This is a genomic window from Thiocapsa roseopersicina (assembly GCF_900106925.1).
In the GTDB taxonomy this organism is placed as follows: Bacteria; Pseudomonadota; Gammaproteobacteria; order Chromatiales; family Chromatiaceae; genus Thiocapsa; species Thiocapsa roseopersicina.
Genome location: NZ_FNNZ01000012.1, coordinates 1 through 172,760 on the forward strand (window position 1 = coordinate 1; position 172,760 = coordinate 172,760).

Consider the following 172,760-nt stretch of genomic DNA (forward strand, 5'->3'; position numbering starts at 1 on the left):
ATTGACGGAAGACGTGAGCATAGATTAATCCGTGTCGGGTTGAGTCGGGTGGCGGTCGGTCAACCGCTGCCATGTTTTGCGTTTTCATCTGCATCCCCGAGCCTCGGTCTTTGCCGAGGCTTTTTTGTGGCCTCTACCTTTACCGTTTCCTGCGTCTTGCGGGTCCTGCTACGCGGCTGCGGCCCTCTGTACCGCCCGCTCGAATGCCTCTCCGCGCTCCTTGCAAAGCCTCTCCCGGAGCCGAACCGCCAACTCGTTCGCGAGACGGATCGCGACGGTCAGCGGGACTTCGATGTCGAATTCCGTCTCGTCTTCCAGGGTGTGCACAAGGGCGACAAGGCGAATCATCTCGACGATCTCGCTGGCGGCTTTGGCGTCAGTTTCGAGATCGGTCATCTGAAATCGGAATTCGTTGGTATCGGTCATTTTGCTGGTCCTTTTTCGGGGGTTGGGGTGGGTTATGCGGCGTACTGGCTATGCCGGGCGAGCCATGCATCCAGATCGGATTTCAGATAGCGAGCGGTGCGCCCGACGCGGAAGTAGGGCAGGTTGTAGCGGCCGGTCGACGCCCAATGCTCAAGTGTCGCGCGGCGCACTCTGAGGTATTCAGCTGCCTCGGCGCGCGTGTAGAGGGGGTCATCGGCGCGGATCTGCGCGGGTGTCTGTCGGGCGGTGCGGTTGGTCATGTTTCCTGTCGTCCATCGGCGTGTTGTCGATGGGGGACAGGATGCGACCAAGCGTCAAGGTGGGGGGTACAAACGAATCGGGATTTGTTTGTCCTATTCGGCGAGCTGCGCTTGAGGGTCTGCCGAAAACTCGGGATCGGCGAAAAACTCGGTGCTCGGGGCCTCCGCGGATTCGGTCCAGGTCAGGATTTCCGCGAGCCATTCCGCCCGCAGGACATCGACCGAGGGTCCGTAGCGTCTCCATGCGTCCTTGATGGATCGCTCGCGGTCGCTCGCCTTGTGCCACGTCCCGCGGGTCAACCATGCGGCGCTGCGGTCCTTCATCGTCTCGGCGACGTTGGTTATCGCTTGGGCGTCCGATCGGCCTTGTCGGGTCTCGACCAGCACCAGCGCGGCGAGGAGCATGTCTCGGTTGCGGATCGGGCGGTCGTTGCGGGTGACTTGATTACCGCGGCCTCGCTTCAGGTTAAGGGCATCGTCGGGCGTCTCGCCTTCCAGGATCTCGGTGAAGGCGGTTGCGACATACTCCCGGATCTCCCGTATCGGAATCATCCCTTGGTCGGTCGCGCGGGTGTACTCCCGCATCAACCACAGCGCCGACGCACGGTCGCCCGTGCGCGCCATTCCGATGCGATCCAGGACGTTCAGGCGCCAGCGGCGGGCCAGTTCTTCAGGCGTCATGCCGAATCGGCCCGCAAGGCAACCACGTCGGCGCTCTGCATGACTCCCGCGGCCTTCAGGATGAAACCCGTGATCCGCTCCATCGGATCGCGCAGGCGCTCGGTGTCGATGACCAGATAGCCCCCGGTCACGTCGGCCCCGGACTTGTGATTGAGCAACCTCTTCAGGGCGTATGCCGGGATGTCGAGCCCTTCCGCAATCGTTATGAATGTTCGGCGTAGATCGTGTGGTGTGAACCGGACTCCGCTCGCTTCGGCGACCGCGTTCATGCTGTGTCGAGCGTCGTTCAGATGCCCGTCTTCGTCCTTGTTGGCGCGGCGCGGCCCGACCGGGAAGACGAACCGCGAGCCGTCCGAAGCCTTGGAGCGACGACGGAACAGCTCGACCAGGTAGCTTGAAAGGGGCAGGGTGTGCGGGTTTCGGTTCTTGGTGTCGGGCGCGGTCAGGGTCCGGCCTTCAAGGTCGATGTCCTTCCATTCCAGCCGGGCGCACTCCCCGCGTCTGAGCCCGGTCAGGATCAGCACCTTCAGATAATCGCGGATCGTCTCCGACTCCAGGGCCTCGACGGCGCTCCACCATGCCGGGAGCTGTGCGGGCCTGATAAGCGTCTGCCGGCGCTCGACCCGGTACCATCGGCGCGTTGCCGAAAGCCGCTTGGTCGGGATGTCCAAGATGATCGGCTGCCCGCTGGCTGTTTCGTACTTCCCCGCGGCGAAGTTCAGGATTGCCCGCAGCACGCGCATAGCCCCGTTGGCGCGGGCCTCGCTGCGCTCCCCGAGCTTGGCATGTCTGCGCTCGACCATGTCGCGCGTGATCTCGGTCAGGCGCCGATCCTGCCAGTCGGGGAACGACTCGGTCATGTGCCGCTTGTAGTCGTGGACGGTGCCGGGCTTCAGGTCCCGTGCATCCAGGTACTCGGCGAAGGCTTCCTTCAAGGTCACTGACTCGGCCTTGATCGCGCGCTTCTCGGCGGCCGGGCTCTTCCCCTCCGCGATCGTCCCGAGGACCTTCCTTGTCTCGCGCTGCGCTTGCTCGACGGTCATTGCCGGGAATGCGCCGAGGCGGATCTTCTCCGGTTTGCCTCCGACCCATCTATAGACATAGAACGTCTTGGTCCCGGATGCCGTGACCTGCACCGATAAGCCCGGCGTGTCGGCGTCGTAGTGGAACCGGCGCTTTCCGGGATCCGCGGGGCCTAGGGCCTCGATGCGGGTCTTCGTGAACCTGAATTTGTCGGACATTGGCGCTCCCCGGTGCTATGTCGGCGTGGTGCCGATCCGGCGTCCAGCCCCGTCCTGATTGGGGTCGCGGTAGATGCCGGTGCTATGCCGGTGCTATGCGGGGGGTACAGTTCGGTCAAGTTCCACATAGCACCGTCAAGCCAAGTATGCACCTAGATCGTTGTTCCGTAAAGCTCCATCAAGCTCGGTAAGTCCCGTGGTGGTCTGGAATTTTGGAACTCATAATCCCTTGGTCCTAGGTTCAAATCCTAGACGGCCCACCACATCCGATCGGCGATGCTTTCGCCCCCCGTTTTTCGACGGATTCCGCTCTCGATACCTCCGTTCCATTCCTTCGCGGCTCGACATAGGAAAATCCGGGCAACGCATCGGGCACCGAACCGATTGGGTGTCGCAGAGCGTCAGGTTCGCGCCTACGTCGGGTGACAGTTCTCGTCACCTGCCTCTCTAGGTCGGACCCGAGTTGAAACCGATCCGTGCGCGTTGCAGCAAGCTCGGTCTTGATTTGGGAGAGTCGCTATTGACTCATCATCGGCTCCTCCGGCAGCCCTCAACCCGACTTCAGCCTTCGTCCTCCAGCGCTCCCTCTAGTGCCATCGTGACCCAGTGTCGAATCGACTCAAGTGGCTCGTTGCGCCACTGCCTCCGGCGTGAAGAATCCGGCTCGCATTTTGCATGCGATCTATTGAGCTTGAGTTGTCGGCGATCGGTTCTTTCGGCCATCGCCGCTCTCTACGTATGCAGCAAATTCGATCGGACTAGACCCGGAGCGACGATGGCATCCTTTAAGGCCGGATTGACGTGTCGTGACCTCGATGGCGAGTTGATCGTTCTAGATGCCGCAACCGGCTATATACATCAAATGAATCCCACCGGAGCGTTGATCTGGAGACTGCTCGACGGAGGGACATCGATCGAGTCCATCGAAACCTGCATCTCGCATGAGTTCGATCTCGATGCGGAGGCGGCCCAACGCGACGTGCGCGGCTTTGTCGAGCAACTGCATCGTGCCGGTCTCCTGGAATCGATCACGTAGGCTTCTTCGCGATTGAAAACCGCGCTGGATGTCCGGGAACAGAACGAGTGTCGGTAGGTCGATATTGCGGAGCGAGCGCGATTTCATCCCCTGTCGGGCATTGCGCTCTCGGTGGGAGCCGTTCGGATCCCTGTTTGTGTAGAGGGTGATTTCCGCGACGTGCCTTGATTTTCGAAGGCGCCGAGCTTGCAGAGGAAATTGCGGTCGGGCGAAGTCCGACACGGCGATTGCCGGATGCCGGAAACTGATTGGGATAATGGAGGCAAAGAGATGCCACACGATAGCTCACGACGGGACTTCCTGAAGAAAGCCACCTATGTTCCCCCGATTCTCCTTAGCTTTCATGCGGCGCCGTCGTTTGCGCGCCCCGGGTCCGTTCCGGCCGGTCCTTCGCAGCCCGGGATTCAGACGCTGAAGCCGGAGGTTCAGGCGATGAATCCGACGATCGCATCGAGTACGGAGCCGGTTGCGAGTCCGCGTTCGGCTGGCCCCGGTGCGGGCGGAGGGGGGGCATCCGGGCTTGATCTCCCGGAATTCGGCAACGCCGCGTCGACCGGCGGCACCGATGCGTGTGACCCCGTCGATGACCGTCGTTACGGTCTGACGGGATCCGCTTCGGCCGGATCCCGAGCGGCCGGTAACCGCACACCCGGGGTTACTGTCGGCGCATGCAGCGACGAGGCTGTCGCCCGGTCCGGTGCCGAAGCGTTGCGTGAATTATCCAGAACATTGTGGAAGTAGGGAGGGTGATCGGGAAACCACAGGATGCCTTTCTGGCCTTGGTTGTGCCCGGCCGGAGGCGCATGCGGTTCGAACGCCGATGAAGCAAAGCCGATTCAGCGTTGTCGAGCGCGTTGTGGCGGTCGTGTGGGGGGCTGATAGTCTCTCCCCCGTGATGACCGCAGCCTTCGGCGGCTTCAAGCCGTGCGCATCGCGCCAGCCGGCCGCTCTGGCATATAGAATCATTTCCGAGTCTGGAAACGCCTGCTTCAGCCTCGTTCGGAACGGGTCAGAGATCGGCCGGGGCCTTGATGCTTCGAAACTTCTGTTCGCGCTCCAGCAGGATATCGTCGTTGGCATTCAACGTCTGCGTCCCGACCTCGTTTTTGTCCACGCGGCCGTCGTCCAGCGTGACGGTCGCGCGTTTCTCTTGGCGGCGCCGTCCGGAAGCGGGAAGTCGACCCTCTGCTGGGCGTTGCTGCATTATGGCTTCCGCCTGATGAGCGACGAGCTTGCGCCGGTTGAGCCCGAAACACTCAGGATCAAGCCGTTTCCCTTGGCCGTCACGTTGAAGATGCGGCCTCCGCAATCCTTTCCTCTACCGCCATCGACGCTCGAGACGCATCGCTCGCACTACATTCCGATCGATGCCATGCCGTGCGCACCGGCGACCGAGCCCGCTCCGATCGGTGCGATCCTGTTCGTTGATTACGCTTCGAATCACTCCGCGCCTGCGCTCTGCAAGCTCTCTGCGGCAGAGGCCGCTTACCGCCTTTATCCGAATGTCCTCAACGCCTTGGCGCATCAGTCAATGTGCCTTGACGATGTGATTCGAATGACGTGCTCCGTACCCTGCTGGTACCTGGCCTCCGCGGCCCTCGAAGGTACCGCGAAGGAAGTGGCTGGGCTCCTTTGTGCGTTGTGAGGGCGACACGAATCGCCGGGGTCCGGGTGTTCCGCTCTCGCGGTGTCACGATATTACATCGTCTTTATTCGCAGTCGGGAGCGCTCCGCGCGAGATCGACCCTAGGATAATCGTTGCGTCGCGGCCGTCCGGCGCGTCCGACACAACGCACCAGAACCCACAGCGGGCGGCGATATTTCCACAGAGCGCCGTTCGGTGGTCCCGGTCCGAACAGGGCCTCGTCCTCGGGTCTCGGCATGGTCAGGGCTTGAAGGAGATAGCGCCGCCGACAAGCGTCCGTGTCCAGGAGACGGAGTAAGGTGGCGTTGACCCCGAGGCATCTGAGCATCCGCGGCTCGGCGATTTCGGGGTGGAGAAGGGTCTCGATAATTGTTGAAAGGCCGGTTTCGGAGACATCATGGGTCAGGAGCCGTGACGCAGTGTCCGGGACCGGAGTTGCGAGCAGCCTTTCGGCGAGCTCGAGCCCCGTACTCAGCATGCGCCGCGATTTCCATGCCTCGGCGTACCAAATGAGTCGTTCCCAATCGAGCTGTGAGCGGCCGGGCTGTTCCCGGCCGAGCGGTGAATCGGCGCGAACGATCCGGTCGAGGTCGACGACCCACTTGAGTTTTCGCCAGCGATCCTTCGTTGCATGGATGCAGGTGTGAAGAATCTGATGTTCCGCGGACAGGGCGGAGAGGGTTCGTCCGTCGTATACCGTTTGCCGTGCATCTTGCCAAATTGCTTCGCAATCCGGGATTATCGGAAAATGTTGCGGCACCAAGGCCCAATGCATATCGAGCTGAAAGAGTGCGTCAGGGCTTTGCAGTGTAAGCTCATGGTAATACGCCGAATAAACACGCTCCTGACTCGGCGTGAGCTGCTGTAGGTTGAGGTCGCGCAGCATGTTCGGCGGATACACTGGCCGATAATGCAGACGCTCCAGAATAAGGCGGGCTTGAGCGACCTGGTTTTCGGGGATCAGCAGATCGACATCGCCGAACTGTCGAGCCGCGAGATGCGGGTAGACGGTTGTTGCGAGAGCCAGGCCTTTCAGGACAAGCGCCGGGATGCCTGCCTCCGCCAGAGTTGTCTCCGCGCTCAGAAAACACTGGAGCGCCAAGCGATTTCGCAGATGGTTGGCCTGGAAGTGATCGCGCAGCTGCGGCATCAGGGACCGCGGCAAGAATTCTGTCGGGGCATGCTCGAGTCCCGAAGACAACAACGGCAGCAGATCGTGATGCTCCCCGAGCGTCAGGAAGAGATTCCAGTCGATGCCCCGATCAAGGAGGGGTCGCCAGCTCCGCGCTTGTCGGCCGTCTGCATCGGCATACTGGCAGGCGAGTAAGAGCGCCGAGGTTGTTGCGGAACGTTCAACTGGATGCTTGGGCATCGACTCGATCCTCGCCCCGATGTGCGCGCCACTTGGTGGGGAAATGGGCTGTTTTATCACGATAGTGCCCAGAAAGGAGATCGCTGCCGTGGTCGTTCGACGGAAACACCCGGCTGGCACTAGGCCCCCGTAAGCATATCCGTGTACGATAGCTCGATAAATGCCTTTGGGCCGGCGACCCTTGCCGAGCATGATGCCGAAACGCCCGAGAGAGGCGCCGAGCTCAAGATGTCGATTCGAGTGGAACCATCCTTGATGAAGCTTCTGAACCATCGCGTTCGTTGTTTGGAATCGGCGCACCTTGCCCGCGATCGTCGTCAGGCGATCAGTGAGCGAAGCCGGTCATGGCCGTTTCTCGGAAAACCGGCATTCCGCAGCCGCACCAGAGAAGACCGAGCGTGGACCGACGACGTCCGCGCGCTCGGAGCGTGCGCCGAATCACGCGGATCGTCGGGCGATAGGGCCGATCCGTCGTCTCTTCTCGTCAGCATCATCATCGCGAATTTTAATTATGCTGAGTTCGTCGGTGCCGCGATTGCAAGCGCTCTGGCGCAAACCTATCCGCGAATAGAGGTTATCGTCGTCGATGATGGTTCGACCGATTCCTCGTTGAACGAGATCTCACGTTTCCTGCCTTCAATCCGGATTGTGCAGGTCGTGCATCAGGGGCAGATCGGCGCGTGCACCGAGGGGTTTCGGCAAAGCCAAGGCGATGTCCTCGTCTTCCTGGATGCCGATGACCTGCTCTTGCCCGATGCGGTCGAGCACTTATGTCGCCCCTTCGTGGCTCGTCGGGACATCGTCAAGGTCCAGGGCTACATGTCGGTGATCGACCGAGAAGGGCAAGCGCTGGGGGAGCGCATCCCCCGGCGCCTGCCCGAGTCGGGGGATTATCGGGCGCTTACGCTGCGGCACGGTCTGCTGCCGCTTCCCTTTGCCTATACCTCCGGCAATGCTTGGTCGAGGGGCTACCTGCAGCAGGTCTTTCCACTCCCGACGGTCGGTTGGCTCGACGACTACCTTCACGACTTGGCGCCGTTGCACGGTCGGATCGAGACCCTTGCGGAAACGGTCGTCCAGTACCGCGTCCACGGCAATAATTCGTGGTACGGGAGTCGCGTCCTCACGCGTCAGGCCATGCGAGACTACGTCGATAAGGTCAATCGCAATCTTGATTACCTGGTTGCTTTTATGGCTGAGCGGGGTTATCCGACGAATCCTCTGCGATGGAGGAGGTATAAACGGTCCTGGCGCGATATGCTGATCGAGCTCACCTTAAACCGTATGTCCGATTCCGGTCGCGGGATCTCCTGGCGCGATTTCGTCGCCGCGCCCTATGGTCGAGGGCAAGCCGGTCCGCTCAAGGCGCTCGTCGTGTCGTCTCTTTTTTCCGTGATTTGGCTTTTGCCGAAGGGGCCAAGTGTTGCGCTCGCACAGTGGTTGTTGCGGTCGAAGGGAGGGTGGCTGTAACGGCCCGGCGCGAATGGTGCCTCGATCATGAGCGAGCTCGTCTCCGTCGTCATCCCGGTCTACAACGGCGAGCGGCACGTCGGCGCTACGCTGCAATCCGTCGCCGAGCAATCGCATGGGCGTCTTGAGATCCTCGTCGTCGACGACGGCTCCACGGACGGGACCGCCGACATCCTAAGCCTCTTTGCTCGGCAGGACACGCGGATCAGGATCCTGCGGCAGGCAAACAAAGGGGTCGCCGCGGCACGCAATCTCGGAATACGCTCCGCGCGCGGCGATTTCATCGCCCCTTTGGATGCCGACGACGTTTGGCACCCGGAGCGGATCTCCAAACAGCTACGCTGCCTACTCGATGCACCGAGCGATGTCGGCTTGGTGTATTCGCCGTGGATCACGATCGACGAATCCGGGGCCGGGATCTCTCCCTGCATGGACCGAGACCGATTCGAGGGCATTGTCTGGCTTCAGTTGATGCTGGGAAATTTTTTGGGAAGCGCGAGCACCTGCCTGATCAAGGTGGCTTGCCTTCGAAAGATCGGTCTCTACGACGAGGAGTACTTTGTGCAACGCGCGCAGGGTTGCGAGGATTGGGATCTCTATCTGCGCATTGCTCGGCGGTTCCGGCTCCTCTGCCAACCCGACTGCCTGATCGCCTATCGCCAGGTTCGCGGGAGCATGTCGGTGGATGTCGAGCAAATGATGCGATCCTATGAACGGATGATGTCGAAGGTCGGCCACCCTGGAGTCGCGTTCCCGAAACAGGTCCATCGATGGTCTCGCGCTGCCTACCTGTTGTATCTCGCGGACCGCGCCGCGTTGGCCCGTCGTGTCGGGCTGACGGCTCGCTTGCTGCTCCGGGTGATCGCTCTCGACCCCGTCCGCGTGCTCGATCCGCGGGTGGGCCGCACCCTGGCCAGATCCCTGCTCGCCGACCTTCGTTCTCGCGTTCCGGCGCCGGACCCTGCACCGGCCACGTCAAGCGAGCTTTGGAACGAGGCGACCCCGCTCTCGACGCGTCCGATCCCCGCCCGTGCGATTGTATGGGACAGCATCCGGCGCGGCCGGGAACAAACGATCGCAGGGCTGCAGCAGTCGTTGGCGTGGCCCGTGCCCTGCGCTCCCGATCCATCCGAATCGGCTGTCGCACAGCCGTGATGTCCAGGGTCTCGAGGCCAATGGGTTCGGCCCTTGTGTCGACCATCGCGTCGCCCCGGCGCAACAGTGCCCGGAGCGCCTGAACGTGGCTTTATCCATCGCCGCTCGGATATCCCGGCTCGCGAGCACCGCGCAGGCGCCGCGTTGGGGCTCGCCTTTGATTATTGCGCTTGGAATCACCGCGGCTCTTCTCGAGGGCGCCGGCATGTATCTCTTCATCCCGCTTCTCGAAAGTCTAGGTGCGACATCGGGCGACACGTCGGCGGTCTCCGGCGCCTTCGCGCGCGTGTTGTCGCCGATTCCGGAGGCTTGGCGGGTCCCCGCTTTGGTGATCGGTCTGTGCATTGCGGTGATCCTCAAGAACCTGGTCGCCCAGGCCAACCACATCGTGACCCGTTATTTCGACGGACTGGTGGCCCATCGCTTACGCGCCCGTGTCCTTCGCCAAACGGTCGATTCCTGCATCGACTATCGGGTGGAGAACCGCCGATCGGATATCGTCAATACGATCGCCACCAACACCTGGAAGGTGGGCGGTGCCCTGACTCAGCTGCATCAGATGGCTGTCTCGGGCTCGGCCATCCTGGTCTTCCTTGTTCTTCTGATGTTGATCTCCCCCACGCTGACGGTGATTGCCGCCGCTTTTCTCGGCACGACCGCCTTGATCGTCACGCTGATCTCGCGTCACGCCCAGCGTCTCGGCCAAGAAGTGGTCGATCAGAATAAGGAATTTGGACTGCGCATGTGGGAGAGCCTGGGGGGACTGCGCCTGATCCGCAGTTTCGCGCGCGAGCGCGACGAGATCGATCGCTTCGATCAGGCGTCCGACGCACTGCGGCGCAGGATTCTCAAGATGGACGTGCTCTGGGGCGTGCCGGGTCCGGTCTCCGAGATCTCGGGGGCGATCCTGATCGGCCTCCTGATCCTCGTCGGGTATCGGCTGGAGGTGGGCGTCCCCGCGCTGGCGGCTTTTCTCGCCTTGCTCTATCGGATGCAGCGACCCGTGCGCGAGGTCCTGTCCTCACGGGTCGCCTTCGATGCCGGTTTTCCCGCAGTCGAGGATGTGGCCGACTACCTGGACCGAACCGCCGAGCCTTTTCTGGTCGACGGCGATCAGCGATTTCTTCACCTGCAACGCGGCGTGGAGTTTCGCGACGTCACCTTTCGCTACTCGGGCAACGACTCGCCCGCGCTCGATCGCGTTTCCCTTCGGATCCCCAAGGGCAAGACGACCGCCATCGTCGGTCGCTCCGGCTCGGGCAAGTCCACCCTGATGGACCTCTTGTTCCGGTTCAGAGATCCGACGGAGGGGGAGATTCTGGTCGACGGCATTCCTCTGCATCGGCTCGAGATCCGGAGTTGGCGCGAGCGCCTCTCGATCATGTCGCAAACCGTTTACCTGCTCAACGACAGCATCGCCGCCAACATCGGCTACGGAAAGGCGAACGCCGCACCGCAGGAGATCCGACGCGCTGCCGAGATCGCGGGGGCGGCGAGTTTCATCGAGACGCTGCCGGACGGCTACGAGACCCTGCTCGGCGACGAGGGTTTTCGTCTCTCGGGCGGGCAGCGTCAGCGCATCGCTCTGGCCCGGACGATCCTTCGCAATCCGGATATCCTGTTGCTCGACGAGGCGACCAACGCGCTCGATGCGGAGTCCGAGCGACTCTTCCAGAGCGCACTGCGTACCTACCGCGAGGGCCGCACCCTCGTGGTAATCGCCCATCGCCTGACGACGGTCGAAGACGCCGATCAGGTCGTGATGCTCGATTCCGGGCGGGTCGTGGAGTGCGGCCCGCCCGAAGAGTTGCTCGCTGCGAACGGGCCATTCGCCCGTCTGCATCGCCTTCATGTGTCGACGGGGATTGCCCTGGAGGGATGACGTCTGTGCCGTATCGAATCATGGATCTGGAGCTGTCCCGGCCGCTCACCGGCTTCACCCTCGCGTCGCACGAGACGGGGTATGCCCTGGTCGTGCGGTGGGATGGCCGAATCATTGGCTTTCTCATGAAAGAAACGCCCGAGGGGTTCCGGATGGAAGAGGATGAGCTTCGCGAGCTCCTCGAACGCGAGCTCGCGCTGCGGATCTTGAACGTCAAGCTCGAGGGATCGCTTGCGGATCGCTGGCCCGCGACGCCTGTACTCGAGCCCCCGTCGCTGACCATCGCGATCTGCACGAAAGACCGGGCCGCGCGACTTGCCCGTTTGCTCGACTCGCTCGAGGCGGTCAGGGGCCAGTCCGCATTTCGAGCGCTTGAGATCCTGGTCGTCGACAACGCATCCGTCGATCCCGATACGCGCGAGGTCGCCGAGTCGCGAACCGACGTATGCTATCGTTTCGAGCCCAAAACCGGGCTCGACTTCGCGCGCAACATGGCCCTCGAGACCGCGACCGGTGATTTGATCGCCTACCTGGACGACGACGTGGTCGTGGACCGGGGCTGGTTGTCGGGGCTCTACCGTGTCTGGGCCGACTGCCCGGATGCCGGCGGCTATTCCGGCCTGGTTCTCCCCTATCGGCTCGATACGCCCGCGCAGATCCGGTTCGAGCGCGAAGGCGGATTCGGGCGTGGTTTCGAGCGCATCCATCATCGAGGCGCTCAGCTCGGAAACCCGCTCCATCCCGTGGGCGCCGGGGTTGTCGGAGCGGGTGCGAACATGTGCTTTCGCAGGGATCTGCTTCTTGCTCTCGGGGGATTCGACGAGGCTCTGGATACGGGCGCACCGCTCCCGGGCGGAGGCGATCTCGACATCTTCTACCGCGTCCTTCGCAGCGGGCATGCCATCGTCTACGAGCCGAGCTACGCGGTGTTCCACGAGCATCGCGAGACCATGGCCCAGCTGCGGCGTCAGTACTGGTCCTGGGGCCTTGGCTTCATGGCCTTCCTGGAGAAGGCACGACGCACGGATCCCGCGATGCGCCGGCGTCAGGACGCGATGGTGAGCTGGTGGTTTCGCGATAAGCTGATCTCGTTGGCGGGCGCCCTGAGCGCTCTCGATCTGAGGCGCGCCGGTGACCTTGCCGCGGAGTTACGCGGCGCAATCCAGGGTCTGCTCGGCGAATACGACCGTTCCGTGGCACGCAGCCGCCGAATCCGCGAGCAGGTCGCATGAGCTGGGATATCGTCCACCTGGATCTCAAGCAGGCGCCCACTATCCTGGATGCCGGCGCTTCTCCCGTCTACGTCGTCTATTGGTGGGGAGATCTGCCGTTGGGCGCGCACGCCTACGCACCCGAGGAGCTCCCGTTGCGCCGGGACCGCCTCCTTGCACTCGCGGCCGGATTTCTTGCCGAGCAGGTCGCCAGCCGCTCCCCCGGATTCGGCGGTCCGCCTCTCGCGCGTTATGACGGCCAAGCCCTTATGCAGCCGCCGTTGGCCCAGGTGCGGGATCTCCGTGTGACCTCGGCTTTGTTGTCGGAGCTGGAGCGGCCTGTCCACCCGGATGCCGACGAATTGTCGGTCATTGTCTGTACGCGTGATCGGCCCCGGCCCTTGCGAACCTGTCTGAATGCCTTGTCGGTTCAGAATGCGCCGCCGGGCGAGATCTTGGTGGTCGACAATTCGTCCGGGCGTACGGCCGCATCGGTCTGTCTCGATTTCCCTCGGGTGCGATATCTGCATGAGCCGAGCCCGGGACTGAGCCGCGCACGCAATTGCGGTGTCGCGGCATCGACGCGTCCACTCGTCGCCTTTACCGACGACGATGTCGAGGTCCACGAACGCTGGTCGGGCGAGATCGTCCGTGCATTCCAGGCATCGGATGTCGAATCGGTGACGGGTCTGGTGATTCCCGCGACGCTCGATTCCGAGGCACAACGGGTCTTTCAGATGGAGATGGGCGGTTTCGGGGCAAGCTGCCTGCCGACACGGTTCGGTCAGGTCTTCTTCGAAGAGACCCGTCATCGCGGCACACAGGTGTGGCATGTCGGTGCCGGTGCCAACATGGCTTTTCGCCGTCGCCTCTTCGAGCGCATCGGTGGCTTCGATGAACGGCTCGGCGCCGGTGCGGCCGGTTGCTCGGAAGATTCCGAGATCTGGTATCGCATCCTCGCGACCGGAGGGGACTGTCTCTACGAGCCTCGCGCCGTGGTCTTTCACCATCATCGCGAGGACTGGCACGGCTTGAAGCGCCAGATGCGCGCCTATATGCGCGGTCATGTCGCCGCGCTGGTGGTCCAGCACGACCGCTATCGGCATCGCGGAAACCTTCACCGTATCCTCGTGCAGCTCCCGCGCTACTTCATGCGAGCCGGTCTCGACGCTGTTCGCAACGCCAAGCCGTATCGCGGACGTGTACTGCTCGAAGAGATTCGCGGTTGGCTCGGAGGTGTCCTGTTTCTCTTTAATCCGATGTGGCGCTCGCGCCCCGCGGTGCCGACGATCGCCCCGCCGAACGAGCAGGGGAGCTAAGGCGTATGCAGAAGAGGCGCTTAAGGCCGTTTCTTGCCCTAAATCCGTTCCCGAACGGCTTGACCGACGGCCTGTTCTATCGCGAGAAGATGCGCGCCATCCATCGCATCGCCCCCGACTGTTTGAGTCACGGCGGCGCGTCGGCGAGGGTGCTCGAGATCGGGGGAGGGCGCAGCGGTCTCGCGAGTCTGCTCTATCCAGACGCCCGGGTGACGACGCTGGACCGAGATCGTTCGTTGCTCGGACAGGGGCCGTCCGCAGACACGGCCGAGCCGGTGTGCGCCGATGCTTGTCGGCTGCCTTTCCCGGACGGCGCGTTCGATGTCGTGACCCTCTTCGACGTGCTCGAGCATATCGAGGACGACGCGACAGCGGCGCGCGAGGCGCTACGTGTGACGCGTGCCGGCGGTTGGCTTCTCTTATCCACCCCCGGAGCCGATTGGCATTATCCGTATTACCGCGCGATGCGGCGCTGGTGTCCGCCCGAGTCCAGCTTGATGCAGGACTGGGGTCACGTGCGCCGTGGCTACCGCACCGAGACCCTCGTCGGCCTATTCGGCGCGAGGCCCGCAGTCTCCGCAACCTTCATCAACCCGCTCACCGCCTTTTATCACGACATCGCCTTCTCGAATCTGGGCCGGCGCAAACGTCGGCTGCTCTACGGCGTTGCCGCTCCGATCGCGCTCGTCGGCTACCTTCTGCATTACCGGACAGCGCCCGGGACGGAGGTCGCGATGGCCTGGCAAAAACCCGACATGGCGGGCGAGGGGGCAACGGCTTGACATCACGCGCTCCTCCCAAGGTTGCGATCTTTCCCTGGGGCGATGTGGTGGAGGAGTTCCTCGATCCGATCGGGCTCGATCTGGATGCCTTCGCGCAGCGGATGACAGGCGGCTGGCTCTTCGGCTATGTCGCGGCGTTCCAGTCGCTCGGCTGGGATGCCGTCATTCTCTGTGCCTCCGAGCGGCTGACAACTCCCCGGTGTCTGACCCATGCCGGGACGGGTGCAGCCATCTGGGCCGTACCCGGGCGTCGGAGCATCGCCCGTCGCGACTCGATCAAGAGCGCGAGACAGATCCTGCGCACGCCTTGGCGCGCCTTCAGGCGGATTCTGCGTTCCGAGGGTTGCTCGATCGTCTTGGTGCAGGAGTACGAGTACGCTCGATTCGACGCGCTCGCCGTGCTTGCAAGGCTGCTCGGTCTGCCGGTGTTCGCGACCTTTCAGGGCGGGGATCTGACACTGTCGCCGCTGGAAGCGCGTATTCGGCCCTGGACGTTGCGTCTGGCGCAGGGCCTCATCGTGCCCTCCACGCGTGAGCGTGAGCGACTGGCCCGGACCTATAAGGCTTCGAATCTGCGGATTGCCGATATTCCGAACCCGATCGACGCCGACGAGTGGCGCGCCTCTTCTCGATCGGAATGCCGGTCCGAGTGGGGGCTGCCGGAGCAGGACCTGGTGGTCGTGAATCACGGTCGTATCGACATGTATCGCAAGGGATTGGATGTCCTTCTTGCGGCTTGGTCGGCGTTCTCGGACTCTCATCCGACGGCGCGTCTTCTGATCCTGGGTTCGGGGCCGGACCAAGCCGCGTTCGGCGAGGCCATCGGTGGGTCCGGCGCCAAAGGCATCATCTGGGAGAATGCCTACTCGACCGATCGCCCGAGGTTGCGTCGTTGGCTCTCGGCCGCGGACATCTACGTGACCACCTCGCGCGTCGAGGGGATGCCGGTGGCTCCGTTGGAGGCGATGGCCTGCGGCTTGCCTGTCGTCGCGAGCCGAGCGCATGGATTGCCGGACATCTTCCGCGACGGCGAGGCGTCCGGAGGAATCCTGGTGGACTGCGAGGATACGGCGGGTGTTGCAAACGCCTTGTCCCGCTTGGCCGACGCGCCGAAGCTTTGTGCCGAGCTCGGCCGGGCTGCTCGAGCCTGCATCGAGACACGTTTTGCCATTCCCGTGGTTGCCGGGGCCCTGTCTCGTCTTATGGCCAAATCAAGATCCGGCACCTGACGCGGCCGAGCCGGCGATCGACCCGAGCGCACCCGAGCCGGGCGGCTTTCCCGCCACGCCAAGTCCTGGCATAGTCGCGGTGCGCTCGCAGGGATCAGGGCACCCCGACATGCTTGGATTCTTGGCAACGCAGGGTGCGGGATGTTTAATGCGATGAAGAAAAGGCCTGCCGTGTACAACGAGCCGGAACATCCCGGTCGCAACGGACTAAAAAGATCAAAGCGGAGACAGGGTAATGGGTTACGGGCTGAGAAAGCGAGTTCTGGTGACCGGCGGGGCAGGTTTTTTGGGGTCGCATCTGTGCGAGCGGTTGCTCTCGGACGGCCACGACGTGATCTGTCTGGACAACTTCTTCACGGGCACCAAGGACAATGTCATCCATCTGTTGGATCGTCCACATTTCGAGATCCTACGCCACGACGTGACCTTCCCGCTCTATGTCGAGGTCGACGAGATCTACAATCTCGCCTGTCCCGCATCCCCCATCCACTATCAACACGATCCGGTGCAGACCACAAAGACCTCGGTCCACGGCGCGATCAACATGCTGGGGCTCGCCAAACGCATCAAGGCGAAGATCTTCCAGGCCTCCACGAGCGAGGTCTACGGCGACCCGAAGGTGCACCCGCAGGTCGAAGGCTACTGGGGACACGTCAATCCCATCGGGCTTCGCTCCTGTTACGACGAAGGCAAACGCTGCGCCGAGACCCTCTTTTTCGATTATCGCCGACAGCACAATCTGCGCATCAAGGTCGCGAGGATCTTCAATACCTATGGCCCGCGGATGCATCCCAACGACGGACGCGTCGTTTCGAACTTCATCGTCCAAGCCCTTCGCAATCAACCCATCACCATCTACGGTGGCGGATCCCAGACCCGATCCTTCTGTTATGTCGACGATTTGATCGAGGCTTTCGTGCGGCTCATGGACACGCCGGACGACTTCACGGGCCCCGTCAACGTCGGCAATCCCAACGAGTTCACGATCCTCGAGCTGGCAACCAAGGTCATCGAGCTGACCGGCTCCCGCTCGGAGCTGAGCTATAAACCGCTCCCCAGCGATGATCCCACACAGCGCCAGCCGGACATCAGCCTTGCCAAATCCGCAATGGATTGGGAGCCTGCGGTGCCTCTCGCCACCGGTCTTCAGCGCACGATCGCGTATTTCGACGAACTATTGGGAAGAACTCCCGTCGGATAAGGGTTGTCGCAATGAGCCCAATCAAAACACTTGAGAACGGAGTGCGCTTGGTCTACGGGGTCGCGACCTCGCCGCTGCGCAAGGGCAACGTCGTGCTCTTTCATCAGGCACGCAGCGGGAGCTCCGTGCTCGCCGATCTGATGGGGCAGCATCCCGAGGTTATGTGGGGAGGCGAGATCTTCCATCACTTCCCGGGGCGCCGTCAGGAGGCCGTAAAGAAGCTCAAGGGACGTATGCTTTATGCCGGACGCCGTTTCTACGGGTTCGACCTTCAGCTCTATCAACTCAAACCGCTCGGATTCGAGCTGCCGGATTTCATCGTGCAGCTCAAGCAGCTCGGGTTTACTCACTTCGCCATGCTGGAGCGGCGCAACCTAGTCCGTCTCGTCATTTCGGCACTCAATGCACGCCAATCGGGTGTGTGGCAGAAGAAGGGGCAATCCAAGCCGGAGTTCAAGGGAATCAATATCGATCTCGCAGCGGCCATGCTCCAATTCCTCGAGACCGATCAGGAGCGCAACGTCGTTCACGATGCACGCGGAGGCTTTCCCGTCTCACTCATCGGGTGGCTCGATTATCTGCAGGCAGGTTACGATAGCTTGCGAACCCAGTTAAATCATGAGTGCATGCTCTCGCTTGAGTTCGAAAGGGATATCGAAACCGATCCGACACGCGCGTACCGCATGTTCTGCGATTTCCTGCACATCACGCCTGCCGAGGTTTCACCTCGCTTGTCTCGAACGACGCCTTTCCCACTCTCCGAGGTCGTCGTCAACTTCTCCGACTTAAGATCCTATCTCACCGCCACGCCATACGAATGGATGCTTGACGGATAGAGTCCGTCGCGCTCGCTCGTAAGAACGGCCACCCAAACCCTAATTCGATGCTCGTGACACCCGCTCTGCGGTGTCACGCATGCTGTGTGGCGCTCCGCGCCGTGGGGGCGCTAGGCCCCGCAGGCATCGCTCGTTAGACCGGCCCATCCAGACCCTAATCAGAGGCTCGTGATGCCCGCTCCGCGGTGTCACGCACAGGCTCGGCTGGAGGCATCAGCGAGGCGCGCCATCTCCGTCCGGCCGATTTCCGCCCCCCGGTTCTTTATTGATTGTTCTCCGCCGCATCTGTTCTGTGACCCGGTTCACGGAACCTAAATCCATTCAATGATTCAACCGCAATCCTCCGCTCCCATTTGCCTCTTCAATCGGTTCCGAAATGGGATCTGCTTCACGCTTTGCTCCTTGGCCGCATCAGGAGAAGGAGCATCCGGGCGTGATGGGAATGGCGTCACGGATTAGGTCACCTCAAGTCACTAGAGTCACAGCGTACCCAAAAGAACGCTCGCTCGGATCTAGCTACACAGGGCGTTTTGGCTTCTCCAGGTAGAACACGGCAGCAGATAGTGATCCCGACAGTGCGGTCGTCGAGGTCTTCGAGGCTCAGCATAGAGCTCAGCTGTGGCACCTGAAACAGCCGATCACGCCGGACTAAAGGTGACACGATGAACAGTCAGCATACACTACGAGTAGACACTCTCGGCCAATCACGCCATTTTCAATTGAGCTTCAGCCTTTGGGCGATGCTCTTTATGCTCATTTCTGTCCTCGCAATGTCGGCAAACGCTGCGGCGTCGGATCTAACGTTGGCCTGGAACTGGGTCGCTGACTCACGTGTCACCGGATACGAGCTTCATTACGGCGAAGCCAGCGGAGCCTACTCCAAATCGCTGCAGTCGGCGACCAACAGCCAGGCTGTAAGCGGACTGGAGGCCGGCAAGACCTACTATTTTGCGGTCAAGGCATTCAACTCCGATCGCTCGCTCGACAGCCCCTTCTCCAACGAGGTGAGCACCACGATTCCCTATCCGGCACCCGAAGCCGGATTCACGATGAGCGCAAGCTCGGGTGTGGCGCCATTGACCGTCGCCTTTAGCGACACATCGACCAGCAAGGTCGACAACTGGCAGTGGAGTTTCGGAGACGGAGCCACCAGCAGCCAGTCCTCGCCGACATACACCTTCACGACGCCCGGCACCTATACCGTCAGCCTCATGGTCAGCGGGCCCGGCGGCGCGGCTCTCAAGCCGGCGCAGGCCGTTGTCACGGTTGCCACTCCTGCGCCGCTCGCCGCTTTCGTAATGAGCGGCAGCGCCGGTCAGACCCCCTTTGTTGTGCAATTTACAGACCGCTCCACCGGCGTGATCGACTCCTGGGAATGGGATCTCGGCGACGGGAACACCAGCACCGAGCGTTCGCCGAGTCATGTCTATTTGAAAGCGGGTGAATACCTCGCGAGTCTTCGCGTGAGGGGCCCGGGGGGCGTCTCCGCGCAAGCAGCGACTGCCAAGATCAGCGTTGTGGTTCCTCCTCCGGTCGCCGGTTTCAGCGAGAGCGCCACGAGCGGCGTTGCCCCGATGTCACTGGTCTTCACAGATGTATCCAGCGGCGACGTCACTGCATGTGAATGGGACTTCGGCGATGGCGGGCGCGCCACGGGCTCACAGGCGGTTTGGACCTATCAAGAGCCGGGAACCTATTCGGTCACTCTGAAAGTGACCGGTGCGGGCGGATCCGACATCATGACCAAGACCAACCTCGTGACGGTTGCAGGTCCTCCCCCGGTCGCAGACTTCGACGCCGCCAACCGCGTCGGCAATGCGCCGCTGAGCGTGGCCTTCCGGGATCTGTCCTCGGGCGAAATCTCGCAGGTGACCTGGAATTTCGGCGACGGGCAGATCAGTGCCGAACGCAATCCGACACATGTCTACGAAGAAGCCGGTAGCTACGACGTCACTCTGTCGGTCACAGGTCCACATGGTGATCACAGCGTGACCAAGAGTGCCTTTGTCGAAGTGAAGCCCAAGGACAGCTCGCTCCCGATCGAAGTCGGCGAGGTCATGGTCGATCACACCTGGCAGTGGGTTGAGTTCGGACGTTCGTTCATTGACCCGGTGGTGGTTGCCAATCCGCCGAGCATCAACGATGCAGCTTCGGCTGTGGTGCGCATCTCCGGTGTCGAGTCCACGGGTTTCTGGATCCGCATCCAGGAGTGGGACTATCTGGACGGCGAGCATGGCTTCGAGACGGTGAGCTACGTTGCAATGGAGAAGGGCAGTCATGTGCTGCCGAGCGGCGAGCGCATCGAGGCGGGCACCTTCACGCAGTCCGGTCGCTGGTACTCGAGCTTCGGATTCGCCGAAGCCTTCCCGACCACGCCGGTCGTCTTCGCCGGGGTGAGCAGCACCAACGACGCCAAGGCAGTCACCACGCGGGTCCGCGATGTCACGGCGCAAGGGTTCCGGGTCCGCATGGACGAGCAAGAGCTGCTGACCGCCGGGCACGGTGCCGAGACCGTCAGCTACATCGCCTGGCAGCCTTCGCAAGGCACGCTCGACGGGTTGCAGTTTGCGGTCGGCATGAAAGCCAAGGGTGCGTCGGACCAAGCCTCGACCCTGAGCTTCGGCGACGGCTTCGCGGAGATCCCGGTGTTCCTGGCCCACATGCAGACGGCCAACGGCGGCGACCCCACGGCGCTGCGTCATCGCAACCTGAGTGCGACCGGTGTCGAGCTCATCGCGCAGGAAGAGCAGTCCAAGGACGCCGAGATGACTCATCTCGCCGAAGACGTCGGCTGGGCGGCTTTCCAGAACGAGGATCAGACCCCGAAGATCATCGAAGTCGGCGAGGTCGTGGTCGATCACACCTGGCAGTGGGTTGAGTTCGGACGTTCGTTCATTGACCCGGTGGTGGTTGCCAATCCGCCGAGCCTCAACGATGCAGCTTCGGCCGTGGTGCGCATCTCCGGTGTCGAGCCCACGGGTTTCTGGATCCGCATCCAGGAGTGGGACTATCTGGACGGCGAGCATGGCTTCGAGACGGTGAGCTACGTTGCAATGGAGAAGGGCAGTCATGTGCTGCCGAGCGGCGAGCGCATCGAGGCGGGCACCTTCACGCAGTCCGGTCGCTGGTACTCGAGCTTCGGATTCGCCGAAGCCTTCCCGACCACGCCGGTCGTCTTCGCCGGGGTGAGCAGCACCAACGACGCCAAGGCAGTCACCACGCGGGTCCGCGATGTCACGGCGCAAGGGTTCCGGGTCCGCATGGACGAGCAAGAGCTGCTGACCGCCGGGCACGGTGCCGAGACCGTCAGCTACATCGCCTGGCAGCCTTCGCAAGGCACGCTCGACGGGTTGCAGTTTGCGGTCGGCATGAAAGCCAAGGGTGCGTCGGACCAAGCCTCGACCCTGAGCTTCGGCGACGGCTTCGCGGAGATCCCGGTGTTCCTGGCCCACATGCAGACGGCCAACGGCGGCGACCCCACGGCGCTGCGTCATCGCAACCTGAGTGCGACCGGTGTCGAGCTCATCGCGCAGGAAGAGCAGTCCAAGGACGCCGAGATGACTCATCTTGCAGAGGATGTGGCCTGGGCGATCTTCCAATAAACCGGCCGCCGAACGAGCGGGAGGGATCCCGCTCTCCGAGTCACCCTGATGCAATCTGATGCACCGATTTCCGACGAGCTTGAACCGCCGTTCAGCGATCCGAAACGGATCACCGCCGGCGGTTTTTTTTCGAGCGTCGGATCGCGAAGTCGGCTGGATCGCCGAGGTCTTGTTGGGTAGAAAAACCCTTAGAGACCTGATCTAATGACGGAGTAATCGCTTGCTTGATCTCGCTTGTGTGCAACTCCGACAATGTCGTCGCGGTCCACGTCTCCCGACGACGAAAGACCGATCTCCCAGGACCCGAGGTAGAAGGCCCATGAAACCGGAACTGCCGTGCATTCGTCGCTTTGCAGACGTGGGAACAGCGCTTCCTGCCATGCTCCTGCTCGTTGTTCTCGCGGCTTCGCCCGTCGTCGATGCGGCCGTGCCCCAGCAGGGATACGAGCTGCGTCCCGGCGACATCGTCGCCGTATCTGTCTGGCAAGAGCCCGGACTCGAGCAGCTCGTGCTCGTGCGTCCCGACGGTGGCGTATCCTTCCCGTTGGCCGGCGACCTGAAGGCCGAGGGACTCACCCTCGAGGAGCTCGGAGCGGTCCTCAAACAGCGTCTGTCCAAGTTCATCCCGGATCCGGTCGTGACGGTGACACTTCAGGAAATCCCCGGCAACCGCATTTACGTCATCGGGAAGGTCAATAAGCCCGGAGATTTCGCCATCATCGCCCGGGATGTGACCGTAATGCAGGCTCTCTCGATGGCCGGCGGCCTGACCCCGTTTGCGGACGAGAAGAACATCAAGGTTCTCCGGATGCAAGACGGGCAGCAACGCTCGATCTCCTTCGACTACCGCAAGATTCGACGCGGCGAGGATCTTCAACAAAACATCGCCTTAGAGGCCGGCGACGTCATAGTCGTTCCTTGATGTCCTCGGAGTACGCCGTTGAAACGGGAAGGTTGCGTTCGGCGCCATGGGTTGATGTGAGATGCTGACTATCGAAACCCCTCAACCGCGGCGCGTCGGCTTCGGCGCAATGGTGCTTGCGTTCCTCCTCCTCGCGTCATTCGACGCGGAGTCGGATATCTGGTATGTCGAGCCCAACGCGGCCGCACGCGCCTTCTACGACGACAATGTGCGCCTCTCGACGACCGATCCGCAAAGCTCCTTCGGTGCGATCGTTCGAGGCGAAATCCTTGCAGGGCGTCGTACCGAGGTCAGCGATATCGGCGTGGGTCTCAAGGTCGACACAAGGCAGTACTCGGACGTCTCCGAGCTCGACCGAACGAACGGTGCTCTCGGGTTCAGGTCGCGCTTTCAGGTCAATCGCCACAGCCTCGGCTTCGACACCAGCTTGGATTACGACTCGACGCTGACTAGCGAGGAAGCCACTACCGGCATCGTGCAGGTCAACAAGCGTCGGAGCAAAGTTTTTGTTCGGCCATCCTGGCGTTACGAGCTGACCGAACGCACCACGCTCGATGCCGGGGTGAGCTACGAAGACGTGTCTTACGAGGATGTCGACGTCATCCCCTTGACCAATTACACCTTTGCGCGCGCGAGCTTTGCCGTCGGCTACCAGCTTACCGAGCGCCTCCAGCTCGTCGGCCAGACCGCTTACGATGAATACGATGCAAGCGAGGTCGACACACGCTCGACGAGCGTCGGTGTGGAGGCCGGGTTGAAGTACTTATTATCGGAGACATCGACGATCAGGGCGGCGGCCGGTATCCGGCAGTCGGACGCACAGACGCCGACCGAGGAAGGAGTGATCGACACCACCAATTCCGGACCCATCTTCGAGCTGGAATGGACGAAGGATTTCATCGTCGGTGGTATTGAGCTCCTCGCCGAACGTTCGCTTGTGCCTAGCGGACGCGGAACGCTCCTCGACACCACCGGCATTAACCTTGCGTTCAACTATCCGATTACGGAGCGTTGGACGTTCGGTCTGGACGCGAGCGGCTATCGCAACCGCAATCCGGGCGGCGAAATCTCGGGAAACGACCGTGATTTCGTCAACCTGGCGCCGCGCCTCGAGCGGCGCTTGACCGAGGCGTTGCGTCTCGATCTAAGTTATCGTTATCGTTGGCAAAAGCGTGAAATCAGCGAGGACGACGCGGTCTCCAACGCCGTTTTCCTAAGCGTCACTTACAGATGGCCGAGGGAGCCCCTCCGCCGCTGGTCACTCCTACGGTAGGGACGCAGCATGGCCGAGCATTACCAAACCCAAAACATCGACGACTACATCGCGACGCTCAAGCGGCGCAGATGGCAGATCATCGTGCCTGCTTTGGTGATCTTCCTCGCCGCCGCCGCGGTCGCCGTCGGGCTGCCCGCGGTTTACCGCTCCACCGGGACGATCCTCATCGAGCAGCAGGAAATCCCTACCGATCTCGTCCAATCGACCGTTACGAGCTACGCCGGCGAGCGTGTGCAGATCGTCAGCCAAAAGGTGATGACCGCCGAGAACCTCGGTCTGATCATGGAGCGCTACGACCTCTATTCCGACATTCGGCGGGACTTCGGTCTGGCTTATGCCGTGCGCGAGATGCAGAAGGACATCGAGCTCGAAACGATCGGCGCCAACGTCGCCGACGCCCGCGGCGGGCGGGCGCAGGAGGTCGCGATCGCATTCTCGCTCTCGTTCGATCACCCTTCGCCGGAAATCGCTCAAGCCGTAGCCGACGATATCATTCAGCTGTTCTTGGAGGAGAACGTTCGCGACCGCAAGGAAACGGCGCAGAAAACGTCCGATTTCCTCGAGCAGGAGGCCGGCAAGCTCTCCGCCCAGATCGATATGCTGGAGAAGCAGCTCGCGGAGTTCAAGGAAGCCGAGGGCCATCGACTGCCCGAGCTGATGAACTTCAACCTCGAGCGAATGAAGAGCACCGAGGAACGGCTGCGCAACCAAGAGGAGTCGATCCGCACGCTTGAGCAACAGCGGATGTATCTTCAGTCCGAGCTGGCCTCGACCGAGCCCTATGCGGCGATGTTCTCCTCGACTGGCGAGCGGGTCATGACCCCGGCCGATCGTTTGCGCGTCTTGGAGGCCGAGTATGTCGGCCTCGCCGCACGCTATTCGCCGACCCACCCGGACCGGGTGCGCGTCGAGCGGGAGCTTGCGGCACTGCGTCAGGCCGTCGGTGCTTCGGACGACGGTAACCTGGGTCGTCGGCTCGTCCAGCAACAGGCCGAGCTCCAATCGGCGCTCGATCGATACTCCGAAGAGCATCCGGACGTCAAACGCCTGCAGAGAGCCGTTGCGGCAACCCGCGCGGAGCTTGCCAAGCAGGGTAAAGGCGGCAGCGATTGGGTGCCCGGTGTTTCGGATGCGAACAATCCCTCGTACGTTCAGCTTCAAACTCGGTTGGCGGCCACCGAGGCGGATCTGCGCTCGGCGCGGATTACGCGGGACGAGCTCCTGGCCAGTTTGAAGGATTACGAGCAGCGGATCACCGAGAGTCCGCAGATCGAGCGTGAATACAAGACATTGACCCGCGATTACACTAACGCGGTGACGAGCTACCAGGATATCCTCGCGAAGCTCGGCGCAGCTCGGTTGGCCGAGGCGTTGGAGACCGAGAGTCGGGGCGAACGTTTCTCGCTGATCGAGCCGCCGCCCCTCCCGCGCAAACCCTACAAGCCCAACCGGTTGGGTCTACTGTTTTTGGGTTTCGTCCTTTCGGTCGGCGGCGGTATGGGGCATGCCGTGGTTCGTGAGGCAATGGATAAGCGCATCTACGGGCCTAAGGTCGTCCAATCGATCATCGGCTCAGCGCCCCTGGCCGTGATTCCCTTCATCGAGACCGAGGAAGATCAGCGCCTGCGCTCACGACGCGTCATGATGGCGAGCGCCGCTCTCGCGGGCTTGATCGCGCTGGGTGTGTTGCTCGTTCATCTGTTCGTGATGCCCTTGGGTGAAATTGCCGCAACGCTAACCGGTGAATCGGCTCCGACCGAGACCAGCACTGCCGTAGAGCAATAGATGACGCGTCGACAAAAAGCCCTTTCATCCGAGCGGTCTTTGAGCGTTTGGCGCCTCGGCCCAAGAACCGTCTTCTAAGAATAGGCGAGGTCCGTACACGCAATCTCGCTCAGGAACCCGCCCACGTCACTGATTCGGGCGGCAGTGCGGACAAGCGCAGCGCAATCCACCAGCGCCGGCGCGAGGCTTGGCGGACAGACGTCGCTCTCACTCGGCCAACCTACCGGCTGCTGTTGTGAACAAGACCGTACGCGTGGAGTGTCATGAGTTGACGCGTATCGACAGCCCGATGTCGCTCCGACTGCACATCGATCGGGCATCGTTGGTTGGCTTGAAAGGTGCGTTGTATTCCTGGACGCCGAGACCGGAAACAATTATCTCACGAGTAGATCCGGCCCGCCGCCGGCAGACGCGGGAATGCTTCCGGGGTTCTTCGCGATTATTTATACCCGGCGCCGGAGGCGCGCGACTCGGCGAAAAATCATTAAGTGCCGGATCTAAGATCATGCGGATGTGAGGAACTGACGGATCATGGAACGCTTGAAGCAGGCATTGGACCGCGCTCGCGCCGAACGTGCGCAGGCCACACCCACAGAGACGGAACAGCCGGCGTCTGCGGGCAAGCGTGCCCGCGAGCCGAGTCGTTCGACACCAACCCAGACCCGGGACGTCGTCTACCAGCAGACCCGCGGCATCGAGATCGATCCACGCCGCCTGCGTGATCGCCGTATCGTCACACCGTCCATGCGAGATCCCGCCGAGGCCGCCTATAAGGTCCTGCGCACGACCGTGCTCCAGAAGATGCGTGCCAACGGTTGGAACACGCTCGGCGTGACCGGCGCTCGCCAGGGCAACGGCAAGACCTTGACGACGATCAATCTTGCAATCAGCTTGGCCCGTGAGATGAACCAGACCGTCCTCGTGGCGGACTTCGACCTCTGTCATCCAGCGGTCGCCCGTTATCTTCTGGACGAACCGATCCCGGGAATCAGCGACTATCTGCGCGGCGAAAAATCCATTTCCGAGATCCTGTTCAATCCGGGTATCGAGCGTCTCGTCGTCCTCCCCGGAAACGAGCCGATGGCCGATTCGTCGGAAAAGCTCTCGAGCCCGCTCGTCCGCGACCTAGTCGGCGAGTTGAAGACACGTTACCCCGACCGCTTCGTGCTGTTCGACCTCCCGCCGGTTCTCGCGGGCGATGACGTCATGGCGTTTGCCCCGAATGTCGATGCCTTTCTTCTGGTGGTGGAAGACGGCGTCACGACCAAAGACGATCTACGTCGGGCCTACGAAACACTGGGTTCGTCACAGCTGCTTGGTACCGTCCTGAACAAAGCGGTTGGCGACCACGATACCTACGCCTACTCCTAATGCCCACGCATCGGCCCTCTTCATGCGAACGTCCAGAAGCGCCGCCGGCGATCGTCGCGGAACGGCAACGCCCATGGATCGACGCCTTGCAGTCGTTTTCTTCCACCGACCTGAAGACCCGTGGGGTCGGGCTCAACTCGACGATCACGGGAACCGCACTGAACGCGTCTTGGCCGGACTGATGAGCGAGGCCCCCGCGTACCTGCTCCCGATAGGCAGCAGGATGGATAAGCGCAGCGCATCCACCATCCACCAACCGAGCGCGTCATGGCACGATCAGCAGAGGCTGCGATGCGACGGCATACCGGAGAGGCATCGGACACGCCAAGCGCGACCCCAATCCCACCGACGTCCCGGACACCCCCAGTGAAGGACATACAAAACAACATTCGCCTTTCACCCAGACTCGTGATGCTCTGGAATCAGAGTCATCTGGAAGCCGGGTTCGGCCTAGACGATATCCCCGATCCATACGCGGAGCCGCGCATCGCACTCTATCCCGCGAGCTTCATCGAGCGCGTCAAACATCTCGGTTTCGCGAAGACCCGCGATTTCAACTTCCGCGGTGCCCTGTACATCGACGAGGTCACGCATCGAAATCGCCAGTGGGTCCTTGATTTTGCGCGGGCGAATTTTACGGAGTCGTCATATTTCCAGGTGACGGATCGGAACGCCCGGCGTCGTAATTGGCTCCTGCAGCGCCGCCACAAGATCCTCGGCCCCTACGACCGAACCTTCAAGCAAGCCGGCTTCGTACCCAAAGAGCGTCCCGTGAAAGAACGCGACTTCTTCGACGACGACTATTTTCGTCTCATGTCCTCCAGCAAGTTCACGTTGTGCCCGGCCGGCGATGCGCCCTGGAGCATGCGCTTTTACGAGGCGATCATGTCCAAGTCGATTCCGATCGTGGAGTGCAGGCAGCATACGGGTCGGAACGCGCTCGAGTACGACATTGGATATCGTTACTATCGCCTCGATGACCCGCGTATCGAGTATCGAGCGGACTGGGTCGAGGAGAATTTCCGTACGTTTCTCCGCTTCCAGACTTTGACGGAAAAGCGTCCAGAGAACCGGCATGCGGAATCAGAACCTTGGCCCGACCACGCTCAACGCCGTGCGGCGAGCGGAGGCGGATCGGTGTAATGCGGATTCTTCTGGTCACCTCGCACTATCTCCCGAAGCTCGGAGGCGTGCAGCTTGCCGTCCATAATCTGGCGGAAGGGCTTTGTGAAGCAGGGCATGAGGTTCACCTCCTGGCCCCTAAGCGACGCGGCGCCGACGCAGGACAGGTACACGCGCTCCATACCATCCATTGGTTCGCGCCACCACCTCTGACCGGACTTCTCGGATTGCGGATTCCCGCATGGCGGCATCGGCTAAACCGACTTGTCAGGCGTCTCGAGCCTGAGGTCGTCCACGCGCACGTGGCGTACCCGGCAGGTCTTATCGCCGCAAACGTCTGTGATCGCATCGGGATACCGTTCGTGCTGACCTGCCACGGAGACGACATTCAGAAGCTTCCAGAGATCGGATACGGCATGCGCCTGGATCCGCATCTCGATCGCCTGATCTCGGATACAGTCAGGCGAGCCTCGGGTCTGATCGCGATCGGATCGGACGTGAGAGCGGAATACCTGGAGCTGGGCGTATCTCCGAGCCGTATCGCGGATCTTCCGAACGGAATCAACGCCTCTTTGCTCGCGCGTCGAGACCCACAGGCCAAGGGGCGTTTGGGCCTCCCGCAAGGCCCGATTACATTTTTGGCCGTCGGGCGAAATCATCCGAAAAAGGGCTTCTCTTTTCTGATCGATGCGATGAAGGTTGTCGCCGAGCAGGATTCCAACATGACTTGCGTCATCGTCGGTGCTCGCGTGCCCGACCTGCAGCCGCAGGTCGACTTACTCAACTTAACGGACAAGGTATTTCTCTTCGGGCCTGCACCGCCCGTCGGCGTCGAGATGCAGGATGGCCCAGGTGCGGATCAACCCCACACCGACGCCTATTTCCACGCCGCGGATTGCTTCGTTATGCCCTCGCTGATCGAGAGCTTCGGTCTAGTTACGGTCGAGGCATTCGCGGCCGGGCTCCCGGTGGTTGCGATGGATGCCGAAGGGTCCCGCGACATTCTCTCGGAGTCTCACAGTCGCATGCTCGTTGAGGACCGCGATCCACGGACATTCGGCGCGGCACTGCTCGAAATGGGCCGCCGGATCCGTGAGAATCCCGATCTCGGTCGCGAGAACAGGCTACTTGCCGAACGCTACGATCGGCGCCAGGTCGCCAAGCGCCACGTCGACTTCTATCGACAGGTGAGCGAACGTGCCTCTTCCGAAAGGAGCATCGACCCATGACGCGGACATTGTGTGGTCCCGGACACCCGCAGGGCTCCGGGATGAACAAATGCGTCATTGTTCTGTCGACGAAGTCATCCGGCTCAAGCGCGATCCAGCGGCTGATCGGCGGACTTGCCGGTGCGCGCCACGTCCGCCATACACGCCACCGCGAGTCCGAGACCCTCTATTGGACGAAGGCTGCATCCGTCCTAGGTCGCCCGCAGATCAAGATGCTCGACAGCGAGGTCCCGATTCCGGCAGGGCGGGCGCGACGCGAGCTCGTGTCCTTCCTCCGGAAAAACACTTGTGATTTCCGAATCCCGACCGATCCACGGGACATGATCTTTCTCGGCTGGGAGAAACTCTGCGAGTCGCATCGCCCGGTGTTCCTCGAGAAATCGCCTCACCATCTGGTGCAGTGGTCGGCCCTCGAGCTGATGCTCGAATGCGAAGAGCGACTCGATTCGACCGAATTTCTCTATATCGGGCTGATTCGAAACCCGATGGATGTCCTATACTCGGCTTGGTCGCGATGGCGAACCTTTCCGGAAGATGCTCAATTCGAGTGGGAACTCGCCTACCGAAATCTCCAGCGGCTGCGCGAACGGCTCGACCATCGTCTCGTCGTCGTTCGGTACGAAGACATGGTCAACGACCTCGATGCACTCGATCCGGTTATCCGGTTCGTCGGGGCGACCCGAGATCAGGTTCCGGTCGACTATCTCCACGCCCGATCGATCAGTAAGTGGAAGGCCGATCGCGAATACGGTTTCCAGCTCGCACCGTCCGTACGGGATATGGCAAATGCCTTCGGATACACGACAGCCGAACTCGATAATCCGGAGACTACCGGCTGGGGAGAATTTAGAATCCGCGCGCGGCGCGCTTACCGCACCCAGCAGGTCTTGCTTACTCCGATTCGCATGTTGCGGCGGGCGAGGGACGTCCTCACCCAAAATAGAGGCGCTTTGACATGAAGAAATTCGTCGTGCTCACGACTCAGCGTTCCGGAAGCGTTGCGCTGATCCAATCCCTGTCCTCGCATCCGGATATCGTGTGCTTCGGTGAAATCTTCCTAAAAGGGGCAACCTACGCACGTCATATGAGCGTCCCGCCCGGGCGGTCCAATTTCCTGTATGAGGAGTATATCCGCGAATCACTTGCGAAACGGGTTCGTGCCCTTCTGGCTCCGAAGGCGTCTGTGCGAGATTTCCTCGAAACCTTCTATGGACGCCAAGAGGATAAGAGAGCAGCCGGTTTTAAGCTGATGTACTCGCAGATTGCCAATCACAGAGGCGCACTGGATTGGATCCTTCGTCATGACGTCGGCATCATCCATCTCGTGAGGGAGGATGCCCTGCGTGTCATTCTGTCCCGACATACCCGCGTGAAAACCGGTGTGGCGCATTCCGCGGCAAAAATCGACGCAGCATCGCTGCGGCTCGACCCGGCCGAGCTTGTCCGGCAACTCGATGCTCGCGAGAAGAATGTTAAACGTTTTCGTGAGCTTTTGACGGATCAACCGGACAGCATCGAGATCCGCTACGAGCACTATCTCGAGAATCGGCCCTCCGAAAATCGACGCATTCTCCAATTCTTGGGTGTATCGCCGGACATTGAGCTGGTATCCGGTGTGGTCAAGCAAGCGACCCGTCCATTGCGGGAAGTCATTGAGAATTACGACGAGGTGTTGGCAGCAGTGCGCGGGACACCTCACATGAAATTTTTCGACGGATGAAGTCATAAAGCCATGAGACCGAATTATCTCGTCATCGGCGCGCAGAATTGCGGCACGACAAGCCTGTGTGCGAATCTGGGCAAGCACCCGGATGTGTATATGACGAACCCGAAAGAGCTCCATTTCTTTTCGGATCCTCAGGCGTTTGCGAAGGGCTGGGGCTGGTACGAAAGCCATTTTGACGGGGTGACTACCGAAACGGCGATCGGAGAGGGTAGTACGACCTACACCCGCAATATTCATCAACCCGACGCCCCGGGCCTGATCAGCAAGCACCTCCCGGATGCTCGTCTTATCTATATGGTCCGGCATCCTCTGCGTCGGATGGAAACGCACTGGCTGCATCGCCGACGTCTCAAGCGCAATCCACTCTGGGACTTCGAGCGGACCTACCGGGAGATTCCTTGGATGGTCGACGCGTCTCTATTCTGGCGGCAGATCAACTTTTATCGTGAGAATTTTCCGGACGATCGAATCCGCGTGGTCTTTTTCGAGGACTACATCGCCGATACGGAGGCCGAGTTAGCGCGGTGTTTCGATTTTCTGGGTGTGGATTCAGCATACGTCGTGCCGGACGTTCGGGAGGTCCATAATCCATCGCTAGGTCGCTATGCAGATACCTTTACAGGACGGCTGTTTCGCAAGATGCCGGGAATGATGTCACTGTGGCAGAGGTTCCCCCGTAGCCTCCGACAACTATTGAAACCCCATGTCAGAACGGAGCTTTCCCGGAAGCCGGTGTGGGCCGACTGGATGATCGCGGATGCGGTTGCGAACGTAAAGCCCGATATGGAGCAGTTTTTGACGTTCTACGGGAAGCCCCTGGATTTCTGGACGCTCGACACGGGAGACCGTTTGTCAGCCCCTCGCGTGCAGGATCCGCCTCGGGTTCAAGGGGCCCATGTCGGTTGATCCAACATGACCCTGAGTAGTCCAGTCAGGCTTCTCTTGACGACCGTGGTGCTTGCCGCCGTCGGAGCGGGCAGCGTCATCCTCGCCCTCGGGCTGGAGGGATTCACCGCAAAGCTCTCGGCGCCGGTGCTCGGCCTCGGCGCAGTCGGGGCGTTCGTCGCTTCGATGTTGTTCTTCCGGCCCGTGGTGTTGCTTTGGCTGGTGACCGGGTTCACGCTGATTGTTGTTGGTTTCTCGAAGTATTTTTTGGCTGGGCCAGCAGGCGTCGAATGGGTATCTTACGGCCTGGCCGCACTGATGTATCTCGCCGCGATCGCGGCCCTTATCGGCGGCCAAACACCGCTTGGCAGCGGCAATGCCTCGTCGCTGGTTGTGTCCTGGCTCGTGGCGTTCGTTCTTGTCACACTCATTTCCTGGGCAATGGCCCCCCCCGGAGTCCGCGGGCTGTTGGTCTCGCTAAAGGGTTGGGCGTTTTTCGGTGGGCTTTGGGCGTTCCTTGCGCTCTACCCACTGTCTTCTTCCGCCATTATGGCGTGGCTGAAGGGCCTGCTCGCGATCGGTCTGATTCAGCCCGTTTTTGCCGTATATCAGTGGTTTGTCATCGGTGGACAGCAGCGCCAAGCAGGCCTCTATTTTTCCCCGGATTCCGTTACAGGGACGTTTGGAGGAAAGCCTGATGGCGGTGGTCTTGCTCCTGCATTGGGGCTCTTTATCGTGTGTGGGTGTCTGATACTGGTATCCTTCTGGCGCCGGTCGCTTATTTCAACTAGACATGTCGTAATGCTATCCGGAGTTTTGCTGTTCCCGTTGGCCCTGATGGAAGAGAAAGTCCTGTTCTTCTATATTCCGGTTGGACTTCTCGTCCTATATCGCGACTATATCCGCGAACGCCCGGTGGCATTCCTTTTTGGCTCAGTTCTGTTGGCGGCGGCGCTGGCCCTACTTCTATCGGTCTATGTTGCTCTCCATTGGGGGGAAGAAGAAGGGCGCGTTCAACACATGATGGGCTATAGTTTTGCAGTCGAGGGTGGAAGAGAAGACGAAGGTATCCTGACCCGAACGGGTGCACCGGTATTTTGGTGGCGCGAGAACAGCAGCGCCGGCCTAGCGAACCTCCTTTTCGGCTACGGCATTGGCGCATCCCGCACCGGCGGTCAATCAATTGGACCGGTTGCCGAGATTTACACTCCAATCTTTCTGGATCGAACGACTCTGTCGGGGCTCCTCTGGGATATCGGTATCCTGGGTTCAGTGTTCTTCTACGGACTTTTGATCTCTGGCTCCATCATGGGTGCAAAGTTGGCGTCGTCCCCAGTTCTCGGGCCGCGAGAGCTCGCTTTAGCCGGTGGATTAACCGCTATTTTTCCACTTTTCGTAATGTCTAGCCTGTATCGAAACGACATCCCATCCGCAAGCCCCGTTATGTTTATGTTGATGTGCGCCTTTGGATTGTTGTTCTGGCTGCATAGAAAAAACCTCGTGAAATCCAACACGACGACGTGAAAGCATCTCATTGGGGGGCGTATTGTGCTTACGAAAATGAAATAATGGCTGATAGCATTATGGCGCAACGCCTTGAATAGATATTGCTCGGTTCCGACTGTGCACATTGAAGCTGACAGTTTGTCTATGAATACAGCCACAATCGCTCACGAAAAAAGCTTTCGGCTTCTTTACTCGACCAAAGAGGAGTTCCCCAATCCTAGGGTCGATCTTACTGAGCTATTTTCCGGAGGTCTCGTTGCGCGGGGGCATGTTATAGATTGGCACATGCGCCCCGTTGCTCGCTGTGCGGGTGGACTATTGACTTTGAGTCGACATGAAAATCTTCTTCTTACTCGAAAGCTCTCCGATGAGACATTTGTAGGACGGGTTGGAAATGCATTTTTTGACCTCTGGCATGACCTTCGGCTTTTGTGGCTCCCATCGATCCGTCGCTATGACTTCATTCAAGTACGGGATAAGTTCTTTGGGGGTCTGCTAGGTCTTGTAGGCGCAAAGATCGCACGAACGCCCTATTATTACTGGATGTCGTTTCCGTTCGCGGAAGCGAGTCTTTTCAGGGCAAGAGATAATTCCCTGCACCTTACTTCCGTTAAGCGATTCGTTCTCCTTATAAATGGCGTGCTCTCAAGTCTCTTCTTATATCGGATAATATTGCCGCACGCCGATCATATTTTCGTGCAAAGCGATCGTATGAAAGCCGACGTTGCATCCCACGGCATCGATGCCGCAAAGATGTTTGTTGTTCCCATGTGCATAAATTGGAAACGTATTTCGTCCCGATTACTCCTTCCGCCTTCTGATGATTGGGCACAGAAATCTCCCCTTATTGTCTACGTTGGGACGCTCGTCAGAGCACGACGCATGGATTTCCTAATTGAAACCTTTGCCTTCGTCCACCGACAACGCCCTGACGCAGTTCTTGTCGTCATCGGTGACGCGCCGCCGTCTGATATGGCCATTCTTCACGCTTCAGCTGATCGACTTGGTGTTGCCCCGTTCGTAAAATTCCTCGGCTTTCTCCCGATGGAGGAATCGTGGCGCTACGTTAAAGTGGCCCAAGTGTGCGTCTCACCAATCCGCCCCAGCCCAATGTTGGACCCCGGATCCCCTACGAAGGTGATTGAGTACCTGGCGTTGGGGAAAGCGGTTGTTGCAAATGAACAGCCCGATCAAGCAAGGGTGCTTAAGGAAAGCGGGGCCGGCCTTGTGGTGCCGTTCGAAGTCGAGCCCTTCGCCCGCGCCATCCTTGATCTCTTGGCGGATCCGTCACGAGCGGCAGACATGGCAAAAAAGGGCCCCGATTATGTCCGTAGAATGCGATCTTACGAAACCCTAGTCCCCGAGTTGGAGGCTGAGTACTTGCGCCTCCTCCCCGGCGTGAAGGGCAAATTATCCGCGAAAAGCTCTTTATTCCATTAAGTCGGTGGCAAGATGCCGCCCTGAGGACATTCATTTGAAGCTCGCATTCTTAATTGGAACGGGTCGTTGTGGATCGACCCTCGTACATGAAATCCTGGCTCGCCATCCGGCGTTTGGTTTCGTCTCGAACCTAGAAGACAATCTGCTCCACGTGAATCGCCTTGGTCGTATGAATAGGCGGCTCTACCGAAGTTCCTTGGGATGGGTCACCAAGAAAGGTGGCATCAGATTTGCTCCGTCGGAAGCATATCGGATCATTGGCCGTGAGGTGTCGATGATCTACATGAACAGCTGCCGTGATCTTGTTGAGGCGGACGTTACTCCATGGCTTGAAGGGCGGTTTCGCCGCTTTTTTGTCGATCGAGCAGATGCCCAGAATGTCGAAATCTTTCTCCACAAATATACAGGATGGTCAAGGATTCTTTTTTTTCATAAGATTTTTCCAGATGCGAAGTTTATTCATGTCGTTCGCGATGGGCGAGCCGTTGCAAATTCCTGGTTGCAGATGCCTTGGTGGAATGGCTATCGAGGTCCGGAAAACTGGCTCTGGGGCACACTGTCTCCGGATCTTTACGCAGAATGGATAAGGGAAGAAAATTCATTCGTCGCTCTAGCCGGTCTCGCATGGAAATTATTAATCGAATCTGCCGACGCAGCTGGCGCAAAACTGCCGGGCGACCGTTTTCTCACGCTTCGCTTCGAGGATATCGTTGACAATCCTATATCGGCATTCGAAGAAATGCTGAAGTTTATAGGCTTAGATATGTCGGACGAATTCGTCGCATCATTGTCACGATACGAATTTTCTGCTGCCCGGCGCCGCGCCTTCGAGCAGGATCTAGGTCCATCTCAAATAGCTTGCGTGAATCGTGTCTCGGCGGGGACCCTTGAACGTTTTGGCTATCTGGATTAGGCGTTTTACATCACAATCTATAGCATACGCCTCCGACCGTTCATGTGTTTGGGCTGGATCGGATGGCGGAATCGACGCTTCCCTCGTATCTTTGAATGGGTCTTGCGTTAAGATCGAGGAAATTTGGAGGTTTCTTTTCATTCCGCCTTCGTGCGGTGAGACACTGAACACGCCAAGATTAGGTTTCATGGCAGGGGTGCAGATGCGAGAAATGTGTGGGCCAATATTGTGGCTTTTAACTAATTCCGGACACGAGTTCGAATGAGCTCCAAGGTGAGGGGGATGGGCCGGAAATTGCGAGTCTGTGTGGTATTGCCGAAGCATTGGTCAACAACAAAAGGAGGAGCAGAGTTTCAGGCCGAACAGATTGCGGAGAACTTAGTAGGCTCGGGGCGTGCCGAAGTCTTTTTTTTGGCGAAGAACTTTGCAATTGGCGGCGCTTCTGCCGGTTATCGGTGTGTAGAAGTTGCGTGCAGGCTCCCGACGCGTGCCGCTAAAGGTACCTTGCTCGATGTTTTCCGTCTATTCTGGACACTTGCGCGAATCCGGCCTGACGTGATCTATCAAAGGGTGGGATGTGCTTATACTGGTGTCTGCGGCTTGTATGCAAAGTTAACCGGATGCCGATTCGTTTGGCATGTGGCGCACGACTACGATGTTACACCGGGGCGGTTTGCGGGCGCAGGACGGAAGATCCTTCTGGCAGTGGAAAAAAAGATTCTGGAGTCCGGAATTAGTAATGCCACCGAAGTCGTAACCCAAACACGGTTCCAGTGTGAACTTTTGGAGCGTAGCTACAGACCGAAGAGCGTCCTCGTAATCCCGAATTTTCATCCGATACCGCCGGAGCCTCTGGATAGTCTAAGGGTGTCCGAAATTCTGTGGGTGTCGAATTTGAAACCTTTAAAAAGGCCGCAGATATTTGTTGACCTTGCTGTCGCTCTCGAAGATCTCCCTGATGTGCGGTTCGTGATGATCGGTCGACCCTCTTGGGACGAAAGGTGGCAGCAGAGTTTCGAGGCTGAGGTGGCCCGGCATGGGAATTTGTGTTATGCGGGAGAGTATTCGCAGGAAGAAGTGAATGACCGACTTGGGCGCTCGATGCTGTTGGTGAGCACGAGTAAAGCTGAAGGCTTTCCCAACACCTTTATCCAGGCATGGATGCGAGGTGTGCCTGTCGTGAGTCTCGGCGCCGATCCAGACGGAATTTTAAGTGTTGGAGAGTTGGGCTTTCACGCGGAGTCGGTAGAGGATCTGATCTCAATGGTTCGTCGCCTCATCAATGAGCCTAAACTGAGACACCGACTCGGTGCCAACGCGAGACGAATTGCGGTCTCCCGTTACGGTCCGGCAAATCTGGAACTCGTCTCAAGAGTTGTCTTGGGGTAATGTGAAATGCGCTATAGTGTAATGGAATAGCCACATTAGCGAATTGCGAAGGTCGCTTATGGATCCAAATTTTTTAATCATCGGCGCGCTTAAGGCCGGTACAACATCGCTAGCGGAATGGCTTAGAAATCACCCTGAGGTTTATCTCCCGGAGCTAAAGGAGTCAAGGTTTTTCGCTTATGATGCTAGCGATCGTGATCATCGGCAATCTTCAAAGTCGATTTATCCAATCCGAGAATGGTCGGAATATAGAGCTTTGTTCAAGAATAGTGCCGATCGTGTCGCCATAGGTGAAGCGAGCCCACAGTACCTTTATTCCCAACATGCCTGTGAAAGCATTCGCGAGCGGCTCCCGAACGTCAAGTTAGTCGTCATTCTCCGGCATCCAGTTAGGCGGGCTTACTCGCAATATTGGATGCGCGTACGTGCGGGAAAGCAGAGCACTCCTTTTGAGAGCGCGGTCATATCCGGCGAGGGATGGGTATCCTGTAGCATGTATCACGATTACCTCAAACGATATATTGATACGTTTGGGCGCGACCGCCTTTGCGTGCTTCTGTTTGAAGACCTTATCTCCGACCCTACCCGAGAACTTAATTGTTTGTGCGGCTTCCTGGGGATTGACCCCGATCGCCAGAATAACGAACTACCGAGAGAAAATGCAGGTCGCGTGGGTGCTTCTGCCCTCCTTGTCCGTTTGACTGAGAATCGAGCTCTGCGGCTGGCTCTCCGTTCGTTCATTCCCGTATCCGTGCGGCGTGGAATTCGCTCTCGGTTGCCTCAGGGTAGTCCTATTCCCACGTTGGATCCGGAGACTCTAGCCAAGCTTGAAGAGTTCTTTCAAGGCGACGTCGCAAGAACATCGGCACTCGTCGATAAGGATCTTGAGAAAGTATGGGGTATTCATGCTGGAGCCGAACTCTAGAGTGACGCGCTAAGACGGCCGGCATGGATGTCTGGGGATGCGGGTGCAGGCTCCGCCGCGAGGTAAGGAGAGCGGAGCGAGGCCGAGCGGCAACCGGTAGGCGTTGGAGTGTGCGTTCCACCGTATTGGGGAAACGAGCTTGGTCGCGGAGCCGCGCAGGCGGTATTCAAAGCGCATCCGACACCCCGTCAAGCCATTCTTCGTGGGGTCGTGTGCAGCATGACTCGGATCGGGGCGGACCGGGGCCAAAACAGGTGTCGACAAGAAGCGAGTCCGTCCGGCCGCAAGAGCCCGAGGACGGATTCACGAGCGACATGCAACTCTCCGGTGTAACGTCGCTACTCAGTGCGTGAACATCAGTGGTTTGAGACTCACCTCTCAGAATCTGCAATACTTGGACAACGGGTGTTCGCATTCGTGGCTGGAAAACCCGTTACTTTCGGGCCCCGTTGAAGTTATTGGTGGTCTCTCTACAAGGTTAGAGTAGTTCCGTAGAAGACGTTGGGGGGGCGAGGGGACAAACTGCCGCCCTCTCCGGAAGAGTGGCGGGTGCCTCGGCTCTTCCCCAGGCGCTCCCGCGATGGCTAAGGTAGACACATCCCATTTGTGGCATTGTCAACGTCCGGCCGGGTTCTTTGATATTGCGAACTTGGTCACTACGCATTGGAATCCGATGGATCACAATGTAGTGGAGAGCTAGTAACGCCTTGCCCTGAGCGCCCGTCCATGTGGTCTAGCGTTCGGAATCCGGGAGATTCTTGTGCTAGCCTGATGAGAGAAGCGTTCTGCCATGGTAATACGCTTTCGTTTGCCTAAACAATGTCGCGGAGAGTTTATATCATGAAAAAAGGCGCCAGCGTGACCTCATGTCAATGGTTATTCGCCATGTTTTTAATCACTATGACGGTGCTCTTTGGTGGAGGGGCTTTATTCGCTGCGGAACTCGCGGTGCCTCAGGATCTGAGGTTTTTGGGTGCAGGCGAGCAGCCTCCGGAGAAAGAAACGCCTCCTCCGGATGTACACGGGATGAAGTGGCATCCGGGGCATTATGGTCACGCGGGTTCCTCGGACGACGTGCCTAACATACTAAATGATATTAAGGGGTTGCCTGTTGTGAGGGGTATTCAAGTAAGATACTACTGGGATGACCTAGAGCCTCAAAAAGACAAATACGACTTTACTAAGGTACGTGCCGATATCGAATTGTTGAGAGGTGAGGGTAAGCTTCTGGCGATACAGCTGCAGTACAAGTCGTTTTCGCGTGCCGATCCGAGGATTCCTTCTTATCTCAAAACGGCTGAATATGAAGGCGGTTCCTACTTTTCGTCGGCGGGTGACTGGAATCTGCGCCTGTGGAATGCGAATGTGAGAGAACGCTTGAAGGCTCTAATCACGGCAATAGGTCAGGAGTTGGAATCAAATCCAACTTTTGTACTCCTTAATACCGTTGAGTCCGGTCCGGCGATTCCTGAGGTAAGTGATCCACTGTATTCAAACTGGGGAGTCTATAAAAATGAATATTATAAGCGTTTGGTGGAGTTGGGTCCATTTCTAAGAACTGTGTTTCCAACAACTCCCACGGTCTTGTATTTTAATTCAGGCCCGAGCGAGGCATTGATGTTCGAGGAGTCTGCTCTAGAATATGGCGTGGGACACGGTGCGCCCGATACTTATGTGGGCTCTTACGTCTATGATAATTGGCCTAAGTACGGTTATGATTTAGCGAAACGACTGAAGGGGCTAGTGCCGATTGGCTATGGAGTGCAATGGAGAAACTATGTGGAGCAGGCGAGGAATGTGGCGCACCTGAACTCTGAGAATCCGATTCCCGCACTGTTTGAGTTTAATCGGGATGTTCTTGGTTCAAACTTTGTTTTCTGGGAAAAACGGGTACCATATTGGACGCATTTACTGACCTTTTGGAAATCTCTTCCCGTTCGCGATGCGGCGGGCGGACTCGAGGCTGGATGCCCCGAGTTAGTTGCGCCGTGTAGCAACTAGGGGCGTTCGATTGTAAGGCCGACGGGTGCTCGGTCCGAAACTATAGATCGTTAGAGAGTTCAGGGTGTGCTTGATTCAAATCTGCGAACAAGATCGACACGAGTGCTCCTACGGAACGGCAGTCAGCCGCCTTCAGAAAGCCGCGCCCCGTCGGCATCTATGGTAGTCTCCATACGAAAGAAATCCGCAAGGATGCGGATTTTGAGCTAGATCCACGGTCAGTGATCGGATTACACATGTGATCGTGATTGCGGACGGGAGCACTGGGTCAACCCGATGTTAATCCCAGATCTGTGGTGACCTGAGATCATTCTATAACAGCACTTGCCAGTTACTATGGGCGGACACTTTTCATTTATATTACGGTCACCGGTTCCGGAACAAGCAAGAAGCTTACGATGACCTCCTTGGGGGGAGCCCGGATCCCCTCTTTGCTATACGCCGGGCGCTAGCTTATTATTCTAGCTTCGATTTTGAGGAAATTCATCGGTCGCTAGTCCCCGAAGGCTTAGCTTCATTACCGCGACGAGCGTTGGTGCAGCGCGCAGAGGCCTAATCAGAGATTGTCAGGTAGCGTGATGCCGTTTCGATCAGGGCCGTCGGTCAAGAGCGAATCAGTAACGGGTAGCTGGTCTCCATATGTCTTCCTCCGGCAACGCGCTATTTTTGACAATATGGAGTGTTCCTAATTGTCGCACCGCGTGACCGCAGCTCACGGAGCTGTCGGAGGAGCCGCTATGCGGCTGCATAGCGCATTAACGCCGCTTCCACGGCTTGGGCATGGTCTCGTGCGAGATTGTCTGTTCCACCATCCGTTCGATCAAGTCAACCGTCTAAGTTTGTTTGGCGCTCATCCACCAGATTGGAGTATCGCCCATCCGATGAACAAGATACTTTTGATTAATAACTACAACTACCGGAGAGGTGGCGCGGACGTTGTCTATCTTGAGCAGGCACGTCTGCTTAAATCACGGGGTTGGAGGGTGAGCCAGCTATCGATGCGGCATCCTCAAAACGATGCGTGCGAACAAGAGGAGTATTTCTCCGAGGAGATTGAATTCGGCTCACAAGATGGTTTTCTATCGAAGGTGAGGCATGCCGGGAAGATTATTTACTCAAGCGAAGCGTATCAGAAGACGCGGAAGCTTATTCATCGTGAAAAGCCGGATATCGTTCATGCCCACAATGTTTATCATCATCTTTCGCCATCGGTTTTGAAAGCTGCGCACGATTGTGGTGTGCCGGTAGTTCTTACTGTGCACGATCTTAAGCTGTTGTGTCCTGCGTACAGTATGATTTCAAACGGTGAAGTTTGCGAAGAATGCAAAGTAAGGGGGCGAAGTTCGGTTGTACGTAAGCGCTGCATGAAAGGCTCGCTAGCATTGAGTACACTAGTTTACGTTGAAACGTTAATTCATAGTGCTATCGGAATCTATAAGAAGAACATCGACCTGATCTTCGCTCCCAGTAAGTTCTTCATTGAGAAGTTTCGAGAATGGCAGTGGGACGGTCCTCCATTGATTCATATTCCGAATTTTGTGGATATCTCTAGCGTCTCTCCGGTGTTCGCACCGGGCGACTATTTTGTTTATTTTGGGCGAATGAGCTTGGAGAAGGGGCTAATTACCCTGGTAGATGCTGCGTCGATAGCGGGTGCGACCGTTTACCTGGTGGGAAGCGGTCCAATGGAAGCCGCTCTACGTGCTCGTGTCTCCGAGACCGGGGCAGACGTGCGGTTCTGCGGATTTCAGTCCGGCAAGGCGCTTTGGGCATTGGTTTCCGGGAGCAGGGCAACCGTGTTAGCGTCGCAGTGGTATGAAAATGCTCCATTGACAATCATTGAAGGGTACGCGTGTGGAAAGCCAGCAATTGGTGCTCGGATCGGTGGGATTCCGGAATTGATAGAGCCGGGAGGGACGGGCGAGTTATTTACTTCTGGTGATGTAGATGATTTGGCGGCAGTTCTCCGAAGGTATATTGAGATGTCTAATGATGCCATCGAAGGACAGGGTAGAGTGGCGTACGAGTGGGCGAACAGAGAGTTCGCGCCGGATTGCTATATTGACAGGATTACTAATGCGTACCAGAGAATCCTCTGAGAATGAAAAAATACACGTCGCCGTGCTTGGTGTTAGGGGATTGCCGGGGGTGCCGGGCGGGGTGGAGTCGCATTGCGAACAACTCTACCCATTGGTTGCAAAGCGTGGCTTATCGGTCACTGTGATTTCTAGGAAGCGATTCTCGCCACCCGAAGTCGGGAGATGGTGGAGCGGAGTCAGGATTGCGCCTATCTGGTGTCCAAGAAGGAAGGGAGCGGAGGCGTTTATTCATACGCTTTTAGGTGTGTTCTATGCCGCTTGGATGCGGCCGGATGTTTTGCATATTCATTCGATAGGCCCAGGTTTATTGACTCCGCTGGCGAAAGTGTTTGGGTTGAGAGTCGTTGTGACTTACCATGCGTCGGATTATCGACAAGAGAAGTGGGGGTTGATCGGAAAGTGGATCTTAAAGCTTGGTGAGAAGACGATGATGGAGTTTGCTGACTCTGTGATTAGTGTCTCCTATCATGGGGCTGGAGAGCTGGAGAAAATGTATAAGCGGCGTCCGGTGGTCATTGCTAATGGGGTGCCGCGCATTGACGAAGTTGAATCGACGGGAGTGTTAGGGGAGCTTGGGCTCTTAAACGGAGAATATGTTTTGCATGTGGGGCGAGCGATACCGGACAAAAGGCAGTTGGAGTTGATAGACGCGTTCTCGCGAATCGAAATGCCCGGTTGGAAACTTGTTCTTGTCGGCGATTTTCCTTCTGCAGACGCGTATAGTGATCGTGTTAGGGAGCGGGCTCTGCAGGTGGGGAACGTCGTGCTGGCTGGGAAGCGGACGGGGTTAGAGTTGTGGGAGCTTTTTAATAGGGCTGGCTGTTTTACGATGCCATCTTCATATGAAGGACTTCCGATAGCTCTCTTGGAAGCAATTAGTGCGGGCTTGCCTACAGTGGCAAGTAATATTGAAGCGAATCTGGAAGTAGGACTGCCGGAGTGGGCTTATTTCGATTTAGATAACATTGATGCGATGGCGCGCGCGATGATTCGAGTGATAGGTTCACGTGGCGAAAGCGTTTGGCGGGACCTAAGCGAGCGAGTCCGTGCTGAACACGATTGGGAGAAAGTTGCTGACGCAGTTGTCGCGGAGTACCGGAGGGTCGGGTGTTCGTCGTGACACCCCGCGGGGTCATCCATCCTGCTGCCACGAGCACTGTTTCCATGGCGACGGTATTTCTCGTGCTCCTACTCACGCCCCTCGGGTGGCGCCCGTGCTCGACGCCGCGGGGTGGTCTGCCGAACACGTGAGCTCAGTCAAATGCATGACGGCGTGTGGGATGCGCTCTACATAATCCCTACGCGGCTTAGGGATTCCCGCCCCTTCGCCTCTGCGTAGCCACACCCGCGCCCAGGCCAATCCTGGGGCTAAACGCCCTTCTTGGCTCTCCTTGGCGCGCAGCGTACGCTCGATCTCACTGAGGTAAGAGAAAATCCGGGGTAGATCGGTGCCGACCCTCGCGAGCACTACTCACGAGGAAGGTGCATTAAAGCCATCTTTGGGCAACTCGCCGGATTTGTGACCTGGAGGTTCGGAAAATATCGCTTCCACTCGGATAGGCACGCAAGTCCATGGGTTCCTGTCGCGTCATCGACGTAGATGCGATTATTAGGGCTCAGGTACGGGGCAATCTCGGGAAGCCCGCCGTTTCGACCGACCAATGTACTTGATGGTCCATCGATTAAGACAAAATCGAAATCGGTATCATACCGGCCAAGATCAACATCATACCACCAGTAGCGTTTTTGGTCCGGGTAGCGCCGTCGGACGAATCCCACGCTCTCGAGACGAACGTCGGAACCTCGCGGGATGGCGGCGAGGAGTGACTTGACGCGTTCGTATGAGCCTTTGAAATTCTCAAGCGAGACGATGGAAAACCCGTGCTTCGCCGCCAACGCGGCGAGAAGAATTGTGCTGCTTCCGCTACCTATCTCAAGAACAGCTTTGGGGGGGGTGGCCTCGATCGCGTCGATGATGCAGGATACGCGTCGGGGAAGCAATGTCATCGGGCCCCAAAAGGTTTCCTCTAGGGGAATACCGAGGTCACGCAGTTTCTGCCTCCATTCTTCGGGTTGAGCTTCAACAACGCTATAACGTCGATCGACCCTTGATTTTCGTATTGCGAGTGGAAAGATATTTCCTTGCGTCCAGTTGACCAGCGTTGAGAACACGCGTTCGACTGCAGTTTGCATTTCTGGCTCCTTTAATAAGAGACAATAGGGCATTTACTACGCCAGCACGGTGATCAAATTCCGGTCGGAAAAGTTTACTATGTGGCTGTAGTTTTGGCTACGTTGCGTGTGGAATAGATTGTGTCAGCCTCTAATTGTATTCTGATTGGCGTTTGCGCATGATCTCTAGGCGCAAGGTCGGAGAGTGTATTTAACATGATGCGCTGGGGGCTTCGGTCCGTGCGCAGTACGTTCATGCGACTCGCTCGACATCAGGCGACCGCCTCGCCCATCTGATCGGCCACCCAACGTGGACTGTCTCGTAACGCCTCCTCTGCAGTGCGCGGTTTCGCTGTGGCGCTCGGATCCGCGCGCACGCTCGGCCAGAGCTACGAGCGTGTCCGCAGTCGACGAGTCGAAATAAGCCAGTTGTTTACGTAAGAACTGTTTCGCGGATGCCCGGAAAAATATGACGCGAGTGTCTGGATGTTTGGCTCGTATGTTTGGGCGAGATACCTTCCAATCTCAATTGGCATCTCGGGATTGTTTCCTACATTCGAGGGCGTTGAAACGTTCTTTGGTGTCGTGGGGGATGGATCGACGCCCAGGAAGCCGCAAACGTCGGAAAGGAATTCGTTCGGTCGTTGTTTGATATCTTCAAGAAACCCGATAAACATCTGTTCGCGCGGATAGAATCGCTCCCAGTTGTTGATCATGCTGATATAGTCTCCCCGCCGGACGACCCATGGCAACTCGAAATACTGAATATAGTCTGCAGCGGTGAGCTCGTTCATTTGACCATTGGCGGCTTCGAAACCGAACCTCTGCTTTCGCACGTTCATTCCGGCGGCGGACCATGCCCGTTCTATCGGGTTTCGCAGCAGCAGAATGATTTTTAGATCGGGCATGAGCTTGGCGATATGTGCAATCGTGCTTACGTCAAGAGCCGAGTATGCTGGTGTCATATCGCCGGTCACGAGATTTGGACTTGCCTTGAACAGGCTGGCATACCACTCGTCGTTGCGTTCTCCAAGGTGGTAGCGCATGTCCCACGCCAGTTGTGAAGCGGACAGCTTACGGAGATCGCGGCCGATACTCGAGTAAAGGCTCTTCCAGAATCGCGGATCTCTTGTTCGAGCGAGAAGCGGCGGATTGAGAAAATAGTCTTTGTCGAAGTAATGTACCTCTTTTCTGCGTATCTCGATCTGAGGGTGTTTCCTAAGCTTGTCCGCCAGCCAGCTTGTTCCGGCCTTTTGCGCTCCGATGCACATAAAGTTTGGAAACATGTATGCTCTCTCGTTCAAACCAAAATTGCAGTTGCGCTCAATAATCACGGCCCATGCTGGCGTCCGTTTATCCGCGCGGTGGCACGACACCGCGGAGCGCGGGTCACGAGTTCGGCGTAACGGTTAGGCGATTCTCATGATGGGCATTCCGACGGTGCATACCCGGAAGACCTGTCGAGGCAGCAAGGGCGAATAAATTCGCCCCTACACGTAGGGAAATCCTTTTCCGGAAATCACCTTAGTAGTTTGACCAGCCGCTAAAGGTCGCGCCTTTGGGAACCGCGACGACCGTGAAGCGCGCATCGAGCGGATACCATTCCTTCGGATCCTCGCCTGCCCACAATACGAATCCGTCATAGTTGGTCACCGGCACTCCGCTCGTGTTCTTGATCGCGATACCGTAGCGTGTCCTTGGATCCGTCCACACAATCGGCTTCCCGTCCTTTTTCCACATGGTCGGAATCGCGGCAGACCAAATGACCTGATTTCCGGTCGTACCCTGAACATTCGCCGTCGGCGTGCAGGTCTCTCGGGAAGTCGTCCATCCGGAGGTCGGAGTCTCCCACTGCCACACGCAGAACTGAATCTTCATGGCTTGTGGAACGGGTTGGCTATTGACCTGTACCCGCATGTGCAGGGTGCCATTCGCGTAGTCGACCGGCGATGTCCAGTCGCCGTTGGAGCCCGGGAGCATCTCGAAGATCCGACTGCTGGGCTTAGCCACTGCCTCGACCTTCGGGAAACCTCTGTCGTCCTCGATGACCGGCCAATTCCAGTCGAAGACCTTGAGCTCCTTGCCTGTGCCCCCCGGAGGAGGAGCGGATCCGACAGTAATTGTCTTGGACGCAGTTGCGTTTGCTCCATCATTGTCGGTGACGGTCAGGGTCGCCGTGTAGGTTCCCGCCGCCGTATAGGTATACCCGGGCGAGACTGCGGTGCTCGTGCCGCCGTCGCCGAAGGACCAAGTCCGACTCGCGATCGTTCCGTCGACGTCGGACGACGCGGAGGAGTTGAAGCTCACCGTCAACGGCGCCGTTCCGTTGGTCGGGCTCGCCGTGAAGGATGCAACAGGCGGAAGGTTCCCGGTGCCGCCGCCCTCGTTTCCGAGCACGAGGTAGGCGACCTGCTCGGCGCCGTGGGACCGCTCCGTGTCTGTGATCTGGTCTTCGTCGAACGCGAGCCCGAGGACACCGGCGGCTAGCGGATTTGCGCCGAACAAGACCGGCCAGCCGCCGTCGCCGCCGCGCATGCCGGCGGCGGAAACGACCGCGGTCGAGGGCGTTGAGCCGCTCGAGAGCGCTATCGAGTAAGGTCCCGCGGCGATCCCGGCGACGATCGGTGCGCTGACGCCGGCTTGATAGGCGACGCCGCCGATATTGCCGCTTCCCGCCTCGATCACCAGATAGCCGATCGCCTCGTTCGCGCGTGTCTTGTCGGTGTCTTCGCCGACGTGTTTGCCGGCAGAGAGTGCGCTTGGGCTCGGAGGGCTGTCCTTGGTGGCGCCGCGTGCCCAGAAGACCGACCAGTCCGCGTCGTTGGCGCTCATGACCTGGCCTAGCACGACGGGTGTGGTGTAGCTGTTGCTGTAGGTGCGTGTTTCCGTCGCCGTCCAAGCACCTTTTGCGTTCGTCTTGGTCGAGGTGGCCTTGACCGCCTCCATCTTGATCCCGTGCTCGGCGAGACTGTAGGTGCCGGCGTCCACGACCGTGTAATCGACGCTGTAGGTTCGGGCGAGGGATTGATCGCTCGGGTTCTGCACGCGCACTTCGAATTGGTTGCCGGAGGCATTGCGCACGCGCGTGACGACGGGTTGTACCGCTGCGTCCGGATATCGCACCGAAGCGATCACGACCGGATCCTTGTAGGCGTAGGGTAAGGCGACGGTCTTCCAGGCTTCGCCGACGTTCTCGACCCTGCCGTGATGGAAGACCGGGGGCGCGCTGCCCACGGCCGGGGTGACGTTGATTGCGGCGCTGTCGGTGCCGATCCTGCCCTGGCTGTCGGTGACTGTGAGGAGAACTGTGTAAGTCCCGGGTTGAGTGAAGGTGTGGCTCGCAAATGGTCCGGAGGCGGTCGCGCCGTCACCGAAATCCCAGCTGTAACTCAGAGTGCCGCCATCGGGATCCGTCGAGTCGGTTCCGTCGAGCTCCACCGTGAGCGGTGCGGAGCCGCTGGCCACGTTGCTTTTCAAGACGGCCTGCGGCCCTTCACCGGGCAGGAGCGCCCCGACGACGACGGCGAAATGATCGGTTGAGGTGGTCCCGGTGGCGGAGGTTACCGTGAGGGTGACGGTGAAGATGCCTTCCTGCGCGAAGGTGTGACTGGCTAAGGCTCCGTTGGCGGTGCCGCCGTCGCCGAAGTCCCATGCGTAAGTTGATATGGGGCCGCAGACGCAGCTTGAGGTTCCGCCGTTGACGTTGATGGTGAAGGGGACCGGACCCGCGATGCGGTTGGCCAGTGCGCGCGCGACCGGTTTTTGGTCGTCCTGCGGGCGTGATTGTGGTGTGCCGAGCGTGCCGGTGACATTGTCCGCCGATGCGGAGCGCACAACGGGCGCGATGGCCCCGATCTGGGTGCTGTCGACCAAGCCGACTGAGAAGCGGCGCTCGCCGGACAGCAAGGCATTCACCTGATCCCGACCCAAGCCGAAGATCGTCATGGCGCCGTCCATCGGCCGATACATGTCGATCAATGAATCGCTCTGATGACTCGAGACATAAAGCGATCGTCCGATACCGGGGTCGGCAAAGTAGGCCCATTCCTCGCCGGGGATATCAAGCTTCCAGCTTGCCGACGCCTTTGTTTGGGTTCCGTTCGAGCGGACGACGAGGTCGGTATTCAGATCGAGGGTTCCGCCGGGTGTGCCCTCGTAGAGGAACCAATACTTGCCGGCAGCTTGGGTGACCGTCATGGTGGCGTGGGTCGGGAGGATCTCCCAGAGGGTAGCCCATTGACTGTCTGCTGACCGTGAGTGGATCCGGGCGCGCAGCGGCCCGCGATCTATGAGGCTCGACTGAGCCGTGCCGGGTCGACCCGGGTGAAAATATCCCCCGCTGGCCGGTGGTACAAGGTTCGGGATGCCGCGGTAATCACCGCTGGCTCCGGCGGCAGAGGAATAGCCGATCCAGTCATTGCCGCTCCTGTCCTCGAGGCTGGAAAAGCCGCCGCTGGTTTTGTGATAGTACCAGTCGCCGGCGACGGTACGGACGGCGAAGCTCGATTCGCCCTCGTCGATGACGCCGTCCGTGACGGAGATGCGAGGGAGTACGGGGGGGGCGGGAAGCGCTGCCCCGGCCGCGAAATAGATCTGGAAATTGCGTCGTCCGCTTGACGGCGTCGATCCTTCCATGAGCAGGACGAGCTCGCCGACCGCGTTGGACGTCGCGTTGAAATCGGGCGCCGGGTCGAACTGAAACGGCACAGCGGCGTTGATTGCCGTGCCGGCGCTCGATGTCTCGAGCACTCTGAGCGATCGCACATCCAGGGTGGTCGATCCGGCCCCGGCCTGCATGAGCAGGCTCGTCAAGTCGATCGGAATCGTGACGATCTTGTCGATGAGCGCGGTGGATCCCGACGTGACCTCGAGCGGCACGCGGTAGTCGTGGAGATTGCTCCACCAGTCGTCGGCGGATGCGTTCCGGGAAGCCCCGCCCAGACCTGAGAGCAGCAAACACAGGAGAGCGAGTGCGGTGAAAGGCCGTGTCACTGTGCGTCGCGCTTGGATTTTATTGTCCATTTTTCGTCTCATCAATCATTGATTGCGCAAGGGTTTCCTGTCGGCCGATACGCTCCGATGTTTCGGTCGAATCGGTCAAGCATGTCATTTCACGGTGCGCGCGCTTGTATCGCCTTCGATGCGTGCAAGCAACGTAGGGGCGAACGTAGGGGCGACTTCAGTCGCCCCTTCACGTGGTCGTTCCCTTTCCGAAAATCAGCTTACTCAAGCAAAAGGTAGGCCACCTGCTCGGTTGTGTGGGCGGTCTCAAGGTCGGCGAGCTGGTCCTCCTGGAAGGCGAGATCCAGCGCTCCGGCGCTGAGGGGCGCGAGCCCGTAGAGAATGGGCCAGCCGCCGTCGCCGCCTTGCATCGCGGACGCGGACAGGACGGCGGTCGTCGGGACGATGCCGGCGGGGTAGGGTACTGCGTAGGGCGGTATCCCCTCGACGCCGGCCACCGTTCGGGCACTCAGGCCGACTGAATAGCGGGTGTCTGCTGCGACGCCGCTGCCGGCCTCGATGACCAGATAACCGATGGTTTCGTTCGCGCGGGTCTTCTCGAAGTCTTCCCCGACATGCTTCGAGACGACCAGGATGCTGGAGGTGGGCGGTTGTTTAATGGTACCGCCGCGCGCCCAGAACACCGACCAACGCGGGTCGTTCTCGCTCATGACCTGACCGAGGACAACCGGGCTCGTGTAGCTCTGGGCATAGGCGCGGGTGTTGCCTGCCGACCAGTTACCGATTCCGCTGGTTTGGGTCGAGGTGAAGCGAGCGGCTTCCATTTTGATGCCGTGCTCGGCGAGGGTATAGACGCCGGCCTCGACCACCGTGTAGTGGAGGGTGTAGGCGGCGTCGAGTGGCTCGTCTCCCGGGTTCTGTACGCGCACCTCGAAGCTGTTGCCGACGGCGTTGCGCACCCGCGCGATCGCGGGTAACGCGGGGGGCGTGTCGTACTGGACGGCAGCGATGACGACCGGATCGGTATAGCTGCGGGGTAGGGTGACGGTGCGCCAGGTGTCGTCGACCGCAGCAAGGGTCCCGTGATGAAAGACCGAGGTCGTTGCGGGGGCTGCGGTGATCGTGAGCGAAACGTCCGCCACATTCGAAACGGCGCCCGGAGCATCGGCGACGGTGTAGCTGAAGCTGTCCGTCGTGGTGGCCGAGCCGTCGTGCACATAGGTCAGACGTCCGGTGCCGTCGTCGTTCAGTGTGCCGAAGGCGGGCAGGTTCTGAATCAAGACGGTGCCGGGGTCGAGATTGCCGTCTGGATCGCTGTCGTTGGCGAGGACGTCGATCACGACGGTGCCGCCGCGCACGACCGATGCGGTGTCGTCGACGGCAACCGGCGGCCCGGGCGCGATCGAATCGGCGGTGTTGAGGAAGTAATCGACCAACGCGGTATGCGCGGGTATCGGGCTGCCGGTATTGCCGGCAAAGATGCCGATAGCGTTGACGCTCATGGCGTGGCTGAAGGCGGTTAAGGTCTGCCAGTTTGTGCCGTCGGTCGAGTACTTCGGCGTCCAGAGATTGCCCTGGCGTGCCAAACGTAGATAGAGCGGGCTGCCCGAGAGCGTGGTGGCGACGTTGTGTCGAATCGAGGCAGTGCCGTCGACCACCGTGGCGGCGAAGACGCGGACCCGGGTGCCGTCGTGGTGGACATCGAACCGCATGAACCGGCCGGGCGATTCCTCGACCACCAGTCCCTGGATCTGGAAGCGTTGCGTGACCGGCGAATCGAGCTTGATCTCGACCTCGAAGTCCGCATCGAGTACCGCCTGCATGAGCCGTGGCGCGAAGTTGCCGGCGGTCCAGATGTCGTGGGCGGTTGTCGCGGGCGCTCCTATCGCGGCCTGCGCGCCATTGAGCGACAGGGTGGAATTGCCGATCGGATCGACGAAGGTCCAAATGCCCGTGTCGAGCGTGCCTTGATTGAAATCGTCGGAAACGATGCCTCCGGTTCCACCGGCGATGATGGTCACGCTCTGCGTCGCGCTGGAGCTATTGCCGTTGGCATCGGTGGCGGTCCAGGTCACCAGGGTCGTGCCGACCGGGAAGCCGTTGCTCGGAGCGTTGTTGCCGATACTGATCGGACCGAATAGATCGGTCGCGGTGGCTTGCCCCAGAACGACCGAGGTCAAGGTCCCGGTTGCTTGTGCGACGACATTGGCGGGTACCGTAATCTGCGGCGCTGTCGTGTCGACGACCGTGACCTGCTGTTGGGCAGTACCGGTGAGGCCTGCGAGATTGGTGGCCGACCAGGTCACGACCGTGGTTCCGAGCGGGAAACCGTTCGACGGGGCGTTGTTTGTGACCGGAGTGCCGTCGCTGGATGTGGCTTGGCCGATCGCCGGGTAGCTGCGCACGCCGGTGGCCTCTGCCGTGACGTTTGCGGGCGGTGTGACGACCGGTGCGCCGGGTGCAGTGTTGCCCCCGAGCACCAAATACGCGACATGCTCGCTGCCGTGCGATCGCTCGGCGTCGGTGATCTGGTCCTCGTCGATTGCAAGACTGAGCGCGCCATTGGCGAGAGGGTTGGTCCCGAAGAGGACCGGCCAGCCGCCGTCCGTGATCTTCATCCCGGCCGAAGACACCACCGCGGTGGAGGCGGACATGGCGATTTGGTAAGGCACGGAGAATGGGGGGTTGTTTCCGATGCCTTGTATCGATGCCGCGCTGACACCCGCGTGATAGCCGACGCCGCCGACCTCGCCGCTGCCGGACTCGATAACCATATAGCCGATCAGCTCGTTGGCGCGGGTTTTGACCGTGTCCTCGCCGACGTGTTTGCTGGCGGAGAGTTTCGTGGGATTCGGGGCAAAGTCCTTGCTGTCGCCGCGGGCCCAGAAGGACGACCAGCGCGTGTCGTTCGCGCTCATCACCTGCCCGAGAACGACTGGGGCGGTGTAGCTGTTGGCATAGGTGCGCGCCTCTTGCTGCCACCAGGCGCCCTTATAATTGGTTTTGTTCGAGGTGAACTTCACCGCTTCCATCTTGATGCCGTGCTGGGCCTGCGTGTAGACACCGGCCTCGGCGACGGTGTAGTGCACGCTGTAGCTGCCGGTGAGCGGCTGGTCGCTCGGGTTCTGCACGCGCAGCTCGAATTGGTTACCCACGGCGTTGCGTATCCGCGTCACGACGGGCGTAACGGATGCGTTCGGGTAACGCACCGATGCGACGACGACCGGATCGGTGTAGCCGTAAGGCAAAGTGACGGTCTGCCAGCTCGCGCCGACCCCGTCGACAACGCCGTGATGCAGCACCGGCGGAGGAGGCGGATCGCTCGGATCGAGGGCGATGGGTTTGATCGTGATGTTGCCGAAGCTCGCGTCGACGTAATGCGCCACGAGGAGTAGCGATCCGCCGTCGACATCGTTTGCGTCCGTCGCGATGAGCTCCCAGCTGGCGGGCTCCGGGTCGCTCGCCCGCCAGACCTTGGCGCTGTAACGCGTACTTCCGCCGATCAGGGACTGGACCCGTACCTTCCAGATATAAGCGACATTAATGCTCAGGTCGCGATTCAACGGATCGACAGCGTCAAGCGTTTCGAAATCGGTCAGGGAGAGCGATCCGGACCCGTCTTGCTCGAACTCGTACCAGGCACCCCCGCCCGCCGGGTAGTAGCCCCACCCCGGCTGCGAGCCCGTCCAGTTGGTGTGGCCGGGCCACTTGAGCATGACGCCCAGGGAGGGTTTGAAGTTGGGCTTGACGAATCCTTTCGCGTCGAAGCCGTGGACGGTGACCGGGACCGTCACCTCGTAGTCGGTCCAGGCGATATCCCCGACCGCGACCAGACGATCGTAGCCGCGCTGAATCGGCCGCAGTGCACCGCCGACGATTCCCCAATCGCCGTCGACAATCTGTGAGACATCTTGGATATCGCCCGTCGTCGCCCAGTTGATCGCATAATCCAGCGGCCAGACGTTTCCGGGCGAGTGCTGAACAGTCACCGTCTCGGTGGCTAGATTGCCGAGGCTGTCCGTAGCGCGAATCTCGACGAGATTGGCGCCGGGAATCAGGCTTGTGAAGGGGATCTCGACATTGAAGTCACCGGGCGCTTCGAGTCGGCGAAAGGGGCCGACCGAGAGGGCCTGAGCCGGGCCGCCGTTGAGTGAGTAGGTCACCTGTCCGAGACCGTCGGGGTCGGAGATGTTGCCCAGGACGTTGATCGCCCACTGCGGCACGCCGAGCGCTCCGAAGGTCTGCTCGGGCCCGTACCAGACGTCGATGACGGGTCCTCCACCGGAGATCAGGCTGAGTTTCGCGGCTCGACTCGCGACACTGCCTGCTGCGTTGGAGGCCGTAACGACGAAATGTGCTCCGTTGTCTGCCCTGGTCGTGACGGGAATTGTATAGGACGCGCTCGTTGCGCCGCTGATCGGAACACCGTCTCGAGACCATTGATAGGCGAGCGGGGCATTCCCGGTGGCCGTGACCGAGAAGGTTGCAGGCTCGCCTTCGACGACGGCCAGATCGCTTGGCTGTGTCGTGATCGAGGGTGCACCCGGTCCGGGCAGGATCGGCGAGGCCGTATTGAAGAAGTGGTCGACGACAAGAGTGTGAGCCGGCACCGGGCTTCCGGTGTTGGCGGCATTTCCCCCGAATACGCCGACGCTCGTGACCGTCATCGCGTGGGTAAAATTGCCGAGCGTCTGCCAGTTTGTCCCGTCGGTCGAGTAACGGGGCGTCCAAACATTTCCCTGGCGGGCCAGCCGCAGGAAAATGGGGCTGGTCATGGGCGCCGTGGCGACGTTGTGGCGTGTCGTGGCGGTGCCGTCGACGAGTGTCGCTGCGAAGATCCGAACTTGTGCGCCGTCGTGGTGGACGTCGTACCGTATGAATCGGTTAGGCGCCTCTTGAACCACCAAGCCCTGGATTTGGAAGCGCTGCGTGACGGGAGAGTCGAGCTTGACCTCGACCTCGAAGTCGGTATTCGGCGCCGCCTGCATAATGCGGGGGGCGAAATTGCCTGCATTCCAGATATCATGGGCCGAGCCACCGGGCACGGCGATCGAGGCTTGCGCCCCGTTGAGCGAAAGTGTGGCGTCGCCGAGCGGATTGACGAAGGCCCAGACATCGGTGTCGAGCGTACCCTGGCTGAAAGCGTCCGAGACGATGACGGGTGCGGGTCCGCTCTCGGACAGGGTCGAGAAGGTCAGCTCGCCGGTCGCGCTGCGGTTGCCCGCCGCGTCGAATGCGTCGATGCGATAGTGGTAGGTCGTCCCGGGGCTCAGACCGCCGAGGCTCACGCTATGCGTGGTCGAGAGTGTGGAGGATTCCGCTTCGCCCACGCCATAGCTTGCGCTTAGCCCGTAAACCAGAGTAGCCGTGGCCGGTTCGCTCGTCGTCCAGGTCAGGACCGCCGAGGTTTGGCCGGCGGAGACGCTGACCGTCCCGATAGCGGGCGGTGCGCTGTCGGTGATGTAGCCCGGCGCCGCATTGAGGACGTCGGCGGTCCAGCCCCCGAATGTTTTCCCGGGCGGGACGGCGACGACCGTGTAGCGGACGTCGAGCGGATACCACTGGTCCGGGTTCTCGCCGTTCCAATTCCAACCGGAGAAATCGCTGACGGGTAGGCCGGCGCTGTTCTTGATGGAAAGTCCGTAGCGCTGCCGCGGATTCGCCCAATCCATCGGGTTGCCGTCTTTCTTGTACATGGTCGGGATGTAGGACGACCAGGTCACTACGGTCCCGGGTGTCCCGGGGACATCCCGAATGGAGCTGCAGGTTTCCAGGGTAAGGTTGTACTGCCACATGCAGAACTGGAATTTCATCGCCTGAACCACGGGCTGTCCGCGGATCTCGGCGCGCATCTGCAGGGTGCCTTGGGCGTAGTTGATCGGAGTCGTCCAATCGCCGTTGGCCGCGGCTGCAGGCGGTTGATCCCAGGGGAAGCCACGATCGGTCTTGGTGACGAGGCGATTGATCTCGAAGACCTTCAACTCAGGTGCGATGAAGGTTACGGGCCGCGTAATCGTGTCGGCCCCGCCGCTGTCGTCGATTACCGTCAGACTGACGTTGTAGGTTCCGGGCTGCGCATAGCCGTGCTGAATGGTCGGGCCGGCCTTGGTGGAGCCGTCGCCGAGACTCCATTGGTAGGAGACGATTGAGCCGTCGGCATCCGACGACGAGGTTGCGTCGAGGGTAACGGTGACCCCGTTCCAGAGGGCGGTGAAGCGCGCGATCGGCGCGACGTTCAGCGGATCGGTTGCTCGTATTGTTTGCTCCGCGCGTCCCGTCTTGCCGAGATTGTCCGTGACGGTGAGGGTCGCGAGGTAGGCGCCCGGGGTCAAATACTCATGGCTCGGCGCAATCTCAACCGAGCTGGTGCCGTCTCCGAAGTCCCAGTCGTAGGAGGCGATTGCTCCGTCCGAGTCGAAGGATGCGCTTGCGTTGAAACCGACCGTAAGGGGTGCAATGCCGCTCTGCGGCGTCGCCGCGATGGCGGCAACGGGCGGGACGTTCGTCGCTTGCAGGTCGGCGTCGTCGATCACGGCCTGGATCTGTGCGGCCGTCAGCGCGGCATCGAATACCTGGACCTCGTCCAAGCGTCCGTTGAAGAAGCGCTGGTAGGTGTTCCAGGTGTACCGACCCAGATCCAGCGGCCGGTCGTTTGCTCGAACGGGGCCGACTGCAGTGGTGGTCTGTCCGACCTGGTTCCCATCGATATAGAGGGTGAGAATCGAGCTGCCATCGGCGACGAAGCGGTAGGTCACTGCGACGTGCTGCCACACGCCGACGGCCAGCGGAACACTCGAGGTCAGCTCCGTCTTACCGGTTGTCGCGTCGTTGCTCTTGTAGATTTCGACAGAGAGTCGGCCGGCGCCGTCAGACGTTCCGGCGCTCCACATCAAGCCGCGCTCCGGCGCGGCTTGTTTGACGAGGATCGGGTTTCGATCGGCTAGGCTGGTCGGGTGAATCCAGGCCGACAGGGTGAAATCCCGAGTTTGGGTGCCGAGCTTGCCCGGAATGCCGGCGCCCAACTGGGCGTCGGTACGAGTTCCGTAAGCGCCGTTCCCGCCCAGCGCGAGTGCGCCGTCGACATATCCCGAAGCGGGCTGCCACTGCGTCGGGCCTATCAGGGCGAGGTCGTTTCCGCCGAACTGATCGGCGGCAATCAGCCCACCGGACTCGTCGAGAAACCAGTAGGCAACAGGTGTCGGAAGCGTCTGTGCCGTGACCGAGCCGGCGAGGACCATGGCGAAAATCCAAAGGAGCGAGAGCCCACTCGGCTTATGTTGGTGCGTCGGTGTCGGTTTTTTGTGCACGATGAACCTCATGTACGGCTTCGATTCCTATAGTGCCGGGGGCGTTCGCATCGCGGACGAGGATCTCGTAAAAACCCGGAGTGCCTCGCTCGTTGGACCGGCCACCCTACACCCGCTTCGCGGGGTCGCGAATGCACGTCGTGCCGGAGCGCCACGGGGCACTTTGGCCGGAATCAAGAACAATGCCATCCGGGAGCTCGTCAACCGCCGGGGCTGACTCACAAGATGCGTTGACCTAGTCTCGGGTTCAATGCAGACTAACAGTTGGAGTCGCCGCAGACCGAGATTCCTGTCACCGGGCACGGTTAGAAGCGAAACATCCATTGTTATCTCAGGCCACCTTCGGTTGGAGAGCGCTTCCCGGTCCGGTCTTAACCCCCATACTATACGACGAGGCAGAGATGACACGTGAGGACCCGACGAAAGGGCTTTCACGTGTCGTGTCGATCCGAGGTCGATCGGCATTGTCGCTGCCCGGCGCAATTGTCGATCGATGGCGGGACGTTTCGGAGGCTCCATCCGGTCGCTTCTTTAGGATTTCATAAGGCCCTGTATGGAACATATCCGGAAGATCTTTGCGGTCTTAAGGCCGGAGCAGCGCAGGCATGCTTATTGGCTGTTCGCGCTGATGCTCGTCGCGATGGTCCTCGAGACGCTGGGTGTGGGCCTAATTATTCCGTTTTTGGCGCTGGTTTCGGAGCCGGACATCGGCAGTCGTTATCCGCTGCTGAAGCCGTATTTGGACCGTTTGGGAAATCCCGATCAGAAAACCCTGATCATGCTCGGCATGCTCGGCATGCTCGGGTTCTTCGCAGTCAAGAATGCCTTCTTGGCCTTCATGGTTTGGCAGCGGTCGGCGTTCGTTGCGGACACGCAGGCGGGCCTAGCGCGTCGCCTGTTTCGCGCTTACCTTCTACAGCCCTACACCTTTCATCTGATGCGCAACTCGGCGCAGTTGATCCGCAACGTGAGCGTGGAATCAAACCAGTTCACGGCCGGCTTAAACAGTCTGATCGAACTCGTGACGCAGGGGCTTGTTTTGATCGGGATCGGCGCCTTGCTGCTTGTCGTCGAGCCGATCGGCGGATTGGTTGCCCTTTTGATCCTGGGGATAGCCGGGACGCTGCTTCAGTACGTCACCAAACAACGGATTCGGCGTTGGGGCAAGGCGCGCCGCTTCCATCAAGGCCGGATTATCCAGCACCTTCAGCAGGGGCTGGGCGGCGTGAAGGACATCAAGCTACTGGGACATGAGGAGAGTTTTCTGGCTCAGTTCGCGACCCATGCGGTCGGAAACGCTCAAGCGGAACGTAAACGTAAATTTCTCAACGGGCTGCCGCGCCTTTGGTTCGAGTTCCTCGCGGTGCTCGGGTTGGTGGCGCTGGTAGTCAGCATGCTGGCGCAAGGGCGTGCGATCGAGTCCATCATCCCGACGCTCGCGGTGTTTGCTGCTGCAGCCTTTCGTTTGATGCCCAAGCTGGGGCAGGTGACGACGAGCAGTCAAGAGCTGAGGTTCGTCGGGCCCGTAATCGACAGCGTGCATGCCGAGCTGCGGGATCTGGAACGGGTGTCGCCCGAGCCGCGGATCGGACTGTTGCCGTTCGGTGGGGAGATTCGGTTGGAGTGCGTCGGGTTCACCTATGACGGGGCGAATGTCGCGGCGATCATCGATGTCGATCTCGCGATCCCGATCGGTGCATCGGTCGGATTCATCGGCGGCAGCGGGGCCGGGAAGAGCACCTTGATAGACGTGATTCTCGGGCTGATTCGCCCCTCTTCCGGGCGTGTTTTGGTCGATGGGGTGGATATCGAAACGAACCTCCGAGGTTGGCAGGATCAGATCGGCTATGTTCCGCAGAGCATCTTCCTGACCGACGACACGCTGCGTCGCAACATCGCATTCGGAATCGCAGACAAGGACATCGACGAAGTGGCGGTATTGGCTGCCGTGAAATCGGCTCAGCTCGAAGATCTCCTTGCGTCATTACCCGACGGTTTGGAGACGCTGGTCGGCGAGCGGGGGGTCAGGCTTTCCGGAGGGCAACGCCAACGCATCGGCATCGCCCGCGCACTCTATCACGACCCGGCTGTTTTGGTTCTCGACGAGGCCACCAGTGCACTCGATACCGCGACCGAGCAGGGCGTGATGGATGCCGTCGATGCCCTGCACGGCAACAAGACGATCATTATTGTTGCTCATCGACTTACGACCGTAGCGCATTGCGATAAGCTTTATCGGCTCGACCGGGGGCGCTTGGTCAGCGAAGGCGCCTACGCAGAGGTCGTGAACGCCTGAGCCGGTTGAACAGGCAAGCGATCGATCCTGATGAACCCTCGGTCGCCCGGCGTGCGGGGCGCGTCACAAAGTGCCCATGCCTGGATGCATTGTCGGTGCCCGGCGAACCGCCGGAAGCGGAATGGATCGGAATGGATCGGAATGGATCGGAAGTGGGCTCTAGGCGAAACATCATCCGAAGCGAGGGTAATTATCATGAAGGTCGGAATACTTGCCGGTGGTCTGGGAACGCGTTTGGCCGAGGAGACGGAGATCCGTCCGAAGCCGATGGTGGAGATCGGCGGCCGCCCGATCCTGTGGCACATCATGATGCACTACTATAGCTACGGGCATCGTGATTTCGCGGTCGCCCTGGGCTACAAGGGCGACTACATCAAGCGCTGGTTCAAGGACTTCGGGATCTTGTCCGGCGACATGCGTATCGAAACCGCAACCGGACAGGTGACCACGTCGAATGACCGGGATCGCCCCGATTGGACGGTCAACCTCTTCGAAACAGGCCTGAAGACGATGACCGGCGGTCGTATCAAGCGATTGCAGTCCTACTTCGGCAACGAAACCTTTATGTTGACCTGGGGCGACGGCGTCTCCGATGTTGATTTGGATGCGCTGCTGCGGTTTCACCGCGCCCACGGGAAGCTCGCCACCGTGACGGCCGTCAGGCCGCCCGCGCGTTACGGCAATCTCGAGTTCGACGGCGATGCCGTGACCAGCTTTACCGAGAAGTCGCAGATCCACGAGGGCTGGATCAACGGGGCCTTTTTTGTGCTGGAGCCCGGTGTGATGGATTACATCGAGGGCGACGAGGTCATGTTCGAGCATGCACCTATGGAGCGGCTCGCGGCCGACGGGCAGCTCATGGCCTATCGTCACGAGTCGTTCTGGCAGTGCATGGATACCTTGCGCGAGAAGCATCTCCTGGAGGAGTTGTGGCAGCACGGCAATCCACCTTGGAAGAGTTGGTCCTGATCATCTGTTCCGCCTAGACGCGAGTGGTTTGCATCCGGACGGAGTAGGCGACACGCTGACGTGCCGCTTACCGAAACGTCGCCGCGCCAGGGCGGGTCGCTGTCCCGTTGCGATCCCGGCGAAACGCGTTGGTGAAATGTCTATCCTGGCGCGTAGTTTGCGTCTTCGTGCCGAAACGAATGTAAGTGGTGCGCGACTTTCGCGCCGTCCTCTTTTGTGCCCCGAGACCTTGGAGCGAGACGATGAGAGTTTTGGTGACCGGACATTTGGGTTACATAGGGACAATTCTGGTCCCGATGTTGCTGAAACGCGGGCATGATGTCGTGGGACTCGACGCGGATTGGTTCGAGGACTGTACCTTTACCGGCGAGCTGGCCGACGTCCAAAACATCCGCAAAGATGTCCGAGATGTCGAAGCGGCGGACCTTCGCGGCTTCGATGCCGTGATCCATCTTGCAGGATTGTCCAACGACCCGATGGGCGATTATCGACCGCAGCTCACCGAGGAGATCAACTACAAGGCATCCGTGAAGGTCGCGAGGCTTGCCAAGGATGCGGGTGTGGCACGCTTCCTGTTTGCGTCCTCATGCAGCAACTACGGGGCCTCCGGCGATAATTTTCTGACCGAGGATGCGGCCTTCAATCCGGTCACGCCTTACGGCGTGTCCAAGGTGCGCGTCGAGGAAGCCTTGCATGAACTCGCGGACGACACCTTCTCGCCGACCTATCTCAGGGCATCGACCGCCTACGGCCTCTCGCCTCGGATCCGCTTCGATCTGGTCACCAACAATCTGACCGCTTGGGCCTTCACGACCGGAAGCGTCTATCTGAAGAGTGACGGCTCACCGTGGCGTCCGATCGTCCATGTCGAAGATATCGCTCTGTCTTATATCGCCGCCCTTCAGGCGCCCCGCGACCTGATCCACGATCACGCCTTCAACGTGGGCACGACCACCGAGAATTATCAGATTCGCGAGATCGCCGAGATCGTCCACGACGTCGTACCGAACTGCGAAATCGGTTTCGCCCCGGATGCCGGGCCGGATTTGCGCTGTTATCGGGTCGACTGCAACCACATTGCCCGAACACTGCATGAGTTCAAGCCGCAGTGGACGGCGCGGCGCGGCGTCGATGAGCTCTATCAAGCCTATAAGCAGGTCGGTTTGGCATTGGATGATTTCGAAGGCGAGCGCTTCAAGCGCATCGCGCATATCCAGAAGCTGGTTGCCGAAGGTCGACTCGACGCGGATTTGCGCTCGAACGCCTAAGAACGATCTATTCATCATCAGGAAGGGGAGCTGATTGATATGCCAAGCCAAGCGTGCTGCAGGGCCTGCGGGAGTCGCGGGCTGCAGTCATTTCTCAACCTCGGGGTTACGCCGCTCGCGGATCGACTGCTTACCGAGGCCCAGTTGTCCCAGCATGAGCCAACCTATCCGCTCGAGGTTGCGTTTTGCCCGAGCTGCACCTTGGTTCAGATCCTGGAGACGGTGCCTCCGGAAGAGCTGTTTTGCGACGATTACCCCTACTTCTCCTCGTTTTCGCCCGCGCTCCTGCGTCATTCTAAAGAGAACGTCGACGACATCATCGCGCGAAGGGGGCTTGATAGCTCCTCCTTCGTGATCGAGCTCGCGAGCAACGACGGCTATCTGCTGAAAAACTATGTCGAGCAAGGCATCCCGGTTCTCGGGATCGACCCGGCTGACGGTCCGGCCAAGGCCGCCGAGAAGATCGGTGTTCCTACTTTGAACACCTTCTTTACGCTCGAGCTGGCGGAGCAACTCAAGAGCGAGGGTCGACAGGCCGACGTTGTTCACGGCAACAACGTACTGGCGCATGTCGCGGATACCAATGGATTCGTCGAGGGTGTCGCGCGTCTTCTCAAGGATGACGGTGTTGCCGTGATCGAGGTGCCCTACGTCAAGGATCTCATCGATCATTGCGAGTTCGACACCATATACCATGAGCATCTTTGCTATTTCTCGGCGACTGCTCTCGATCATCTGTTCCGCAGTCACGGTCTCTACCTGAACGACGTCAAGCGACTGCAGATCCATGGTGGGTCGTTGCGTTTGTTCGTGGAAAAACGAGAAGACGTCGGCCCCGCAGTGCGAGCCCTTTTGGAGACCGAGCGGCTCGAAAAGGTCGATCAACTCGACTATTACCGGGATTTCTCCAAGCGCGTAGAGCACGTCAAGGATGCCTTGTCCCGATTGCTGCGCGACCTCAAGGACCAAGGCCATCGCATTGCGGCCTACGGGGCTGCCGCGAAGGGAAGCACCCTGATCAATTATGTCGGCATCGGCTCGGATCTAGTGGATTTCGTCGTCGATCGAAACATCCATAAGCAAGGTCGATACATGCCCGGACAACATCTGCCGATCTACGCCCCCGAGCGTTTGTTGGAGACCATGCCCGACGATGTGTTGATCCTGCCGTGGAATTTCGCCGACGAGATCCTGGAGCAGCAGGCCGCGTACCGCGAGCGCGGCGGTCGGTTCATCGTTCCGATTCCCGAGCCTAAGGTGCTGTAGCCTATGAAACAGACACACCGATGCCCGAGCTGTAATGTCGGGGAGATGGAGATCTTCTACGAGGTCGACGCCGTTCCATCGAACAGCTGTATCTTGCTCGGCTCCCGAGAAGAGGCGACCGAGTATCCGCGCGGGGATATCCGACTCGGATTTTGTCCCGAATGCGGCTTTATCTCCAATGTCGCGTTCGATCCGAAACTGACGGAGTATTCCGGTCGCTACGAGGAGACGCAAGGGTTCTCCGGAACCTTCAACGCCTTCCATCGCGCTTTGGCGGAACGGCTCATCGAGAAGTACGATCTGCGGGGCAAGGAAGTGCTTGAGATCGGGTGCGGCAAAGGCGAGTTCATCGCGTTGCTGAGCCAACTCGGGGGTAATCGCGGGATTGGATTCGACCCGGGGTATCGGGAGGACCGAGAGATCCTGATCCAGGAGGGGCAGGTGACCTTCATCAAGGATTTCTACTCGGAAAAGTACGCCGAGCATCAGGCTGATTTCGTCTGCTGCAAGATGACCCTCGAGCACATCCCACGGACCCATGACTTTATGGCGACCGTGCGGCGAGCGATCGGAGACAAGTCCGATACGATCGTGTTTTTCCAGATCCCGGAGGTCATCCGGATCCTGCGCGATTGTGCGTTCGAAGACATCTACTACGAACATTGCTCCTACTTTAGCCCCGGGTCTCTGGCCCGCCTCTTCAGGCAGAACGGGTTCGACGTGCTCGATGTCGATACCGAGTATGGGGATCAATACCTGACGATAGAAGCGCGACCCGCGACCGGGGACGTCACCGCGCCTTTGCCGCGCGAGGATGATCTGGACCTTCTCAAGGATTATGTCGCGTCGTTTCCGCAGCGCTGCGATGCGAAGCTGCAGATGTGGCGAGATCGCTTCGCGGAATGGCGCGCTAAGGGGTTGAAAACGGTGCTCTGGGGGTCAGGCTCCAAGGGTGTTTCCTTCTTGAGATCGATCGATACCGCCGGGCAAATCGAGTACGTGGTCGACATCAATCCCTACCGGCAGGGCTACTTCATGTCCGGCACCGGACAGGAGATTGTCGCGCCGGCGTTTCTTCGGAATTACCGACCGGATGTCGTAGTGATCATGAACGAGATCTATCAGGACGAGATTACCCGCGACCTGAACGCGCTCGGGCTCGCACCGCATGTCGTCGCCGTATAGGGTCCAGACGCCCTGTTCAGCCCGAGAGGTCATTGAATGAACGAGCGTGCTCAAGCAGAAGCCGCCTTGACGGAGTGTCCGGTTTGCGGTTCGTCGGCTCTGACGGGCTGTCTTCGCATCGAGGCGATGCCGACCTACTGCAACGTGCTCTGGTCGAGCGCCGGCGAGGCGCGTGAGGCCTCGCGCGGGGACATCGATCTCGCATTTTGCCGGGATTGCGGGCACGTTTTCAATCGTGTCTTCGATCCGGGCTTGATGGACTATTCGGAAGGTTACGAGAACTCGCTCCATTTCTCGCCGAAGTTCAATGCGTATGCGACGGCGTTGGCGAATCGTCTCGTCGAACGATACGACATCCGCGGAAAGGATGTCATCGAGCTCGGCTGCGGCAAGGGGGATTTTCTGGCGATGATCTGCGCTGCCGGCGACAATCGCGGCACGGGCTTCGACAAGAGCTTCGAATCGGGGCGAGAAGGCGCCGCGGCGCATCCGGGTCTCACCTTCGTGCAGGACTATTATTCGAAGGCCTACGCCGATCGGCCGGCGGATCTCGTCGTCTGCAGGCATGTCCTCGAGCACATTCAATATCCGAAGGCGTTTCTCGACGCATTGCGCGAGACCCTGGATACACGCCCCGATACGCTTGTGTATTTCGAGGTTCCGAATGCACTCTTCACGCTTCGGGATCTCGGGATTTGGGATCTCATCTACGAGCACTGCTCTTATTTCACACCGGGTTCTTTGGGTCGGGTGTTTGCGGACAGCGGGTTTCGGGTCGTGGAGCAGAACGATGCCTTCGAAGGACAGTTCCTCTCGATCGAAGCCTTGCCGGCGCGATCGGGGGAGAGCGGGCTTCTTCCGGAGCCCGAGGAGCTGGCCGCCGTAACCCTGGATGTCGATGCGTTCGCCGAGAGTTATCGGGCGAAGGTTGTCGAATGGCAGTCGCGGCTTCGGCTGGCGAAAGATGCAGGCAAGAAAACGGTGGTTTGGGGCGCCGGTTCGAAGGGTGTGACCTTCCTGAATATCGTGCGGGAGTCTGCGGCCATTGACTATATTGTCGACCTCAATCCTCATAAGCACGGAAAGTACGTTCCCGGAACGGGCCAGCAGGTCGTGTCTGCGGATTTTCTCGTGAGCTATCGACCTGATCAGATCATCGTGATGAACGAGGTCTATCTCGACGAGATCAAGAACCTCTTGAGTGAATCGGGCGTTGAGTCGGACGTTCGCGCAGTCTGAAGGGCGAGGATGGCGCACTGACATGATGAATCGGGCGCAAAACCTAATCGAGAGATGGGCGCATGACTCAGGCCAAGGCTGACTTTCTCGTCATCGGTGGAGGTATCATCGGAGTCACCTTGGCCTTGGAGGCCAAGCGGCGTTTTCCCGATGCGGCTGTTGCCCTCATCGAGAAGGAAGACGCGTTCGGCGAGCATGCCAGCGGTCGAAACAGCGGCGTCCTTCACGCCGGCTTCTACTACGGTGCGGATAGCCTTAAGGCGCGCTTCACGCGGGAAGGGAATCGGCGACTGACCGAATATTGTCTCGAGCGGGATCTGCCGATCAATCGCTGCGGGAAGCTGGTGGTGACGAAAGGCCCGGACGAGCTTGCGTCTCTCGACGAGCTGTTGCGGCGCGGCCGGATCAATGGCGTCGATGTTCAGGAGGTTTCGTCTGAGGATGCCCGCGAGATCGAGCCGCGCGCAAAGACCTGCGAACGCGCCCTCTATTCGCCATCGACCGCATCGGTCGATCCGCGACGTGTACTCGATGCATTGCTCGACGATGCGCGAACGTGCGGCATTGGTCTTTTCCCCTCGACGGCCTACCTTGGCCCCCGTGATGGCGGCGTTCGGACCTCGCGCGGCGACTGGTCGGTCGGATACATCATCAATGCCGCAGGACTCTATGCGGATCGCGTCGCCAAGGATTTCGGGTTCGCGCAAACCTATGCCATCATTCCGTTCAAAGGGCTGTATCTCTACAGTGACGAGCCCGTCGGCGCACTAAAGACCAACATTTATCCGGTTCCCGACCTGCGCAACCCTTTCCTGGGTGTTCATTTCACCTTGACGGCGTCCGGGAAGATGAAGATCGGCCCGACGGCGATTCCCGCCTTTTGGCGAGAACACTATCACGGACTCAAGAACTTTAATCTTCGTGAGCTGGGGGAGGTTCTGCTGCAAGAGGCAGGCTTGCTCCTCCGCGACGACTTCGGGTTTCGGGGCCTGGCGGTCGAGGAATTGTCCAAATACTTCAAACGACGCATGGTGCGTCTTGCCGGCGAAATGGCGAGCGGGGTCGAGCCCAAGCACTACCGCACGTGGGGTGCACCGGGGATCCGTGCTCAACTCTTCGATACGCGCGAACGAAAGCTCGAGATGGATTTCCGCTTCGAGGGCGATGATCGTTCGTTTCACGTCCTGAATGCCGTATCGCCTGCCTTTACTTGCTCGATGCCCTTTGCGGAATATCTGTTCGACCAAATCGTCGCGATGACGGGCGCGTCTGCTTCAAGATTGCGATGATCTCCTCAGCCGCTTCGGCCGCCCCGGTGGGCGCTCGCGGGGGTGCCTGCGGCTTGATCAGAAGATCGGTTACCGCATCGACGAGTGTGCCCCGTCTTAGATCGGTTGGATTCAAGCGTGCACAGACACCATAGCGCCGAAGCCACCCGATGATATCGTCCGCTTCCGGCCAGTTCGCGCGCTCGACGTACAGCACGGGGATGCCATGGCACATGGCTTCGACGAAACTGCCGTAGCCTGGTTTGGCGATCAGCAGATCGCTGCTGGCCAAGGCGTCGATGAAGGGAATCCCCAGATCCTCGAAAGCGACCGTCTGCGGGTGGCGCGACTCCCAAGACGCAGGGACGATCAGGCGTAAACCTTCAAGCGCCGGCCAGTCCTCGATTGGAGGCCGAAAATCCATCCCGCCGAGCGAGACCATTACCAGTCGCTCGCCCGACCCTAGCCCGATCTGCCTCTCGACGACGGATCGGCAATTTCGACCGACCTGTGCGATCGGTCCGATCGCCTTCGTGTTGCCGAGATGGGGCATCGCCATGCTCGGCTCGGGTCGGAGGAAACAAACGGCGCTCTCGTAGGCGGTCTGCATTTCTTCCAGGATCCGCGCGGCCGGTTCGCCACGCGAGGCGAAGTAGTGTGCAAATATTCCGGCCCAATCGAGCGAGCACATGGCGACGGCGGGAATCTCGGCTAGGCGCGCGGCGGCCAGCGGGAGATAGGGTACGTTCACGAGCACCAGATCCGGGCGGAGTTGCTCCAAGCGTCGGGCTTCGGCTCGAACCTTTTCCGTCCAGGTTTCATGGAATGCCCGGTACGCGATCCAACTGCCGGGGATATCCACTTCAAGCGCATTCGATTGGCGCATACCGACATCGTTCTCGTTGTGGATCAAGGTGTGGTTCAGGTGGAAACGCTCGGCGATTTTGAATGCCGGCGCAGCGGTCAGAATCGTGAGCTTCACGTCCGGGAGGCGCGGGGCGAGCGCATCGACAACGGGGGCCGTTTGACCGATGTGACCGAACCCGTGGGCCGACAAATAGATTGCGAGATGATATGCCAACTGAAGACTCCTGAATGATCTGTGGGTTAGCGCGGTGTCCGCCTGTCGGATGAGAGGTGCGTTCGAACCCCGGATAGGCGTGATCGCTTGACGGCCGGTATCAGGATCCGGAACATGAACCTCGCGAAAGGGTCGGCATGCCCTGAAAATGGACTTGATGGCGTAGAGGGGACCTTGGATCAAGCCCTAAAAAAGGTGTGCCTTTTCCGTGCTGGCCAGTATTCGAGGGTTTTGAGCATCGAAGCTGGATGGACGGAAATGTAGATGTCCTGAATAGCCAGCGGCCTGTTGCTGGCGGGACCTGCCCTTGAGCTGCGCTCGTTGGACGACGAGAAACCTGTTCCGTGCTTTCGCCTCGGTCGAGGCGAATTCGACGCCCCACTATTTCGAGCAACCATCCAGCCCTCTTGGAGATCCTCAAATCATGTTGAAACGTACTCGACACCGACGGTTTGCCGTCCCGGTCGTTCTGCTCTTGCTGCTCGCACTCGTTGGCCTTCCGGCGGCGTATGCACAAACGACCGACAGCGACGGCGACGGAATTCCGGATGCGGACGACAACTGCGTCTACACTCCCAACCCGGGCCAGGCAGATTCAAACGGAAACGGTTTCGGCGACGCCTGTGATCAGCCCTCGAGCGCCTATTGGCCACTCGGCGACGGCAGCGGCACAACGGCGTCGGATCAGGCCGACACCAATGCACTGACTCTCAGAGGCGGTGCCGCATGGGCAGCTCCGCAGGGCGATTTCGCCGGTGCACTGCAACTTTCCGGATCCGGTGCGTTCGCCGATCGGGCGAACAACGTACTGAGCAGCGGCATTCCGGCACGGAGCTCAAGTGGCCCCCAGCAGTTTACCCTGATGGCTTGGATTCGACCCGATAACCTATCCGTTCGCAACCCGATCCTGTCCAAGCAGGGTACCTCGGTTTCCGGCAATCGCCGAGGGTTCATGTTGAGCGCAGGGACCGATGAAGGGACCAAAAAGCTTTACTTCGAAGTCTTCAGGGGTGACGGCAGCGGTGAGGGTACCGCGGTCGAATCCAACGTACAGCTGGTTGCGGGTCAGTGGCAGCATGTTGCCGTCACGTATGATTACGTGGGGAACGGTACGTCCAAGATCGTGCTTTACATCGACGGCGAGGTGGTCGGCGGTACGACCTCGGCGGTCGGACCCGTTCAGGGCAATCCACAGCCGTTGGATCTCGGCCGTTATTTCTGGAACCGGACTTATCAACGGTATTTCGGCGGTCTGATCAACGAGGCTCGGATTCTTCCGGTTGTGCTCGATGCTGTCGGGATCAGGAACTTCAAGGCGGGCCCGTCCATCGGCGACGGAGGTGGCAACACCGGAAATGTGCCGCCGATCGCTTCCTTCACCGCGAGTCCAACCAGCGGAGCAGCGCCTCTGACGGTGAATCTCGACGCGACGGCTTCGCGCGATCCCGACGGCCAGATTACGGGCCGCAGATGGGATTTCGGCGACGGTAGTCCGTTTGAGTGGGGCCGTACCAAGAGCCATGTCTACAGCGACGTCGGAACCTATGTGGTAACGCTTCGGATTACGGATGATGACGGCGCGTTCACCGATACGACCCAAACGATCGTGGTCGGTTCCGGGGGTTCGGTCAATCAGCCTCCCACCGCATCCTTTACGGCGAATCCGACGAGCGGCTCCGCACCTCTGGCTGTGAGCTTCAACTCTTCGGCGTCGTCGGACGTCGACGGGACGATCGTGAGTCGGTCATGGTCCTTCGGGGATGGCGGTACAAGCACCGCAGTCTCGCCCAGCTATTCCTACACGACGACGGGCAATTACACGGCGACCCTGACGGTGACCGACGACGACGGAGCGAAAGCGACCGCATCCAAGGTCATCACTGTCGGATCGACGCCTCCTCCCGGAGGCGTTGGTAAGGAGATCAAAGTCTTTGACTGGAATTGGCCGGTCATCGAGGCCGACAGAGGTTTTCCGAAGGTCGAGGCGGTCGCGAAGCCCAGCAGTCGGATCTTCGAGATGCTCGCCGGCTCCAACGGCGACTGGACATCGCCGGTCGACTACGCGAATGGCACCCTGCATATGCGGGTACAGGTCAAGAGCCAACCCGTTTCACAACCCATGCAGATTCAGTTCTGCGTATGGCAGTGGGAAACTCCGACCTCCGGATGGTCGACTTCCCGGGAGACCTGTACGCCGACAGCGAATGTTCAGGGTGTGGCCGGAAATCAGGTCACCTGGTCTGCTACGATTCCGAATATGTGGAAGAAAGACGGGAAGCCGATTGTGTGGAAGAATCCACGGACACGTTACGGTATCGCGATCAAGAACAAGAACGGAGTGCCGGTGACCGATTACAACGGATTCGTGTTGTGGGCAGGCGAGGATCCGAAGAAGTGGTATCCGCTCGATGCGCGCTTCACCGTAGTTGCGGTTCCGAAGGGTGCGACCTTTAGTGGGTGGTCGAACTACTGACGGCTACGCCTAAGGCAGCCGGTGCACGCCCACCTTGAGAAATTCTCGGGGTGGGCGTTTTTGTTTATCCAGGCTCGGCTTGAGCGCGCAGCTTCGTGCTAAGCGGGACGTGATCTTGACGGGAGATGACTTGCGATGGCCTTGCGCCACTCCTTCTTGATTCGATGCCGATTTCGGTATGACCAGGCAATGAGGATGCGGTACAGCTTCAGATGCTTCCTCAAAGACAAGGGCGTCGCGCTGATCATCCACCGATACTCGGCCAGCCGTCGGCTAAAGTTGAGCGGCACGCCGGTCTGTGCGTTTCTCGCGTCGAACCAACGTGCATAGGCATCCGGGTCTTCTTTGGCATCCGGATTGGTGATGCCGTAGACGTACATGGATTGGCCCTGGTGGCGACGGGACATGAATAGGTATTCGGGAATCTCGGCGAATCGACCGAGCATCGCAAGATGAGAGAGAAGGACGCCGTCGCCGTGCTTATAGCTGCCGATGAGCCGGGTCTTTCGCAGCTCATCGAGTCGGATCAGGCCGAAGACCTCGTAACAGGGATGTCCCGACAGGGTCTCCTTGAAGCGAACGACCGGGTCCGGGTCCGCGGTGCGAAACGGGCTGATATAGTCCTCGAGCGGCTCTCCGGCGGCATCGATAAAACGGACGCGCGGGCAGGCTAAGACACACGTTGCGTCTCGCTCCAGCGTCTCGACACACCTTGATAAGAAGGTCGGCGCCATCAGGTCGTCATGCGCGAGCCACTTGAAATATTGCCCGCGGGCATCGCCGACGATCGCATTGAAATTCGGAGCAGCTCCGACATTGGTCTCGCTGCGTAGATAGCGGATCCGAGTGTCTTTTTCGCAGGCTTCGCGGCAGATCGCTGCGGTTCCATCCGTCGATGCATTGTCGCGAATGATCAATTCAAAATCGGCATAGTCCTGTCCCAGGACCGATTCGATCGCTTGGGGCAAGAAGTTCTCGCCGTTGAAGACCGGCAGGCCGATGGTGATGTTTGGTTTTTCCATAACCGATACCGAGGTAGCCTTTTGGAGAAGGCAATATGACAAGGTGTGACTTCCCGTGGCGGGGGAATCGATTTAAATCTCTTGAAACGCAATGACGCCGTCCGAGGCAAAGTATCTCGGACAGCGTCGATATCAAGTGTGCCGGCGAGGATCGAATGTGCGCTCGAGTCGCTCGCCAATGGCTAGGAAATGGTTATTTTGGGGAACGCAGCTTGCGCATCCCGAATCCGCCGAGGAGTCCGCCTAGAAGCAGCAGGCCCCAAGTCGAGGCGGTCGGGATTGCTGACGCGGGCGGTGGCGGCGGATCAAGCTCGTAGGTCACGATGACCAAGCCCCCCGCGCCAATCCCCGGAGCTACGCCCGCCCCACGACCCTTGCCGCCACCGCCGCCTCCGGGGGCGGCGCCTGCGGTCCCGGCAACTCCGTCTGTACCGCCGTTCCCGCCATCACCTTCGCCATCGCCGCCGGCTCCACCTGCGCTTCCCGCCAAGCCGTCATTGCCGGGCGCACTGGTGAATGCCGAGCCGCCGCCGCCTCCGCCCGTAAAGGTGCCGTCTGGACCGTTGCCACTTCCACCCGCAAAGATGTCATCGCCCACACAGGCGTCGCCGGAACCTGCTGCGCAGCCGCCGAGGGAGCCTGGAGGCACCGTGACCTGCCCTCCTCCAGCACAGGCGGGGGCCGTTGTGCCGATGCATCCGTCCGGCGCAGTGCCGCCGAACGATGAAGCTCCGCCCCGTGTATTAGCCGCTCCACCCGTGCCGACGACTACATCGAAATTCGTACCGGCCGAGACAGCAAAGTCGTTGATCGCGACGAAGCCGCCACCGCCACCCCCGGCATTTGCACCGGCCGTTCCGATAGCGCGGCCCCCCGCGCCTCCGCCCCACACCTGAACGCTCACTTTGGATACCCCGGCAGGGACAGAGAAGGAGCCCGATGCGGTAAACTCCTCCGTCGCGGCCATCAAAAGCCCTGGCGTGAGAATGAAAGCAGCAACTAGGCCTCGAGACGTCAATAGCGGTGTGGCGCGCGGCATGATGGAATCCTCCGATGATCTTAAACGGATCTTCATTCAGGTTTGGATCGGGCTTTTCTTTGGATGTTGGCGCCGGTCAGGAGTCGAGCAGTTCCAGTTCGGCCTGCTTCGCCGATCTTGTTTGTTTGAATCCTGCCACTGTTGCACCTATCGCAAGATTAGTTTGTTCGGGGCGCGATGTCCAGACGGAGTGCGGTGCGCCGAGGGTGAAATCGAGCGGCTCACCGGCTCGTTCGCCGCAACCTTCCCTGTCCGTTGGCCCTGGATTTCGCCCATATATCGATGAGGTCAAGCCTGCGACATCCCGCGGATATCTTCGGCAGATCCGGCCGCGATGGCTCGAGTCGTCGGCATACTTTATCGCGGCCTCCGTGTGTCTGGAAGTGAGCAGGGTTGCGGTTAGAACCGATGCTGTGCCAGACGCGCAACAAACCGGTTCTTCTGCACAGTCAGCCCGGGCAGTGTTTCCCGGATCAAAGTGCGTCGCCGGCTCAATTCATTCCGGGGTCAGGATTCCGTACCTCGAGCTCGATCCGGCGGTTCACCCCGGGGCCGATAATCCGTTCCTGCTCTGGGTCGATCTTCGGCTCACTCTTGCCGCGGCCCTCGGAGCTCACCCGCTCCGAGGGGATTCCTCTGCGGACGAGAAACCGCGAGACCGTTGCCGCGCGCTGAGCGGAGAGTGCCTGATTGATAGAGTCGGTGCCGGAGCTGTCGGTATGGCCGATCACGTTGATCATAGCCGTCTCGGTCTCTTCAAGAACCTCTGCGATTGCGGTCAGCACCTCGCGTGCTCTTGTGTCTAAGGACGTGCTTCCGTCGAGGAATTGGACTGACTCGCCCAGATCGACCTTGATGAAATCTCGGTCAACGGCGCTGATCTCCACAGGGAGGGCGCGGAATCGATGCTCCAAATCGGCTAGCGCCGCGGATCGAAGCGGCTCGGACGCGCTGCCGTTACGCGCTTGTGTGCCTTCCGTCAGAGTACCGGGAGGCGCCGAAGAGCCCATCTCTATCCGGTCTGGAGCGCCTTGCCGCTCGTCGTCGGTTGCGGGAGACGGGTCTTGCGACAGCGGGGGCGGCGGCACGACTTCGGCAGTTCCTTCCGCCGTTGGAGTCGTCGGCGTCATCATGTCCCGCTCCCCCGCAGGGGAGGGCAGGCTGCGCTCGGAAGGTGCTTCGGGCTGTTGGGCCGGTGGAGCCGCCGTGGGTTCCGAATCCGGATCTGTCGGTGAGGTGGTGGATGGATCATCGGACGGTGGTGTCGCGGCGGGGACGGTCGCCGGTTGCGCCTCTCGGTCGACCTGATCGAGTAGGGCGGAGCGGAAGCGTTCGCTGATGCTCGATGTACCTAGCCAGACCATTGCCGCACCGACGGCGATCAGAATCAAGAACGCGATCAAGAGGCCGCCCGGTTGAAACGGCGTGCGTCTTTTGCGAACGCTGCTTGATGCCTCTTCAGCCAATCTCTCCGCGGCCTGGATCGACGCCGAATGGGTGGTCTTCATGGTACCTAACGCATGTCGTGCGTCAGGGTGTGCGGCGCTTCGCGGAAGAGGTGGAACGATGTCGGTGGACGCTCTCGCCGGCGAGGGGGCATCTTCCGCTTGCAAGGCACGGGCGACCGATGGGGGGACGTCTTCGTGCTCGCGAGCCAGGTCACGGACGAGGCTGCTTGATGTTGCCGGGGGCGAAGGGGCGCGCGAATCATCGATCTCCGGGACCAGAGGTGCGACGATTTCCATGGCATCGAAAGGCGTCAGGCCGTCGTCGCCGATCTCCGCCTCCGATGCCAAGCGCTCCCTTTGGGCTTGACGACCCAGCGTATCGCGTTCGATCGGTATGAGTAGATGGGGTGCATGAATATCGATCAGATCGTCGACGGCCTTCGCCGTCACGGTCTTTTCGGATGCGCCGTAGGCGTAGACGAGTGCGGTATCACAGAGCAGGTTGATAAGGCGCGGAATGCCTTTGCTGTAATGATGGATGGCATGACAGGCCCCGCGATCGAAGATCTTGTATTTGCCGCCTGCGATCAGGATACGGTGATAAATATAGTGCTCGGTTTCGGACGCATCGAGCCGTCCGAGATGGTACGACGCAGCAACGCGTTGAACGAATTGCTCCAGTTCCGCTCGTTGCAGGAGGTCGCGCAATTGGGGTTGGCCCAAGAGCATCAGCTGCAGTACGAGATCCTTGTCCGCGTTGATATTCGAAAGCAGTCTAAGCTCTTCGAGCTTGTCGAGTCCAAGATTCTGAGCTTCATCGACGATGAGCAGCACGCGCTTGCCGGCAGCGTATTGATCGATCAGGAAGTCGACGAATGCCTGATGAAGATCGCGCTTCGCGCTTGTCGCTGCCTGGATGTCGAATGCCTGGCAGATCCAGTCCATCAAGTCGCCGAGCGATTGATGCGTATGCGAGATCAAGCCGATCGTGACATCCCGATCAAGCCGATCCAGGAGGTAGCGCATCAAGGTGGTCTTGCCGGAGCCGATTTCTCCGGTGAGGATGATGAAGCCTGCTTGGTTGAGCAATCCGTACTCAAGCAGGGTCAGCGCTTCCTGGTGTTTTTGGCTCAAGTACAAGAAGCCGGGATCCGGAAGAAGGGAGAAGGGTTTCTCGCGAAGTTCAAAAAAGGCTTCGTACATCTTCAGGGTCCCCTGGAAACACGGCGTCCATTGGTCGGCGAAGGTCGAGCTGCTTCGCGCAGGCTATTTTAGCACTTGAGATGACCGTCCGGGGTTTGAGTGTACGGGCTCGGAAATCGCCGAGGTGTCTCGGTCCGGGGTGCATCGTAGAGGGTTTGCGGGCGCGCAGGGTATTCTCGGGTCTCGGCCGACGTGTCGAGGTCTGAACCGTCGTCCGGCTGCGACCATCGCTCCGGCCAAGGTGGCGGGCGACGCGGAGCGCCGGTAGAGGCGCGACATCGCCGGAGCGATGTCGCGAGCGCGCCGGTGGGCCGGTCTAATGACCATGACCCACCGTACGGTATTGGGCAGGGGCTTTACGGCCCGATAAGGATGTAACCGGCGGTTTCGGGGATATGGCCGGTTTCCGCGTCGAGCGACTGCTCCTCGACGACACGCAAGCTGGCCAGCTTATCGTTTTTCGTCTGCCAGCGAACTGTTGCGGGATCGCCCCCATTCGTTGTCTGCAGATGGGCAAGCAGCAGCGGTGCGTCCCGGAATGCGGTATTGAAGCGGATCTCATAGGGGCGGTGGGTGACCTCGGCGGCTGTTCGTCCAACCGCGTATTGCATGTGTTTGATCGTTCCCGTCGACACTTCCCAGGCGATGAAGTCGATCCGCTCGGCGACATGCTGCTGATCGCTGGCCTCCTGCTCGATCATTCCGACGCTGAAGCCGGATCGGCCGACGCTTTGGATTTCCGTTGTGACTGCCTCCGTGCCTTGATCACTCGTGACGGCCGCCATCACAACAGGCGCGGACGCGAACGTCTGGGAAAACCCGGCTTGGATCTGACGGTTCGTCGCCGTCGTTACCAACCTGCCGGCCTCGACTTGGGCCCCGTTCTCCAATTGATAGCGTCCGCGCTCCATCGCGATATAACCGACTGAATCGAATGTATGTCGGCCATCGAGATAGTCCCATTCCTGCAGACGTATCCAGAATCCGTGCGGCTCGATGCCTGCGATGCGAATCACGTGGGGATCCGAATCGGACTCGCTGGCGGTCGTGGCTACGACGATCGGGTCCGTGAACGCTGTTTGGAAGCTGACCCATTGCCAAGCGTCGTCCACAAGCAGCTCTCCGCTATCGATCGGAGGACCGTCGAGCGAGATGCGGATCTCTTTGGAAAAGGCACTGAACTGGGTTCGGCTGTGGTTGCGGGATCTCGCCGCGAGGTAATAGGTGATGCCGGGCTCGGCACTTTCGAATTCCAGTCTGTCGGTTGCGGCGCCTTCTTGGTCTGCATCCAGGACCCATTCATATCGACCGCTTGCGCGTCCGATATGGATCTCGTAGCCGGCAATCCGCGAGTCTCCCGTGACTGGCTCCCACGTCAGCGTCAGTGGTGAAGCCGGAGAGGTCGGGGCAAACGACAGCAGCGCGACCACGAGGGTCAGCCCGAGAATAAATGGTAGGGACGGAGGTGAGAAAACTTTTCGGACAAACGAAAGGGTTGGCGGACTACAGGCCATCGAAACTCTCCACAAAAAGGTCGCGCTTCCGTTTCGCGTTTTGGGCTTCAAGTTAGGTGTGCGAAAATCAAACAGGAAGGCGCGGCCCGTGCGGCGAGCCACGATCGGCGAATCTGTTTACTCCGAAGTGGAAACGCAAGGATCTCAGGATTTCTTCGATGCGTTTCGGGCGTGATCCCGATGCGTCCAACAGGTGATCGCACTCGGTTGTTCGCGGGAATGCGATCGAACGATTGCCTAAGGCGGCCCTGAGATAAGCGGAGCCTACGCGCTACAATTTAGGATGTCGGGTTATTTATAGGTGAAAACCCTATGATACATGCGGAGCCGCGGCGATGGAACCTTTTTGGCCGTCTCCGGTGAGGTTCGGGCGTCGTTCCGTGGTTGCGGTCGAGACGATTCCGGGTTGGGTGTGCTTGAATGAGGTTGACGCGGATGTCGGTGAATCGAGCTGAATACGTGAGTTGGATGTTGGGTTTCGGTCTGGCGTTGGTGATGGAGTTGCCGGCTGCGGATCCGGCCGAGCCCGTCGCCAGGCCGGTCGAGCCTTTGAGCGTCTCTGAAAATGTTGATGTCGTTACCGGCGTGGACTCCGATCGAACTGCCTCCAAGGCGTCTTCGGATTCACTGCCGATACCCCCTCGAACCGTTCCGCCGTCGTCGCGGCAGGTCAAAGCGACGATTGATCGTTTTGCCGATGAGTATCGGCTCGACCTTGATCTTGTACACGCATTGATTGGTGCCGAGTCGGCCTACGACGCGCATGCGGTTTCGCGCGCCGGCGCGGTGGGGTTGATGCAGGTGATGCCTGCGACGGGCGCAGATTATGGCGTGACGTCGGGCGATGCGCTTTTCGATCCGGAAACCAATCTGCATACCGGAATGCGACACCTCAAGCGGCTCCTCGAGAAGTACGACTCCATAGGGCAGGCCGTCATGGCATACAACGCGGGTGAAGGCGCGCTGGAGCGCAGCGGCGGATTCGTTTCCTATCCCGAGACGCAGCGCTATACCCATGCCGTTCTGGTGTCTTATCTCCGTAAAAAGGGCGTTGAGCCCTATTCGGCGCACGCGCGGCAGGTCCTCGGGATGGATGTGACCCCGGCAATGGCTCGAGCCACGGGGGCGGGCGGAAAGAGCGGTCAGGCTGCGGCGAGCTCGGAAACTGCGTCGACCGCCGAGGCGCCCGGGCGTCTACCGGCGACGCGCTTGCAGTCTCGGCTGGCGCCCGGCTTGTCGCATGCATCCGAGGCGGAGGTCTCTGCTCCCTTGTCTCGCCCGATCTCTCACGGCGTCTTGGACCGGAATCTGTCGCGCTTTTCGGTCGGCGGGAGATGACGACCGGCCGACGAGCTGGCGAGCTGGTGGCCGGGGAAAAAAGCATGCGGGCTGAGTATAATCCTCGGCTGCCCGATCATCTTTAGCGCGACGAGAACCCGGATATGCCCTCTGCTCAGCGTTTGTTGTTTCCCTTGACCTTTCCCCTGCGTCTGATCCCAAGTGTTCTGCACAGCCAAACGCTGGCGACTGCGTTGAATCAGGTCATGAAGGAGTCGCTCGCGGAAGGCGAGCTGGATTTTCTGGACGGTCGTCGGGTCGGTATCGAGATCGACGATATCGGGGTGCGGTATTGTCTGGGTGTGAGCGGCGGGCATATCCGTGGATACGGGAAGGATCTGCCGCCGGACGCGAGCGTTGCCGGCGGTTTACGCGAGTTTATGCTGTTGGCCGCGCGACGCGAGGATGCGGATACGCTGTTTTTTCAGCGCCGCTTGCGGATGTCCGGGGATACCGAGTTGGGGCTCTATCTGAAGAATTTCTTGGACGCGTTCGAGCCGCCGGCGCGCTGGGCGCCGCTCACGCGGGCGCTCGATCGCATGGCGGGGCTACGCTTTCCGGGGCGTTGATTGTCGCTGCCGGGTGTCGGATGGGCTGCGCTCATTCGACACCCGGTGCATCCAAGTGGACCGAAAAGGCTAAAGGCGTCGCTCCATCGGGCTGTTGGCGATACCGGCCTGGCCCGTCCAATACCCGTCGCACAGGCCCGATGGGGTCCAGTCGCGCAGCTTGGACATCCCGGTCGCGAGATCCATGTCGCCGGTCAAACAGGCGGCGAAGACATCGATGATGCCTGCGGTGTTTTGCGACTGCGGGCTAATGCGCAAAAGATCGACGCCCATGCGCGTGACCTCCTGAAGCGAGGGCAGCAGGTTATGGGTGCCGGCCGATTGGGTCTGAATTCCGTTGAGTGCGAGGAAGGGCTCACCGTCCTGGGTCGCGACCAGCAGGCCATCCGGGTAGTCGGCGCAGCAGAACCGGCAGTCGTCTTTGGGCAGATCGCGGTTGTAGGCGGTGAAGCAGCGCGCCGAATAGGCGAGCGGCAGGCGCCCGAACGCAAACAGCTCGCATTCCACGCCGTCCGCCCGTGCGGCCAGTAGGTCGGCGGCGGTCTCGCGCCCGAGCTCCACCGGCAGGACCCAGCGTTTCAGCCCGCGGGCGACGAGGAAGGCCAAGGTGCGTTGGTTGTAGAGGTTGATCGAGTGACCGGCCACGAAGGGGCGCCCTTCGAGAAAATCAAGCGCGCCGAGGTCGTTGGCCTCGACGAGAAAGCGCTCGTCGGCACAGATGCGTTTGAGTGTCTTTAGCTCGCCGTCGGACTCGATCAGGGCCAGTGTCGAGATCACCGCCTGCTTGCCCGCCGCGGCGACCCGCTCGGCCAGCTCCCAGTAATCCTCCGGGCGCAGCAGGCGCCGCTTCGAGCAGACGGTCTCTCCGAGATAGATGACGTCGACAGGGGTCTCGAGCATCTCGGCATAAAAGTCGAGGACCTGCTCGCGCGGCCAGTGATAGAGGATCGGGCCGAGTGAGAGGCGCGGGCGTGGCGATTGGCTCTGCGTGGAATCCATTGTCATCGTCGTTCCGGATCAAGACTCATCGAAGATGATGGCGATTTGCGGGAAAGGGTCGACCGGCGTGTAGGGGCGAATAAATTCGCCCCTAACAGGTTGTGCGCGCAGGACGGCCGATGTGGGCTCGGTCTAATGCCAGGGCCGGTGATAGGGGCCGATGGTCGTCTGCGCGCCTTCCGAGACCTGGGCAAGGGTTTGATGCCAACTCTCCTTCGCGCGAAACGCCTGCGGATTGCGTTTGCAGGCGTCGATTGCCTCACGCCACACCCCGGTGACCTGCGAGACATAGCGGGTGCTGCGTTGACGCCCTTCGAGCTTGATGGCGCTCACGCCGGCTGCGAGGATGCCCGGCAGGATGTCGAGCGTGTTCAGGCTGGTCGGCTCCTCGATGGCGTGACGGATCTCGCCTTCGACGCTAAAGCGTCCCTTGCAGAGCGTTGGATAACCCGCCGGCTCGCCGTGTCCGCGCCGCTCGATCAGGACGCCGCCGAGCCGGGTTTCCTGACCCTGCGGGGTATCGCGCCACTCCACGTGCGCGGCCGGCGAGCAGGCACCGTAGGTGTTGGGCGACTGACCGCTGGCATAGGAGGACAGCAGGCAGCGGCCCTCCACCATGACGCAGAGGCTGCCGAAGCCGAAGATCTCGACCGGGACCTCGACGTTCTCGATGAGGTTCGCGACCTGGGCCAGCGAGAGCACGCGCGGCACCACGACGCGACGGATCCCGAAATGGCGATGCATGAAGCCGATCGCGGCCGGATTGGTCGCCGAGCCTTGCACCGAGAGATGCAGATTGAGGTTCGGATGACGCTCGGCGGCATAGTCGAGCACGCCCATATCCGCCAGGATCAGGGCATCGACAGCCAGATCCGCGGCCCGGTCGACCGCGGCCGTCCAGCGCGACCAGCCGCTCGGCTGGGCATAGGTGTTGACGGCGACGAAGACCTTGACCTTGCGGTCGCGGGCGTACTTCAGACCCTCGCGGATCTGTTTTTCGCCGAAGTTCAGGCCGGCGAAGTGGCGGGCATTGGTGTCGTCGCGAAAACCGATATAAACGGCGTCGGCGCCGTTGTCGACGGCGGCCTTGAGCGACGGCAGATTGCCGGCAGGACAGACGAGCTCCATACAGGGTGGTCTCCGAGGGTCAGGCTGTGCTTGCAAGTTTTGGATGGGAAGCGGGCGCGGCATGATCGCCTTGGTGCGAGCCGCGTCGGTAAAGCTCCGCCTCGATGGCGTTCAGCACCGCCCATTTGCGGTTGCACCACGCGGGCGCGAGCAGGATGTCGCGCGAGGCGGTACCGGTGAGGCGATGGAAGGTCACCTCGGGCGGCGTGCGCTCGACCATGTCGGCGCAGATGTTCACGTAGTCCTCGAGCGCGAGCGGTGTGTAGTCGCCGCGTCGCCAGTCGATCGCCAAGCGGGTTCGGCGCACGACATGCAGCGGATGCACCTTCAATCCCTCGACGCCGAGCTCAAGCACCCGCTCCAGACTCGTCAAGGCCGCGTCGCGCCCCTCGCCCGGGAGACCGACGATCAGGTGTGCGCAGACCGGGATCCCGCGACGGCGTGCGGCCGCCACGGCGGTTCGGAAATCCGCGAAGTCGTGCCCGCGATTGACCCGTTCGAGCGTGCGGTCGTCCGCCGACTGAAGGCCCAGCTCAAGCCAGATCTCCTTGCCGCGGGCGCGATAGCGGGCGAGCAGGTCCAACACGGCCTCCGGGACGCAGTCCGGGCGTGTGCCGACCGAGAGCCCGATGACGTCCGAATGGACGAGTGCGGCGTCGTAGCGCTCGCGCAGCGTCTCGACCGGGTCGTAGGTGTTGGTGTAGGCCTGAAAGTAGGCCATGAACCGCCGCGCCCCGGTGCGTTTGGCGATGACCGCGCGCCCCGCATCAAGCTGCTCCGCGATCGGCGCCGGCGCCTTCGCGTTGGGGCTGAAGGAGACGTTGTTGCAGAAGGTGCAGCCGCCGATCCCCTTTTGGCCGTCGCGATTGGGGCAGGTGAATCCCGCGTTCAGCGCGAGCTTGTGCACACGCTGACCATAGCGGCTCAGCAGGTACTGACCGAAGGTGTTGACGCGAGCGCTGAGCGTGCGGTGCTGGGTCGGGGGGGCAGACATCCGCGCAAACCTAACCGGGATCGACCTAAGGTCGTTTGACCCAAGTCAACGGAAGGCCAATCGGCGTTTCCGAAGGCGATTTCCAGTAAAGGAACAACCGCCTGTAGGTGCGAATTGATTCGCACAGCCCGGGCGGTGTTGTCGCGGAGCGCCAGACCGGCATTTGTGCGAATAAATTCGCACCTACAGCCGCGGGCAGCCTCGTCAACCGCATGGCCATGAACAGTGGCCTTTGCTGTACCATTTTGTGCAGTGCAAGAAACAACCGCTGATGACACGATTCCTATGACCGCCGCCGCCCAGCAACGGATCCGCGAGATCCCTTACAACTACACCTCCTTCTCCGACCGGGAGATCGTGATTCGTTTCCTCGGCGAGCCGCTGTGGCGGTTGATCGAGGAGCTGCGCGGCAGCCGGCGCACCGGACGTTCGGCGCGGATGCTCTTCGAGGTGCTCGGGGACATGTGGGTGGTGACGCGCAACCCCTACCTGCAGGACGATCTGATCGACAACCCGGAGCGTCGTGGTCTGCTGCTTCAGGCGCTGACGCATCGGCTCGATCAGTTCGAGCTGCGGCTCAACGACAATCGGCAGGCCGGGGAGCTTTTGGCTGCGGCGCGGGCGGCGGTGCAGCGCTTTGCGGACTGGTTCGAGCAGGAGAAGGCCCAGCGTGCGTGTCTGCGCAAGGCGCTCGCCGGGATCACGCACAAGGACAACCTGGACTTCGGCGGTCTGGCGCGGGTCTCGCACGCGACGGATGCGACCGACTGGCGCGTCGAGATGCCTTTCGTCGTCATCTCGCCCGACACCGAGACCGAGGTCGCACCGATCGTGCGGGCCTGTATCGACGCCGGTCTGACGCTGATTCCGCGCGGCGGCGGCACGGGTTATACGGGCTCGGCGGTACCGCTTCAGGCGATGACGGCCGTCATCAACACCGAGAAGCTCGAAGACCTCTCGGGCGTGGAGCGTATCGCGCTGCCCGGTGTCGAGGGAGCGGTGCCGACGGTGCGTTGCGGTGCCGGGGTCGTTACGCGCCGGGTGTCGGACCTGGCCGATCGGTCGGGCCTCGCTTTCGCGGTTGATCCGACCTCGCAGGACGCCTCCTGCATCGGCGGCAATGTCGCCATGAACGCGGGCGGCAAGAAGGCGGTGCTCTGGGGCACGGCGCTGGACAATCTGGCCTCTTGGCGGATGGTGACGCCCGATGCCGATTGGCTGGAGGTCGAGCGTCTGGATCACAACCGCGGCAAGATCCACGAGCAGCCGCTGGTGCGATTCCGCATCCGACGCTTCCTGCCCGACGGGATCACGCCGAAGGGCGAGCCCGAGATCCTGGAGATGCCGGGCTCCGCTTTGCGCAAGATCGGTCTCGGCAAGGACGTGACGGACAAGTTCCTCTCCGGTCTGCCCGGCGTTCAAAAGGAAGGTTGCGACGGGATCATCACCTCCGCGCGCTTCGTCCTGCATCGGATGCCGGATCATGTGCGGACCGTCTGCTTGGAGTTCTTCGGAACGGATCTGGATCTGGCCGTGCCGGCGATCGTCGAGATCAAGGACTATCTCGAAGCGCTGCCGGGCGTGCAGATGGCGGGGCTCGAGCATCTCGACGAGCGCTATGTCCGCGCGGTGGATTACACCACTAAGGCCGCACGGCGCGAGCTGCCCAAGATGGTGCTGATCGCCGATCTGGTGAGCGACGACGAGGCGCTGGTCGACACGGCCGCCGCGCAGGTGGTGACACTCGCCAAGGCGCGCGACGGGGAGGGTTTCATCGCCGTCAGCCCGGAGGCACGCAAGCGTTTCTGGCTCGATCGCGCCCGGACCGCCGCCATCTCGCGCCACACCAACGCCTTCAAGATCAACGAGGACGTGGTCATCCCGCTGGATCGCCTCGGCGACTATAGCCGCGGCATCGAGCGGATGAACATCGAGCAGTCGATCCGCAACAAGGACGCCATCATGGCGGCGGTGCTCGACTATCTCGTCGGGGATCTCGCCGAGGCGCGCGGGGAGGGCGAGTATCAGGACTCGGCCGAGGCCGTCGCCATCCTGAGCGCCAAACGCGATGCGGCACGCGAGGCCGTGCAAGCCGCGCGGCAGCGCTGGCAGATCATTCTCGGCGGTCTGGACGCGCCCGCCGTGGAGCATCTGGATCGACTGAGCGACACCGAGAAGGCCCGCATTCGCGAAGGCGATACCCTGCTGTCGATGATGCTCCGTCGCGACCTCTGCCAGTCCTATCGGAAGGAGGTCGCAGAGCGTCTGGAGGAGATCTTCGGGGGCAAGGATCTGGCCCAAGTGCGCGAGCGTCTGACCGAGATCCACGCGCAAGTCAGGGACTCGCGCCTCTTCGTGGCCCTACATATGCACGCGGGCGACGGCAACGTGCACACCAACATCCCGGTGCACTCATCGGACTACGCCATGCTCCAGGAGGCGGACCGCCTGGTCGCGCGCATTATGGCGCTGGCGACCGATCTGGGGGGGGTCATCTCGGGCGAGCACGGCATCGGCATCACCAAGCTGCAATTTCTCGAGCGCGAGAAGCTCGACGCCTTCGTCGCCTACAAGCAGCGCGTCGACCCGCACGGGCGCTTCAATCCGGGCAAGCTGATGCCGAGCTCCGGGTTGGAAGGCGCCTATACGCCGTCGCTGCGGTTGGTCCAGCAAGAGGCCATCATCCTCGAGGAGACCGAGCTCGGCGCACTCAACGACGACGTCAAACACTGTCTGCGTTGCGGCAAGTGCAAGCCCAAGTGCATGACGCACGTGCCGCGGGCCAATCTCAACTATTCGCCGCGCAACAAGATCCTGGGCACGGGGCTCATCATCGAAGCCTTCCTCTACGAGGAGCAGACCCGTCGCGGTCTCTCGCTGCGTCATTTCGAGGCGATGAACGACGTGGCGGATCACTGCACCATCTGCCACAAGTGTCTGAATCCCTGCCCGGTGAACATCGACTTCGGCGATGTCACCATGCGGATGCGGCGTATCCTGGTCGATCGCGGCCAAAAGCGGTTCAATGTCGGCTCTTGGGCGGCGATGCAATTCCTGAACGTCACGGACCCACGCGCCGTGCGATTGCTGCGCAAGGGGCTGGCTCAATGGGGCTTTGCCGGGATGAACCTCGGCCATCGCGTCGCCAAGGCGCTGGGGCTGACCGCGAAGCGAACCGCCAAGCCGGGTGCGACCAGTCATCGACCGGCGCTTACGAGCCAGGTGGTGGATCTGGTCAGTCGCCCGATCCGGGTCGAGCTGCCCAAGCGGACCTTTCGGCAGATCCTGGGTCTGGAGGACAAGACCCAGGTGCCGATCCTGCGCGACCCGCGCGTGGCTGCCGAGGACGCCGAGGCGGTCTTTTACTTCCCCGGCTGCGGTTCCGAGCGGCTTTTCTCCGATGTCGGGCTCGCGACGTTGGCGATGCTCTACGAGCAGGGCGCTCAGACCGTACTGCCGCCCGGTTATCTCTGCTGCGGCTACCCGCAGCGCTCGGCGGGGCTCGAAGAGCGTGGGCGTCAGATCACGATGGAGAACCGGGTGCTCTTCCATCGGGTTGCCAATACGCTGAATTACATGGATATCCGCACGGTCGTCGTCTCCTGCGGCACCTGCATGGATCAGCTGCTCAAGTACGAGTTCGAGCGCATCTTCCCCGGCTGCCGCCTACTCGACATCCATGAGTGGCTGATGGAGAAGGGCATGAGTCTGGACGGCGTCGAGGGGGTCCAATATCTCTATCACGACCCCTGCCACTCGCCCATGAAGACCCATGCGCCGCTCAAGGTCGCGGCGAGTCTGATCGGGCAACCGGTCATGCTCTCGGATCGCTGCTGCGGCGAGGCGGGTACGCTCGGAACCTCGCGGCCGGACATCGCCAACCAGGTGCGGTTTCGCAAGCAGGAGGAGTTGACCGCCGGGATCCGGGAACTCACCGGGCAGGACGTTGTTCGGGCGGGCGAGGTCAAGCTCTTGACCTCCTGCCCGGCCTGCCAGCAAGGTCTCGCCAAGTACACCGACGATACGGGCCTGAAGACCGACTATATCGTGGTCGAGATGGCCGGTCGCATGCTGGGCGAGGGCTGGCAGCAGCGGTTCTTGGATCGGGTGCAGGACGGGGGGATCGAGCGGGTCTTGTTGTAAGGCTGAACCGCGTCCTGTGCCTCCTTCATGGCCGCGGTTTTCGACCGGCGTCGAGGCTAAACTCGGACTCGGCGACACGCCGTTCAGGATGCCTTAAGCGGCAATTCAGAGACAAGGCGAACACCTTGATCAACGTGTAGGATGGGTAGAGCGTCAGCGAAACCCATCCTCCAGACCGCCGCGTTGCCGGGTTTCGCTCCGATGCGCTTGGCACGGGCTGGATGGGTTTCGCTGCGCTCTACCCATCCTACGTGTTTCGGTTGTTTTGAATCTTTCCTTGGCGAGGGCTGACCGGGATGTCGTGCAATCTGTTTCAGGACCTTCCCCAGGTCGATCGTGGCGAGGCGTTCGAGGAGCTGTTGCGCTGCTCCAACGTTCGAATCGAGCGCATCCTGAGCAGCGATCGACCCGACTCTGTTCTCTACGATCAGGTCCAGGACGAATGGGTCTGTCTGCTTCAGGGCGAGGCGCAGCTTTGGATCGACGGAGAGACGCTCTCCTTGCGGCCCGGCGATTATCGGTTCATCCCGGCGGGGACCCCGCATCGCGTCATCAAGACCTCGATCGAGCCCCGTTGCCTTTGGTTGGCGGTCCATATCCACGGTGCCTTGACCGAAGGCCGAGGATGACCTGAAACCAGCCGGACATGCCGGGGCTCGCTTGGCCCACCTCGGTTCATCCAACAATCGGTCTGTTCACCCCGTCATCCTTGCTAACGACAGGGCCCAAAGAAGTCGTTGCTCATCGCCTCGTCGCACTGTTTCCCGCTCTCGGTAACGACGTTCGGATCGGCGCCTTTTAGCCACTCCTCCTGCTCCATTTCCCGGAGTTGGCGCGCGGCCTCGCATGCGGGCTCGCGCCAGCAGGTGCGGGCGGCACCGCACACCCGGATCACCAATTGCTCGCAGGGCGAGGCGCCCGTGACGGGTTCGCCGATCGTCTCGCCGGCCGGCTGGTCGGATTCCCCTTCGGTGTCGGTGGTTGCCGACTCGCTCGGCGTGGGCGGCGGTACCAGCATGTCCGTCGTCGGTACCACGCGGCCGCCTTCGATGCGGATGACCGAGCCGTCCTCCAGACGATGAACACCGTCCCAGAGTTGGGTTTGACGACCGTCCCGGGTGAGCACCGGGCGGTTGGTGCGCGGATCGACCTCGACCTGACCGCCGCGTTGCAGGGGTGCGGTCCAGGGTTCGTCGGCCCCGGCGGGGGCGGCACAGAGCAGTAGGGTCGCCAGGGCGGCACTCAGGCTCGATGTTCCGGGTTGTCTTTCGGTGTGGATCACGGTCACCTCCGCTGACCTGAAAGGGTGTCGTGCCGCCATCGGACAGGGCGCCTAGGCCGTTTGTCGGTGCACTGGCGGAGTCGCGTGGCCTGCCTATACTTTACATTAGAACATTCTAATCTGCTGAGGGTGCCGGTCGACCCTTGCCGTTGCCGTCGGGGCCATGGGCCGGACTTCCGAGCACTGCCGGGGGGTCACCATGAAAGCGAAACGCGGTTATCGTGTCCCTCGGTTCGGCCTGATCTCGCGAATCCTCTACTTTTTCGTCGATTCGCCGCTGACGCCGTTGATTGCGGGCGCGGCGATCCTGCTCGGTGTCTTGGCGATCGTGCTCCTGCCTCGGGAGGAAGAGCCGCAGATCGTCGTGCCGATGATCGATGTGTTTGTGCAGATGCCCGGATCGACCGCGGAGGAGGTGACGCAACGGGTCACGCGGCCGCTCGAAAAGCTCGCGCGCGAGCTGCCGGGCGTGGAATACGTCTACTCGATTTCGAGCCCCGGCCAGTCGGTCACCATCGTGCGCTTTCTCGTCGGCTGGGACGAGGAGAAGGCGATCGTTCAGCTCTACCAGAAACTCTACGCGAACCTCGATCGCATCCCGCATGGCGCCTCCGAGCCGTTGCTCAAACCCAGGCGGATCGACGATGTCCCCATCCTCGCCCTGACCTTTCACGGGGGCGGCTACGATCACCATGCGCTGCGGCGGATCGCATCGGCGGTGGACGATTCGGTCAAGGAGATCGACGAGGTCTCCGAGACCACGCTGATCGGCGGGCTCCGCCGCCAGGTCCGTATCGAGCTCGACGCGGCACGCCTCGGGTCATACAAGATCGATCCGACGCATGTGTTGAATGCCTTGCGGGCGGCCAATCGCCAGCATCGTTCAGGGAGCTTCCCCGCCGGGGATCAAGAGGTCCTGACCGAGCTCGGCGGCTTCCTGCGCGATGCCTCCGAGGTCGGCTCGGTCGTGGTCGGCGTGCACCAGGGGCAGATGGTCTATCTGCGCGACATCGCACGCGTCGTCGACGATGCCGAGGAGGTCGAGGACTATGTCCTGTTCGGTCGCCCCGACCGCTCGCCGCAGGCCGAGTCGCTCCCCGTCGAGGAGCCCGCGGTGACCTTGGCCGTCGCCAAACAAACCGGAACCAACGCGGTACAGGTCGTCGCCGAGGTGATGCGCAAGGTCGAGACGCTCCGCGGCACGAGTATCCCGAACGCCGTCGAGGTCACGGTCACCCGCGACTATGGGCGGACAGCCGAGGAAAAATCCAACGAGCTCCTCTTTCACATGGGCCTGGCGGTTGTCGGCGTCGGTGTGCTCATCGCGATCGTGCTGGGCTGGCGCGAGGCCGGCGTGGTCGCGATCGCGATTCCCGTCACCTTGGCCCTGACCCTCGCGACCTTCTATCTGCTGGATTTTACCCTCAATCGAGTGACCCTGTTCGCGCTGATCTTCTCGATCGGTATCCTCGTGGATGACCCGATCGTGGATGTCGAGAACGTCGTGCGGCACTTTCGACTGCCCGAGAATCGGGGGCGCCCCCTCAAGGATGTGACGGTGGAGGCCGTCAACGAGGTGCGTAGCCCGTTGATCCTCGCAACCTTGACGGTGATTGCGGCCGTGCTGCCCATGGCCTTCGTGCAGGGACTCATGGGGCCCTACATGCGACCGATTCCGGTGGGGGCCACGGCGGCGATGCTGTTCTCGATGGCCGTCGCCTTCGTCGTGACGCCTTGGGCGGCGTATCGGATGCTCCGTTGGCATGCCCGCGGCGGCGGACAGGTCTCGGACCGAGAGGACGTGACGACCCGCGCCTATCGCCGAGTCATGGGGCCGATGATCCGTCGGCCGCTCTTGGGCATCGTCTTCTTGGCGACGATCACGCTGCTGCTGGTCGGCGCGATCGGTCTGGTTGCGACCGGTGCCGTCAAGCTCAAGATGCTCCCGTACGACAACAAGAGCGAGCTCCAGATCATTGTCGACATGGATGAAGGAACGACGCTCGAGCACACGACCAACGTGACCCGCCGAATCGCCGCACGCTTGAGCCGCGAGCCGGAAGTGCTGAATTATCAGATCTATGCCGGGACGTCCGCACCCTATAACTTCAACGGCCTGGTGCGTCACTATTTCCTCCGGCAAGGCCCGAACGTCGCCGATATCCAGGTCAACCTGGTGCCCGGGGACGAGCGGGAGCTCCAAAGCCACGCGATCGCCAAACAGATCCGGGAGCGGATCCGGGAGGTGGCGCGCGAGGAGGGTGCCCGCATCAAGGTCGCCGAGGTGCCGCCCGGTCCGCCGGTCCTGCAGACCTTGGTTGCGGAGGTCTACGGGCCGGATTACCGGGAGCAGATCCGGATCGCCGAGCACATTCGAGAGCTGTTCGAGGCGACGCCGGGGGTTGTCGATGTCGACTGGTACGTCGAGGCGGACCAGCCGCTGTTGATGTTCCGCTTCGACCACGAGAAGGGTGCGTTGAACGGCATTACCGCCGATCAGGTCGCGGAGGTGATCCGCATCGCCCAGGCGGGCGCCGACGTGGGACTGCTGCATGCGGGGGAGGAGACCGAGGACGTGCTGATCCGGTTGCGTCTGCCGATCAGTCAGCGGGCGCAGCCGGCCGAGCTGCTTCCCATCCCGGTCTGTTCGGGTGGTCACTGTGTCCCCTTGGGCGAGGTGATCCGCGTCGAGGAAGGGGTCGGGGAGAAAAGCATTTACCGCAAGAACCATCTCCCCGTCGTCTACGTGACCGGGGACGTGGCCGGGGAAGAGGAAAGCCCGATCTACGCCATCTTCCAACTCAACGAGATGATCCGCGCTTATGTACCTGACGGATATGATACCCCGGTGGAGATTCTGAACATCCGCCAGCCCTTCTCGGTGCTTGAGCCATCCCTGAAGTGGGACGGCGAGTGGCATATCAGCTACGAGGTCTTCCGTGATCTGGGGGCGGCATTCGCGGTCGTCCTGGTCCTGATCTATGCCCTGGTGGTGGGCTGGTTCCGCTCGTTCCGCACCCCGTTCATCATCATGGCGGCTATCCCCTTCTCCCTGGTCGGCATCCTGCCGGCGCATTGGGCGATGGGGGCCTTCTTCAGTGCGACCTCGATGATCGGTTTCATTGCCGGCGCCGGGATCGTGGTGCGGAACTCGATCATCCTGGTCGATTTCATCAAGCTGCGCGTGAAGCAGGGGATGCCGCTGGCGGAGGCGGTCGTGGATGCCGGGGCCATCCGGTTTCGGCCGATGCTGCTGACCGCCATGGCTGTCGTGGTGGGCGGCAGTGTGATCCTGTTCGATCCGATCTTCCAGGGGCTCGCGATCTCGCTGATGGCCGGCGAGATTGCGTCCCTGCTGCTCTCGCGGATGGCGGTTCCGGTGATCTATTACCTGTCCATGCGCCAACAGCCGGAGACCGCGGATGCAGCCGCAACAGGGTCGCAAGCATGACAGGGGCGACACGGCTGAGGACTTCGCGCGCCGGCGATGACCGGAGCGTCACCGAGCGGCGCGTGGGGCAGGATCGCCGCGGGGCGCGCTCCGGACATCAAAGCCGGTTCTGCATGATCAGAAACCAGGGTCGCCGCTGCACGGGTTTGAGCCGTCCTTGGGCGTCGAGCTCGACTATGCTCTTTGAGACCGAGTTGCGGACGTTGCCGCCGATGGATTCCAGCGTCTGGCCGCTCTTGCCGACCACCAGGTCGCAGTGTGTCTCCGCGCCCTGGAGCATTCCGGCACTGATATAGCCGTCGAAGGCGCGCACCGGCGTGCGGCCCCGCGGGGCACAGACCAGGTCGCCGGGGTTAGGGCTGTAATCCTGAACCCGCCGGGGGATGAAATAGCGACCCGGGTAGCTCGCCTCCTCGACCATGCTCGAAAGATAGACCCAGTGGGCGCTCGCCGGGCGGAATTGGCTCGTCGGGACTCCCGCGCTCTGCATGACCCAGCTGATGAAGGCGGCCGACCAGGGCTGGCGACAGTCCAAACCGTCGAGCGCCGGCTTGTTGACCGCGCGCCAGTAGAGGTTGACCCGACTGACATGACTGTAGTCGTCCTCCCAGGCGCCGACGTGGGGGATGCTCTCCTCGGTGCCTTTGAAGACGACGACCTGCCGATCGAAGTGCTCCCACTCGCGGGTCGCGCGTTGGATCATCGCCTGTTTGAGCCTCGGATTGGGCGAGGGCGCCTGGCCGATGGGGCGTCCAGCCCAGGTTCCGGGCGCCTCTCCGGGTCGCGGGGTAGGGGCTCCGCAGGCGACCAGGGTCAGGCAGAGCGCGGCGCAGAGTGCGCGGACCAGCGCCTGCTCGGCTCGGCAGGGCACGGAGGGACAACACGGCATGGGACGGACTCCGTTTGGGTGCAGCCGGGCGTCGGCGTCGGGTGTATATGATCGGGCGACGAGGAATCGGATATTACCGCGGCGGGCGGACCGTCTCGCGGAACCAGGGGCGATACTCCTCCATGCGTGCAAGTTGATCCGCAGGCGCGCGCCGACGGCAGGTCGTCTCGTCCGGGGTCTCCGGGGAGGCACCCCAGCGTCGCTCCACGCAATCGTTGGGGTTGTAGGCGATCTCGAATCCGGCGCGGCGGTCGTAGATGTCTCCGAGACTCAGTCGCCAAGGCGTGCCGTCGCTGCGGGTATAGGTCACGAAGCGTTCGTCCATGCGTTGCGCGTTCAGCCGCTCGATACGTGCGGCAGCATCGCTCGGGGAGCGGCCCTGCAGGACGAAGAGCTCCGGGTAGCGACGGATGCGCTCGGGCAGCTCTGCGAGCACCTTCATGGCGATCAAGAGCCGCATGTCGCGCGAGGGGGTGGCGTAATCCTCCCAGGGGCCCGTGGTCTCGAAGATGGCGGGGCCGCTGGGCATCGGGATGAGCGTGCCGGGTCGGCTGCGCATGTAGGCCTCGCCGTTCTCGACCGAGGTGACGCGTGTTTCGAGCTGCTCCATCAGTGCGTCTAGGGTCGCGGCGTAGGCGGCTTCGGGTTCCAGACCCCGCGGGTTGATGAGCTGCTGCATACGGGCGTAGAAGTCGTCGGGCGAGAGTGCTGCCTGCTGGAGCGAGAACGGCGGCAGACCGGATCGCCCGTCGAGTGCGCTGTTGGGCAGTTGGCGCACGCTGCCGCCTGTTTGAACAACGGGCCTGAACGCCTTGAAGCCCGGCCCCGCGCTCGGGGTTTGCGCGAACAGGAAGGTGCCATCCCAGAAGCGCTTGCGGGTCACCGAGTTGTCGGGTTGGGCGTCGACCGCGAGCAGGAGACCGCTCTCTCTCCCGCGTTGGGGCAGCCATTTCACGATCACCATGATGTGACCATAGGGGTCGGCGAAGATGGTCCCGGGCCAGAGTGTCGAGCGATCGAGCGCGACCGGATAGACATCCGTCGCGTCGTCACGCAGAGCGGTGCGCGCGCTGCCCGAATGCACCGTGTCCATCATCTTTCTGCTGGCCTCTGCGAAGACCTCGGCGGAAGCCATGCTGCCGACGAAGCGTGTCTCGGCGAGGGGCGCTTGACAGGTCGGCGGACTGCTCCGGCTCCCGCGCGTGCAGGGTCGGTAGGCGATCGGCAGGCCGAGCTTCCAGGCGAAATAGGTCCGCAGGAAATAGGGCAGGTCCGCGCAGTCCGGCTCGGCCGGGAGCCGGTTGTCCTCGCCGTTGCCCAGATAGTTGAAGAGCAGGTTGCGCTCGGGGTCGCGCAGCACTGGGCCGAGCGAGTCGAAGCTCAGCGATTGCTCGGGCGGGGCCTCGAAGAGGTGCTCGATCCAGGCCGCGTAGAAGGCCTCCGTCGCCAGATCCCACTCGCCGCTCCCGCGGTCGCCGCTGCCTCCGCCGACCCTGATCTCGGTGCAGCCTGCGACCCGGCCCGCGCGTGTGGTCTCGATGCGATAGGTCCCGGCGACCGGGCGAAATTGAGTCCCGTAGAGACTCCAAGGCGGTCCGCCGGCGCGGGCGGTGCGCAGGCTGGACCGGCGGCCGGCGGGGTCCGTGATCAGAACCTCGTCGAGATCGGCGTCGGTGGCGACCGCAATGATCTCCAGCGGCGCGCCCGGGCTCGGTTGCAGCGGTGCGGTCCAGATTCGCACCTGCTCGCCTTGTCGGCAGGCGTCGGCGGCTCGCGCCGCGTCGGGGAGCATGATCCCGATCGGTGAAAGACCGAAGATGGTCAACAAGGCGATCGACGATTGGATGGAGTGAGGAGTCGTCATAGACACTCAACCGGCCCGGCTCAAGGTGCGTCGAGTCTATCCCGAGCGGGCCGGCGATGGGAGTAGTCTCGGGCATGCCCGGGATGTTGCGCCCCGTCGGTGATACCGAGCGGGAGCGAGGCACAGAACACCTCCGGCGTAGTGTGAATCCTATCGTCAGCACAACGGCGCGCGAAATGCCTCCGGTCACCCCTTGCAGGACGGCTGACCGCGCATGTAGTTTGATGCTGCGCCGAACCGGGCGCCCACAGGCCACTCTCCCGACAGCGGTGACGTTGACTCGGCGCCGAGAGGCATCGATCGACGCTGAAGGGGAGAGAGTGAGATGTGTGGAATCGCCGGCATGATCCTGCGTCACGGCAGCCCGGATATCGCGGGTTTGTCGCTGGCCGCCGCCAGGCTCGGGCGTCGCGGCCCCGACGACAGCGGGGTCTATCGCGTCGACTCGGTCGGTCTGGCGCACACCCGTCTCTCGATCATCGATCTCGGCGGCGGGCACCAGCCGATCTTGGATACCGAGGGTCACTATGCCCTGGTCGCCAACGGTGAGGTCTACAACTTCGTGGAGCTGCGGGCCGAGCTGGAGGCGGACGGCTGCCGTTTCCGCACACACTCGGACTCCGAGACGATCCTCCACGTCTACGACCGCTTCGGTGTCGCGGGTCTCAAGCGCCTCAACGGCATGTTCGCGTTCGCCCTCTATTCGACGCGTGACCGCACGCTGATCCTCGGTCGCGATCGGCTGGGGATCAAGCCGCTCTACTATGCGGTCTTGCCCGATCGCGTGGCCTTCGCCTCCGAGATCAAAGGGCTGCTGCCCCTGCTCCCGCGGGTCCCCGAGATCTCGCCCGAGGCACTTGCGCGCTTCTTCGAGATCGGCTTCAACAGCGGGGCCGATACCATCTTCCAAGGCATCCGCAAGCTGGAGCCGGGCACGGCGCTGGTGATTGATGCGTCCCTGGAACCCCGACAGATCACCTACTGGTCGGCGCTCGACATCCAGCGGCGAGAGATCAGTCTGGAGGAGGCGTGCGAAGAGCTCGATCCGCTGTTCGATCAGGTGCTGCGCGAGCATATGCGCTCCGACGTGCCCTACGGCCTCTTCCTCTCGGGCGGACTCGACTCCGGGATCCTGATGGCGCGCCTGTCGCGGTGGGGCAATGCGCCACTGCGGACCTTTTCGGTCGGCTATGCAGGCGCCGGCGAGGGGGACGAGCTTGCGGATGCGCGCCGCGTGGCGGAGCGTTTCGGCAGCGACCACACCGAGCTGCGGCTCGACATGCTGGATGTCTTTCGCGCGCTTCCGCTGTGCGTCCGGGCGGCGGACGACCTTATGTACGACCCGGCCTGTCTGCCCACGGCCCTGATGGCGCAGGCCGCGGCCCGCGAGCTGAAGGTGGTCTTCACCGGGGAAGGCGGCGACGAGGTCTTCGCGGGGTACGGCCGCTATCGCCGCTCCCCCGTGCAGCAGCTCATGAAGCAGATCCTGCACCCGCGCACCGGCAACTACCGCCGCGGCAGCCGCTGGCCGGAGTCGCTGCGCCGATCCGGCTTCGGCGATGCCTTGGAGGCCGGGCGCAAGCGGCTCTACGGCCCCGTCGAGTCCGCCTGGGCAGAGACCCCGCGCGGCTGGGGCTTCCTGCGTCGCGCCCAGTACACCGACCTGCGCACGGAGCTCGCCGACAACCTGCTGGTCAAGGTGGATCGCACCCTGATGGCTTTCGGGCTGGAAGGGCGGGTCCCCTATCTCGACCATCGCATCGTCGAGCTCGGTCTCTCGCTTCCCGACCGGCTCAAGGTCCATGGCCGAGTCGGCAAACGGATCCTCCGACATTGGGCGGAGCCGCTCTTGCCCCAAGGGCAGTCCGAGGGCAAGAAACGCGGCTTCGGGGTGCCGATCGGCGAGGTGCTGCGCGGGGATCTGCTGGAGCGCCTCGGAGTGAAGCTCGCGGCAAGCCCGCTGATTCGCGAATGGCTCAGACCCGAGCTCGTCCCCGCGCTCGTCGCGTTGCAGCGGCGCACCGGCACGGGGGCAACCGGCCCTCTGCTGCAGCTCATGCAGCTCGCGCTCTGGGGTCGACTCATGCTCGACGACCCCGGGGCATGCCCGAGTGCTGAGGAGGATCCGCTGGATTGGATCGGTTGACGACCCTGCGGATCAGGTCGGTTGGCCTCGTCGCAGATCCCGGTCGACGATGGCCGCGACGACCAGATCGCCCCAGACGTTGATGGCGGTGATGGGATAGTCGAAGAAACGGTCGACGACGAGATAGAGGGCGAGATAGGTCTGCGGCAGCCCGAGCAGGTCGAGCATGAAGGCCATCAAGGCGATGCCGCCTCCGGGGATGCCGGCGGTGCCGGCGGAGGAGGCCATGGTGAGCAGGACGATGAAAAGCGCCTGCGCGGGGCTAAGGTCGACCCCGGCCAGCTGGGACATGAAGATGAGCAGGATCGACTGGTAGAGGGCCGAGCCGTCCATGTTCAGGGTGGCGCCCAAGGGCAGGGTGAAGGCGGTAACACGCTCGCTCACACCGGCGGCTTCAAGCGCCGCTTTGGAGACCGGATAGGTTGCCGAGCTCGAGGCGGTGGAGAGCGCGGTCAGGAGCGGCGCACGGCAGGCGGCGACGAAGCGCCGGGGTGAAGACCCCGTGCGCAGCCGAAACAAGGTCGGCAGAAAGACCCCGGCATGCAACACTGCGGCCAGGACCACCGCCCACACGAAGGCGTGCAGCTGGAAGACCTCGGCCCAGTTCATCCCGGCGAGTCCATCGTAGATCAAGGCCGCGATGCCTACGGGTGCGAGTGCGAGGACCCCGCGTAAGACCTGCATCAGCAGGGCGTCCGTCGCCCGAGCGCCGGAGAGCAGGGTCTCGCGCTGATCGCCTGCGATCCGCCGCGAGGCAATCGCCAACACGATGGCGACGAAGACGATGTGCAGGATGTTCCCGTCCGCGAGCGAGGCGAAGAGATTGCTCGGAACGAGGCTTGCGACCAGATGCTCGATGCTGAAGCTCGCCGCGCCCGGCTCGACCTGCTCGAGCTGGAGCAGTCCCGCGGGGAGATCACGCGAGAACGCGAGTCCGATCAGCGTCCCCAGCCCGGCCGCGACCGCGGAGGTCGTCACGTAATAGAGCAGGGTCCGTCCGCCGATCCGCCGCAGCTCGCGCCCGCCCGAAAGCGTTGCATAGATGGAGACAAGGATCAGCGGCAGAATCAGGAGCTTGAGGATGGAGATGAAGATCTGCCCGATCCAGGCCACGTAGGGCGCACCGTTCGGGACCAGCAGCGCGAGCGCGATGCCGAGCAGCAGACCGACGGGGACAGAGTAGAGTCGGCGCAAAGGCACAGTGATCGGCATGTCGCTTCTCGCCGACCGTCTCAGACCCAGCCGAGACGCAGCAGGTTGCGCTCGATCTCGTCCTGATCGCTGTAAGGCGTCTTGTGGCCCTTGGCGTCGAGATAGCGCTCGTGACCCTTGCCGGCGACGAGTGCGACCCAGGGCTCGTCCTCCGGCCGCTCGGCGAGGAAGTCGAACAGGCGCGCGATCGCACGCGGACGCTCGACCACCACCTCCCGACCCGCCTCGGGCATGCCCGTCAGGATGTCCGCGATGATCCGCTCGGGGTCCTCGAAGCGCGGATTGTCCGAGGTCACGATGGTGTGGTCCGAATGACGCGCTACCGCCGCACCCATCAGCGGGCGCTTGAAGCGATCGCGATCGCCCCCGCAGCCGAAGAGTGTGGCGACCCGCGCTCGGGGGAAGGCGTCGCGGATTGCGGTGAGGATGGTCTCGAGCGCATCCGGGGTGTGGGCGAAGTCGACCACCAGGGTGCGGTTGCCGACGACGCGGCACTCGAAGCGCCCATCCACCGCGCTCAAGTGACGCCAGTCCTCGCGCGCGCCCGGTCCCAAGACCCCGTCCGCCAAGGCGACGGCGAGGGCATAGTTGCGACGGTTGTGCGCGAGCGCGAGGAAGGGCTTGGCGGCGAGTGCCTCGGCGCCGAGCGTCGCGGCAGGCAGGACTTCGACGGGAACCCGCGGCTGGCCATTTTCACGCAGACGCTCGGCGACATCCGAACTGGTCGTGTAAAGACGGCCCCCGTCCGCGATCATGCCCAGGATGCGTGCCTTGGCCGCGAAATAGGCCACCTCGCCGCCGTGATAGTCCAGATGGTCCTGCGTGAAGTTGGTCCAGGCGGCGTTCTGCAGCGGGATGCCGTGCGCGCGCCCCTGATCCAGTGCATGGCTGCTGACCTCCATCGCGACCACCGCGTAACGGTCGCGATGGGCGTGCAGCAGCCGGCGCAGCTCGATCAGCGGCGGGGAGGTGAATCCGGTGTTGACCAAGGGTTCGCCCGCCAAGGAGAGGCCGAGCGTCCCGACCGAGAGGACCGGTCGCCCATGTGCCGAGAGGATCGCCTCCAGATACTTGACCGTCGTGGTCTTGCCGTTGGTGCCCGTGACGCCCAGAAAGACCGTGCCGTCGGTGTCCAGCGGATAGACGATGTCGCAGAAACGGCCGACGACCGCAGCCCAATCGCTCGGGTGGGTGACATAGATGCCCTTGCCCTGCAGCCGCTCGACACCCTCGATCATGCGGTTGGCGACCAGCACGGAACAGGCGCTGTCGACGAGATAGCGCTCGATGATCTCGGCGTCGGTGCGTCCGTCGTCGAAACGTTGGAAGAAGAGGATCGAGCCGGCGTCGCAGGCGTTTGCGCGCCATTGGATGTTGTCCAATGGGCCGGCCTTGGCCGGTTCACGCCGCCAGGCGAAATCAAATGTGGACAGTAGGTCGGAAAGGGCGTGATTCGGCATGGTTTACGGATCTGATGCAGAGAGATCGGAATGATACTTTACCCCCAGCCCCTGTGGCCGCTCGTGTGGATAAGCTGTTTGCGCGTGCCTTAACCCGCGGGTGGCTCACGCCGGATTCGTAGCCGGTCAAGGATTGCCCGGCTGTGGCTATTCGGCTTCGATCCCCCTGTCGCGCCCGCTCCTCCGAGCCCCGGCCTCGGATCTCAAGTATCATGTCGGATCAAGAGCCAGAACACAGAGTCATGTCCATGCTCGTCCTCCGTGGTGCACCCGCCCTTTCCGAATTCCGTCTTCAGAAGCTTGCCGGCAGGCTGCGCGAGCAGATCGGCGTGCCGATCGAGGTCTATGCCGAGTATGTCCACTTCGCCGCTCTGGCGGGTGAGCTGGCCGAGGATCAGCGCGGTATCCTGGAGCGGCTCCTGCGCTACGGCCCCGCCTTGCCGAGCCACGCGCCGGTCGGCCGGCTCGTTCTGGTCGTGCCGCGACCGGGCACCATCTCGCCCTGGTCGTCCAAGGCGACCGACATCGCGCACAACTGCGGACTCGATGGCCTCGAGCGACTGGAGCGCGGTACCGCCTACTATCTGACGGCGGACAGCGGCGCACTCGACGCGGCGACCGTCGAGCAGGCCGCCGTATTCCTGCACGATCGCATGACCCAGATCGTGCTCTTTGACTTGGCCGATGCCGAGCGGTTGTTTGTACACGCCGAGCCGCGTCCGGTGCGCCGCGTCGTGCTCGGCGCGGACCCCGAGGCGGCGCTGGCGCATGCGAACCGCGAGCTGGGCCTCGCGCTTTCGTCCGACGAGATCGCCTATCTCGCCGGCAGCTTCGAGGCGCTCGAGCGCGATCCGACCGATGTCGAGCTGATGATGTTCGCGCAGGCCAACTCGGAGCATTGTCGGCACAAGATCTTCAATGCCTGCTGGGACATCGACGGCGAGCCGCAGACGCACTCGCTCTTCCAGATGATCCGCAACACCACGGACGTCTCGCCCGAGGGCGTGCTCTCCGCCTACAAGGACAATGCCGCCGTCATCGAGGGCTGGGAGGGGCGGCGCTTTCTCGCCGACCCCGTGACCGGGATCTACGGCGAGCATGAAGAGCCCATCCAGATCCTCATGAAGGTCGAAACCCATAACCACCCGACCGCGATCGCACCGGATCCGGGTGCGGCGACCGGCTCGGGCGGCGAGATCCGCGATGAAGGGGCCACGGGGCGGGGTGCCAAGCCCAAGGCCGGTCTCTGCGGCTTCTCGGTCTCGGACCTGCGCATCCCCGGTTTCGGACAGCCCTGGGAGCCGCCCGAGGCCGACTACCACGGCAAGCCGGGGCGCATCGTCTCCGCACTCGACATCATGCTCGAAGGGCCGATCGGTGCCGCTGCGTTCAACAACGAGTTCGGCCGACCGAACCTGACCGGCTATTTCCGCACCTTCGAGCAGGCCATCCCCGGCCCGAACGGCGCGACCGAGCTGCGCGGCTATCACAAGCCCATCATGCTCGCCGGCGGCATCGGCAACATCCGCTCCGAGCATGTCGCCAAGGACAGCTTCCCGGTCGGCACACCGCTGATCGTGCTGGGCGGCCCGGCGATGCTGATCGGGCTCGGCGGCGGGGCGGCCTCGAGCATGGACTCGGGCGCCTCGGCCGAGGATCTCGACTTCGCCTCGGTGCAGCGCGCCAACCCGGAGATGCAGCGTCGCTGCCAAGAGGTCATCGACCGCTGTTGGGCGCTCGGCGAGGACAATCCCATCCTCTTCATCCACGACGTCGGCGCCGGCGGGCTGGCCAATGCGCTGCCCGAGCTGGTGCATGATGCCGGACGCGGCGGACGCTTCGAGCTGCGTGCGGTGCCCAACGCAGATCCGGGCATGTCGCCGATGGAGATCTGGTGCAACGAGGCACAGGAGCGCTATGTCCTGGCCGTCGCGGCCGAGCGGCTGGAGCAATTCGAGGCGATCTGCGCGCGCGAGCGCTGTCCGCATGCGGTCGTCGGGTCTGCGACCGCGGATCAGCACCTCGCGCTCGGCGACGCGCACTTTGCCGACACCCCGATCGACATGCCCATGTCGCTCCTCTTCGGCAAGCCGCCCAAGATGGAGCGGGATGCCGTCTCGGAACAGCCGCCACGCACGCCGCTGCGCACCGCCGAGATCGATCTGCGCGAGGCGCTCGATCGCGTGCTGCGTCTGCCCACGGTCGCCGACAAGTCCTTCCTGATCACCATCGGCGATCGCAGCATCACGGGTCAGGTCGCGCGCGATCAGATGGTTGGACCGTGGCAGATCCCGGTGGCCGACTGCGCCGTGACCATCAGCGACTATCGCGGCGTCACCGGCGAGGCGATGGCGATCGGCGAGCGCACGCCGCTGGCCTTGCTCGACGCCCCGGCCTCCGGACGCGTGGCCGTCGGTGAGGCCATCACCAATCTTGCCGCGGCGCGCATCGCCTCGATCGGCGACATCAAGCTCTCGGCCAACTGGATGGCCGCCGCCGGCGATCCGCGCGAGGATGCTCGGCTCTATGCAACCGTCCGCGCCGTCGGTCTGGAGCTCTGCCCGGCACTCGGGATCGCCATCCCGGTCGGCAAGGACTCGATGAGCATGAAGACGGTCTGGGAGGATGCCGCGGGTGTGCGGCACGCGATGTCCGCGCCGCTCTCGCTGATCGTCTCCGCCTTTGCCCCGGTGCTCGACGTGCGCGCGACCCTGACTCCGCAACTGCGAACCGATCAGGGCGATACCGACCTCATCCTCATCGATCTGGGGCAGGGCCGAAACCGTCTCGGCGGGTCCGCTCTCGCGCAGGTCTACGGTCAGCTCGGCGATGTCGGGCCGGACCTCGACAACCCGGACCTGCTCAAGCGCTTCTTCGCCGCCATCCAGGAGCTTCAAGACGAGGAGCTGATCCTCGCCTACCACGACCGCTCCGACGGCGGACTCATCACCACGCTCTGCGAGATGGCCTTCGCCGGGCGTTGCGGGATCGACGTGGATCTGGCCGCGGTCGGCCCCGATGACCTCTCGGCCCTCTTCAGCGAGGAGCTGGGCGCCGTGATCCAGGTGCGTCACACCGAGACGGACGACGTGCTGCAGATCCTGGAGTATCACGGCTTGGCCGAGTACAGCCCGGTTATCGGCATGCTCGACGACAGCGATCAGATCCGCGTCTGTCGCCGCTGCCGACCGCTCTTCGCGGCGAGTCGCACCGAGCTCCAGCAGGTCTGGTCCGAGACGAGCTTCCGGATGCAGTCCCTGCGCGACAACCCCGAGTGCGCGGCCGAGGCCTATGCGCGCATCGCCGAGCCGGATCCCGGTCTCCATGCCGAGCTGACCTTCGATCCGGACAACGACCTGACCGCGCCCTATGTCGAGCGCGGCGCGCGCCCGCCGATCGCCATCCTGCGCGAGCAGGGCGTGAACGGACAGGTCGAGATGGCCGCGGCATTCCATGCGGCCGGCTTCGAATGCGTGGACGTGCACCTGTCCGACATCATGGCAGGGCGCGTCGACCTGGCGCGTTTCCGCGGCCTCGCCGCCTGCGGCGGCTTCTCCTACGGCGACGTGCTCGGGGCAGGGGAGGGCTGGGCCAAGTCGATCCTCTTCAACCCACGGGCGCGCGATCAATTCCAAGCCTTCTTCGAGCGGCGCGACACCTTCACGCTCGGTATTTGCAACGGCTGCCAGATGCTCTCCAACCTGCGCGAGTTGATCCCGGGCGCGGATCACTGGCCCCATTTCGTGCGCAACCGCTCCGAGCAGTTCGAGGCCCGCACACTCATGCTCGAGGTCCGTGAGACGCCGTCTGTATTGCTCGCCGGGATGGCCGGCTCGCGCATGCCGATCGCAGTGGCACACGGCGAAGGTCGGGCCGAGTTCCGAGATGCCGAGCATCTCGCCGCGGCGCGCGCCAGCGTGGCGACGCGTTACATCGAGAACGACGGCCGGGTCGCCGAGCGCTATCCCGCCAACCCCAACGGCTCGCCCGAGGGCATCGCCGGTCTCACGACACGCGACGGGCGCGTCACCATCATGATGCCCCATCCCGAGCGCGTCTTCCGGTCCGTTCAGAATTCCTGGCACCCGGATCAGTGGGGCACGGACGGGCCCTGGATGCGTCTGTTCCGCAATGCACGCGTTTGGGTGGATTAAGGCGAGTTTCCCAAACCGTTACGCCGAGCTGCGCTTCACGTTTTGCGGATCGTCGGTTGTGCCGAGCCGTGCGAGGCACAACCAACCGTCGGCGCAGGTTGTGCCTCCTACCGTCAGCACAACCTACGGGCCGAGTGCGCTCGGTATAGAATCGCGTCATGTTGCAGATCTCCAACCGAATCCGAATCGATGAGACCGAGCTGAGCGAGCGGTTTATCCGCTCGCCCGGACCCGGCGGTCAAAACGTCAACAAGGTCGAGACGGCCGTCCAGTTGCGGTTCGACGTCGGACGCTCGCCCTCGCTTCCCGATGACGTACGCGAGCGTCTGACGCGCCTGTGCGGACGGCGGATCGATTCGGACGGTGTCCTGATGATCGAGGCGCACCGCTATCGCACCCGCGAGCGCAATCGCGCCGATGCGCGAGCCCGCCTCGCAGCCCTGATCGCTCAAGCCGCCGTGCGCCCGAAACTACGCATCGCGACCCGGCCGACCCGCGCCTCGACCGAGCGGCGTCTGGAGACCAAGCGTAAACAATCCAGCAGCAAGCGCATGCGTCGCGCCCCATCGGATCACGATTGAACGAGGGCGTGCCGAGCGCGGCAAAATCCTCCAACCGGCACGGCAATGCTTTGATCTTGCGAGACCGCTCCGGCGGTGTCACGCCTCCCTTGACGCTCGGCGCCACCCGCCGTTGCGGCCGGGCACAGGCTGAATGACCTTTTCCTCCCGCGGGATCGCGCCTGAAGATCATCCGGCCGGCCCCGTATCCGCCTTATCCGGCCCATCCTCCCGATCGTTCGATGCTATGTCTGTTGGCGCACGGACCAGCCAGGCAATCCAGTCTATAAAGCACACCAACGGGATTGCCGTTCATCGCCAAGTGACTACGAGAGGACATTGAATATGAGTCTGTTATACAAACGGCTTTCGCTCGTGATTCTGCCTGCGGCCCTGCTCGCGGTCGCCACCCCGGCGCCGGCCGGAACCGCGGAGAACGCCGGGAAGGCGATCGATGAAACGGTCGAGAAGACCGGCGCGGTCATGGATTCGACCAAGGAGACACTCGGGGAGAAGGCCGAGCAGACCGGCGACTATCTGGGCGACGCGGCAGTCACCGCCAAGATCAAGGCGGCGATCCTGGCCGATCCGTTGCTCAAGGTCTTGCAGATCCATGTGACCACCACGGACGGCGTGGTCATGCTCAAAGGCGAGGTCGACTCGCAGCAAAGCATCGATCGATGCACGGAGATTGCCCGCAGCATGAAGGGCGTGAAATCCGTCGACACGACGCTCTTGGTCGTCAAGGGCGTCAGCTAGCATGACTTAGCGTGGACCAGGGATACCTTTCCGGATCCCTGGGGATTGGACCTGCCGAAGACCCGCAGCCCACGCAGGCGCGCCCCCGATGTGAAGAATCCTCTCGAACCGACCGCGCGGATTGACCTCATGCCTGAGAGCAGCCGGTCGACGCTGCTTGAGTCTGTACGCTATCGAACAGATGACTCCGGGAAATTGGACTAAACTTTTAGATAGAATACGAGATTAGAGGGTCGCCGAGGTGCCGGACACGCACACGCCGCAGAAAAACCATCTCCTGGCGGCTCTATCGGCGGAGGTGCAGGAGCGCATTTTCCCGTTTCTCGAGTTGGCGCCGATGCCCCTCGGCAAGGTTCTGTATGAATCCGGGGCTGCCGAGCATCATGTCTATTTTCCCACCGACTCCATCATTTCCCTGCTCTACGTCATGGAAAATGGCGCCTCGGCGGAGACCGCCGTGGTGGGAGACGAGGGCATGGTCGGTATTGCACTCTTCATGGGCGGCGAAAGCACCACCAGTCGCGCCCTTGTGCAGAGCGCCGGATTCGCCTACCGGCTTCCGGGGAAACGCTTCAAGGACGAGGTGAGCCGCCACGGCGATCTGCTGTTCCTGATGCTGCGCTACTCTCAGGCGCTGATTACCCAAATGGCCCAAACGGCCGTCTGCAACCGCCACCACTCGATCGATCAGCAGCTGTGTCGCTGGCTCCTGCTATCCCTTGACCGCCTCTCGGTCAACCAGCTCGTCATGACCCAGGAGCTGATCGCCAACATGCTCGGCGTGCGTCGAGAAGGTGTGACGGACGCCGCCGGCCGGTTACAGAAAGAGGGCGTGATCGAATACCACCGTGGTCGTATCACGGTACTGGACCGAGCCAAACTCGAACAGCTCTCCTGTGAGTGTTATGCAGTCGTCAAGGCCGAGACGGATCGCCTCCTCCCCCGGGTTCAGCCGGGTTCGGTGCAATAAGTCGGGTTAGCGAAGCAGTAACCCGACGGTCGCCGTACGGCTCGGCAGGGAGCGTCTTAGATGCTCTTCTTGATGTCCTCTTTGAGGTCGCCGACGCCGGCTTGGATCTTGCCGAGGTTCTTCTGGACATTTCCTTCGACTTCCAGCTCCTTGTCTCCGGACACGTTGCCGGCGACTTCCTTGACCTTGCCTTTCGCTTCTTCGTAGCGGCCTTTGACTTGATCTTTGTTCATGACGGCATCCTGATCTGGAGTTGAGTCGTGACCACCTTAGCCATGACCCGAGCGTGGATTGACAGCGTCCATCGCGGTACCTTCAAGGCTACACGCAAAAGCGAAAGCACTTGGTGCGGTAACGCACCCAGGCGATGAATTTTTTTCCGGATGCGGAGGAGGCTTGCTTCCGGATTGACCGTTGTTGACCCTGGTATGTACGCCAGCGCACATAACACTCCGGAGGTAGCCTGTATAATTTAAATGAGTAGGCATCGGCAGAAGAACTGCAGGTCCTCTCGGACTGGACTCACGAAATGTCCGCAACCGGAGAACGATCATGTCACTCGGTACCATCCTGCTCATTGTCCTGATTCTAATACTTGTGGGTGTCATCCCGACCTGGTCCCATAGCCGATCCTGGGGTTATGCGCCCAGCGGTATCGTCGGGCTCGTCGTCCTCATCCTGCTCATTCTGGTCCTGTTGGGCCGACTCTAAACGGAGAACTGAAGATGCGTATTTCCACCATGCTATTTCCTGTCGCAGTGTCTATTGCCCTGATGCTCGGTGCGGTCGGCTGTGAACAGGAAGGCCCCGCCGAGAGGGCCGGGGAAAAGATCGATCACGCCGCCGAACGCGCGGGGGATAAGATCGAGCAAGCGAGTGAAAAGGCAGCAGACAAGATCGAAGACGCTAAAGAAGCAGCCAGCGATAAGATCGCCGAGTAGGGAGCAGCCCGCGGCGTTTAAGGAGCGTATCGCGTCCGGCCGTCTGAGCCGGACGTGAGGCGTTTGCACAAACTCATCGATTCATTTGACCGGTACGCCGAGGGCATCGCCATCGACGCGGCGGCCTGCGCCACGACGGAAAACGCGTCGCGGCTTTCGGTAGGCATCGAAAGGACCTTGATGCGGCTGTCGATCTACTCGTTCGCCTCGACAACCGCACCCGTGCCGTCCGGCGCGATGACGATCACCAATTTGCCGAGCGTCGGGTGGCGCGCGGTCACCACGGTGAATGCGGGTAGGCGCATTTCGCCGATCAACTCGCTTTCGTCCTTCAGGTCTGCGATCAGCGCTGCCTCGGCTTCCAATAAACGCATCTGTCACCCCCGATCCTGTTGTGGGCCTAAACCGCGTACGGCTCGACTATGCTCTGTTTTCGCAGGGTCGAAACCCGCGATGATCCCCGGAACGCGCTGCACGACGCGGTTTAGAATTCTCCGGATTATTTCGCATCCTGAACCGCGTCGCGCCAAGATCGTGTGTCGAACCGACGCATACGTTCACGCGACCCGACCCGAATCCAACCGGACGCGGTTCAGCCCTACATCGCCATATCCAGATCGTCCTGGATCTCGGCGATCCCGGCGAGCGCACATTCCTCGTCGGTCTCCCCGGAGGGTGCACCGCTGACGCCGACGCCGGCCACCAGCGACGAGCCGCCGACCAGCACGGGAACCCCGCCTGCGGACATCACGAGCCCCTCGACACGCCCGATCGGCGTATCGGCGCGATCGGTCATGGCCGAGGTCGCGGCATTGAAGTTAACCGCGGTGAAGGCCTTCATCTTGCTGATCGGCACGGTGATGGGCGCGGCGATCGTGTCTCGGAGCGTGACCTGCACGGTGCCTTCGCGATCGACGACGGTGACCGCGATCTGAATGCCCTTCTCGCGGCACTCCTCGATCGCCCCTTGCGCGATCTTAACCGCCGCATCCATCGACAGACGCTGCAACGGGACCACCATCGGACCATCGGCGATGGCCGGTCCGCAGAACGCCGCGGCGGCGATGAGTGCGGGAATCGTTTTTTTCATGTTTCCTCCTTTCGTAAATCACCGAAACCGACCGGACCGACGCGCACGTCATGAGGCCCGATAGTGGGTCTCGATATAGTCGTCGACCATCCGCTTGAATTGCTCCGCGATCCCGTCGCCCTTGAGCGTGGCGACCTTTTCGCCGTCGACATAGACGGGTGCTGACGGGCGCTCGTCGTTGCCGGGCAGACTGATGCCGATATTGGCGTGCTTGCTCTCGCCGGGTCCGTTCACCACACAGCCCATGACCGCGACCTGCATGGTCTCGACACCCGGGAAACGGGTGCGCCACTCAGGCATCTGCTCGCGTAGATAGGCCTGAATGTCTTGGGCCAGATGCTGGAAGGTGTCGCTGGTGGTTCGTCCGCAACCCGGGCAGGCGGTAACCATGGGGGCGAAGGAGCGCATCCCCATGGTCTGCAGGATCTCTTGGGCGACCACGACCTCGCGGGTGCGCGATTCGCCCGGTGCCGGGGTGAGCGAGATGCGAATGGTGTCGCCGATGCCTTCCTGCAGCAGCACGGACAAGGCAGCGGTCGAGGCGACGATCCCCTTCGACCCCATGCCGGCCTCGGTCAGACCCAGATGCAGGGCATAATCGCCGCGGTCGGCCAGCATGCGATAGACCGCGATCAGGTCCTGCACGCCGCTCATCTTGCAGGAGAGGATGATGCGATCGCGCGGCAGACCCACCTGCTCGGCGCGCTCGGCGCTGGAGATGGCGGACTCGACCATCGCCTCGCGCATCACCCGCTCGGCATCTCGCGGCTCGGACGAGCGCGCATTCTCGTCCATCAGACGCACGATCAGGTCCGGATCCAGGCTGCCCCAGTTGACCCCGATCCGCACCGGCCGGTCGTAGCGGCAGGCGATCTCGACCATGGTCGCGAACTGGCTGTCCTTCTTCTCGCCGCGCCCGACGTTGCCTGGGTTGATCCGGTATTTCGCGAGCGCCTCGGCACACTCCGGATAATCGGTGAGCAGGCGATGGCCGTTGAAATGAAAGTCGCCGACCAGAGGCACGCTGCACCCCTGCGCATCCAACGCCTCGCGGATCGCCGGGACCGCGCGGGCCGCGGACTCGTGATTGACCGTGATTCGCACCAGCTCCGAGCCGGCGCGTGCCAAATCGGCGACCTGCTGGACCGTGGACTCGATGTCCGCGGTATCCGTGTTGGTCATGGACTGGATGACGATGGGGGCTTGACCGCCGACCGTTACTGGGCCGATGCGTACCGGCACGGTTCGGCGTCTTTGAATCGGGAATCGAATTTGGCTCATAGTGCCTTTGCCGCAGCAGCGGCCCTGTCAGTTGGTCGGAGTCGGGCGTTGATCCGACGAGGGCAATGGGGAACGCAGACCCTGGACGATCGCGACATACTGCGGGTCATCCTGAGGAATCAGTCCGTGGCGGATCAGAAAATCGATGATGACCAGGTTGCAGTTGAGCTTGAAGTCATCGGTCTCGCGGACGATCTCCGCGACCTCCTTTACCGGCAGGCGGTAGAAGGTTTCAACCTCCCCGTCGGTGCAGCGCGGCTCGAAGTCCTCCGGAAGCTCCAGATCGTAGCAGAACATGACATCCGGCTTCAGCCCGCGATCTGAATCGCGACAGTAGGTGACAGCCCCGACGGCCACCGCCCGGTCCGCAAGGGTAGGGGGCATGCCGGCCTCCTCCGCGCACTCCTTGCGCAGATTCTCGACCAGAGCGATGCCGTGGGGCAACCCGCCCGCAACAAGGTTATCCAGGCGACCGGGGTAGAGCTTACGATCCGCGGAGCGCCGACCGACCCACATCTCGATCCCGCGTGCGGTCCGCACGAAGCCGTTCAGATGCTGACCGAAGGCGCGCATCCCGAAGAAGGGCGCACAGGCCCGGTCGACCAGGCAGCGCGCCGACTCGCGTCCGCCGGCGGTTACGGGGTATTGCTCCCCGTGCAGATAGGGGATCACGCCCTCGTCGACGAGTCCTCGGGCGACCTCGGCCAGCGCCAAGGTGCAGCCCTCGAAGTCATCCGGCGTCTCGATCCACTCGACCGCTGTCTCCGTGACACGGAACTGCCTCGGCCAGCGCCGAAGCTCCTCGGCAGCACTGTACCGCAGGCTCCCGAGACGCTCGCCTCTGCGAATGAAGGGAACAAACGCAGCCGGCTCCCAGGCATTGCAGGCATCGATCTTATCGAGGTAGCTCATTGATGAACCGCGTCCAAAGTGAAATCAGACCGTTACGGGTCAAGCCAGCGCCGATGTCTGCCCATGACTCGGCAGGATGCGGTTCAGTCTTCGAGAAAAATCTTAAAACCGCGCCCGCGCCGACGCGTGTTGAGGACCCCGGGAGCGAGCCCAAGTGACGACCGAGCCTAATCGCAAAGAGGCGCGGTTTTAACGCTCCTCGGATTTGATTAGATTCCACAGCCGCTCCATCTCCTCGCGCACCGCGACACTCGGCGCCTGCCCGCCGGCGCGCAGACACACCTCGACCCGCCCGAAGCGCCGCTCGAAACGGTGGTTTGCCGCCCGCAACGCCTGCTCGGCATCCACGCCCATATGCCGGGCCAGGTTGACGCAGGAGAAAAGCAGGTCGCCGACCTCATGCACGCGCTCGGTCGGCTCGGCGTGGGCGCGCAGTGTCTCGCGGCACTCCTGCAGCTCTTCGAGCACCTTGTCGAAGACCTCTTCCATCTCGTCCCAATCAAAGCCGACAACCGCCGCGCGCTTCTGCAGCTTCTCGGCCCGAACCAGCGCCGGCAGGGCTTGGGCGACCCCTTCGAGCACGCTCCCGACCGGTCGCTGACGCTTGCTCGCGCGCTCCGCCGCCTTTTCGCGCTCCCAGTTCGCCCGCACCGCTTCCTCGTCCTCGAGCTCCGCATCGCCGAAGACATGCGGATGACGGCGGATCATCTTCTCGCTGATCGACTGCACCACGTCGGGAAAGGCGAAGCTCCCTTGCTCCTCGGCGATCTGCGCGTGATAGACGACCTGAAGCAGCAGGTCGCCCAGCTCCTCGCGCAGCTCCTTCATGTCCTCGTTCTCGATCGCTTCCGCGACCTCGTAGGCCTCCTCCAGGGTGAAAGGCAGGATGCTGCGAAAGGTCTGCTCCTGATCCCAGGGACAGCCGTCCTGCGGATCGCGCAGTCGCGCGACGATGGCGATGAGATCGGCAATCGAGTCGTGTCGGTTCATGGTTTCGGGTCGTCGAACATTGGATGGATGAGATGGCCGAGGCGACCCGCAGCCAAGCGTGGTACGCCGTCGGACGGATCTTCAGACGAATCCATCAAAGGCCAGACCGAGCAGAATCGAGCCGATTCCGCCCCATTTCCAGTAGGCGCGTGGAATGCCGATGATCTCGTCGGGCCTGGAGCGGCTCGGGTCACGCACGATCGCGTACAGATGCGGTCCGGCCAGGAACCAGGGCAAAAAACCGAACATGGTCGGCACCGCGAGCCAAAGCGGCACGGGCTCGTTCAGAAAAAGCGCGACGGCCAAGACCGGCCAAGCGAGGAGATAGGCCGCGGTCAACTTGGCGTCGAGCGTTTTGTTGGATGTCGTCGCGAAGGTCAGGAGCGCGATGGTTCCCCAAGCTGCGACGATCAGGATGAGGACGATACGCATGGTCTGACGCCGAAGGATGATGGTCGCTGCAAGACGCCGGCACGACAACCCGGATTCGGGGTCGTCTGCCCTTCGATTCGGGGATCCGGCCCGTGTCCCGGACCTAAAAGATGCACGGTCCAGCTCGGACGTATGCCCCGAGCCGATGGTAGCGGATGCCCGGGTCAGCGGTCCAGCAACCGCGTCGACCCGGATCCGGCCGAGGCCGCGCCCCCGTGGCTTCCGCCCGACCGCACACCGCGTTGCCTTTGCGAACAGAAATGGCGCGGGGCGCTTGACAATGACCCTCCGGATCCGGAAGATACGCGGCTCGGTGGTGACGGCAACAACGTCCAGCCAACGATCAATCAGTCCGCAGGCATGCCGGACTGGATAGAGCCTCCACGGATGGAGCGCCAGACTTAAAGCGCCCGTAGCTCAGCTGGATAGAGTACCTGGCTACGAACCAGGTGGTCGGAGGTTCGAATCCTTCCGGGCGCGCCAAATAGATCAAAGGCTTAGCACCGATCAGTGCTAAGCCTTTTTTCGTTGTGGTGTGCTTAGGTGGAATTTACCCCCACTTTTACCCCCACCTCCGGATTTGCTTGATTGATCCATCGGCCACCGGATCCTATGCGTCCGCCGCGTCATCGCCTGTTTCCCCCTCACTGTCTGGGTCAAGCGATCGCAGTGCCGGTAGTCAGATATGCTGATGCCACCGACAGGAGTTCGGCCACTCGTCGTCCGCAGCCATTCGCCGGGAAGAGGAACCGATGGCGTGATCTGCAACTGGTGCAGGTAGTCCGGGCCAACAGAACCCCGTACCCGATCGGCGGTCAATGAACGCCGGCATGCCGGTGCCGACACCTTAACGGTCAGCGAGCCGACTTCCGTCCGCATGACGTCGATTCGGCGCTTGGCGAGTGCAGGTGTCTTCGCAGCCCTACGCCGACACCGACGGCCCGGAGCGCACGGTGCACGGGTTGAAGGGGCCCCTTACCGGTCCTGCCGGCCTGGCATCTTGTGAACTCTTGCGACCGTTCGTGGCGTTAACGAAGGAATTTTGGGGAGGTGGGCCGGTTTAGGTCTGCCAGTTTCGGCAATCGGAACCCAAGGCAATCGGCGGTTCGGGATCCCTCGTTCTCGGCGTGCATGACAATCGGGATGTGTCATTCTCCACTTGCTGGAGGTTTCGCCGCCTTGGGGCCAAGCCGATTAACCGAGAATGGTGCCGAGCTTAATCTTTCCCCGGGCCTCTAGTGTCTGGGAAACACCAATTAGATCTGCCGCATCAGCCCGAAAGCGGTCATAGAGCGGCCAGAATACAGGTCCGCCCCACAAGCCGGGGTCAGCCTGTTCGAAGCCTCGCCGGTGTCTCCTGTGCGGCGGAGACATTTGTGGTGGCGAGCGCGCGTGGATTGGCGCCGAGACCGAAGTTCGATCGTCGCGCATGGATGTCCGAGACCAGGCTGCGCAACTCGTCGTCGGTGGCGCCGCGGATCATCGCGGCGAGTACGGCGTCGATGTCATGCTCGGGCCAAGCGGCCGCGCGCGCACCGAGCGCGATCGGACGCGGAAGTAACCCGGCGGCGATCCGGGCATAAAGGCCGGAGCGACTGTAGCCGGTGCGCTCCAAGACAGTTCGTAAACGCAGGACGCAGGTTGGCATGCGGGATCTCCATTGTGTGATCGGTTCGTTGCGAGTCAGAGAGCACCCGCAGTGTCGTGAGTCGAAGAGGGTTCGGCTGTAGCTGATCGCGCCGGTCGAGCGAAGCGGTTCGTGGTCAAGCGTGTGTTGTCGCGTCCCGATTCGGCTTGCCTTGCTCGGCCGTCGAGGAGCCGAGGGGCTGCGGCGGTGCGTCGTCCTTAACCTCGCGTCCTGTTCGAGACACCTTCAAGGCACAAATCGGACAGTCCACGGACCGGCGCGAGAACGCCCCTGCCACGTAGGGGATCGCGCAGCGCTCGCAGATGCGAAAGAGCACGAGCCCCGTGGTCAGGTCGCGGGCGATCACCCAGCCCTGGTTGATGTCGAGGGTTGGGCCGAGCGTGTCGGATCCCGTTAACCCCGCCATCTGCTCCAGATAGAGGCGATGCCCCGTAAGCAGCGCCTCGACGTTTATGCGCCGCTCGACCGCCGCGCCGCCGAAGGCGCGGTACAAGCCCGCGAAGACCGACGCGTTGGCCTGCCGACGCGCCGAGCCGAGGAGACTGCCGGTGCTCGGCAGCTGACCGGGCAAAGGCTTGCAGCCATGGATCTCGTGGTGCAGTTCGCGCAGCACGGCCGGCCGCAGACCGCTGATCCGCGCCACAAGCGAGGTGCGCATGCCGCGCCGGATCAAGGCGATCGCCAGCTGCGTCTTGGCGTGGTGTTGAAGTCTCACGGTTGGGCGACCTCCTCGGCGGCGAGCAGAATCACCTGCAGCCCCAGCCCGAGTGCGGACGGTCCAGTCGTCCGAAGACGTTCCTGCAGCCAGCACACGCGAAAGCGCGGTCGAAACAACACGACGCCCGAAGCGGCCAGCTCGCGCAGCATCGCGAGCGAGGCATGACGCAGGATATCCAGCAATTCCCGGTCCAGACCATAGACCAAGACGGCCTTTTCGGCGTCCGAACGGGCAAGATCGCGGGCGCCGAGCAGCCACATCAGGTTCAGGGTATCGACCTCGCAATCGTGGTCCGGCGCAGGGTTGGACCGGGGTGGCTCCAGGTCGGGGGCCGAGGGTGTGTCCGTCATCGTCGTTCTCACGGCAGAAAAACATGTTGATGGTGTTATAATCGCGCGGATAAAACGATATTGTCAAATAAAAACGCGTATTAAGCGACAGTAAACGCTCTATAAAGCGATTTATCAGCACTCGACTCGGGCGGTATGGCCATGACGACGGACAATCAAGAATCTGATTTACATAGCGAAGCCTTCTGGGATACTGCCGGATTCGCGACGCGCCTGGCACACGCCAAGGGCACGCTGTCCACGAATGCGTTCGCGCAAAAGTGCGGTATCTCCGAGAGCATCTTCCGCAAGTACCTCGCGGGCGTGAGCGTTCCGGGGGCGGACAAGCTGGTCGATATCGCCCGCGTAGCCGGTGTGTCCCTGCTCTGGCTGGCGACCGGACAGGGGCGTGCCGAGGACGGGACGCCCGGGATGGTCCGGGGCCCGGTCGACGTGGATTTGCTGGAAACCCTGCTCGAGTCGGTCGAAGCCGGACTCGACGAGATCGGCGCCACCTTGACGCCGACGAAGAAGGCCAAGCTGGTCGCGGCGCTCTACAGCCTCTATCGCAGCAGCGAGGATGTCCGCAAGGCGCCGGTGTTGGAGCTCGTCAGGCTGGCGAGCTGAACGTGACCGAGTGCACGGATCAGCGAATCCGCCCCGGAGTAACGGTTGCACGACGCGTTTTTGCGTTGACGCGGTCGATGCGGCGGGCGACGATCCGATGTGTTTGATATCAAGTGCATACTTCGGATCACGGGACAGCGGAGGTTTTCAGATGGTCGACAAGAGTGATGAAATCCGTTCGACAATTCGCGGGATCATGGGCGACAGCGTGCCCAAGCCGAGGCCGTCGGAGGTGATGCCGGCGGTGAGCATCGATTTCGGCGGCATCAATCTCAAGAACGACACTGCGTTCGAACACGCGCATCCGGATCATCGGATCGATTTTCCTGCGATCGCGGCTGCACCGTCGGCGGTTCAGCGCTGCCACCGACAGCAACGGAGCCTGCTGCGGGTGCTCGGCTCGGTGCTGATGTTCGCCGCCATCGCCCCGCTCTACCTGGTGGAATTCCTGTCGGACATGCCCGACAACATCATTTTAACCATCGGATTCGTGATGCTGATCTTGAGTCTGATCAGTTTTACGATCGCGACGATGCTCGAATCGTCCTGATCCGAGGACGGCGGCTCGTCCGCGAGCGGCCGCGTCTCTGTCGGGCGACTATTGCCGATGCGACCCGGTCGCGACGGTACCGCACAACCTCGCGCACCATCGCCAAAGCACACCTTCCCGCGATTGCGCGGGCGATCGGGCCGTCCGTCTATCCACCGCATGAACCGGGGGAAAGCGCCAAGCCCTCGCCAGCCCTCATCCCCCTGTTCGTCTCCTGCTGTTCGGGTACCGGTCCTCCCCGGCCGGGCGCGCTGGGCCACGTCGCTCCCGATGGCCGATAAAAAACCCAAAACACGCGAAAGGCGTCGAAAAGCGTCATCTTGAGCTGCTTCGCCGCGCACTCAATCGGCTTACCATTTGTTCATCGTTCGAGGACGCCTTCCGCACCGGCCCACGCTTCGACCACGGTGCCGGCGGGACGGTCTCGAGCGCATGTTCCATGTCGGCGGCGGCAGCGTCACGGTCTGCCCGGCCCGCCGGCCCGGATATCACAGACAACGATTCGGAGCCCGGAATGAACAGCACCATCGGAGGAAATCTCCGTCACCTGCGCAGGCGATCCGGTCGGACCCAAGCCGAGGTTGCCAATCGCGCCGGGACCTCGCAAGCCTGGATCTGCCGCATCGAGACCGGCGACGCCAACCCGACCCTCGCCAGCTTGCGCCGCATCGCCCGCGCTCTGGATGTCCAGGTCGTGGATCTGCTGCAACGCCGCCCCGAGCAGGCGCGCCCGACATGAGCCGAGCGGCACGCGATTGGGCTTGGGACTGCCGCGGACTGACGCTCGCTCAACGGCTCGTGCTGCTCGCGCTGGCCGAGTATGCCGACGAACGGGGAGAGCAGTGTTTCCCCTCCCTCGCACTCCTGGAATGGATGACGGAGCTCAGCCGCCGCGGCATCACCAAGGCCCTGGGCGGGCTCGATGGCACCCTGATCGAGCGCGCGAGAGGCGGACCCGGACGAGCGACTCACTACCGGCTTCTGCTGTGCGCCTCGCAGCAGGATCAAGGGTGCCAAAGGAATCGGGAACCCAGTGTCCTATCCGGGAGGAGGGAACAGCATGCCTCGGGGAACACTGTGCCCATGGGTAGGGCACCCGGTTCCGTCGGTCGGGAACAGAGTTCCTCTTTGATCGGGAACCCAGTGCCCCCGAACCGGGAAATGAGCCGTCATGGAACCGTCAGTGAGCCGTCATTGCTGCAGAGCGACGATGCTTCCGCACCGGTAGGCCCCGGCATCCGCGGGGGAGGGCGCACACCCATTCCGCCCGACTGGCAGCCCAGCCAACGGGTCTTCGACTGGGCCGCCAAGCAGGGCATCACCCGCACCTGGGCAGCGGCTCAGGTCGACGAGTTCGTCGTCTACTGGACCGACACCGGCACCCAACGCGACAGTTGGGACGCGACCTTCATCAACCGACTGCGGACCCTGCAGGCGAGTGACGCAACGAGGCAAGACCATGAGCCAGAGCCCAGATTGGCCGACAAGGACTACAGCGTCGGGGCCACCCCCCTCGATCAGATCCCTTGGCTCATCCCCGATCCTCTCGGCTGAGGATCTGGCCGCTGTCGGGCGAGCCGAGGTCGACCAACTCGCCGCCGAGCGGCTCCGAGCGGCCCAGGCACACCTCGAGCGGGCCGTCGGGAGCTGTGGGATTCCGCGCCGCTTCCTGGACCGGACCTTCGACGGCTATGTGGCGCAAACGCGGGGACAGCGAGAGGCCCTGGCGGTGTGCCGCGGCTACGCACAGCGCTTCGAGGCGCTCAGACAGCGGGGCAGTTCGCTGCTGCTGGTCGGCGGCCCCGGGACCGGTAAGACCCATCTCGCCTGCGCGATCCTCACCGAGGTGATCCGCACCGGCCGCACGGGGCTCCTGATGTCCATCTCCGGGGCGCTGCGGATGCTGCGCGACGCCTACTCGCCGGTCGCCAAGCGCTCGGAGATCGAGAGCTTCGCCCTGCTCACGACCCCGGACCTGCTCGTGCTCGACGAAGTCGGTGTGGCGATCGGCACCGACGCCAAGCGCCGTGCCATGCTCTTCGACGTGCTCAATGCCCGTTACGGGGAGATGCGCCCCACCATCCTGATCGGCAACCTGACCGCCGCCGAGATGGAGACCTACCTCGGCGAGCGCATCATGGACCGGTTGCTGGAGACCGGTTCCCCCATCGTGTCGTTCACCTGGCCGAGTTATCGGCGCAGCGGGTGTGTCGTTTGATGTGGTCTGGCATCGAGCGCCTGTGGATCTTCCCCGGGGAGATGTTTCATGCGCTCGTATGGAGGTCGCTGCGGGAGACGCCGGCCATGCGGTGCTCTCCGCGGGCTCATGATGGACGTCGCCCCATAGGCTCCGATCGTCTGTCGCGGCGCAATGCGTAGTCTGGATGATTACCGCGGCGATCCCGAAGCCGATACCGCAGCAAATCTTGTCCTGATTCGGACACGCAGCGTGGCAGTTCGCGCTGGCGTTTGTTGCGCCGATCGCCCATTGGTTCAAGGCTGTTGGCGGTCGGGCACCGTCAACGAACCACGGGGCTCGCCGGGTCCCAACGCGTGAAACTCCAGCTGGGCTCCTCTAGACTCTGACGTCAAAGGGGCGTCCTCTCGTTCGCGCATATACGTTTGATGGAGTGATCTTTGGGCCAGAGATGGCGGCCTTTTTTTGGCCTCTGGTGTGATGCGCGGGCTGATATGTCTTGACCTCCAACGAGCTGTGTCGAAGGGGACTTCGGAACAGCTCTTGGCAAAACGTCAGACCTCATATTTTGAGTCGACAATGGATTTGAAGCATGCCAAACCATGTCGTCTAAGCCCGCTGGTTACGGAGAACCTCATGTCCGGCGGCGTGGGAGGGCTGGCCGGTGCCCCGCCCCACGCTGTATGGGTCAGCGTCTCGCCGCGCCGGTCTTGTGGACCTGCCACCAGGACAGTTGCCTGTCGCTGGGGATGCCGACGAGCAGTCGCTCGCCGATCCCGACATGCACCTCCACAGCTCGGGGCTGGCCCGGTGCATATTCCTGCAACTGGTTCCGATAACGGTCGGTAAGAGTGATCACCCGCTGGTTTGCTGAGCCGCGCAGAGGCGCGCCGTCGTTGCGCAAGGCCTGGTAGGGGCCGTCGATGAGCAGGTCCGTGGCCGCGAGCAGGGCGGCGATGCCCATGGTGGTGCGGGCGCGCCGTCGGAGCGCGCCGTGCCGGAAGCCGGTGTAAACGATCAGGCCCAGGTCGCGCCGCGCCCGCAGCCGCATTAGCAAGGCTGCCAGCGCGCTAGCCTGTGCGAAGGGCTCTCCGCCGGAGACAGTGAGCCCTTCGATGTCCGGTACCGCGAGGACCTCAGCGGTCAGCGCGTCGAGATCCACCGCGGTGCCCCCCGTAAAGGGCAGCGCCCCTGGCGTCATGCAGCCGGAGCAGCGAAACGGGCAGCCCTGCACCCACAGGCCATATCGCGACCGTGGTCCCAGCGCGCGGCTGCGCGGCACCGTGGCGTAGAGGTGCAGGGCGGGCGGCATGCTCAGAGGTGAGCCCTGCGGGCCTGGTCCTCCGCGTCCTGGGCACAGACACGCGCGGTGAGCACCTGGTCGATAGCGCCCAGCTCCCGGTCGAGCGCCAGCAGGCGCTCGGGCAGTGCGAGCAAATCGGCATCGGGTGGGGGCAGGTCACCCACTTCAGTACCCAGCGCCGCCGCTAGGTCGGCGCTGGCCTGCTGCCAGGCGGCGTAGAAGTCGGCGAGTATTTTGTGAACCTGGGCCAGCGCCGCCAGCAGGCCGCCGGGGTCGGTGGCGTCCTTGTGCTCTGCGGTCAAGACAGCGATTTCAGCCCGTTGCCGCGCGAGTGCAGCGGCCAGCTCCCGCAGCCGTTGCAGCGTGTGCAGGCGCGCGCGGAGGTCGTCCGCACGGGCGCCGAGGGCCTCAACGGAGGTGTCAGCGACGGCCAGTTCGCTGTCCAGCGCGCCGACCTCGGCGGTTAGCGCGGCGAGGTCGGCGCGGGCCGCGTTGATGGCCGCGGCGCTGTCGGTCAAGCGTGCGTGCAGGGCCGCCTTCTCGGCGCCGAGCCCGGCGGCGATGCGCCCGGCCTCGGCCGCGGCCATGTCGGCCACGGCGCTCCAGTGGGCGGCGCGTTGCAGCGCGGGCAGGCGTGCCAGGGGATCGGTCCGGCGGGCCTCCCAGTCCGCCAGGGCGCGGATGAGTTCGCTGACCAGCACCCGGCGTTGGGACGGGTCCGCCTTTTCGATGTCCTGCCACTGGGCGGCAAACTGGGGACTCAGGGTGACGAAGTCCGGTTGGGTCATGGCTGGGGCCTCAGGCAACGTTCAGACCGGGCAGTTCGGCCATTACGTTGCCCAGCGTGGTGAGCTTCTCCTGCACGCGGTTGGTCGCGTCGCGAACATGGATGGAGAATACCAGGTCCTCATCGATGGAGAAGCCGATCTGTACGCGGCTGCTCGCGTCGACCCCGACGGGCAGGACGGCGCGCAGGGTTTCGCCGCCGATGTCGAGCGCTAGCGGCTTACCGGGCAAGACTGAAACGTAGACCGGCAGCCGGATCTCGGTGTCGATGATTTGGAAGATATGCTCGGACCAGACCGTCTTGCGGTAATCCGCGATCTTCACGGCCTTGTGCAGCACCGGGAAGTTCCGGACTACCAGAATCCCATCACCGTCGGTGAGGCAGCCACGGATGCCGACGTCCGCCGGGCAGGTCTCGATGACCTCAGCCAGATCACTGGCAAGCAGCGCAGCTCCCTTGGAGATCGCCAGCGCCCGGTCGGCCAGAGTCAGCAGATCCTCGAAACGCCGGTCGGCCTGCAAGATCTGACCGAAGGCGGCCTTGATCGCCTCCTGCACCAGCCAGAAGGCAGAGAAGCCGCCCACCATCAGCACGCGAAACCGCGCCGGGTCGGCCAGGGCTACGCCGTGTTCGGCGATGCGCGCGAGCAGTGCGGCGAGCGCATCGCCGATATCGGGGGCGATGAGATCGTCGAACACCGTGGCCAGGTGTTCGGCCTCGACACTGAGTTTGCCGTCCGCCAGTTGGAACAGGCACTCGCCGACGGCGGTCTCGGGGCTTGAACGATGCAGGGCCAGTAGTTCGGAAACGTCATTAGTGTGAGTAATCTTGTGCCGTTCGAACTCGCGCACGCGGCGTTGGAAGCGCGCCGGGTCCTGCTCGCGCAGGCCCGGTTGCAGGCACTCCACGACGGCCTGATCGAATGCGACCCCGGCGCTGCCCATATGGCCATCGACCGACCCGTTGCCGGCGCGATCCAGCACGGTCATGCGCGGCCCGCCGGCCCCGTACTCCACTCCGAGCAGGCAGAAGTCCAGGGTGCCGCCGCCGCAGTCGCAGACCAGTAGGTGCCCCTCAAAAGGCTGGTGATTGTGCTGCTTTACACGGTGCAGGTAGTAGGTCGCAGCGGCCACCGGCTCGCTGTGCACCTCCACCCGGCGGATGCCCTGGTCCTTGAACGCGCGGATCAGGTGTTCGCGCTTGGTCTGCAGGTTCTGGGCGAGCCAGACCTCGGGCACTGTGACCACCGCCCGCGTCGCCGAGAGGCCGTGTTCGGTCCTGATCTGCTCGAGTAACCGGGCGATGAACCGCCGGGTGATAGCCTCAGGGGCCTCGGGCAGTTTGCCCCAATGGGCGGCGACCTGCGCCGGTGGCTCACCGAGCAGCATCTTGAAGTTCTGGTAGACCGCGAAGCCGGCCTCGCCGACCCGCTCCAGCGCGGCGCGGCCGTGCTCCTCGCGGGGGCGTGCGCCGGCGCGCAGCGCGAGTACACTCGGCACGTAGTCGTCGGGCTCCTGGGCGCCGCCGAAGCGCAGCGGCGCGGGCTCGTCGCCTTCCAGGCGGCTGACAGCGGTGTTGGTGGTGCCGAAATCGATGCCGAGTTTCATGGGGATGTCGTTGCGGCTGTGCCGAAAACACTCCAGCTATTCGATCAGTACAGGCTTTTGCGCCAATGCCGGCCGACGCGCGGTCCATCATGCCAAGGCAGCCGTCGACGGCCCACTTAGGCAAACTCGATCAACAAGGCCAACCCGCGGTTGAAGGCGACCAGCTCGGTATCGGCGATCCATCCGATCTTCTCCCGCGGCCCGGTCTAGGCCTTGTCGATCGTGATCGGGGAAGAGCGGAGTAGGCCATTGACTGGGCCGGCTCGACGCCGATGCGAAACAGCGGCGTGTCGCGCCGGGAAGTGGTCCCCGGCAGGATTGTCACCGACGAATGGCAGTGTAACAGATCAGGCTGAATCACCAGGGCCAGGCACGGCTTGCCATACCTACAGGCAATCCAATACCAGCACTAAAATATCCGTTCCGGAAACGCCGTGCCAGCACGCCCCTGTACCTCGATGTGTAGCTTCAGTAAGGGTTCGGCGCCCGCCCGACTGTAGACCCGGACCAGCCGGTCCATGGCGCCGGCCGATCTCAGAGTCGCCGATCAGGTGATAAAGTTCGGTGTCAAGAAATTCATGTGGACGGACCCAGTCGATCAGGTTGTGCACGGCCTGGACGAACAGGGCCATGAGGGGCACAGAATAGGCGTCCTGTGCCTCTTTCCAGGGGAAGTCGAAGTCCGCCTTGGACGCTGGTTCGTCTCTGGCCGCGGTGTCTGCTGCCTGGCCCATGGAGGCACCGTGTGGTCAAGGCTTCACTCCGGGATGTCCGCCGTGTCGATCAGGGCCAGCTCCGCGTCCGACAACTGGTTCAGCAGCGGGCGGACGCGCTGGGCCTGGCGGTTGACTACGCTATCAACTAATTTGCGTACGTCGCGGCCATTGCCGAAGTCCGGCTGCCCGCGCCGGGCGTCCCAGCCGCGCAGATGTGCGGACAGTGCCGCCACCGCCGTATCCGTCAGCCGTAGTTCTTGCGCGGTGAACAGCCTCTCGGCCATCGCCAGCAGCTCCGCCGCGTCGTAGTCCGGAAAATCGATAATGCTGTCGAGGCGGCTCTCGAAGCCGGGGTTGGTCCGGATCAGGCGCTGCATCTCGGCGGGATACCCGGCCAGGATCACGCAAAGCCGGGCGCGGTGGTTCTCCATACTCGCGAGCAGGGTCTCAAACGCCCGCCGGCCGTAGGCGTCGTGGTTGTCCGCCGCGAGCTGATAGGCCTCGTCGATGAACAGCACGCCATCTAGGGCGCGGCTGATCTGTTCTTTCGTGTTGGTTTCCGCGTCGCCCTGATAACGCCCAACCAGATCCTCGCGCTTGACCTCCACTACATGGCCACGGGCCAGCAGGCCAACGGTATTGAAAATCTCCCCCATGATGCGCGCCACCGTGGTCTTGCCGGTACCCGGATTCCCTTGAAACAAGTAATGGCCCGGTACCAGGTCGGTTCGTCCGCGACGCTGCTGCACCGCCAGGGTATCGGCCAGCCCCCGGACCGCGTCTTTCACCGACACAAGCCCGATTAGTGCATCCAGTGGCCGCAGCACCTCGTCCAGCGTCGGCACCGGTCGCAGGCTTAGGTACTGATCCCAGGCCGGCAGCGTGGCGAAGTCCTCGCGGACGATGACGCGGCGGGGGCCGGCCCGCTGCATCAGCGCCTCGACCAGGTTGCGGACCTCACCGGCATTGCCGAAGCGCTCCGCGTCCTGTGCCTGATGCCAGAGTGCAAAGGCACCCGGCAGTGCCTCGTGCAGAGCCGTGTCCGGCTCGCGGCCCTGGCGCGCCAGCATTTGCCCGAAGATGTCGTGGAGTTCCTCCGGGCGGTAGTTCGCGAGCGTCCAGCGGTTGCCGCCCGGAAAGCGCCGGGCCAGGCCGGGGTTGGCGTCGCGGCCCTCGATAAGCTGGATGATCGGGTCCGTATAGCCGGCGATGATAACCGCGAACTCGCCGTTGTGGTTGGTCATTGCCTGGACCAGCTCGGCGATGGCTTCCTTTCCGAAGGCGTTGTCTTTGAGGCTGTAGGCCTCGTCGATGAACAGGACGCCGCCGAGGGCGCGCCCGATGGCCTCGGCGGTGCGCTTGGCGGTGCCGCCGACGTGTTCCTCGATCAGGTTGCGGGCGGTGACTTCCACCAAGTGCCCGGTCGCAAGCAGTCCCTCCTGTCGGTAGATGGCCGCGACCAGCCGCGCGAGGGTGGTCTTGCCGGTGCCGGGGCTGCCGAGCAGGGCCAAGTGCAGGTTGGCCAGGTCATCCGGGCGGGCGGGCGGGGTCGGCGTCAGCCGCCCGATATCGTAGGGGCCGCGGGTCGCTGGCGGTGGGCCGGCGGTGGCCCGTCGTTCGCGGGCGTGCTCAACCAGGGCCCGGAGCCGGTCCTTCACCTGCCGGGCCAAGCTGGGGATCGCGTCCAGGGCCGCCCAGTGGTCGGGCTCCGCGGCCAGGTCCAGAGTCGCGACCTGATGGATCAACCAGGCCATGGACCGTAGCCCGCCGCCGTCCTGGGCCGGGACTAGCGCCCGGGCAACGGCGGCGGTCCGGTCAGCGATCTGCCGCGGGCTCCAGCGCAACTGTCCGAGCAGCCGCAATCGGTGCAGCAGGGCGCCGACCTCATCCGGGCGCGCCGTGCCGATCCGGAAGGCGAGGTCCGGCAGGGGCTGCGCGGCATTGTTGGCGCCGAACAGGTGTGCCCGCAGCCTTGGGAATCGTTCGGTCGCGACGGTGATCTCGCCCCGGAAGATCAGCACCGCGATATTACGGCTCACGGGCGGCAGCCGCGCGCCAGTCCAGTCTCCCAGACGGGCGTCCCACAGGCGGACCGCGTCGTCATCCAGGCGGCTGAACAGATCCTCGCCGTTCTGGATTAGGATGGCCGTGGCGACGGATTCCAGCATCAGACGGTTCAGCCAGGCGCCGGCCTGCTCGTCCGTCATCTGGCCGTAGTCCCAGCGCACCTGCGCGGGCGGGGGCGACGCCGGCCCCGCGGCGGCGTTCGGGCGCCCCCGCAGCCGGGCGCCCCCTAGCGGTCCGGACAGGCGCCGGGGCGGCGCGGCCCGTTGTTCATGTGCCGCGGTGCCGAATTCGGCCAGCCGCGCCGATTGCTCATCCAGGAAATGCAGCTTGCGGTCCGGCGAGAACAGCACAACGCGCTGGTAACCGAGGGACTGGAGGTACCCCCATAGCCAGGTGGTCAGGTCCAGTTCCCGCAGTTGTGGGGTGTAGAAGTGGTCCCCGGTGTTTCCATAGAGCGCAAACACCCGCGGCGCGGGGTTCTCGAACAACCTGCCCATGTGCGCGGTCCCTCTCCGTGTTCGGTGTCATTTGCGGTCAGCTCCGCCGAGGGTGCACCGGGGTATCTTGGGGGGCGGATTGGGCGGTCGGTTGCGGGGCGCTCGCCCGGACCTGCTCGAAGTCGCGTCGTGCCTCGTCGCCGCGGATGGTCCGCTCATGGCCCGGCACGCACTGCAGCCCCTCCTGGGTCAGGCCCAGCCGGGCCAGGGTGAGGCCTAGGCGCTCGGTCTGTCGGGCGGCGAAACGGGCGTCGTTGTTGTCCTTGGGGTAATAGGCGAACTGCACCCGGTTTTCGATGCTGCCGAGCGGCGTCTCCTCGGGTAGGATGATGGTGATCATCTCGTCCCCAGCCTGGTCCCGTAGCTTGAGGTGATAGGCGCTCTTCCAGCCCTTGCCAGCGTCCGCGTCCTGCCCGTGCCAGGCGTCCTCCTCTAGGCGCCAGCCCTCGGCCGCCAGTTCGTTCAGCAGGTCCTCAGCGATGTTGGCCCGCAGTTGGGAGGCTATTAACCGCTCCTTGGCGCGTGTAACCAGCTGTTCCAGTTCGGCCTGCAACGGCTGGCTGGCCTCCACCGATGCCTTCAGGTCGGCCAGCGTGAGGCACACCGCGTGCTGCTCAAGCCGCTGCACTGACTCGCTGATGCGACCTTTGAGCGCGCTGAGCGCCCCGTCGCTCCAGTAGTCGATCTCTGCGTCCAGTTCCAATGCGCCCTGGTCGGTGTCGAACACCCAGCGGGCAGTCTGCTGCACCTCGACCGCGGCCAATTGGGCACGCAGGGCGGTCAGCGCCTCATGATACCAGGCATCCCATTCCTGCTGGCGGTACTCGATCTCGGCCTGAAGCTTGAGCGCGTTGCGATAGAGCGCCTGACCGGTTGCGATTGCGGCCTGTTCATGGCCAACGTCCAGATTGGCCTGACTCTGGGCCAGTTCCGCGCGCAGACCATCGAGTGCGCAGGGGGCAAACTGCTCATGGCGTTGGTGCCGGGCGATGTGGTCAAGGATCACCCCGGCATCGCCAAGACACCGGTCCGCGGCCTGGAGCGCGTTGCGACGCTGCGCGGCGAGGTCGTTGAACTGGCGCTGTACCTGCTCGGCCTGTTCGTTGATCAGGTTTAGGTACTCCTGCCGCTGCGCGGCCATGGTCAGGTCCAGGCCAGCCAGGCGGGTCTGGAACGCCCGGGCCTGGGCCTGTACTTCGGTGCTCAGTTGACTGATGGTCTGATCCAGCGCCCGCTGGCGCTGCTGGGCGGCCTGCTGTTGGGCCGCGATGCGCCGGCGTGCCTCGCCGAGTTGGGCCTCCAGCGCGCTGGCACGGTTCTGCTGGCTCTCCACCTTGCGTGCCGCGTTCATCAGCCGGCGATACTCGCCCTCGCGCAGCCGCACCTCCTTCTCGCCGCTCATGCTGTTCTCCGCTGTTGGTCTCTCTGTTCTCGCTCCGACGCTCCAGTGTCAGGTCATGCCCAAAAGGCGCGACGCGGGAGGCTGGGCGCTTGCAGCGCATGATGTTAGCACCCGGTCGGAGCGCCGGCATCTTGTCGGCCGGGTGGGCAGCCGGCCCCGCCGTTACAGGCCCGTGCGTAGTTGTCTTACAATGCGTGGGTCCGCTGCCCCGGCCGTGATGGCCGGAGACCAACTGCGTCCCCGAGTGCCCGATGCTAAACACTGTGCAAACCCGATGCCCGGTCTGTGGAATCCGGCAATCCGCGCTGCCGAAGGGAGCGCCCCCCCCTGCCTGTGCTCAATGCGGTTGGGACTTTCCGATCTTCCTTGGCACCGATGTGGTGGTGCGCGCCGGGGCGCAGCAGCGCCTGGATGCGGCCCAGGCGGCCTGGCGCGCCCAGCGTTACGTGCCGGACCTGTTGCCGAAGCTGACCCGAGACTCCTTCGAGACTGCCGATGAATTCGCCGCCCGGCTCGCCGCCCGGCCCTGGTGCGTCGGTGAGGCCGAGTTGCAGAAGACCGACTTCGACGTCGAATCCGGGCGCTTTCCCGTCACCTTCAGAAATGTCCACGAATGGGCTCGGTACCGACTCGCTGCGGTAATCGAGCCGCACCTGAACCTGCCCGGCGAGCAGGCGCGGATGCTTTTCCAACAGGCGGCGGTCTGGCCGGTCTACACCACGCTGAGTTCGACGGATGATCGCATCGAACTGCGCGCGCTGATGCTGGTGGCCGGCGATGCGGAACTGCCGGTGCGAGCCGATGAACCCTGGTCGCCCCCCTACCCACCTATTCATAGAAGGGCGCGGGCTGGCGACCGGGACGCCCGGAATATCCTAGGTTGGATGTATGCGACGGGTACGGAGATCGCGCGCGACCCGGTGGAAGCGGTCCGCTGGTTCCGGCTAGCGGCCGAGCAGGGCAGTGCGGCGGCCCAGTGCAATCTCGGTCTCTGCCACTACCACGGGGAGGGGGTCGAATACAACGCGGCCGAGGCCGCGAATTGGTTCCGCCGCTCCGCAGCCCAGCATTGGGGAAAGGCGGAGTTTATGCTCGGTGAGTGTTATCGCCGTGGGTGTGGCGTCGGGTCCAATGTGGCGGAAGCGGCCAACTGGTATCGTCGGGCCGCCGATCAGGGCTATGCGGACGCCCAGGAGGCCTTGACCCGGCTTTAAGCCAAGGCCCGCTAACCCGCACTCAACGCCCGGCCCGCGACCGCCAGGGCAATCGTCTCTTCGTAAACGTCCAGGCCGATGTAGGTCGCACGTTGCTTCTTCACTTCGTCCCACCAAGCCCGCCCGCCGCCGACAACGCCGCCTGTGCCGATGCCGTCTCGAGCCGATCCGCTGCTGCGTTAAACTCTTGCATGATCTGCCCCCCCTTCAATGTCGCTCTGTGTTCATGGATTCGTCCATCCTCAACATAACCCACTTGCGTTGAGGACGGGCAGGTCAAAACAAAACATTATGTCTAGACCGTACGTAATTTGTGTTAGAGCGCCGGTAACGTCGGTTACGAATGATCAAAGGTGGATCAGGTCCACCCCGTCACCGGGTGCCAGAAGACGGCTCAAGGCCCAGGCGATGGGCGACATCCGGCGCAGATCATCTGGCACACGGACCGAGGAGACGACACCCCAGCGCAGTTCGATGTGGGCCGCCGTAAGGCGGGCGTCCAGTTGCCGGATGCTCCTAGCGAGCAGGGCAGCCTGGGGCGAGCCGTGGCGAAGGGATTTCAGGGCTGGGATTTTCGCGTCGGACCGCAACAGGGCCAGCAACAACTCGCAGGCGTTGCAATATGGGCGGCCGTAGAGCTTCCCGATACGCTCGCGGTCGTCCTCGGCGATGCGGTCCGGTACGCGGACGAGCAGGTTCGCCAGCGTGCGACGGCATTGGCCGATCAATATCGCCGACGCGTCCGGCCTCGCAGTGATCGTAGCGATCAGGCAAGGATGGCGCCATACGGCGCGGGTCAGGGCTGCCATCGTGTGGCGAACCAGACCGGGACTAAAGTCATCGGGGCTGGAATGCCGCTCCAGCCGGGTCAGGAGCCGGGTCAGAACCTCGGCACGCCCCGCGATGCCGTCGCCGGCGACAAGGCCGAGCAATCGTGCGACGCCGCTGTAGGCGTTGTCATCATTGCCCTCCGCCTGTTCCAGATGCAGGATGCGCTCGACGACCTTCTCTGGTGCGTCCTGGTGCAAACAGGCCAGGATTTCCAGCGCGCGCGGGATGTCCGGCGCCCCTTCGCCAGATTGCAACGCCGCCTCGATCAAGCGGTCGCGGAACGGCGGGAAAGCGGCCTGCACCTCTGGCGGGGCGTCGGACAGGCACCGGCCCGCGGACCAGCAGCGCTCGGTCGCGTGATATAGGAAGCCGAGATGTCGCGGATCGCCGAACCGGTCCAACGCGGTTGAGCCACTCAGGAACTTGGCCCACTCGGGCGACGATGGCGTGACCGCAAGGAGGGCATCCCTCTCCGGCCCGGACGTCGCGGCGTCGCGCTCACCAGATGACATCCACCGTGCGGTCACGCGCTCGAAAGGGGCTCCGGCAATCTCTACAGGCAGCACCGTTAGCGTGTAGCTGCTATTGAGGCCATAGCGGTAATCGAGTCGCAGCCTGATCAGCAGATCCTGGGCGAGCGGAAAGGCGCCGGATTCCAGGCGCGCCTCCAGTGCCAGCGGCCGCCGCGAATGCCGATCCAGGATCAGGGGCAGGGCGTATTCGTGGCGTCCATGCGGCAGGGTGAGCGGCCTGGGTATCTCATGGGACAGCCTGGAACCGAACAACGGATCGACGGTTCCGGTCTCCAGCAACGGCAATTCGTCGTAGTGGCTCCCGTGGATGACCTCCAGCGCCAGGTCTGGCAGCCATTCCATCCAGGCAGGGCAACCGGCATCCCGGCGCAACAAGCACTCGCGTGCGCCGGCGGCGAGTTGGTGCGGCGCTAACCTAATCGCCTGCCGCAGGGGCCAGCGCCAAAGCGGTGACAGCGTCACCACGTTGCGTGCCTCCAGGCCTTTCGGAACTTCAGCGACGTCGAACGCGACGAATCGGCTAACAGGCAGCAGATCGGGGCCGCCGCCTGTAAACGCCGATACGTGCAAAAAGACATCTCGCCCCCGATCCGGCCTGAAATCGCGATCACTGGCATGGTTGGTCTCTTCGAGTCGTCCCGTCTGGATGAAGCCGAAACCCTTGTCCTGAGGGAAGACCTTGAGCCGCCCGACCCGGCGGTCTTGTGGCACCGGTATCGCGCCCGCGAAGGGGATCCCGACCAGCAGCCAGAACCCGATTCGCCCGGCGCCCTTCAGGGTCTCACCAACTGCGTCGCGCACGTGCCCGAGCCAGCGTTCCACCCGCTGACTGAACCAGTCCGGGTCATGTCGCAGTTCGATATAACCGGCATTGCAGCCGCTGTCGCCCGGGACTTGGATGTCGAGCATGCCCCCCGACGCGACTAATCGCGCCAGTTCCCCGGTGCGGATCAGATCGTGGACAATTCGTTCGACCTGCGCATCGTCCGGAGGGGTGCCCAGAGTTCGACTGACGAGCCGCCGACCATAGACCAGAAGTACCTGCTGCCAGCCCAACAGGTCGAGGTTCTCGCTGGGCGGCAGGGGCGGCTTGCGTTCCCAGTACAAGCCCCCGGATTCCGGCTTCGCGTGCCGCAGGCGGGGATCATGGCACGCTGTCAGCAGTGTCACGGTCGCCCCATCGAACGCCAGGTCCACCACGGCGATGTTGGTGCCGGGTGGCAACCGCTGTTCGGCGTCGGAGAGCGATAGGCCCCAGGCCGTTGCAGCCGCCACGCTGCGCCAAACCGACAGCGCCTCTGGGAAGGCGCCGCCGACCGCGGTGCGCAACGCCCGCTGGGCGAACGCATCCAGACCATCCGGCAGAGTCCAGGCCACCTGGGCGCCGGCTAGTGTCGGGATGGCCAGTCCATCCACCAGCCGGCGCGCCGCCAGCGATAGCAGGCCGGGGTCTGCGTCCGGGTCCGGGTCGAGAACATCCCCGAGGCACCAGGCAGTGCGGTGGTTTGCGCCGAGCGCCACCCGCCGGTCCTGGTGGCCATCGAGCCATTCGACCCCGTCACCCCCACCAGGTAGCGCGCAGGCTAGGGTCCAGGCGGCCAGGTTGTCCTGGTTGGAGGAACCGGTGACGACATGCGCCGCAGTGGCATCGAGTTCGATCCCGGCCGGGCCGTCGAGGTTGAGACCCGGTGCTGTCGCGCCTGGCTGATCCGCCGGTGTCAAGCGCAATTTGCAGGCTTTCAGAATCTGGCCGCTCACTAATGCCGCCAGCTCCCGCAGCCCTTGCAGGTCTGCATGTCCCTGGCGGGTGCCGGTGATCCGCCCATCGGTCTCCCGCACCGCGAGCGCAATGCCGCGGCCGGGCACCGGTGGACCGGTTTCGGCGTTGATCTCAAAGCACATTCCGTCGCCAACGGCCTGCTCGCCCCGACCGATCAGCTCGACCTGCAGCCAGCGCCCGTCGGCGGTGATGCGGAGGTGATGCACGCCGACCGTCCGGCGCTGGCGGACCAGCAGCGGGAGTGGCGGGTTCGGCGTCCAGCGCGGACCCTCGGGGCCGCTGCCGAGCACTGCCAGACCGACCGGCTCCCCGTCGTCGCGCCCGCGCAGCACGAGGGCGAGGTCGTCCGCGACTTCGAACAGCCCGCTGGCGCAAAGCCGGGCCGTGACCATCCAGGCCGACAGCGAGCACACGCGTCGCAACAGGTCCGGCCAGGCGCGTCGCAGGGCCTCGTCTTCCTCGCGCAGCCACTTCCATGCGCGATAGACCTTCGCATAGAGCGGATCACCGAGCAGGACGTTGTTCGGCCGGATGAGGGTCAGCGTCGGGAGCTCCGCCAATGCCGAGCGGCGCAGGCGCTCGTCGAACAAACGGACGATACGATCGAGCTCCATCACGCGCGCTTGATCGTCCTCACCGTCGCTATCATAGGCTCGAGCCCTGGCTAGGCGCTCGGTTGCGCGGCGGACCAGGATGCGGGCAAAGGCGCCGAGCAGCCGATTCTCGCTGGTGTCCGAGCTGAACTCACGCCGCACGCCCAGAGCATGGGTGCGACCGGCCAGCTTCTCGCGCACCGTGCGGCCGGGCTGGCGCGCGAGCCAGGCGACGGAGCGGTTGTCGACCTCCCGCAACTGGTACAACGGTACTTGCGCATGGGTGCGCACGATGCGCTGGCGGTGGCGTGCCAGCAGATGAGCAAAGGGCTCAGCCGCGAAGCAGGCGGCCGCGAACAGCCGGTCATGGGGGAAGGGCCGCCGGCCGGCGACGGCCGCGGCGTCCAGGTCCGCGAGCAAAGCGGTCAGCGGCTGGGGCAGCGCGTCGCCGGTCAGCGCGTCGGTGCATGCAATCACCGAGAAGCAGTGTTCGACGACCTGGTGGGTGATCCACCAGGCGGCCGCCGCGCATGGTTCGGCGGACGCAGCCAGGGACTCCAGCTCATCCAGCGCGGGCAGCGGCGGGGCCCGGGCGGCGTCGGCGTCCTCCGGCAAGAAACCCGGCCTGCGGGTGGTGCCGGTCATTGGGCGTTCTCCAGGTAACGGGCACTGCTCCAGACGAAGGCCCCGGCCCCCACCCGGCAGGCGATGTCGAAGTCCTCCGCCAGGCTCAGCCCCAGATCCGGGTTCTCGATCTGCTGGCGAATCGGATCCAGGCAGTTGCGCTTCGCGTCGCCGCTGGTCTCGATGCCGCGCAGCTTACTCATCACCTTCAGCACCATCTGGTCCTCGAAGGCGCGGCGCATGGCCCGTTCGCGGGCCTCGCTGTCGTTGCGCGCGCGGGCGTCACGCACCTCCGGATGGTTGGCCAGGTAGGCCTCAACCGCCTGCCAGACACGGTGCCCCAGCGCACGGCCGACCTGTTCCAGGGCCGTGTTGATCGTCTCCAGCACCTCCCGGTAGGGCGCCATCTCCTCCTCCGTGAACGGCGAACGCGGTTCCTGCCAGCCCTCCCAGATCGCCCGATCCAGCAGCGGCACGGCCGACGCCAGGGTCACCTCGGCGCGACGATGCAGGGTGCGCGGGCGGGGGAAGAACAACAGGTTGCTGCGGTCGATGACCTTGTCCGACAGCGCCTTCGTAGTCTCGTCCTCGTTCATCGTGCCGACCCACAGCACGTTGCGCCCGAGCTTCAGCGGATAGGGGTCCATTCCCGCCCCTAGGTCGATGTCCAGCGCGACATCCTCGCGTTCGCCGCGGCGCGCCTCCAGTTTGCTCAGTAGGTCGCTGAAGTACTGCTCCACATGGGCCAGGTTCATCTCGTCGAGCAACACCAGCAACAGGCGCCCGCCCAGACCCTTGGAATGGGCCGGATCATCCGACGCGTGCTGTGCCTGCACCATGGCCCGCAATAGCGTGGTGGCGTTGAACCGGTTGTCCACCGAGTTGAAAAAGCCGAACAGGGACTGCGGGCTGTCCCAATTGGGCTGCACCGGTACCCCCAGGAAGGCCAGGCCGCCGAATCGGGCGTAGAGCCGCGGCAGCTCCGACTTGCCGGTTCCGCTGACACCGGCAAGCACCGCGAGAGGCGATAGCTCGGCGGTCTTCAGCGCCGTGTGAAAGGCATGGACTAGGCGGGGCGGGAAGCGCAGGCCGCTCTCCTCGCAGCGCTCGACGATCCCGTTCAGCCAGTCGAGCTCGCTGATCGCCACCGCCGGCGCATTCTTGAAATCGAGCACCCAGGGTTGGGTGATCGGCCGGATCCGGGCGTCGCGCTCCGCAGCGGGCTGATACAGCCCTCGCATACGCTCGACCTCGGCGGCATACTTCTCCATCTCGGTGACCAGCACATCCCGTCGTCGGCGCAGCACTTCCAGTTCATCCCGCTGGCTTTCGAGTTCCTGAACGCCGATGACCCATCGCCCGCGCTCGGCGCGCAATGTGTTGAGTTTGCGCAGCAGGTTCTCGCGGTCCGCGGCCCAGCCTCGTTCCTGCTCCTGCAGCGCGACCAGGCGTTCCTTGTCGGTGGCGCTCGGGCGCGCCAGCAGTTCCTGCTCCAGCGACCGGATCTTCCGGTGCGCCTCATCGAGCCGCCGCAAGGCCTCCTCGGGGCCACCATCGAAGCGTTCCAGCAACTCTTGCTGGCTGTCCAATTGCCGGTGCAGGTCATCACGCTCGTCGCGCACCCGGTGGTAGTCCCGCCGGGCTTGGTCCAGCGCCCTGGTCAATTCGTCAACCTGCTCCCGAGCGCGTTCCGCGATGGTCTGTTCCATGCCGGCCCGCCGGCCCTCGAGATCCTCCTCACGCCAGCTGATTTCACCCTCGCGACGGGCAAGCTTCGCCTGCTCCTCCGTGAGTGCATCCTGCTCGGTCTTGAGCCGATCGAGCCGCTGCGCAAAGGCCTCTTCCCGCTTTTCATGGGTCTGCCTGTAACGCTCGCGCTCCGCCGCCAGCCCCGCCCCGGCCTGTTCCCTCAGGGCCGCGAGTTCCGCCTCCAGGGTCTTCAGGCGCTCTGCGCGTTCAGCGTCCAGGCGAGCGTGGAGGTCAGCGACGGCATCCTGCCGGGCCTGGTCGATCAGGGTCTGCAGCGTCGTGAACTCCTGCTGCAGCACGCAACGACGCTCCTCAAGTGCCGTCAGGGCCGCCTGGTTTAGGGCCGGGAAACCAGCCTCGGCGGCGATCTCGCGCTCGGCCAGCGCGCGCGTCTGTTCCTGGATCTTGGCCTCCCGGGCAGCAAGGGCCTGCTCCCGCGCAAGCTGAGCCTCCCAGGCATGGGCCAGATCGGCTTCACGCTGTTCCAATCCGCCCACCCGCGCGGCCAGCATGCGATCACGCGTGCTCAGGTTGGCCTCGCGTTGCGCCAACGCCGCCTCGCGCTGATCCAGGGCCGCGCCGGGCTCCGTTGCGTTGGCGACGTCCGTCGCGCTGCCCGCGGGCCCGGAAGATGGAACGGGCTTCGTGCAGGCGTTGGCGCTTTGATCATCGCCTTGTCCCGCTCTGAGTAATTCGACCAGTTCCTGATCGTCCTGTGGCGACATAGAGTCATCTACTCCAGTGCCGATGGGCTTGTCCGAATGGTCAGGATGCGCGACCTGATTCTTGTTCATCGATCACTCCTGAAACCGCTGTTCTGCAATCGTCCGCCACCCATGGCCGGCCACTCAGGCGCCCGCCGTCGCCTCATCCAAGGCGTCCAGCACCAGGCGCACGTCTGCAATCAACCGCTCATGCAATGCCAGCGCCTCGGTCGGTTCAATCATCACCAGATCCGCGTGACCGCGCGCCTTGACCAGTCGGGCGACCAGCAGCAGGAAGTCTGGGCAGGCCGTCGCCACCGCCCGCACTGGGTGTCTTGGGTCCGCGCCGGCGGCCAGCAACAGGGCGACCATTCGCGCCGACAGGGTCTCGCCGCCGCCCGCCGCTGCCCGGCGCACCCGCTCGACCTGGGCATGGGTCAATGCGGCTGGCAGGGCCCCGTGGTCGTCGAGGGCGAAGCCGAGGGCGGCCGCCACCGCAGTGATGTGCGCCGCGTTCCGGTCTTTATCTTCGCCCAGCGCGTGGTCGGGCGGTTCGCCGCCCGCGGGCGCGGCAACCTGGTCGATCTCGTCCAGCAGGGCCTCGAAGGCGATGGCTGCGGCAACGACGAAGTCCCGCAGACGGCCGCCCAGGATATCGGCGCTGGCAGCCCCGGCTTCGGTTAGTTTGGCAAGGGTGATCGCCGTAGTCTCCATCTCGATCAGTCGGGTGTGCAGTTGTGGCCGCTCATCGCTTCCCGAATACTGGTTCCTGACCCGTTGCTCCGCTTGGGCGCGGATGCGCAACAGCAGGTCCAGACCGGCGGCACCGACCGCCGCCGGCGCCGGTGCGCCGGCAGGTCCGACGCCGACCAGGGCGCGCAGAAGGTCGAACAGCCGGTCCTGATCCGCGCTGGCCTCCGCAAGGTTCGGGGGCCTCTCGCTGAAATGCTGGCCGCGGTTGCGCAGTTGCTGGAAGCGAGCCATTAGCGCCAGCGCCCAGGGACAGTCCCGCCCCAGGCCGGCCAGCGGGTAGGGATGATGCAATCGGGTCGCTAGCAGTGCCGCGGTGAGCCGGCCCGGCAGCGACCGGTTACCGTCCAGCAGCGCGCCCTTCACCACCGCCCGGGAGACGCGCAGCAGTCGCCGGGTCTCCTCTGTGGTCTCGAAACCGAGGATCACGGCAACGTTCATGCACAGATCGGCGTTGTGTTCCGGGTCGGGCGTCAGCGCCGCGAGCAGTTCAGGGTCCGGATACAGGCCGACCAGCCAGCCGAGCACAGTCTCCAGCGCCGTGTGGGCTTTGCCATAGGCGTCATCCAAAGCACGGGCCATGCCAGGTCCGCCGGCGTGCGCATGGGCCAGCGCCTCCTCGGCCCCCGCCAGGTGCCTTAGGGCCTCAACGGGTAGCAGGTCCACGGCCTCGCCCAGCCGTAGGCGGACGCGCTCGCCGGCGGCCCGTGCTGCGTCGTCCAGAACCTGCGCGAGTTCGGTCTCATCCACCTGCCATGCCTCGCCGGTGAGTCTCTCGATCAGACGTCGCATGCCTTGCTGATCCTGCTGCGCCAGATCGTTGATGGTCGGGCGCAGCAGGTCGCTGACCCCGAGACCGCAGGGGTCGGTTACCATCCAGCTGCGCTGACCGGCATCGTCCGGCGCGAACAGGCATACGGTGATGAAGGTCGGCTCCCCGACCGGGCTGAGCACCCGCACGCCTTGACGGGCGAGCAGGTTCGGATCGAGCACGTCCGGGTTGGCCTTTTCCCACTCTTGCCGGAAGGCCATGGCGCGTCGCCGGTGAGATCGCGCCGCCTTGATGATGTCCCGCGCCGAGGGCCGGAGGACAACGGGCGCGCGGCCATCCGGCCACAGATAGCGCGCGTTGTCGAACCGCGGGTTGCCGATAGTCCCGCGGCGCAGCCGGACGCTGTGCTGCTGGTCGGGCAGATCCGCGCAGTCGGTCACTGGCAGTTCACCACGACGCAACCGTCGCCATAGCCTGCCGCTGAGGCCATCGACGAACACCCAGGCGACCTCTTCGATCTCCGGCGGCTCGTCCTCCTCGGCCAGTAGGCGCAGCGCGCGCTCGGTCGGGCTGGCTGCCTGATCGAGCAGATCGATGTCTCGCAACTGGTCCAGCAGAAAGTCCACCAGGTCCGTCGGCAACTCCAGACGGGCGCTGATCTGCTCGGGCCACCGCATCCCGGCCCGGCACAGATCGAGCACGGCGCGCTGAAAGAGGTTCAACGCCCTGTTGCGGGGGGCGGGGATCAGCAACTTGAAGGCATGAACCGGCCACAGCAGCCAGCGGCGGCTACCCCAGCGCAACGGTTGCGAGTTGGCCCCGAGGTCGATGATCGGGGTGGTCCGGTCAAAGCCGCTCGGCATTGTGCACCTCGCACAGCTCGCGGAAGGCGACCAGTGGGCCGATCGCCGCCCGCGCGTCCGGGCCTTCCAGCATGGCCCCGTCCCCGACCAGGATCAGTAGGCGTTGCTGGCGGCTCATCGCCACGCACAGCCGGTTCGGCGACATCAGGTGCCCGTAGCGTCGGCGGTGCGCCAACTCGCTGCCGCCGGGCAGGGCATTGCTGCGGACCATGGACAGCAGCACCACGTCGAACTCCATGCCCTGAAAGGCATCGACGGTGCCGAAGCGCAGGCGCTCGGCTAGGCGCCCACTTGGGAGGTGCAGTTCGCGGTAAGGATCGACGATCACCAAGCCGCCATCTTCGTCGGGGGCGGCCATGCTTATCGTCATCAGCGCCTTGCCGATTTCGGCCACCTGTGCCGAGTAGAAGGTAATGATGCCGAAGGTCAGGCCGGCGGCGGCGGGGTGGTCCATCAGGTGCTTGAGTTCGTGGACCAGCGCCCGTGCCTCGACCGGGCGGGACTTGCTTTGGCCCGATATCTCGGGGTCCAAGCCTGCGGGCACATCGAGCCAGCCGGCCGGGCCGGGCCAGCCAGGCAGGTCGTGGGCGAAGTCCGATGCAGGCCGCGGCGAGCGGAATGCCTCGCCATAGGGCGCATAGAACTGCGCGCTGATGAACTCACCCAGCAACGGATGCATGCGGTATTGCTCATCGAGGGTAACGGTCCGCCGAATTCCGTCCCTTGACTCCCGCTGGCGGAGGTCGTTGAACAGGCGCTCGAATAGGCTTTCCTTCAGCCATTCCAGGGTGCACTGTTGAGCATTCTTCGCTGCGGACGGGCCTGTTTTGCTCTCGCCGTCGCCCGACTGTGCGTTGCCGTCCGCGGCTAGGTGCCCCTCCAACTCCCGTTCGAGCTGCTGATCGACGATATGCGGCAGTTGCCTATGATCGCCCACCAGCACTATACGGCGCCCAGCGCGGGCCAGGGGGATCAGAAGGTCGAGCGGAGTGGCGCGGGCCGCCTCGTCCACGACCACGGTGTCATAGGCCTGCGTGCCCTTCAGGTCCGCGAGCTCCTTACGTGCGGACTGTTGGCAGGTCGCGGCGAACACCGAGGTGCAGGCGATCACGGCGCGCTTGACGGCCTCATGATCGCCCTCCAGGGTCTCGAGAAAGGCCAGCACAGCCTCGTCTGCGCCGTCCCGGGAGGCCTGCTGCCGGAGCGCCAGTTCATCGCGTACAGCGCCGAGGGCCGCGAGCACCTCGGTATTCACCTGCGGGATGCTGTCTTCGGTGCGGTCGGCGGGGAGCAACGCGAGCAGCAACCGGCGGCGCAAGTCGCCGAGGGCCCGCAGAAACGGCGGTGCGTCGGGGCCATGCCAGGCGATGGCCTGGTTCAGCAGGGCCAGGTCCGCGGGGGCGAGCAACGGCGTGACCAGTGTGAGCCGGCTAAGTCTGCAGGCGTTGCGTGGACCATCGTCGGTAAAGGCGGTTGTATCATGGCGCAACGCACGCACCGCGCACAGGGCGCGGGTCCGCTCCGGATCCTGCCGCCGGACCCGCGCCCGTTCGGCGAAGGTGTTCGCCAGCCTCCGCAGACGTTCCCCACGGGCGGCCGACACGGCGGTGCCGAGACTGTCCGCGGTGCGTTCGAGCATCGCCGCCGTCTGTGCCGGGACGCCGGGGGCCAGCAGATAGGCCTTGAGCTGCGCCGCGACCAGCCTTTGCAAGGCCGACGGCGGGCGTTGCGGGAGCCGTTTGCGGATCGCGTCGGCTCGCCCTCGCGCCCAGTCCTCGATGACCCTGTCCACCTGGTTGTCTGCCTCCCCGCGTTGGCGGCGCCCGCCGAACTTGATCGGCGGCAGACCGTTAGCGCTCATTCGTGCAATGGCGTTCTCCACCGCATCGTGTTGGAAGCCGCTCAACAATAGGCGCCCCTGGACCCCGTCCGAGCTGTCCCAGACCTCCTGAAGCCGTTCGACCAGGGCGACGATGATCGTGGTCTTGCCGGTGCCTGGCGGCCCCTGGATCAACGCGATGTCCGGCGTGTTCAGGGCCACTCGCAGGGCCTCCTCCTGGGTCGGCGTCGGTGCGTACGCACCAAAGACTTTACGGGATACGGCTGGGGTCAGTGCCGGCAGCGTGCCGCGGCGCGGGACTGGCACGGGCTTGCCCTCGAGGAGCAAGCCGAGTTGGGGCATCGGGCAACTGGCTTGGCGAATCGCGCGCTGCGCATCGTCCCGCCGCTTCAGCCGCGTTTGATCGCCGCGCAGGGACACGAACAGGAAGCCGCGGGACGGCAGGGTCGCCTCCTGATCGCCGTCGCGGGGCAGGGTCAGCGTGCCGTCGCGCCGGTTCCAGACGGGTTTGGGCTCGAAGGTCGCCACCGGGGGCTGCTCAGTCGCCTCGTCTGTTTGCCGCTCCTCGGGGGCATCCGTGATCAGTGCCACCGGGATCTGTTCGGCGGCCTCGATGCCGAGTCCCTGTGCCTCCCTTAGCACGCAGACAAAGCGCTCGGTGTCCGCGAGGCTCCTAGGGTCGAGCGTGAATCGGCAGGTGCCCTCTGGCAAAGACTCGACCTGAGTATATGCGAGCTGGCCCGACTCCCTGGCGCGACGGATGGTCATTTCCCGCTCGATCTCGCCGTACCGGCGCCATTGATCGAGGAAACTGCTGCCAGTGGCCGACAGGGCGTCGAGTTCGGCGGCCGCGGACGCACGCAGCCGCCCGGCCATTGTGGCATCGACGAACTGTATGTCCCCTGTGACCAGGGCGATCGGCGCCTGTCCCTGAGCCTGGCCACGCACGATCTTGTCGATCAGCAGCCGCTTTTCAGGGTCGCGCCGGATGAAGGCGTGGGCCGAGCGGCCGAGTAGCGCGAAGGCGTCCGCCGACGTCCCGTGGCCGGCGGTGGCGAAGGCCCGTTGCCCGTCGCCCTCGCCGGCGAGCAGGAATTGCTCTCGCAGCCAGTCGATGGCCCGCGTTGGGTTGTTATGGGTCCGGGCAATGCGTGCGAGGGCCTCGAAACCCTTCTCGTCGATGCCGATCTGTGCCGACGGCAACACCACTGTATGCAGGAAGGTGTGAATCCGGATCCGCAGCCCGCGCTTGGTCGGGCCAACGATGCGGACCAGGTGGGGTAAATGCCGTGTGCAATGGGCCGCCAGCAGGTCTGCGTGCCTGCGCCCATCGCCAGCGACCTCAATCATGTCCGCGCCCACAGCCAGCAGCGCCAACTGATCGCGGTCGGCGTAATGCAGGCGGGCCTCGGTGCCGGGCAGGAAAGATGCCGGCAGGGTATCGGTGGCGCCGGACCAGGTCAGGTCGAGTTCGTCGCACTGGCCGTGGGGCAATTGTTCGAGCTTCATGCGCCGTTTCCATGCCAGCGCAACCGCGCCAGCCGATGAGGGCGGTCGAGCGGCCCGAAGTGCAGAAGCGATTCATCGCCGGGGATCGGCACCGGCAACAGCTTGCGCCCCTCAAGGCGTTGTAGGCGTCCCCGCAACAGCAAATGCACCTCACAATCGGTCAGCAATTCCACCTGGATACCGCCCGGCACCTGGCGGATGCGCAACACCGGCTCGTCGTCCGCGGCGGCCAGCACGGGTGCGATCACATGCCGCTGCACCAGTCCGGCAAGGGCACCGTTGTCGGCCAGATCGATGATCTTGCGCCAGACGGGTTCGGTACTGACGGCGGAACCCCCGTCGTCGTCGAACTCCGGATCCCAGCGGTGGACCTCCATCTGGATGAAGGGGCCGCGCCCGGACTCGCAGAACGGACAGTCGCGGGCGACGTAAAAGTTGGAACCGCAGGCCGAGCAGGACAGCAGCCGATCTGCGAGCCTTCGGAGCAGATCGGTCCACTCGGTCAGGCCGGGACGTGCATCGGGGCGCTGGCGACCGGGACCGAAGGTGCGCTGGAACAGTGCCAGCAGCGGTTTGGGGATCACCAGTTCACGTGGGATGCCATGGGCGCTGCGGTTCGAGGGATCATCGGCGTCTTCGATCCAGGGGATTTTTCCCTCGTAGGCGAGTTGCTCGCGGTCCTCGTCGCTGTCCCAACCCGCCTCCTCGACGAAATCGCCGAGAAAGGGATGGACCTGGGCGAGTACCTGGAAGGCCAAAACGGCAAAGGCGTAGGCATCCGACAGAGTGGTGACGCCGGCGCGGCCGGTGACCACCTCCGGGGCGCCGAAACCGGGGGTGAAGATGCCCGCGGAGCTGTCGGACAGGTATTGGAGATTGTCCAGGTCGATCAGCCAGACCTCGTTGGCGTCATGGCCTTCGGACACGAACACATTGTTTGGCGAGACATCGGCATAGACCAGCGGGATCGCGTGCAGCCGTGCCAGCAGGGCGGCAGTTCTGGCGAGCAGTTGCAGGCGGCGGCGTAATCCGCCGGTGTCGCGATAGAAGGCGCCGAGGCTGCTTCCAGGCGGGGCGATGAGACTGCGGATGGGTACCATGTCTCCCAGTAGCCGCATCGTGTAACCCACCTGATCACGCAGCAGGGCAAGCGGCTGAGCCAGATGCATATCGGTGAGTGGCAGCAGCCGGACGTCTTCCAGCCGCCGCCGCAGGGCCGTATGGCCGGCCTCGCCTCCGGCGGAGACAGGCATGCCCGACGGTCCGGTGACCAGTTTGACGGCGATGTGCGCATTGCGCGTCCGCAGGACCACACCCTGCCCACCGCGTCCCAGGGGATCGCCGATCAGATCATGACGATTGCCATCCTCGTCCAGGACGGTCTTGGGAAATCCGCTCATTGACCCTCCAGTGCCTCAGTCCGCCACAGAATCGCCAGGGTCTTGTCGTCGCGGTGCCCCGGCGTTGGCCAAGCACGCAGCATGCTGCCGATCAGGCGGGAGCACTCACCCCGAGGCATGGACCCGTGGCGGTCGATGAGGGCGTCGAGCAGATCCAACCGCCGGTCCGGGAGCAGGTCGTCCGCGATGCCGTCGGTGGCCAACAGGATCGCCGCCGGGCCGGGCGGTCGCGGCGCCAGATGGTACCGCCATTCGCGCAGGTCGGTAGCGATCCCAAGCCCGGTTGTGGTGTTGCCGAAACGCTCGGCCGGGGGTTCCAGCAGGATCACGTCCCCGCCACAGCGGGCGAGCACCAGGCCATCGCCCAGTTGGGCCAGCAACAGGGGGCCATCACGAACCGCGAGGGCAAAAGCACAGGTGGTCGAGCTATCACCGGCCCCGAGGGCGTGGACGCGAATGTTCCAGAGGGCGTGGATCAGGCGCAGCAGCAGGTCGGGAGGCGCCCCCGGCGCCGCCGACCAAGCCCGCGCCGCCTCCGCCACCGCCCGGCAGGCGGCCCGAGAGCCGGCGGCGGCATGGGGTCGGCTGCCGAGACCATCGGCGATCACGGCGAGCGCGAAGGCTCGGTTCTGGCGGCTCAGCCAGGCGTCCTGGTTCGGTTGCCCGGCGCGGCGGTGCGCCGGACCGCGCACGCTCGACCCCATCATCTGCCACATCTGGGCCGGCCTACAGCCGATCCAGATCGTAGGGATCCTGCATCGGCGGCAACTCGTTGGGATTGACGCTGCGCGTTCGGGTGGCGACCGACATGGTGAGGAAATTGAAAAAGTCCCGGATGCGCCTGGCATCGGCCGCGCCGAACAGGCGGTCCGTCGCCGGCGCGACGAAACGTCGCAGCACGTCCACATCGGCGTCCGCGCCGATCGCCAGCGCCATCCGATCCGCCTTCTGGGCACGTCCCTCCTTGGTCATGCGAGTTAGGCCATTCTCCCAGCCGGGGTCCGGCTGACCGTCCGAGAGCAGCACGACGGTCGGCCGATAGGCCCGCGCCGGAATCTTCTCGCGATCCTCGATCAGATCAGCGGCAAGCTCCATCGCCTTACCCATTGGCGTGCTGCCGCGGGCGGTGAGGTCGGTCCACTGCACGGTGTTCGCCGTGGCGAGCGGCGTTTGGACCTCGGCGGTGCCGCCGAAGGTGATGATCGCGACATGGATCTCGGCACCCTGGTCATCGGTGGTGGCGAAGCTCGCCAGCATGTCGCGTATCGATGCGTTCAGGGCCGCGATCTTGCCGTCGGCGTGCATGCTACCGCTCACGTCGGCCAACAGGATGACCGGAAGCGGGCGGGCGGCACCTGTGGTGAACTCTTTGAGTTGCATGGGGATGGTCTCCGGTATGGTAGCGATTGGGGCGGGTTGCCGACTGGCCCGTGGCAAGGCGGTCTGTTCCGCCCCGTCGAACTGCAGTCAAGCCTTGCGCCAGGTTATTACGATAACTAATTAATTGGTTTAGGGTAGCGCCGCGCCAGCGGGGTACCGCCGCTGGCGACGAACTCCTGGATGCCCTGAATCTGATGAGCAGCGGACAGGGGTAAATGGGCCTGTGCGTCGCCGCCGAAGGTGTTCACGCCGAGATGGATCTCCGCACGCAGACGGCTCTCCGTCGGGAAGCTCTTAACCATGTCGCGCAGCGATTGGTTCAAAGCCTCGATCTTGCCATCGACTCCCAAACTTCCGCTGGTGTCGGCGAGGATGAAGACGGGAAGCGGCCGCGGGGCCGTGACGGCGAAGTCTTTCATCGCCATAGTTTGAGTCCCTGTTGTTTCTGATGCGGTTAGGTGCCGATTGCCCGCTACGGACATCAGTTGCGCGGGAGTTCCGGATTGCGATAGACGGTGATGACATCGTCGCTCTTCGGTGAGAGCAGGACCTGGAGGTTCTCCAGCCGACGGATGTCGAGTCCCTGCCGGGCGTAACGGCGCACCTCCTTTCTGCCTACGAAGTAGAAGCGTGCACCGCGGGTATGGCGACAGCGACCCAGGCGTAGGACGTCGGCCAAATCGTCGCGGCGGATACCACGCTGACTCATGCGCAGCCGAGCGTGTTCGGTCAACGCGAAGGAATCGATCGGGGCGGCTTGTTGGTCGTGACGGGTCTGTTGTTGCATCGACGGAACTCCTTGGTATGTGTCGATGCCTATTACTCAATCCTTGTGCCAACATTTTATTACTTTTTTTTCAACGGCATGCGTGATTTATGGTGAAGATAAAAGTAACTTCGGTTACTCCTGGAGGTGTCTGGGTTACTTTGAGCTTCTGGACGGGGCTTTCCCCGGATCCAGCCCGTGGCTGCGGAGGCGATTTGAAAGCACCTGGTGACTGCCGAGCCCCAGGAGTTGTGCGGCATCTTTCTTGACGCCGCCAGCAGTTTCAAGGGCCTTTCCCAGATAGTGTTTCTCGACATGTCCTAAGAGGGCATCCAGATCAAACCCGGCTCCGAGTGACCTATTCATGATGCCGGCGGAATCCTCTGTTCTTCCGAGAAGCGCGTCACGAATGTCGGCGTCGCCCAACAGGCCGTCCTGCGCCCACAGGGCCGCCCGCAGTAGCGTAGCGTGGAGTTCGCGGACGTTGCCAGGCCATGCCTCGCGCAGGAGTCGATTGCGAGCGTTCGGACTGAGCTTGAGTTCGGAATCGATACCGAGAGTCTGTTGGATCGCACCGAGGAAATGCTCGATAAGAGGCATCAAGTCACCGTGGCGCTCGCGCAGGGGCGGTAGTTCCAGAACACCTACGGCCACTCGGTAGAAAAGATCCTCGCGAAAGCGATGATCCGCGATGTCCTGTTGGAGGTCTCGGTGTGTGGCGGCGATAAGGCGTACATCGACCGGGCGTTCCTTCGCATCGCCGACCGCTGTGATGACTCCTTCCTGCAGTACGCGCAGCAGTCGCACCTGCGCGGAAGCAGAAAGCTCTCCGAGCTCGTCGAGGAATAGGGTGCCGCCTTGTGCCTGTTCGAACACGCCTGCTTGATCGCGCACCGCCCCGGTGAAGGCGCCTTTGAGATGGCCAAACAGGGTCGAGTCGATCAGCTCCGGCGGAATGGCGCCGCAGTTCAGGGCTACGAAGGGCTTGCCGCTGCGCGTGCTGATGTTGTGTATAGCACGCGCAAACAACTCTTTTCCAGTGCCGGTCTCCCCCAGAACCAGTACCGGAACATCAAATCGAGCCAGCGCGGCCGCGCGCTGTTTGAGCTTCATCATATTCGGATGGCCGGTGACGATGCGCTCGAAATCAGCGGTCATTGGGACAGGAGCTGCCGCCATTTCGCGCAGGCGAAGACCGTCACTCGCGGATCCGAGTGGGAGGAACTCCGCCGAAATGGCGAAGGGTAGATCGACAGGCTGTACGCCCTGCTCGGCTGATGCCTGCAGGAAATCGGCTTGATAACGGGTCTTGCCGAGCAGTATCCATACCGCCTGCATGGCGGGGGTCCCAGGACTAATCAGGATTTGCCGTTTCGCCTCCGGATGGGTCGTCCATACCTCATGCAGCAATGCCTCGGCAGCCTTATAAATATCCGAGTAATCTACGGGGGAACTGAGTTGTGCGTGGCGCGCGTTCAGTTTGCCGGGGGCGTGGTGGTCCAGCCAATCGAGATACGGCGCGACGTCAGCTGGAGAGTAATTGTAGAGCAGGTAGGTCTGGTTTGGTTGAACCGTCCGCAAGGTCGCCAATACCGGGCCGTCTCCTGCTTCCGCGTCTACGGCATCCAGATCTCGTTTTCCAATCCAACTAACAACGATATGTTTCATTGGTGGCCTGATCCATCTTGGCTCTTATTGGCAATTAGCACGCAGGTTTTGTGCTTCTGCCAGTACCTGAAAGTTTATGAGGTTTTGGCGGGAACGCTGCCACGATTGACCCGATACGCCGTCTCCGCGCCCGTCACAACCAAAACGCCAGCCCCATGATACGCAATAGGTCTCGAAAAATGTACGCGCCCCCTTTCAGGTGAAGCGATGCTGCCCGACCCCGTAGATCTCTTTCTTTCTTGACTTCGCTCGCCGGGTGGTGCGGCCCACCACCTTTGTTGCCTGTTCGAATTCGTGGGACTCGGGCGTTCCGAGCGCGCCCTGTAGCTCAACCCGCGAACTGATGCTGACCGCGCCGCTCCACATGCCGGCTCTAGCCTGCTGGGGTGGGGCGTGTAAAAAGCGTGCACGATCGACTAAAAAAGATGGCGTGGGCGCGTACCTCAATCCTGACTGGTTCGTCGGGTTATCGTCGAACACCAGTGCCAGTTTGTATCCGAAGTTTCCGGATTCTGAAAATCTTCTACTGACCGCCCTGGGAGGACGAGACTTGTCTGAGCGGTTGGTCCAGGCCCATACAGATGCGGTTGCACTGGCCGAGAACGACCGGGCGCGCGAGAGTCTGGAGCGCTATCTCGGTGCGGGTCAGTCCGCCCTGCGCAACGACGATACCGAAGGCGCCCGCTTGACGCTGCGCGAGCTGGAGACGGCCCGGACGATCTTGGGGCAGGAGTACAGCCTGCGCATCGTCAACCGACTGGGCGAGCGGAGCGGTGTCTGGCGCATCCCGGATGTCAACAGCGGGGCACGCAACTATTACATCATGGTCGAGGCCGTGGATCCGACCGGCCGGGTGCTCCGCGTGCCGATCCTCAACGAAGAGACCCGCGAGACCGCTACCGTCGCCGTCTGGGGTCTGCGCGTGGACGAAGACACCTTCAACGCGGTTGCGCGCGACAAACGCGACGACGGCATCATCGAGCGCGACCGTTTCGGCTACAAGACCCACGGCGAGCTGGTTCCGCGGTACGACATGCCCACGACCGGCGGGGCCATCACGCAATGGTAAGTAGGGACCGAGAACGACCGGTGCATCTTCGGACCGGGACTCTCTATCGTGTGATTCTGGCTTAGGCGTCGCCGATCCTGAACCACTTGTTTCTGAATCGTCACGAAGGTTCAACCCCCCGGCTCGTGCGCGGCCAGCGACTTTGTGCTTTGTTTTTGTCCTCTTGCCCAGTTCTCTCCATCTAGCACGATCAGACAGTGACCGATTGTCTCAAGCGACACGGTGTTGGTGAATCATGGCGTTGACTCTGCCAAAAGCACCGTATCGACCCACTGTGGGTCACCCGACCAGAATTAGAAACCCATGTCCACGCCCCGGATCAAACCCGAATTCGCTCCAAACCTGCATCCCTTGGGGGCCGGCGCCATCGACTTCTTCCTCGCCGCCAGCCTCTACCAGGCCAGGAAAATCAGTTTCAGCGCTGCCGCTGACCTCGCGGGGTTGTCGTTGGTCCGACCGTACAGGTACCTGGAATCGGTGTTTCGAGATGCTCCGAATCCGAGGTCCCGATTAGAGTTCCTGTGCCCGACCGTAGGCGGCCTCCTTGGCGCGATACCCTGGCGCGAGCATGGCGTTGTCGACGCCATAGAGGGTTTGGTGGTTGCGCAGCCAAAGCTGGAACTCCTTCCCCCGACAGCTGTGATCAGTGGAACAATCAACGTTCCATAAGCGCAGGAAATAGCCTGCCTGAGCCGCACGCACTTCAATGCGTCGTACGCCGTCGGTCATGCCGTACTCAAGCTCGATGGACTCCGGGTGCTCGACGTTCTCAGCGTTTGGGTGCGCGACCAGCTCCAAGTCGACGTAGCGCGACCATTGCCTGTCAGCACCCTGAACTTCGTGCTCAGCCACCGAGCCTTCTGCCGCTCGAACGGCAGACATGCGTGTCAGCAAGAAGTCAAGGAAAGTGCCTCGGCGTCGGTCGAACGCCCGAACATGCCATTTCAGCCCGCTGTTTACCAGTGCGTGCGGAGCGATCACCCGCCTTCGCGCGCCGCTGCCAGTGGAGACATAGCCGATTTCAACGAGATTACCCAAGTGGATTGCACGGGTCAGCGCGGCCACGATGTCAGGGCTGGGAGAAGAAAGATCTTGCGGCAGGGCGCACTCGATCATCGGTCGATGATCACCGAGGAAATCGTCACCGATGCCTCGGGTGAGCGAACTCAGTGCTTGGTGCGTTGAGTGCTTGAAGATCGGGCTGAAACTTTTGTTGATCAGGTATTTCCGCGCGCGCGCATCGTAGGTGGCATTGTTCGGTGCAATCTCGCGATACGTACTCAGATCACGCGTTGCCGCAGCTTCCTTGATACCGAAGCGCTCCACCAAATCAGAGCGCGTCGCGGAGCCGAGAAAGTAAAGTCTGAAATCCAGGAAGAAGAGCCGGGAGCGCTGCGCCTGGCTCGGTTTGTCGAGGAGACCGGAGGTCATCATGGCTCTGAGCTGCGAAACACGTTGTAGATTGCCCTGCCGTGGTTGACTTGGCGCCGACATTGACTTCATGACAACGATTGTTACACATCGTTACAAAGATTGGTAGACATCATCAAAATGATCTGTATACTATTTGATCATGATTAGTTTATGCGATGAGTCTTCATGGATCAGTTTTCCATCCTGAGCCTCGACGGGGGCGGCATTCGTGGCGTGTTTGTCGCTGGATTGCTTGCCAGAATTGAAGAGCGGAACGGCATTCGGATCGCCGAGCATTTCGACCTGATCGCCGGCACATCGACCGGCGGTATCGTTGCGCTGGGACTGGGGTTGGGTTTCTCGGCTCGAGAGATCGTCGAGTTCTATAGGGACAATGCGGAGGTCATATTCCCGTCAGTTTTGCCGAAATGGGCTCGGCGGTTGCCTGGAGCTGGGTTTCTAGAGCCGCGTAATAACTGGGCGCTGTTCCGGCGCAAGTTTTCCAGCGAGCCGCTCGAACGGGCGTTGCGCCAGGTGCTTGGTGCTGATCGCGTCTTGGGCGATAGCACTACCCGTCTGGTCATCACAGCCATGGATGCGCGCCAGCACGGCGTCAAGTTGTTTAAGACGGCCCATGCGCCGGGCTTGAACTCCGATTGGAAAATCCCCGCATGGCTGGTGGCGGCGGCGACCAGCGCTGCGCCCACCTACTTTCCGGCGGCGAAGGTGGACAACCGTTTGTTCTACGACGGCGGGCTCTGGGCGAATAACCCCGTGATGGTCGGCGTCACTGAGGCGCTCGGTGTGCTCGACATCAAACCTTCGGTGCTGCGCGTTCTCAGCATCGGCACCTTGGATCAGGTGCGTAGGTTTCAGCCGCGACTCGCTACCGGGGGCCGACTGCGTTGGGGCGTCGCGTTGTTCAATGAAATGATGGACGGCCAGTCTTCGTGCGCACTGGGGCAAGCAAAACTACTCGTTGGGAAGGAAAACCTAGTTCGGGTCAGTCCCCCGGTTGCCGCCGGTCAGTACGCGATGGATGACGCATCCACGGTCGACGATCTTCTCGCCGAATCAGCGCATCACGCAGATCATCACGCCCGCGACATCGAGCGCATCTTTCTGTCGCGGCGAGCGCCCAGATTCACCCCAAACCACGGAGCACCGGCCGATGGACGACCGTCCCTCAGACGCGCGGCTTGATCTTCTTGCGAATCTCGATGGCGCACTTCGCGGCGTCGAACTGTCGCCCACGCAATACGACCAGTTGGAGACCGCTTATCACGCGGTCGGAAACTGGTTGGCGGATTCGGACGACCCGCTGCTCAAGTCCGCACGGATCTATGCTCAGGGTTCGGTGAGGTTGCGCACGTCTGTACGACCTCTCGGTGCCGATCATTTCGACGTCGATCTGGTCTGTCTGCTTCCCGCGGCGCACCCCTCCGTACATTCCGCGGTAAAGGTCTCAGAGATCATCGGGAAACGGCTCGCTGAGAGCGGTCGGTACAAGCTGATGCTCGAACCCAAGAACCGCTGTTGGCGGCTCAACTACGCTGAGTCGTCACGGTTCCATATGGACATCACGCCAGCGATGCCAAACCCCGCTTGCTCGCAACAGGGCATCCTGGTGCCCGATCGAGAGCTCAGGCAACTAAAACCGTCGAACCCGGAGCGCTACGCCGACTTGTTCGACATGGCATCCAAGATCGAGCCCACGTTTACCGATCTCGTCCTCGACTTCGCCAAAGCAATCGCTTTAGCCCGTGCCGAGATCGATCCGCTCCCCGACCCGATGCAACCGCGCGACATGCTGCGCCGCATCGTGCAACTGCTCAAGCGCCACCGCGATCTCTATTTCGAGTCCACCGATGGGCACCCGCCGATATCCATCATCCTCACAACGCTCGCTGCAACCTCATATGGTCGCGAGGCCTTGCGGACCTGGCCCAATCCCTGGGCATTCATCCAGACCGTGCTGGCCCGGCTGCCGCACTATGTCCAGGGTTTACCCGGTCGCTACCAGGTCCTCAACCCCTCGGCCCTCGGCGAGAACTTCGCCGAGAAGTGGAACACCGAACCCCAGAAGGCAACAGACTTCTTCAAGTGGCATCGCTTGCTGGTTGCGGACGTGGAAGCCTATCAACGGTCGGAAGGCCTCGACCAGCGGATCCCCATCATGCGCGATCGGCTTGTGGGCCCGGAGACCAACGCTTGGCATCGCAACCGACTCAGCGCAATCCAGCGCCGGCGAACGGACGGAACACTCGTCCGTGCGCCGATCACGGGCGGTTTGTTGGCCGCGGGTCACGGCACCTCGGTTCGAGCCAACACCTTCTTCGGCGCGGCGAGATAGGTTCGTGCGCGGCGGCTATCGCCTCAGTCAGCAACGGCGCCTGAGCCTCGCTCAGCAGCGCCAGCACTTGGCCCGTCAAACCGACGGAAGTTGCATCTCCTCGCGGCGTGGTCAACTGCGATGGCGCTACTCCACCCGGCCAGCCGCTGAAAGCCGCCATTACGAAGTGCTCATCGACTACGAGCTTGGCTTTCACCCTCGGACCTTCGTCGTCGCGCCCGAGATCGCATCGCTAGGAGCAGGCCAGCCGCCACACATCTACCCATCGACGCGAGACCGCGAGTTCCCATCCGCCGTGTGTCTGTGTCTCTACCGACCCGAGAAGGGCGAATGGAACAGCACCCGCTCGCTCGCGGACACCATCGTCCCGTGGGCCGATCTATGGCTGTTCTTCTTCGAGCACTGGATGCTTACCGGCGACTGGGAGGGCGGCGGCGAACACCCAAGTCCCGACGATCCAGAGCCCCGCTACCGTCGCCGCAAGGAAGCACGCGCCGCTCGGTCAAGCAATTCCGGATAGGCACCCTCGACCTCCTTCCCCCCAATCATCCGATGCGTCATCCGGCGCGCGCTGGCCATCTGTTCCTCTCATCCGACCTCGACTTCACTCTTCATAGGTCAAGTCCACCCTGATCGCCGAAGGTCCGCTGTTGGGATCCGTATGGGAGCGCAAATAGCGTCGTCGATGTCCGCATTGCCACAAGTCCGGTCACTTCGCTTTCGGACCGCACCGACAGAAAACAGGATCGAAGAGTCACTCGCTTCCGGTTGATGGGAGACGGCTCCTAGCCGACTGCTGGCGGTCGGCGAGAGGCGGCGGAGCTTCTGCTTGGATTACCTCGGTGGACGTGGGGCGTCGCGAGCTGTAATGGCGGCTGCGCGAGATCCGAAGCAACAACCCGTCGAGGTAGTATCGCCACAACCGCTGTAGAGCGTCAGTTAAACGGGTGCTCCAGCGGTGGTGGCAGCTCCGGATCAATCGTCATCACGATGCTCCTTGACCGGCCAAGGACGGGACGACCCTCCCTGTTCCAGCCGGACGAGCATCGAGTGCTCCGAGGGTGGTGACACGACTGTAGGGTCTACCCATGCGACGGCGCACGGATGCCTTGGCGAACGTTGCGGTACGCTGCGGACGGACCCTTGGGCCTGATAAAGATGGTCACCGTGAGCTACTCGACCCGCATCTACATTCTCGGACCGGACGACACCCTGTACCGACTGGCCAGCGCGACGTTCTCCCGCATGGTCGATGACCCGAAGAGGCACCGACTGGAGCGCTTCGCGGGCCAGCGCGTGCGGATGGCCGAGGTGGTCGTGGAGGTGCGTGATCGGGCGCCCTATGCCGTCGTCCGGCTCGTCTACGAAATGCTCGGGTTCGATGCCGAAGGGCGGTTGGACCGCGACGTGTTCATACGCCGGAACACGGCGTTGGCGGAACTGGCCATCGATCCCGTGGTGCCTCGAATGGCGGACGCGGAGAAAGGCGTTGTTGACGCCGGCAGCCGCTTCGTCGCACGCGGGGGATTCTGGCATCCTTCCGCGGCCCTGGAGCAGGAGATTCTGCGCGCAGCGCTCGACGAGACGCCGTGCATGCGGCTCTAGCGCGATCGGGCTCAGGCGTCGGAGAAAGCACTGACCTGGAGGGCTACAGGCGCTGCCTTCCGGGTTGCGCGCGCCGGGGATCGGCGCATATCAGGTCGCCTTGCGGGACGGCGTTCGCCGGTGCAGTCGCAGCGGCATGCCGCCTTTGGGACCGAGGGTGATCTGCGGCTCCAATGCAAGTTGCTGGTTCGGGTGCAGGAGCTCGAACCGGTAGTGCTGCCCGATGGTCGCCAGGATCAGCGGGCCTTCGACCGACGCGAATTGGTTGCCGATACAGATGTGCGGGCCGCCGCCGAAGGGGAAATACTTGAACGTGTGCCAGCAGCGCTCGGCGTTCTCGGCAAAGCGCTCGGGAGCGAAGCGTTCCGGATCCTCCCGGAGCTCGGGGTGACGATGCATGGCTTAGGGGCTCGTCATCAGGACGCTGTTCGCCGGAATGCGGTGCCCGCCGATGTCGAGTGGCTCGGCGGCGGCTCGCATCAACAGATAGGCGGCCGGGTAGAGCCGCAGTGCCTCCTTGAAGACCATCCGGGTATACGGCAGATGCTCCAGATCATCGAATCCGGGCGGTAGACCGCCCAAGGCAGCATCGATCTCTTCGTGGAAACGCGCCGCGATCTCCGGCTGGCGCGCCATGTGATACCACACATCCGTGAGCTTCAGGGCCGTGGTGTCGTCACCGGCGAGATAGAGCGTGAGCACTTCGGCGCGGATCTCCTCGTCCGATAGGCGCGCGCCGGTCTCGGCGTCGGTCATGTTCACCGGCATGGTCAGGAGGTCATCGCCATTCGCACCGCTCGTCGGCGAGGAAGCCGAGCCGGTCCTCGCGAAAGTCCCTCAGACAGCCGGTGAGCCAATGGCCCTTGCGCTCGACCAGTGTATCGGTCGCGGTGCTCATGACGGCCTTTCCTCCCGTGTTCAAGAGGTCTGGTCTCCGGTGCCCTGGGTGACAGTGGCGAGGATGTTGGCGAGCAGCGCCTTTACAATCCGTCGGCAACCGCGTCAACCGCCCGGGAGAAGCCGCTTGTCAACGACGGGGTTGCTGCATCGCTAAGGCCGCCGAGAGAGTCCGCGCTGAATGCAGTGCCTGCCGAACCGACGCCGAATCGCATCGAGCGTCGCGTCGAGACGATCATCCGCAGGATCCTGCTCTCGGCTCTCCATGTCCGCGAACAGATCCGGCTGCACGGGTGCCTGCGCCCAGCCGGAGAGACCCAGACCGATCAACCGCACCGCCCGACCGGCGTGCGTGTCGGCCCGGTACAGGTCCCATGCGGTGTCGAAGAGGATCCGATCGTCCGCGGTCGGTGCCGCCAGGGTGCGGGAGCGGGTATGGGTCTCGAATGGGTGTAGGCGGATCTTCAAGGTGACCAGCGTGCCCTTGCGCGCGGCGTGTCGGGCCAGGTAGCCGACCTCCTGAGCGGCCCAACGCAGGGTTTCGCGCAGCACGTCGCTGTCCACGACATCCTCGGCGAAGGTCGTTTCCTTGGAGATCGACTGGCGTTCGGCGGCCGGATGGACCCGGTCGTCGGCGATCCCGTTCGACTGCAGGTGCACCTGCGTGCCGATGCGTGCGCCAAAGCGTCGGCGCAGCTCTTCCAGCGGTCGGGCACGCACGTCGCCGACCGTCCGCAAGCCGGTCTGCTCGAGGCGTCGGGCCGTCACGGCGCCGACACCGCGCAAGGCGCCGAGCGGCATCGGATCCAGGAAGGCACGGACCTCTTCCGGGCGCACGACCAGGAGCCCATCCGGCTTGCGGGCGTCCGAGGCGAGCTTGGCGATCAGGCGGTTCGGACCGATGCCCACCGAGGCGGTCAGCCCGACCGCTTCGCGGATGGCCGCCTTGGTGCGCCGGGCGACGACCTCGGGCGGACCGACCAGCCGCTCCAACCCGGAGACATCCAGGTAGGCCTCGTCGATCGAGACCGGCTCCACTATCGGAGAGAGGGCGCCGAGCACCCGCATGATCTCCCGCGACACCTCGGCATAGCGCGCCATATCCGGGCGCACGTAGACCGTCTCCGCGGGTAAACGGCGCACCGCCTCGGCGATCGGCATGGCCGAGTGCACGCCGAAGCGGCGCGCCTCGTAGGAGCAGGTCGCGACCACGCCGCGTCGGCCGGGCTCGGCGCCGACGACCAATGGGCGCCCCCGCCACTCCGGGCGGTCGCGCTGCTCCACCGCCGCATAGAAGGCGTCGATATCGACGTGCATGACGAGGCGGGACATGCGGGGATGGACCCTCGGTGGGCGGGTTGCGGAGTGAGATCGACGCGACCGACGTCGATCGTCTTCATGTTACTCCACTACATCGGCCAGCTTCATCGACACCCCGCGGTTGAGAATGAATTCCGCCCCGCGTCCGGCATCGACCTCGATCACCGGCAGCAGCTGCTCGGCCATGTCCAGATAGTAATTGGCCAGACGATCCATTGCGCCGCCGACGCCTTGTGCCGAGGCGGCACTCAGGGCTTGGGGCGTGAGCATGGATTGGAACTGCAGGTCCGTGCCGGTGCCGGTGTTGACCGGGATCGTCGGCATGCGGTTGAAGATCTGCGAGAAGGATTGCAGGAACCCCGCCTGCAGGGCCTTGGCGAGCAGGACGCCTTGCTTGGAGACCACCCGCCCGCGTACCCCGACCTTGCCGTCCTCGCCGACCGCATAGCCGTCGATAGGGATCTCGATCACGCCGCCGTCGTTGCGGATGCAGCTGAAGGTCTCCCCGCGCAGATAGGCCCGCTCGGAGGCCAGATCGCCGAAGCCGCCGACCAGCAGGAAGCACTCGCGCAGATCCGCCCGGACCCGGTTGGGCAGGATCGCCTGATGTTTGACTCGGATCAGGGCCGGCACGGGATCCTTGCGGGCGTTCTGCCCGGTCGGCATGTCGATGCCGTTGAGCAGCACCCCCTTGAGGATGGCGCCGGCGGGAATATAGACGGATCCGGGCTCGGGGGTGCCGGGGGAGGGTGTCGCGGCTGGCGCCGTCGACGCCGGCGCGGCGACGGTGCGGATCTGCAAGGTGCGTCCCTGTGCTTGAGCGGGGACGGCGGAGGAGGGTGCCGCTCCCGGCATGGCCGGCGGTGTCGTCGGCGGTCCGAACAGCGTCTCCATCGGCGCCGGTCGGTGCGGCTCCGCGGCGGTGCCGGTCGGCGCTGCCGGGTCTGCATCGTCGAGCGGCTCCTGTTGCGGCAGCCCCGGCGGGTTCGCCGCCTGCCGTGCCTGCGCGGCGAGGGCCTCCCGGAGCTGATCGATTTCCCCGCGCAGGACCTCGAGCTCGCGTGCGTTGCCGAGGTCCTGCTCGCGCTGCGCCGTCCCGAGCGCGGGGGTGCTCGGTGCGGCGGTGGCGCCGCGCTCGAGGTTGCGTTGGACCTCGCTCATGCGCTTTTCCATGCGTTCCAGGCGATTGACCAGGGCCTCGATCCCGAGTTGTCGCGGATCCGCATCCGTGAGGATGTTGCGCACCAGGGTATCGCGCGGCGAGGGCGCGTGCAGGCCCGGGGTCTGTGCCGGGGCGAACAGAAAGCTCCCGGCCGTGAGGACGGAGACCACGAAGACGCCGCCACCGAGTGCGGCGACCCGCTTGGCGTTGGGCGAGAGGCTCTCCCAGTGTCGGTGCAGCCTCATCGCGGCTGTCCGCTCGTGCGATGCGGGGGCGCGTCGCGTACGAGGAGGAGAAAGACCTCGGTCTCCTCGCCGGGCGCGAGCACCCGGCGCGGCCAGGCGGCCATCGCGGCCACGGTGGCGGTCGCGGCATCCGGGCGGCAGGTGTCGTGCTCGAGCGTAATCGCCTGCGCGGCGGTGTTGGCGACCCTGGCCTTGAGCAGGTCGGATGCCGGACCCTCGGCGCGTTCAACGGTGCGCACCTTCAGCCCCTCGGCACACCGCAGCTTTGCTCCGCCCGATCCCTTCGCGATCCGAAAACCTTCGGGCATCCGACCTTGCGCCAACGCGCGCAGCTGCTCGACCAGGTCCGAGACGTACGCCGGTCCGTCGCCGTCGCCGTCGCGGTCCGAGGCGTTGGCGAGCATCGGCATCACGGCTACCGGCTCGACCGCGGCGCGCGGTGCGTTCCCCGTCCGCGTGCCCTGATACCCCGGCACCGTCAAACGGACCTCGCGCGGCGGGACATACCGCGGCGCCAAGGTCAGCGCCAACGCGAGGGTGCTGCCTTGGCCGTCGCCGATGTAGAGGGCCACCGGTTCTTCGGTGTCGGTGGCGACATAGACCACGCTGCCGTCGACCTGGGTCGAGGCGTTGGAGACGGTGTGCACGACCGGGTCGGCAAAGGGCGTGACGATGCGGTTGAGGTGTCCGATGGCGATCTCGATCAGCACCGTGGTGCCCGGCGTGACGGCGAGGTTGCGCGGACCCAGCTCCAAGGTGACCGGCAGGGTGCCTCCCGTAAGCCGCGCCGGAGTGGCTCCGGCGCCCATGACGGTGCGGATCAGGCCCTCGGGCGACGGCGCGGAGCGCGACGCCTGCAGGACCGAGGAAACCGCGCTCGGCGTGCACCCGGCGTCGAGCAGCATGCAGGAGACCGGGGGAATCTCGAAGGCCGGCTCGGCCTGCGCGCTCGACGCGGCCAGGACGGCGGCGAGGATGGAGAGACGTCGGGTGATCATGTGTTCGCGTCCTCGGGGTGGGCATCGCGCGCGCTGCGCGGATCGCCGCGATACACCTCCAGGTGGGTGATCAGCGGGCGGTAGTTGCGGAACTCGACCCGCAGCTCGTAGGTGCGTCGGTTGAGCACGGGGGCGGCCGCCGGGCCTTCGGTCTTGTGCTGTCCGGTGACGAAGACGGTGCGGGTGGCGGTGTCGTAGGCGACCGTTTGCGGGGCGAAGTGCATGGCGATGTTCTCGCGCTTGATCGCCTCGGTCTGATCGGCGATCGCGGCCATCACCTCGCGATGCAGCCCGCCGGCAAGCAGCGGATCCAAGACGCGCACGAGCCCGTCGACCGTGGTCGGGCCGACATTGCCGAGCAGCTGGGCGACGTAGACGCCCCAGGACTCCTCGACCTCCTGGCTCGCGTACTCGCGCGCAATCGTGACCTCGCCTTCCAAGACCGGCGGGACCAAGACCACGGTGCGCTCGACCTGACCGACGAGTCCGACCAGGATCAGGTTGGAGGCGACCAGGACCAGCACCGTGATGCGCCAGACACGATTCTCGAGTGTCGTGCCGCGCCAGGTGGAGAGAAAGTCGCCGAGGGTCATGGCACGTAGTGCCGCGCGAAGGGGTTGGGCGTGGAGCGTGCCCCGAGCGGCATGAGGCCGAACCAGTAGATCAGATGCAGGGCGTAGCCGTCGGCTTGGCGATCGCGAAACCGCCGATAACCGTGCGAGAGCAGGGCGCCGAGCAGCAGGGCGATGGTGAGCTGTCCGGCGAGGATGCCGGCGACGAGCGCCAGCACCAGGGGCATCAGATCGTCCATGCGCCACAACAGCAGCGTGGGCGGTTCGTCGATGTGGTGGGGAAAGTCGAGGGTCTCCATCGGGTGCCTGTTGCGCGGTTTTGACGTGAGCGCATGGTGCGTCACGCCTCTCCGGCGGGCGACGGCGAAAACCCGCCGAAAGCGCCCGCTTTGCCGCAGGTGGAACGGCCTCGCCTTGAAGGCGGGATCACGCGGTTCAGAGCTGCTTCTGCGTATGGGTCACCACGAACGCCACGCACAGCGCCGAGACAACACCGAGCACCGGAACCGCAAGAACCGGCATCGCGATCGGCGCGAACAGCAGCAGACCGACGATCAACCAGAGCGCGAGCAGGATCCGCAGCGCGGTGTGATGCGCCAGCGGACTGGCGTAGACGAACCCGTATTGCCGGATGCGACGGCGCAGCCAGCCGTCGCCGATCGCCGCCGTCAGCACGATCGCCATGAACGGCCACCAGGCCAGCAGCAGTGCGATCCGGCGCAGCGCCTGTGCGAACGCGCCCCAGATCACGTCCAGGCGTCCGCGCAACCACGCCCAGGCGGGACTCGCGCCGATCGGCTCCAGGCCGTAGCCTGACTCCACGCCCGGTCCGGTCGCGACCAAGCGATAGGTCCAGGGCGCGATGCCGGTCTCCACGAAGAGTGTGTCGTACCAGCGCGCGCCGCGGGCCACAATCCCCTGCGCAGCGTCGGCCCCGAGGATCTCCACGAGTTCGCGCCGTTCGGTCTGCTCGACGCCGTGCGCCCAATCGCTCGGGATGAAGGAGGCGAACAGGACGAGCTCGAGCACGAAGAGCAGCAGGGTGGAGGCGACCGCCCACAGCCACACGCCGCGACCCTCTTTGGTGCTCGCGCTATCCCACACTGAATGGCTGTCTCGGGGGCACGCGCCGCGCAAGCACCCGGCGCTGCGGCTCGGTCAGCGCCCGCGCCACGCAATACTGGTGTCGGCGTGCCAGGGCGAGGGTGATGCCGTCGACGAAGGCCGCGAAACGCGCCAAATCGTCCTCGCCGTCGCTGCGGGCGCGACGGTAGGCGGCGATGCCCGCGCGCATCATCGCCAGCGCGGGTTCGGCAGGGTCGTCTTCGGACGGCGCGGACGGGCAGGCGAGCAGCGCGACCCGCGCCAGCAGTCCGACGGCATCCGGCCACTCCAGCTCCAGGGTGCGCAGCGTCCGGGCGTCGGCCCGCGACAGGGCCGACAGCGCAAGTCGCCCGGTCGGATCGCGACGGTGTGGCATCCGCGTCGTCACCGCTCCGCCGGTGGCGGCAGGGGCTCGCCCAGGATCGGCAAGCGGCCTTTGGAGACGCGCCCGCCCGGCCAGCGGGCCAGATACTCGAAGTTGGGCAGCTCCCCGAGCAGCGCCGCCGGGAACAAGGGCGCCTCGGCTTCGTCGAGGCGCTCCCCGGCATTGCCGGTGTAGAGCAGCGGTCGATCGCTCGCGGTCGTGGAGCCTTGGCTCTTCACCACCGTGCACAGCCGCACCGCCGGGAGACTCTCGGCGATGTACTCCTGCGTCTTCGCATCGATCACGCGCATCGCGATCAGCCCGTTGAGGTTGCCGAGCACCTGGCGCGCCTTCTCCTCGCTGCCCATGCGCGCGGCGAAGTCCGCAAAGGTCTGGGTCGCGATGGTCAGACGCAGCCCCGCCCCGCGCCCCTTGTTGAGCAGCTGGATCAGCGGATCGGAGACCGTCTCGGCGGCCTCGTCGATGAAGATGTCGGTCGGGCGCGGGTGTGCCTCGTGGTTGTAGATGGAGCCCGCCACGGCGGCCAGATCGGCGGTGAGCATCGAGCCGATCGCGCTGCCCACGATGGGGTCGGAGAGACTGTCCAGGCCCACGTAGAGGACCTCGCGCCGCGCGATGATCTCCCCGATCGAGGCCGCTCGGCGCGGATCGTTCGGGTCCGTCTCGTCGGGGGAGAGCAGACCTTCCAGGTGTCCGGAGGTGAGCATCACGATCACCGGCATGAGGCTCGCGACCATCTTGCCGAAGTGCACGGCCTCGTGCTCGAGCAGGCCCCCGAGTCCGTCGATGACGGTGGAAGGATGCTCGCCGCGCACGCGCTCGCGATAGAAGGCGAGCAGACCCCGCGCGCGTCGATTGGCATCGCGTGCCTTGTTGATGTACGGGCCGGCATGCTCCTGCCAGTGCGGCAGGTGGGTATCGAAGTAGCGCTGCAGAACACGTTCGACCAGGGAATCCGCACCGCCTTCCAGATAACGGCGCAGCGTCACCAGGGTCGGGCGCTCCTCCACGGCCAGCAGCCCGTGCACGGCATGGCTGAGCGCCATCTGCCCGAACGCCTTGAAGGGATCGTTGCCGGTCTCCGAGGGGATCAGGGCGGCCACCCGGCTGGCCAGCTCGGTGGCCCGCTGGAAGTGGCGCAGCGGATCGAGCCGCACCGACTCGGCCGGAAAGGCCGGATGAAAGGAGACGAAGCGCTGCGGCGTGCCGGCCAGGGCGCAGGCGCGCTCGGCGGCGGCCCGCAGACCGCGGTCGCCCTTGGGATCGAGGATTACGACCGCATCCCCGCGCAGCACCGCTTGGGTGACCAGGAGATCGAACAGGCGGGTCTTGCCGCACCCGGTGGTGCCGACGATCAGCACATGCCCTTCGGTGTGGGCGAGCGGGACGGTGATCTCCGCATCGGCACCGCCGAGCCCGTGGATCCAGGTCGCGCCCAGACGGCCGGGATCGCGCGGGACGAACCGTTCGGGTCCGAGCCGGATCAGGTCGAGCGCCTCCTGGGCATGTCGGGCCTCCCAATCGAACCCGCGGCCCATCCACAGCAACCCCGGCCAGGAGGGCACGCGTGCGGCGAACACCTGCGGGTCGATGAATTGCTGCGGACGCCCGCGCAGCCAGTCGCGCCGGCTGATGCCGCGCACCGTGCCGGGCAGCCAGGTCAGCGCCATGACCAGGCTGCCGACCCCGAGCCAACGAAAGGAGGCCGCGTGCAGATCCCACAGCTCCGCGGTGGCCCAGGACACGGCCGCGATGCCGGTCCACAGCAGCAGCGCCGGCAACTCGAAGAGCGGGCGCCAGGGATTGGCATAGGTGCTCACGGCCGCCCCGCCAGGATGATCCCGCGCGTGTCGGGGATGAAGTCCGGCTGATGCTTGAGGCGCCGCAGCAGCTTCGACGGCGGGATGCGGTGCTCGGCGGCCAAGGCCGCGAGGGTGGCGTGGTCGATCAGCAGACCGTTCGGGACCGCCGTCGTCTGCACCCGCCCGTCACGGCACTGTGCCGCCAAGTCCTCGGCGAAGGCGCGCGCGGCGCTTTTGCGCGGAGGCGCTTTGGGCGGTTCGGCTGCGCGGGCAGTCGCGCCGGGTGGAGCCTCGGGCGTGTCGCTGGTGGCTTCTGCCCCGACCGGGTCGTGCGTGCCCGGCGCGGCAACGAGGACATCCGTCGGGGTTCGGTCGAGGACGGGCCGAAGAAGCGTCGCGACCGCGGCACTGGCTTCGACCGTGAGCATCGCCCGCATCCGCCCGTCGATCTCGCGCACCCGCAGCAAGGGGCGACGCGGATCGATCGCGAGCAGACCGTCGTCCCACAAGGCGTGCAGGAGGTCTGCGGGTTCCGTCCCGATGCCGGGTACCGCGAGTGCCGTCAACCCCTCGGGGTAGGGGATCAGCAGATGGCGCTCCCGTCGGACGAGGATCTCGGCGGGGCGTTCGCCGTCCGCGATGGACCGGAGCAGCGTGATCAAGGCAAGGCCGCCGGGGCCGCGGCTTGCGAGCCAGCTGCGGGCAGAGGTGGCGGGGTCGTTCGGGGTCCTCGGCTGCGGAGGGGCCACGGCAGCAGGTTTCGTCATAGGCGTGGACTCGCCATCAGGCTGCAGCGGTGACGGCGTGGCGGCCACCGACGCGTCCTGATCGGCCGTGTGCTCCGCCCCGGTGATCAGGTCGAGCTGCGCTGCGCGGGTCAGGTCGGTGTCGGGAGCATCGACGGCATCGGCGTCGCTCATGATGAGCTCGGTCGGGTCCTCGATCCGGACGGGCCCGGAGGTCGCACCTTCCTGCCACCGCGCCACCGGTGCCGGCGGATGCCCGGCAAGAACCAGCTCGGGCGAGGCGAGCAGCAACATCGTCAGCTGCACCGGCTTGCCGTCCTTCACGAGCGGCGCCGGGGCGATGCGGCGGTAGAAGCGGTCGCGCTCCTCCTCGCGATAGGTGGTCACATGACCGCGCTCGACCAGGATGTCGGCGATGGTCTCGGGGGCCTTGGGAATGCCGGGGATCTTGTCCCGCGCCAAGAGGCCGGCGATGTCTTCGCCGCCTTGCGGCCAGACCACATGGAGCCCGTCGGCGAGCATCCACAGGCGCGCGCCGGGGGTGTTGACCGTCCAGGTGCCGTCGCGCACCAGACGGCGCATCGCGTCGATCAGGTAGCGGTCCACCGGCACGCCGAGCGCGAAGGCGTCGGGATCGATGCGGTTCTCGCGCAGATCGCGCGCCACGCTCGCCCGATCGGCGTTGCCGACCACCGTGCCCACGACCGAGGTCTCCTCCTGTCCGCCCACGACCGCGATCAGGTTGGCGAGGATCGCCGGATCGCGACTCAGCCAGGTCTTGATCTCGGGGGTGAGGATGGCGTGCACCACCAAGGTGCCCATCTGCAGATGGGCATTGTGGCGGCGCGTCTCGCGCCAGCGCAGGTAGTAGCGCTGCAGTCCATGCCGGCGGGCCCAGTCGAGCAGCGGCTCTTCATGCGGGCACCAGGTCAGGGTGCCGTCGCGATCCGACACCGTGAGGTCGGCGACGGGCTTGCCGATGTCGTGCAGCAGCCCGGCCAGGCCGCTTGCGACCCGCCAGCGCGGCTCCAGGTGATAGCGGTCCTTGGGCTCGCGATCCAGCGCAAAGACGTGGCGCATCGACGCCTGCGCGGCGAGGAAACCCACTTCCAGGGAATGGCGCAGCAGCCCGCCCGAGCCGCGGTGATGATGGGCCTCGGAGGCGGGCAGCAGATGCACGAAGGCGGCGAGGCGGCGCACGACCGGCAGGACGAGGTCGCGGTAATCCGCGTCGTTCATGCCCACCCCGTCCTGCAGGCGCCGGATCAATTCGGTTTGCTTGGCGAGCAGCGCGTCCACGTCGGACGCCGGCAGCCCCTTGATGAAGGGCGGGTAGCGCAGCAGATCCTCGTCCGGAGCGGGGGCCGATTCGGCAATCGCATCGGAACCCGGTGCGGGCGTCGGTGCGGCCGCCTTGGAGCGGCGAAACAGATCGAAGAGTGTCATCGGGGCATCCTGCACCGTCGCGGATGCGCCCGGCCATGGCGATAACCGCGCGGATGGGTCTGCTTTGCGGCGGACCGCCCGTCAGCGCGCGGCGTCGTCGTCCAGATCCAGCTCGCGACACCGCTTGGCGGCGGCCCGAAAGCGGGTGCGCACCTCGGCGAGCTGACGCACGGCGGCGCGGATGGCGCCGAATCCCTGCTCGGCCTCCTCCACGAGCGGGCGCTGCCAGTCTCGTGCGATGCCGCGAAAGGCGCTCTTCGGGTAGCGATCCCCGTCGCCCTTGCGGATGTAGTCCGACAGATAGACGACACCCGTGGCGGTGTGCACATGGCGGTAGGTGACCCACTCGATGGAGAAGGCGCCGGGGGTGGCGCGCTCAGCCCGCTGCGCGCGCACCCGCACGCCGATGCGACCCCATACGCTACGCGGCAGTTCGCGACCGGCCTCCGCCAGGCGTTGCTCGAAGGCGCTGCATTCTTGCTCGGCGCGCTCTTGCAGGGCCGCCAGGTTGCGCGCGATCCAGGCGTCGAGCGCCTCCGCGACAGCGCTCGGTGACGCATCCTCCTCGGCGTCCCTGCCCGTTGTGCCGAGCGGGCCTGCCCGGAAGGCTGCCTCGAGGCTGTGGGCAGGCGGCACGCCGGCCGGACGTTCGCACCCTCTTATCTTTGGTGAAACAGCGCCCGCTGTTCTCACCTGCCGCGGACGGCTTCCGGTCAGGGCAGGCAGCGCCGTCGTCGCTCGGTCGACGCGTCGCACGCTCCTCGTGCAGAGTGCAACCCCTCGTTCAGGTCTTCCGTATTTCCGTTCGGTCGTCGTGTCATGGGTTGATCCCTGATCGTTCGGGACGGGCGTTCCTATTCGCGCGCCCATCGGGTGGGTGTCGCCGGACGGCGCAAAACGCTGCTCGGGTTTCCGTCAGACCGAGCTTGCCGGACCGTTTGGCGGCGGCCCGAAAGCGGGTGCGCACCTCGGCGAGGTGGCGCGCGCCGGCGCGGATCGCGCCGAATCCCTGCTCGGCGTCCTCCACGAGCGGGCGCTGCCCCATGCACTGCGGGGCAGTCCGCGACCGGCCTTCGCTAGGCGTTGCTCGAAGGCGCTGCATTCTTGCTCGGCGCGCTCTTGCAGGGCCGCCAGGTTGCGCGCGATCCAGGCGTCGAGCGCCTCCGCGATATCGCTCGGTGCCGCGTCCGCGTCGGCGGCGTCGTCGTCCTCGGCGTCCCTGCCCGTTGCGCCGAGCGGGCCTGCCCGGAAGGCTGCCTCGAGCCTGTGGGCAGGCGGCACGCCGGCCGGGTGTTCGCACCCTCTTATCTTTGGTGAAACAGCGCCCGCTGTTCTCACTTGCTCCGGGCAGCTTCCGGTCAGGGCAGGCAGCGCCGTCGTCACTCGCGCGCTCGGGATGTCACGCTCTCATCGATCTGAAGGCACAAGCGCGTTCTCGTCTTCCGTATTGCTGTTCGGTCGTGTCATGCGTTGATCCCTGATCGCTCGGGACGGGCGTTCGTATTCGCTCATCCATCGGGTGGGTGTCGCCGGACGGCGCAAAACGCCGCTCGGGGTTTCATTCGTGGATCCCTGTTCTCCACTGCAGAACCGCAAATGCGGACGCCGCGTTCTCACCGATCGGCATTCCCGTTTCATTTCCGGAACCTATCAGTCCTTCGGGTCGCATTCGTTTCTCTTACCCGCGATCGACAACCGTTTTCCATTGCCGTTGGGCGCCGGGAGGTTAGCACGGGCAATGTTCCGGGCACCGCCCGGAAAGACACCGTTTTCGGTCATTTAAACGGCTGGCGTTGCAGCGCCTCGACGCCAAGAATGCCGAGCGTTCGCTGTCGCCTTCTCGTAGGCCGATTGCGGATCTCTTGTGAACCTTGTCATCGGAATGCATCGGGACGGCGACGGCGTGAAGCGCGCTTGTGTACCGCCCGTGCATTCGGTGTGAACCCAACGGGCGGAGCCATGTACGTCGTCGGACTGGATATCGGCTATTCGAATGTGAAGATTGCCGCAGGGCCTCGCGGAGACCTGCCGAGACTGATCCTGCGCCCGGCCGGAGCCGCTCCGCGGGAGCGTCTGGGCGAGCGCATCGGCGCGGAGGAGGAGGGGAGCGCAACCGGCGCTGCCGCCGATCGGCCGGTCCCGGTCGATCTGGACGGCGTGCTCTGGGCAGCGGCGATCGAGCCCGAGCGCTTCGAGGACTGGCAGCGCCCGCTGCACGAAGACTATCCGGCCACCCCGAGCTATCACGCCCTGGCCCTGGCCGCGCTTCGGCTGACGGGGCAGCGCGCCATCGACCTGGTCGTGACCGGGTTGCCGGTCGCCCAAGCCGACGACCCTCGCCGTCGGGAGCGCCTGAAGCGCCTCCTGACGGGGCGGCACGGCAGCGGCGAGGCGCGCGTCGAGGTCGGGGAGGTGCGGGTCGTTCCGCAGCCGATCGGCGCCTACCTCGATCTGGTCTATACCGCCACGGACGAGGAGATCCTCGAGCGCATCGAGACCGGCACCGTCATCGTGCTGGACGCCGGCTTCTATTCCTTCGATTGGGCGCTCGTTGTCAAAGGGGAGCTGCGCCGCAGCGCCAGCGGCACCAGCCTGGAGGCCATGTCGGTGCTGCTGGAGCGGGCCGCGCAGGAGGCCGCGGCCGAGGCGGGCGGCAAGCCCCAGCCGCTCGGTCTGGAGGCCGCGCTGCGCGCCGGGCGTGGGCATGTGCTGCAGGCCGGACATCGCCTGTCGGTGCCGACCCTCCTCGGGCGTGCGGCCGGACCGGTCTGCGCGGTCGCCCTGGAGAGCCTGCGCCGATCCCTGCGCCGCGAGAGCGCGAGCGTGGATCTCGTGTTGATCGCCGGGGGCGGCGGAAGCTATTACTTGCGGGCGGCGGCCGGGTTGTTTCCGGGTGCAACGGTGGTAGTGGCCCCGGATCCGATCGCTGCGAACGCGCGCGGGTTTCATCGTTATGCCGGCTGAGGCGCGCTCGTGCGAGCTGCTGCGCGCCGTGGTCAACATCGGCCCGTCCCAGCCCGAGCTGCTGGCGGATCTCGTGCAGCTGCCCAAGCGCTCGCGGGCCGCACGGCTGCGTCACCTCGCCGCCGTCGGGTTGTTGGCGATCAAAGGCGGTGCCGTTGCGCTTGCCAAGGTGGCACCGGCAACGCCGTCGATGTCCGACGACCCGGCGGCACTGCGGCGCCGGGATCGGCTCGTCGGCCGACTGGGGCGCGTCGATGATTAAGTGCGCCTGGTTTGCCGGTGTCCTCTGCGGTGTGCTGGCCACGACCGTGCCCGTCCATGCCGCGCCGGAAACGATCGACGGCGCACCCGTCGGCCCGCCAGACAGCCACGGCCAAGCATCGCTGCCGTCGGTCTGGGCCGAACCGGCAGGGGCTCAAGGGATCGAACCGAATCTGCTCTATGCCGCCGCGCTGTCGGCGAGCGGGCGGATCGCGAACGGGCGGATCGCGAACGGGCAGGCCGCGCCGTGGCCCTGGACGCTCGTCGTGGACGGGCGTCGCGTGCACTACGCGACCCGCGAGGACGCGCAACGCGCCCTGGACGACGCCTCGTCGGACGCGGCGACAGACCTCGCGGTCGGACTCCTGGCCGTGCCGGTGCGCCACCTGTGGTTCGGCGGCACGCCGGCCGAGCTGCTCGATCCGGCGCGCAACCTCGCGCGCGGGGCCGCACTGATCGCCGTCGGTCTGCGCGCCTACCCGAGCAACCCGGCGCGGGGGATCGGTCAGTATCGCGCGGCATCGGACACCGCGGCCGAGACACTCGGCGCACGGATCCTCGCACTCGCCGCGGCGCTGAGTGAACCGGGCAGCGGGTTTGCGGCATCTCCTGTCGAAGCCCCCGAACAATCGTCCGAACGGCCCGCCGTACCGTCGCCAGCGTCTTCCGGCGCTACGGCACAGGATGGCCCGCGCATTCGCACCGTCGTTGCAAGGCACCAAAACCATTGCATCGCCCCGGACAAACAACCCGTGGCCGCCCTCGTGGAGGCCGCCGCACGTCGCCACGGCGTGGATCCGGCGTTCGCGCTCGCCATCGCCCGGCGCGAGAGCGCATTCCGCCAGACGGCGGTCTCCCCGAAGGGCGCGACCGGCGTGATGCAGCTGATGCCCGCGACCGCCGCCCGCTACGGCGCGAATCCGCGCGACCTTGAGCAGAACATCGACGCCGGGGTGCGCTACTTGCGCGACTTGGCCGGGATGTTCGACGGCGATCCCGCGTTGGTCGCCGCCGGCTACAACGCGGGGGAGGGCGCCGTGATCAAGCACGGCTATCGCATCCCGCCCTATCGCGAGACCCGCACCTACGTCCCCCGCGTTCTCGAATCCCGATCGGAGTATCTGCAATGCCGCCAACCCTGATGCCGTCCCCCGGAATCCCCGACCTGCAGGACACCGTGCGACGCTGCAATCGCCTCTATTGGATCGGCGCACGGGATGCCGCCAGGGTCTCGCCGCAGGTGGCCTCAACACTGTTCGGCGTCACCCCGGAACTGGCCGAGTGGCTCGCCGGCGCCACGCTGGAGGCGGTGCTCGATCTGGCCGAAGCACCCGTGGTGACCTTCCGCGCGAGCCTCGACGCACCGCTCGCCCGGGCGCAGGTGCCGCCCGCCCTGCGCAATCTGCATCTGGCGCTGCGTGCCGCCGGGGGTGCGGGGTGAGCGCCGATCCATTGAAGCCCGGCCCGATCGCCCTCGGGCAAACTTCTGCACGCATGCCGGATCCACACCTCGCCCGACACGACGCCGAGAACCTCGCACTCGCATTGCTGAGGCACGGCGCGCGGGTCGGGGTCGTGCATTGGGCCACCGGGCTGAAGAGTACGGTCCTCGCCGGCTGGTATCGGCAGCTGCACGGGCGGGCACCGCCGCGCGGTCCGCTGCCGGACAGCGCCGGGTCGATGATCCGCACCCGCACCGAGCATGCCGCGGCCTCGCTCTTCGGCGTGGTCTATGCCGAGCACCGTCGCGACGGCGCCCTCGGGCGCATGATCGACCCGCAGGGTCTGGTGCGCGCCTACGAGCTTTATCTGGCGCTGATCGACGGCCCGCATGCGGGTGTTCTGGGTATCAACCAAGCCTGGATCGTCGCGCGGGATCTGCGCGCCGGGCTCGCCGCGATCGCCTGGTGTCCGTCCTGCGAGGCCCGCTACATCGCCATGCGCGACGCGATCCTGATCGGCTGTCCGCTGTGCGCCCTCTATGCGCGGGCCGGCGGACGCGCCTCTCCTCGGCGAGCAGGGCATCCCGATGCGACCACGCGCTGACGCCCTCGCCGCGGGCCTCCTGGTCGCGCTGACGGCCGGACCGACGCCGGCAGCACCCGCGGGCGGCTTCTACGCGCGCGATGCCGAAGGCTGGTTCTGGTACCGGGAGCCGCCCGTCCCTGCGCCGATCACCGAGCAGCCTTCAAAGCCCGTCGAGGAGAGCCCGTCCGAACCCGTCGCGGCGTCGCCACCGGCGCCGGAACCGATCCAGGCGCCCGCGCCGCTCTCCGCGCACTGGTTCCGCGAACACCTGGACACCTACCGCGACCGCGCCATCGACGATCCGTCCCCCGAGAACGTGGCGGTCTACCTGCACCTGCAGCGCATCGCGATGGACAAGTCCACTCGGTTCGCTCGGGTGTCCGAGCGCGTGGTGCAGGGCGATCCCGTCCTCGACGAGATCACCCGCCGTCCCACCGCCAACTTCGGGGCGAACCTGGCCGACAAACAGGCGAGCGCCGCCGGCGATGCACTGCTCGAACGCCTCGCCGGGGAGACCGCGCTCTGGTTCTTCTTCCGCTCGGACTGTCCCTATTGCGATGCACAGGCCCCGCTCCTGGAGGCCCTCGCGCAGCGCTACGGCTTCGCGGTACTGGCGGTGTCGCTCGACGGGGCGGGCCTTGCGGACGGGACGTTTCCCGCATTCGACATCGACCGCGGTCAGGCCGAGGCGCTGGGCGTGATCTCCACCCCGGCGATGTTCCTCGCCCGCCCGGATCAGGGCGCGGTGGCGCCGATCGCCCAGGGACTGCTTTCGCTCGCCCAGCTGCGCGATCGCATCGTCCTCGCCGCCGTCCAGGCCGGCTGGGTCAACGAGGCGGAGGCGAGCCGTCTCCGAGCGGGTCCGGCCGATGCGCGCAGCGCTGCCGCGACCCTCTCCGCACTCCCCGAGGACCCGCGCGCCTTGCTCGAGGCACTGCGCGCCACCGTTCTTCCCGACACCCGACCCGACTCCAGCCAGGCCCCCCGATGAAGATTCGATTCGCACCGACCCTTGTCCTGATCGCCGCGACGGCGACACCCGCCGCCGAGGCGGCCGGCATCGCCACCCAGTCGAGCGTCATGTTCGACAGCATGGTCAATCTCACCAACCCCTCCGCACACATGGGACAGCGCCGCGGCGCCTTCTCGGGCGGGTCGGTGGTGAACCGCAACCGCCTCATGAGCGAGTCGCTCTGGCATGTGGTGCCGCCGTCCTTCGAGGCCGGCTGCGGCGGCATCGACATGTTCGCCGGCTCCTTCAGCTTCATCTCCGCGGATCAGTTCCAACAACTGATGCGCTCGATCGCGGCGAACGCGACCGGCTACGCCTTCGAGGTCGCCCTGACCGCCATGTGTCCGACCTGTGTCGAGGTCATGGAGTCGCTGCAGCGCAAGCTCCAGGCGCTCAATCAGGGCTACGCCAACTCCTGTCAGCTCGCCAAGGGTCTGGTCAACGACGTGGCGAGCGCCTTCGACGTGCAGCACAAGGACAACACCTCGCTGGTGGCGATGGTGAAGGGCTTCGGCGACGTCTTCGAGACCCGCAGCCTGACCTCCGGGGAAAGCCCGGTGAATCAGGTCGCGAACAACCTGACCGACGAGCAGCGCGCCGAGGCCGATCTGCAGGGCAATCTGGTCTGGCAGGCGCTCAAACGCCAAGGCGCGGCCGGTTGGTTCGTCGGCGGCGACGATGCCCTGCTCGAAGCCATCATGAGCGTGACCGGCTCGGTGATCCTCGGTCCGCCCGAGCCCGCACCCGACGGAGCCGGAGACAACTTCCGGGTCACCCCGCTGCCGGGCAACCTCATGAGCGTGCGCGATCTGCTCTGGGGCAGCAGCGCGCACGAGGACACCGGCCCCGGTCAGAGCACCGTGAACCATGTCGTGCGGCGCTACAGCTGCAACGACACGGCGGTGAACGGCTGCATGGCGCCGAGCGTGATCGCCGATACGCAGACCGTGGGGTTGGTGCAGTACACCGATCACCTGCTGCTGGGCGATCCGAACGTCCCGGGCAGCGTCGGTCTGGTGCAGAAGTTTCGACTGGGCGCAACCGCACCGACCGCCCGCGAGCAAGCCTTCATGGAGCTCGCCCCCAACGGCATCGGGGCGCAACTGCGCAACCTCGCCCGCCACGACGAGGGCCTGGCGCGGATCTTCGCCAAGCAGGCCGCGCCCGTGATCGCGTTGGAAATGGCTCAACTCATCATGTCCGACCTGCTGCGCGCGGCGGAGAACGCGCTCGCGATGGGCGCCAATGCCTACACCGCCAAGGTCGCCGAGCAGATCAAGGGCGCGCGCGAGCAGGTGTATCGCGAATACGCCGTCCTCGCCGCGCGCTACGGCAACGCCCAATCCCTGCTCGCCTACTACCGGGATCTGTCCGCCCAAGTGAAGGGCCGGGCCGAGTCCACCCCCAACCAACGCTGAGGCACGGCAACAGCCATGTTCGAGATCTATTCCATCGGCGACGCCGCCTACCTCGCGGCGGTCCTCAACGCGGTGGCCATGCTCATGGGCACCGGCAACATGAGCCAGCTCGCCGGGGTCGGCTTCCTGATCGGCGTTATCCTGGTGACCTTTCAGGGCCTGGTGCAGGCGCGCGCCCCCCAGTACCAGCAGATGCTGATCGCGCTGGTGATCTACCTGGGCATGTTCGGTCCGAGCGCGCGGGTGAGCGTGGAGGACCTCTACTCCGGGGCGGTGCACCGGGTCGACAACGTCCCCTTGGGCGTGGCCGCCGTCGGCTCGGCGCTCTCGCAGGTGGGGTACGGCGTCACCCGGCTCTTCGAGCAGGCGTTCTCCACCCCGGCGATGACCGACTACGGCTTCGCCGCACCCCTGCAGATCCTGCAGAGCGTGCGCGCGGGCACCCTGTCGCGCGCGCGGCTCGGTGCGGCCAACAGCCCGACACCGGGCGCGGACATCGAGCGCTCCTTCGTCAACTACATCGCCGAGTGCGTGCTCTACGACGTGGACACCGGACAGCGCTCCCTGGACAGCGTGCTGCGCGATCCGAGCTGGACCGGCGCCCTGGCGGTCGCCAATCCGATGCCGACCACCGAGCTGTGGCTGGGCGGGGCCCCGGTCGTGAAGGCATGCGACGATGCCTGGGCGGATCTGTCCGCCTACACGACCACCGAGTTCCTGCCGGCGCTGCGCGGCTCGCTCGCGGCGACCCTCGCCGTGCAGGCCGGGGAGGTGGACAACGCCGTACAGACCGCTCTGGATGCCGTCGCCGGCGCCGGGGTGGACGCGCAGAACTACATGGTGATGTCCGTGGCGGCGAGCGTCCTGCCCAAGGGCGAGGCACAGGTCTGGGAGGAGCTCGGACGCTGGGAAACCGCGTCGACCATCACCCAGGCGGCCCAGCAGCGCAACACCCAATGGGCGGCCGAGGAGACCCTGTTCGCGCGCATCGTGCGCCCCATGATGACCTTCTTCGAGGCGTTCCTGTTCGCCGTCTCCCCGCTGATGGTCTTCGCCGTGGGGCTGGGCACGATCGGTATCCGGATGATCGGCAAGTACCTGCTGTTCGGTCTCTGGATCCAGCTCTGGCAGCCGATCCTCGCCGTGATCAACCTCTACATCATCCTGACGACCCAAGGCAAACTCGATGCCCTGCGCAATGCCGGCATGGGCAACCTGGAGCTGCCCTCGATCTTCGCGCTGTGGAAGCTCGACTTCATCCTCTCGGATTATCTCGGGGTCGGCGGGATGCTCGCGGCGAGCACGCCGGCGATCTCCTTGATGCTGATCTACGGCTCGGCGGTCACCGCGACCCATTTGGCGGGACGCCTGCAAGGCGGGGACCACGTCAACGAGAAGATCGCGAGCCCCGATGCGGTGAATCCCGCGGCCGCCTTGTCGATGGGGTCGCTCAAGACCCATGCCCCGCTCACCGGCACGACGACGCCGAACGCCAATTCCGTGCTCTGGTCGGCGGATGTCGGGCGCTCCATGCAGGACAGCGTGCGCTCCGGCGAGCAGGCCGTGCAGCAGGCCAGCTCCCGGTTTTCCTCCGCCTTGGGTGCGGCCGCGAGCGCGACGGCGTCCCGGTCGGGCGAGAGCTTCGATGCGCGCTCGAAGGGCTGGGAGTATGCAGCCACGGGCAGTGCGACGGATAAGACGCTTCTGGCCGAAGCCGAATCGATCGCCTCGGGTTACCGACAGGACGAGGTGTCGCGCTCGGGCATCGCGGCAGCTTTGGCCGGCGGTCTGTCGGGCGGAAGAAACGATCAAGGACGCACCGGGAAGGCGTCGATTTCGGGCGACCTTCAGCGAACCTACGGCGTGGAGAAGACGATCGCCGATTCCCTTGCCGGCGAGATCTCGCGACGCGTCACGGGTGACGCGGGGTTCGAGGCCCGCCTGGCCGAGTCGATCAGGCTCGACGAACAGACAGGACGGCGAAACGTGTTCTCGCAGCGCCTCACCGACGAGGAGAGCGCGCGGCTGACCCGCTCCGCCGACGATGTCGTCACCACCTCGCTTTCGCTGGAGCGTGCGCGCTCCATGGAGAGCCGCTACGGCGCGATGGGTCGCTTCGGCGCCTCGGAAATCGGTCATGCCATTGCCCAGAATCCGGCAATGATGACGCGGGTGATGCAGGAGATCGATCGGCGCAACCTCGCCGGGGATCACCAGACCCTGGCGGGCTCATGGGCCTACGCGAAGAACATGACGGCGGACTCCGCGCAGGCGGCGGCCGGGATCGCCCTCCTGATCGGCCATGCGGACGGTGCGACCACGCGCACCTTCGGCCCCGCCGAGGCGCAAAGCGCGAAGGAAGCGGGCTACGGCATTCTGGGGGATCTCTTCGGGACCCATCGACCCGGACCCGACAGCGATCCGAACCGTCACGCCGGCCTTGAAGCCGGAGCGCCGCGCTTCGGATCGGCACGGGAGACCTTCGAGCGGGCCGGCGTGAGCGATCCGAGCGGGCGGGTGGCCGGGTTGCACGGCGAGATCGACGCGCACGGGCGCATCGCGGGCGGTGCCGACGATCCGTCCGCCGTCGCGCAATTCCATGGCCAAAGTCGCGACGCGGTTGCGAGCCGCCGAGAGGAGCACGAGGCGGAGGTGCGTGCGCAGAACCGTGACCGGCTCGGTGCGCTCATCGATCGGCAGGCCATCCTGCCGCGTTCCGCGGCACGGACCCTTCACAACGAGGTCGGGGGGATCCTGATCAAAGCGGCCGAGGTCGGGACTCTGACGGCGGCCGGCGCGGGCGGGAGTCTGAATCGGACGGTCGCGGCCGCGAAGGCGTTCGGATCCACCTTGGCAGGCGGGGGCGGTGTGGCGGACGCGCTCGCGGCCGGAAAGGCGGCTGCGGGCGGCGAAGCCGGCTGGACCAAGGCCGTCGACACCATCGTTGCGGCACGGATGCAGGAGGTCGCCGGCTTCGGGTTGACATCCGCCCAACACGCGCTGTTTCGGGAGTCCACCGGATCGGTGTTTGCGGACCTGCCCAGTCAAGGCCAACAAGCCGCCAGAGCCGCGGTGGTCGCGGAAGCCGGGGGCGGGACTCGCGGTGAACACATCGCGGAGTTGATCGAGCGCGCGGCGGTCTCGCGCGAAGACACCGACCTTCGCCTGATCGGAAACTACAACAGCCACGGGGCCGCGACGGAAAAAAAAACTGAACAATCCGGGTTAGAGTTGCATCGAACACCGACGCCGACCGAAACCCCGACCCAACTCTCGGCCGGCGCGAGCGCGGGTGCGACGACATCGACCGTCGGAGGTGCGGCCGGAGGAGTGCTGGACATCATCGCGAGCGCCGAGTCCGGCGGGAACTACAATGCCTGGTACGGCAACCCCGGCCAGAATGCGGTGGATCTGTCGGCGCTGACGCTCGATCGGATCCGCGATCTGCAAAAGGACTTGGTGAAGACCCGGGGTGGCTCTCCGATCGGACGCTATCAGATCATCGACGACACCCTGGATCGCCTCAGGGTGCGGATGGGTCTCTCGGGCAGCGAGCCGTTCACGCCCGAGCTTCAAGACCGGATGGGTCTGCTCTTGATGCGCGATGCAGGCTTCAACGCCTGGCAACGCGGGACCATCGACGACGCGACGTTCAACCACCGACTGTCCAAAGTCTGGGCCGGACTCCCGATGGACGGGTCGAACCAAAGCTACTACGAGGGCAAGGCCGGCAATCGCGCCACCGTGGATTACGATGTCGTGATGGACGGGCTGCGACGGCTCAAATGATCGGGGGCAGGGGAGAGAGGGTCTTGATGATGAAACCGAAACACGTCTTTCGCGCGCTGCGGACCATCCCGCGGCGCGTTCGGTGGATGCTTGCCGTGCCGGTGGCGATCGCGGCGGCGTTCGCGATCGACGCCGATGCGGGTTTTGCGTCGCTGATGGTCCTGACAGCCGTCGGTGTCATGCGGAATTTTTTCGATGGCGAACCAGCCCCGTGCGTTGACGGGGACGAGTTCGATGAGGAGGACGATCCAGCCTATGGTCGTTTGTTTCCGCTCCGTCTCGTGAGGAATCCGTTCGATCCGAGTGACCCCTTTCTGATGCGACGGCACGATGATGCGGACATGCATCATCGTCACTTCGAGAGCGACTGATCCGGGCGGTTTGAAGGCCGGATCCTTATGCCCACGATCCGAGGACCGCTCGTCGGACGCGATCGCCATGATCCCGATCCACAGGTGATGACGTCCGTGATCGCGATCTCGCCGCGATTGCCGAGGTGACGATCGCGGCGTTTCTGGACCTGGATATCGACAGCCAGACGGAACACGCCAACATCGACGCGCTCCGCGCCGCCGCGGCATGCGACCTCAGCTGCTGGTTCGGCGTCGATGGGTTATCGTTGCCGCTGGAATGTGAACGGTGTTCTCTACGGGATTGGGCCACCGAGACCGCGACCCAGTCGCGACCCGAGCGGACCGGTTCAAGCTCGGCCGGCGACCCGGTAGCGTGCACTGCCGGCGATCCAAGGCGACCGTTCTGGACGCATTGGAGACGTTCGCAGCTTAAACCGAGAGCGAATCGGTACGGCCAGTTGCTGCCGCTCGTTGTTTCCGCGGAGCGCTCATAGCAGAGGCTGCTTCACACAGAAAGCTGTCGTGCGTGCTAAGCGAGCAACTCACCTAGTGGTCGTAGAACATGTCTAGTTTCTGAGGAGACTTACCTTGCAGCTATGATAGCGGCATGGACGAATATCTTGATCTAAGCCGCCGGTTTGGGCTCCTGACGAAGCTTGCGGTCGCCGAACTGGTCGCATCTGCGTTTCCGGGTAAGCGCCTGACCTGGGACAAGGTGCTGGAGGGGCGTTTCTCAGTCATCGTGGGCCGGGCTAACTTTGGCAAAACCATGGAGCTCAAGGCCAAGAGCAAAGCCCTGCGCGCCCAAGGTCAGCTTGTTGTCTATGTTGCGCTACACAAGGTTCTGGGGGAAGACGGCTTCGAGGACGCGCTGGATGCCGAGGACCGTAGTGCCCTATATGCCTGGAGGCATTCGGGCGGCGAGTTGACAGCTCTTGTCGACTCTCTGGACGAGGCATCCCTTGGTACCGTGGATGGCATTCGAAAGGCGCTGCGGCGTTTGAGCAATGCGTTTGACTGGCCGAACTCAGACGTCAGGTGGGTCCTGTCCTCCCGGCCAGCCGTGCTTACGGAGGAAGTCCTCGCATGAGTGCGGTCAGCGATTTTGATGGTTTCGCGATCAAGTTGCGTGATAGGGGTCGGCGAAGCGCTCCCCCGGTCTCGCGCGGCCGGGGTGTGGG

The 172,760-nt window shown here is 63.4% G+C and carries 128 protein-coding genes, 1 tRNA gene and 2 pseudogenes; 70 read left to right on the forward strand and 61 right to left on the reverse strand.

Going from position 1 to position 172,760, the window contains the following annotated elements; translation table 11 throughout:
- Window positions 1–168: 168 nt before the first annotated feature.
- From BLV04_RS13315 to BLV04_RS13330, 4 genes are all read right to left on the reverse strand, one after another.
- On the reverse strand, window positions 169–426 hold the full coding sequence (locus BLV04_RS13315) for a hypothetical protein (RefSeq protein ID WP_093032799.1): 258 nt from the start codon (window positions 424–426) through the stop codon (window positions 169–171).
- Between the two features lie 32 nt (window positions 427–458).
- On the reverse strand, window positions 459–686 hold the full coding sequence (locus tag BLV04_RS13320; protein WP_093032802.1) for a helix-turn-helix domain-containing protein: 228 nt from the start codon (window positions 684–686) through the stop codon (window positions 459–461).
- Window positions 687–779: 93 nt separating this feature from the next.
- Window positions 780–1,367: a hypothetical protein gene (locus BLV04_RS13325; RefSeq protein ID WP_093032805.1), complete on the reverse strand. Its 588-nt coding sequence runs from the start codon at window positions 1,365–1,367 to the stop codon at window positions 780–782.
- Window positions 1,364–2,608 carry a tyrosine-type recombinase/integrase gene (locus BLV04_RS13330; protein WP_093032808.1) on the reverse strand — a complete coding sequence of 415 codons (1,245 nt, stop codon included), beginning with the start codon at window positions 2,606–2,608 and terminating at the stop codon, window positions 1,364–1,366. The genes BLV04_RS13325 and BLV04_RS13330 overlap by 4 nt, the downstream gene beginning before the upstream one ends.
- Window positions 2,609–3,383: 775 nt before the next feature.
- Here BLV04_RS13330 and BLV04_RS13335 point away from each other — a divergent pair.
- Window positions 3,384–3,644 carry a PqqD family protein gene (locus tag BLV04_RS13335; RefSeq protein ID WP_093032811.1) on the forward strand — a complete coding sequence of 87 codons (261 nt, stop codon included), beginning with the start codon at window positions 3,384–3,386 and terminating at the stop codon, window positions 3,642–3,644.
- 820 nt (window positions 3,645–4,464) lie between these two features.
- The gene (locus BLV04_RS13340; RefSeq protein WP_093032814.1) at window positions 4,465–5,289 is read left to right on the forward strand and encodes a hypothetical protein; all 825 of its coding nucleotides are present in this window, start codon (window positions 4,465–4,467) and stop codon (window positions 5,287–5,289) included.
- 64 nt (window positions 5,290–5,353) lie between these two features.
- On the opposite strand, the gene BLV04_RS13345 is transcribed toward BLV04_RS13340, so the two are convergent.
- Window positions 5,354–6,661 (reverse strand): nucleotidyltransferase domain-containing protein, encoded by a 1,308-nt coding sequence (locus tag BLV04_RS13345; protein WP_175534626.1) that lies wholly within the window; start codon window positions 6,659–6,661, stop codon window positions 5,354–5,356.
- A 255-nt stretch (window positions 6,662–6,916) separates the two neighbouring features.
- Between BLV04_RS13345 and BLV04_RS13350 the strand changes: the two genes are divergently transcribed.
- The 27 genes from BLV04_RS13350 to BLV04_RS13475 all read left to right on the forward strand — a co-directional run bounded on the left by BLV04_RS13350 (window position 6,917) and on the right by BLV04_RS13475 (window position 43,057).
- On the forward strand, window positions 6,917–8,131 hold the full coding sequence (locus tag BLV04_RS13350; RefSeq protein WP_175534627.1) for a glycosyltransferase family 2 protein: 1,215 nt from the start codon (window positions 6,917–6,919) through the stop codon (window positions 8,129–8,131).
- Between the two features lie 27 nt (window positions 8,132–8,158).
- Window positions 8,159–9,286, forward strand: coding sequence for a glycosyltransferase family 2 protein (locus BLV04_RS13355; RefSeq protein ID WP_093032820.1), 1,128 nt, complete (start codon window positions 8,159–8,161; stop codon window positions 9,284–9,286).
- Between the two features lie 85 nt (window positions 9,287–9,371).
- Window positions 9,372–11,168: an ABC transporter ATP-binding protein gene (locus BLV04_RS13360; RefSeq protein ID WP_093032823.1), complete on the forward strand. Its 1,797-nt coding sequence runs from the start codon at window positions 9,372–9,374 to the stop codon at window positions 11,166–11,168.
- Entirely contained in the window at window positions 11,165–12,400 is a 1,236-nt protein-coding gene (locus BLV04_RS13365; protein ID WP_217633697.1) for a glycosyltransferase family 2 protein, read from the forward strand. Before BLV04_RS13360 ends, BLV04_RS13365 begins: the two co-directional genes overlap by 4 nt.
- The gene (locus BLV04_RS13370) at window positions 12,397–13,698 is read left to right on the forward strand and encodes a glycosyltransferase family 2 protein (RefSeq protein ID WP_093032829.1); all 1,302 of its coding nucleotides are present in this window, start codon (window positions 12,397–12,399) and stop codon (window positions 13,696–13,698) included. Before BLV04_RS13365 ends, BLV04_RS13370 begins: the two co-directional genes overlap by 4 nt.
- Before the next feature lie 5 nt (window positions 13,699–13,703).
- Window positions 13,704–14,480: a class I SAM-dependent methyltransferase gene (locus BLV04_RS13375; protein WP_093032832.1), complete on the forward strand. Its 777-nt coding sequence runs from the start codon at window positions 13,704–13,706 to the stop codon at window positions 14,478–14,480.
- Window positions 14,477–15,709: a glycosyltransferase family 4 protein gene (locus BLV04_RS13380; RefSeq protein WP_217633698.1), complete on the forward strand. Its 1,233-nt coding sequence runs from the start codon at window positions 14,477–14,479 to the stop codon at window positions 15,707–15,709. The genes BLV04_RS13375 and BLV04_RS13380 overlap by 4 nt, the downstream gene beginning before the upstream one ends.
- Before the next feature lie 235 nt (window positions 15,710–15,944).
- Window positions 15,945–16,910, forward strand: coding sequence for a UDP-glucuronic acid decarboxylase family protein (locus BLV04_RS13385; RefSeq protein ID WP_093032836.1), 966 nt, complete (start codon window positions 15,945–15,947; stop codon window positions 16,908–16,910).
- Between the two features lie 11 nt (window positions 16,911–16,921).
- Window positions 16,922–17,746 (forward strand): hypothetical protein, encoded by an 825-nt coding sequence (locus BLV04_RS13390; RefSeq protein WP_093032839.1) that lies wholly within the window; start codon window positions 16,922–16,924, stop codon window positions 17,744–17,746.
- Between the two features lie 770 nt (window positions 17,747–18,516).
- Window positions 18,517–21,348, forward strand: coding sequence for a PKD domain-containing protein (locus BLV04_RS25900; protein WP_281241844.1), 2,832 nt, complete (start codon window positions 18,517–18,519; stop codon window positions 21,346–21,348).
- Window positions 21,349–21,667: 319 nt separating this feature from the next.
- Window positions 21,668–22,270: a polysaccharide biosynthesis/export family protein gene (locus tag BLV04_RS13400; protein ID WP_093032845.1), complete on the forward strand. Its 603-nt coding sequence runs from the start codon at window positions 21,668–21,670 to the stop codon at window positions 22,268–22,270.
- A gap of 208 nt (window positions 22,271–22,478) precedes the next feature.
- Entirely contained in the window at window positions 22,479–23,543 is a 1,065-nt protein-coding gene (locus BLV04_RS13405) for a TonB-dependent receptor (RefSeq protein WP_139191928.1), read from the forward strand.
- 9 nt (window positions 23,544–23,552) lie between these two features.
- A complete protein-coding gene (locus BLV04_RS13410) occupies window positions 23,553–25,331 on the forward strand; it encodes a GumC family protein (RefSeq protein ID WP_093032851.1) in 1,779 nt (592 codons plus the stop codon).
- A 531-nt stretch (window positions 25,332–25,862) separates the two neighbouring features.
- Window positions 25,863–26,702 carry a CpsD/CapB family tyrosine-protein kinase gene (locus tag BLV04_RS13415; protein ID WP_093032854.1) on the forward strand — a complete coding sequence of 280 codons (840 nt, stop codon included), beginning with the start codon at window positions 25,863–25,865 and terminating at the stop codon, window positions 26,700–26,702.
- A gap of 366 nt (window positions 26,703–27,068) precedes the next feature.
- A complete protein-coding gene (locus tag BLV04_RS13420; RefSeq protein ID WP_175534629.1) occupies window positions 27,069–27,845 on the forward strand; it encodes an exostosin domain-containing protein in 777 nt (258 codons plus the stop codon).
- Window positions 27,845–29,053, forward strand: coding sequence for a glycosyltransferase family 4 protein (locus BLV04_RS13425; protein ID WP_093032861.1), 1,209 nt, complete (start codon window positions 27,845–27,847; stop codon window positions 29,051–29,053). The genes BLV04_RS13420 and BLV04_RS13425 overlap by 1 nt, the downstream gene beginning before the upstream one ends.
- The gene (locus tag BLV04_RS13430; RefSeq protein WP_093032864.1) at window positions 29,050–30,012 is read left to right on the forward strand and encodes a sulfotransferase; all 963 of its coding nucleotides are present in this window, start codon (window positions 29,050–29,052) and stop codon (window positions 30,010–30,012) included. Before BLV04_RS13425 ends, BLV04_RS13430 begins: the two co-directional genes overlap by 4 nt.
- Window positions 30,009–30,773 (forward strand): sulfotransferase, encoded by a 765-nt coding sequence (locus tag BLV04_RS13435; RefSeq protein ID WP_093032867.1) that lies wholly within the window; start codon window positions 30,009–30,011, stop codon window positions 30,771–30,773. The genes BLV04_RS13430 and BLV04_RS13435 overlap by 4 nt, the downstream gene beginning before the upstream one ends.
- Window positions 30,774–30,785: 12 nt before the next feature.
- Entirely contained in the window at window positions 30,786–31,685 is a 900-nt protein-coding gene (locus tag BLV04_RS13440; RefSeq protein WP_093032871.1) for a sulfotransferase family protein, read from the forward strand.
- A 6-nt stretch (window positions 31,686–31,691) separates the two neighbouring features.
- A complete protein-coding gene (locus BLV04_RS13445; RefSeq protein ID WP_093032874.1) occupies window positions 31,692–33,188 on the forward strand; it encodes a phage tail tape measure protein in 1,497 nt (498 codons plus the stop codon).
- Window positions 33,189–33,314: 126 nt separating this feature from the next.
- The gene (locus BLV04_RS13450; RefSeq protein WP_093032877.1) at window positions 33,315–34,610 is read left to right on the forward strand and encodes a glycosyltransferase; all 1,296 of its coding nucleotides are present in this window, start codon (window positions 33,315–33,317) and stop codon (window positions 34,608–34,610) included.
- 34 nt (window positions 34,611–34,644) lie between these two features.
- A complete protein-coding gene (locus tag BLV04_RS13455; protein ID WP_175534630.1) occupies window positions 34,645–35,523 on the forward strand; it encodes a sulfotransferase family protein in 879 nt (292 codons plus the stop codon).
- 261 nt (window positions 35,524–35,784) lie between these two features.
- Window positions 35,785–36,912 (forward strand): glycosyltransferase family 4 protein, encoded by a 1,128-nt coding sequence (locus BLV04_RS13460; protein ID WP_093032883.1) that lies wholly within the window; start codon window positions 35,785–35,787, stop codon window positions 36,910–36,912.
- A gap of 58 nt (window positions 36,913–36,970) precedes the next feature.
- Window positions 36,971–37,837, forward strand: a complete 867-nt coding sequence (locus BLV04_RS13465) for a sulfotransferase (protein WP_093032886.1) — start codon at window positions 36,971–36,973, stop codon at window positions 37,835–37,837.
- 840 nt (window positions 37,838–38,677) lie between these two features.
- A complete protein-coding gene (locus BLV04_RS24455) occupies window positions 38,678–39,838 on the forward strand; it encodes a hypothetical protein (RefSeq protein ID WP_139191929.1) in 1,161 nt (386 codons plus the stop codon).
- Between the two features lie 737 nt (window positions 39,839–40,575).
- The gene (locus tag BLV04_RS13470; protein WP_093032889.1) at window positions 40,576–41,937 is read left to right on the forward strand and encodes a glycosyltransferase; all 1,362 of its coding nucleotides are present in this window, start codon (window positions 40,576–40,578) and stop codon (window positions 41,935–41,937) included.
- Window positions 41,915–43,057, forward strand: coding sequence for a glycosyltransferase family 4 protein (locus BLV04_RS13475; RefSeq protein WP_175534631.1), 1,143 nt, complete (start codon window positions 41,915–41,917; stop codon window positions 43,055–43,057). The genes BLV04_RS13470 and BLV04_RS13475 overlap by 23 nt, the downstream gene beginning before the upstream one ends.
- Before the next feature lie 347 nt (window positions 43,058–43,404).
- On the opposite strand, the gene BLV04_RS24460 is transcribed toward BLV04_RS13475, so the two are convergent.
- From BLV04_RS24460 to BLV04_RS13490, 4 genes are all read right to left on the reverse strand, one after another.
- A complete protein-coding gene (locus tag BLV04_RS24460) occupies window positions 43,405–44,130 on the reverse strand; it encodes an O-methyltransferase (protein WP_139191930.1) in 726 nt (241 codons plus the stop codon).
- A gap of 368 nt (window positions 44,131–44,498) precedes the next feature.
- Window positions 44,499–45,395, reverse strand: a complete 897-nt coding sequence (locus BLV04_RS13480; protein ID WP_093032896.1) for a sulfotransferase — start codon at window positions 45,393–45,395, stop codon at window positions 44,499–44,501.
- Between the two features lie 238 nt (window positions 45,396–45,633).
- The gene (locus tag BLV04_RS13485) at window positions 45,634–49,131 is read right to left on the reverse strand and encodes a PKD domain-containing protein (RefSeq protein WP_175534632.1); all 3,498 of its coding nucleotides are present in this window, start codon (window positions 49,129–49,131) and stop codon (window positions 45,634–45,636) included.
- Between the two features lie 200 nt (window positions 49,132–49,331).
- On the reverse strand, window positions 49,332–56,309 hold the full coding sequence (locus tag BLV04_RS13490) for a PKD domain-containing protein (RefSeq protein WP_175534633.1): 6,978 nt from the start codon (window positions 56,307–56,309) through the stop codon (window positions 49,332–49,334).
- Window positions 56,310–56,931: 622 nt separating this feature from the next.
- Here BLV04_RS13490 and BLV04_RS13500 point away from each other — a divergent pair.
- The 7 genes from BLV04_RS13500 to BLV04_RS13530 all read left to right on the forward strand — a co-directional run bounded on the left by BLV04_RS13500 (window position 56,932) and on the right by BLV04_RS13530 (window position 65,890).
- Window positions 56,932–58,674, forward strand: a complete 1,743-nt coding sequence (locus BLV04_RS13500; protein WP_093032907.1) for an ABC transporter ATP-binding protein — start codon at window positions 56,932–56,934, stop codon at window positions 58,672–58,674.
- Window positions 58,675–58,869: 195 nt separating this feature from the next.
- Entirely contained in the window at window positions 58,870–59,643 is a 774-nt protein-coding gene (gene rfbF, locus BLV04_RS13505) for a glucose-1-phosphate cytidylyltransferase (protein ID WP_093032910.1), read from the forward strand.
- A 242-nt stretch (window positions 59,644–59,885) separates the two neighbouring features.
- Window positions 59,886–60,911, forward strand: coding sequence for an NAD-dependent epimerase/dehydratase family protein (locus BLV04_RS13510; protein ID WP_093033149.1), 1,026 nt, complete (start codon window positions 59,886–59,888; stop codon window positions 60,909–60,911).
- A gap of 39 nt (window positions 60,912–60,950) precedes the next feature.
- Window positions 60,951–62,177, forward strand: coding sequence for a class I SAM-dependent methyltransferase (locus tag BLV04_RS13515; protein WP_093032912.1), 1,227 nt, complete (start codon window positions 60,951–60,953; stop codon window positions 62,175–62,177).
- A 3-nt stretch (window positions 62,178–62,180) separates the two neighbouring features.
- On the forward strand, window positions 62,181–63,362 hold the full coding sequence (locus BLV04_RS13520; RefSeq protein ID WP_217633700.1) for a class I SAM-dependent methyltransferase: 1,182 nt from the start codon (window positions 62,181–62,183) through the stop codon (window positions 63,360–63,362).
- Between the two features lie 36 nt (window positions 63,363–63,398).
- Window positions 63,399–64,601 carry a class I SAM-dependent methyltransferase gene (locus BLV04_RS13525; RefSeq protein WP_093032918.1) on the forward strand — a complete coding sequence of 401 codons (1,203 nt, stop codon included), beginning with the start codon at window positions 63,399–63,401 and terminating at the stop codon, window positions 64,599–64,601.
- A 62-nt stretch (window positions 64,602–64,663) separates the two neighbouring features.
- Window positions 64,664–65,890, forward strand: a complete 1,227-nt coding sequence (locus BLV04_RS13530; RefSeq protein ID WP_093032921.1) for an NAD(P)/FAD-dependent oxidoreductase — start codon at window positions 64,664–64,666, stop codon at window positions 65,888–65,890.
- On the opposite strand, the gene BLV04_RS13535 is transcribed toward BLV04_RS13530, so the two are convergent.
- Window positions 65,808–66,950 carry a glycosyltransferase family protein gene (locus BLV04_RS13535; protein WP_093032924.1) on the reverse strand — a complete coding sequence of 381 codons (1,143 nt, stop codon included), beginning with the start codon at window positions 66,948–66,950 and terminating at the stop codon, window positions 65,808–65,810. The two genes, BLV04_RS13530 and BLV04_RS13535, sit on opposite strands and share 83 nt — an antisense overlap.
- Before the next feature lie 475 nt (window positions 66,951–67,425).
- Here BLV04_RS13535 and BLV04_RS13540 point away from each other — a divergent pair, with 475 nt between their 5' ends.
- Window positions 67,426–69,423, forward strand: coding sequence for a PKD domain-containing protein (locus BLV04_RS13540; protein WP_217633701.1), 1,998 nt, complete (start codon window positions 67,426–67,428; stop codon window positions 69,421–69,423).
- Between the two features lie 98 nt (window positions 69,424–69,521).
- Here the strand turns inward: BLV04_RS13540 and BLV04_RS13545 are convergent, their stop codons facing one another.
- The 5 genes and pseudogenes from BLV04_RS13545 to BLV04_RS13560 all read right to left on the reverse strand — a co-directional run bounded on the left by BLV04_RS13545 (window position 69,522) and on the right by BLV04_RS13560 (window position 75,751).
- The gene (locus BLV04_RS13545) at window positions 69,522–70,445 is read right to left on the reverse strand and encodes a glycosyltransferase family 2 protein (protein WP_093032930.1); all 924 of its coding nucleotides are present in this window, start codon (window positions 70,443–70,445) and stop codon (window positions 69,522–69,524) included.
- 193 nt (window positions 70,446–70,638) lie between these two features.
- On the reverse strand, window positions 70,639–71,520 hold the full coding sequence (locus BLV04_RS26070) for an IPTL-CTERM sorting domain-containing protein (protein WP_371828642.1): 882 nt from the start codon (window positions 71,518–71,520) through the stop codon (window positions 70,639–70,641).
- A gap of 455 nt (window positions 71,521–71,975) precedes the next feature.
- Complete coding sequence (locus tag BLV04_RS13555; protein ID WP_245731878.1) at window positions 71,976–73,640, reverse strand: OmpA family protein; 1,665 nt, start codon at window positions 73,638–73,640, stop codon at window positions 71,976–71,978.
- A 45-nt stretch (window positions 73,641–73,685) separates the two neighbouring features.
- A pseudogene (locus BLV04_RS26075) lies at window positions 73,686–74,135 on the reverse strand (ExeA family protein); the annotation flags it as partial.
- A gap of 356 nt (window positions 74,136–74,491) precedes the next feature.
- Window positions 74,492–75,751 (reverse strand): hypothetical protein, encoded by a 1,260-nt coding sequence (locus BLV04_RS13560; RefSeq protein ID WP_139191933.1) that lies wholly within the window; start codon window positions 75,749–75,751, stop codon window positions 74,492–74,494.
- Window positions 75,752–76,117: 366 nt separating this feature from the next.
- Here BLV04_RS13560 and BLV04_RS13565 point away from each other — a divergent pair, with 366 nt between their 5' ends.
- Both BLV04_RS13565 and ubiT read left to right on the forward strand, forming a co-directional pair.
- Entirely contained in the window at window positions 76,118–76,987 is an 870-nt protein-coding gene (locus tag BLV04_RS13565) for a lytic transglycosylase domain-containing protein (protein WP_245731885.1), read from the forward strand.
- A 104-nt stretch (window positions 76,988–77,091) separates the two neighbouring features.
- Complete coding sequence (ubiT, locus tag BLV04_RS13570) at window positions 77,092–77,556, forward strand: ubiquinone anaerobic biosynthesis accessory factor UbiT (RefSeq protein ID WP_093032942.1); 465 nt, start codon at window positions 77,092–77,094, stop codon at window positions 77,554–77,556.
- 69 nt (window positions 77,557–77,625) lie between these two features.
- Here the strand turns inward: ubiT and ubiV are convergent, their stop codons facing one another.
- The 3 genes from ubiV to mnmL form a co-directional block, all read right to left on the reverse strand.
- Window positions 77,626–78,555 (reverse strand): ubiquinone anaerobic biosynthesis protein UbiV, encoded by a 930-nt coding sequence (gene ubiV, locus BLV04_RS13575; RefSeq protein ID WP_093032945.1) that lies wholly within the window; start codon window positions 78,553–78,555, stop codon window positions 77,626–77,628.
- Between the two features lie 132 nt (window positions 78,556–78,687).
- The gene (gene ubiU, locus BLV04_RS13580; RefSeq protein ID WP_093032948.1) at window positions 78,688–79,683 is read right to left on the reverse strand and encodes a ubiquinone anaerobic biosynthesis protein UbiU; all 996 of its coding nucleotides are present in this window, start codon (window positions 79,681–79,683) and stop codon (window positions 78,688–78,690) included.
- Window positions 79,684–79,702: 19 nt separating this feature from the next.
- Window positions 79,703–80,677 (reverse strand): tRNA modification radical SAM protein MnmL/YtqA, encoded by a 975-nt coding sequence (mnmL, locus tag BLV04_RS13585; protein WP_093032951.1) that lies wholly within the window; start codon window positions 80,675–80,677, stop codon window positions 79,703–79,705.
- Between the two features lie 285 nt (window positions 80,678–80,962).
- Here mnmL and BLV04_RS13590 point away from each other — a divergent pair, with 285 nt between their 5' ends.
- Entirely contained in the window at window positions 80,963–84,820 is a 3,858-nt protein-coding gene (locus BLV04_RS13590) for a DUF3683 domain-containing protein (RefSeq protein ID WP_093032954.1), read from the forward strand.
- Window positions 84,821–85,116: 296 nt separating this feature from the next.
- A complete protein-coding gene (locus BLV04_RS13595) occupies window positions 85,117–85,449 on the forward strand; it encodes a cupin domain-containing protein (RefSeq protein ID WP_093032958.1) in 333 nt (110 codons plus the stop codon).
- A gap of 83 nt (window positions 85,450–85,532) precedes the next feature.
- Here BLV04_RS13595 and BLV04_RS13600 read toward each other — a convergent pair whose 3' ends face one another.
- The gene (locus BLV04_RS13600) at window positions 85,533–86,102 is read right to left on the reverse strand and encodes a hypothetical protein (protein WP_093032961.1); all 570 of its coding nucleotides are present in this window, start codon (window positions 86,100–86,102) and stop codon (window positions 85,533–85,535) included.
- Window positions 86,103–86,301: 199 nt separating this feature from the next.
- Between BLV04_RS13600 and BLV04_RS13605 the strand changes: the two genes are divergently transcribed.
- Window positions 86,302–89,553, forward strand: a complete 3,252-nt coding sequence (locus tag BLV04_RS13605) for an efflux RND transporter permease subunit (protein WP_093032964.1) — start codon at window positions 86,302–86,304, stop codon at window positions 89,551–89,553.
- Window positions 89,554–89,650: 97 nt separating this feature from the next.
- On the opposite strand, the gene BLV04_RS13610 is transcribed toward BLV04_RS13605, so the two are convergent.
- Window positions 89,651–90,442 carry a DUF2272 domain-containing protein gene (locus BLV04_RS13610; RefSeq protein ID WP_093032967.1) on the reverse strand — a complete coding sequence of 264 codons (792 nt, stop codon included), beginning with the start codon at window positions 90,440–90,442 and terminating at the stop codon, window positions 89,651–89,653.
- A 73-nt stretch (window positions 90,443–90,515) separates the two neighbouring features.
- Complete coding sequence (locus BLV04_RS13615) at window positions 90,516–92,306, reverse strand: hypothetical protein (protein ID WP_093032970.1); 1,791 nt, start codon at window positions 92,304–92,306, stop codon at window positions 90,516–90,518.
- A gap of 325 nt (window positions 92,307–92,631) precedes the next feature.
- On the opposite strand from BLV04_RS13615, the gene asnB reads away from it, so the two are divergent.
- A complete protein-coding gene (gene asnB / locus BLV04_RS13620; protein WP_093032973.1) occupies window positions 92,632–94,452 on the forward strand; it encodes an asparagine synthase (glutamine-hydrolyzing) in 1,821 nt (606 codons plus the stop codon).
- Window positions 94,453–94,464: 12 nt separating this feature from the next.
- Here the strand turns inward: asnB and BLV04_RS13625 are convergent, their stop codons facing one another.
- On the reverse strand, window positions 94,465–95,664 hold the full coding sequence (locus BLV04_RS13625; protein ID WP_093032976.1) for a dicarboxylate/amino acid:cation symporter: 1,200 nt from the start codon (window positions 95,662–95,664) through the stop codon (window positions 94,465–94,467).
- 20 nt (window positions 95,665–95,684) lie between these two features.
- Window positions 95,685–97,124 (reverse strand): Mur ligase family protein, encoded by a 1,440-nt coding sequence (locus tag BLV04_RS13630; RefSeq protein WP_093032979.1) that lies wholly within the window; start codon window positions 97,122–97,124, stop codon window positions 95,685–95,687.
- A 248-nt stretch (window positions 97,125–97,372) separates the two neighbouring features.
- Here BLV04_RS13630 and purL point away from each other — a divergent pair, with 248 nt between their 5' ends.
- The 4 genes from purL to BLV04_RS13650 all read left to right on the forward strand — a co-directional run bounded on the left by purL (window position 97,373) and on the right by BLV04_RS13650 (window position 103,567).
- Window positions 97,373–101,278, forward strand: coding sequence for a phosphoribosylformylglycinamidine synthase (gene purL, locus BLV04_RS13635; RefSeq protein ID WP_093033155.1), 3,906 nt, complete (start codon window positions 97,373–97,375; stop codon window positions 101,276–101,278).
- Window positions 101,279–101,436: 158 nt separating this feature from the next.
- Window positions 101,437–101,859 carry an alternative ribosome rescue aminoacyl-tRNA hydrolase ArfB gene (arfB, locus tag BLV04_RS13640; protein ID WP_093032982.1) on the forward strand — a complete coding sequence of 141 codons (423 nt, stop codon included), beginning with the start codon at window positions 101,437–101,439 and terminating at the stop codon, window positions 101,857–101,859.
- Window positions 101,860–102,183: 324 nt separating this feature from the next.
- Window positions 102,184–102,597, forward strand: a complete 414-nt coding sequence (locus tag BLV04_RS13645; RefSeq protein WP_093032985.1) for a BON domain-containing protein — start codon at window positions 102,184–102,186, stop codon at window positions 102,595–102,597.
- A 241-nt stretch (window positions 102,598–102,838) separates the two neighbouring features.
- A complete protein-coding gene (locus BLV04_RS13650) occupies window positions 102,839–103,567 on the forward strand; it encodes a Crp/Fnr family transcriptional regulator (protein WP_093032988.1) in 729 nt (242 codons plus the stop codon).
- 56 nt (window positions 103,568–103,623) lie between these two features.
- Here the strand turns inward: BLV04_RS13650 and BLV04_RS13655 are convergent, their stop codons facing one another.
- Window positions 103,624–103,800, reverse strand: coding sequence for a CsbD family protein (locus BLV04_RS13655; protein ID WP_093032991.1), 177 nt, complete (start codon window positions 103,798–103,800; stop codon window positions 103,624–103,626).
- 319 nt (window positions 103,801–104,119) lie between these two features.
- Between BLV04_RS13655 and BLV04_RS13660 the strand changes: the two genes are divergently transcribed.
- Together BLV04_RS13660 and BLV04_RS13665 are read left to right on the forward strand one after the other, a co-directional pair.
- A complete protein-coding gene (locus tag BLV04_RS13660) occupies window positions 104,120–104,278 on the forward strand; it encodes a DUF3309 family protein (RefSeq protein WP_093032994.1) in 159 nt (52 codons plus the stop codon).
- 14 nt (window positions 104,279–104,292) lie between these two features.
- Entirely contained in the window at window positions 104,293–104,508 is a 216-nt protein-coding gene (locus BLV04_RS13665; protein WP_245731880.1) for a hypothetical protein, read from the forward strand.
- Window positions 104,509–104,702: 194 nt separating this feature from the next.
- On the opposite strand, the gene BLV04_RS13670 is transcribed toward BLV04_RS13665, so the two are convergent.
- From BLV04_RS13670 to BLV04_RS13695, 6 genes are all read right to left on the reverse strand, one after another.
- Window positions 104,703–104,882 (reverse strand): hypothetical protein, encoded by a 180-nt coding sequence (locus BLV04_RS13670; RefSeq protein ID WP_093032997.1) that lies wholly within the window; start codon window positions 104,880–104,882, stop codon window positions 104,703–104,705.
- 224 nt (window positions 104,883–105,106) lie between these two features.
- A complete protein-coding gene (locus tag BLV04_RS13675; protein WP_093033000.1) occupies window positions 105,107–105,598 on the reverse strand; it encodes a GlcG/HbpS family heme-binding protein in 492 nt (163 codons plus the stop codon).
- Between the two features lie 48 nt (window positions 105,599–105,646).
- Window positions 105,647–106,879, reverse strand: a complete 1,233-nt coding sequence (gene ispG, locus BLV04_RS13680; protein WP_093033003.1) for a flavodoxin-dependent (E)-4-hydroxy-3-methylbut-2-enyl-diphosphate synthase — start codon at window positions 106,877–106,879, stop codon at window positions 105,647–105,649.
- A 27-nt stretch (window positions 106,880–106,906) separates the two neighbouring features.
- Window positions 106,907–107,791: a DUF4743 domain-containing protein gene (locus BLV04_RS13685; RefSeq protein WP_093033006.1), complete on the reverse strand. Its 885-nt coding sequence runs from the start codon at window positions 107,789–107,791 to the stop codon at window positions 106,907–106,909.
- Between the two features lie 189 nt (window positions 107,792–107,980).
- Window positions 107,981–108,781: a nucleoside triphosphate pyrophosphohydrolase gene (gene mazG, locus BLV04_RS13690; protein WP_093033009.1), complete on the reverse strand. Its 801-nt coding sequence runs from the start codon at window positions 108,779–108,781 to the stop codon at window positions 107,981–107,983.
- A gap of 81 nt (window positions 108,782–108,862) precedes the next feature.
- A complete protein-coding gene (locus BLV04_RS13695; RefSeq protein WP_093033012.1) occupies window positions 108,863–109,213 on the reverse strand; it encodes a hypothetical protein in 351 nt (116 codons plus the stop codon).
- Window positions 109,214–109,619: 406 nt separating this feature from the next.
- On the opposite strand from BLV04_RS13695, the gene BLV04_RS13700 reads away from it, so the two are divergent.
- Window positions 109,620–109,696 (forward strand) — tRNA-Arg (locus BLV04_RS13700).
- An 844-nt stretch (window positions 109,697–110,540) separates the two neighbouring features.
- On the opposite strand, the gene BLV04_RS13705 is transcribed toward BLV04_RS13700, so the two are convergent.
- The 3 genes from BLV04_RS13705 to BLV04_RS13715 form a co-directional block, all read right to left on the reverse strand.
- Window positions 110,541–110,861, reverse strand: coding sequence for a helix-turn-helix transcriptional regulator (locus BLV04_RS13705; protein ID WP_093033015.1), 321 nt, complete (start codon window positions 110,859–110,861; stop codon window positions 110,541–110,543).
- Window positions 110,862–110,976: 115 nt separating this feature from the next.
- Entirely contained in the window at window positions 110,977–111,576 is a 600-nt protein-coding gene (locus tag BLV04_RS13710) for a FlhC family transcriptional regulator (protein ID WP_093033018.1), read from the reverse strand.
- Window positions 111,573–111,929 carry a flagellar transcriptional regulator FlhD gene (locus BLV04_RS13715; RefSeq protein ID WP_093033021.1) on the reverse strand — a complete coding sequence of 119 codons (357 nt, stop codon included), beginning with the start codon at window positions 111,927–111,929 and terminating at the stop codon, window positions 111,573–111,575. The genes BLV04_RS13710 and BLV04_RS13715 overlap by 4 nt, the downstream gene beginning before the upstream one ends.
- A 141-nt stretch (window positions 111,930–112,070) precedes the next feature.
- Between BLV04_RS13715 and BLV04_RS13720 the strand changes: the two genes are divergently transcribed.
- From BLV04_RS13720 to BLV04_RS13740, 5 genes are all read left to right on the forward strand, one after another.
- Window positions 112,071–112,535, forward strand: coding sequence for a helix-turn-helix domain-containing protein (locus tag BLV04_RS13720; RefSeq protein ID WP_093033161.1), 465 nt, complete (start codon window positions 112,071–112,073; stop codon window positions 112,533–112,535).
- 10 nt (window positions 112,536–112,545) lie between these two features.
- Window positions 112,546–113,085: a hypothetical protein gene (locus tag BLV04_RS13725; protein WP_139191934.1), complete on the forward strand. Its 540-nt coding sequence runs from the start codon at window positions 112,546–112,548 to the stop codon at window positions 113,083–113,085.
- A 514-nt stretch (window positions 113,086–113,599) separates the two neighbouring features.
- Window positions 113,600–113,824, forward strand: a complete 225-nt coding sequence (locus BLV04_RS13730; RefSeq protein ID WP_093033027.1) for a helix-turn-helix domain-containing protein — start codon at window positions 113,600–113,602, stop codon at window positions 113,822–113,824.
- Window positions 113,821–114,639: a DnaT-like ssDNA-binding domain-containing protein gene (locus BLV04_RS13735; protein WP_093033030.1), complete on the forward strand. Its 819-nt coding sequence runs from the start codon at window positions 113,821–113,823 to the stop codon at window positions 114,637–114,639. Before BLV04_RS13730 ends, BLV04_RS13735 begins: the two co-directional genes overlap by 4 nt.
- 139 nt (window positions 114,640–114,778) lie before the next feature.
- The gene (locus tag BLV04_RS13740; RefSeq protein ID WP_245731881.1) at window positions 114,779–115,303 is read left to right on the forward strand and encodes an ATP-binding protein; all 525 of its coding nucleotides are present in this window, start codon (window positions 114,779–114,781) and stop codon (window positions 115,301–115,303) included.
- A 667-nt stretch (window positions 115,304–115,970) separates the two neighbouring features.
- On the opposite strand, the gene BLV04_RS13745 is transcribed toward BLV04_RS13740, so the two are convergent.
- The 5 genes from BLV04_RS13745 to BLV04_RS13775 all read right to left on the reverse strand — a co-directional run bounded on the left by BLV04_RS13745 (window position 115,971) and on the right by BLV04_RS13775 (window position 123,661).
- Window positions 115,971–116,594 (reverse strand): 4Fe-4S cluster-binding domain-containing protein, encoded by a 624-nt coding sequence (locus BLV04_RS13745; RefSeq protein WP_093033036.1) that lies wholly within the window; start codon window positions 116,592–116,594, stop codon window positions 115,971–115,973.
- A gap of 2 nt (window positions 116,595–116,596) precedes the next feature.
- Window positions 116,597–117,373: a hypothetical protein gene (locus BLV04_RS13750; protein ID WP_093033039.1), complete on the reverse strand. Its 777-nt coding sequence runs from the start codon at window positions 117,371–117,373 to the stop codon at window positions 116,597–116,599.
- Window positions 117,374–117,383: 10 nt separating this feature from the next.
- A complete protein-coding gene (locus BLV04_RS13755) occupies window positions 117,384–118,979 on the reverse strand; it encodes an Hsp70 family protein (protein WP_093033042.1) in 1,596 nt (531 codons plus the stop codon).
- A gap of 757 nt (window positions 118,980–119,736) precedes the next feature.
- The gene (locus BLV04_RS13770; RefSeq protein WP_093033048.1) at window positions 119,737–122,259 is read right to left on the reverse strand and encodes an AAA family ATPase; all 2,523 of its coding nucleotides are present in this window, start codon (window positions 122,257–122,259) and stop codon (window positions 119,737–119,739) included.
- 37 nt (window positions 122,260–122,296) lie between these two features.
- Window positions 122,297–123,661 (reverse strand): coiled-coil domain-containing protein, encoded by a 1,365-nt coding sequence (locus BLV04_RS13775; protein ID WP_093033051.1) that lies wholly within the window; start codon window positions 123,659–123,661, stop codon window positions 122,297–122,299.
- 251 nt (window positions 123,662–123,912) lie between these two features.
- On the opposite strand from BLV04_RS13775, the gene BLV04_RS13780 reads away from it, so the two are divergent.
- Entirely contained in the window at window positions 123,913–124,875 is a 963-nt protein-coding gene (locus tag BLV04_RS13780; RefSeq protein WP_093033054.1) for a tetratricopeptide repeat protein, read from the forward strand.
- Window positions 124,876–125,222: 347 nt separating this feature from the next.
- Here BLV04_RS13780 and BLV04_RS13785 read toward each other — a convergent pair whose 3' ends face one another.
- The 10 genes from BLV04_RS13785 to BLV04_RS13830 form a co-directional block, all read right to left on the reverse strand.
- Entirely contained in the window at window positions 125,223–129,257 is a 4,035-nt protein-coding gene (locus BLV04_RS13785) for a DUF2357 domain-containing protein (RefSeq protein ID WP_093033057.1), read from the reverse strand.
- The gene (locus BLV04_RS13790; protein ID WP_139191935.1) at window positions 129,254–131,779 is read right to left on the reverse strand and encodes a DUF8727 domain-containing protein; all 2,526 of its coding nucleotides are present in this window, start codon (window positions 131,777–131,779) and stop codon (window positions 129,254–129,256) included. The genes BLV04_RS13785 and BLV04_RS13790 overlap by 4 nt, the downstream gene beginning before the upstream one ends.
- Before the next feature lie 54 nt (window positions 131,780–131,833).
- Complete coding sequence (locus BLV04_RS13795) at window positions 131,834–134,074, reverse strand: hypothetical protein (RefSeq protein ID WP_093033063.1); 2,241 nt, start codon at window positions 134,072–134,074, stop codon at window positions 131,834–131,836.
- Window positions 134,058–137,423, reverse strand: a complete 3,366-nt coding sequence (locus BLV04_RS13800) for a DEAD/DEAH box helicase (RefSeq protein WP_093033066.1) — start codon at window positions 137,421–137,423, stop codon at window positions 134,058–134,060. The genes BLV04_RS13795 and BLV04_RS13800 overlap by 17 nt, the downstream gene beginning before the upstream one ends.
- On the reverse strand, window positions 137,420–138,823 hold the full coding sequence (locus BLV04_RS13805) for a protein kinase domain-containing protein (protein WP_093033069.1): 1,404 nt from the start codon (window positions 138,821–138,823) through the stop codon (window positions 137,420–137,422). The genes BLV04_RS13800 and BLV04_RS13805 overlap by 4 nt, the downstream gene beginning before the upstream one ends.
- The gene (locus BLV04_RS13810; RefSeq protein ID WP_093033072.1) at window positions 138,820–139,539 is read right to left on the reverse strand and encodes a protein phosphatase 2C domain-containing protein; all 720 of its coding nucleotides are present in this window, start codon (window positions 139,537–139,539) and stop codon (window positions 138,820–138,822) included. The genes BLV04_RS13805 and BLV04_RS13810 overlap by 4 nt, the downstream gene beginning before the upstream one ends.
- 10 nt (window positions 139,540–139,549) lie before the next feature.
- Window positions 139,550–140,203, reverse strand: a complete 654-nt coding sequence (locus tag BLV04_RS13815; protein ID WP_093033075.1) for a vWA domain-containing protein — start codon at window positions 140,201–140,203, stop codon at window positions 139,550–139,552.
- Window positions 140,204–140,319: 116 nt separating this feature from the next.
- Window positions 140,320–140,628: a vWA domain-containing protein gene (locus BLV04_RS13820; RefSeq protein WP_175534635.1), complete on the reverse strand. Its 309-nt coding sequence runs from the start codon at window positions 140,626–140,628 to the stop codon at window positions 140,320–140,322.
- Window positions 140,629–140,684: 56 nt separating this feature from the next.
- The gene (locus tag BLV04_RS13825) at window positions 140,685–140,990 is read right to left on the reverse strand and encodes a DUF4258 domain-containing protein (protein WP_093033078.1); all 306 of its coding nucleotides are present in this window, start codon (window positions 140,988–140,990) and stop codon (window positions 140,685–140,687) included.
- Between the two features lie 135 nt (window positions 140,991–141,125).
- Window positions 141,126–142,637: a sigma-54 interaction domain-containing protein gene (locus tag BLV04_RS13830; protein WP_093033081.1), complete on the reverse strand. Its 1,512-nt coding sequence runs from the start codon at window positions 142,635–142,637 to the stop codon at window positions 141,126–141,128.
- Between the two features lie 550 nt (window positions 142,638–143,187).
- On the opposite strand from BLV04_RS13830, the gene BLV04_RS13835 reads away from it, so the two are divergent.
- Window positions 143,188–143,706 (forward strand): DUF6384 family protein, encoded by a 519-nt coding sequence (locus BLV04_RS13835; RefSeq protein WP_175534636.1) that lies wholly within the window; start codon window positions 143,188–143,190, stop codon window positions 143,704–143,706.
- Window positions 143,707–144,216: 510 nt separating this feature from the next.
- Here the strand turns inward: BLV04_RS13835 and BLV04_RS13840 are convergent.
- Window positions 144,217–145,140, reverse strand: coding sequence for a WYL domain-containing protein (locus BLV04_RS13840; RefSeq protein WP_217633702.1), 924 nt, complete (start codon window positions 145,138–145,140; stop codon window positions 144,217–144,219).
- Between the two features lie 165 nt (window positions 145,141–145,305).
- On the opposite strand from BLV04_RS13840, the gene BLV04_RS13845 reads away from it, so the two are divergent.
- From BLV04_RS13845 to BLV04_RS13860, 4 genes are all read left to right on the forward strand, one after another.
- A complete protein-coding gene (locus BLV04_RS13845; RefSeq protein ID WP_093033084.1) occupies window positions 145,306–146,322 on the forward strand; it encodes a CBASS cGAMP-activated phospholipase in 1,017 nt (338 codons plus the stop codon).
- Complete coding sequence (locus BLV04_RS13850; RefSeq protein WP_093033087.1) at window positions 146,291–147,472, forward strand: nucleotidyltransferase domain-containing protein; 1,182 nt, start codon at window positions 146,291–146,293, stop codon at window positions 147,470–147,472. The genes BLV04_RS13845 and BLV04_RS13850 overlap by 32 nt, the downstream gene beginning before the upstream one ends.
- A 4-nt stretch (window positions 147,473–147,476) precedes the next feature.
- Window positions 147,477–147,992 (forward strand): type II CBASS E2 protein, encoded by a 516-nt coding sequence (locus tag BLV04_RS13855; RefSeq protein WP_093033090.1) that lies wholly within the window; start codon window positions 147,477–147,479, stop codon window positions 147,990–147,992.
- Window positions 147,993–148,630: 638 nt separating this feature from the next.
- Window positions 148,631–149,077, forward strand: coding sequence for a hypothetical protein (locus BLV04_RS13860; RefSeq protein WP_245731886.1), 447 nt, complete (start codon window positions 148,631–148,633; stop codon window positions 149,075–149,077).
- Window positions 149,078–149,167: 90 nt separating this feature from the next.
- On the opposite strand, the pseudogene BLV04_RS13865 reads toward BLV04_RS13860, so the two are convergent.
- From BLV04_RS13865 to mobI, 11 genes and pseudogenes are all read right to left on the reverse strand, one after another.
- Window positions 149,168–149,845, reverse strand: a pseudogene (locus BLV04_RS13865) (cytochrome P450).
- A gap of 282 nt (window positions 149,846–150,127) precedes the next feature.
- Complete coding sequence (gene dinB, locus BLV04_RS13870; RefSeq protein ID WP_093033096.1) at window positions 150,128–151,306, reverse strand: DNA polymerase IV; 1,179 nt, start codon at window positions 151,304–151,306, stop codon at window positions 150,128–150,130.
- Window positions 151,307–151,375: 69 nt separating this feature from the next.
- Window positions 151,376–152,701, reverse strand: a complete 1,326-nt coding sequence (locus BLV04_RS13875; RefSeq protein ID WP_093033099.1) for a TraB/TrbI/VirB10 family type IV secretion system protein — start codon at window positions 152,699–152,701, stop codon at window positions 151,376–151,378.
- Window positions 152,698–153,699, reverse strand: a complete 1,002-nt coding sequence (locus tag BLV04_RS13880) for a TraK domain-containing protein (protein WP_093033102.1) — start codon at window positions 153,697–153,699, stop codon at window positions 152,698–152,700. The genes BLV04_RS13875 and BLV04_RS13880 overlap by 4 nt, the downstream gene beginning before the upstream one ends.
- Entirely contained in the window at window positions 153,696–154,292 is a 597-nt protein-coding gene (locus BLV04_RS13885) for a TraE/TraK family type IV conjugative transfer system protein (protein ID WP_093033104.1), read from the reverse strand. Before BLV04_RS13885 ends, BLV04_RS13880 begins: the two co-directional genes overlap by 4 nt.
- A complete protein-coding gene (gene traL / locus BLV04_RS13890) occupies window positions 154,289–154,570 on the reverse strand; it encodes a type IV conjugative transfer system protein TraL (protein WP_007193353.1) in 282 nt (93 codons plus the stop codon). Before traL ends, BLV04_RS13885 begins: the two co-directional genes overlap by 4 nt.
- A gap of 136 nt (window positions 154,571–154,706) precedes the next feature.
- On the reverse strand, window positions 154,707–155,375 hold the full coding sequence (locus BLV04_RS13895; RefSeq protein ID WP_245731882.1) for an IncC plasmid conjugative DNA transfer DtrJ family protein: 669 nt from the start codon (window positions 155,373–155,375) through the stop codon (window positions 154,707–154,709).
- The gene (locus BLV04_RS13900; protein ID WP_093033107.1) at window positions 155,365–155,751 is read right to left on the reverse strand and encodes a hypothetical protein; all 387 of its coding nucleotides are present in this window, start codon (window positions 155,749–155,751) and stop codon (window positions 155,365–155,367) included. The genes BLV04_RS13895 and BLV04_RS13900 overlap by 11 nt, the downstream gene beginning before the upstream one ends.
- Before the next feature lie 8 nt (window positions 155,752–155,759).
- Window positions 155,760–157,580 carry a conjugative transfer system coupling protein TraD gene (gene traD, locus BLV04_RS13905; RefSeq protein WP_093033110.1) on the reverse strand — a complete coding sequence of 607 codons (1,821 nt, stop codon included), beginning with the start codon at window positions 157,578–157,580 and terminating at the stop codon, window positions 155,760–155,762.
- Window positions 157,577–159,754 carry a MobH family relaxase gene (gene mobH, locus BLV04_RS13910; protein ID WP_093033113.1) on the reverse strand — a complete coding sequence of 726 codons (2,178 nt, stop codon included), beginning with the start codon at window positions 159,752–159,754 and terminating at the stop codon, window positions 157,577–157,579. The genes traD and mobH overlap by 4 nt, the downstream gene beginning before the upstream one ends.
- Window positions 159,755–159,835: 81 nt before the next feature.
- A complete protein-coding gene (gene mobI, locus BLV04_RS13915) occupies window positions 159,836–160,390 on the reverse strand; it encodes a conjugative transfer protein MobI(A/C) (protein ID WP_245731883.1) in 555 nt (184 codons plus the stop codon).
- 1,323 nt (window positions 160,391–161,713) lie between these two features.
- Here mobI and BLV04_RS13925 point away from each other — a divergent pair.
- The 8 genes from BLV04_RS13925 to BLV04_RS13960 are packed head-to-tail and all read left to right on the forward strand — an operon-like array spanning window position 161,714 to window position 171,226.
- Window positions 161,714–162,718 carry a ParM/StbA family protein gene (locus BLV04_RS13925; RefSeq protein WP_093033116.1) on the forward strand — a complete coding sequence of 335 codons (1,005 nt, stop codon included), beginning with the start codon at window positions 161,714–161,716 and terminating at the stop codon, window positions 162,716–162,718.
- Complete coding sequence (locus tag BLV04_RS13930) at window positions 162,708–162,980, forward strand: hypothetical protein (protein ID WP_093033119.1); 273 nt, start codon at window positions 162,708–162,710, stop codon at window positions 162,978–162,980. Before BLV04_RS13925 ends, BLV04_RS13930 begins: the two co-directional genes overlap by 11 nt.
- Entirely contained in the window at window positions 162,973–164,121 is a 1,149-nt protein-coding gene (locus BLV04_RS13935) for a lytic transglycosylase domain-containing protein (RefSeq protein WP_093033122.1), read from the forward strand. Before BLV04_RS13930 ends, BLV04_RS13935 begins: the two co-directional genes overlap by 8 nt.
- Window positions 164,106–164,420: a flagellar transcriptional regulator FlhD gene (locus BLV04_RS13940; RefSeq protein ID WP_093033125.1), complete on the forward strand. Its 315-nt coding sequence runs from the start codon at window positions 164,106–164,108 to the stop codon at window positions 164,418–164,420. The genes BLV04_RS13935 and BLV04_RS13940 overlap by 16 nt, the downstream gene beginning before the upstream one ends.
- Complete coding sequence (locus BLV04_RS13945; protein WP_245731884.1) at window positions 164,417–165,025, forward strand: FlhC family transcriptional regulator; 609 nt, start codon at window positions 164,417–164,419, stop codon at window positions 165,023–165,025. Before BLV04_RS13940 ends, BLV04_RS13945 begins: the two co-directional genes overlap by 4 nt.
- Window positions 165,009–165,998, forward strand: a complete 990-nt coding sequence (traF, locus tag BLV04_RS13950) for a conjugal transfer protein TraF (RefSeq protein ID WP_093033170.1) — start codon at window positions 165,009–165,011, stop codon at window positions 165,996–165,998. The genes BLV04_RS13945 and traF overlap by 17 nt, the downstream gene beginning before the upstream one ends.
- The gene (locus BLV04_RS13955) at window positions 165,995–167,437 is read left to right on the forward strand and encodes a conjugal transfer protein TraH (protein WP_093033131.1); all 1,443 of its coding nucleotides are present in this window, start codon (window positions 165,995–165,997) and stop codon (window positions 167,435–167,437) included. The genes traF and BLV04_RS13955 overlap by 4 nt, the downstream gene beginning before the upstream one ends.
- 15 nt (window positions 167,438–167,452) lie before the next feature.
- Window positions 167,453–171,226: a conjugal transfer protein TraG N-terminal domain-containing protein gene (locus BLV04_RS13960; RefSeq protein WP_093033134.1), complete on the forward strand. Its 3,774-nt coding sequence runs from the start codon at window positions 167,453–167,455 to the stop codon at window positions 171,224–171,226.
- On the opposite strand, the gene BLV04_RS24465 is transcribed toward BLV04_RS13960, so the two are convergent.
- Window positions 171,187–171,666: a hypothetical protein gene (locus tag BLV04_RS24465; protein WP_139191936.1), complete on the reverse strand. Its 480-nt coding sequence runs from the start codon at window positions 171,664–171,666 to the stop codon at window positions 171,187–171,189. The genes BLV04_RS13960 and BLV04_RS24465 overlap by 40 nt on opposite strands.
- A gap of 520 nt (window positions 171,667–172,186) precedes the next feature.
- Between BLV04_RS24465 and BLV04_RS13970 the strand changes: the two genes are divergently transcribed.
- Window positions 172,187–172,669 (forward strand): hypothetical protein, encoded by a 483-nt coding sequence (locus BLV04_RS13970; protein ID WP_093033140.1) that lies wholly within the window; start codon window positions 172,187–172,189, stop codon window positions 172,667–172,669.
- Window positions 172,670–172,760: the final 91 nt, after the last annotated feature.

What these genes read in the sequence shown, in the direction of transcription:
- BLV04_RS13315 (WP_093032799.1), bottom strand. Translation starts at nt 426, where the DNA reads ATGACCGATACCAACGAATTCCGATTTCAGATGACCGATCTCGAAACT.
- BLV04_RS13320 (WP_093032802.1), bottom strand. Translation starts at nt 686, where the DNA reads ATGACCAACCGCACCGCCCGACAGACACCCGCGCAGATCCGCGCCGAT.
- BLV04_RS13325 (WP_093032805.1), bottom strand. Translation starts at nt 1,367, where the DNA reads ATGACGCCTGAAGAACTGGCCCGCCGCTGGCGCCTGAACGTCCTGGAT.
- BLV04_RS13330 (WP_093032808.1), bottom strand. Translation starts at nt 2,608, where the DNA reads ATGTCCGACAAATTCAGGTTCACGAAGACCCGCATCGAGGCCCTAGGC.
- BLV04_RS13335 (WP_093032811.1), top strand. Translation starts at nt 3,384, where the DNA reads ATGGCATCCTTTAAGGCCGGATTGACGTGTCGTGACCTCGATGGCGAG.
- BLV04_RS13340 (WP_093032814.1), top strand. Translation starts at nt 4,465, where the DNA reads ATGAAGCAAAGCCGATTCAGCGTTGTCGAGCGCGTTGTGGCGGTCGTG.
- BLV04_RS13345 (WP_175534626.1), bottom strand. Translation starts at nt 6,661, where the DNA reads ATGCCCAAGCATCCAGTTGAACGTTCCGCAACAACCTCGGCGCTCTTA.
- BLV04_RS13350 (WP_175534627.1), top strand. Translation starts at nt 6,917, where the DNA reads ATGAAGCTTCTGAACCATCGCGTTCGTTGTTTGGAATCGGCGCACCTT.
- BLV04_RS13355 (WP_093032820.1), top strand. Translation starts at nt 8,159, where the DNA reads ATGAGCGAGCTCGTCTCCGTCGTCATCCCGGTCTACAACGGCGAGCGG.
- BLV04_RS13365 (WP_217633697.1), top strand. Translation starts at nt 11,165, where the DNA reads ATGACGTCTGTGCCGTATCGAATCATGGATCTGGAGCTGTCCCGGCCG.
- BLV04_RS13370 (WP_093032829.1), top strand. Translation starts at nt 12,397, where the DNA reads ATGAGCTGGGATATCGTCCACCTGGATCTCAAGCAGGCGCCCACTATC.
- BLV04_RS13375 (WP_093032832.1), top strand. Translation starts at nt 13,704, where the DNA reads ATGCAGAAGAGGCGCTTAAGGCCGTTTCTTGCCCTAAATCCGTTCCCG.
- BLV04_RS13385 (WP_093032836.1), top strand. Translation starts at nt 15,945, where the DNA reads ATGGGTTACGGGCTGAGAAAGCGAGTTCTGGTGACCGGCGGGGCAGGT.
- BLV04_RS13390 (WP_093032839.1), top strand. Translation starts at nt 16,922, where the DNA reads ATGAGCCCAATCAAAACACTTGAGAACGGAGTGCGCTTGGTCTACGGG.
- BLV04_RS25900 (WP_281241844.1), top strand. Translation starts at nt 18,517, where the DNA reads ATGTCGGCAAACGCTGCGGCGTCGGATCTAACGTTGGCCTGGAACTGG.
- BLV04_RS13400 (WP_093032845.1), top strand. Translation starts at nt 21,668, where the DNA reads ATGAAACCGGAACTGCCGTGCATTCGTCGCTTTGCAGACGTGGGAACA.
- BLV04_RS13410 (WP_093032851.1), top strand. Translation starts at nt 23,553, where the DNA reads ATGGCCGAGCATTACCAAACCCAAAACATCGACGACTACATCGCGACG.
- BLV04_RS13415 (WP_093032854.1), top strand. Translation starts at nt 25,863, where the DNA reads ATGGAACGCTTGAAGCAGGCATTGGACCGCGCTCGCGCCGAACGTGCG.
- BLV04_RS13425 (WP_093032861.1), top strand. Translation starts at nt 27,845, where the DNA reads ATGCGGATTCTTCTGGTCACCTCGCACTATCTCCCGAAGCTCGGAGGC.
- BLV04_RS13430 (WP_093032864.1), top strand. Translation starts at nt 29,050, where the DNA reads ATGACGCGGACATTGTGTGGTCCCGGACACCCGCAGGGCTCCGGGATG.
- BLV04_RS13435 (WP_093032867.1), top strand. Translation starts at nt 30,009, where the DNA reads ATGAAGAAATTCGTCGTGCTCACGACTCAGCGTTCCGGAAGCGTTGCG.
- BLV04_RS13440 (WP_093032871.1), top strand. Translation starts at nt 30,786, where the DNA reads ATGAGACCGAATTATCTCGTCATCGGCGCGCAGAATTGCGGCACGACA.
- BLV04_RS13445 (WP_093032874.1), top strand. Translation starts at nt 31,692, where the DNA reads ATGACCCTGAGTAGTCCAGTCAGGCTTCTCTTGACGACCGTGGTGCTT.
- BLV04_RS13450 (WP_093032877.1), top strand. Translation starts at nt 33,315, where the DNA reads ATGAATACAGCCACAATCGCTCACGAAAAAAGCTTTCGGCTTCTTTAC.
- BLV04_RS13460 (WP_093032883.1), top strand. Translation starts at nt 35,785, where the DNA reads ATGAGCTCCAAGGTGAGGGGGATGGGCCGGAAATTGCGAGTCTGTGTG.
- BLV04_RS13465 (WP_093032886.1), top strand. Translation starts at nt 36,971, where the DNA reads ATGGATCCAAATTTTTTAATCATCGGCGCGCTTAAGGCCGGTACAACA.
- BLV04_RS24455 (WP_139191929.1), top strand. Translation starts at nt 38,678, where the DNA reads ATGAAAAAAGGCGCCAGCGTGACCTCATGTCAATGGTTATTCGCCATG.
- BLV04_RS13470 (WP_093032889.1), top strand. Translation starts at nt 40,576, where the DNA reads ATGCGGCTGCATAGCGCATTAACGCCGCTTCCACGGCTTGGGCATGGT.
- BLV04_RS13475 (WP_175534631.1), top strand. Translation starts at nt 41,915, where the DNA reads ATGCGTACCAGAGAATCCTCTGAGAATGAAAAAATACACGTCGCCGTG.
- BLV04_RS24460 (WP_139191930.1), bottom strand. Translation starts at nt 44,130, where the DNA reads ATGCAAACTGCAGTCGAACGCGTGTTCTCAACGCTGGTCAACTGGACG.
- BLV04_RS13480 (WP_093032896.1), bottom strand. Translation starts at nt 45,395, where the DNA reads ATGTTTCCAAACTTTATGTGCATCGGAGCGCAAAAGGCCGGAACAAGC.
- BLV04_RS13485 (WP_175534632.1), bottom strand. Translation starts at nt 49,131, where the DNA reads ATGGACAATAAAATCCAAGCGCGACGCACAGTGACACGGCCTTTCACC.
- BLV04_RS13490 (WP_175534633.1), bottom strand. Translation starts at nt 56,309, where the DNA reads ATGGTCCTCGCCGGCTCGGTCACGGCACAGACGCTTCCGACACCTGTT.
- BLV04_RS13500 (WP_093032907.1), top strand. Translation starts at nt 56,932, where the DNA reads ATGGAACATATCCGGAAGATCTTTGCGGTCTTAAGGCCGGAGCAGCGC.
- rfbF (WP_093032910.1), top strand. Translation starts at nt 58,870, where the DNA reads ATGAAGGTCGGAATACTTGCCGGTGGTCTGGGAACGCGTTTGGCCGAG.
- BLV04_RS13510 (WP_093033149.1), top strand. Translation starts at nt 59,886, where the DNA reads ATGAGAGTTTTGGTGACCGGACATTTGGGTTACATAGGGACAATTCTG.
- BLV04_RS13515 (WP_093032912.1), top strand. Translation starts at nt 60,951, where the DNA reads ATGCCAAGCCAAGCGTGCTGCAGGGCCTGCGGGAGTCGCGGGCTGCAG.
- BLV04_RS13520 (WP_217633700.1), top strand. Translation starts at nt 62,181, where the DNA reads ATGAAACAGACACACCGATGCCCGAGCTGTAATGTCGGGGAGATGGAG.
- BLV04_RS13525 (WP_093032918.1), top strand. Translation starts at nt 63,399, where the DNA reads ATGAACGAGCGTGCTCAAGCAGAAGCCGCCTTGACGGAGTGTCCGGTT.
- BLV04_RS13530 (WP_093032921.1), top strand. Translation starts at nt 64,664, where the DNA reads ATGACTCAGGCCAAGGCTGACTTTCTCGTCATCGGTGGAGGTATCATC.
- BLV04_RS13545 (WP_093032930.1), bottom strand. Translation starts at nt 70,445, where the DNA reads ATGGAAAAACCAAACATCACCATCGGCCTGCCGGTCTTCAACGGCGAG.
- BLV04_RS26070 (WP_371828642.1), bottom strand. Translation starts at nt 71,520, where the DNA reads ATGAAGATCCGTTTAAGATCATCGGAGGATTCCATCATGCCGCGCGCC.
- BLV04_RS13565 (WP_245731885.1), top strand. Translation starts at nt 76,118, where the DNA reads ATGTTGGGTTTCGGTCTGGCGTTGGTGATGGAGTTGCCGGCTGCGGAT.
- ubiT (WP_093032942.1), top strand. Translation starts at nt 77,092, where the DNA reads ATGCCCTCTGCTCAGCGTTTGTTGTTTCCCTTGACCTTTCCCCTGCGT.
- ubiV (WP_093032945.1), bottom strand. Translation starts at nt 78,555, where the DNA reads ATGGATTCCACGCAGAGCCAATCGCCACGCCCGCGCCTCTCACTCGGC.
- ubiU (WP_093032948.1), bottom strand. Translation starts at nt 79,683, where the DNA reads ATGGAGCTCGTCTGTCCTGCCGGCAATCTGCCGTCGCTCAAGGCCGCC.
- mnmL (WP_093032951.1), bottom strand. Translation starts at nt 80,677, where the DNA reads ATGTCTGCCCCCCCGACCCAGCACCGCACGCTCAGCGCTCGCGTCAAC.
- BLV04_RS13590 (WP_093032954.1), top strand. Translation starts at nt 80,963, where the DNA reads ATGACCGCCGCCGCCCAGCAACGGATCCGCGAGATCCCTTACAACTAC.
- BLV04_RS13595 (WP_093032958.1), top strand. Translation starts at nt 85,117, where the DNA reads ATGTCGTGCAATCTGTTTCAGGACCTTCCCCAGGTCGATCGTGGCGAG.
- BLV04_RS13605 (WP_093032964.1), top strand. Translation starts at nt 86,302, where the DNA reads ATGAAAGCGAAACGCGGTTATCGTGTCCCTCGGTTCGGCCTGATCTCG.
- BLV04_RS13610 (WP_093032967.1), bottom strand. Translation starts at nt 90,442, where the DNA reads ATGCCGTGTTGTCCCTCCGTGCCCTGCCGAGCCGAGCAGGCGCTGGTC.
- BLV04_RS13615 (WP_093032970.1), bottom strand. Translation starts at nt 92,306, where the DNA reads ATGACGACTCCTCACTCCATCCAATCGTCGATCGCCTTGTTGACCATC.
- asnB (WP_093032973.1), top strand. Translation starts at nt 92,632, where the DNA reads ATGTGTGGAATCGCCGGCATGATCCTGCGTCACGGCAGCCCGGATATC.
- BLV04_RS13625 (WP_093032976.1), bottom strand. Translation starts at nt 95,664, where the DNA reads ATGCCGATCACTGTGCCTTTGCGCCGACTCTACTCTGTCCCCGTCGGT.
- BLV04_RS13630 (WP_093032979.1), bottom strand. Translation starts at nt 97,124, where the DNA reads ATGCCGAATCACGCCCTTTCCGACCTACTGTCCACATTTGATTTCGCC.
- purL (WP_093033155.1), top strand. Translation starts at nt 97,373, where the DNA reads ATGCTCGTCCTCCGTGGTGCACCCGCCCTTTCCGAATTCCGTCTTCAG.
- arfB (WP_093032982.1), top strand. Translation starts at nt 101,437, where the DNA reads ATGTTGCAGATCTCCAACCGAATCCGAATCGATGAGACCGAGCTGAGC.
- BLV04_RS13645 (WP_093032985.1), top strand. Translation starts at nt 102,184, where the DNA reads ATGAGTCTGTTATACAAACGGCTTTCGCTCGTGATTCTGCCTGCGGCC.
- BLV04_RS13655 (WP_093032991.1), bottom strand. Translation starts at nt 103,800, where the DNA reads ATGAACAAAGATCAAGTCAAAGGCCGCTACGAAGAAGCGAAAGGCAAG.
- BLV04_RS13660 (WP_093032994.1), top strand. Translation starts at nt 104,120, where the DNA reads ATGTCACTCGGTACCATCCTGCTCATTGTCCTGATTCTAATACTTGTG.
- BLV04_RS13665 (WP_245731880.1), top strand. Translation starts at nt 104,293, where the DNA reads ATGCGTATTTCCACCATGCTATTTCCTGTCGCAGTGTCTATTGCCCTG.
- BLV04_RS13670 (WP_093032997.1), bottom strand. Translation starts at nt 104,882, where the DNA reads ATGCGTTTATTGGAAGCCGAGGCAGCGCTGATCGCAGACCTGAAGGAC.
- BLV04_RS13675 (WP_093033000.1), bottom strand. Translation starts at nt 105,598, where the DNA reads ATGAAAAAAACGATTCCCGCACTCATCGCCGCCGCGGCGTTCTGCGGA.
- ispG (WP_093033003.1), bottom strand. Translation starts at nt 106,879, where the DNA reads ATGAGCCAAATTCGATTCCCGATTCAAAGACGCCGAACCGTGCCGGTA.
- BLV04_RS13685 (WP_093033006.1), bottom strand. Translation starts at nt 107,791, where the DNA reads ATGAGCTACCTCGATAAGATCGATGCCTGCAATGCCTGGGAGCCGGCT.
- mazG (WP_093033009.1), bottom strand. Translation starts at nt 108,781, where the DNA reads ATGAACCGACACGACTCGATTGCCGATCTCATCGCCATCGTCGCGCGA.
- BLV04_RS13695 (WP_093033012.1), bottom strand. Translation starts at nt 109,213, where the DNA reads ATGCGTATCGTCCTCATCCTGATCGTCGCAGCTTGGGGAACCATCGCG.
- BLV04_RS13705 (WP_093033015.1), bottom strand. Translation starts at nt 110,861, where the DNA reads ATGCCAACCTGCGTCCTGCGTTTACGAACTGTCTTGGAGCGCACCGGC.
- BLV04_RS13715 (WP_093033021.1), bottom strand. Translation starts at nt 111,929, where the DNA reads ATGACGGACACACCCTCGGCCCCCGACCTGGAGCCACCCCGGTCCAAC.
- BLV04_RS13720 (WP_093033161.1), top strand. Translation starts at nt 112,071, where the DNA reads ATGACGACGGACAATCAAGAATCTGATTTACATAGCGAAGCCTTCTGG.
- BLV04_RS13730 (WP_093033027.1), top strand. Translation starts at nt 113,600, where the DNA reads ATGAACAGCACCATCGGAGGAAATCTCCGTCACCTGCGCAGGCGATCC.
- BLV04_RS13735 (WP_093033030.1), top strand. Translation starts at nt 113,821, where the DNA reads ATGAGCCGAGCGGCACGCGATTGGGCTTGGGACTGCCGCGGACTGACG.
- BLV04_RS13745 (WP_093033036.1), bottom strand. Translation starts at nt 116,594, where the DNA reads ATGCCGCCCGCCCTGCACCTCTACGCCACGGTGCCGCGCAGCCGCGCG.
- BLV04_RS13750 (WP_093033039.1), bottom strand. Translation starts at nt 117,373, where the DNA reads ATGACCCAACCGGACTTCGTCACCCTGAGTCCCCAGTTTGCCGCCCAG.
- BLV04_RS13755 (WP_093033042.1), bottom strand. Translation starts at nt 118,979, where the DNA reads ATGAAACTCGGCATCGATTTCGGCACCACCAACACCGCTGTCAGCCGC.
- BLV04_RS13770 (WP_093033048.1), bottom strand. Translation starts at nt 122,259, where the DNA reads ATGGGCAGGTTGTTCGAGAACCCCGCGCCGCGGGTGTTTGCGCTCTAT.
- BLV04_RS13775 (WP_093033051.1), bottom strand. Translation starts at nt 123,661, where the DNA reads ATGAGCGGCGAGAAGGAGGTGCGGCTGCGCGAGGGCGAGTATCGCCGG.
- BLV04_RS13780 (WP_093033054.1), top strand. Translation starts at nt 123,913, where the DNA reads ATGCTAAACACTGTGCAAACCCGATGCCCGGTCTGTGGAATCCGGCAA.
- BLV04_RS13785 (WP_093033057.1), bottom strand. Translation starts at nt 129,257, where the DNA reads ATGACCGGCACCACCCGCAGGCCGGGTTTCTTGCCGGAGGACGCCGAC.
- BLV04_RS13790 (WP_139191935.1), bottom strand. Translation starts at nt 131,779, where the DNA reads ATGAACAAGAATCAGGTCGCGCATCCTGACCATTCGGACAAGCCCATC.
- BLV04_RS13795 (WP_093033063.1), bottom strand. Translation starts at nt 134,074, where the DNA reads ATGCCGAGCGGCTTTGACCGGACCACCCCGATCATCGACCTCGGGGCC.
- BLV04_RS13800 (WP_093033066.1), bottom strand. Translation starts at nt 137,423, where the DNA reads ATGAAGCTCGAACAATTGCCCCACGGCCAGTGCGACGAACTCGACCTG.
- BLV04_RS13805 (WP_093033069.1), bottom strand. Translation starts at nt 138,823, where the DNA reads ATGAGCGGATTTCCCAAGACCGTCCTGGACGAGGATGGCAATCGTCAT.
- BLV04_RS13810 (WP_093033072.1), bottom strand. Translation starts at nt 139,539, where the DNA reads ATGTGGCAGATGATGGGGTCGAGCGTGCGCGGTCCGGCGCACCGCCGC.
- BLV04_RS13815 (WP_093033075.1), bottom strand. Translation starts at nt 140,203, where the DNA reads ATGCAACTCAAAGAGTTCACCACAGGTGCCGCCCGCCCGCTTCCGGTC.
- BLV04_RS13820 (WP_175534635.1), bottom strand. Translation starts at nt 140,628, where the DNA reads ATGGCGATGAAAGACTTCGCCGTCACGGCCCCGCGGCCGCTTCCCGTC.
- BLV04_RS13825 (WP_093033078.1), bottom strand. Translation starts at nt 140,990, where the DNA reads ATGCAACAACAGACCCGTCACGACCAACAAGCCGCCCCGATCGATTCC.
- BLV04_RS13830 (WP_093033081.1), bottom strand. Translation starts at nt 142,637, where the DNA reads ATGAAACATATCGTTGTTAGTTGGATTGGAAAACGAGATCTGGATGCC.
- BLV04_RS13840 (WP_217633702.1), bottom strand. Translation starts at nt 145,140, where the DNA reads ATGATGACCTCCGGTCTCCTCGACAAACCGAGCCAGGCGCAGCGCTCC.
- BLV04_RS13845 (WP_093033084.1), top strand. Translation starts at nt 145,306, where the DNA reads ATGGATCAGTTTTCCATCCTGAGCCTCGACGGGGGCGGCATTCGTGGC.
- BLV04_RS13850 (WP_093033087.1), top strand. Translation starts at nt 146,291, where the DNA reads ATGGACGACCGTCCCTCAGACGCGCGGCTTGATCTTCTTGCGAATCTC.
- BLV04_RS13860 (WP_245731886.1), top strand. Translation starts at nt 148,631, where the DNA reads ATGGTCACCGTGAGCTACTCGACCCGCATCTACATTCTCGGACCGGAC.
- dinB (WP_093033096.1), bottom strand. Translation starts at nt 151,306, where the DNA reads ATGTCCCGCCTCGTCATGCACGTCGATATCGACGCCTTCTATGCGGCG.
- BLV04_RS13875 (WP_093033099.1), bottom strand. Translation starts at nt 152,701, where the DNA reads ATGAGGCTGCACCGACACTGGGAGAGCCTCTCGCCCAACGCCAAGCGG.
- BLV04_RS13880 (WP_093033102.1), bottom strand. Translation starts at nt 153,699, where the DNA reads ATGATCACCCGACGTCTCTCCATCCTCGCCGCCGTCCTGGCCGCGTCG.
- BLV04_RS13885 (WP_093033104.1), bottom strand. Translation starts at nt 154,292, where the DNA reads ATGACCCTCGGCGACTTTCTCTCCACCTGGCGCGGCACGACACTCGAG.
- traL (WP_007193353.1), bottom strand. Translation starts at nt 154,570, where the DNA reads ATGGAGACCCTCGACTTTCCCCACCACATCGACGAACCGCCCACGCTG.
- BLV04_RS13900 (WP_093033107.1), bottom strand. Translation starts at nt 155,751, where the DNA reads ATGCCACACCGTCGCGATCCGACCGGGCGACTTGCGCTGTCGGCCCTG.
- mobH (WP_093033113.1), bottom strand. Translation starts at nt 159,754, where the DNA reads ATGACACTCTTCGATCTGTTTCGCCGCTCCAAGGCGGCCGCACCGACG.
- BLV04_RS13925 (WP_093033116.1), top strand. Translation starts at nt 161,714, where the DNA reads ATGTACGTCGTCGGACTGGATATCGGCTATTCGAATGTGAAGATTGCC.
- BLV04_RS13930 (WP_093033119.1), top strand. Translation starts at nt 162,708, where the DNA reads ATGCCGGCTGAGGCGCGCTCGTGCGAGCTGCTGCGCGCCGTGGTCAAC.
- BLV04_RS13935 (WP_093033122.1), top strand. Translation starts at nt 162,973, where the DNA reads ATGATTAAGTGCGCCTGGTTTGCCGGTGTCCTCTGCGGTGTGCTGGCC.
- BLV04_RS13940 (WP_093033125.1), top strand. Translation starts at nt 164,106, where the DNA reads ATGCCGCCAACCCTGATGCCGTCCCCCGGAATCCCCGACCTGCAGGAC.
- traF (WP_093033170.1), top strand. Translation starts at nt 165,009, where the DNA reads ATGCGACCACGCGCTGACGCCCTCGCCGCGGGCCTCCTGGTCGCGCTG.
- BLV04_RS13955 (WP_093033131.1), top strand. Translation starts at nt 165,995, where the DNA reads ATGAAGATTCGATTCGCACCGACCCTTGTCCTGATCGCCGCGACGGCG.
- BLV04_RS13960 (WP_093033134.1), top strand. Translation starts at nt 167,453, where the DNA reads ATGTTCGAGATCTATTCCATCGGCGACGCCGCCTACCTCGCGGCGGTC.
- BLV04_RS24465 (WP_139191936.1), bottom strand. Translation starts at nt 171,666, where the DNA reads ATGGCGATCGCGTCCGACGAGCGGTCCTCGGATCGTGGGCATAAGGAT.
- BLV04_RS13970 (WP_093033140.1), top strand. Translation starts at nt 172,187, where the DNA reads ATGGACGAATATCTTGATCTAAGCCGCCGGTTTGGGCTCCTGACGAAG.